We start from the raw sequence: 226,855 nt of genomic DNA, 5'->3' as shown, positions 1-226,855 counted from the left end.
TCGGCGACCGACGACCACGACGCGCGGGTCGGCGACCGCGACGCGCGGGTCGGCGACCGGGAGGCCCGGGTCGGCGACGGACGAGCAGGAGGCGCGGGTCAGCGACCGAGCGCCGGCACCGTCCGCGGGCGCACCAGCAGCCAGAGGCTCGCGATGGCCACGCACGAGGTGGCGACCATGACGCTGCCCATCGGGACGGCCGAGCCGATGCCGAGGAACCCGACCACGGGCGAGATGAGTCCCGCCAGGCCGAAGTTCAGCGCGCCGAGCAACGACGCCGCCGTGCCCGCCTCTTTCCCGTGGTTGGCGAGGCCGAGCACCTGGACCTGCGGGAACGAGAATCCGCAGGCCGCGATGAAGAACCACAACGGCACGAGGATGCCCACGAGCCCGGCACCGAGCGAGTCGAGCACGACGATCGCCGCGGCCGCGAGCAGCAGCACGACCGTCGAGCAGGCGAGTATCCACTGCGGCCCGATCCGACGGGCCAGCCGCGAGCTGATCTGCACGCCGGCGACGATCCCGAGCGAGTTGATCGCGAACAGGTACCCGTACTGCTGGGCGTTCAGCCCGTACACCTCTTGGAAGAGGAACGACGACGCCGAGAGGTACGAGAACAGACCCGAGAAGACCATCGCCCCGATCAGGGCGACGCCGACGAAGATCCGGTCGCTGAAGAGCACCTTGTAGCGCTGCCCGAGGGTCGTGTGCCCGGCCTCGTGCCGTCGCGCGGGCGGCAGCGTCTCGACGATCAGGAAGATGGCGGCGATGATCACGAACGCGCCGTAGGCCACCAGGAATACGAAGATGCCCCGCCAGCTCGTGAAGGCCAGCAGCTGCGATCCGATGACGGGCGCGACGATCGGGGCGAGCCCGTTCACCAGGGCGAGGCGCGACAGCATGCGCACGAGCGGCAGCCCACCGAACAGGTCGCGCACCGTCGCCATGGCGACGACGCCACCGGCGGCGGCCCCCATGCCCTGCAGCACCCGGAACACCGCGAGCAGCTCGATGGTCGGCGCGCTGGCGGCTCCGATGCTGGCGAGGATGTGCACGGCGGTCGCCACGATCAACGGCGTGCGGCGCCCGACCTTGTCGCTCCACGGGCCGACCAGCAACTGGCCGACGCCGAACCCGATGGTCGTCGCCGTCAGGGTCAGCTGGATGACCCCGCTGTCGACCGAGAAGTCGCGGCTGAGCTGGGGGAAGGCCGGCAGGTAGAGGTCGATCGTGAACGGCCCGAGCGCGGTGAGCGCGCCGAGGACGACGACGTAGACGAGCCGCTGGCGGCGGGTCAGGGAGTCACCCGGGTGGACGACGGTGGTCACGAGGCAGGTCCTGTCTGAGGGGTGGTCACGGCGGGGTGGTCACGGTGGGGTGGTCGGGCTCGGCGACCGCGAGGAGGCGCGGCCCCGACGAGCGGGACGGCTCGCGGATCGAATCGATGCGACCGCGCCGACGCGCACGACCACCACGTGGTTCGAGGGGGGTGGGAGGACGGCGCCGGTGCACGACACCCGTCGCTTCCCAGCCTATCCCGGTCGCGCACCGGGGCGACAGCCCCCGCGCCGTGCCGTCACGACGCCCCGGCCCGGTCTAGGCTCGACCGAGCCCGGGACGCGATCGTCCCGTGCGGGCACTCGAGGAGGAACGTCCATGGTCGACGCGCGCATCGTCCAGACCACCAAGGCGCTGCACACCGCGATCGTCGAGCTCGCCTCGACCCGCGCCGTGTCGAGCATCTCCGTCGCCGACGTCACGCGGGCCGCGGGCATCAACCGCGCGACGTTCTACAGTCATGCGACCTCGCCCGGCAGCTTGCTCACCGCGGTCCTCACCCCCGAGCTCGACGCCATCCGCGACGAGGACCACGCGCTGCGGCTCGAGGGCCGGGCCGACGGCTCCGATGCGACGCGTCGCGCGATGGAGAAGGTCGTCGACCACGTCGTGCGCTACCGCGAGATCTACCGCCTCGCCCTGCCCGACCCGCTCGACGCCTCGATCCACCAGGCGCTGGCCCGCCACTTCGAGGAGTCCAGCGTGCAGCACCTCGGCACCCTGCCCGCCGGCAGCCTGCCCGAGGGGCTCGCGGTGCACATCGCCGCCGGCCACCTCGCGCACGGGCTCGTGGGCGCCATCGAGGCCTGGCTCGGCGGCAAGCGCACGAGTCGACGCGCCCTGCTCGACACCATGAACCTCATGCTGCCCACCTGGTGGGGCTGACCCGCCGCGGTCCCGGCTCTGCCGAACCGTCCGCGCGTCGAGACGCCTAGGAGGCGCGCAGCAGTCCCGGCCCCACGCGCAGCACCCCGTCGGTGAGCGGTTCGCAGCGGACTCCGCCACGCCCTCGCAGGGCACGGAACGCCCCCGTGCCGAAGACCACGTCCATCCACGCGCACGGGTTCGCCGCCCGGTTCGCCCGGAACGACACCGGGCCGTCACCCGTGTCGAGGTCGAACTCGTGCCCCACGAGCGCGTCGACGTCGACGCCGCGCACGACCACGTTGCGCCGCGTCAGGGCGGCTTCGAGCACCGTGCCCTCGGGCAGGTCGAGCACACGGGCCACGTGCTCGAGCTGCTCGGCCGCGAACAGCGTGACCGACGCGCCGCGGTGCGCGGGGGCGTTGAAGTAACGATCGCCCACGATGCCGAGGTGGGCACGCACGGTGACGGCGTCGTGCGACTCAGGCCCCGTGGTCGGGGCCGGGGCCGGGCCGTCGGCGGGGCGGCCGACGTAGCGGGACCGGGGCGACGCGAGCAGCAGCTCGACCGTGACCGGCGTCGCGGACGCCGCCCGCGCCTCCTGCGCTCGTCGGTCGGTGTCCACGGACGCACGATACCGCCCACCGACGACGACGGCCGGGCACCCCGTGCGGGGTGCCCGGCCGGTGCCGGTGCTGCCGGACGGCAGCGAGGGTGTTACTTGGTGAGCGGCTCGAGCGTCGTGTCGTTGGCGTACGCCTCGGCGGCGTTCTCCTTGGTCACGATCTGCGGGGGCAGCAGGTAGGCCGGGACGACCTTGCTGCCGTTGTCGTACGACTTGTCGTCGTTCGTCTCGGCCTTGTCGCCCTTGCTGAGCGAGCTGACCATCGCGACGGCCTGCTTCACGAGGTTGCGGGTGTCCTTGTTGATGGTGGAGTACTGCTCGCCGGCCATGATCGACTTGACCGACTCGACCTCGGAGTCCTGACCGGTGACGACCGGGATGTCCTTGCCGGCCTGCTTCACCGAGGTGATGATGGCGCGGGCCAGGGTGTCGTTCGGGCTCAGGACGCCGTCGAGCTCGGTGGAGCCGTAGGTGCTGGTGAGCAGCGAGTCCATGCGGCGCTGGGCGTTCTCGGGCTTCCAGCCGTCGGTCGCCGTCTGCTTGATGTCGGTCTGACCCGAGGCGACGACGAGGGTGCCGTCGTCGATCTTCGGCTGCAGGACGCTCATCGCGCCGTCGAAGAAGACCTTCGAGTTGGCGTCGTCGGACGAACCGGAGAACAGCTCGATGTTGTACGGGCCCTCGGCCTTCTTGGCGGCCATGCCGTCGAGCAGGGCCTGACCCTGGAGCTCGCCGACCTTGAAGTTGTCGTACGCGACGTAGTAGTCGACGTCCTCGGTGTTGAGGATCAGGCGGTCGTAGGCGATGACCACGGCGCCGGCGTCGTGGGCGGCCTTGACCTGGGTGCCGAGCTGGCCACCGTCGGCGGCACCGATGATGATGACCTTGGCGCCCTTGGTGACCATGGACTGGATCTCGTCCTGCTGGTTCGCGACGGTGCCGCTGGCGGCCGCGTACTGCACGTCGGGCTTGAAGCCGGCGTCGGTGAGGTCCTTGGTGAACAGGTCACCGGCGAGGACCCAGTTCTCGCTCGTCTTGGCGGGCAGGGCCACGCCGATGGTCGAGCCGGACTCGAAGCCCGAGGCCGCGTCGCCCGAACCCGCGTCGGTGCGGGCCGAGTTCGAGCAGCCGCTCAGGATCAGCGTCGTTGCTGCGGCGACCGCGAAGGTCGTCAGCGCGAGTTTGCGCATGCTGTGTCTACTTTCTCGTTGTGAGGGGTGGTGCCGTGTGGTCGCCCGCGGTGCGGACTCCCGGTGGAGGCGCGCCCGGCCGTCGATGGACGGGCGCGCGGGTGGTGGGTCTAGTTGGGCGTGGTGGCCTTGGGACGCTGCACGTCCGAGAGGTCGCCGTTCGGGGTGAGGGCGGGCTCGGTCGTCTCGGCGTCACGGCCGACACCGCTCTGGGCGCCCGGCGTCAGGTCGGAGGCGGCGATGCCGTTCTTGTCGCGGCGCAGGCCCCGGGTGAGGAAGCCGGTGATGGACGGACGGCCCTGGCTCTTGTTGTAGACGTCGACGGCGACGGCGATCAGCAGCACGAGGCCCTTGATCATCTGCACCTTGTCGGAACCGACACCCATGAGTTGCAGGCCGTTGTTCAGCACGGCGATGACGAAACCACCGACGATCGAGCCGGTCACGGTGCCGATGCCGCCCGCGACGGCCGCGCCACCGATGAAGACCGAGGCGATGGCGTCGAGCTCCCAGTTGAGGCCGTCCTGCGGGCCGGAGGCACCGGCACGGGCGACGTAGATCATGCCGGCCAAGGCCGCGAGCACGGACATGTTCATCATGACGAAGAAGTTGATGCGCTTCGCCTTGACGCCCGAGAGCTCGGCGGCGTGCGAGTTGCCGCCGACCGCGTAGATGTGGCGACCGAAGATCGTGTTCTGCGTCACGAAGCCGTAGACCAGGACGAGCACGCCGAGGATGATGCCCGAGATCGGGAAGGACGTGCCGACACGGCCCCCGGCGAAGAGGGTCGCCGCGTAGGCGACGATCGCGACGAGCACGACCAGCTTGACGGCGCTGACCCAGAGGGGCGCCCGCTCGGAGCCCATCTTCTGCTGGATGCGGCGCAGACGGAACTCGTTGTAGACCACGGCGACGATGATGACGAGGCCGAGCAACAGGGTCGCGTTGTTGTAACCGGTGTTCGGACCGAACTCGGGCAGGTAACCGGCACCGATGACCGTGAAGCCCTCGGGCACGGGGATGGTGTCGGCGTTGCCCACGAACTGGTTGGCACCGCGGAAGAGCAGCATGCCGGCCAGCGTCACGATGAAGGCGGGGACGCCGACGTAGGCGACCCAGAAGCCCTGCCAGGCGCCGATGACGACGCCGACGACGAGGCCGAGCAGGATCGCGGCGCCCCAGGGCAGGCCCCAGCTGTCCATCGCCTTGGCGACGACGATGCCGCTGAAGGCGGCGACCGAACCGACCGAGAGGTCGATGTGGCCGGCCACGATGACCATCACCATGCCGATGGCGAGGATCAGGATGTACGAGTACTGGCTGACCAGGGCGATGAGGTTCGTGGGCTGCAGGGTGAGCCCGTCGGTCAGCACCTGGAAGATCAGGATGGCCACGACGAGCGTCGCGATCATGCCGAACTGGCGCGCGTTCGACGTGTTGCCGCCGAACACCTTCTTCAGGTCTTTGATGCCACTCATGCGGCTTGCTCCTTCTTCTTCGAGGTCATGGTTCGCATGAGCGTCTCGGCGTCGGCCTCGGAGGCCTCGATCTCGTTCGTGACGGTGCCCTCGAAGATCGTGTAGATGCGATCGGAGAGCCCCAGCAGCTCGGGCAGCTCGGACGAGATGACGATCACGCCTTTGCCCTGCGCCGCGAGCTGGTTGATGATGTTGTAGATCTCGAACTTGGCGCCCACGTCGATGCCTCGCGTGGGCTCGTCGAGGATGAGCAGGTCGGGGTCGGTGAACATCCACTTCGCCAGGACGACCTTCTGCTGGTTGCCGCCCGACAGCTTGGCGACGCCCTCGTCGACCGTGGGGGTCTTGACGCGCAGGCTCTTGCGGTAGTCCTCGGCGATCGAGTGCTCTTCGTAGGTGTTGACCACCGACGCCTTCGAGATCTTGGTCAGCTTGGCCGCGACCGTCGAGCGCTTGATGTCGTCGAGCAGGTTGAGCCCGAGCACCTTGCGGTCTTCCGACACGTAGGCCAGACCGTTGTCGATCGCGTCCGAGACGTTCTTGATCTCGATCTTCTCGCCGTCCTTGACGATCTCGCCCGAGACGAACTGACCGTACGAGCGACCGAAGATGCTCATCGCGAGCTCGGTGCGACCGGCGCCCATCAGGCCGGCCAGGCCGACGATCTCGCCCTTGCGGACGGTGATGGACGAGCCCTTGCAGACGAAGCGTTCGGCGGTCTGCGGGTGGCGCACCCACCAGTCCTTGACCTCGAAGAAGACCTCGCCGATCTTCGGCGTGCGGTCGGGGAACCGACTGGCCAGGTTGCGGCCGACCATGCCCCGGATGATGCGGTCCTCGTTGACGCCGTCCTCTTTCACGTCGAGCGTCTCGATGGTCTTGCCGTCGCGGATGATCGTGATGGAGTCGGCGATGGCCTCGATCTCGTTGAGCTTGTGGCTGATCATGATCGACGAGATGCCACGACCCTTGAGGCCGCGGATCAGGTCGAGCAGGTGCTGCGAGTCGGCCTCGTTCAGGGCGGCGGTCGGCTCGTCGAGGATCAGCAGCTTGACGTTCTTGTTCAGTGCCTTGGCGATCTCGACGAGCTGCTGCTTGCCGACGCCGAGGTTCTTGATGGCGGTGTCGGGGTCGTCCTTCAGGCCCACGCGGGCGAGCAGGTCGATCGCCTTCGTCTTGGCCGCGCGCCAGTCGATGGCCCCGAAGCGGGTCGGCTCGTTGCCGAGGAAGATGTTCTCGGTGATCGAGAGCTCGGGGATCAGCGCCAGCTCTTGGTGGATGATCACGATGCCCTGCGACTCGCTCGAGCGGATGTCGCGGAAGCGCATCTCGGCACCCTGGTAGACGATGTCGCCCGTGTAGGTGCCGTAGGGGTAGACGCCCGAGAGGACCTTCATCAGCGTCGACTTGCCGGCGCCGTTCTCGCCGCAGATGGCGTGCACCTCACCGGCGCGGACCTGCATCGACACGTCGTCGAGCGCCTTGACGCCCGGGAATTCTTTCGTGATGGAGCGCATCTCGAGGATGACGGGAGAGTCAACGCCCATGCGGGGCACCCCCGGGGATGTGGCTGCTCGCGAGCTGCTCGCTCTGCGTCACGGCACTGGGCACGTCGTCCTCGACCTTCGACCTCGTCGTCGTCCGCCGGTGATGTGCACCGACGGGCTTCCTGTGATTCGTCGCCGCCGTGCCGGGCCGTTCGTCGAGCCTGGCGAAAGGTGCCGGACCCGCCGAATGTGACCGTTCACACTGCGACTGGAGCAAAGCTAATCCCGAGAGGGGGTGCTGTCAAATGCCGATGCCGATCCGTTATCGAACCCGGTCCGACCGACGCTCGCCGCGCCTCCTGACGGCCCGTCTCGCCGTGTGGCACGGGGCCGGTCAGAGGAACCAGGGACGCGAGGTCGACCCGCGCACCACGAGTTCCGGGGGGATCAACGTGCGGTCGACGACCGTGCCGCCCTCGAGCTCGGCGACGACCAGTTCGACGGCGCGCCGACCGATCAGGGCGAAGTCCTGACGCACGGTCGTGAGCGGCGGCCAGAGATGCGGCGCGGTCGGTGAGTCGTCGAAGCCCACGACGCTGACCTCGCGCGGCACGTCGACGTCGGCCTCGCGGAAGGCGTGCAGCAGCCCGACGGCCATCAGGTCGTTGGCCGAGAACACGGCGGTGAAGTCGCGGCGACGCAACAGCTCTTGCCCGGCCGTGTAGCCGAAGTCGGCGGTCAGGTCGCCGAGGATCGGCGGCTCGATCGACAGCTCGGCCTCGCCCATCTCGAAGAGGAAGCCCTGCATGCGCTCGTCGGCCTCGATCCAGTCCTGCGGACCGGCGACGTGCACGATGTGCCGGTGGCCGAGGTCGATCAGGTGCCGGGTGGCGAGACGCGCCCCCTCGAACTGGTCGACCGAGAGGCTGTGCGCCCGGGCACGCTGCGTCGAGTCGAGCGCGACGATGGGCACGTCGAGGTCGAGCTCGTCGATCACGTCGAAGAACTTGCGTTGCGGGGCGATGACGATGATCGCCTCGACCGCCTGGTTGGTCAGCAGCTGCAGGCTGGCCCGGACGTCGTCGGACGCCGTGGTCGTGCTGGCGATGCTCAACCGGTAGCCGGCCGTCCGGGCCTCTCCCTCGATGGCGTTGACGATCGTCTGCGGCCCGAAGTGGACGTTCTGCAGGGTGAGCACGCCGATGGCCTTCGACCGGCTGGTGACCAGGGCCCGAGCGGCCTGGTTCGGCCGGTAGCCGATCTCGTCGATGACGTCGAGCACCTTCTGCCGGGTGCTCGGCCGGATGCTCGGGCTGTCGTTGAGCACGCGCGAGACGGTCTGGTACGAGACCCCTGCGAGGGCGGCCACGTCGCGGATGTTGGGAGCACGCACCTTGTCGATGTCAGGCTTCACCGTCGCTCCGTCGCTTTGTGACCGGGTGATGTGACCGTACACATCGTCGTCCGGAGACCATTATGCATTCCCCGGAGGTCACCGACGTCCCGTCCGGGGGTCACCGACGCGTCCTGACGAGCGACCGTCGGCGGAGCGCCGACGCGATCGGCGGGCAGGAGGCGCGGTCACCGACCCCGGGGCACCGCACGGCCGCTGAGGGCGAGCGCCAGCACTGCCACGCCCGTGCCGACCGCGAAGCAGGCCACGAAGGCGATCGGGCTGGACGCCCCGCCGAGCAAACCGAAGGCGGCCCCGGTCAGCGCCAGCGCGACGGCCGAGCCGGTGGAGTCGGCGATGGTCAGCGCCGAGCTGTTGAACCCTCGCTCGGAGTCGGTCGAGAGGGCGAGGACGAGCACCGAGAAGCGCGGGTACATGAACCCCATGCCGAACCCGGCGACGGCCCAGGTCGCGATGAGGAAGGCCGGCGGCAGGTGGAACAGGGGGGTCAGCGCGGCGACGACGACGCCGAGCAGCACCAGGACGATGCCGATGCGGATGCCGTCGCGTTGGGCCACCCGGTCGCCGAGCCGCCCCTGCACCCAACTGGCGAACGCCCAGCCGAGCGCCCCCAGGGTCAGGGTGACGCCCGAGGCCGAGGCGCTGAAGTCGTATTCGGCCGAGAGCATGTACGGGATGTAGACCTCGCTGCCGAGGAACGCCGCCCCGACGAGGCCGCGCAGCAGCACCAGGGTGGGCAGCCCCGGGGCGGCGCGCAGCGTGCCGGGCGGCAGCAGGGGCCTCAGGGCCACGGCGAGGACGACGACCGCCACGACGATGACGACGACGGTGAGCCAGGTCGGGAACTCGGACACCAGGTTGAGGGCCAGCACGCCGAGGGCCGCGCCGACCGACCAGAGGATGCGGCCGATGCTCCAGGGCACGCGCTGCCCGCCCTCGGCCACCACGGGCGGAGGGACGCGACGCAGGCTCGGCAGGACGGCGAAGAACGCGGGGACGGCGAGGCCGAGCGCCCCGAGGAAGACCCAGTGCCAGCCCACCGTCTCGGCCACGACGCCGGCGACGAGCGGCCCGACGAGCCCCGGCACGACCCAGGCCGCGGCGAACCCCGCGAAGATCGACGGGTGCAGGCCCGGCGGGTAGAGCCGGGCGACCATGACGTAGAGCCCGACGATGACCGCGCCCGAGCCGACGCCCTGCACCAGGCGGCCGAGCAGCAGCACGACCATGTCGGGCGCGGTGCCGACGACGAGCAGCCCGACGGCGAACAGCAGCATCGACGCGATCACGACGACCCGGGGCCCGCTGCGGTCGGCCCAGTTGCCGGCCAGAACCATGCCGACCAGGCCCGAGGCGAGGGGCGCGGCGAAGCTGAGCGAGTAGAGCGCCTCGCCGTCGAGCTCGCGGCTGATGATCGGCATGATCGTCGTGACCGCGAGCGACTCGAACGCCGCGATGCCGATCAGCGCGCACATGCCCAGCGTGGCCAGCCGGTAGCGACCGCTGAGCACGCCCTCGGGGCGGGTGCTCACGGTGGCGTCGGTCATGCGACGAGCCCAGGCCGGGTTCAGAGTCCCCTCTCGACCTCGGCGCTGATCGACACCGTGCCCCCGAGGACGACGACGCCCGTCGGCCGCAGTGACGTCAGGCGGTCGCGGATGGTGGCGGGCAGCGCGTTCGACGGCGTGAGCAGCACGGGAGCGCCCAGGCGACCGGCGACCGGCGCGCCGGCGAGCGCGTCGGGGAAGGCCAGCCCGTTCGCGAGATAGACGGTCGACGCCCCCTGGGGGAAGGCGACCTCGGCGATCCGGGCCGAGGTCTCGAAACGGTCGGCGCCCGCGAGCCGCTGGACGGGCGCGATCCGGGCCAGCTGGTCGGCCACGGCCGGCGAGACCGACAGGTCACCGCCGAGGACGACGATCTTCGCCGGACGCAGACGGGCCAGCTCGGTCTCGGTGGCGGGGGGAAGTGCCGTCGGCGACGTGAGGAGCATGGGCCCCTTGTCGGTCCCCGCGGCCAGGGCACCCCCGGACAGCGCATCGGGGAAGTTCGTGCCGGCCGCGACGTAGGCGGTTCCGCCTCGGCCCGTGGGGAACGTCGATCGCGACACGAGCGCCGACGTCGCGTACCGGTCGGCTCCGGAGACCCTCGTGACGGACCGTCCGCCGATGAGGGAGCGCAGTTGGGTGGCGACGCCCTCGGTGATCGCCGACGTCCCCCCGATGACGACGATCTCGCGGGGGTTCAGCTCGAGCAGCGCGGCCTTCGTGGCGTCCGGCACGAGGGTCGACGTGACGAGCAGGACGGGCCCGCCCCGATAGCCCGCCGCCGCTCCGGCGGAGAGCGCGTCCGGGAAGTTCTCGCGGCTGGCCACGAAAGCGACCGGGACGGAACCGCGCACGCCGGCGCTCCCGTCGACCGTGACCGACGGGGTGAAGGCGCTTGCCGCGACGGTGCCCGCCGTGGCGTACGCGTCCGCACCGGCGAGACGCCCGACGCTCGTCCCGGCCTGCCGGGTCAGGGCGGCGAGGTCGGCTGCCGACCCGTTGAAGACGTCCTGGTTGCCGGGGAACGGCGAGCCGTCGGTCTGGGACCACTGCCAGAACGTCCACCGGGCGAAGGACGACGTCGGAGGTGTGACCGGCGTGTCGGTCGTCGTCGAGGGGTAGTAGGCCACGAAGAGCCGGTCCTTGGGGAACGCCGTGCTGTTGCCGGTGCACGTGGCCCAGAAGTCCTGGTTGGTGTAGATGATCGGTTGCACGCCCGTGCGGGCGACGACCGTGCCGATCCAGGCCTGGATCCACATGACCATCTGGGTGTTCGAGAGCCCCCAGCACCGTCCGCCCTGGCGGTCGGGTGCGGTGGAGACCTCCATGTCGAGCACCGGCGGCAACATGCCGGGCTCCCACGCGGTGGAGTTGTCCAGGAAGAACTGCCCCTGCGCGGCACCGGACGAGTAGAACGGCAGCGCGTAGTGGTAGAACCCCGCCGTCAGCCCCGCGGCTCGGGCACCGGCGAACTGCGCGGATCGGTACCGGTTCGTGCTCCCGGTCGGGGCGCCGTTCGTGTAGGTGCCGGGCACTCCCTCACTGGCTTTGACGAAGGTGAACCGGGCACCCGCCCTCGCGGCGGCCGCGAAGTCGGGGTTCGGCTGGTACGAGCTCACGTCGAAGCCCGGCAGGCCCGCCGGCGGGGACACCGCGAGTGCGCGAGCCACACTCCGCTCGGCGGCGGAGGCGCCCAACTCGTGGTCGGCCGAGGAGTCCTGCTGGCCGAGGCTCGGCGACGGCGGCACGTCGGCCTGGGCTGCGGTCGTGCCGGTCACCACGAACGAGGCGACGATCGACGCGACCCCGACGGCTGACCAGAGACGGCGATTGGAACGGAACACACGACCCCCTGACGGACGATGGCACGACCTTCGTCGCCCCCGTCGAGATCCTAGAGCGTGGAGTCGCCCGTGGCGAGCCCCGGACGGGACGACCCGAGGAGGCGCGGTGCGGGACTCCCCCGCACCGCGCCTCCTCGGGTCGTGTCGCCCGGCCGCCTAGGCGTCGAGGCGCGAGAGCGCCTGCGTGACGTCGCCGAGCAGGTCGTCGACGTCCTCGATGCCGACCGACAGGCGCACGATCGAGTCGGGCACCTCGAGCTCGGTGCCGCGCACCGACGCGTGGGTCATCTCGCTCGGGTAGCCGATCAGTGACTCGACGCCGCCGAGGGACTCGGCCAGCTGGAACAGCTCGGTCGACTCGGCGAACCGCCGGGCCGCCGCGGCACCCGCGGTCAACTGCACCGAGAGCATGCCGCCGAAGGCCCGCATCTGCCGGGCGGCGAGCTCGTGCCCCGGGTGCGACTCGAGCCCCGGGTAGTAGACGCGCTCGACGGCCGGGTGACCCTCGAGTGCGTGGGCGATGGCCAGCGCGTTCGACGAGTGGCGGTCGACGCGCACGCCGAGCGTCTTGATGCCGCGCACCGTGAGCCAGGCCTCCATCGGCGCCGACACGGCACCGACGCCGAACTGGACGAAACCGACCTTCGCGGCGAGCTCGTCGTCGCGCACGACCACGGCCCCGCCGACGACGTCCGAGTGGCCGCCGATGTACTTCGTCGTCGAGTGGACGACCGCGTCGGCCCCGAGCGCCAGGGGCTGCTGCAGGTACGGCGACGCGAAGGTGTTGTCGACGACGACCACTGCCCCGGCCGCGTGCCCGATCTCGGCGAGCGCCGCGATGTCGCTGATCTTCATCAGCGGGTTGCTGGGCGTCTCGACCCAGAGGACGGCCGTCGGGGCGGCCTGGACGGCGGCGCGCACGGCGTCGAGGTCGCTCATCTCGACCGTGTCGAGCGTGACGCCCCAGGGCACCCAGACCCGGTTGACGAGGCGGTGCGTGCCGCCGTAGACGTCGTTGCCCATGACGATGCGCGTGCCGGGCGCCAGGACCGAGCGCAGCAGCGCGTCCTCGGCCGACAGCCCCGAGGCGAAGCTGAACGCGGCGGTGCCGCCCTCGAGGTCGGCGAGCAGGGTCTGCAGCGAGTCGCGCGTCGGGTTCGCCGACCGGGCGTACTCGTAGCCGCCGCGGAACCCGCCGATGCCGTCCTGCACGAACGTGGACGACTGGTAGATCGGAGGGACGACGGCACCGGTGGTGGGGTCGAACTCCTGGCCGGCGTGGATCGCCCGGGTCGAGAAACCGTGGGTCATGGGGTGTCCTTTCGAGGGGGACGGGTGGTGCGCAGACGGAGGGGGACGAGGAGGCGCGGGTCGGGTCACCGGGTCCCGGTGCCGCCCCGGCCGCTCAGGAGGACAGGAAGGAGAGGACGTCCTGGCGGGTGACGACGCCGACCGGGCGGCCGTCGTCGGTGACGAGCAGGGCGTCGACCGACTCGAGCGCGGTCCGGGCCGCCGAGACGGGTTCGTTCACGCCGATCAACGGCAGCGGGTCGCCGAGGTACGCCGAGACGGCGTCGCCCATGGTCGCACCACCGCGGAAGATCGCCTCGAGCAGCGCCTTCTCCTCGATGGCGCCGACGACCTCGCCGATGACGACCGGAGGCTCGGCCGAGAGCACGGGCATCTGCGAGACGCCGTAGGTCTTCATGATGCCGATCACGTCGTGGACGGTGTCGGACGGGTGCGCGTGCACGAGGTCCGGCATCTGCCCCGTCTTGGACGCGATCAGGTCACGGACCGACCGCTCGTCGTGGCTGACGCCGAAGCCGTACGAGCGCATCCACGCGTCGTTGAAGATCTTGCCGAGGTAGCCGCGCCCGCTGTCGGGCAGCAGGGCGACGACGACGTCGTCGGGGCCGAGCTCGCAAGCCACGTCGAGGGCGGCGGCGACGGCGAGCCCGGACGAGCCGCCGACCAGCAGGCCCTCTTCGCGGGCGAGGCGTCGGGTCAGCTCGAACGAGCGGGCGTCGTCCGCGGCGATGATGCGGTCGACGACCGAGGGGTCGTAGGCGGCCGGCCAGAAGTCCTCGCCGACACCCTCGAGGAGGTAGGGGCGTCCGGTGCCACCGCTGTAGACGCTGCCCTCGGGATCGGCGCCGATGACCTGCACCGCGCCTCGGGAGACCTCTTTGAGGTAGCGGCCCGTTCCGCTGATCGTGCCGCCGGTCCCGACGCCCGCGACGAAGTGCGTGATGCGACCGTCGGTGTCGCGCCAGATCTCGGGACCCGTCGTCTCGTAGTGGCTGAGCGGGCCGTTGGGGTTGGCGTACTGGTTCGGCTTGAACGCCCCGGGGATCTCGCGCGCCAGGCGGTCGGAGACGCTGTAGTACGACTCGGGGCTGGTCGGCTCGACGGCGGTCGGCGTGACGACGATCTCGGCGCCGTAGGCCTTGAGCACGTTGCGCTTGTCGTCGCCGACCTTGTCGGGCAGGACGAAGACGCAGCGGTAACCGCGCTGCTGGGCGACCAGGGCCAGGCCCACGCCGGTGTTGCCGCTGGTCGGCTCGACGATGGTGCCGCCGGGCTTCAGGAGGCCCTCGCGTTCGGCGGCGTCGATGATGCGCGTCGCGATGCGGTCCTTCGAGGAGCCGCCCGGGTTGACGTACTCGACCTTGACGAGCACGGTCGCCGTGATGCCCTCGGTCACCTTGTTCAGCTTGACGAGCGGCGTGTCACCGATCAGGTCGAGGACGGTCTCGGCGTACTTCACGGGTGCTCCGGTTTCTGCGCGGCCTCGTGGGGCGCGGATCGGGTGACGGGAGGGGCGGGGTCGGGTGGCGACGCCGTCGGCCGAGTCTAACGACGCGCCCTGCTGTGTTACGGGGCGGGACGAGCCTCTCGGCGTGCAGATCGTGCAGAATATTACGGACCTCCCAGTAATCCGTGAGACAACTGATGACGCATCCCCGATCTCGACCGATCACCCCGATCGGTCCCCCGGACGACAGGACTCCCCACGTGGCCGACGACAAGCCCACCGTCAAGCAGCAGCGCGACGCCCGACGTCAAGAGAAGGTCGCCGAGCTCAAACGGCAGCAGGCGCGGGCCAAGCGCAACCGCACCATCGGCATCGTCACCGCCTCGGTTGCGGGCGCGGCGGCGATCGCGCTGGTCGTCACCTTCGTCGTGACGAGCGGCCAGCCGCGGCAAGACCCTCAGGCCATCGAGATCGACGGCGTGAAGACCTACTCCGACCTCACCGCGAACCACGTCGGCGGCAGCGTCGACTACGCGATGACCCCGCCCGCCGGCGGCGACCACAACCAGATCTGGCTGAACTGCGGCGTCTACACCGAGCCGGTGCCGAACGAGAACGCCGTCCACGACCTCGAGCACGGGGCGATCTGGTTCACCTACGACCCCGAGCAGGTCAGCGAGAGCGAGATCGAGGCGCTGCGCGACTTCGCCCCCGACACCTACGCGGTCGTCTCGCCCTACGAGGGCCTCGACTCCCCCATGTACGTCTCGGCCTGGGGCGCCCAGCTGCCCTTCGCGAACGTCACGGACGACGAGGCCACCGTCTCGGACTTCGTCACCAAGTACTGGAAGTCCACGAACGCGCCCGAGCCCGGGGCACCCTGCACCGGCGGCGTGGACGGCACCGGCAAGATCGCGTGACCGCGTCAGGGCGTGACGACGTCGACGTGACCGACGGGGCGGGGCCGCACCGCGCCTCCTCGGGTCGTCGGCTGCGGCTGGTGATCGCGGGGGTCCTGACCGTGGCGATCGTGCTGCTGGTCGGCGTCGCGCTCGGCCGGCTCAGCTCGCCCAACCCGGTCACGCCCGGCACGGACAGCGTCGAGGCGGGGTTCTCGCGCGACATGCAGGTGCACCACGAGCAGGCCGTGCAGATGGCGATGATGGTCCGCGACCGGACCACCGACCCCGAGGTGCGCTCGATGGCCTACGACATGGCTCTCACGCAGTCGCAGCAGGCCGGCCAGATGTACGCCTGGCTCGAGCTGTGGCGCCTGCCGCAGGCGCCCTCCGAGCCGACCATGACCTGGATGACCCGCCCGACGCTCGACGGCGACTACGGCAGCCACCACATGACCGGCGACGGAGGCGCGAGCGGCTCGGCCACGCCCGTCGCCACCCACGAACCCGGTGGTCCCATGCCGGGGCTGGCCACCGACGAGCAGCTCGCGGCCCTGGACTCCGCCCGCGGCGTCGAGGCCGAGCGGCTCTTCCTGACGCTGATGATCGCCCACCACGAGGGCGGCATCGAGATGGCCGACGCGATCCTGGCACGCAGCGAGGTGCCGCAGGTGCGCGCCTTCGCCTCGGGCATGGTGCAGACGCAGCAGAGCGAGATCGACGCCATGCAGGCGATGCTCGCCGAGCGCGGCTGACGGGGCGCCTCGACCGCTGTGACCTACGCCGACACCTGTTGCCCGTAGAGCTCGGCGTAGACCCCGCCCAGCGCCAGCAGCTCGTCGTGCGTCCCCCGCTCGACGACGCGCCCGGCCACGACGACGAACACGACGTCGGCGTCGCGGACGGTCGAGAGCCGGTGGGCGATGGCGATCGTCGTCCGACCGCGGGTCGCGGTGTCGAGCGCCTCTTGGACCACGCGCTCGGACACCGTGTCGAGGGCGCTCGTCGCCTCGTCGAGGACCATCACCGCCGGGTCTTTCAGCAGGACGCGGGCGATGGCGATGCGTTGTTTCTCGCCACCCGAGAGGCGATAGCCCCGCTCGCCGACGATCGTGTCGTAGCCGTCGGGGAACGACGCGATGGTCTCGTGGATGTTGGCCTGCCGGGCCGCGTCGACCAGTTGCTCGTCGGTGGCGTCGGGTCGGGCGTAGCGGAGGTTGTCGCCGATGCTGGCGTGGAACAGGTACGTCTCTTGGCTGACGATGCCGATGTTGCCGACCAACGATTCTTGGTCGAGTCGCCGGACGTCGGTGCCCGCGAAGCGCACCGCGCCACCGGACGCCTCGTAGAACCGCGGGATCAGGTACGACACGGTCGTCTTGCCGGCACCGCTCGGGCCGACGAAGGCGGCGAACTGCCCGGGGGCGATGTCGAACGAGACGCCGTCGAGGGTCTTCTGCCCGGGCTCGGCGTCGGGATACGAGAACGAGACGTCGTCGAACTCGACCCGGCCGAGCTGCGTCTCGTCGACGGTCTCGGCCGACGGGTCGTTCGTGATCGCCGGGTGGAGGTCGAGGTACTCGAAGATGCGCGCGAAGAGCGCCCCGGAGGTCTGCAGGTCGAGGGCCACCCGCAGCAGGCCCATGAGTGGGAAGGTCAACCGGGCCTGGACCGTCGTGAAGGCCACGATCGTGCCCGCGGTCACCGGCACGTCCCGGAGGATCAACCAGGCCGCGACCAGGTAGATGAGGGCGGGGATGACCGAGAGGAAGATCTGGACGACGGCGAAGAACCACTGCCCGCTCATCTGCTGACGCACCTGCAGCCCGATCTGCGTGCGGTTCTCGGCGGCGTAGCGCTCGACCTCGGCGTGCTGCTGGTTGAAGCTCTTGGCGAGCAGGATGCCACTGACGCTCAACGCCTCTTGCGTGATGGCCGTCATGTCGCTGAGCGACTCCTGCGTCTTGGTGGCGATGCGGGCACGCACCTGGCCCACCCGGCGCTGGGCCACCACGAGCAGCGGCAGCAGGATCACCGTGACGACGGTCATCTGCCAGCTGAGGACGAGCATGGACACGAAGGCGGCGATGACCGTGACGGTGTTGCCCAGGACACTCGAGATGGTGTTGCTGAGCACGTTCGCGACGCCACCGACGTCGTTCTGCAGCCGGGACTGGATGACGCCGGTCTTGGTGCGGGTGAAGAACGCGAGCTCCATGCGCTGCAGGTGCCCGAAGAGGCGGATGCGCAACGCACCCATGACCTTGTTGCCGACCGTGGCCGTCAGGTACGTCTGCCAGACACCGATGCCGGCCGACAGCACCCAGAGCCCCACCATGGCGCCCACCAGCTCGAGCAGCACGGGCACGTCGGGGCCGCCCGGCGGGAACAGCCCCCGGTCGAACGCCTGCTTGGTGAGCAACGGCGGAGCCACGCTGATGGCGGCGCCGATGAGGACCAGCACGACGGTGACGACGAGGGCCCGCTTGTGCGGGACGAACAAGCCCCGGATGCGACCGAGCAGGTCGGGGATGCGCGGCGCCGTGGCGTTCGCCGCGCGCTGGGCGTCGGCGTCGCCGCTCGACACCCGACCGGAACCACCCGGGCGGCCCCCGCCACGGGGACCGCCTGCGGGGGCGTGCATCGAGCTCATCCGGTCAGCGTAGGCCCGACCACCGTCACGGGTGGCCCGTCGCCGGGGTGCCGGTCAGCGCGTGCAAGAAATCGCCACGGGACCGACGAGACACGCCGCGACACGCCCTAGAACGACCGTTCGTCCCCCAGTTGTGGGCGCAATGCCCGACAGACCATACGACGGAATGATCTCTCAGTTTAGTATGGCGGTGTCGGTGCACCTGACCAGGCTCCGGCAGCCGCGCTCCCCCTACCCGACGGGCGAGCCTCCCGAAGCGGCGGAGCTAGGACCATCGTGAACACGTCGAACCCCACGGCCGTCGAACCGCCGAGTGCCGAACTGCAGCCCGCCGACCACCGGGCTGCTCTCGACGCCATCGAACAGGGCTGGACCCAGATCGCCCCCCTGCAGGGAGCACGCCTGCGCGAGGCCATCCGCTCGACGCCCGAAGAGGAGTGGCGTGGGCGACCCCGCATCCTGCTCGCCCTGGCCGCGAGCCACCGCTCGGTCGGCTCCCGCTCGCGCAGTGCCGCCCTGCCCTGGTTCCGCGGCGTCGCCAAGGCGCTCGACGCCGACCCCGACCTGCCGCTCGACATCCGGGCGGGTTACCACGTCCACCTCGGCGCGTCCCTGCGCACCCTCGGCAACTTCGTCGTGGCCCACGAGCACCTCGAGGTCGCCCGGACCCTCATCGAGAACGACCTGGCCGAGTCGATCAGCGTGCGCATCTCGCTCAGCGCCTCGTTCTCGCTGCAGCTCGGCCTGATCCGCCTGCACTACGGCGAGATCGACCAGGCCCGCTTCGCCCTGAGCCTCGCCAACGGTCTCGGCGAGGACCACCTCAGCACCGCCGAGCGCGTGGAGTGCCTCTCGGCCCTCGCCTTCGTCGCGATGCTGATCGGCGACTTCGACCTCGCCGACCGCCACGTCGACCTCGCCCGCGAGCTCGCGGACGGCACCGACCTGCTGGGCAGCTCGTTCGGCGCCCTGACCCAGGTCACCCGCGTGCATCTCGCCCTCGAACGCGGCGAGGCCGTGGGCGGCCACGAAGGACTGCTCGCCGACGTCCGCCAGGCATCGCGCGGCAGCGACTGGGAGGCGCTCGGCCTGTTCGCCGAGGCGCACGTGCTGCTGGCCGAGAGCCGCCACATCGAGGTCCTCGACCTGTTGGCCCGGATCACCCGCACCATCGACGGCTTCACCGGGCACAGCGCCCTGACCGAATCGGCCGTCGTGATGCGGGCCGAGACCATGCGCCTGCTCGGGCAGCCCCACGAGGCCCGCCGACTGGCCTCGTCGGTGACCCCGTCGCACCACCACATCCGCTGTCCCGCTCGCGTGCTCGCCCTCGTGCACCTCTCCGCGGGCGAGCCCGAGGACGCCCTCGAGGCGCTCGAGCAGTGCCTCGCCATCGGCGACCTGCACAGCGAGCGCACCATGGGCCAGGTGCACGCGCTCCAGGCCGCCGCACACCTCGCGCTCGGCGACGCCGCGCACAGCGACATCGCCTTCGACCGGGCGTTGCTGAGCGCCGGCCACAACGGGTCGATCTGGCTCTTCGCCACCCTGCCCGAGGACGTCCTCGAACACCTCGTGCAGCGCGCCGTCGGCCGTCGGCAGCCGCCCGCCATCGTCGGGGTGCTGGACCGCCTGCGCGGCACCTCGGCGGACGTCGTGCCGCAGCTCGCCGAGCCGCTGAGCGACCGTGAGCTCGTCATCGTCCGGCACCTGGCCACCGGCCAGACCCTCGGCCAGATCGGCAGCCAGCTGTTCATCTCGGTCAACACGGTCAAGAGCCACGTGCGCAGCATCTACCGCAAGCTCCAGGCGTCGTCGCGCCGCGAGGCGATGACCCGCGTCAAGCAGCTCGGCCTCGACCTCGACGACTAGCCCCGAAGGGGCGCGGTGCCCCGAGGAGGCGCGGTGCCCCGAGGAGGCGCGGTGCCGGCCGTACGGTAATCTCTCGCGGTGCCCCACGAGTCCCGCGTCACGTCCCGCCCGTCCCTCGTCGCCCAGCTGAGGGCCCGCAAACCCCTCGAGGCGTACGTCGCCGAGAGCGAGGCCACCGCCGACGGCGGGCCCCGCCTGCGCCGCACCCTGGGCGTCTGGCACCTCACGGCGATCAGCATCGGTGCGACCCTCGGCACGGGCATCCTGGTCGTGCTCGGCACGGCCGTCCCGCTGGCCGGCCCAGCGGTCTGGATCTCGTTCGTGCTCGCCGGCGTCGCGGCCCTGCTGTCGGCGTTGTCGTACGCCGAGATGGCGGGCAGCGTGCCCGTGTCGGGCTCGAGCTACTCGTACGCGTACGCGACGCTCGGCGAGGGCATCGCCTGGGTCTGCGGGTGGTGCCTCGTGCTCGAGTACGCCGTCTCGGTCGCGGCCGTCGCGGTCGGTGCGGGCCAGTACGTGAACGAGGCCCTCGACGTGTTCGGGCTCGCCCTGCCGGCCGCGATCGCCGAGCCCCCGGGCGCCGGTGGCGTGCTCAACCTGCCCGCGGCGGTGCTCGTCCTGCTCGCCACCCTCGTGCTGGTGCCGGGCGCCCGCGAGAGCGCCTGGGTGAACACGCTGCTCGTCGTCGTCAAGGTGGCGCTGCTCGTGTTCTTCGTCGCCGTCGCCTTCACGGCCTTCAGCGTCGGCAACTTCGAGCCGCTGGCGCCGATGGGCGCGGCCGGCGTCTCGGCCGCCGCGTCCCGGCTGTTCTTCTCGTACATCGGCTTCGACGCGGCGTCCACGGCCGGCGAGGAGGCCCGCGACGCGAAGCGCGACCTGCCGCGCGCCATCATCGCCTCGATCGTGATCATCACGGTGCTGTACATCCTCGTGGCCGTCGCCGCGATCGGCGCGCGGCCGTGGACGACCTTCACCGACGGCGAGGCGACCCTCGTCACGATCGTCGCCGACATCACGGGGCAACCGTGGGTCGCCTTCCTCTTCGCCGTCACCGCCGTGGCCGCGATCGCGAGCGTCGTGCTGACGGTGCTCTACGGTCAGACGCGCATCTTCGTCTCGATGGCCCGTGACGGCCTCGTGCCCGGCGTCCTCGGCCGCGTCTCGGCGCGGACGCAGACCCCCGTCGCCGGCACCCTGATCGTCGGCGGAGCGGTGGCCGTGGCCGCCGCCGTGATCCCCCTCGGCGCCCTCGCCGACGCGACGAGCATCGGCACGCTCTTCGCCTTCGCCCTGGTCAACGTCTCGGTCATCTGGCTCCGGCGCAACCGGCCCGAGCTCGACCGGACCTACAAGGTGCCGCTGTACCCGCTGACCCCGATCCTCGGCTGCGCCTTCTGCGTCCTGCTGATGGTGACGCTCGGTTGGGTCACCTGGGCGGCCTTCGCCGTCTGGATGGCCGTGGGCACCGCGGTGTACCTCGGGTACGGCCGCCGGCACTCGGTCCTGGCCCGCGCCTCCTGACCGCCCTCGTCGCGTGGTCGGCGGGTCCGCGTCGTCCGCGGCGGGTCGGCGCCGACCCTCCGCGGACGACGGAAACCGTCGAACCCCTCGAGGAGGCGCGGGTCGCGACGAACCGGCGACGCACCTCGGCCGTACCACCGAGAACGCCGAAAGGCGCCACCCCGAGGGGTGGCGCCTTCCGAATGGTGCTGAGCAGACGTGCCGCTCAAGCGCCGAGGGCCGCGAGGGCCCGCCGACTACTTGAGGGTGATCGTCGCGCCGGCGGCCTCGAGCTGAGCCTTGGCCTTGTCGGCGGCCTCCTTCGAAGCGCCCTCGAGGACGGTGCTGGGGGCACCGTCGACGACGGCCTTGGCCTCGCCGAGGCCGAGGCTCGTGAGCGCACGGACCTCTTTGATGACCTGGATCTTCTTGTCGCCGGCAGCCTCGAGCACGACGTCGAAGGCGGTCTGCTCTTCGACCTCTTCAGCGGCAGCGGCGGGGCCGGCGGCACCGGCAGCGGCCACGGGGGCAGCAGCGGTGACCTCGAAGACCTCTTCGAACTTCTTCACGAAGTCGCTGAGCTCGATGAGCGTGAGCTCCTTGAAGGCCTCGATCAGTTCGTCCTGCGTGAGCTTCGCCATGGTGTTCTCCTTATGGGTTTTCTAAAGTGTGGGTTGGTACGACAGCTTTTTAGCTGTCGGCTTCCTGCTTGGCACGCAGCGCCTCGACCGTGCGAACGGCCTGGGACAGCGGTGCCTGGAACAGGTAGGCAGCACCGAACAGCGAAGCCTTGAAGGCGCCGGCCAGTTTGCCCAGCAGCACCTCTCGGGATTCGAGATCGGCGAGCTGCTTGACCTCGTCTGCCGTGAGCGGGTTACCGTCGAAGTAACCGTTCTTCACGATCAGAGCGGGGTGCGCCTTGGCGAAGTCACGCAGGCTCTTGGCGACGGCGACAGGGTCACCGTGCACGAAGGCGATCGCAGACGGTCCGACGAGTTCGTCGTCGAACGAGCTGATTCCGGCGTTGTTGGCCGCGATCTTGCTGAGCGTGTTCTTCACCACGGCGTACGTCGCGTCTGCACTGATGGACTTGCGGAGCTCTTTCAGCTCGGCAACAGTGAGACCGCGGTACTCGGTGAGCAGGACGGCGGTCGAGTCACGGAAGTTGTCCGTGAGCTCGGCGACCGATGCTTCCTTGTTCGCCATGGCTCTCCTAAAACGTGGGTGTGCCGGCAGCCCCCGGGCACTCGACTCGGCCGCACCGAGACCGGTGCCGCACCAATGAAAAAAGCTCCGGCGCAAGCGCACGGAGCTGGATCTCTTCGAGAAGAGGAACGACTTCACACACCTGCGCTGGTCGCTCTCTCTCGAGAACCTTCGGCACCCGTCTGCGAGCAGACGACTACAACCGGCGGTCTTGGGCTTCGATCAGGATAGACGCAGGAGGCGCGCTCACGCAAGTCGCGCCTCCTCGGCGTCCCGGTCGGGTGCGACGACGGGCGTCGCGAGCGGCAGGCGGACGGTGAAGGTCGCCCCGTCGTCCGAGCTGGCGACGTCGACGGTCCCCCCGTGGGAGTGGACGACGGCCTGCACGATCGCGAGGCCGAGGCCCGTCGAGCCGGCCTTCCGCGACCGCGAGCTGTCGGCGCGCGCGAACCGCTCGAACAGCACCGGCAGCACGGCCGGGTCGATGCCCGGCCCGTCGTCGGCGACCGAGACGACGGCCTGCCCGGACGCGTCGTCGACCGTGAGCGAGACGTGCACGTGCGTGCCGTCGGGCGTGTGGGTGCGGACGTTGGTCAACAGGTTCGCGACGATCTGGTGCAGCCGCATGGCGTCGCCCGACACGGTCACCGGCTCGTCGGGCACGTACACGTCGACGTCGTGCGTGGGTCCGGCCACGTGCGCGTCGTTGACCGTGTCGAGCACGACCCGGGTGAGGTCCACGTCGCCCGTGACGAGGTCGCGCCCCTCGTCGAGGCGGGCGAGCAGCAGGAGGTCCTCGACGAGCGAGGTCATCCGCAGCGACTCCGACTCGATGCGGCCCATGGCGTAGACCACGTCGTCGGGCAGTCCGGTGTTCATGCGGCGGGTCAGCTCGGCGTAGCCGCGGACCGACGCGAGCGGGGTCCGCAGCTCGTGCGAGGCGTCGGCGACGAACTGCCGCACCTTGTTCTCGCTCTGCTGACGGGCCTCGAGGGCGCCGGACACGTGGCCCAGCATGCGGTTGAGCGAGGCACCGACGCGGCCCACCTCGGTGCGGGTGTCGGCGTCGGCCTCGTCGACGCGTTCGGCCAGCGCCACCTCGCCGCGGTCCAGCGGCAGCTCGGCGACCCGCAGCGCCGTGTCGGACATGCGCTCGAGCGGTCGGAGGGCGCTGCGCACGACGCCGTAGGCCACGGCGATGGCGATCGCGAGGCCGATGAGTGTCACGGCGAGGATGGTGATCACCATGACCGTGATGGTGCGGTCGACACTGCTCGTGGGCAGACCCACGACGAGGTACGCCGGGGTCGTGGCGAGCGAACCCGACGTGGTCGTCGTCTGGTAGCCGACCGCGAGGGACTCCACCCGGTACGAGCCCAGGTCCGACCCGAGCGAGACGGTCTCGGGGTCGGTCGCCCCGGCGGCCGTCGTCACCACCGACGTCAGGTCGTCGGTCAGGCGGGGCGAGACGACCCGTCCCGACTGCTCGACCCGGTACGCCGCGACGACCGACCCGTTGACGACTACGGCCGTGAAGGTGCCGGGCGACTGCCGCGGGCCCGAGAGGTCGTCGCCGTCGGGGGTCAGGTACGGCCGGGTCGTCGAGCCCTGGGCGTTCACCATGGGCACCGAGCGACCGGTCGCCCCTTCGAGTTCGTCGTCGAGCTGACGCATCAGCGACGCCTGCAGGACGATGACGCTGACCGAGCCGATCACGATGGTCAGCAGCACGACGAGCGCGACGATGCTGAGGATCAGGCGGTTGCGCAGCGTGAGCGGGCCGGCGAGACCGGGCGCCCGCCCCACGAGGCCGCGGAGGCGCGAGCCCACCCGGGCGGGCAGGGCATCGCTCACGACGTGGGCTTGATCACGTAACCCACGCCGCGCACGGTGTGGATCATGGGTTCTTCGCCGACGTCGATCTTCTTGCGCAGGTACGAGATGTAGATCTCGACGACGCTGGACTTGCCGCCGAAGTCGTAGCTCCAGACCCGGTCGAGGATCTGCGCCTTGCTCAGCACGCGGCGCGGGTTGCGCATCAGGAAGCGCAGCAGCTCGAACTCGGTCGCGGTCAGCTCGATCTCGCGACCGGCCCGCGTCACCTCGTAGCTCTCCTCGTCGAGCACGAGGTCGCCGACGACGATGCGCGAGTCGCCCGCCTCGCTGATGGCCGAGGCCGACCGGCGGATCAGGCCGCGCAGCCGGGCGACGACCTCTTCGAGCGAGAACGGCTTGGTGACGTAGTCGTCGCCGCCGGCGGTGAGACCCGACACCCGGTCCTCGACGCTGTCCTTCGCGGTGAGGAACAGGATCGGGGTGTCGTCGCCGCTCGACCGCAGTCGACCGAGCACCTGGATGCCGTCGATGTCGGGCAGCATCCAGTCGAGCACGATCGCGTCGGGCTTGAACTCGCGCGCCGTCGCGAGGGCCGCCTGGCCGTCGGAGGCCGCCTTGACGTCCCAGCCCTCGTAGCGCAGGGCCATCGAGAGCAGGTCGGTGAGGCTGTTCTCGTCGTCGACGACGAGGACTCGGAGGGGCGTTCCGTCGGCACGGGTGAGGCGGGGGGCCGAGGCGGTGGCGGGGGTCGTTGTGGTCACCTCTCCAAGTATCGAGCGATTCCTATGAACGGACTGTGTCCGACCGATGAGCTGGCTGCGCATCTCTCATACGCGCCTCATAGCCGACTGATCGCGGCCTCATCGAGGCCGTCCCTAGGTTCGCTCCGGCGGCAGGCCCGACGGCCCGGCACCGCCCCAGCCAAGGAGACCCCCACACCATGTTCTTCACCTACCTGCGCCGAGAACTCGGCAACAGGCGCAAGCAGACCGTCGTCATCGCCATCGGCATGGCCCTCGCGATCGCGCTCGTCATCATCGTCAACGGCGTCGCCGCCGGCGTGCGGAACGCCCAGTCGTCCGTGCTCGAGTCCGTGTACGGCGTCGGCACCGACGTGACCGTCACGCAGACCGCCGAGCCGGGAACCGACGGAGGCGGCCCCGGCCAGCAGTTCTCCTTCGGCTCGGGCGACGGCAGCACGGAAGACGGCAGCACCGAGGTCTCGCAGAGCACGCTCTCGGCGGCGCGTGGCACGGCCACCTTCGACGCTTCCACGCTCGCCACGGTCGAGGGCGTCGACGGCGTCTCCGCCGCGACCGCGACCCTCAGCCTGCAGAACTCCAGCTTCTCGGGCACGCTGCCGGACTTCTCCCAGGGCAGTTCCGGAGGCGCGGGCACGGCCCCGGGTTCAGGCACCGGAACCGACACGGACACGGACACGGCCCAGCAGGCGCCGCCCACGGGCGGGGCCGACGGCGCGGGCGGCAGCTCGTTCGACGTCGACCAGTTCGCGGTCGAGGGCATCGACGTGACCGCGGACGCGGTCGGCCCGCTCACCAGCGTGACCCTGGCGGATGGCCGCACCTTCACCGCCGACGACGCTGGTGATGACGTCGTCGTGCTCGACCAGGCCTACGCCACCAGCGCCGGCCTCACCACGGGCGACACCCTCACCATCGGCGGCACCGACTTCACCGTGATCGGCGTCGTGGCGTCCACCTCGTCCGACGCGGCCACCGCGAGCGACACGTACGTCCCGCTCGACACGGCGCAGGCCGTCAGCGGCCTGACCGGCCAGATCAGCAGCGTCTACGTCACGGCGGCGAGCGCGAGCGACGTCGACTCGCTGAAGACCGATCTCGAGGCCGCCCTGCCCGACGCGACCGTGAGCACGCAGTCCGACCTCGCGTCGAGCGTCTCGGGCTCGCTGTCGACCGCCTCGGGCCTGGTCTCGAACCTCGGCACCTGGCTCTCGGTCATCGTGTTGGTCGCGGCCTTCGCCATCGCGGTCCTGTTCACCGTCTCGGGCGTCGGCCGCCGCACCCGCGAGTTCGGCACGCTCAAGGCGATCGGCTGGAGCAACGCCCGCATCACCCGTCAGGTCGCCGGCGAGTCGCTCGTCCAGGGCCTCATCGGGGGCGTCGTCGGCGTGGCCGTCGGCCTGCTCGGCATCGTCGTCGTCAACCTGATCGCCCCGACCCTCTCGGCCTCGGCCGCGACCTCGTCGGGCCCCGGGGCCGGTGGTCCCGGCGGCGTGCCCGGCGGTGCCGCGACCGCGGCGGCCGGCTCGGCGGTCGAAGGAGGCGCGGCGGCGGGCACCGGCGGAGGCTACGGTCAGCAGATGGCCCAGGCCACGACCGACATCGCGCTGCACGTCCCCGTCACGCTCTCGATCATCCTGATCGCCGTCGGACTCGCCGTCCTCGGCGGCCTGCTCGCCGGGGCCGTCGGCGGCTGGCGGGCCTCGCGGCTGCGTCCCGCCGAGGCCCTGCGGAGCGTCGCGTGACGCGGGTCGAGGTCGACGCGACCGGCCCGGTCGACGGGATACGCGCCTCCTCGTCCCCCTCCGACCAGCACTCCCCCACCGCACCGCACGCACCCGAAGGGCCCCGACCGATGTACCGCCTCACCGACGTCGTCAAGACGTACTCGCAGAAGAAGAAGACCGTGACGGCGCTGGCCGGCGTCACGCTCGAGATCCCCGCCGGCCAGATGGTCGCGATCCAGGGGCCGACCGGTGGCGGCAAGTCGACGCTGCTGCAGATGCTCGGCGCCCTCGACCGGCCGACGAGCGGCACCGTGCTGCTCGGCGAGAAGGACCTCTCGAGGGCCGGCGACCACGACCTCGCCGCCGCCCGGGGTCGCGAGATCGGCTTCGTGTTCCAGGGGTTCAACCTGATCCCCACGCTGACGGCGGCCGAGAACGTCGAGACGGCGTTCGCCGACGGCTCGGTTCCGCGTGACGAACGGCGCCGGCGTGCGGCGGCCGCACTCGAGTCGGTCGGCCTGGCCGAGCGCGCCGACCACCTGCCGGCCGAGCTGTCGGGCGGTCAGCAGCAACGGGTCGCGATCGCGCGGGCCCTCGTGAAGGAGCCCACCGTGCTGCTGGCCGACGAGCCGACGGGCTCGCTCGACGAGGCGACCCGCGACGAGATCATGGACCTGCTCGAGGGCGTCTGGCGCGAGCGCGGGCTGACCCTCGTCATCGTCACGCACGACTCGGCCGTGGCGAAGCGGGCCGACCGTCGACTGCACCTGAAGGGCGGTCGGGTCACCGAGATCTGACCGCCCGCCCGCCCGGACCGGGGGTCGGGGTCAGGCCAGCGGGTAGTCGGCGCAGGCGAAGCGGGTCGAGTCCGGGGCCCAGCAGGGCACGTTGATCGTGCCCTGCCCGCCGAAGAGGGCGAGCACGTCGTGCGGCGCCCGGCCCGGCACGGGCAGGCCGTCGGCGCCGAGCGGCAGGGTGCGCAGCACCACGTCGCGGTTCTCGGGGTGGCCGAGCGTGCCGGGCTCGAACGACACCCAGAGCAGCGTCGAGGCGTCGGGCGACACGTGCGGGAACCAGTTGACCCGCTCGTCGTCGGTCACCTGTACGACGTCGCTGCCGTCCAGGCGGCTCCGGAAGAGCTGCGCGTGGCCGGCCACCCCGGCGGAGGCGCGTTCCGAGTTCGCCCACAACCAGGTCCCGTCGGGCGAGAACTCGGCCCCGTCGTCGGGGTGCTCGTCGTCGGTCACCGGCGTGGTCGCGCCGTCGGCGAGCGAGACCAGGGCGACGTTCGTGCGCCAGCCGGCCCGCGCCTCCTCGTCCTCCGGGTCGTCGACCGGGGCCGGAAGGGCACCGACGATCACGCTGAGCGTCGCGCCGTCGGGCGAGACCCCGTGGAGGTAGTTCTTGTGGTTGCGCCCCACGGGATGGTCACGCGTCACGCGGCGGGCGGTGCCGCCCGGGGTCACGCCGTCCCACGGCACCTCGTACAGGTGGCCGTCGCGGGCGCTCACGACCACGGCGCCCTGGTCGGGCGCGATCACGTGGTCGTTGTTGATCTCGGGGACGTCGCCCATCGGCACCGGCTCGAGTGCGGTCTCGTCGACGCCACGCGCGTCGGCGGGCAGGCGCCAGAGCAGGCCGTCGCCGTTCACGACGAGCCAGCGGCCGTCGGGGCTCCAGTTCGGGGCCTCGACCAGCACGCGAGCGCTCTCGAGGACGACCTCGGCGTCGCCGGTCGCGGGGTCGACGACCAGCAGACGGCTCCGTTGGCCGGGCAGCAGGGTTCGGGGCATGGGATCAGTCTGCCGTCACTGGTTCGAGAAGGCGGCGTCGAAGGAGGCGCTCGGCCGCTTCCAGAGCAGCGACCGGATGTAGGCCAACGCCTCGGGGGCGCCGTGCAGCCGGTCCATGCCGGCGTCCTCCCACTCGATCGAGATCGGGCCGTCGTAGCCGATGGCGTCGAGGGCGCGGAAGGCGTCCTCCCAGTTCATGTCGCCGTGCCCGGTCGAGACGAAGTCCCAGCCGCGACGCGGGTCGCCCCAGGGCAGGTGTGAGCCGAGCACGCCCGACCGCCCGGTGGGGGGCTTGATGCGGGTGTCCTTGCAGTCGACGTGGAAGATCCGGTCGGCGAAGTCGGTGATGAACGACACCGTGTCGACGCCCTGCCAGAGCATGTGCGAGGGGTCCCAGTTGAAGCCGAAGGCCGAGCGGTGCTCGATGGCCTCGAGCGCCCGGACGCTCGTCCAGTGGTCGTAGGCGATCTCGCTCGGGTGCACCTCGTGGGCGAACCGGACGCCCTCGGCGTCGAACACGTCGAGGATGGGGTTCCAGCGGTCGGCGAAGTCCTGGTAGCCGGCGTCGATCACGGAGGCGGGGACCGGCGGGAACATCGCGACGTAGGGCCAGATCTTCGAGCCGGTGAAGCCGACGACGGTGTCGACGCCCATCTTGCGGGCGACCCGGGCCGCCCGTTTCATGTCCTCCGCCGCCCGCTGCCGGACGCCCTCGGGGTCGCCGTCCCCCCAGGTGGACGGGCGCACGATCGCCTGGTGCCGGAAGTCGATCGGGTCGTCGCAGACCGCCTGCCCGGTCAGGTGGTTCGAGATCGCCCAGACCCCCAGGCCGTGCCGCTCGAGCACGTCGAGCCGCGACCGCAGGTACGCGTCGTCCTGGTCGGCGCGCTCGAGGTCGAGGTGGTCGCCCGACGCCGCGATCTCGAGGCCGTCGTAGCCCCAGCCCGCCGCGAGCGCCGCGACCTCCTCGAAGGGCAGGTCGGCCCACTGACCGGTGAACAGGGTGACGGGGCGGGAGCTCTCGGCCATGGGTTCCTTCTCGGGGCGACGGGGGTGCGGACGGACGACGGGACGGTGCGGACGGGACGGTGCGGACGGGACGGTGCGGACGGTCGACGGGTCAGGGCACGTCGACCCAGCTGCGCGACGCGGCGGAGGCGAGGACGGCCTCGGTCACCCGCACGGCGCGCAGGCCGTCGACGAAGGTGGGCAGTCCCTCGGGGGTGCCGCCCCGGACGGCGTCGTGCGCGTCGCGGACGAACCCCGCGAACGCGTCGACGTAGCCCATCGGGTGCCCCGCCGGGACCGTCGACAGGCGGGCGGCGTCGGGCGCGAGCACGGCGGCGTCCCGCGCCACGAGCTGCGTGCCCCACCGCCGGCCGACCCAGAGCGTCTCGGGCTCCTCTTGTGAGAACTCGAGGCTCTCGGCGGTGCCCGACAGGTCGAGCAGGAGGCGGTTCTTGCGACCCGGCGCGACCTGCGACACGAAGAGGGTGCCGATCGCCCCCCGTGCCGTCTCGAACACGACGGCCGCCTCGTCCTCGGTGTCGACCGACGAGCCGCCGCGGTGGGCGTGCACCGTGGTGGTCGTCGAGGTCAAGCGCGCCAACCGGTCGCCCAGGACGAACTCGAGGAGGTCGACCAGGTGGCTGCCGATGTCGGCGAAGGCCCGCGAGGGGCCGCCTGCGGCCGAGTCGACCCGCCAGTCGACGTCGTCGCTGTCGAGCAACCAGTCCTGCAGGTACGACCCCCGGACGCTCAGCACGCGGCCGACCTCGCCCGCGGCGACCCGGGCCCGCGCCTCGCGCACCATCGGGTGGTAGCGGTAGACGAAGGGCACGGCACCGACGAGCCGCCCGGCCCGGGCGGCACCGACCAGGGCCTCGGCCTCGGCGCTCGAGGTCGCGAGGGGCTTCTCGCAGACGACGTGCTTGCCGGCGGCGAGCGCCGCCAGGGCGACCGGTGCGTGCGTGGCGTTGGGCGAGCAGACGTGCACGACGTCCACGTCGGGGTCGGTCACGAGGTCGTCGACGCTCTCGTGCGCCGTGTCGACACCGAGCGACGCGGCCGCCCGAGCCGCACTGGCGGGGCTCGACGAGGCCAGGGCGACCACCCGGGCGCCGGCCGACCGCGCGGCGCCGGCGTGCACGCGGGCCATGAAGCCGCCGCCCACGATGCCGACGCGGAGGGGTTCGACCGGCACCGCGCCTCCTCGGCTCGGCTCGACCCGCCCGGCCGGGCCGGCGGTGACGCCCACCGGCCCCACCGCCGTGGCCACGGCCGGTTCGGTCACTTCACGGCCCCCGACGAGAGTCCGGTGATCAAGTGTTTCTGCACGAGCATGAAGCCTATGAGCACGGGCAGCGAGACGACGACCGAGGCGGCCATGAGCTGGTTCCAGTAGACGTCCTGCTGCGAGGCGTAGGCGCGCAGGCCGATCGAGAGCGTGCGCGTGTCCTTGCTCGTGAGCACCGAGGCGAAGAGCACCTCGCCCCAGGCCGTGATGAAGGCGTAGACCGCGACGGCGATGATGCCCGGCTTGGCGACCGGGATGATCACGCGGAACAGGGCACCGAGGCGACCCGTGCCGTCGATCATCGACGCCTCTTCGAGCTCTTTCGGGATCGAGGCGAAGTACCCCGTCAGCATCCAGATCGAGAACGGCAACGAGAACGTCATGTACGTGATGATCAGGCCGAGGTAGCTGCCGGTCAGCTGCACGCCGACCGTGCGCTGGATCTGCACGAAGATCAGGAACAGCGGCAGCAGGAACAGGATGCCCGGGAACATCTGCGTCGACAGCACGACCAGGCTGAAGCTGCGCTGCCCCTTGAACCGCAGGCGGGCCAGCGAGTACGCGGCGAGCACGGCCATGGCCACCGAGAGCACCGTGGCCGAGATGGTGACGATCAGGCTGTTCTTGAAGTACGACGCCAGCGGCACCGTCTGCCAGATCTGCACGTACGGCTCGAGCGTCACCCGGCTGGGGATCCAGGTGAACAGGCCCTGCACGTCGGCGAGCGGCTTGATCGAGGTGGTCAGCACCACGTAGAGCGGCACGACCACCACGAGCGACAGGAAGGCCAGCCCGAAGAAGCGGAAGACCTTGAACCCACGTGTCTCAATCATCGTGTTGTCCCTTCGGCAGAACCATGCGGATGTAGAACGCCGACGCGATCAGCAGCACGACCAGGAGCATCACGCTCATGGCACCGCCGAGGCCGAAGTTCCAGTTGTTGAACGACTGCTGGTAGATCAACGGCGAGATGAGCGTCGCCTGCTCGGGCGACGCGGGGCCGAAGAGCACGTAGGGCACGTTGAACTGGTTGAAGATCCACAGGCTCATGATCAGCAGCAGCACGGCGTTGGCCGGCTTGACCATGGGCAGGGTGATCTGGGTGAACTGCTTCCAGAGGCTCGCGCCGTCGAGGCTCGCGGCCTCGTAGACGTCCCCCGGGATGTTCTGCAGCGCGGCGAGCAGCATCAGGAAGGCGAACGGCCAGAACTGCCACGCCGTCACGATGACGATGGCCCAGAACGAGTTGCCGCCGAGCAGCCAGAACGGGCGGTCCTGCAGGATGCCCAGGTCGTCGACCAGGAAGCGGTTGATGGCCCCGTCGCGCTGGTTGAACATGAAGGCCCAGGCGATGGTGCCGACGTACGACGGCAGGGCGTACGGCACCAGGAAGAGCGTGCGCAGGATGCCACGGCCCTTGAACGAGCTGGTCAGCAGCACGGCGCCCAGCATGCCCATGCTCCAGGCGATGGCGACCACGATGACGGTGAACATCAGCGTGCGCCCCAGCGCTCCGTAGAGCTGGCCGGCGATGGGCGAGGACGGGTCGAGGGCGGTGACGAAGTTCTGCAGGCCGACGAAGGGCGCGTTGACCCAGTTGGCGATGCTGAGCTGGTTGAGCGTGATGAAGGCGATCCAGATGCCGAGCACCATGGGGACGATGTGGACGAGCAGCTCGGCCAGGGCGGCCGGGGCCACCAGGAAGTAGGCGAGCGGCGAGCGGTGCTTCTTGCGCTTGGCGGGCTCGAGCGGCGCCTGCTGGTGCGGGTCGGGTGGCAGGTCCTTCTCGGCGGTGGCGGGGGGCAGGACGTTGACGGTCATGAGGGTCCTCTCGGGGCCTGGGCGGCGGGGGCGGTCGGTCGACTGGACCGACCGCCCCCGCCACCGGCGGTGGGACGGGCTACTGACCCGAGCTCATCTGGCTGTTCGCGTCCTCGAGGGCCGACTTGACGTCGGACTCGCTGACGGAACCGCCCTGGGCTGCGGTGGCGAGGAGGTTCTTGATCGCGGTGCCGACCAAGGTCTCCATCTGTCCCTCGGAGGGGTAGAGGGGCATGGGCTGGGCGTGGTCCTCGAGGATCTCCTGCTTCAGCTTGATCGTGTCCGACTGGAACGCCGGGTCGTCGTAGGCACCGGTCACGACGGGCAGCGAGCTGAACGACTTGTTCAGGTAGACCTGCTCGTCGTCGCTGGTGAGGTGCTTCACGAAGTCGATCGCCGCCTCCTTGTTGTCCGAGTTCTCGAACACGCTGACGTTGATCCCGGCGACGTGGCTCTGGGTGCCCAGCAGTCCGGTGGCGTCGGCGGTCTCCATGGGCACCGGTGCCACCGCGTACCCGGTGAAGTCCCGCGCCGCGAGGTTGGCGTCAGGGGCCTGGTCGAAGAACATCGCGGCTCCACCGTCGGCGAAGGTCGCGGCCATGTCGGAGCCGTTCACGCTCTCGGCGTCCGAGGGCGAGACCACCTTGTCGACGGCCATCAGGTCCACCCACTGCTTCACGCCGGTGACGACGCCGTCGTTGCCGAAGTCGGGGTTGCCCTCGTCGTCGTACAGCGAGCCGCCGTTCTGCAGGCCGCGGACGAACGCCTGGTGGGCGTTGTTCGAGATGCTCGACCCGGCCATGGTGACGCCCCACTGGTCGATCGTGCCGTCGCCGTCGGTGTCGACCGTCAGCTTCTTGGCGTCCTCGACGAACTCGTCCCAGGTGGCGGGCGGCGTGGTGATGCCGGCTGCCTCGAACATGGCGGTGTTGTAGTACAGCGAGTACGACAGGCCGTAGATCGGCACCGACGTCGGGGCCTGGCCCTCGGCACCGCCGGTCGCGAAGCTCGACTGGACGAAGCGGTCCTGACCGCCGATCGCCTCGAGGGCGTCGCCCTCCCACGGCACGAACGCGCCGCTGGACTGCAGCGAGACCGCCCAGGTGTTGCCGATGTTGAGGACGTCGGGGCCTTCACCGCTCGAGACGGCGGTGAGGATGCGGTTGTAGAGGTCCGACCACGGGATGACCTCGAGGTCGACCTTGACGCCGGTCTCCTCGGTGTAGCGGTCGATGCTCTCTTGCAGGATCTCGGCGTCCTTCTCGACCGTGGGGGCCTGGTTGCTGGCCCAGTAGGTGATGGTGTCGGCGTCGCCGCTGCCGCCCGAGGCGCTGCAGGCGGTCATCGATCCGACCGAGAGGGCTCCGACCGCGAGTGCGGCGAGCCAACGGAACTTGGTGTGCATGACTTCTCCTGGTGTCTCTTCTTCGAGATTTCTCTTCATCGAGTGAGGGAAGGGGTGGTGCAGGGGGTTCGTGGTGCTGTGGTGACTCCGGTGGTGCGGGTGGTGCGCTCGGGGGTGGACGGGTGAGGAGGCGCGGTGCCGGCGTCGAGGAGGCGCCGGCACCGCACCGGGTCAGCCGAGGGTCGGGGCCGAGGGGTCCCAGCTCTCGGGCAGTTCGGGTGTCGGCTCGAGGGTCGAGTCGACGCGGACGCTCTCGTCGCGTTCGGCGGACTCGGCGAGCGAGACCATGACGTCGAGGACGTGGAAGGCGAGCTCGCCGGGCACGCGCTCACGGCGGCCCTCGCGGATCGCTTGGGCGAGTTCGGCGACGCCGGTGCCGCGGGTGAAGGTCGAGCCCGTGGCCGCGACGACCGCCGGCTCGTCGGTGCCGGTGTGGACCGTCGTGTCGCCCTCGAACTCGTTCGGGTCGGGGAACACGGCCGTGCCCTCGGTGCCGGCGATCTCGACGAAGCCGGCGCGCGCCAGCTTCGAGTCGAAGCTGAAGACGGCCTGCGCGCTGGCACCGCTCTCGAACTGCAGCAGGGCGCTGACGTGCGTGGGCACCTCGACGGGGAACACCGTGCCGGCCTTGGGCCCCGAGCCGATGACGCGGCTGTCGCGCGCCTTCGACGCCGTGGCCGTGACCTTCGCGACGGGTCCGAAGACCTGGACGAGCGTGGTCAGGTAGTACGGGCCGACGTCGAACATCGGACCGGCACCGTAGGCGAAGAGGAACTCGGGGCTCGGGTGCCACGACTCGGGCCCGGGCACCTGGAAGAGTGCGAGACCGGTCAGGGGAGTGCCGATGTCGCCGCGCTTCACGACCCGGAGGCCGGTCTGCAGGCCGGCACCGAGGAAGGTGTCGGGGGCGACCGCCACGCGGACGCCGGCCTCCTTCGCGGCCGCCAGCAGCCGGGCGCCGCTCTCGCGGTCGAGCGCGTAGGGCTTCTCGCCCCAGACGTGCTTGCCGGCGGCGACGGCCCGCAGGGCCACGTCGACGTGGGCCGCCGGGATCGTCAGGTTGACGACGATCTCGACGTCGTCGAGGGCGAGCAGCTCGTCGACCGTGCCGCTGGCGGGGACGCCCCACTTCTCGGCCTGGGCCGCGGCGCGGTCCTGGTCGATGTCGGCGATGAAGAGGACCTTCAGGTCGGGGAACTGCGTGAGGTTGCCGAGGTACTGGTCGCTGATCACGCCGGCGCCGATGACCCCGACTCCGACCGGGCCGGTCTTGCCGTCGGAGGCGACGGCGGGTCGCGAGGCCGTGGTCACGTCGCTCATGCGCGGACCCCCTGGAGGAACTCGAGGCTGTCGGCGAGCGCGGTGAAGACGTCACCGGCGTGGTCGTCGAGCTCGACGACGGGCGTGGCCTGGCGGGCCGCCTGCAGGATGTCGCGGACGGGCATGGAGCCGCGGCCGACGGCGACCTGCTCGACGTCGTTCTTGTTCTTCGGGCCGTCCTTCACGTGGAGGAACTGCACCTTGTCGCCGAGGCGGGCGAGCAGCTCGGCGGCGTCGACGCCGCCGACCTCGACCCAGTAGGTGTCGATCTCGAGCACGACGTTCGCGGGCAGGGCCGCTGCGAACACCTCGAGGGCGGGGGTGCCGTCGATCAGGTTCTCGAGCTCGAAGGCGTGGTTGTGGTAGCCGATGGTGAGGTCGTGGGCGGCGGCCGCGTCGGCGATCTCACCGAGCTCCTTCGCGATGCCCTCGACGTCCTCGCGGGTGACCCAGCGGGTCTCGTCGATGTGCGGGTCGATGATCGTGCCGACGCCGAGGCGGGTGGCGGCGGCGAAGATCGGCTCGAGGTCCTTGCCGATCAGGCCGACGTGCGCACTGGGCGCCGTGAGCCCGGCGGCGGGCAGGGCCTCGGCGTACTCGTCGACTCGGTCGACGAACGCGTAGGGCTCGACCTGGGTGTAGCCGAGGTCGGCGATGCGCTTCAGGGTGCCGGGCAGGTCGGCGGCGATGGCGTCTCTGACCGTGTAGAGCTGGACCGAGATCGGGCTTGCGGTGGTCACCAGGGGTGTCTCCTCTTCCGAGTGGATGTGCGACGGTGACGGGCACCGTCGGGGACTCTCAGCGGTCGAGCCGTCGACCGGTCACCCCCGGAAGAGTGGCGGTCGGCGTCGACCGAGACTCACCATAGGACCGCTTCTGTCGACCCGCAAGCAAAAGTCGACGTTTTTTCGGCGAGGTTCTCTCGGCCGTCGTCGGGGGCTGTGGTTTACTGCTGCCATGTCCGACACGACGCGGTCGTCCGCCCTCGGCAGCACGGGAGCCAGCGAGATCTTCCAGCTGCTCCGCGACGGCGCGCCGCGCACCCGGGCCGAGCTCGCGGCGATGACCGGCCTCGCCCGATCGACCATCGGCCTGCGACTCGACGTCCTGGCCGAGCTCGGTCTCGTCGGCCCCTACGCCGACGCCGTCTCGACCGGCGGTCGCCCTCCCTCGCGAGTGGCCCTCGTCCCGTCGGCCCGCGTCGTCCTGGCCGCCGACTTCGGAGCCGGCCACGTCAACCTCGCCCTGACCGACCTGATGGGCGTCGAGCTGACCAGCGACCGTCGCCTGATCGACATCGCCGACGGGCCCGAGACGACCCTCGGCGGCATGGTCACCGGGGCGGACGCCCTGCTCGACCGGCTCGGTCGCACCCGCGACGACCTGATCGGCATCGGCATCGGCCTGCCCGGCCCCGTGCAGTTCAGCACGGGGCGACCGGTCAACCCGCCGATCATGCCCGGCTGGGACGGCTTCGACGTGCCGGGGTGGGTCAGACGTCACCTCGACGTGCCCGTCCTCGTCGACAACGACGTCAACATCATGGCCCTGGGCGAGCGCAGCCACGCGTGGCCGGGCACCGACCACTTCCTGTTCGTCAAGGTCGCCACCGGCATCGGCTCGGGCATCATCTCGGGCGGCCGCCTGCAGCGTGGCGCCCAGGGCATCGCGGGCGACATCGGCCACGTGCAGATCCCCCGCGGGGCCGGCGTCGTCTGCCACTGCGGCAACGTCGGCTGCCTCGAGGCCGTCGCCTCGGGCCCGGCCCTCGCCCGCTCGCTGCGGGCCCTCGGCCACGACTGCGAGGGGGGCCGCCAGGTCGTCGAGCTCGTCCGGGCCGGAAACCTCGACGCGGTGCAGGCCGTGCGGCAGGCGGGTCGCGACCTCGGCGAGGTGCTGACCGCCTGCGTCAACATGATCAATCCCTCGGTCATCGCGATCGGCGGCTCGATGGCGCAGGCCGGCGAGCACCTGCTGGCCGGCGTGCGCGAGGTCGTCTACCAGCGCTCGATGCCGCTCGCGACCGAGCACCTGAGCATCGTGCCGTCCCGGGCGGGCGACCGGGCGGGACTCATGGGGGCGAGCATGCTCGCCATCCACCACGCCCTCTCCCCCGCCGCGATCGACGAGCTCGCCGCCGCCGTCTGAGCACGCACACCCGGCGCGCGCCTCCTGGTCCACGACACGAGGAGGGGCGGGTGTCGTCCCCACGCCCGTCGCGAGGGACAATGGTCACCATGACCGTCGTCCAACCCATGCTCGCCCTGTGGGACGACGACGAGCCCGAGACCCCCGCCGCGCCTCCTGCGCACCTGACGCGCGTGCTGGCCGACTCGTCGGACCGCATCGCGTGGCTCCGGGCCCGCAGCCAGGGCATCACGGCCACCGACGTCGCCCGGCTCTCGAGCCCGCGGGCCGTGCAGGCCGTCGTGCTCGACAAGCTCTACGGCAACGGCTTCGGCGGCAACGCCTACACCGACCACGGACGGGCGCGTGAGCCCGAGATCGCCCGGTGGGTGCTGCAGCGGCACGGCATCGAGTCCAGCCAGAAGCTCTTCCACGCCGCAGGTCAGCGGCGGCACCTGGCCACCCCCGACGGCGTGACCGTCCGCACGGACGGCACCGTCGAGCTCTGCGAGATCAAGACGACGAAGAAGGCCTGGTCGTCGATCCCCCGCTCGTACCTGCGACAGGTCGCGTGGCAGCAGTACGTGCTGGGCGCCGAGCGCACCCTCGTGGTGTGGGAGCAGCACACCGACTTCGTGCCCGTGCACGGCGACCCGCAGTGCCGCTGGGTCGAGCGCGACGAGGACGAGATCCACCGCCTCGTGGCCCTCGCGGACCAGGTGCTCGACACGCTCGCGCGGCAGGCGCCCGTCGACCCCTTCGCCCCGGGCGGCCGGGCTTCGGCGCCGCCGCCGCCCGACGCCTACGAGGCCTACGAACCCCCGCCCTACGACCCGCTGCGCTGAGGCACGGGCCGATCCGGGTCGAGCAGGCGCAGCCGTGACGCCGCCACGACGAGCGCCCCGATCACCGTGACCGAGACGGCGATGCCCGCACACCAGAGGGCCACGACACCCCCGCCGAGGGTCGCCACGTCGAGGAACGGATACGGCACGAAGTCGGCGCCACGAGCCAGCACGACGACCACCCAGACCAGCGGGAACGCCAGGAACTGCCACACCCGCCGCCACGGCTGACGGTCGCGGTCGGCGAAGACGACCCAGTCGAGCACCACGTAGAGCGGGATCACCCGGTGGAAGACGTCGCTCGCCCACCCCAGCGTGTAGGGGTCGTCCGAGGGCAACCCGGCCAGCAGAAGGTTGAAGACCAGCCCGGTCAGCGCGATGTAGGTGGTGGCGCCGGCCCGCAGCGCGACCGTCCAGCGGGGCGGTGTCGCGCGACGCAGGACCGTGAACGCGCCGACCGACAGGGCGACCAACACGATCAGGTTGCTCTGGATCGTGAAGTACCCGAAGAAGTCGACGAACCGGTACCCCGGGTCGCGCAGGCTGTTCTCCCACTGCGCGACGACGGCGACGAGGACCGCGACCGCAGCCGCGACGCGCAGGACGGCGACCGATGCTCTCATGACCACACCGTACCCATCGTTTCCCGGTCGGTGACACCCGCGAAACACGGGTGACTCATCCGTCCCGTTGACTGGCGTCACCACCGCGCCCGAGCCACGGCGCGCACGAGCCGACAGGGGCTGCCGATGGACAGGACGATGCACACGACGATGCGTGCGATGGTGATCGAGCGGACCGGGGGTCCCGAGCAGCTCGTGGCCGCCGACGTGCCCTACCCGCGACGGGTCAACGCCGAGGTCCTCGTGCGCGTCGTCGCCGCCGGCGTCAACCGTTTCGACCTCGAGACGCGGGCCGGTCGCGGCGACAGCGACGCCATCCCGGCGTTCCCGGCCGTGCTGGGCCACGACTTCAGCGGCGTCGTCGTCGAGACGCCGTACGCCGCCCATCCGCTCAGTCCGGGTGACGCCGTCTACGGCATGGCCCCGTGCCCGCGCTCGGGCGGCAGCTACGCCGAGTACATCAGCGTCCCGTCGCTCTCGGTGGCCCGGAAGCCCGCGGCCCTGTCGCACCTCGAGGCCGCCGCGGTGCCGCTCGCGGCGCTCACGGCCTGGGGGATGGTCGTGGACGTCGCCAAGGCCCACGAGGGCCAGCGCCTGCTGATCAACGCCGGCGCGGGCGGGGTGGGGCACTTCGCCGTGCAGTTCGCCTCGTACTTCGGCGCGCACGTGGTCGCGACCGGTTCGCAGGGCAACTCGGCCTGGCTGCGCGAGCTCGGCGCTGCCGAGGTCGTCGACTACGGCGCGGCCGACGTCGACCGGAGCGTCCGCCAGGTCGACGTCGTGATCAACCTGGTCGACGACGACGTCGAGGCCGATCGGTCGCTGAGGTTGCTCCGCCCCGGAGGACTCGCCGTCCACGCACCGCTCGCCTCGGGCGCCGCCTTCGCGGAGAAGGCCGCGCAGGCCGGCATCCGGTCGACCGGGTTCGCCGTCTCCCCCGACGGGGCGACGCTCGCGGTCATCTCGCGACTGCTCGACTCGGGGGACGTCCGGGTCTACGTCGACGAGGTCTACGACCTGGCCGACGCCCGCGACGCCCACACGCGCCTCGAACGGTCGCACACCCGCGGCAAGCTCGTGCTGCGCGTCGCCGACGACACCGAAGCCGCCTGACCCGGCCACCGGACGGGGACGCCGTCGACCGGCGTCAGTGCGCCTAGATGCGACGCTCGAGGACGAAGTCCTGCTGCAGGTCGTCGCCGAGGGCGAAGGTCTTCGTCCCGACCCGCACGAGTCCGTGCTTGGCGTAGAAGCGCAGCGCACGCTCGTTCTGCTGGTTGACGCCGAGCCACACCGAGGAGGCGCCGGTCGCGCGGGCTGCCTCGAGGGTCGCGGCCATCAGGGTCGAGGCCGCACCGGTGCCGTGGCCCTGGGGCATGACGTAGAACTTGCTCAGCTCGACGGTCGGACGGGACGAGACGGCCGCCGCGACGTCGGCGTCGTCCGGATCGCCCGCGACCATCATGCTGTAGCCGAGGGCGCCCTGGGCCGTGGGGTCCACGGCCAGCAGGACGATGCGGGTGTCGTCGGCGAGGTACCTCGCGAAGGCGTCCTCCGACAGCACCGTGGTGACGACCCGGGCGATGTCGGCGAGGTCCGACCCGGGCGGGCACGCGAGCGGGAAGGTCACCGCGGCGACCTCGGCGAGCAGGGCGGCGTCGGTCGGGAGGGCGGGGCGCACGGTGACGGTCATCTGCCCATGGTGCCCCACCCGCGCCTCCTCACCCGACCACCGACCGGGTGACGACGACGAAGGCCGCCCCACTCGAGAGTGGGACGGCCTTCGGGCGACGCGAGGTCTTCGGGGTCGGGTGGACCTAGAAGACGTTGATGTCGAGGGGGATGCCGGGACCGAAGGTCGTCGACAGCGTGCCCTTGGTGATGTAGCGGCCCTTGGACGAGGACGGCTTCAGACGGACGACCTCTTCGAGGGCGGCGTCGAGGTTGGTGTTCAGCTGCTCTTCCGAGAAACCGGCCTTGCCGATGACGAAGTGCACGTTGCTGTGCTTGTCGACACGGAACTCGATCTTTCCGCCCTTGATGTCGTTCACGGCCTGCGCGACGTTGGGGGTCACGGTGCCGGTCTTCGGGTTGGGCATGAGGCCACGAGGGCCGAGCACCTTGCCGAGACGACCGACCTTGCCCATGAGCTCGGGGGTCGAGACGGCCGAGTCGAACGACGTGTAGCCGCCGGCGACCTTCTCGATGAGCTCGTCGCCACCGACCTCGTCGGCGCCGGCCGCGATGGCGGCCTCGGCGGCAGCACCCGTCGCGAAGACGATGACGCGGGCGGTCTTGCCCGTGCCGTGCGGCAGGATGACGGTGCCGCGCACCATCTGGTCGGCCTTGCGGGGGTCGACGCCGAGCTTCAACGCGACCTCGACGGTCGAGTCGAACTTCTTCGAGCCGGTCTCGCGAGCGACGGCGACGGCCTCGCTGGTGCTGTAGAACTTGCCTGCCTCGATCTTCTCGGCAGCGGCGCGGTACGCCTTGGACTTCTGAGCCATGTTGGACCTCTTCGTACTGGGGACGTGGTTGCGAGCCTGGCCGGCTCTCCCACTGATGTCAGGGTCGTGCAGGCGGGTCGCCTGCACGGAGGGGTGCTGCTTAGGCGTCGACCGTGATGCCCATGGAACGGGCGGTGCCGGCGATGATCTTCGCCGCGGCGTCGATGTCGTTGGCGTTCAGGTCGGCCTGCTTGGTCGTCGCGATCTCGCGCACCTGGTCCATGGTCAGCTTGCCGACCTTGGTGGTGTGCGGGGTACCCGAACCCTTGGCGACGCCGGCAGCCTTCTTGATGAGCTCGGCGGCGGGCGGGGTCTTCAGGATGAACGTGAACGAGCGGTCTTCGTAGACCGTGATCTCGACGGGGACGACGTTGCCGCGCTGCGACTCGGTCGCCGCGTTGTACGCCTTGCAGAACTCCATGATGTTCACGCCGTGCTGACCCAGGGCCGGGCCGATGGGCGGGGCGGGGTTCGCGGCGCCGGCGTTGATCTGAAGCTTGATCAGACCCGTGACCTTCTTTTTCGGTGCCATTGTTCTTTTCCTTCTTGTGGGGTTCGAGCCGATCGCGGTCGCGACCTGCTCTCCCGGTGGCCCGCGGCGCGGACTCCGGTGATCTGAAAACTGGGGGGGTGCCTGCTAGAGCTTGGTGACCTGGTCGAAGCTGAGCTCGACCGGCGTCTCGCGCTCGAACAGCGAGACCAGCACGGTGAGCTTGCCGCTCTCGGGCTTGATCTCGTTGATCGTACCGGGAAGTCCGGCGAACGACCCCTCTTTGATCGTGATCGTCTCGCCGATCTCGAAGTCGACCTCGGCGGGGATGACCCGCTGGGCCTGCTTGCCGCCCTTGGCGCCGCCCTTGGCGGGGGCCGGGGTCGTGTCGACCTGGACGAGGCTCTTCAGCATGTTGAAGGCCTCTTCGAAACGCAGCGGCGTCGGGTTGTGGGCGTTGCCCACGAAGCCGGTGACGCCGGGGGTGTGACGGACGACGGACCAGCTGTCCTCGTTGAGGTCGAGACGCACGAGCACGTAGCCGGGGATGCGGACACGGGTGACGAGCTTGCGCTGCCCGTTCTTGATCTCGACGACGTCTTCCATGGGGACCTCTACCTGGTAGATGTAGTCCTCCATGGTCATCGAGACCATGCGGTTCTCGATGTTCTGCTTCACGCGACGCTCGAAGCCGGCGTACGAGTGGATGACGTACCACTTGCCGGGCTTGCCGCGCAGCTCGTAGCGGAAGGCCTCGTAGGGGTCGACCTCGGCGGGCTCGTCGTCCTCGACCTCGGTGGCGGACACGTCGACGTCGACGTCGTCGTGCGCGATCTCGGCGTCGGCGTCCTGGACGGACTGCTCGGCCTCGGCGATGATGGCGTCAGCGCCGGCGGCGTCGCCCTCGTCGGCGGCCTGCTCGGCCTCGGAGTCGGCCTCGTCGTCGGTCGCCTCGACGGCGGCTTCGGCCTCGAAGGCGTCGTCGATGTCGAGGGCGTCGTCGACGATCGCGTCGGCCTCGGGGTCGCGCGCCTCGGCCAACGTGTCGAGCAGACCGTCGAGGTCGCTCGTGTCGGTCGAACCGGCGTCGCCCTCGTCGACGACCGAGAGGGCCTCGGACTCGGCGGGCTCGACGGCGTCCTCGTCGGCGGCCAGCGTGCCGCCCTCTTGGGCCTCTTCGACCTCGGAGGACTGCTCGGCAGCGGTGGCGAGGTCGATGTCGTCGCGCTCGTTGTCAGGCAAGGGTTCTTCTTTCGATCGGGGTTGTCGGGTGCACGTGCTCGGTGGCACGGGACCCGCTCACGTGGTGCTCGGGGAGTCGGCCGGTGGGTGGCGCGTCAGCTGCCGGTGGGGCCGTTGCCGAAGACGTAGCCGACGCCGGTGCCGAACACCAGGTCGAGCAAGGAGACGAGGGCCATCATGATGACCACGAACACCAGCACGACGCCGGTGTAGCTCAGCAGCTCTTTGCGGGTCGGCGTGACGACCTTCTTGAGCTCGGCGATCACCTGGCGGATGAACAACGCGATGCGGGCGAAGGGGCTGCGGCGCGTCGCACCGTCGCTCTTCGCCTTCTCGACGACGTCTTCACTGGGGACGTCAACGTCTTTTCTCGCCACTGTTCCGACCTTCCGAGCTCGGCCCGAGGGCCTGTGTCCGTATCTGTGTGTGATCACCGTGTCATGAAGAACACAGCCGGGCTGCAGGGCGGACAGGACTCGAACCTGCAACCTGCGGTTTTGGAGACCGCTGCTCTACCAATTGAGCCACCGCCCTATGGGATCGACGCCGTTCAGATGACCTCTCGGCCGGACCCGGGGGTCCTGCCTCTCGCAACCGGCTGTTGGTGAACCGGACTGCAGAGGCGCGCTGAAGCTAGGCGGATTCGATCGCCTCATCAAGTGTAGGCGAAGCGGCGGGCGGGTGCAAAGCCGGGCCGTGCCGCACCCGGAGCCCCTGCCCGGACCGGCCCGGTCCGGCCCGCCGGCGCCCCGCTAGGCTGACCCGCGTGACCCCGACCGTGCGCCGTCTCTCGTCCCGTATCTCGTCGATCGCCGAATCGGCCACGCTGGCCGTCGACGCGAAGGCCAAGTCCCTGCTGGCCCAGGGCCGACCGATCATCAGCTACGGCCCGGGCGAGCCCAACTTCCCCACGCCCGACCACATCGTCGAGGCGGCCGTCGTCGCCGCCCGCGACCCGCGCAACCACCGCTACTCGGCGGCGGCCGGCCTGCCCGACCTGCGCGAGGCGATCGTCGAGAAGACCCGACGCGACAGCGGCACCACGGTGTCGACGTCGCAGGTGATCGTCACGAACGGTGGCAAGCAGGCCGTCTACCAGGCCTTCCAGGCGCTGCTCGACGACGGCGACGAGGCCCTCCTGCCCGCGCCCTACTGGACGACCTACCCCGAGGCCATCGCCCTGGCCGGCGGCGTGACCGTCGAGGTCTTCGCCGGCGCCGACCAGGGCTACAAGGTCACCGTCGACCAGCTCGAGGCCGCCCGCACCGAACGCACCAAGGTGTTGCTGTTCTGCTCGCCGTCGAACCCGACCGGCGCCGTCTACTCGCCCGACGAGGTCGAGGCCATCGGTCGATGGGCCCTCGAGGCCGGCGTCTGGGTGATCACCGACGAGATCTACCAGAACCTCACCTACGACGGCGTGACGGCCACCTCGATCACCGAGGCCGTGCCCGACCTGGCCGACCAGGCGATCCTCGTCAACGGCGTCGCCAAGACCTACGCCATGACCGGGTGGCGGGTCGGCTGGATGATCGGCCCGACCGACGTCATCAAGGGTGCCGCGAACCTCCAGTCTCACCTCACCTCGAACGTCTCGAACGTGTCGCAACGCGCGGCCCTGGCGGCGCTCACCGGCCCGCAGGACGAGGTCGAGGCCATGCGCGTCGCCTTCGACGCCCGCCGCGGCACGATCGTGCGCGAGCTCAACCGGATCGACGGCGTCGTCACCCCGACTCCCGAGGGCGCCTTCTACGTCTACCCCGACGTGCAGGGCCTGCTCGGTCGCGAGTGGGGCGGAGTGACGCCCACCACGTCACTCGAGCTGGCCGACCTCATCCTCGAACAGGCCGACGTCGCCACCGTGCCCGGCGAGGCCTTCGGCCCCAGCGGTTACCTCCGCCTGTCGTACGCGCTCGGCGACGACGAGCTGCTCGAGGGCGTTCGTCGCCTTCAGCGCCTGTTCGCCTGACCCCTCCCGCACCACCCCGAGGCCGGGTCCACCGATCGGTGGACCCGGCCTCGACCGGTCGGGCCTGGTGCCCGGGGCCGCCACGGCGCACGCTGGAGCCATGACACCCGATCCCGTCGTGCGAGTGCACGAGCTCACCAAGACCTACGGCACCGCGACCGCCCTGCACGGCCTCTCGTTCGAGGTGGCCGCGGGCGAGACCCTCGGCCTGCTCGGCCCCAACGGTGCCGGCAAGTCGACCACCATCGAGATCCTCGAGGGCTACCGCGACCGGTCCGGCGGCGACGTGTCGGTCCTGGGCGCCGACCCGCAGCACGGCGGTCTCGACTGGAAGGCACGCCTCGGCATCGTGCTGCAGACGTCCGGCGAGCAGGGGACGGCCACGGTGCGCGAGCAGATCGCCCACTTCGCGGGCTTCTACCCGAACCCGCGCGACGTCGACGAGGTCATCGCGGCGGTCGGCCTCGAGGCGAAGGCGGGCGCCCGCATCCGGTCGTTGTCCGGTGGGCAGCGGCGCCGCGTCGACGTGGCGCTGGGCGTCGTGGGTGGTCCCGAGTTGCTCTTCCTCGACGAGCCGACCACGGGCTTCGACCCCGAGGCCCGGCGACAGTTCTGGCAGCTGATCCGGTCGCTGTCGGACGACGGCACGAGCATCGTCCTCACCACGCACTACCTCGACGAGGCGGCCCAGTTGAGCGACCGCGTCGCGGTGATCGCCCAGGGCCGGCTCGTCGCCCAGGGGCGACCCGACGAGCTCGGGGACGAGGAGGCGCGCACGCCTCACGTCACCTGGGTCGACGAGCACGGACGGCACGACGTCCGCACCACCGAACCGGGCGCCCTGGTCGCCGACCTGCACGCCCGCGGAGGCGAACCCCGCTCGCTCGAGGTGATCCGGCCGTCCCTGGAGGACGTGTACCTCGGGCTGGTCGCGACCGCCGAGCGGGCCGCGGACGGGACCCCGGACGCGACCGCGGCCGGGGACGGGCACCGCGCCTCCTCGTCCGGTGTGATCTCGTGAGGACCCTCGCGCTCGGCCTGAGCCGCACCCGGTACGAGGTCCGGGGGTACTTCCGGGCCGGCGACACCGTCTTCTTCACGTTCCTGTTCCCGGTGGTGATGCTCGCGATCTTCTCGACGGCCTTTAGCGCGTCGGGCTCGTTCGGCACCCGGCCGGACGGCTCCGAGGTCGGAGCCGCCGCGTTCTACCTCCCGGGCATGATCGCCGCCGGCATCCTGCTCTCGGGCGTGCAGAACCTCGCCGTCGACATCGCCCTCGAGCGCGGCGACGGCACCCTGAAACGGCTCTCGGGGACTCCCCTGCCGGTCGGGTCGTACTTCGCGGGCAAGTTCGGTCAGGTGCTCGTCACGAGCCTGCTGCAGGTGGCGCTGCTCGTGCTGGTCGCGCGCGTGGTCTTCGGCGTGCCGTTGCCGACCGAGGCCGGGTCGTGGCTGACGCTCGCCTGGGTCTACCTGCTCGGCATCGCGACCTCGGCGCTGGTCGGCATCGCCCTCTCTCGCGTGCCCCGCAGCGGCAAGAGCGCCACGGCCGTGATCGTCCCGATCACGCTGGTGCTGCAGTTCATCTCGGGGGTCTACCTGCCGTTCACCCAGCTGCCCGACTGGCTGCAGTCGGTGGCCTCGGTCTTCCCCCTGAAGTGGCTGGCGCAGGGCATGCGCAGCGTGTTCCTGCCCGACGCGTTCTCGGCCGGCGAGGCCGGCGGCTCGTGGGACCTGCCCGGCGTCGCCCTCTGGCTGGCGGTCTGGCTCGTCGCCGGTGCCGTCGCCTCACTGCTGACCTTCCGCTGGATCAGGAAGGACACCTGACCCGTGGACGGGCACCGGTCCCCCGCCGACCGGCGTCGGCCCCGACGACCGGCGCCTGCCGCTAGCGTGAACGACATGGACGACACCGGCGAGCGGGCCGAGGCCGGGGCATCCGCCCGGTCGGGCACCGCGATCTCGATGCGCTGGTGGGACGCCGGCCTGGCGGTCACCGTCGTCGTGATGGTCGTCCTCGCCACGACCTCGTCGAGCGGACGGGTGACGGCGTCGTTCGTCGCCGTCGGACTGCTGACGGCCGTGTGGTTCGTCCTCGCCCGGCCCGTGGTCCGTCGCGACGACCACCTGCTGTCGCTCCCGGCCGTCGCGGCGGTGGCCGCCGTCGTGGCCGTGGGTGGCCTCGCCGTCGCCGCCACCCCCGAGCTCGCGGTCGTGCAGGCGTTCCTCATGCCGCTGATCTGGACCCTGCTGCCCGGCACCCGGTCCGCGATCGTCGCCAACGTCTGCCTGTGCGTCGCCATCTCGGTCGGGTTCGTCGTCAGCCTCGGCTGGTCGGCCGAGGCCCTCGCGACGGCCGCCACCAGCGAGGGCCTCTCGCTCGTGTTCAGCATCGCGCTCGGGCTGTGGATCACCACGATCGCCCGCGTCGGAGCCGAGCGCGGCCGCCTGCTCGACGAGCTGCGCGAGGCGCAGGCCGAACTCGCCGCCCGCCACCGCGACGCCGGCACGAGCGCCGAACGCGAACGGCTGGCCCGCGAGATCCACGACACGATCGCCCAGAGCCTGACCGGGGTCGTCATGCTCGCCCAACAGACCCGGGGCGCCCTCGCGGCCGGCGACCTGACGACCACCCGCGAACGGCTCGACGTGATCGAGACCGCCGCCCGCGAAGCCCTCACCGAGGCCCGCACCCTCGTCGCGGCGACCGCGTCGTCCGGCCCGGCCGGCACCGACGTCGCGGCGGCCCTGCGCCGCCTCGGCCAGCGGTTCGAGCGCGAGAGCGGCATCGACGTGACGGTCGACGCCGCCGAGGTCGAGCTGCCCCGCGACCTGCAGGTCGTGCTGGTGCGGTGCACCCAGGAGGCGCTGGCCAACGTCCGCAAGCACAGCGCCTCGACCGCCGCGCGGGTCACGCTCACGGCCACGACCGGGACGGTGGCGCTGGTCGTCGCCGACGACGGCCACGGGTTCGACCCGACGGTCGCCTCGACAGGTTTCGGGCTCGACGGTCTGCGCGAGCGGCTCCACCTCTCGGGAGGTCGACTCGACGTCTCGTCCGGTGGCGAGGGCACGATCGTCACCGCGCAGGTGCCCCGGGCGGCGGTGACGACCCCGTGACCGCCGCCGGGCCCGCGGACGACGGCGCGACGCCGGCCGTCGACGAGACCTCACCGACAGAGCCTCCCGTCCACCGCACCCTCGTGGCGGACGACCACCCGATCGTGCGGCAGGGCATCGCCGCGCTCCTCGCGACGACGGACGACTTCGTCGTGGTCGGGCAGGCGAGCGACGGCCACGAGGCCGTCGCCCTGGCCGAGTCGCTCGAGCCCGACCTGATCGTGATGGACCTCCGCATGCCGGGCCTCGACGGGGTCGAGGCGACCGAGGCCGTCCTGGCGCGACGCCCGTCCACCCGCGTCGTCGTGCTCACCACCTACGAGTCCGACGACAGCATCCTGCGGGCGATCGAGGTGGGGGCGAGCGGCTACCTGCTCAAGGCCTCGCCCGAGGACGAGCTGTTGGCGGGTCTCCGAGCCGTGGCGGCCGGGCAGGTGGCTCTCGCTCCCGCGATGGCGGCCCGGCTCGTCGGCCGGGCGCGCACCGGCGGTGAGCCCGCGTCGCGCGTGAGCCCGCTGAGTCCCCGCGAGACCGAGGTGCTCGCCCTCGTGGCCGAAGGGTGCTCGAACCGCGAGATCGGGCGCCGGCTCTTCGTCGGCGAGGCGACGGTCAAGACGCACCTGCTGCACGTGTTCGAGAAGCTCGGCGTCAACGACCGGACGCGCGCCGTCACGCTGGCCCTCGAGCTGGGGCACCTGCCGCGTGGCTGACGTCCCGAGCTGCTGACGTGCCGCCTGGCTGACGTGCCGCCTGGCTGACGTGCCCCGCGCGGCCTCGTCCCTAGAGCGACAGGCCGAGGAGCACGGGCTCGGGGTGCAGCAGCACGCCGAACTCGGACTGGACGCGCTGCTGCACGTAGCGGGCGAGCTCGGCGACCTCGTCGCCCGTGGCACCGCCACGGTTGGTCAGGGCCAGGGTGTGCTTGGACGAGACGGCGGCCCGCGAACCGGGCAGTCGGAAGCCCTTGGCGATTCCGGCGTGCTCGATCAGCCAGGCCGCGCTGAGCTTGACCTCGGCGGGCGCCCGGGGTGCCGGGGCGGCCGGCTCCTCACCGAGCGGCACGACCCGACGCTCGGGTTCGGGGCCGGTCGGCCACCGCGGTGCGTCGGTGGGCAGGGTCGACGCATCGGCCCGCGACACGATCGGGTTCGTGAAGAACGAGCCGCTGGACGCGGTGTCACGGTCGTCGGGGTCGAGCACCATGCCCTTGGCGGCCCGCAGGGCCAGCACGCTCGACCGCACGTCGGCCACCGAGACGCGGGCCCCGAGTTCGACGCCGAGGGCCTTCGCGAGCTGCGGGTACGCGACCTGCTCGCTCGCGCCTCCGTGGTCCGCCAGGGCGAACTCGACCGCCGTGACGACGCCCCGGCGGCCCTGCTTGAACACGCTCGTGCGATAGCCGAGGTCGAGGTTGGCCGCGGGGATGCGGACGAACTCACCGGAGTCGTCGTCGAGGAAGTCGACGGCCACGAGCGTCGAGGCGACCTCTTGACCGTAGGCACCGATGTTCTGGATCGGCGAGGCGCCCGTCGAGCCGGGGATGCCGCTCAGCGCCTCGAGCCCCGACCAGCCCTGCTCGACCGTGTAGGCGACGAGGTCGTCCCAGGGCTCGCCGGCGGCGACGCGAAGGTGGACGCGGTCGTCGTCGGAGTCGACGCGCTCGACACCGCGCGTGGCCACGCGGACGACCGTGCCGTCGAACGGCTCGTCGGAGGCGACCGTGTTCGAGCCGCCGCCGAGGACGAACCAGGGGTCGTCGCCGAGCGACGCCTCGCGGACGGCCGCCAGGAGCTCGTCCGTCGTCGTCGCCTCGACGAGGCGGGCGGGCTCGCCGCCCACCTGCATCGTCGTGAGCTCGGCGAAGGTCGTCACGCCAGCGTCACCACGACCTGGGCCTTGCCCAGCACCGTCTGGCCGCCGGAGGACACGGTCAGGTCGATGCGCGCCGTGCCGGCCTCGTCGTCGAGCTTGCCCACCTTCGCGACGACGACGATCTCGGCCCCGGCGGTCGGGTCGACCACGACGGGACGCGTGAAGCGCACCTGGTAGTCCGACACCCAGCCGAGCACGCCGGCGTCGTCGCCCGCGCCCTCGAGCCATTCGACGACCGGCTGGACGGCGGTCCCCATCGTGAGCATGCCGTGGGCCAGGACGCCGGGCAGACCGACCTCGGCCGCCACGTCGTCGCGGTAGTGGATCGGGTTGAAGTCGCCCGACGCCCCGGCGTACCGCACCAGCGAGTCGCGTGTGAGGGGGTAGGTCTTCTCGGCCACGACCTGGCCGACCTCGAGGGCGCTCACGCGACGGCCTCGTCGTCGGCGCGGACGACGAGCGTCGACACGGCGGTGACCACGTGTCGCCCCTCGACGTCGCGCATGTCGGAGGACGCCGTGACCATCGCGTTGCCGCCCAGTGTCTTGACGCTCGTGACGGTCAGGGTCGCCGTGAGCTCATCCCCCGCGACGATCGGACGAGAGAGCGAGAAGCGCTGCTCGCCGTGGACGACGCGGGAGAAGTCGATGCCGGCGTCGGGTTCGGCGAGCAGCTGGGCGAGGGTGGCCTCTTGCACGACGACGGCGAAGGTCGGCGGGGCGACCAGGTCGCCGTGGCCGGCCGCGCGGGCCGCCTCGACGTCGAGCGACAGGGGGCTCGTCGAGCCGGTGGCGCGGGCGAACTCGCGCACCTTCTCGCGGCCCACGAGGTAGGGCGGGGCCGGCGGGAAGACCCGCCCTTGCAGATCAGGGTTCACGGACACGCGGTCGAGTCTAACCAGCGGGGTACGACGCCCGGCCCGGTGTCGGGGGCACGGCGTACGGTCACGGCATGAGCGACGCGAACATCGACCCCGACATCACCCCCGTCGACCCGGCAGCGGCCGAGTCCGACGAGACGACGACCACCGACACGACGAGCACCGAGCAGACCGACCAGGCCGCCACGGCCCGCGAAGAGAACTCGAACCCCGCACACGGCGAGACACTCGGCGGCGCCCGCCCCGACGCCGGCAGCACGGCGTCGAAGGACCCCGACGACTGGGTCACCGGCGACGAGCCCATCACCGGCCCGCAGAAGAGCTACCTCGACACCCTCGCCCGCGAGGCCGGCGAAGAGCTGCCCGCCGACATGACCAAGGCCGAGGCCAGCGAGCACATCGACCGCCTGCAGCAGAAGACCGGCCGGGGGGCCTGACGCCTCATCGTCCGACGGGGCCCGGGCCGATCCACGAAGGACGGTACCGGGCCTCTTCCGTTCCCCCCTGCGCAGTCGTACACTCCAGTCACGTCTGGGATGGTAACTCGACGTGGGCACCCTCCTCCGGCGCGTGCCGGTACTGATCCACCTGCACCTCGAGCGCCGAGGGTGCGACGGGGTGCATCCGAGTCCTCCCCCGACTCGGGTGCACCTCTTCGCGTTCCCGGTCCTTCCGGACGTGGCCGGCCGTGTCCAGGGCCGAGGGCCATCGCGCGTCTAGGGTGAGCGGATGACCTCCCGCGAGCCCCCGGTCTCCGCCGTCGGCTCCGGACGCCGCGACGGACCGGCCTCGTGGACCATCGCCCTGCTCGGGTCGACGCACCCGGGGCCGACGGTCGTGGTGACCCTCCTCGCAGTCGTGCTGGGCGCCTCCTCGGGGCTGCCCCTCGGTCGGCTCGTGATCCTCGCCCTCGCGGTGCTGCTCGGACAGGCCTCGATCGGCTTCGCCAACGACTGGCTCGACGCCGGACGCGACCGCGCCGTGGGACGCACCGACAAGCCGGTCGCCCAGGGCCGCGTGAGCGTGTCGGCCGTCCGCACCGCCGCGGTGGTCTGCGGAGTCCTGATGCTCGTGCCGTCGTACGCGTTGGGGCCTGCCGCCGGCACGGCGCACCTCGTGCTCGTGGCCTCGGGGTGGGCGTACGACCTCGGGCTCAAGCGCACACCGGTCTCGGTGGTGCCGTTCGTCGTCAGCTTCGGCCTGCTGCCCGTCGTCGCCACCCTCGCCGCGGCCCCGCCCGCGCCGCCCGCCGCCTGGGCCGTGGCCGTCGGAGCCGTCTTCGGCGTCGCCATCCATTTCACCAACGTGCTGCCCGACCTCGACGACGACGCGCGCACCGGCATCGCGGGGCTGCCGCACCGCCTCGGACGCACGGTGTCGGGAATCACCGCGTTCGCAGCCCTGGCCGTCGCGGCCGTCCTGCTGCTCTCGGGCCAGCTGGGCGGCGGCTCGTCGACGCCGGGCCTCGTGGCTGCGGTGATCGGCACCGTCGCGACCCTCGGCATCGCCGTCGTCGGCGTGCGCCTCGTCCTCGCGGGACGCGTCGAGCGGACCCTCTTCCGGCTGATCATGGTCGCGGCCGTGCTGCTCGTGGTGCAGCTGGCCCTCAGCGGCGGCACGATCGTCGCCTGAGGCCCACGCGTCACGGTGGGCCGGGCAGGGGCCGGACGCGTCAGGCCCAGCGCATCGCGTAGACCGACGCGAGGACGTGCCGACTCGGGGCCCGCAGCACGGCCCCGAGCGCCAGGTCGCGGGCCCGCGCCGTGCCCCCGCCGACGGGTCGACCGAGTGCGGTGTTCCACTCGGCCTGGCGGGCGGCCCGGACGGCGGCGCGGGCGCGGCCGGCCTCGAAGCGGGCGAACGTCGTCGGGTCGAGCAGCCGCCCTCCCCTCCGCTTCACCGCCACGGCGATCGCGGTCTCGAGCGCGTGTCCGTCGAGCCAGCCGAGGTTCATGCCCTGGCCACCGATGGGGCTGATCTCGTGGGCGGCGTCGCCGATCAGCACGACCCGGCCGACGACCGTCCGGGTGGCCAGGCGGCGTCGGACGCCGAACGCACTGGTCATGGTCGAGGTCGTCGGGTCGACGGGCGACCCGGTGCGATCGGACACCACCCGCGCGACGTCGTCTGCGGTCACCGGGGCGGTCGGCCCGTGCGCCGACCCGGCGTGGACCACGAATCGTCGCCGCCCCGCGGGCAACGGGAACGACTCGACCACCCCGGTGCGCTCGAGGTGGATCACCGCGTCGGGGCCGTGGCCGGTCGTGTCGGCGAAATCGCCCATGACGTAGCGGTCGGGCAGGTCCCGGGCCCTGGTGTCGACGCCCAGGGCGGCGCGGACGGCGCTGCGCGTGCCGTCGGCCCCGACGACGAACCGGGCGGCGACGACCACCGGGCCCTCGTCGTCGACCCCCTGGACGACCACGTCCTCGTCGCGTTGCTCGAGCCCGACGAACCGCACACCCCGGCGCAGGGCGTCGTCCCGCCGCGCGGCGAGCCCCGTCCGCAGCACGGCCTCGGTGCGGTCCTGCGGCACGGCGGCGACGAACGGCCACCGGGACGACGCCCGGTCGAACGGCACGACGCCCACCGTCCGGATGCCGCTGCGGGCGATCCCCCGCCGGATGCGGACGGCGTCGGCGAGCAGGTCCTCCGCGAGGCCGAGCCGGTCGAACAGGTCGATCGAGGGCGGATGCACGCCGAGGGCGCGAGAGTGCGCCGGGTCGTCGACCCGCGCCTCCCAGACGACGGCGTCGAGGCCGCGATCGGCCAACGCGGCGGCGAGCATCACCCCGACGGGTCCGCCACCGACGATCAGGACGTCATGCGTCCGCACGGCCGGCACCTCCGGGGACGTCGGCGTCGGTCTCGCGGACGAGCAGCAGACGGAAGGGCCACTGCCGGACGACGTGCCAGCCGCTGGGGGCCACGTCGACCAACTCGCCCGGGGTGAAGCTGCGCCGGATCGACAACAGTCCGTCGACGTGGACGAACGACCGCCTCCGCCACGGCCAGGTGGCGGCCCGGTAGGCGAGGTACGCCCCGCGGGCCCGCTCGATGTCGGCGTGCAGCACGAGGCGGGTGGCCAGCCGGGAGCTGTCGTCGAGCACGGCCGCCCGGGCCTCGTCGTCGAGGTGGTGCAGCACGTGGTTCGACACGACCACGTCGAAGGTCTCGCCCGCCGCGACGAGCTCGGTGCTCGACGCCCGCCGGAACTCGACACCGGCCGGCACGGGGCGCGACACCGCGAAGGCGTGGGCCCGGTCGTCGGGGTCGACGGCCACGACCTCGAGAGCGAGGCCGTCGCGGCGTGCCCAGCCGGCCAGGGCACGGGCCAGGTCGCCGCCGCCGGACCCGAGGTCGAGCAGCCGCGTCACCTTCTCGGCGGACAGCACCGGGCGCAGGCGGCGGAGGTACACCCGACGCCACCCCGCGACGAGACCGTTCACGACGGGGAAAGCCCGGTAGGTGGCGTTCAGCAGCCCGAGGTCGCAGCCCGGGTCGTCCATCAGCTCGACGAGGTCGACGCCCCGTCGCGACAGGTCGGGCCACCAGGGAGGCCGCACCGCGATCGACGGAGCCGAGGAGGTGCGGGTCGCGCTCACGAGACCGCGCGTCGCGTCATCAGCGCGGTCTCGACGGTCAGCCCGGGGCCGAACGCCATGGCACCCACGCGCTGCGACGGGGCGGCGGGCCCGCCCATCAGCTCGGCGAGGATGAACAGGACGGTCGCGCTCGACATGTTGCCGTACTCGCGCAGCACGTCGCGCGAGGGCGCCAGGTGGGCGTCCGTCAACCCGAGCTGCTGCTGCACCCGGTCGAGGATGCTGCGCCCGCCCGGATGGACGGCCCAGAGGTCGACGTCGCCGACGCCGACGCCGCCGGCCGCGAAGAGCGGTGCCAGGGCCGAGTCGATGTGCAGCTCGATGATCTGCGGCACGTAGCTGCTCAGCACCATGTCGAAGCCCAGGTCGCCGATCGTCCACGCCATGTCGGTCTCGCCGACCGGGGTGAGCACCGTCTCGAGCACGTCGAGGTCGAGCACGACGGAACCCGACGGAGCCGGGAGGGCGGTCACGACCGCCGCGGCCGCGCCGTCGGCGAACACGGACGAGGCGACGATCGAGTCGGGGTCGTCGGAGCTGCGCAGGTGCAGCGTGCAGAGTTCGGCGCAGACGACGAGCACGACCGCCTCCGGGTCGGCGAGGCAGAAGTCCCGTGCCGCGGCGAGGGCCGGGAAGGCGCCGTAGCAGCCCATGAAGCCGAGGTGGTGGCGACGGGTCGACGGTGACAGCCCGAGGCCCCGCACGAGCAGGTAGTCGGGGCCGGGCGCGAAGAAGCCGGTGCACGAGACGCTGATCACGTGCGTGACGTCGTCGGGACCGAGGTCGGGCGCCCCCGCGAGGGCGGCCCGAGCGGCGTCGAGGAAGAGCTCGGGCGACCGGTCCACGTAGACCTGGTTGCGCGCACCTGTGCCGGGTCGCAGGATCTCGTTCGACGCGGCGTCGTAGAACGTCGGCTCGCCCTCGCGTGGTCGACGGTCGAGCTCGTCGACGACGGTGTGCCGGGTCTCGATGGCCGAGGCGCCGAACGCGGCGCCGACGATGCGCTGCCCGAGGCGGCCGAGGCCGGGCTGGGTGGCGAAGATCTCGCGGACGTCGTCTTGTCGGATGATGGTCGGGGGCACCGCGGTGCCGATGCTGCGGATGCTCACGGCCATGCCTCATCGTAGGCCCGGCGCCTGGGCACGACGAACCGGCCTCGCCCCGGCGGGCCGGGGCCGATCGGCGGGCACCGACGACGAAGGCCCGAACTCGTGAGAGATCCGGGCCTGCGGTAGCGAGGGCGGGACTTGAACCCGCGACACCACGATTATGAGCCGTGTGCTCTAACCAACTGAGCTACCCCGCCGCAGGCTGCGGGCCCTGCCGGCATCACACCGGGACGGGACCGAGACAGCCAGAGCCCCGAGTCAGGATTGAACTGACGACCCCTTCCTTACCATGGAAGTGCTCTACCACTGAGCTATCGGGGCGTGACCAGCAGGCGAGCGACCCAGGTCGCTGCCGATTGGCACCAGACAAGGGTAGCAGAGCGAACGGGGTGCTGACGCCACGTGCCGACCCGGCCCGGCGAGGCACGTCCGGGGCAGGATCGACGGGTGCACAGCCTCGAACTCCTGCTCGACCCGGCCTCCGACGAGGCCGTCCGTGACGAATGGCGCGTGCTGTCCGCGGCGGGGCTTCCGTCGCAGGGCGACCACGCCGGGACGTCGAACGCGCCGCACGTCACGCTGGTGGCACGACCCGGCCTCGACCCGGCGGCCGACCCGCGCCTCCTGCCCCTGTCGGCGGCGCTGCCGCTGCCGGCCGAACTCGGCGGGCTGCTGCTCTTCGGCGCGCCTCCGCGCGGGCTCGTGCTGGTGCGGCCGGTGGTCGTGACCGGCGAGCTGCTGGATCTCCACGCCCGGGTGCACGAGAGCCTGGGAGGCGCGGGGGACGTCCCGCACACCGTCCCCGGTCGATGGACGCCCCACGTCACGCTCGCGTCGCGCCTGACTCCCGAGCAGGTGGCCCGGGCAGTCGACGCCCTCGCCGACGCCGACATCCCGTCGACCCGGCCGGTCGTGCTGTCGCAGCTGCGACGCTGGGACCCGAGCACGGGCGCGATCATCGCCCTGGGCCCCGTCACCGCGGACGAGGGGGACGGTGCCGGACGTCGACCTCGGAGATCAGGCGAACGGACGCGAGACGGCCTCGAGTGACGCCAGATCGCCCTCGGTCAGCTCGACCCGGGCGGCGTCGAGCAGGCCCTCGAGCTGCCGAGGGGTGCGGGCGCTGCCGAGGGCGCCGATGACGTTGTCGCGTGACGCCAGCCAGGCCACGGCGACGGCGCCGGGTTGGACGTCGAGCCGCTCGGCGATCTCGACGACGACCTCGAGGGTGCCCTGGTTCTGCGGGGTGATGTAGCTGAGGGCCCGGCTGCCCCGGGGGGAGTCCCCGCGACCGGCCTCGTGCCGGTACTTGCCCGTCAGGAACCCGCTCGCCAGGGACGAGTGCGGCAGCACGGCGAGGTCGTAGTGGTCGACGATCGCCGCGACGTCGCTCTCGTACTCGGCGCGACGCACCAGGTTGTACGCGACCTGGACCAACCGGAACGGGTGCAGTCCGTCGCGGTCGGCGATCGCGAGGGCCTGACGGAGGCGCGCACCGGTGTAGTTGGACGCCCCGGCGCAGAGGATCTTGCCCTCGTCGACGAGCTCGCTGAGCGCGCCCACGGTCTCGTCGAGGGGCGTCTCGTCGTCGTCGAAGTGCGTGAAGTAGAAGTCGACGTGGTCGGTGCGCAGACGGCGCAGCGACGCCTCGACGGCCGTGCGGATGCTGGCGCGTGACAGGCCGGGGGCGTCGGGGTGCTGCCCGCACTTGGTGCTCAGCACGACCCGGTCGCGGTTGCCCGGTCGGGCGAGCCAACGACCGATGATCGCCTCGGACTCGCCCCCGGAGTTGCCCGGCAGCCACGCCGAGTAGACGTCGGCCGTGTCGACGACGCGACCGCCGTCGTCGGCGAAGAGGTCGAGCACCTCGAGGGCGGTGGGGGCGCCGACCGTCCAGCCGAAGACGTTGGTCCCCAGCGCGAGCGGGAACGGCCGGGTGCCGGCGGGCAGGTCGGCCGTCACGAGGTCGGTCGCAGGGTTCAGGATCGTGCCAATCGTGTCGCGGGTGCTCGTGCCCCGGAGCTCGCGCGCCGGGTGCTCTGACCACGACCGTAGCCGATGCCGCGTCGGGGGCCTGCCGTATCGTGGCCGCATGTCCACACGAGAACCGGCCGAGACCGACACGCTGACCCCGACCGCCCCGCTCGAGGGCACCGCGACGACCACCGGCCAGGGCGGAGAATGGTGGCGAACCGCCGTCATCTACCAGGTCTATCCGCGGTCGTTCGCCGACGGCGACGGCGACGGCGTCGGAGACCTCCCCGGCATCACGTCGCGCCTCGACGCCCTCGGCGAGCTCGGCGTCGACGCCGTCTGGCTGTCGCCGTTCTACACCTCGCCCCAGCGCGACGCGGGCTACGACGTGGCCGACTACCGCGACGTCGACCCGCTGTTCGGCACCCTGGACGACTTCGACGCCCTCCGCGCCCGGGCCACCGAGCTGGGCCTGCGCGTCATCGTCGACGTCGTGCCGAACCACACCTCGAGCGACCACGCGTGGTTCCGCGAGGCCCTCGCCTCGGCACCGGGTTCGGCCGCCCGCGGCCGCTACCTGTTCCGCGACGGCCGCGGCCCCGACGGCGACCTGCCGCCGAACAACTGGCAGTCGATCTTCGGCGGCCCGGCCTGGTCCCGGGTGACCGAGGCCGACGGCCGACCGGGTCAGTGGTACCTGCACCTGTTCGACTCGTCGCAACCCGACCTGGACTGGACGAACCGCCGCGTGCGCGACGAGTTCGTCGACGTGCTGCGCTTCTGGCTCGACCGCGGCGTCGACGGGTTCCGGGTCGACGTCGCACACGGCATGGTCAAGGCCGAGGGCCTGCCCGACTACACGCCTCCCGCCGACTCCGGCAGCATGGGCGGCGGTCAGGGCGACTCCGCTCCCCCGCCGTACTGGGGCCAGGAGGGCGTGCACGAGATCTACCGCGAGTGGCACACTGTCCTCGCCGAGTACCCGGGCGACCGGGTGCTCGTCGCCGAGGCCTGGGTCGAACCGCTCTCGCGTCTCGCCGACTGGGTGCGCCCCGACGAGATGCACCAGGCCTTCAACTTCGCCTACCTCGAGACCGGATGGTCGGCCCCGGCCGTCCGTGAGGTCGTCGACGCGTCGATCCAGACCTTCTCGAGTGTCGGGGCCCCGAGCACCTGGGTGCTGAGCAACCACGACGTCGTCCGGCACGCCAGCCGGCTCGCCCTCACCGCCGAGAACCCGCAGGGGTACGGCATCGGTCCGAAGAGCGAAGGGCTCCCCGTCCCCGAGCTCGGGCTGGCCAGGGCCCGAGCCGCGTCGGCACTCATGCTGGCCCTCCCCGGCAGCGCCTACGTCTACCAGGGTGAAGAACTCGGCCTGCCCGAGGCGATCGACCTGCCCGACGACTCCCGACAAGACCCCACGTGGTTCCGCACGGACGGGGAGCGCTACGGCCGGGACGGCTGCCGCGTGCCGCTGCCCTGGTCCGCGACCGAGCCGGCCTTCGGGTTCAACGCGACCGGCGCCTCCTGGTTGCCCCAGCCCGCCGACTGGTCGACGTACGCCCGCGACGAGCAGCGGGGCGTGGCCGGCTCGACGCTCGAGCTCTACACGCGGGCGCTGCGCCTCCGTGCCGACCACGAGCTCGGTGCGGGCACGCTGACCTGGCTCGACGGCTTCGGACCCGACGTGGTCGCGTTCCGCAGCCAAGGCGTCACCGTCGTGAGCAACATGGGCGACGTCCCCGTCGAGTTGCCCGTGGCCGAGGTCCTTCTGGCCACCATGGTCGTCGACGGGCCGGCCCTGCCGGCCAACGCGACGGTCTGGCTCGCGACCACGTCGTAGGCACGGCGACAGCGGAAGAGCCCCACCTGGTAACAGGTGGGGCTCTTCTCGTGCTCACCGCGGTCGCGGAAGCGCGGGGGTCAGTTCGTGTTGGCCTGGAGCCAGGGATACGGGTCGACGGGCACGCCACCGATCACGATCTCGAAGTGCAGGTGGGCCCCGGTGCTGTTGCCCGTGCTGCCGACCTTTCCGATGATGGTGCCGACCGTGACGGTCTCGCCCTCGCGGACCTCGACCGAACCGGTCTGCATGTGCGCGTAGACGCTGGTGACCTTCTGGCCGTTGACGACGTGGTCGATCCACACGTTGTTGCCCAGGGCACCAGAGGGACCGTCGACCTTGCTGACGACGCCGTCGGCGATCGACTGGATCGGCGAACCGGCACCGGGGACGAAGTCGAGACCCTGGTGGAACGTGGAGCAGAAGCCGCAGTTGGCGACCTGACGGGCACCGAAGCCGCTGCTGATGGGCACACCCGTCTGGAACGGCCACTGCACCGTGCCGTTGACGTCGTTGGAGAACGTGCTGGCACTCGTCGAGGCGTATTCGGTGACCGCCTTCATCTCGGTGACCGAGTAGCCGTCACGCGAGATGCCGGCCGTACCGTCTGCCGAGGGCGCGGCCGCCGTGTAGCTCTGCGAGTCGGCGGCCTTCTTGGCGGCCGTCTGCGTGGGGGTGTCGACGAAGAAGGCGTTGGCGGGCACCGAGGTGGCCACGAGCATCGACCCGGCGAAGAGCATGGCTCCGACGACGGTGACACGCTTGGTGTTGCGACGGAAGGTGGCCCCGGCGGTGCGGGGGGCGCGGACGGGTGCCTCGCGGCGAGCGGCGGGGCGCTGGGTGCGGGCCGCCTTGGTGCGTCCGGCGGCAGAGGCATGCGTGCCGGACTCGGCGGCGAGCCGCGCGGCACGCCTCGGAGAGACGGGCTCGGTCGCCGCTGTCGGAGCCTTCGGAGTGGGGGCCTCGGCCACGAGCGCGTGCTCGACGACGGCGGCCGGAGGAGTCGGCGCGGCAGGGGCCTTCGCCTCTGCGGGGCTCGTCGTCACGGCGACCTGGGCGGCGCGGCGCTCGGCCTCGCGGGCTTCACGACGGGTGAGGTAGACGGGGGCGTCGGCCACGACGGGGACGGTCGGAGCGACGCTCAGCGAACCGGTGCCCGTGAGGTCGTCGGTGGCGCGACGCGACGGGGTTCCGTCGCCGTCGGGCTCGGCGATCTGCTGGTACTTCGTCACGTGTGATGGGTCCTCGGGGTGATCGGGATCGGACGGTGGGTGCACCGTCGTCTTCACGGCCGCCACTGGTGATCGTGGCACGGTCTCGATGCGGACCTTCGGAGGAGGCCGCCGAGGAATGCATCACGCGATGATCACGGATCAGTAACGACCTCACCAGGGTAGCCGGTCGGTGAACGAATGGCTACCCGCGTTCGGGTGTCAATGTGGATATGTACAGTTGAAACACAGTATGACAACGTGCGACGACTTGTGCGCGACGAGGGTGTTCCCTGTCAGATGCCGGCCTCGACGACGAGGGTGGCGAGGCCGCGGGCGATGCTGGGGGCCGCCACGAAGGTCAGCGATTCGCTGGGGGCCTCACCGACCTCTCCGCGGACGACGGCGCCTGCCTCAGCGGCCACGAGCGCACCCGCCGCGTGGTCCCACGGCTTGAGCCCTCGCTCGACGTAGGCGTCGACCCGCCCCGCCGCGACGGCGCAGAGGTCGAGCGAGGCCGCCCCCAAGCGCCTCAGGTCACGGACGCGCCCGACCACCCGGACCAGCGCCTCCGCGTGCTCGACACGGCGGGCGGCGTCGTACGAGAACCCGGTCGCCAGCAGGGACAGCTCGAGGGAGGCCGGAGCGTTCACCCCGAGACGACGCCCGTCCAGCCACGCACCGCCGCCGACCGACGCCGTGAAGGTCTCGCCCGACGTCGGGTTGGCGACGACCGCCGCGAGGGCACGCCAGGTGAGCGGATCGGGGCCGCCCTCGACGACGGCGATGCTCACGGCCCACTGCGGGATGCCGTAGAGGAAGTTGACGGTGCCGTCGATGGGGTCGACGACCCAGGTGAGACCCGTGGTCGAGTCGTCGGCCTCGCCCTCTTCACCGAAGAAGCCGTCGCCGGGACGCAGCTCGGCCAGACGACCCCGGACGTACGCCTCGACCTCACGGTCGGTGTGCGTCACGACGTCGACGGCACTGCTCTTGGTCTCGGCGACCTCGACCCCCTCGGATCGGCGGCGGGCCGCCAGCTCGGCGGCCTCACGCGCGACGACGACGGCGATCTCGAGCAACTCGGCGGGGGTCGGGGTGACGGACACGGGTCCTCCTGGGGGTGAGGCGCCCGGTAACGCAAGAACGGACTCGACGAGCGAGTCCGTTCTTGAGGGGCAACCGTGGCAAGTGAGGGATTCGAACCCCCGAAGGCTACGCCGGCTGATTTACAGTCAGATCCCTTTGGCCGCTTGGGTAACTTGCCATGCACGCCCAGCCCGTGTGATCACCGACCGGAGGCGCCCGACAAATATACAGCCTCCCGAGCCCCCTCACGACCACTCGGCCTCGCCCCTCCCCTGCCCGCCCTCCCCTCGCCGCTGTGCACATCGCGACAACCGGCCACCGACACGCCGCCGTTCCGCGATTCGACAGGCGGTCTCGTGGACCAGTGGTCGGATTCGGCACGCTGTGGGCGGGTCCAGCAGTCGGGTTCGGCCCCCGATCGGTCGACGAGGAGGTGCGCGGCGGTTCGTCTCGCCCACAGCGGGTCGGAGGTCTTCGCCCTCCCCAGGCCGCAGTGGTCGAGACTTCTGCCCTCCCGGCGGCCAGAAGGCTCTGCAGATGACCGCCATCGTCCCCGCCACCGTGAGACGGCTCGGCTCCGTCGCCCACCGTCGTCAACTGTTTGCCGCCGGCCTGTCCCGGCGCCAGGTGGAGTCGTCGTGGGCCGCCGGTGAGATCGTCCGCATCCGGCACGGACTCTACGGACTCGTCGATCTGCCGACCGACGTCGTCCGGGCGGCGCGGGTAGGAGGCGCGCTGTCGGGAGCCTCGTCGCTCGCGCATCGAGGCGCTTGGGTTCCCCCGAGTCCACGCCTGGTCGTCTCCGTTCCGCACAACGCCCGCGATCTCCGGGACCCGGACGACGCCGGGGAACGGCTCGACCCGGAGCGATCCGACGTGCTCGTCCTTCGTGACCTGTCGCGGTTCGATCGCCGCACGGAACGACTGATGGCGTCCCCGAGCAGGGCGGCGGCCCAGGCGTTCCTCCACGAACCAGCTGAGCACGCGGCAGCCATCGTCGACTCCGCCCTCCGGCTGGCCCCGATGCAGCGGCCCGACCTCGACGAGGTCTCACGCCTCTTGGCGACACGACGCTCAGCTCAGGGACTCGTGACCATGATCGACCCGAGGGCCGAGTCCGGGACCGAGTCCATGGCGCGCCTCCTTCTCGCACGTGACGGCATCCACGCCGAGCCTCAGGTGTGGGTCGACGATCACACCCGCGTCGATCTGCTGATCGACGGCTGGTTCGTGCTCGAATGCGTGAGCAAGGAACACCATTCCTCGCCTGCTCATTACAACCGAGACCGTGAACGGATCGTCCACATCACCGGCCTCGGCTTCGTCGTCCTCGAGGTCACGTACCCGCAGGTGCTGTTCGACTGGCATGCGGTTCGCCAGGCCGTCCGGATGACCCTGGGGCGTTAGCCCGGTCGACCTCTCTCGTCTCGGCCGAGGCAGTCCGAACCCGGCCCCGCCCGCCCACCGGGGCGGGCCGAACCCGACCTCACCCAGTTGGCGCACCGAGCCAAACCCGACATTTCTCGGCCTCGCACCCCGCCGAACCAAGATCTGCCGGCGTGTCGACGCGCAACTGTCGCGATTTGCACACGGAGCAGAGGGGCGGGGGCGGGGGCGCGCGGCTACTGGACGGCGGAGGTGAGGCGGGCGACGTTGTCGAGGACCTTCGAGCGGAAGGGGCGCACGAGCCAGTCGTCGAGGAACAGTTCGCGGCTCGAGTCGCGGTACGTCTGCTCGACCTCGCGCAGCCGGTCGACGAACTCGCGTCCGCGCACCATGACCGAGATCTCGAGGTTGAGGCTGAAGGACCGCATGTCCATGTTGCTCGAGCCGATGACGGCGACCTCGTCGTCGATCGAGAAGTGCTTGGCGTGCAACACCGTCGGCGAGCGATAGAGGAAGATGCGGACCCCCGACCGCAGCAGGGCCTCGTAGTAGGAGCGTTGCGCGTGGTAGACCACAGGCTGGTCGCCGATCTCGCTGACGAAGAGCTGCACCTCGAGCCCCCGCTGGGCCGCCGTCGTGACGGCGTAGAGCATCGACTCGTCGGGCACGAAGTAGGGGCTGGTGATGATGATGCGCTCCTGCGCGCTGTAGAGCAGCGAGTTGAAGAGCCGCAGGTTGTTCTCGCCGTCGAAACCCGGCCCGCTCGGCACCACCTGGCAGTCGATGGTCTCGAGCCGGTCGGCCGTGTGCACGGGGTCGGTCTCGCGGAGCAGCAACTCGTCGGTCTCGCTGTACCAGTCGGTGACGAACAAGGCGTTGATGCCGGCGACGATGGGGCCCTCGAAGCGGACCATGAAGTCTTTCCACTCGAGGCCGCGTCGCTTGTTCTTGCGCTTCTGGTAGCTCTTGTCGACCATGTTCTGCGAGCCCGTGAAGGCCACGCGACCGTCGATCACGAGCAGCTTGCGGTGGTTGCGCAGATCGGGCCGTTGGTACTTGCCCCGCAACGGCAGCACGGGCAGCATGAGCTGCCACTGCACGCCCATCGCGTCCAGCCGTCTTCGCGCCTTGCGGTAGCCCGGGTACCCGCGACTGGCGATGTGGTCCATCAGCACGCGGACCGTGACGCCCCGTCGACGGGCGTTCTCGAGTGCGAGGAAGAACGGCTCGGTCGTGCGGTCGAGGCTCGTGATGTAGAACTCGGCGTGGACGTAGCGGTGCGCCCCGTCGACGGCCTCGACCATGGCCGCCATGGACTCGTCGTAGTCGGTGTGCATCTCACCGGTGTTGCCGCCGACCAGGGGCATGGCCCCGAGCGTGCGGTTGAGTTCGACCACGGAGTCGAGCCAGGCCGGCCACGGGTGGTCGCGCTTGACGCGCTCCATGCCCTCGGTCGTCTCGATGATGTACTTGTTGATCTCGCTCTGCTTCTCACGACGCCGCGCGGGCAACTTCGTGCTGCCGATCAACAGGAACAGGACGAACCCGACGTACGGGATCAGGAAAATCGCGAGCAACCACGCGGTGGCCGTCTGCGGCCGCCGGTTGATCGGCACGTAGACGATCGCGAAGACCCTGATCGCGATGTCGAGCACGATGCCCAGCACGGCGATCGTCGGCGCCACCCAGGCGGGTTCGACCATGGACGGGACCTCGGAGCCGTGTGCCGCGGGTGACTAGCGGAAGTTGACGAACTGCAGGTCGACGTCGAGGTCGGCCTTCTTCAACAGCGCCATGGTGGCCTGGAGGTCGTCTCGACTCTTGGACTGCACGCGCAGCTCGTCGCCCTGGATCTGGCTCTTCACGCTCTTGGGGGCCTCGTCGCGGATGATCTTGCCGATCTTCTTCGCGGCGTCCTGCTCGATGCCCTGCTTGAGGGACGCCTCGATGCGGTACTCCTTGCCGCTGGCGAAGGGCTCGCCGACGTCGAGGTGCTTGAGGCTGATGCTGCGCTTGATGAACTTCGACTCGAGCACGTCGAGCACGGCCTTGACGCGTTCTTCGGTGCCGGCCTTCAGCAGCAGCTTCTCGCCGCTCCAGTCGACCGAGGCGCCGACGCCCTTGAAGTCGTACCGCTGCTCGATCTCTTTCTGGGCCTGGTGGAGGGCGTTGTCGGCCTCCATCTTGTCGACCTTGCTGACCACGTCGAAGGAACTGTCTGCCATGGGGACCACCTTACCGACGACCACCGAGGTCGGTGACGACCGCGCGCCTCCTCGGGTCCCCCGTCGAGGGGAGCCGAGGAGGCGCGGTGCGGGCGACCGGGGAGGTCAGGCCGGCGTCGACTCCGCTTCGACGGCGCGCGAGACGCGCACCATCTCGTCGCGCTCCACGACCTTGACTCGGGCTCGCTCGTGCTCGTGGGCCCCGCCGAGGGCGATCTCGTGCTCGTCGAGCCGGTGCCAGCCCTCGAGGTCGGTGTACTCGACGCCGCGCTGCTCGAGCAGGGCCGGGATGGCCTCGTCGGACGGGTCGACCGGCTGCCACCAGCTGGCCTGGTCGTTGATGAGGTGCTTGACGGTCTCCATCGCGTCGGACTTCGTGTGCCCGATGAGACCGACGGGGCCGCGCTTGATCCACCCGGTGGCGTAGACGCCGGGGACGATCTGGTTGTCGTCGCCCATCACCTGACCCTCGTGGTTCGGGATCACTCCGCGACGCTCGTCGAACGGGATGCCGTCGAGGGGCGAGCCGAAGTAGCCGACCGCGCGGTAGATGGCCTGGATCGGCACGTCGCGGAGCTCGCCGGTGCCCTCGACGCCGCCCTGACCGTCGGGCCGGGTGCGCTCGTACCGGAAGGCCGCGACACGTCCGTCGGCGTCGCCGACGACCTCGACGGGCTTGGCGTAGAAGTGCAGGTGCAGGCGACGCGACGCCGTGCCGACCTCGCGCTGCCGCCACTGGTTCAGCACCTTGTCGATGACGAAGACCTGTTTGTTGGTCGCGATGGCCGTCTTCGACGCCTCGTCGTGGTCGAAGTCCTCGTCGTAGACGATCATGTCGACGTCGCGCACCTCGCCGAGCTCGCGCAGCTCGAGCGGCGTGAACTTGACCTGTGCGGGACCTCGGCGACCGAAGACGTGCACGTCGGTGATCGACGACTGCTTGAGGCCCGCGTAGACGTTGTCGGGGATCTCGGTGGGCAGCAGGTCGTCGGCGTGCTTCGCCAGGATGCGCGACACGTCGAGGGCGACGTTGCCGACGCCGACGACGGCGACCGACGTCGCGTCGAGCGGCCAGGTGCGGGGGAAGTCGGGGTGGCCGTCGAACCAGCTGACGAAGTCGGCGGCGCCGTAGCTGCCCTCGAGATCGATGCCGGGGATGTCGAGGTCGGCGTCCTTGATGGCACCGGTCGAGAAGATGACGGCGTTGTAGTGCTTGCGCAGGTCGTCGAGCCCGATGTCGACGCCGTAGCGGACGTTGCCGAAGACCCGGATGTCACCGCTGTCGAGCACGTCGCGCAGGGCGTTGACGATGCCCTTGATGCGGGGGTGGTCGGGGGCCACGCCGTAGCGCACGAGACCGTAGGGGGCCGGCAGCTGCTCGAAGAGGTCGATCGAGACGTCGAAGGCCTTCTCGGCCTTCGCGAGGATGTCGGCGGCGTAGATGCCGGCCGGTCCGGCGCCGACGATGGCCAGTCGCAAGGTGGTCACGGGTTCTCCCTAGATCTGGGGTGGCTCGGCGAGGCCGGCCGGTTGGACGATGGTGCTCGAGGACGAGGAGGCGCGGTGCCGGTCAGGCGGAGCGCTCGACCACGCGATCGGCGAAGCGGGTGAGCGCCTTCTTGACGGGCCCGTCGGGCAGCGCCGCCAGGGCGTCGAGGGCCTCTCGGGCCCAGCGGTGGGCCTCGACCCGGGTGCGTTCGGTGACCTCGTGCTCGCGGACCCGTCGGACCAGGTCGGCGAACTCGTCGTCGAGGTGGGCCGTCGCGTCGGCGAGCGGTGCCGACGAGCCGCCCTCGGCGGTCGGCTCGACGCCCGACCGGTGCGCCGCCGCACGCGTGGCGTCGACGATGCGGTCGATCTCGGACAACAGGGACGACGCCTCGAGATCGGTCTGCGCCAGCTGACGCAGGTACAGCACCGGGAGCGTGACGACGCCCGCCCGCAGGTCGGTGCCGGCCTTCTTGCCGGTCTCGGCGGGCTGGTCGGACAGGTCGATGACGTCGTCGATCAGTTGGAAGGCGATGCCGATCTTCTCGCCGAACTCGGCGACGGGTGCGAGGTATTCGCGCGGTGCCCCGCTGAACATGACGCCGGCACGCGCGGCGGTCGAGATGAGCGACCCCGTCTTGTCGGCGAGCACGTCGATGTAGTGGGCGATCGGGTCGTCGCCCTCGCGAGGGCCGACCGTCTCGTGCAGCTGCCCGAGGCACAGGCGCTCGAAGGTCTCGGCCTGCAGCAGGATGGCCTCTTGGCCGAGGCCCGACACGATCGTGCTGGCTCGAGCGAACAGCAGGTCGCCGGCAAGGATCGCGACGTTGTTGCCCCACACGGTCTGGGCGCTGGGGACGCCGCGACGCATCTGCGCCTCGTCCATGACGTCGTCGTGGTAGAGCGAGGCGAGGTGGGTGATCTCGGTGGCCTGCGCCGAGGCGACGATGCCCGGCGTCGCGCCGTCGCCCAGCTGGGCGATGAGCAGTGTGAGGGTCGGTCGGACGCGCTTGCCGCCGGCGGCGAGCAGGTATCGCGTCGTGGCGTCGGCGATGTCGTCGGCGAAGGCGATCTCGCGCAGCAACCCCTCTTCGACGAGTTCGAGCCCGTCGTCGACCGCGGCCACGAAGCGACGCTCGGTCGGCGTGGCGAACAGCTTCTCGCCGAGACCGAGCGATCGACCCAGCGAGTTGCGCTGCGCCGGAGGAGCGCCGGCGTTCACGACGTGGCCCGCTTCGACCGCGAGGAGGCGCGCGCGGCACCCGACGCCGGCTTGCGACCGCGGTGCAGGGCGACGATGCCGAAGCTGAGGTCGCGGTGGGCTACGCGGGTGAACCCGGCACCGCGGATCCACTGGCTGAGGACCTGCTGCTCGGGCCACTGCTCGATGGACTCGGCGAGGTACGAGTAGGCCGGACCGTTGCTGCTCGTGAGCTTGGCGACGAGGGGCATGCCGTACCGGAGGTAGGCACGGTACGCGGCACGCAGCAGACCGAACGGCGGGGTGGAGAACTCGCAGACGACGAGGCGGCCGCCGGGCTTGAGCACGCGGTTCATCTCGGCGAGTGCGACCTTGGGCCGGTTGACGTTGCGCAGCCCGAACGAGATGGTGACGGCGTCGAAGGTGTCGTCGTCGAAGGGCAGCGACTCGGCGTTGCCCTCGACGAACTCGAGCTCGGGGTGGCGTTCGCGGCCGACCTCGACCATGCCCTCGGAGAAGTCGAGGGCGACGACCTCGGCACCCCGCTGCGCGATGGCCGCCGAACTGGTGCCCGTGCCCGCCGCGATGTCGAGGACCTTGTCGGCCGGACCGGCGCCGATCGCCTTGACGGTGGCGATGCGCCACAGGACGGCGTTGCCCGCCGAGAGCACGTCGTTCGTGCGGTCGTAATGGCGCGCGACGCCGTCGAACATCGAGGCGACCTCGTCGGGTTGCTTGTTCATGTCGGCCTTGGTCACGATGGTGGATCCTACCGTCAAGCACTGGGGGTGTCCCGAGTAGGGTCGACGAGTGAAGTCCCCCGCGTCCCGCGTTCCGTCACTCGCCGTCCGCACCACGCGCATCGACCACGTCAGCCCGTTGCTCGACGTCGTCGACCGGGCGCGTCCGCTGGTCTTCGTCCGCGGCGGGGCGGGCATGGCGGGCGTCGGCGAGGCCCTCCGCCTCGAGTTCTCCGGGCCCGGTCGCATGACCGAGGCCGCCGAGGCGTGGCGTGCCGTCGCGGCCGCCGCCACGGTGCACGACGAGGTCGGCGTTCCCGGCACCGGGTTGGTCGCGTTCGGCTCGTTCGCGTTCGACGACGAGTCCGCCGAGACGAGCGTCCTGATCGTCCCGAGCATCGTCATCGGACGGCGCGACGGGGTCGCGTGGATCACGCGGGTGGACGGGGCCGAGCTGCCCGCGGGGAAGCCGGTCGGCGCCTCCGTCCGTCTCTCGCTGGTCGACGGCACACTCGGTGCCGACGGTTACGCCGAGGCCGTGGGCCGGGCCGTCGACGCCATCGGCGACGGCCGCGTCAGCAAGGTCGTGCTCGCCCGCGACCTCGTGGGCACGTTGCCACCCGAGGCCGACCTGCGCCTCGTCGCCGCCACCCTGCTCACCGCCTACCCCGACTGCTACGCGTTCGCCGTCGACGGACTGATCGGGGCCAGCCCCGAGACGCTCGTCAAGTCCGAGCGCGGCGAGGTCTCGGCCCGGGTGCTCGCCGGCAGTGCGGCCCGTGGCGTCGACGCGGCGAGCGACGAGCAGGCCGCCCTGGCCCTGGCGACGTCCCCGAAAGACCTGGACGAGCACGCCTTCGCCCTGCGCAGCCTGCTGCTCTCGCTCGGGCCGCACGCCCGCGACGTCGTGACCGGCGAGCAGCCCTTCACCCTGCGCCTCCCGAATCTCTGGCACCTCGCGAGCGACGTGCGCGGCCGCCTCACCGACGGCTCGAGCTCGCTCGACCTGATCGCCTCGCTGCACCCGACGGCGGCCGTCGCCGGCACCCCGACGCAGGAGGCGCTGGCCCTGATCCGAGAGCTCGAACCGTTCGACCGTGGTCGCTACGCCGGCCCGGTCGGCTGGGTCGGTGCCGACGGCGACGGCGAGTGGGCCATCGCCCTGCGCTGCGCCCAGGTCGATCGGGACGGATCGGTGCGGGCGTTTGCGGGGGCCGGCGTCGTGGCCGAGTCCGTGCCCGAGCGCGAGGTCGCCGAGACGGCCATGAAGTTCCGCCCCGTGGTCGACGCCTTCAGCCGATGACCGGGTCCGTTCCCGCGCCCGGGTCCGCACCCAAGCCGGTGACGACGTGGTCGCGTCCGGTCGCCCTCGTCGTGGCGGCCGCGTTTTTCATGGAGAACCTCGACGCCACCATCCTGTCGACGGCCACCGCGACGATCGCGAGCGACTTCGCGGTCCAGCCCGCCCAACTCGGGCTCGCCGTGACCGGCTACCTCGTCGCCGTGGCGGCGTTCATCCCGCTGGGAGCCTGGCTCGCCGAACGCTGGGGCGCCCGTCGGGTGTTCCTCGCGGCGGTCGTGTTGTTCGTCCTCGCCTCGGTGGCCTGCGCCGCGAGCACCGACCTGGTCGCCCTCACGGCGTCCCGGGTCGTGCAGGGTCTCGCGGGCAGCATGATGGTGCCCATCGGCCGGCTGATCGTCCTGCGCAGCACCGAGAAGTCCGAGCTGATCCGGGCCATCGCCTATCTCACCTGGCCCGCACTCGTCGCGCCGGTCGTCGCGCCGCTGATCGGCGGACTGCTCACCGAGCACCTCGGCTGGCAATGGGTGTTCCTGGTCAACGTCCCGGTCGGCCTCGCCCTGCTCGTGGTCGCCTGGCGGGTCGTCCCCTCCCCCGAGGTCGGTGACCGCCGACCGCTCGACCTGGTGGGTCTGGCCCTCGTGGCCGGCTCGATCGTGGCACTGGTCCTGGCCTTCGAGCTGCTCGGCGAACCCACGACGCTCGTGCCCGGCGTGCTGCTGGTCGTCGCCGCGGTCGTGCTCGGTCTCGTCGCCGTGCGGTGGTTCCGCCGGGCGGCGCACCCGTTGCTCGACCTCGCGGCCTTCCGGATCGGGTCGTTCCGCGTGACCAACCTCAGCGGATCGCTCTACCGGGCCGTCGTGAACGGCATCCCCTTCGTCGTGCCGCTGCTGCTGCAGGACGGCTTCGGCTGGTCGCCCGTCGAAGCGGGTCTCATGCTCATGTGGGTCTTCGTCGGCAACCTGGCCGTGAAACCGTTCACGACGCCCCTGTTGCAGAGGTTCCGCGTCGTCCCGATCATCGTCGTCGCCACGGTGGCCCTCGCGGCGACCTTCGTCGCGGCCGCGCTCGTCGGTCCCGACACCTCGCCGGTGGTCGTGGCCGGGGTGCTGCTGCTCAGCGGCGTCTTCCGTTCCGTCGGCTTCACGGCCTACAACACCCTGCAGTTCGCCGACGTCCCGGCCGAGATGATCGGCCCGGCGAACGCCATCGCGTCCATCACGAGCCAGCTCGCCGTGGGGCTCGGCGTCGCCGCGACGGTGCTGGCCGTCCGCGTGGCCGACCTCGTGGCCTCGACCGACGGCCCGGCACCCGCGGCATTCGGGTACCAGGCCGCGTTGATCGTCCTGGCCGTGCTGGCCCTGCTCAGCCTGATCGAGGGTCTCCGGCTGCCCAAGGGGACCGGCGACGCGTTGCGGACCCGCGCCTCCTAGGCTCGTCCGGTCGGTACACGCGGCCGGATCACGGAGTCCTCGTGCCACCGGACGACGGACGGGGTCCACCGTCGGGTCGTCACCCACATCGGGCCGTGAGGCCTTCGACGCCGGCGCCCAGGGAGGTGGTGCCGCCCGCCAGCACGACGTCGAACGCCGCGCCGTCGAGCACGGCGCGGCGGACGCTCTCGGGGACGCAGGACTGCTCGCTGAGGTACAGCGGAGCCCCGGCGCGGGCCGCCGCCGCACCGGCCACCAGGGCGTCCGCGAAGCCCCGTCCGCTGGCCACGAACGCCGTCTCGCCCGGGCCGAAGTCCGCGTTGACGGCGACCGCGGTCGCGAAGCGGTCCGGGCCTGCGTAGCGTTCGTTCCAGGACAGGGACAGGAGTGAGTACGAGAACCCTTGGCTGACGGCGGCGTACCCGCCCACGATCGCCACGGGAGGTGCGCCGAGCGTCGTGACGAGGTCTCGGGTCGGCGCGTCGGCCTCGGCGGCCGTCCCGCGGACGAGCACCACCGGACCTCCGTCCCGAGCGGCTGCGGGGCCCGCGGACAGGGCATCGGGGAAGGTCGACCCGCTGGCGACGAAGATGCGCTCCGCCCCGTCCGAGAACGCCGAGAGTGCGAGCAGACGTGACGTCTCGTATCGGTCGGCACCCGCGATCCGTTCGATGGACGGCTGGAGCGAGGCGAGGTCGCGGAAGACGGACGCCGAGATCGCGGCCTCGCCACCGACCACGACGACGTGATCCGGCGACAGCCGGAGGATCTCTTCGCGGACGGCGGTCGGGACCAGGTCTCGGTCGACCAGGAGCAGGGCGCCTTCCTGATGCGCGGCTGCGGGCCCGGCGCTGAGGGCATCCGGGAAGTCCCGGCCGCTCGCGACGTACAGGACCGGCACCCTGGGGGTTGTGCCGGCGACGTCGGGGAAGCCCCAGGCCGACGACGACATGGCCGCGCTCGTGGCGAACCGGTCGGCGCCCGCGATCCGCAGGGAGGCGACCGCACGTTCCGGCAGCACGACGTCGAGGTCCGACACGGTCCCGCCCGGTGTGAGGACCACGTCGCGGGCCTCGCTGAAGCGTCGACCGGCCGGCCAGAAGACCGTCTCGTTCGTCCGCGTCGGCTCGTACGTCCCGAACGACAACCGATAGGTGCCGGCCGGGAGGTACCCGAAGCGCCACGCCCCGGTCTCCGACGGATAGACGAACTCGAAGTGGCGGAACGCTCCCGTCAGGGGTTCCAGGTAGAAGATCTCGATCCGGGAGCCGGGGGCCGTGGTCTCGACGCCGTTCACGAGTGCGCGGAACGTTCCCGAGAACGTTCCGGACAGGGCCAGCACGAGGTCCGATGCCACGGCGGCGGAGCCGGGGACCGGCACGACGACGACCGTCTGCACGGACCGCACGTAGATCGAGGGGAAAGACAGTTGGAGGCGGACAGTGTAGGTGCCGGGCACGAGGCCCGAGAAGGTGTAGGTGCCGTCCGGGCGGCGGTCGAGGGGTGCGGTCACCGCGGCCCCCGTCGGCCTGAGCGAGAGCACGAGCGTGCCGCCGGTCATGGGGATCGTGCCACCGTCCGCGGTCTGACCCAGCACCCGGCCCGAGATGGTCGAGGTCGCCGGCACGTCAGCCCGCGCGCTGGAGGGAGCGACCACGACCGATGCGACCAGAGAAAGGGCGATCATCGCCACGGCGGTCAGGAGGAACGGGCGGCGCGTCGAGAGCATGAGGCATTGTCACGGGTCGTCGACTGCTGGGACAACCACGCGTACCCCGTACCAACTGGTTCGGAACCCCTGCACGCCGCCCGGAATCGAGCCACGTCGCCTGCAGATCGGCGAGATCGTCCCCCGAGGCACGTCCCCGGTGACGGCGGTGCGGTTGCACAGCTCTACGAGGTGGCGAGCTTGGTCTTCTCGAGCTCGACGTCGAACCGGGCGACGGGCCAGTCGAGCCCGCGCGACGCGAGGGCGTCGATCAGCAGCTTCTGCACGGCGATCCGGGCGTACCACTTCCGGTCGGCCGGCACGACGAACCACGGGGCGGTCTCGGTCGAGGTGCGACGGATCGCCGTCTCGTAGGCGTCCTGGTAGTCGTTCCACACGAGGCGCTCCTCCAGGTCGCCGGGGTTGTACTTCCAGTGCTTGTCGGGGCGGTCGAGCCGGTCGGCGAGACGTTCCTTCTGCTCGTCGGACGAGATGTGCAGCATCACCTTGACCAGGGTGGTGCCGTTCGCGACGAGCTCGTCCTCGAACGCGACGATGTCGGCGTACCGCTGTTCGATGTCTTCGGGCGGGGCCAGGCGACGCACCTTGCCGATCAGCACGTCCTCGTAGTGCGACCGGTCGAAGACCCCGATCATGCCGGGGCCGGGAAGCTCGCGCCGCACCCGCCAGAGGAAGTCGTGCGCGAGCTCGTCGGGGGTCGGTGCCTTGAACGCGTGGTGCGCGACACCCTGGGGGTCGACGGCACCCACGACGTGCCGGACGATGCCGCCCTTGCCTGCGGTGTCCATCGCCTGCAGGACGAGCAACACGTTGCCGGTGCTGCCCCCGCTCCGGCTCTGGGCGAACAGCTTCTCCTGTAGCTCGCCCAGGGTCTCGCGGCCCGCCTCGAGCGCCTGCTGCGCGTACGCCTTGTCACCGGCGAACCCGGGCGTCGACGACGTGTCGACGTCGGCGAGCACGAAGCCCTCTCCCGCTCGGAGGGACTGGGAGGGCGGGGTCGTCCACGTCTTGGCCATGCCCTCGACCCTACGGCCGAGCGCGCCGGTCCGTGCCGCCGTGGGGCGGACGGTCAGCGAGAGAGGGGCACCTCGATGAGAACCGGGCCGTCGTACCGGGCCACGAGAGCCTGATCGAGTTCTGCCCGCGTGGCCGCCTCGACGTACTGCCAGCCGTAGGCCAGGGCGAGGGCCGAGAGGTCGACCTCGTGCGGGGTGAACTGCACGCGGGTCATCGCCTCGGGCGACGCCGTGGCCGCGACCTCGAGCCCGTCGAAGATGGTGCCGCCACCGTCGTTGCCGACGACCACCTGCAACCGCGGCCTGGTCTCGCCGAGGCCGAGGAGCATCGAACCGACGTCGTGCAGCAACGTCAGGTCGCCGACGAGCACCCGGGTGGTGCCGGCCGTGGGGTCGTCACGCTGGCTGGCGAGTGCGATGCCCGTGGCGGTGGCGATCGTGCCGTCGATGCCGGCCAGCCCCCGGTTGGCGTGCACGGGGATCTTCTTGCCCGGCACGATCTGGTCGAGTTCACGGATCAGTCGCGACGCCCCCAACACCAGGCGGTCGTGCGGCCAGCTGACGCGCCACAGGGCCTCGGCGAGGGCTCGTCGCGTCACGGGCCGCCGCAGCAGCTGGACCTCGCGGCGCAGGAACTCGGCCTGCTCGGCCGCTTCGCTGCGATCGGACGCACCCTCGACCGTGGTGTCGTCGGTGTCGTCGGCGTCCGGCCGGGCAGTGTCGGCCTCGGCCTCGAGCAGCCGACGGCCGGTGTGCACCCAGCGTCCCACCCACGCACGATGGACGGCGTCGTCGGTCGAACCGGACCCCGAGGAGGCGCGGGTCACCTGGACGGCCTCGACCACGCGGGCCGAGCGGCTCGGGTCGTAGGCCTCGGCCCCCGCCGCACGGACGACGACGACCTCGACCCCGTCACGGGTGAGCAGCGACGGGATCTGACGACTGAGGGTCGGGTGACCGAAGACCACCACACGACGGACGCGACCGCCGAAGTCGGCGTCGTCGAGCAGGGCACGGTACGACGAGACCAGGTGCGGCCCGAAACGTGCCCCGCTCGACACCTCGGCCACGAGAGGGGCGCCCAGCGCCCGGGCGACGGCCTCGGCCTCGGGGCCGGCGGCGTGCCCGGCGACGACCAGGGTCGCGGGGTCGACGTCCACCTCGAGGGCGACCGGTGCCGCGGCCGGCGCGATCTTGACGGGCTCGGGCTGGGCGACGGGCAGCGACTGCTCGCCGGACGACAGGGGCTCGCGGAACGCGACGTTCACCTGGACCGGACCGCGCGAGCGCCCGAGGGCACCGTGGGAGTCGCCACCGAGGGCCTCGGCGACGGCCTCGCGGGCGAGGGTGCGGACGGCCGCGTGGTCGACGGGACCGGAGCGCGGTGCCTCGACGTCGCGCACCCAGCCGACGGCGCTCGCGAAGAGGCCCGGTTGCACCGTGGTCTGGTTGGAGCCGATCCCGCGCATCTCGAGGGGACGGTCGGCGCTCAGCACGATCAGCGGCACACCCGAGTGGTGCGCCTCGAGCACGGCAGGGTGGAGGTTCGCCACCGCGGTGCCCGACGTGGTGATCACGACGCTCGGGACGCCCGTCTCGGCGGCGAGGCCCAGCGCGAGGAACCCACCCGAGCGCTCGTCGATGCGGACGTGGACCGACAACCGGCCGGCGGTCTCGAACTCGGCGGCGGCGAGGGCCAGGGCCTGGCTGCGGGAGCCGGGGCTGAGGACGACGTCACGGACACCGGCGTCGGCGAGGGACGCGAGCAGCGACAGGGCGTACTCGGTCGACGGGCTGGTCACTTACTGCTTGCCGGTCTTGTCGTCGTTGTCGAGGTCGAGCAGCTCTTGCTCGAGTCGACGGATGCGCTCGTCGGTCGTCTCGCGGTCGAGGTCGCTCGTCGTACGCCAGGACGTCCCCGAGAACTCGGGGTCGTCGTCGGGTGCGACCGTACGCGGGGCGGCGGAGCGACCGCTCTTGCGGGCCCGCCCGAGCACGAACCACAGCACGGCACCGATGACGGGGAGGAGGACAATGATGACGGCCCAGAGCGGCTTGTTCAGCGCCCGGAACCGCGAGGCGTCGGCGAACAGGCAATCGATGAGCGCGAAGATGACGAATGCCGCCGCGGCGACGATGCCCACGATGAAGAGCCTGACCATGGACCGAGCCTAGTTCTCGATCCGGTGCAACGCCTGATGGTCGGTCGGCCGTTGCGGAGCTGTGACGTACGGCTCCCGGCGGTGCTGCACCGCGCCTCCTCGGCCCCACGGGTCGGGTCATGGCGGGCCGTCCGCCGCGCGGCGGGCGCACACCTCGCGGACCGTAGACTCCTCGTCGTGAAACCCTGGCTCAAGTACTCGATCGTCCGCCTCGGCCTGTTCGCCGTCGTGCTGGGCCTCTTGCTGGTGCTGAGGTTCGACCCCTTCTGGGCCACGCTGATCGCGGCGGTCGTCGGCTTCTGCGTCTCGTACCTGTTCTTCGCCCCGCTGCGCCGCAAGGTCGCCCTCGACCTCGCCGACCGCCGGTCGCGCCCGGCGAAGCTCGACGACGACTCGGTCGCCGAGGACGAGGCGATCGCCGACGACGCCGATCGCGCGCGCCGCACCGACGACCAGGCCTGACCCTCCCGGGCCGAGCGCCCGGGGCAGACCCCTGGACGACCAGCCCCTAGAAGAGCAGACCCCTAGAAGAAGAGCGCCGCCGACAGGGCGAGAGCCCAGACCAGGGCCGTCAGCGACGACAGCTGCAGGGCGAGGATGAGCTCGCGAGGGGTCTTGCCCGTGACGCCGATGACCGCGGCGGGCACCGCGACGATCAGCGTGAAGTAGACGTAGGGCGCGTGCAGGTACAGGAACGCGAAGTACACGAGGATGAAGAACGGCAGCAGCAGGAAGAGCGCGTAGAGCGCTCGCGCCACCGGGTCGCCGACGACGACCGCGAGGGTGCGCTTGCCGGCGGCGGTGTCTTGCGGGATGTCGCGCACGTTGTTGATCATCAGGACCGCGCAGGCGAACAGTCCGGCGGCGACGCCCGCCACCCAGGCGTCGAACGGGAACTCGCGCAACTGGACGAACGTCGTGCCCACGGTGGCGACGAGCCCGAAGAACACGAAGACGAAGAGCTCGCCCAGGGCGTTGTAGCCGTAGGGCCGTTTGCCGCCCGTGTAGAACCAGGCGGCGACGACCGCCGCGGCACCGACCGCGAGCAGCCACCAGATCTGGGTGATGACGACGACCACGACACCGGCGACGGCCGCGAGGGCGAAGAACGCCAGCGCCACCTTCAGCACGGTCTTCGGACGCACGCTGCCCGAGCCGGTCAGGCGCGAGGGCCCGACCCGGAAGTCGTCGGTGCCGCGGATGCCGTCCGAGTAGTCGTTCGAATAGTTGACGCCGACCTGGAGGAACACCGCGACGGCGAGGCAGAGCAGCGCCAGGGTGAGGTCCCAGCCGCCGTTCGCCCGGGCGACGCCGGTGCCGAGGGCGACCGGGGCGATGCCCAGCGGCAGGGTGCGCAGGCGCGCACCGCCGATCCAGTCGCCGGCCGTCACGCGACGGACCGGCTGCTTGCCGGGCCGCCCGCCGGGTCGGCCACCGGGGCGGCCGCTGCGCTTGGGGGTCGGGGTCTTCGTCTTCGCCACGGGGTCGAGTCTAGTTCGCAGCCGGCTATCAGCTTGCCGCGAGACCGGCGACCAGGCGGGTCAGGGCCGTCCGGTCGGGCTTGCCGCTCGCGAGCAGGGGCACACTGTCGACCCGGACGATGCGGTCGGGTGCCGCGGCACGACCGGCGACGGCCGCCACCGCCGACCGCAGGGCCGCGAGGCCGTCGACCGCCGAGTCGTCGGCGGCCAGGTCGTCGGCGGCCAGGTCGTCGGCGGCCAGGTCGTCGGCCGACGTCGGTGCAGGAGGCGCGGCGTCGGTGACCACGACGGGCACCTCGCCCCACCGGACGTGCGCCGCGCGGACGACCACGGCGTCGGCGAGCCCCGGCTGCTCGCGCACGACCCGCTCGACGACGCCGAGCGACACCTTCTCACCTCCCGAGACGATCACGTCGTCGAGCCGACCGCTGACGGTCAGCACCCCGTCGGACGACACCGTGCCCGCGTCGCCCGTGCGGTACCACCGCAGGCCGTCACGCGTGACGAAGGCCGCGGCCGTGCGCTCGGGATCGTCGAGGTAGCCCTCGGCCAGCGACGGCCCGCTCAGCTCGACCTGGCCGTCGACGACCTCGACGCGGGTGCGGCCCACGGGCACGCCGTCGTACACGCACCCGCCGCTGGTCTCACTCGACCCGTAGGTGCGCACGACGGTGACGCCGAGGCGGCGGGCCCGCTCGACGAGGGGGGCGGGGGTCGCCTGCCCGCCCACCAACAGGGCGTCGAAGCGGCGCAACACGTCGGCGACGGCGGGGTCGGCCTCGGCGACGTCGAGCGCCGTCGTGAGTTGGGCCGGGACGAGGGACGAGTACCGGACGGGGTGATCCAGACGCTCGGCGGCGGCGACGAAGGCGCCGACGTCGAAGTGCCCCGGCGCGAGCAGGGCCGGCTCGGTACCGGCGGCGAGCGAGCGGACCAGCACGTTCAGGCCCGCGACGTAGTGCGCCGGCAGGGCGAGCACCCACTGCCCCGGCCCGGCCAGGGCGCCGTCGGCCGCGGCGGCACCGGCGAGCACGGCGTCGGAGGACAGCGCCACGCGCTTCGGGCGACCGCTCGAGCCGCTGGTCTCGACGACCAGTGACACCGCCTGCGGCACGACACCGGGCAGGTCGACGGGCACGCGGTCGTCGGTCCGGGGGGCGACGGCGGGACCACCCTCGAGCGCGACCCGGAGCGCGTCGAGCACGGCACCGGGGTCACGGGCGTCGACGGCGAGCAGGGGGCGGGTCACGCGCCGCGCCTCCGGACGGACCGTCGGGGGCGACCCGAGCGGTCGCCCGGCCCCGTCGGACTCGCGGACATCAGTACTGCCAGGGGAAGGGCGACCAGTCGGGCGCGCGCTTCTCGAGGAACGAGTCGCGCCCCTCGACGGCCTCGTCGGTGCCGTAGGCGAGACGGGTCGCCTCGCCCGCGAAGACCTGCTGGCCGACGATGCCATCGTCGGTCGCGTTGAAGGCGAACTTGAGCATGCGGATGGCGGTCGGGGACTTCGTCAGGATGGTGCGGGCCATGGCGAGCGCCTCGCGTTCGAGGTCGGCGTGCGGCACGACGCGGTTCACGGCCCCCATCTCGTAGGCGCGATCGGCGCTGTACTCTTCCGCGAGGAAGAACACCTCGCGTGCGAACTTCTGCCCGATCTGCTTGGCGAAGTAGGCGCTGCCGTACCCCGCGTCGAACGAGCCCACGTCGGCATCGGTCTGCTTGAACTTGCCGTGTTCCCGGCTCGCGACGGTCAGGTCGCAGACCACGTGCAGGGAGTGCCCACCGCCGGCGGCCCATCCGGGCACCACGGCGATGACGACCTTGGGCATGAACCGGATCAGCCGCTGCACCTCGAGGATGTGCAGCCGTCCCGCCGACGCCGGGTCGGGCACGTTCGCCTGGTCGCCCTCGGCCTTGTAGCCGTCACGACCACGGATGCGCTGGTCCCCGCCGCTGCAGAACGCCCAGCCGCCGTCCTTCGCGCTGGGACCGTTGCCCGTGAGCAGGACGACCCCGATGCGGCTGTTCATGCGGGCGTCGTCGAGCACCCGGTAGAGCTCGTCGACCGTGTGCGGCCGGAACGCGTTGCGCACCTCGGGACGGTCGAAGGCCACGCGGGCCACGCGGCCGTCGACGCTGTGGTGGTAGGTGACGTCGGTCAGGGAGTCGAAGCCCTCGACCCTGCGCCACTCGGTCGGATCGAACAGGTCGGACACCTCGGAAGCCATGTCGCCAGCCTACCGACGGGGTCCGACCTCGCCCCGACCGGGGTCAGACCGTCGAGACGAACTGCGCGATCAGCCAGACGAGCACGAACGGGTTCGACAGCGAGCTGAGGATCACGGCGGCCACCCCCCACCAGCGACCACGACGCATGACGACGGCCATCAGCCCGACGACCCCGACGACGATCGAGGCCAACAGGGTGACGAGGGCGAGGACGGCGGCCGGGCTGACGGCGTCCGCGGCGAGGAGGCCCAGGGCCAGTCCGTCGAGGGCGAGCAGCACGATCGCCAGGGCGAACGTGACGACGCCCAGCCGTCGGCTGCGCGGAGGCCGGTCGACCACGTCGTGACCGGGGCCGTCGAAGACCTGGAGGTCGTCGGGCTCCGACGCGTCGCGGCCGGTGCCCTCACGCCCCCGGGCGGGGAGCTCGTCGGGTGACCACTCCGGTTCTCGGGCGGGTACGGGTTCGCGGTCGACCATGACGCACGACCTTACCGGGGTCGCCGGTGCGACACTGAGCGGATGCCGACCGTCGACCGCGCGCCGTCCACCACTCCCCCGCTGCCTCCCCTGGCCGACCTGGTCGACGACGCCCACGTCGTCCGCCTCCCCCTCCGCACGCGCTTCCGCGGGCTCGACGAGCGCGAGGCCCTGGTGGTCGAGGGCCCCTCGGGCTGGACCGAGTTCAGCCCCTTCCTCGAGTACGGGCCGGCCGAGTCGGCCGCCTGGCTCGCGGCCACGATCGACTTCGGCTGGGGCCGTCTCCCCGACGTGGGTGCCCGTCGGGTGCCGGTCAACGCCACCCTGCCGGCGGTCGCCGCCGACCGGGTGCCCGACGTGCTCGCCCGCTACCGCGGCTGCCGGACGGTCAAGGTCAAGGTCGCCGAACGCGGACAGACCCTCGCGGACGACATCGCCCGCGTGGCCGCGGCCCGCGAGTGGGTCGGCCCCGAGGGCCGCGTCCGCGTCGACGCCAACGGGGGCTGGTCGGTCGAGTCCGCCGAGGAGGCGCTGGTCGGCCTGGCACCGTACGCCCTGGAATACGCGGAACAGCCGTGCGCCACGGTGGCCGAGCTCGCCGAGCTGCGACGCCGCGTCTCGGGGCTGGGCGTGCTCGTCGCGGCCGACGAGAGCGTCCGGAAGGCCGACGACCCATTGGCCGTCGCCCGTGCCGGCGCCGCGGACCTGCTCGTGATCAAGGCCCAACCGCTCGGCGGCGTCACCGCCGCACTCCGGATCGTCGCCGCGGCCGGGTTGCCCGTCGTCGTCTCGAGCGCCCTCGACACGTCGGTCGGGCTCAGCATGGGCGCGCACCTCGCCGCCGCCGTGCCCGACCTCTGCCACGACTGCGGCCTCGGCACGGCTGCGCTGCTCGGGGCCGACGTGACGCGCGATCCCCTCCTGCCCGTCGACGGGGCGATCGACGTGCGCCGTGTCGACGTCGACGTCGACCTGCTCCGTCGTCACGCGGTGGACGACGACCGACGCGAGATGTGGCTGGAGCGGCTCCGCGCCTCCTACGAGGTGCTCGCCGACTGACGTCGGTTCACGCGGCTCGGCAGGCGACGCCGGGGCGCCGGTCGATCAGAGACCCGAGTAGGCGTGCAGACCCTTGAAGAAGACGTTGACGACCGAGAAGTTGAACATGACGGCGGCGAAGCCGATGATCGACAACCACGACGAGCGGGCCCCACGCCACCCGCGGGTCGCCCGCGCGTGGATGTACCCGGCGTAGAGCACCCAGATGATGAAGGTCCAGACCTCTTTGGTGTCCCAGCCCCAGTAACGACCCCAGGCCCGCTCGGCCCAGATGGCGCCGGCGATGAGGGTGAAGGTCCAGAGGACGAAGCCGACGAGGGCGATGCGGTAGGCCAGGTCTTCGAGGCGCTCGGCACTGGGGAGGGTGTCGAGGAAGCGCAGACCGGCGAGCTTGGACTGCTCACGCTTCGTCTGCACGAGCTGGGCGGCCGAGAGGCCGGCGGCGATGGCGAAGAACGCCGTGCCGAGGATGGCCACGAAGACGTGGATCACCAGCCACGCCGACTGGAGCGCCGGCGGCAGCGGCGAGACCGCCACGTAGTAGTTGACGGTGCCGATCGCGAGCAGCACCAGGTTGAGGCCCATGACGTACGCGCCGAGGAACCGCAGGTTGACCACCAGCTGCACGGCCAGGTAGACGCCGACGATGATCGCGGTGCCGGTGAGCGAGAACTCGAACATGTTGGCCCACGGCACGCGACCGGCGGCGAGGCCGCGCAGCACGACCGAGGCGACGTGCACGACGAACCCGAGCAGCATCATCGCGATGGCGACGCGCTCGAAGCTCGACGCCTTGGCGGGCGCACCGGTGGAGGCGGAGGCCGCCCCACCCGCACCGCGCGACGGCCGGTCGAGGACGACCGTGCTGCCACCCGCTGCCGAGCGCGAGACGGACGCCGTCGCGAGGGCTTCGGCCTTGGCGGCACGGGCCGCCGCCTGCTGGGCGTCACCGGACCGCTTCGCCAGGTCGAGGGCGAAGGCCACGAACGAGATCGTGTAGATGGCCATCGCCGAGTACACGGCGACGAGCGAGTAGTAGGCGAGGTCGGCGGTCACCATCAGATCTTACGTCCGCGTCCACCGGCAGCGGGGCCGGGTTTCTCGACGTCGTGACGGGCCGAGTCGTCGGCCACCTCGCGGGCCACGTCCGCCGGGACGCCCAGACCACTGAGGTGCGCCTTGGCGATGTCGCCGACGGCGCGTCCGAGCGTGGGGTCCTCGCCGCGGGCGAGACCGGCGTACTCGAGCCGGACGCCCTCGTCGGTCTCGGTCGCCTTGACCCAGACCCGGCGGCGCGGCACGAACAGCGCCGTCAACAGACCGGCGAACGAGAGCCCGGCGAAGAGCAGCACCCAGACCTGCGACGGGTCGTGGTGGATGTCGAACGAGGCGAACCGTTTGACGCCGTCGAAGGTGATCGTGCCCAGACCGTCGGGGATCGTCGCCGTCTCGCCCGGGGTCAGCTGGACGGCCTTCTCCTGCGCGTCGTCGTCGGTGCCGGCCAACGGGGTCAGACCGTCGGTGTCGAGCGTGTAGACCGACGTCGGCACGCCCGCGTCGAGCCCGAGGTCGCCCGAGTAGACGTTCAGGCTGAGCACGGGGTTCGTGGTGTCCGGATCGGTGGACGTCAGGGCCCCCGTGCCGTTGTCCGCCGCCGTGGGGTAGAAGAACCCGATCATGCCGAGCTGGTCGGGCAGGGCGTCGGGCACCTTGATGACGCCGAGCGAGGTCAGGTTCGTGTCCTGCGGCAGGAACGGCACCGTGTCGCGGAAGGCGACGTTGCCCTCGCCGTCGCGCACCGTCACGTCGACCGCGTAGCCGTTGCCCAGCAGGTAGACGTTCGAGCCGCCGATCGACAGGGGCGAGTTGACCTTGATCTGCGTCTTCTCGGCGTCGCCGCCTCGCGCCTGGGCGGTGACGTCGGCGGTGAAGTCGGTGGCCATGCCGGCGGCGCCCGCGGAGTCGGGCGCGTACTCGGTCGAGAACTCGTCGAGCGCGATCGAGAACGGCGAGAGCTGTGTCTCGTCGAACCAGCGTCCAGGGTTGAAGGAGTCGTACGAGCCGAGGACGTTCGAGAACGTCTGCCCCTCGACGACGACGCGCTGGCCCGAGTAGCCGAAGCCGCCACCGACCCCGACGGTCAGCAGCACCCCGACGAGGGCCGAGTGGAAGACCAGGTTGCCGGTCTCGCGCAGGTATCCGCGCTCGGCGCTGACCGAGTCGCCGAAGACCTGTGTGCGGTAGCCGGCGCGCTTCAGCTGGGCACGGGCCGCGTCGACGGCACGGGCGGCCGTGATCGAGGCCTCACCCGCGCCTCCTGCGGTCTCGAGGGTGATCGACCGGTAGCCGGCCAGGCGCGACAGCCGCGCGGGGGTCTTGGGCGGGCGGGCCCGCAGCGCCTCGAAGTGGTGCCGCGTGCGCGGGATGATGCAGCCGATCAACGAGATGAAGAGCAGCAGGTAGACGGCCGAGAACCAGGGCGACGAGTAGGTGTCGAAGACGCCGAGCTTGTCGAGCACGGGGAACAGGTCGGGGTGGTCGGTGCGGTACTGGACGACGCCGTTCGGGTCGGAGGTGCGCTGCGGCACGAGCGAGCCGGGGATCGCCGCGACGGCGAGCAGCATCAGCAGGAAGAGCGCGGTCTTCATGCTGGTCAGCTGCCGCCAGAAGAAGCGCAGGTAGCCCAGGGGGCCGAGCTTGGGCTGCGTGATGCCCGCACCGTCGGAAGGCCCCGGGCGGACCGAGTCGATGTGGTCGCTCGGGCGCAACGGGTCGCCGCCGACGTCGGTCGCGTCGGCGTCGGTCAGCCCGGTGTCGGTCACCCCGGTGTCGGCGCCGGCCGAGGAGGCGCGGGTCGCGTCGCCCCCGTCGCGGTCAGACGATCGTGCCATAGGTCGCGATCACCGCCCCGACGTGCGACATGAGGCTGGACCAGAGGCCCGTGACCATGAGCAGACCGATGAGCACGAGCAGTGACCCTCCGACGATGTTGACGACGCGGATGTGCCGCTTGACGAACGAGATGGACCGGGAGGCCCAGCCGAAGCCGAGCGCGACGAGCAGGAACGGCACCCCGAGGCCGATGCAGTAGAAGGCGCCGAGCAGGACACCCTGCCAGGCCGAGCCCGAACCCAGGGCGAGCACCTGCACCGCGGCCAGGGTCGGGCCGATGCACGGCGTCCACCCGATGCCGAAGACGATGCCGAGCAGGGGAGCCCCGGCGAGGCCCGTCCTCGGGAGGAACCCGGGCTTCAGGGTGCGCTGCAAGAACGTGAACTGCCCGATGAAGACGAGGCCGAGCAGGATCACCACGACGCCCATGACGCGCGTGACGACCTCGCGCCACTGGATCAGCCAGAACCCCGCCGAGGCGAAGGCGAGCGAGGTGCCGACGAAGACGATCGAGAAGCCGAGGATGAACAGGACGACGCCGAGCACGAGCCGGCGGCGGTCGCGACGCTCGGCCCCTGCCTCGGTCGCCCCGGTCGTCAGACCGCCGACGTACCCGAGGTATCCCGGCACGAGCGGCAGCACGCAGGGCGACAGGAACGAGATGAGCCCCGCCAGCAGGGCCACCGGCAGGCCGACCGCGAGCTGACCGCCCACGACCGCGTCGAAGAAGGGATTGCCCTGGTACACCTAGGACGTCTCGGCGAGGGTGTCGGAGATCAGGGTGTCGAGGATGCTCGGCCCGTCGAGACCACCCAGGATGCGCGCCGCGATGCGGCCCTGCTTGTCGAGGACGATCGTGGTCGGGACGGCGTTGGGCGCGATCGTGCCCGCGAGGGCGAGTTGGACGGCCCCGTCGTTGGCGTCGACGACCGACGGGTAGGTGACGTCGAAGGTGCGGGCGAAGGCCAGGGAGGTGTCGGCCTGGTCGCGCACGTTGACGCCGAGGAACTCGACGCCCTTGTCGGCGTACGACTGGTTGAGCTTCTCGAGCTCGGGCGCCTCGAGGCGGCAGGGCGGGCACGCGGCGTACCAGAAGTTCAGGACGACGACCTCGCCCTCGTGGTCTGACCGCGAGACGGTCTCGCCGGCGTCGGTCTCGGCCGTGAACGCGACCGGGTCGGTGCGGTCCTCGGGCGCGATCTCGGTCACGGTGCCGTTGCCCGAGATGTAGTTCTCGGTGGTGCCGTTGCCGTACTGCGTCGCGAGGTCGTCGGCCGTGGACGAGCACCCCGTGGCGACGAGGGCGACCACGCCGGCCAGGGCGAGGCCGCGGGCCACGAGACGGGCGCGGGTCGGGCGGATGGTCTGGCTCACACTGCTCCCAGGTCGACGGCGGACTGGTTCAAGTGTGCAGCGGGTTCCTGGTAGCCGACCTCGACGAAGCCCCCCTCGCGGCGTTCGAGCGTGGTGATGCTCGAGAGCGTGCAGCGGCGGCGGCGCGGATCGTGGAACAGGCGGGCGCCGGTGACGCTCCGGTGGACCATCCAGATGGGCAGCTGGTGGCTGACGAGCACGACGTCGCCCTCGTCGACGCTCGACCAGGCCTCGTCGATCGCCGAGAGCATGCGGGCGGCGATGCTGACGTAGGCCTCGCCCCAGCTGGGCTTCAGGGGGTTGACGATCCACGGCCACTCGGCCGGCACCTTGAGCTGCTTGGCGATGCTGAAGTCGCTGCGGCGCCCCTCGTACTTGTTGCTCGGCTCGACCAGCCGCTCGTCGACCTGTGTCTCGAGCCCGAAGGCCGCCGACCACGGGGCGGCGCTCTCGCGGGTGCGCTGCAGCGGTGAGGCGTAGACGGCACGGACCGGAACACCCTGCTCGTGGAAGGCCTCGGCCGAGGCGGCCGCCATCCGGTGGCCGAGATCGCTCAGGCCGAACCCGTCGAGGCGGCCGTAGAGCACGTGCTCGGGATTGTGCACCTCACCGTGCCGGACGAGGTGGATCTGCTGCGCGGGCATGCGAACGAGTCTAGGTCGGGACCGCCTGCACACCTCCCACACGGGAAGCCCCAAGCTCGCCGGAGCCCCGGACGGACGGTCCGGCGGGCCGCGAGAGGCGGTGACTGTAAACTCGGGCCTCGTGATCGAACGCACCCTCATCAAAGACCTGTCCGCGTTGCCCGACGGACCCGTGACCGTGACCGGCTGGGTCGAGACGGTGCGTGACCAGAAGAAGGTGCAGTTCGTCGTCCTCCGCGACGAGACCGGCGCCCTCCAGCTGGTCCGCCCCCGCACGGCCGCCGACGTGCTCGAGGCCGCGGGCGAGACCGACGACGTCGCGGACGCCATCTCGTCGCTGTCACAGGGCAGCTTCGTCACCGTCACGGGCGAACTGAAGCACGACGAGCGCGTCAAGCTCGGCGGCATCGAGGTCAAGGTCGAGACGCTCGTCGTCGACTCGCTGGCCGACCCCGAGACCCCGATCGCCGCCGACAGCAGCATCGACAAGCGACTCGACTACCGCTTCCTCGACCTGCGCGTGCCGCGCAACGCCCTGATCTTCCGTGTGCAGACGACGTTCGAGCACGCTCTGCGCACCTGGTGGATCGAGCGTGACTTCGTCGAGATCCACACGCCGAAGCTCATGGCCACGGCGAGCGAGTCCAACGCCGAGCTGTTCAAGGTCGACTACTTCGAGGGCGCCGCCTACCTGGCGCAGAGCCCCCAGTTCTTCAAGCAGATGGCGCAGACCGCCGGCTTCGGCAAGATCTTCGAGATCGCGCCGGTGTTCCGCGCCGACCCGTCGTTCACCTCGCGTCACGCGACCGAGTTCACCAGCGTCGACTCCGAGATCAGCTACGTGGACAGCCACGAAGACGTCATGCGAATGCACGAAGAACTGCTCGTGGCCGCGTTCTCGGCCGTGAAGGAGAAGCACGGCGACGAGATCAAGGCGCTCTTCGACGTCGAGGTCACCGTCCCCGTGACGCCGTTCCCCCGCATCCCCCTCGCCGAGGCGAAGCGCATCGTCGCCGAGCGCGGCTACGAGGTGCCCCGTGCCGACGCCGACATGGACCCCGAGGGCGAGCGCCGCATCTCGGAGTACGTGCGAGAGGAGTTCGGCCACGAGTTCGTCTTCCTGACCGACTACGACATCTCGATCCGCCCGTTCTATCACATGCGTCATGAGGACGACCCGCAGCTGTCCAAGAGCTACGACCTGATCTTCAACGGCACCGAGATCTCGACCGGCGCCCAGCGCGAGCACCGCATCGAGGTGCTCGAGCAGCAGATCCGCGAGAAGGGCCTCAAACCCGAAGAACTCGGCGGCTACCTCGACTTCTTCCGCTACGGCGCCCCCTCGCACGGTGGCTTCGGCATGGGCCTCGCCCGCGTGCTGATGCTCATGCTGCACCAGGCCAACCTGCGCGAGGTGACCTTCCTCTTCCGCGGCCCCACGCGCCTCCAGCCGTAGGCCCGCCGCACGAACGACAGAAGCCCCGACGAGAGTGATCTCGTCGGGGCTTCTCGTCGCTGCGCGTGTCGGACCGGCCTAGAGGACGGCTGCGCGGAGTGCCGTCCGCAGGCGCTCGGGCTCGACTCGCCAGATGGTGTGGACGCGACCGTCGATCAGCACGACGGGGATCTCTTCCGCGTACTCGGCGGTGAGCTCGGCGTCGTCGAGGATGTTCTTCTCGTCGACGGGAACGGCGGCATCGGCGAACTCGGCCTCGGCCAGCACATCGTGCAGCGCGGACCGGGCGTCGTCGCACAGGTGGCAGCCCGGCTTGGTCAGGAGGGTGATTCGCGGTTCAGCCATGCCCTCAAGGGTAGCGAGGGCCGAGCGACCCCCGGGCATGACGAAGGCCCCCGGCGACCGGTGGTCGGCGGGGGCCTTCGTGTCGAGCGACTACTTCTTGTTGCGACGCTGGTGACGAGTCTTGCGAAGCAGCTTGCGGTGCTTCTTCTTCGCCATGCGCTTGCGACGCTTCTTGATGACAGAACCCATAGAGGACCTCACTGATTTCTGGATTGGACCGACCGGGTCCGAAACAGAACCGCGGAAAAATGCCTCGGGTCAGTCTACTAGGACGGCCCGAGAAAGTCGAAGTGGCCTAACCGACGTCGGCGATGCCGATGCGCAACACGGCCGCGACGGCCGATTCCGGCACACGGAAGGACCGCCCGAAGCGGATCGCCGGGAGCTCGCCCGAGTGGACCATGCGGTAGACGGTCATCTTCGACACGCGCATCATGTCGGCCACCTCGGCGACCGTGAGGAACCGCACATCCGACAGATCCTGCGACATGACCCTGCCTCGACTCGTGCCCCGGGGCGGGGCTGTGGAGCAGACGGGTGTTTCCCGTGTGCCTGGGGGCAACTCTAGGGGCGCGTGTGACTCGGTGTAAAGGTCGGTCGGACGCTACTGCCCGGTGCGCCCCAGGCGCTTGCGCACGGGATCGATGACGCGTTCGTCGAGGGCACCGAGCGCGCTCTGCGCGTCGTGCAGGGCCGAGGAGGCGCGGTACTGGGCTCCGGCCGCGTAGCGACCCAGCGTGCTCCCGACGTCTTCGGCGTCGGGCAGGTTCTCGGCCGCCCTGCGGAGCGGGGCGGGGACGGTGGCCCCGGCCCAGGCCGCGAACGGCGTGCTGGCCAGGGCCTCGGAGGTCAAGGAGTCGGCACTGACGAAGGGGATCAACCAGTCCTCGACGACCTCGAGCGGCCCCGGCTCGAGCGAGTAGTAGCGGTGCTGCCCCTCTTCGCGGACCCGCACGAGACCGGCCTCGCGCAGCACCCGCAGGTGCTTCGAGACCGTCGGCTGGCTGACGCCGAGCGACGTGACCATCTCGCCCACGCTGATGTCGGCGTTGGCGGAGTCGGTCGACAGCGACGCGTCGAGCAGCACCTTCAGGAGGTCTCGGCGGGTGGCGTCGGCGATCACGGCGAAGATGTCCGGCATGCGACCAGCGTAGTGACCCGGGATAGCATGACCGTCGTGACTCGCGCCCCCGTCGCCGGTCGACGCCGCCCCTCGGACCCCGGCCGCTCGCCCTGGCGCAGACTCAGCGACGCGATCGACGACATCGGTCGCAAGTCGCCCGCGCGCTTCGCCATCCTGATCTTCACCGGTCTGATCGTCGTCTTCACCCTGCTGTTCTCGCTGCCGATCTCGTCGGCCGACCGGACGATCACCCCGTTGGCCGACTCCGTCTTCACGGCCGTCTCGGTCATCTGCGTGACCGGCCTCGCGACCGTCGACATGGCCACCCACTGGTCCGTGTTCGGCCACGTCGTCATCTTCGTCGGCGTGCAGATCGGTGCGATCGGCGTGCTCACGCTGGCCTCGATCATGGGGCTCGTCGTCTCGCGCAAGCTCGGCCTCCGCGCCCGACTGATGGCCGCCGGCGACCAGAACCCGCTGCGGGTGCACGCCGGCCCGGTGCCCGAGGGTCAGGCGGTGCGTCTCGGCGAGATCGGCGGCCTGCTGACGACGGTGGCGCTCAGCTCGTTCGTGATCCAGCTGGTCATCGCGGTGCTGATGATCCCCCGCATGCTGATCGACGGCATCCCCGTCGGCGATGCCGTGCTCGACAGCTTCTACTACTCGGCCATGGCCTTCACGAACACCGGGTTCACGCCGAACGCCGAGGGCCTCGCCGCGTTCGAGAACGACTACTGGTTCCTCAGCCTGATCATGGTCGGGGTGTTCCTCGGCAGCATCGGGTTCCCGGTGATCTACGCCTTGGCCCGGAACCCCCGCAACCCCCGCCGCTGGTCGGTCCACGTCAAGCTGACCCTCGTCACGACCGCGATCCTGATCGTCTTCGGCATGGTGCTCTACATCGTCCTCGAGTTCGACAACCCCAAGACGTTCGGCGGCATCGCGGCCGGACCCACGGTGTTCCAGTCGCTCTTCCTCAGCATGATGACGAGATCGGGCGGCTTCTCGACGATCCAGATCTCCGACCTGAACGGCTCGTCCCTGCTCGTCACCGACATGCTCATGTTCATCGGCGGCGGCTCGGCCTCGACGGCCGGCGGCATCAAGGTCACGACGCTCGCCGTCCTGTTCCTCGCGGCGTTCGCCGAGGCGCGCGGTCAGCGGTCGATGGAGGCCTTCGGCCGTCGCATCCCCAGCGACGTCCTGCGCCTGGCCGTCAGCGTCGTGCTGTGGGGCGCGACGATCGTGGCGGTGTCGAGCATCCTGATCATGCACATCACCAAGGAGCCGCTCGACCACGTGCTGTTCGAGACCATCTCGGCCTTCGCGACGTCGGGCCTCAGCACGGGCCTGACCGACCGGCTCCCGGACTCGGCGAAGTACATCCTGGCGGTCACGATGTGGATGGGCCGCGTTGGTACAGTGACACTCTCCGTCGCCCTGGCCGCCAGCCAACGACGCCAGCTGTTCACCCGAGCCGAGGAGCGACCGATCGTTGGTTGACAAGATCAAGCACGACGCCCCGGTGCTCGTCATCGGCCTCGGCCGCTTCGGCGCCGCCACCGCCGGGCAGCTCGAACGGCAGGACCGCGACGTGCTCGCCGTCGACACCGACGCCGGGCTCGTGCAGAAGTGGGCCGACCGCGTGACGCACGCGGTGCAGGCGGATGCCCGCAGCATCGACGCGCTCAAGCAGATCGGCGCGCAGGACTTCTCGATCGCCGTGGTCGCGGTCGGCTCGTCCATCGAGGCCAGCGTGCTCATCACGGCCAACCTGGTCGACCTGAAGGTGCCGCAGATCTGGGCGAAGGCGATCAGCCAGTCGCACGGCAAGATCCTCGCCCGCATCGGCGCGAACCACGTGATCTACCCTGAGCGCGAGGCCGGCGAGCGCGTCGCGCACCTCGTCTCGGGCCGCATGCTCGACTACATCGAGTTCGACGACGCCTTCGCCATCGTCAAGATGTACCCGCCGAAGCCCGTCCGTGGGGCCTCGCTGGCCGCGTCGAACATCCGTAAGAAGTACGGCATCACCATCGTCGGCGTGAAGAGCCCCGGGGGCGCGTTCGTCGAGGCCACCCCCGACACGGTCATCAGCAACCACGACCTGATCATCGTGTCGGGTGACAGCCGCGCGATCGAACGCTTCGCCGCCCTCGAGGGCTGACCGCGGCTAGCGGCCTTCGGCGATCTCGCGGTTGCGGGCGAGGGCGGCCTGCGTGGCCCGCTCGAACAGCTCGAGCAGGCCGCCGTCGGCGAGTTCGGCGACGGCGCGCTCGGTCGTGCCGCCGGGGCTGGTGACCCGACGACGCAGCTCGGCGGGCGCGGTGTCGGCCGGCAGGACGTCACTCGTCGCGAGCAGCTCGCTCGCGCCGCGGAACGTGCCCTGCACCATGGTGGCGGCCTGCGCGCGTGTGAAGCCCAAGGCGACCGCCGCCTCCTGCAGTTGCTCGATCAGGTAGAACACGTAGGCGGGGCCCGAACCCGAGATGGTGCTGAGCGCGTCGATCTGCGACTCGGGGACGACCACGACGTCGCCGACCACAGCGAAGAGCGAGCGGGCCAGGTCGAGGTCGGCGTCGGTCGAGCGCGAGCCGGCGCTGAGGCCGGTCACCCCGAGACCGACGTGCGACGGGGTGTTCGGCATGGAGCGCAGCACCGAGACCGTCTCGGGCAGGGCCGCCTCCATCGTGGCGGTCGTGACGCCGGCGGCGAGGCTCACCACGACGGCGCCCGCGTCGAGCACGGGACCGATCTCGTGCAGGAGGTCGACCACCATGTGCGGTTTCACGCCTATCAGGACCAGCCGCGCACCGACGACCGCCGAGGAGTTGGCGCTCGGGTCGGTCTCGGTCGCGAGCGAGGTGACGGCGCCGTGCCGCAGCGCCCGGGCCTTGACCTCGGTGCGGTTCGTCACCCGCACGCCCCCGTCGACGGACACCTCGGGGCGCAGCAGACCCTGCAGGATCGCACCGCCCATCGAGCCGGCTCCGAGAATCGCTGTGGTGGGGAGGGTGGTGACCATCCGGCCATCCTAGGATCGACCAGGACCACACGAGGGGATCGAGACCGATGAGCAGTCACGGCGGCAACAAGGCGATCATCGCCGCACTCAGCGCGAACCTGGGCATCGCGGTGACGAAGTTCATCGCCTGGGCCTTCTCGGGGTCGTCGTCGATGCTCGCCGAGGGCGTCCACTCGCTGGCCGACTCGGGCAACCAGGTGTTGCTGCTGCTGGGCGGCCGAAAGTCCAAGAAGGCGGCCGACGCCGAGCACCCGTTCGGCTACGGCCGGGAGCGCTACGTCTACGCCTTCGTCGTGTCGATCATCCTGTTCAGCGTCGGCGGCGTCTTCTCTCTCTACGAGGGCGTCGAGAAGCTGCGCGAGCCACACCCGCTCGAGGTGCCCTGGCTGCCGGTGCTCGTGCTCGCGATCTCGCTCGCCCTCGAGGGCTTCTCGCTGCGCACGGCGATCCGCGAGTCCCGACCGAGCAAGGGCCAGCAGAGCTGGGTCTCGTTCGTGCGCCGCGCCAAGGCCCCCGAGCTGCCGGTCGTGCTGCTCGAGGACGCCGCCGCCCTGCTGGGCCTGTCGTTCGCCATGGTCGGCGTCGTGTTGACCTGGATCACCGGTGACGGCGTGTTCGACGCGATCGGCACCCTCGCCATCGGCGTGCTGCTCGTCGCCGTCGCGATCATCCTCGGCATCGAGACGAAGAGCCTGCTCGTCGGCGAGGGCGCCTCGGCCGACGACGTCGCGAAGATCCGCGCGGCCGTCACCGGCGGTCCCGAGGTCGAGTCGATCATCCACATGAAGACGCTCTACCTCGGCCCCGACGAGCTGCTCGTCGGCGTCAAGGTCGCGATGCCCGGCCGCACCGTCCTGGCCGACGTCGCCAGCGCCATCAACGCCGTCGAGTCGCGCATCCGCGAGGCCGTGCCGATCGCCCGCGTCATCTACGTCGAACCGGACGTCTGGGTGAAGCCGGGTCAGGTCGACCCGCCGACCGACGCGATCGTCATCCGCGCCGCCGACTGACCCCGACGAGGCGCGGGTCGGCCACCGGCGCCGCTGCGGTCCGACGTCGCTCGACCCGATGCCGCTCGGTCCGGCGCCGCTCGGTCCGGCGTCGCTCGGTTCAGCGTCGCTCGGTTCGGCGTCGCACGGTTCAGCGTCGCTCGGCGAAGAACGCGTCGAGCTGCGCCCGGCACTCCGCCTCGCGCACGCCGGCGTAGACCTCGGCGCGGTGCGGGAGCCTGCGGTCCCGGACGATGTCGTAGACGCTGCCCGCGCCTCCTGCCTTGTCGTCCCAGGCGCCGTAGACGAGCCGTGGCACACGCGCGGCGAGCAGGGCCCCGGCGCACATGGGGCACGGTTCGAGGGTGACCACGAGCGTCGCGCCGGTGAGGTGCCAGTCGCCCGTGTGCTCGGCGGCGGCCCGCAGGGCGATCACCTCGGCGTGGGCCGTCGGGTCCTGGCGCAGTTCGCGTTCGTTGCGACCCGTCGCGACCACCACGCCGTCGGCGTCGACCACCACGGCACCGACCGGCACGTCGGCCGAGACGCGACAGGCGTCGGCCTCGGCGAGGGCGAGCGACATCCAGTCGTCGAACTCGGGCGGGACGGCGATCACGGGGCCTCTGCGGGGTCGGGACGGCTCACGGAACCGGTCGACTCCGCTACCGTTGAGCCTATGCGAGTGCACGTAGCGGACCACCCCCTGATCACCCACAAGCTGACCGTGCTCCGCGACAAGAGCACGCCCTCCCCCACCTTCCGAGCGCTGACCGAAGAGCTCGTCACGCTGCTGGCCTACGAGGCCACGCGCGACGTCCGCACCAGCCCCGTCGACATCGAGACCCCGGTCGGCCCGACCACGGGTCTCGAGATCAGCCAGCCGCGACCGCTCGTCGTGCCGATCCTGCGCGCCGGCCTCGGCATGCTCGAGGGCATGACCAAGCTCGTCCCCACGGCCGAGGTGGGATTCCTCGGCATGGTGCGTGACGAAGAGACCCTGCAGCCCACGACCTACGCCGAGCGCCTGCCCGACGACCTGTCGAACCGTCAGTGCTTCGTGCTCGACCCGATGCTCGCGACCGGCGGTTCGCTCATCGCGGCCATCGACTACCTGCTCGACCGCGGCGCCGTCGACGTCACGGCGGTCTGCATCCTGGCCGCTCCCGAGGGCCTCGCCGCCGTCGAGAAGGCGATGGAGGGCCGCGACGTCCACGTCGTGCTGGGCGCCGTCGACGAGAGGCTCAACGAGCAGGGCTACATCGTGCCGGGCCTCGGCGATGCGGGTGACCGCCTGTACGGGCTCGCCTGACGCACGCCGCCCCGACGACCCGGGCCGCGCCTCCTCGACCGCAGGAGGCGCGGTTCGGCGTCTCCGGGCCGCCCACGCCCTCGGAACGCGAACGTCGCTTGACATCGGGACGCGGGGTGTAACAAGATCGACCCCATGACTAACAGCGTGCTCGCCCCGACCTCTCGTGAGGCCCTCGGGAGCACCGGCATGATGATGCCGATGCACGCTGTCACGTGTCGAATGTGTGCCTGATCCGGTCACACACCTCGCCGAGTCGAAGCTGCTGACACCGCCAGCTGAGCTCGTGGCCCCACCCGGTCACTGAGCCACCGACTCCAGGATGCTCCGCGTCGCCACCCTCGACGCGCATCCCGAACGGTGCATCGCACCGACTGCTCGTGACGTACGGCACCATCGCCGGCGGGATCGAGCACCGACACACATCGAGCAGTCCCTCCGCCTCCCGGCGACCCGTCGGCCGAGGGACCGCCGCCGTCACGCAAGGACCCCGCCTGTCATGTCCCTCATCCTCGACCGCCCCGTCACCGCGACCCGCACCGTCTCGCCCGCCCGCTCCGCCGCCCCGACTCCCCTCCGCGAGATCGCGCCCGCGCGCTCGGCCGCCCCGACCGCCGCGCCCGTCGCCTCCGTTCCCGCCGCTCCCGCGGCACCTCGGCCCCGCGCCGTGCCCGAAGGCACCGAGGCCCGCGGCTTCGTGCTCTACGTCGGACTCGACGAACTGAAGGCGGCCGCCGACGGCACCTCGCTCGGTGACGTCGTCTCGCAGATCAAAGAACTCGTCGGTCGGATCGCCCCGTCGGCCGAGACGCACGCCGCCGTGGCGCTCGCTCCCGAAGGGGCCGGCGGGCGCGACGTCGACGTGGTCCGGCTGGCCCTGCAGGACCCGGCCGCCTTGGCGAAGCGCCGGCAGGTCACCGAGGACGACGAGCCCGGTGCCCGCGGAGGTGTCGTCGTCGACATCTCGCGCAAGCGCCTGCTGCTGGACGGCGACGTGGCCCCCCTGACGTACAAGGAGTTCGAGCTGCTCCAGTACCTCGTCCTGCGCGAGGGCCGCACCATCGAACGAGCCGAGCTGATCTCGAGCCTCTGGGCCGACGGCGACGACGAGGTGCCGAACGAACGCACCATCGACGTGCACGTCCGCCGGCTGCGGTCGAAACTCGGCGCCTTCGAGGACATCGTCCGCACCGTCCGCGGTGTCGGCTACCGCTTCGACCGCCACGCGGACGTCTCGATCCGCCACGCGTCGACCCCGTCGCCGGACGTGTTCTGAGCCCGCCTCGCATCACGCGACGGCCGCGGTGTCGGCTGGGTCCGAGTTCCCAGGAATTCCTCGGGTTCAGCCCTGGACCACCGTTACCGATCCGTTATAGATTGTGTTTCGCCGACGTCGTTTGCTGTGGCGACCGAGGCGGAATGTGATTGCAGGACACTCCTGGTGCAAGGGAAGAGGGCCGGTCGCCATCGTGCGACCGGCCCTCTGTCGTGTGCCCCCGACCACGTGGTGCGCGCCTCTCGTTCCCACCCGTGTCGGCCCGAGGGCGGTGGCCTTTCGTAGACTCGTCCTCGACGAACGTGAGGTACGACATGAGCGAGACATCGATGGCCGTGGGGGCCTGGGAAGCCCTGTTCCGGGCCCAGGTCAGCGTCATGCGTGAACTGACCGAGTGCTTTCCGACCAGCGAGATCTCGTTCAACGAGTACGACGTGCTGTTCAACCTGTCGAACCAGCCCGATCGGCGGGCTCGCATCCGCGACCTGACCCGTCACCTCTTGCTCACGCAGCCGAGCATCAGCCGCCTCGTCGACCGACTCGCCTCGAAGGGCATCGTCGAGAAGACCTCCGACCCCGGCGACGGTCGAGGCATCATCGTGACCATGACGGACGAGGGCTACGACCTCTACCGACGCACGGCGATCAGCCACGCCGAGGCGATCCGCCGGCGGGTGGGCGGTGCGCTCGACGACGACGAACTGGCCTCCCTGGCCGATCTCTGCACCAAGCTGCGCCTCGGCACGCCGGTCGGGGCGGACGCATGACGTCGCCCTCGATCGTCTGGTTGCGCGACGACCTGCGCCTCGCCGACAACCCCGCCCTCGTGGCCGCCGTCGAGCGTGGTGAGCCGGTCGTCGTCCTCTTCCTGCTCGACGACGAGACCGACGGCATCCGCCCCCTGGGCGGCGCCTCGCGCTGGTGGCTGCACCACAGCCTGGCCGCCCTCGCCGAGTCGCTCCAGGCCATCGGCGGCCGACTGACCCTGCGCCGGGGCCCCCAGGCGCGCGAACTCCCCCGCCTCGTCGACGAGGTCGGCGCCGGTGCCGTCTTCTGGAACCGCCGGTACGGCCTCGCCGCCCGCGACGCGGACGCCGAGCTCAAGTCGTCCCTGCGCGAGCGCGGGCTCGACGTGCGCAGCTTCCAGGCGAACCTTATGTTCGAACCGTGGACGATCCAGACCGGGCAGGGCCAACCGTTCAAGGTCTTCACGCCGTTCTGGCGCGCGTGCCTCGACCGGCCCGAGCCGCGCCACCCCGAGGCGGCCCCCGACGAACTGCACGGGCCCCGCACGACGCCCGACAGCGACGACCTCGACTCGTGGGCCCTCCTGCCGACGGCCCCCGACTGGGCCGGTGGACTCCGCGACTCCTGGACCCCGGGCGAGGCCTCCGCCCTCGACACGCTCGAACGCTTCGCCACGGGACACCTGGCCGACTACGGCCTGCGCGACGAACCGGCTCAAGAGGCGACGAGCCACCTCTCGCCCCACCTCCGGTTCGGCGAGGTCAGCCCGTTCCAGGTCTGGCACCGCATGCGCGGCGACCTCACGCCCGACGCCCGCGAGCAGGCCTCGGGCTTCCTGCGTGAACTCGTCTGGCGCGAGTTCAACCACACGGTCCTCTTCGCGAACCCGCACCTCGCCACGAAGAACTACCGACCCGAGTTCGACGAGTTCCCCTGGCACGAGCTCGAGCCGGGCGAGCTCGAGGCGTGGCAGCAGGGCACTACCGGCATCCCGCTGGTGGACGCCGGCATGCGCGAGCTGTGGACGACCGGGTACATGCACAACCGGGTGCGCATGGTCACGGCCAGCTTCCTCGTCAAGAACCTGCTGGCCGACTGGCGGGTCGGCGAGCAGTGGTTCTGGGACACCCTGGTCGACGCCGACGAGGCGAACAACCCCGCCAACTGGCAGTGGACGGCCGGCTCGGGCGCCGACGCGGCCCCCTACTTCCGGGTGTTCAACCCCGTGCTGCAGGCCGACAAGTTCGACAAGCAGCGCGACTACGTCCGCCGCTGGGTTCCCGAGGTCTACGACGACTCGTACCCCGAGCCCATGGTCGACCTCAAGGCCTCGCGCCGGGCCGCGCTCGACGCCTACGAGGCGATGCGCCGCACCACCCGTACCGAATGACCCCGCCCTTCGAGAGGAACACCTCCGTGACGACGTCATCACGCCCGCCCCGCACCGACCCACCCACAGGGATCGACGCCGTGTTCGCGGCGCGTCCGTCCGAGCGTCGCGGGCCGAGCGCCGTCTGGGCGACCTTCGACCGCTCGGGCGTCACGCACGACGGCTCGTACGGCGAGATCGCCCCCGGCACCGCACCCGGCGTCGACACGGCGTACCGCATCGCCTCGTGCACGAAGAGCTTCACCGCGACGGCCCTGCTCGCCCAGCGCGACGCCGGGCTCGTGTCGCTCGACGCACCGATCACCGACTTCGTGCCGGCGTTCGCCGACGTCACCCTGCCCACCTCCGACTCCCCCGTGCCGACCCTGCGCATGCTCCTGACCATGTCGGCGGGCTTCCCCACCGACGATCCGTGGGGCGACCGGCAAGAATCCCTCACCGACGACGAGCTCGACGCCCTGCTGCGGGCCGGGCTGAGCTTCGACAGCGTGCCGGGCACGACCTTCGCCTACTCCAACCTCGGCTTCGCCCTCGTGGGCCGGGCGGTCGCGGCCGTCGCCGGGAGGCCCTACCGCGAGGTCGTCGAGTCGACCGTCCTCGAGCCGCTCGGTCTGACGAGCACCGGGTTCGAGGCGACCGTGTCGGCCACCGGTGGCGTCGCGATCGGCCACCGCCGCGCCTCCGACGGGGGTGACCCCCTGCCGTTCTCGGGCCCGGGCGCGTTCTCGCCGATCGGCGGGTTGTTCAGCACCGTGACCGACCTCACGCGCTGGGCGCGCTGGCTCGGCTCGGCGTTCGACCCCGAGGGCCGAGGCGACCTCGACGGCATCCTCTCGCGCGCCTCCCGACGCGAGATGCAACAAGTGCAGCGGTTCGTCCCCGCCCGGGTCGGGCACCCCGGCGGCTACGGGTTCGGCCTGTTCGTCGAGCACTACCCCGACCACGGCCCCGTCGTGTCGCACAGCGGGGGCTACCCCGGGTTCTCGGCCCACATGCGCTGGCAGACCGCGACCGGCCTCGGCGCGATCGGGTTCGAGAACGCGACCTACTCGAAGGTCTCCGAGCCGATCGGGCTCGCACTCGACGGCATGATGGCCGACCGCCCCGACGCCCGGGTCGTCGTGCAGGCGTGGCCCGAGACGTCGACGGCGCGGGACGCGGTCGAGGCCGTGGTCCGCGGCGGGACCGTGCCCGACGGGTTGTTCAGCGAGAACGTCGACCTGGACCTCCCGCTCGACCGGCGCCGCGCCTCCTGGGCCGCTCTCGTCGAGTCGGTGGGGGGCTGGGACGACTCCGGCGACGGTGATCCGCTCCCGGCCGACGAGTCGTCGGCACCGTCGCACCTGGTCTGGCGTCGACGCGGTGCCCGCGGTGTCGTCCGGTTCGAGATCCGGCTCACCCCCGAGCGCCCACCTCGGGTCCAGACCGTGCTGGTGAGCGCCGAGAGTCCGCGCTGACCCGACTCTCGCCGGGCGCTCGTCCGACGCTCGTCCGGTCCGACGCCGTCAGGCGGGCGGCCGCCCTCCGGCCACCCCGGCGGCCCGGGCGGCGGCGCGGGCCCCGCTGCGTCCGGCGACCCCCAGGCTGCGCGACGTCGACCACGCGGCGATGAACCCGGCCGAGAACGCGTCGACGAGACCCACCGAGTCGACCCAGCGCGAGGTGACCCCGTCGACCACGACCGGGGGCTGCCCCCGCGAGACCACGACGGCTCCCCCGTCGTCGGCGACGAGAGCGACCACGCCGACGTGCTCGGCGAGGGCCGTCGCGGCGGCGATCGGCTCGTCCAGCCCGGTCAGCTCGCGGGCCGTCTCGTCCGAGGGGAAGAAAAGGTCGGCCCCGTGGACGGCCGCGAGGAACGCCGACACCCCGAACCGGCGGACGACCGAGGCGCTGCCCGGGGCGACCGAGACGAGCGCTCCGGCCTCCCGAGCCCGGCCCACCAGTCGTCGGAGGGCGACGGGGCTGCGGGACTGGGCGACCGTGTAGCCCGTGAAGTGCACGAGACCGGCCCGGGCGACGAGGTCGTCCGGAACGTCGTCGGGGCCCAGCGAGGCTCCGGCCCCCCGATCGGTGAACATGGTGCGCGACGAGCCGTCGACGGTGATGACGACCGTGCCCGTCGGATCGTGCGCGTCGTAGGCCAGCCGGGCCACGACCCCCGCGTTGGCGAGCAGTTGCGAGTGTCGCTGCAGGTCGGCCGTGCCCACCCGACCGACGAACGAGACGTCGACCCCCAGGGACCCGAGCCACGCGGCCGTGTTCGCCGCCGAGCCGCCGGCCCGGTGCCGGATGGTGGCGGCCGTCTCGGTCCCGGTGGCGTCGCCCGCCCGAGGGCTGACGATGATGTCGTCGAGGACGTCCCCGAAGACGAGGACGGGCGACACGGTTCGGGGTCGGTCACCCGCGGGGCGGAGGCGGTCGGTGGCGATGGTCATCGGCATCCACCCGACCACGGATCGAGGGCCGGGACGGGACGAGGAGGCGCAAATCACCCTCGAGGGCACGTCACGTTCACCCGTCCCGGCCCCGCCGACCGAGCGCGCCGGGGTTCGTCGGTCAGACGGTGACGGGTTGCGAGGCCGGGGCCTCGCGACGGGCACGCCGTCCGCGGACGACCAGGGCGTCGAGGGCGAGGCGGCCCGGACCGGTGAGCACGATCGCGATCGAGGCGACCGCGAGGACGAGGACGTACTCGAAGCCGCCGGCCGTCGAGTAGAAGCCGTTCGGCAGGTGGACGGCGACCAGGGCGACGACCGCCGTGACCGCCAGGAGGGCGGCGGCGACCCGGGTGGCGAAGCCGACGACGAGTGCGACACCGGCGGCGAGCTCGGTGACGGCCGCGACCGGGGCGGCCACCTCGGCGAGCGGGATGCCCATGCCGCCGAAGGCCCCCTGCGTCGCGGCGAGGCCGTCGACGGCGAGCTTCTGCCACCCGTGGGCGACGAAGACGACTCCGAGGACGACGCGGACCAGGAGGAGTCCGAGGGACGAGGAAGCTGACGACATGAGGTGCCTTTCGGTCGGGGACGGGGTCGTGGCACGTCGTCGGGCCCTCCGTCACGGTATGAGGTGACGCGTCACCGACCGGGGCCGTGGAGCGCCCTGCCAGGCCTTCGCCAGAACCCTGTCAGGCTCGGGTGGGGCATCCGGGGGACGCGGGGACGCCTCGCGAGGGCCGTCCGGCGGACGCGGGACGTGCCCCGAGGGGGGCGGTGTCGGTGGTCTCGGGCAGGATCGGTGCAGACGACGGGACGGGCCGAGGGGCCCACGACGAGAGGCGGCACACATGGCGACCATCGCGATCACGGGGGGCTCGGGGCGCATCGCGACCTGGGTCCGCCCCCTGCTGCTCGAGGCCGGCCACGACCTGCGGCTGCTCGACGTGGTCACGCCGCCCGACGACCTCCGAGCGCACGAGACGTTCGAACACGTCGGCGTGACCGACCTCGAGCCCCTCACGGTGGCGCTCGGCGGGGCCGACCTGGTCGTCCACCTCGCGTCCCACGCCAGCGAGCGCACGTGGCACGAGATCCGCGACCTCAACGTCGAGAGCGCGTACGTCGTGCACGAGGCCGCCCGTCGCGCCGGCGTGACCCGCCTGCTCGCGGCCAGTTCGGTGCACGCCGTCGGGTTCGAACCCGGCTCGGGTGCCGCCGACCACGACGTCCCCGCCCCTCGCCCCGACTCGTTCTACGGCGTCAGCAAGGTGCTGCTCGAGGCCGTCGGCAGCCTGTACGCCGACCGCTTCGGCTCGACCGTCGTGTCGGCCCGCATCATGACGGCCGAGGTCGAGCCGCACGACGTCCGCAGCCTGGGCACGTGGTTGTCGCCGGCCGACGCGACCCGACTGATCCTGGCCGCCCTCACGACGGCCCCGGCCGGGCACCACGTCGTCTGGGGCGTCAGCCGGAACACCCGCCGCGTCGTGTCGCTCGCGGCGGGCGAGGCCATCGGCTACCACCCCGAGGACGACGCCGAGGCGTTCGCCGACCGCTTCGCGGGTCAGGTGCAGCCGCCCGACGCACCGGTCGGCGGCGCCTTCACGACCATGCCGCTGGGTGAGGCGTGGTGAGTGGCCCGGCGGTGGCATCAGGTCACGCCCGCGAGGCCGATAGCGTGGCTCCGTGAACCCCACCCTGCACTCGTCGTCCGTCGCCGAGATCGACCCCGTCGTCCTCTACGAGATCCTCCGCCTCCGGGTCGACGTCTTCGTCGTCGAACAGGAGTGCCCGTACCCCGAGCTCGACGGGCGCGACCTCGAACCGACCGCGCGCCTCCTCTGGTTCGCGGATGCCGACGCAGATGCCGACACCCGCGTCCTGGCGACGCTCCGGGTGCTGCACGACGGCGACGACCGTCGCATCGGCCGGGTGGCGACGGCGGCGGCGGCTCGCGGTCGTGGGCTCGCCGCCGACCTGGTGCGAGCGGCCGTCGCCGGGTGCGAGGGTCGACTGGTCCGGCTCGACGCCCAGGCCCACCTCTCGGGCTGGTACGCACGGTTCGGCTTCGTGGTCGACGGTGACGAGTTCCTCGAGGACGGCATCCCCCACCTGCCGATGACGCTCGCCGCCTCGCGCTGAGGTCGGCCCCGCCCGCCCGCGCGTCGTCGGCCGGACGGTCAGACGGTCGGGCCGGTCGGGCCGGTCAGACGGTCGGGCCGGCCAGACGCTTCGGCCGGTCAGACGGTCGGGCCGGGGTGGTGGTGCTCGAAGACCAGGCTGGTTCGGGTCGAGGCGACGGCCGGGTGCGCCGAGAGATGGTCGAGCACGAACTCGCGCACGTCGTTCGTGTCGCGGACGGCCAGGTGGATGATGAAGTCCTCGGACCCGCCCAGGAAGAACAGCTGCACCACCTGCGGCAGGGCCCGGATCTCGGCCGAGAAGGCGGCGATGCGCTGCCGGGCCGACGCGAGGATCGTCACGCTGATGAGCGCCTGCAGGTCGAGTCCGAGTGCCGACAGGTCGACGTCGGCCCCGAAGCCGGCGACGACGCCGCGCTCGACGAGCGACCGGAGGCGCGCGAGACACGTCGACGGAGCGATCCCCACCTGCGCGGCCAGGGTGGCGTTCGGGGTGCGGCTGTTCGCGACCAGCAGGCGGACGAGCTGCCGGTCGATCTCGTCGAGCCGAACGTCGTTCGTCGCAGCCATGTCTCGTCGCACCTCTCGTCGTCGATCGTGCGGTGAGAAGGGCCCCGCACAGAATCTCGTGCGGAGAGCTTGGCACGCATCGGCACGAAACAGCACACTGACCTCAGTTCGGCGAACAGAGGCGTGCACCGGCCGCCCGTCGTCGAGGCCACTCCCGAGAGGACGAACCATGCGCGTCGGCATCCCCACCGAGATCAAGAACAACGAGAACCGCGTCGCCGCGACTCCGGCCGGCGTCCACGAGTTCTCCCGCCGCGGGCACGACGTGATCGTGCAGGCGGGTGCCGGACGGGGTTCGGGGTTCTCCGACGACGAGTTCGTCGCCGCGGGCGCGACGGTGGTGGACGACGCCGCCACGGTTTGGGGCGAGTCCGACCTGCTCATGAAGGTCAAGGAGCCGATCGCGGCCGAGTACCCGCTGATGCGGGCCGACCAGACCCTCTTCACCTACCTGCACCTCGCGGCGTCACCCGAGTGCACCGAGGCCGTCCTCGCCTCCGGCATGACCGCGATCGCGTACGAGACGGTCCAGCGGGACGATCGGAGCCTGCCGCTGCTCTCGCCGATGAGCGAGGTCGCCGGCCGCCTGTCCACGATGGTCGGTGCCTACCACCTCATGAAGCCGATCGGCGGCACGGGCGTGCTGCTCGGCGGCGTCCCCGGCACCCCGAAGGCGAAGGTGGTCGTGATCGGCGGCGGCGTCGCCGGCGAGCACGCCGCCGCGAACGCCCTCGGCCTCGGTGCCGACGTGACCGTCATCGACGTGTCGCTGCCGCGCCTCCGTGCCCTCGAGGTGCAGTTCGGCGGACGGGTGCAGACCCGCGCCTCGACGGCCTACGAGATCGGCGCCCAGGTCGCGGCGGCCGACCTGGTGATCGGCTCGGTGCTGATCCCCGGCGCCCAGGCCCCCAAGCTCGTCACCGACGACATGGTGGCGTCGATGCGTCCCGGGTCGGTGCTCGTCGACATCGCCATCGACCAGGGCGGCTGCTTCGAGGGATCGCGCGCGACCACGCACGACGACCCGACCTTCGCCGTGCACGACAGCGTCTACTACTGCGTCGCCAACATGCCCGGCGCCGTCCCCCAGACCTCGACCCGCGCCTTGACCAACGCGACCATGCCCTACGCGCTGGCCCTCGCCGACCGGGGGTGGCGCGATGCCGTCGCCGCCGACGAGTCGCTGGCGCGGGGCGTCAACGCGGTCGCCGGACGCATCACCAACGCCGGCGTCGCGACCGCGGCCGGCGTCGACCTGGCGGACGCCCGCACCCTCTGACCCGTCCGACTCTCCGACGGCGTCCGAGGGTGTCCGACGGGACAGCGAGCGAACCGTTCGGTCCGGTCAGCGAAGACCTCGGTCCGAACCGGGTGGTCCGGTGGGGTCCAGCCCCTATGCTCTGGGCATGGCACGACGACCCACCCCTCCGCGGGAACGGCTGCTCGAGGCAGCGAAGACCGAGTTCGCGGCCCGCGGCCTCGCCGGGGCCCGCGTCGACACGATCGCGCGCGACGCCGAGGCGAGCAAAGAGCGCCTCTACGCCCACTTCTCGACCAAGCGCGACCTCTTCGACGCCGCGCTCGGTGAGAGCATCGGTCGGTGGGTCGCGGTCGTCCCCTTCGACGCCCACGACCTGCCGGGTTGGGCGAGCGCCCTCTACGACCACCTGGCCTCGAACCCCGACGACGCCCGACTGCTGCTCTGGGGTCAGATCGAGGGCGTCGCGCTGCCGAGCCCCGGCGTGCTCGACCACGGCCAGCTCGAGGCGCGCCGCGACTCGGTTCGCGCGGCGCAAGACGCCGGGGACATCTCGTCCGGCTGGGACGCCGACGAGTTGCTGACCATGGTCTTCGGCGTCGTGCTGGCCTGGTTCGTCACGCCCGAGGCCACCAACATGCACACCGGCCCCCAACAGAGGCGGTGCGACGTCGTGCGACAGGCGGTGGCCCGCATCGTCGACCCGGGCTGAGACCCCGGACGAAACCCCGCCGAGCCCCGGCCGAGACCGGTCGGCGCCGTCCGACTCGCCGGGAGTAGCGTCCCCGTGTGACCACGACCGAACCCACTCCCGCCCTCTCCCCCGACCTGCAGCGCGTCCTCGACAGCGTGCCCGACCCGGGCGGCGTCACGACGTCGGACGCGGTGTACGCGGCGACCGACGTCGATCTCGAGGGCTTCCTCGCGACGCCTGCCCGCGCCTCCTCGTCCGAGCTCGTGCCCGGCGTGCTCGTGCTGCACGACTGGTTCGGCGTCGTCGACCACGTCAAGGTGCGCGCGCAGATGCTCGCGCGGCTCGGCTACGTGGCGCTGGCCGGCGACGTCTACGGGCAGGGCGTACGCCCGTCGCCGCAGGAGGCCGCCGGCGAGGCGGGCAAGTACTACGGCGACGTCGCGCTGTTCCGGTCGCGCCTGCTGGCGAACCTCGAGCGACTGCGCGCCGAGCCGGGCGTCGACCCGTCGCGGATCGCCGTGATGGGCTACTGCTTCGGCGGCTCGGGAGCCCTCGAGCTGGCCCGCGCGGGTGCCGACGTCGCCGGCGTCGTGTCGTTCCACGGCGGACTCGGCACGGGGATGCCCGCCGAGAAGGGCGCCGTGACGGCCCCGCTGCTCGTGATGACGGGTGCGGCCGACCCGGTGGTGCCCGACGAGGCGGTCGTCGGCTTCGAGGACGAGATGCGCGCCGCCGAGGCCCCGGACTGGCAGGTGCTGAGCTACAGCGGCGTCATGCACGCCTTCGCCGTGCCCGGCACCGACGCACCCGACCACGGGGCGCAGTACGACGCCCGCGCGGACCGCCGCTCGTGGCAGCAGCTCGAGACCTTCCTGGCCGAGGTCTTCGCCTAGCCGGTCGGCCAGCTGCCCCGGTGTGCACGTCGCGACACCGGACGCCCGACACGCCGCTCCTCTCTCGAGGTGAGCGGCGTGTCGTCGTCCGGCTGTCGGGTTCGGCACGGGCGGAGCGGCCGGAGAGGTCGCGAATCGCCCGGCAGGAGGCGCGGGTCGCGGACACGGGGAGGCGCAGGTCGAGGGACCGGCGCAGCGCAGGTCCTGGAAGCCGTCGGTCCTAGAAGCCGATGACGCGGCCCGAGCCCGCTCGGGCGATGTCGCGCAGCTGGACGGCCGTCGCGACGGCGGCGTGTGCCGCCTCGGCGCCCTTGTCCTCCTTCGAGCCGGGCAGACCGGCGCGGTCGAGGCCCTGCTGCTCGTCGTCGAGGGTGAGCACACCGAACCCGACGGGCTTGCCCGTGTCGAGGGTCACCCGCAGCAGGCCCGAGGTCGCGGCGTCGGACACGTACTCGAAGTGCGGCGTGCCGCCACGGATGATGACCCCGAGGGCGACGACCGCGTCGGCCCCGGCCTCGAGCGCGGCCTTCGCGACGACGGGCAGTTCGAAGCTGCCGGGCACGCGCACGACCGTGGCCGTGGCGCCGAGGCGCTCCACGGTGGCCAGCGCACCGGCCAGCAAGCCGTCGGTGATCGTCTCGTGCCAGGTGCCGGCGACGATCGTCACGCGGACTCCCGTGCCGTCGACGTCGAGTTCGGTGGGGGCGCCTGCTCCGCTCATGCGGGGTCTCCTTCGGGGGTGGTGGTCGTGGTCGTGGTGTCGATGGTCGGTGAACCGGGCACGAGGGCGGGGTCGTCGAGGTCGCGGTCGCCCAACCAGCGGACGAGGTCGGCGATCGTGACGACCGGGACCCCCTCACGGGCGCCGAAGTCGAGCAGGGCGCGCAGGCGCATCATCTCGCCGTCGTCGCCCACGATCTCGCTGATCACGGCGACGGGTCGCAGCCCTGCAGCCTTCATCAGGTCGACGGAGGCCTCGGTGTGGCCGTCGCGCTCACGCACTCCGCCGTCGCGGGCCCGCAGCGGCAGGACGTGCCCGGGGCGGTGCAGGTCGTCGCGCACGCTGGTGGGCGACGCGAGCGTGCGCAGGGTCGTCGCCCGGTCGGACGCGCTGATGCCCGTCGTCACACCGGCCGCCGCGTCGACGCTGACCGTGTAGGCCGTGCCGCGGGCGTCCTCGTTGTGGGCGACCATCGGCGGCAGGTCGAGTCGGTCGGCGATCTCGTTCGACATCGGCGCGCAGACGAAACCCGACGACACCCGCACCGTCCAGGCGATCCACTCGGGCGAGGCCAGCTCGGCCGAGAGGACGACGTCGCCCTCGTTCTCGCGGGACTCGTCGTCGACCACCACGACGGGTCGGCCCCGACGCAGGTGTTCGAGGGCGAGCTCGATCGGCGCGAGGCGCGAGTCGACCCGCGCCTCCCCGGCGGGCGTCGACACGGTCACGGGCGACCCGTCACGGCGGCGTCGAGCGCGTCCAGCCGCAGCATGCGGCGCACGTGGCGGGCGAGCACGTCGGTCTCGACGTTGACCCGGTCGCCGACGGCCTTGCCGCCGAGGGTCGTCACGGCGAGCGTCTCGGGGATGAGGCTGACCTCGAACCAGCCCGGTGCCTCGCCGGGCTCGCTGATCGCGCTCACCGTGAGGCTGACGCCGTCGAGCGTGACCGAGCCCTTGTCGACGAGCAGGGGCGCGAGGTCGTCGGCGAGGTCGAAGCGGACCCGACGCCAGGCGTCGCCCTCCTCGATCTCGACGACCGTGGCCGTGCCGTCGACGTGGCCCTGCACGATGTGGCCTCCGAGGCGGTCGCCGACGCGGGCGGCGCGTTCGAGGTTCACGGGCGTGCCGGGGCCGAACGCCCCGACCGTGCTCATGGCCAGCGTCTGCCGCATGACGTCGGCCGTGAACGTGTCGCCCTGCTGCGCGACCACCGTCAGGCAGACGCCGCTGACCGAGATGGAGTCGCCGTGCGCGGCGTCGGTCAGCACGGCCGGGCCGTGGACCGTCAGACGGACGCTGTCGCCCTGGTCGTCGACGCGCTCGACGCGTCCGAGTTCTTCGACGAGACCGGTGAACATCAGCGCACCGCCGTGCTGGTCGCGTCGATGGGTCGGCGCGTCCGTGCGTCGGGCCCGCGGGGCGTGGTCGCCTGCGTCGTCATGTCGTCCTCCGGTCTGCCTGGCTGTGTGCCGAGGGCTCTCCGGGGGTGCGCGACGCGAGGGTCGGCATCGGCCCGGGGGTCCGCGGACGGACGACCGGGCCCGCGCTACCTCTCATCCGGACTATGACCGTCGGTACCGGAGTTCCACCGGTTCAACCGGGCCGCCACCTCTCGGTGACGACGCGGGTCGCGGACTGTGACCGCCGGCTCAGATTTTCACTGACCCCGGAGCGCGTTGCTCTGTCGGTGACGATAGCACCGCCGCCTCGTGCAGCCCCGGCGTGTTCGGCCAGGGCGTAGCCGGGCGCAACACGGGCGGCCAGGGCTCAGCCGACGACGAGGCCGAGGTGAGCCGCCATCGTCGGGGCGAAGGTCGCCAGCTGCAGCTCGTCGATGGTCGCGCCACGAAGCCCTTCGAAGCCGTCGATGCGCGAGAAGTCGCTGGTGCGCAGGTCGGTGTGCGACAAGGAGGCGCGGGTCACGTCGAGCGTGCCGATGCGGCAGTCGACCAGCGCGACCCGCAGGGCCTGCACACCCCCGAGGTCGAGTTCACCGATCGTGCACCCCTCGATCACGACGTCGGTGAGCCGTGCCCCGCGCAGGTTGAGGAAGTCGATCTTGCCGCCGACCAGGCGCACCGACCGCAGCTCGGCGTCGAACAGCTCGGCCGACCCCCACCGGGGCCGCTCGACGCGGACGTCACGCCAGGTGCTGCGCGCGGCGGCCAGCTCGGGGGCGAACGAGTCGGCCAGCACCGACTCGACCAGGCGCGCACCGCGCAGTCGGGCCGACCCGAGCCGGGGCGCCTCGAAGACGCACTCGGTGAACTCGGCCCCCTCGAGGTCGCGGTCGGTCAGGTCGGCGTCGACGTAGCGCTCGAGCTCACGGCTGTCGCGCGGACCCAGCAGGTCGGTGCCGAGGTCGACGAGGCCCTGCGGATCGACGGGGTCGAGCCGCGGGGCGTCGGTGCCGCCCGGGGTCGTGGGGCGGGACGGCGTGGGGCGGCGCGGCGGGGTCATGCGACGAGGCTAGCGGCGACGTCCGACACGACCCGCGCCTCCTCGGGTCGGCCGCCCGCCGCCCGCGGTCAGCACTCGATGACGTTGACGGCGAGCCCGGCGCGGCTGGTCTCTTTGTAGCTGTCCTTCATGTCTCGGCCGGTCTGACGCATCGTCTCGATGACGGTGTCGAGGCTGACGACGTGGCTGCCGTCGCCGAGCAGGGCCATGCGGGTCGCGGCGACCGCCGTGCCGGCCGCGATGGCGTTGCGCTCGATGCAGGGCACCTGGACGAAGCCGCCCACGGGGTCGCAGGTGAGGCCGAGGTGGTGCTCCATCGCGATCTCGGCGGCGTTCTCGACCTGGCGGGGCGTTCCGCCGAGCAGCGCGGTCAGCGCCCCCGCCGCCATCGACGCGGCCGAACCGACCTCGCCCTGACAACCGGCCTCGGCCCCCGAGATCGACGCATTGCGCTTGTAGAGCGAACCGATCGCCGCGGCCGTCAGCAGGTAGGTGCGGGCCAGCTCGTCCTCGGTCGCACCGTGGAAGCGCATCGCGTAGTAACCCACGGCCGGGATGATGCCGGCGGCCCCGTTGGTCGGTGCCGTGACCACGCGCCCGCCGCCCGCGTTCTCTTCGTTGACGGCCATCGCGTAGGCCTGCAGCCACTGGGCCGGCAGGTCGGAGGCCAGCAGCGAGGAGGCGCGGCCCCGGTCGACCGCGGAGCCGCCGAGCGCGTAGGCGGTCGCCCGCTCGTCTTGCTGGCGCAGCATGGTCGCGAACTGGCGGGCGCGCCGCGGGACTTTCATCCACCCCGGCAGGACACCCGTGGCCTCGAGGCCCGCGTCGACGCAGGCCCGCATCGCGGCCCAGCGGGCGTCGAGGCCCGCCGCGGCGTCGGCCTCGCCGTGCAGCGCGACCTCGTTGCGCCAGGCGAGCTCGGCGATCGACACGCCCTCGGCGTCGCAGAGGCGCAGCAGGTCGTCGGCGTCGGCGAAGGCGAACGGCGCCTCGGCGGTGGGCACGGCCTGCTCGTCGTCGCCGTCGCGCACGACGAAGCCGCCGCCGACCGAGAAGTAGACCTCGCGCGCGAGGCTCGCGCCGTCGACGTCGAAGGCCTCGACGCTCATCGCGTTGGGGTGCCGCGGCATGCGGGTCAGCGGCGCCATCCGCAGGTCGTTGGGGGCGAAGGCGATCTGGTGTCGCCCGAGCAACCGCAGGCCGCCGCCCTGCTCGACCGCCTGCTGCATGCCCGAGACGACCGCGGGGTCGCAGGTCTCGGGCTGCATGCCCGCGAGGCCGGCGAGGACGGCCGAGGGCGTGCCGTGGCCGAGGCCGGTCGCGGCGAGCGAGCCGTAGAGCACGGCCTCGACCCGGGCGACGTCGACCAGCCGGCCGTCTGCCTCGACGCCGAGGAGGAATTCGCGGGCGGCCCGCATGGGGCCGACGGTGTGCGAGCTCGACGGGCCGATGCCGATCGAGAAGAGATCGAGGGCCGAGACGTGATCGGTCACGTGCCACCTGCCTTCCGGGGTCACGACGACGTTACCCGCTGCCGCCGACGGTCAGGGGGCGGGGCACCGAGGAGGCGCGGGTCGCCTCAGGCGGGACGCCCCACCTCGCGGGCCCGCTCGGCCATCGCGCCCGACATGCCCTCGAGGAACCGTCGGACGGTCTCGAGCTCGGCCTCGTCGAAGCCGGCCATGACCCGGTCGCTCATCACGCCGAGCGGCCCGAAGAACGCCCCCGCGACCTCGCGGGCGCGGTCGGAGTAGCGGACGAGCACCCGGCGTCGGTCGGCCTCGTCACGGCTGCGCTGCACGTGCCCGACCTTCTCGAGGCGGTCGATGACGCCCGTGGCCGCCCCCGAGGTGACGCCCAGCAGCTCGCCGAGCCCGCCGGCGGTCACGGGGTCGCCGTCGCGCTCAGCCTGCATGACGTGCAGCAGCGCCTCGAGGTCGATGTGGCCGAGACCGTGCCGCGAGGCGAAGGCCTGGGCGACCTTCTGCGACTCGGTGGTCAGCCGTTGCATGTGGGTGACGATCTCGTCGGCCTGCGGCGAGCGCGGCGGACGGGTCGACGGGGCCGTGGGGGCCGGGTCTCTCGGGGTGGGCATGGAACCTCCTGCGTGACGAGTCTGGTCGATGCTCCTGTGATCTGCAATACTCTTAGCTACTAAGACATTGAGCGACTGAAGGATCACCATGCGCACCCTCGCCCGCATCGTCAGCGGCCACCGCACCGCCTGGGCCGTGCTCGCCGCGACGGCCGTCGCCGTCGCCCTGCTCTTCGCCTTCCTGCCGGCAAGCGAGGGCGACGCCGCCCCACCGTCGGGCGTGCCCGACACGAGCCAGTCGGCCGAGGTGACCGAGATCCTCAGGTCGTTCCCGAGCGCGGAGACGACGGTGGGCATCCTGGTCTTCAGCCACGGGGGTGACCGTCTCGACGCCGCCGACCTCGCCGCGGTCGACGCCCGGGCCGCCTCCCTCGCCGAGCTCTCGACGGCCCCGCAGGCCGTCCGGCCGCAGGTCAGCGACGACGGCACCGCGGCGATCGTCGCCGTGCCGCTCGACGCCGCGACCGCCGACGCCGACGTCGCGGGCACGGCCACGAGCCTGCGTGACGCGGCCTCGGCCGACCTGCCCGACGGGCTGGACGCCCTGCTCACCGGGCCCCTCGGGTTCCAGGACGACATCGCGAACGCCTTCGCCGGAGCCGACTTCCGACTCCTGCTGGTCACGGTGATCGTCGTCGCCGTGCTGCTGATCGTCACCTACCGCAGCCCGGTGCTGTGGATCGTGCCCCTGGCCGTCGTCGGTGCCGCCGACGCCCTGGCCGGCCGGGTCGCGGCCGCCGTCGCCGAACCGCTGGGCATCCCGCTCGACGCCTCGATCTCGGGCATCCTGTCGGTGCTCGTCTTCGGTGCGGGCACCAACTACGCCCTGCTGCTCGTCGCGCGCTACCGCGAAGAACTCCTCCGTCAGCCCGACCGTCACCGCGCCATGCGCACGGCCGTGACGAGCGCCGGCCCCGCCATCGCGGCCAGCGGCGGCACGGTCGCGCTGAGCCTCCTCACCCTGCTGCTTGCGTCGCTCACCGGCAACCGGGCCCTCGGTCTCGCCTGTGCGGTCGGCGTCGTCGTGGCGATCGTGTTCGCCCTCGTGGTCCTGCCCGCGGCCCTGGTGGTCTGCGGTCGCGGGCTGTTCTGGCCCTTCGTGCCCCGCGCCTCCTCGTCCGAGGGGACCGACGCGACCCGCACGGACGACCGGACCGCAGGAGGCGCGGCGCACCACGCGGCACCGCGACGCGGCTTCTGGGACCGTCTCGGGCGCGGCGTCCGACGCCGTCCGGCCGTCGTGGCCGTGTCGTCCGTCGCGGGCATCGGCGTGCTCTGCCTCGGGCTGAGCGGCTACGCCGTCGGCCTGTCGCAGACCGACCAGCTGCTCGGCGACCCCGACTCCGTCACCGCGCAGAAGGTGATCGACGACTCGTTCTCGGCCGGGCTGACCAGCCGCACCACCGTGATCGTCCCGTCCACGGTCGCCGACGAGGCCACCGCGCTCGCGTCCGGCACGGACGGCGTCGACACAGCGACGACCGGCGAGACCGAGGGCGGGCTGACCCGCGTCGACCTGCAACTCAGCGCCGAGCCCGAGAGCGACGCCGCGTTCGCCACCGTCGAGCGCCTGCGCTCCGGGTACGCCGACGCCGACGGCCGCCTCGCCGACGCGCTCGTCGGCGGCAGCGACGCCACCGCCTACGACACGAAGGTCGCCGCGCAGGCCGACATCGACCTGATCGCACCGATCATCCTGGCGATCGTGTTCGCCGTCCTGGCCCTGCTGTTGCGCTCGCTCGTGGCCCCCGTGCTGCTGATCGCCTCGGTGCTGGCCACGTTCTTCGCGAGCCTCGGGGCCTCGACCTGGCTGTTCCAGAACGTGCTGGGGTTCCCCGCGCTCGACACGGCCGTGACGCTCTACGCGTTCCTGTTCCTCGTCGCGCTCGGGGTGGACTACAACATCTTCCTCACCACCCGGGCCCGCGAGGAGGGCCTCGTGCACGGCACCCGCGAGGGCATGGTGCGGGCCCTGGCCTCGACGGGTGCCGTCATCACGAGTGCGGGGATCCTGCTGGCCGCCGTGTTCGCCGTGCTGGGCGTGCTGCCCGTCGTCGCCCTGACCCAGGTCGGCGTGATCGTCTGCCTCGGCGTGCTGCTCGACACCCTGGTGGTGCGCACCGTGCTCGTGCCCGCTCTCGTCTTCCTCACCGGCGACGCCTTCTGGTGGCCGAGCCGGCGTCCGTCGCGTCAGCCGCAGGCCGCCCAGAGTCCGACCCGCGAGGCCTCGGCCGACGCCTCGGCGGCGACGAACCGGTCGCGGTAGCGGTACGCGTCGTCGTAGGTGTCCTCGCGCCCGTAGCCCTCGGCGACCAGTCGCTCGTTGAGCATCGTGCCGTCCGGCGACCAGACGTAGCGCAGCAACCGGTCGTAGCGGTCGGCGTCGCCCTGCGAGGCGTCGTCCTCGAGCCAGACCGTCGCCCCCTCGGGCAGGGTGGCCGTCGTGAAGGCGCTGGCCTCGGGGCCGAAGCAGTCGATCGGAGCGTCGGGCTTCACGGTCTCGGGGGTGTCGACGCCGATCAGGCGGATGCGCTCGCGCTCCCCGGCGACGGTGACGATCACCGTGTCGCCGTCGACGACACGCTCGACGACGGCCTCGGCGGCCGCGGCCGGGACACTCGTGGGCACGGGAACCGCACCCGCGCCTCCCGGGTCGCCTCCCCCGGACCCGTCGCCGAGGAGGCGCGGGAACGCCACGAGGACGGCCCCCGCCACCAGCACCACGACGAGGCCGAGCAGGCGACGCGGCGTGAGGCGGCGCCGCGACGGGCGACGGCGCGCGCTCACTCGGCGAGCCGGGTGCCGCGGAGCTCGGGCAGCATCGTGGCGGCGGCGGCCCCCACGACGAAGACCGCGCCGAAGACGACGAAGAGGGTGGGCGGGCCGCCGAGGGCGATCAGCGGCGGCACCGACAGCGGGGCCGCGATGGAGGCGATGCGTCCGACGCCGGCGGCCCACCCCGCCCCCGTGCCCCGCAGCGGCGTCGGGTAGAGCTCGGGCGTCACGGCGTAGAGCGCCCCCCACGCGCCGAGGTTGAAGAACGACAGCGCCATGCCCGCGACGAGGATCTGCGCCACGCTGCCGCTGACGGCCCCGAAGCCGAAGAACACGGCCGCGACGGCCGACCCGAGCAGGAAGGTCGCGAGCGTGCCCCGGCGCCCCCACTTCTCGATCAGCCAGGCCGAGGCCGCGTAGCCCGGCAGCTGGGCCAGCGTGATGATCAGCACGTACTCGAACGAGCGCACGAGCGGGAACCCGGCCGCGACGAGCAGCGACGGCAGCCAGACGAAGGCGCCGTAGTACGAGAAGTTGGTCATGAACCAGACCACCCAGATCGCGACCGTGCGGCGCGCCATGCCGGCACCGAACAACCGGCCGACGGAGGCGCGGGCCGGCTTCTCGACGACCCGCGCCTCCTCGGCGACGACGGTCGGGGCGGCGACGCCGGCCGCCTGCTCGAAGCCGCGGACGGTGCGCTCGGCCTCGTCGTGGCGGCCCCTCGACTCGAGGAACCGCACCGACTCGGGCATCTTCAGCCGCACGAACACCGCGTAGAGCGCGGGGGCCGCGCCGATCAGCAGGGCCCAGCGCCAGCCGTCGTCGCTCGTCGGGATCACGAGGTAGCCCACGAGGGCGGCCCCGATCGAGCCCACGGCCCAGAACGCCTCGAGGAGCACGACGACGCGACCGCGGATGCGCCGGGGCGAGAACTCGCTCACGAGGGTCGACGCGACCGGCAACTCGGAGCCCAGGCCGAGGCCGACGACGAAGCGCAGGACGAGCAGCACGCCGACCGACCACGACAGGGCCGAGAGGCCGGTGGCGAGCCCGTAGAGCAGCAGGGTCAGGGCGAAGACGGTCTTGCGGCCGAGGCGATCGGCCAGCGAGCCGCCGACGGCCGCGCCGATCGCCATGCCCGCGAACCCGGCCGAGGCGACCCAGGCCAGTTGACCGGCCTGGTCGCTCCACACGGTCATCAGCTGGGCGATGACGAACGAGAGCAGACCGACGTCGAGCGCGTCCAGGGCCCAGCCGATGCCCGAGCCGGCGAGCAGACGGCGGTGCTTCGAGGTGAACGGCAGCTCGTCGAGACGCTCGCTGCGCGTCGGGGCGGCCGGGGTCGAGGTGGGGACGGGGGTCATCGGGGCCTGTCGTCTCTGCGGGTCGTCTGGGTCGGGCGGGTCGTCGGGGTCGGGCGGGTGTGGGGCGGGCACGTACACCTCGGACGAGGCGGATCGGGCCACTGGGCAGTGTAGGAGCCGTGAAGATGGTCGCCACTACAGACACCGGGGCCGCGGCACCGTAGCCTCGGGCGGACCGGATCATCTCGGTCCGCGACGGAGGCACCACCATGGCAGAGAAATCAGCGAAGAAAACCACCGCGAAGGTCGCCGTGCGCTCCTTGAAGGAGAAGCGCGCCGACAAGAAGGCCAAGGGAGCGACGGGTAGCCACTCGGAGGACATCGTCTCGAACGTCAAGAAGCGCTGACGCACGACGTCCCCGAAGGGGCGCCGACCTCCGCACCGGGCATCCCGGTCGCGAGGCGGCGCCCCTTCGTCGTTCCGGGACCCGTGGTGGCGTCCCGGGACGATCGGCGGTGTGACACGAGACCCACACCTGACATAACCTCGACCTCGTGGCCCGCGATCGGGGGTGGGCCCGGAGGGACGACAGCATGGTCGACAGGCGGATCAGGACGTGGGCGGCGACGACGGTGACGGTCGTCATGGCCGGTGCCCTGGCACTCGGAGGCGCGACGACCGCCTCCGCGGCCGGGCCGGGGACGGTCGGCTGGGCCGACTTCACCGTGGACGGGACGGCTCGTGCCTACACGGGCACGATGACGCTGCCCGGCGACTTCCCGCAGGCGACGTTCACGTCCTCCTCGCGCCAGGCCACGATCCCCAGCGGGTCGAGCACCTGGCAAGGCACGGGCACGCCGGTCGGCGCCGAGTACGACTCGAGCCGCGGTCGCCCCTACCTCAACCTCCGCCCCGCCCAGGACTCCCCGACGGCGGCCGCCGCCTCGGTCACGACCTACACCTTCGACCGGGCCACGCCCGCGAGCGACTGGTCATTCGTGCTCGGCGACGTCGACGCCGACCAGGTGACCGTGTCGGCCACCGACGCCGCCGGTGCCGCCGTGCCCGTGAGCGCCCTCGGCTTCCAGAACACCTACAACTACTGCCGCACCGCCGGTGGACCGTCGCCGTCGTGCGACGCCGCGGGGCTGCGCGACGTGCCCTCGTGGAACGCCGGCACGGGCGTGCTGACCGGCAACGCGACCGCGGCCGACACCGAGGGTGCCGCCGCATGGTTCAGCCCGACCGTGCCGCTCTCGACGCTGACCTTCACGTACCAGCAGCGTTCCGGGTTCCCCGTGTACCAGACGTGGTTCGTGACCAAGACGTTCACGGCGAGCGGTGCGGTGACGAACGACGGCACGGCCTACCCCGGGGCGGTCGTCACGGTGGTCGACCCGGCGACCGGTGAGGTCGTCGGGACCACCACGACGGTCGGCCCCGACGGCACCTGGTCGGTCCCCGGTCTCGTCTCGGGCACGCCCTACGAGGTCGACGTCACGACACCGGACGACGCCGCGGATCTGCCGGCCGTGACCTTCACGATCGTGGGCGACGACTCCCCCGGCCTCGACTTCGCCTTCACGGGCGCCGTGGCCCCGGCCGACACCGCGCCCCTCACGGTCATGGTCGTGCAGGCCGACGGCACGCCCGTCGCCGACCGTCCGGTGAGCATCGTCGTGCCCGGCCAGCTCGACCCGGTCGCGTCGGGGACCACCGGCGCCGACGGCTCGGTCACCTTCGAGGGGCTCGACCCTGCGGCCGAGTACGACGTGGTCGACGAGGTGACGGGCATCGCCCGGGGGCCGATCACCACGGCCTCGGGCGCCTCGATCACGCTCGACCGGACCGTCGAGATCACCACGAGCATCGTGAACCCCGACGGATCGGCACCCGCGACCGGGTCGACGGTCGACGTCGTGCCGGTCGGCGAGACCACGCCCGTCGCCAGCGTCGAAACCGGCGCAGGAGGCTCGTTCACGGCCGACGGCCTGACCCCTGGTGAGCAGTACGAGGTGATCCTGAACGAGGACGTCGACTCGGCCGTCACGATCACCGCACCCGCGACGAGCGGGACGATCCCGCCCGTGCAGATCGCCGCTCCCGACACGGTCGACGTCGAGGGCACGGTCGTGAACGCCGACGGCACCCCCGCCGCGGGCCTCCAGCTGCAGGTGATCGAGGCCGAGGCCGCCGAGCCCGAGCCCGTCGCCACCCCGACCACCGACGCGGCCGGCCGCTACCGCGCCGAGGGTCTCGAGCCCGGGACGGACTACGAGGTGGTCCTGGTCGGCGAGGTCGTCGGCACCTTCGCCGCACCGTTCGCCGACGGCACCGTCCCGACGATCACCCTCGCCGCGCCTCCCGTCGTGACGCCCGTGCCCGACCCCGTGCCCAGCCCCGACCCCACCGTCTCGCCGGCACCGGTAGTGCCCGCGGCCGGCGGGTCCGGCACCGGTGGCTCGGGCAGCGGCGGCTCGGGACGACCGCTCGCCTACACGGGCAGCGAGCCCGGCCTGCCGCTCGGCCTCGGAGCCGCCGCGCTGGCCCTGGGCCTCGCGCTCGTCACCGGCTCGGCCGTCGGCCGGCGCCGGGCGGAGCGCCGCTGACGGCGGCGGGCGCCGGGTCCTGAACCCGGCGGGCCGAGGAGGCGCGGTGTCCGTCCGACGGGCACCGCGCCTCCTGCCGTCCGCCGAGCCGCAGGCCGGGCCTGTGCCGTCGCCGGGTGCGAGGGAGTTGGCTCGGAGCCATGAAGAACACCACACTCGGCCAGGTCGACGGCGGTCTCGACGTCGGCCGCCTCGGCCTCGGCCTGATGGGCATGTCCGCCTTCTACACCGGCAACAGCACCGACGACGACGAGTCGGTGCGCGTGATCCACCGGGCGCTCGACGTCGGCGTCACCCTGCTGGACACCGCCGACATGTACGGCCCGCACACGAACGAGCAGCTGCTCGGCCGTGCCCTCAAGGGCCGCCGCGACCAGGCCGTCGTCGCGACGAAGTTCGGCAACGTCACCGACCCCGAGGCCCGCGCCGAACGCACGGTCGACGGTCGTCCCGAGTACGTGCGCCGCTCGGTCGACGGCTCGCTGCAGCGCCTCGGCATCGACCACATCGACCTCTACTACCAGCACCGGGTCGACCCGCAGGTGCCGATCGAGGACACCGTCGGCGCCATGGGCGAGCTCGTCACGGCCGGCAAGGTGAGGTTCCTCGGGCTGTCCGAGGCCGCACCCGAGACGATCCGCCGTGCGCACGCCACGCACCCGATCACCGCGCTGCAGACCGAATGGTCGCTGTGGAGCCGCGAGCCCGAGGCCGAGATCCTGCCGACGGTCCGCGAGCTCGGCATCGGCTTCGTGCCCTACTCGCCGCTCGGTCGCGGGTTCCTCACCGGCACCATCCGCTCGGTCGACGAGCTCGCCGAGGACGACTTCCGCCGGTTCGCGCCCCGGTTCTCGGGCGACAACCTGCAGGCCAACATCCGCATCGTGCAGCAGGTCGACGAGGTCGCCCGGGCCGTCGGGGCCACACCCGGTCAGGTCGCGCTCGCCTGGCTGCTCGCCAAGGGTGAGGGCATCGTGCCGATCCCCGGCACGAAGCGCCGCGCCTACCTCGACGAGAACGTCGCGGCCGACGACGTCGTGCTCGACGCCGAGCAGATGTACCAGCTCGACGACGTGGCCGCGCCGAAGGGCGCCCGCTACGCCGACATGTCGACGGTCGACAAGTAGCGAGGCGACCGACGTCGGCTCGGCCGTCGTCCCGTTCGTCGCCCTGCGTGAGCCGTCGCTCCGCCACCCCGCCACGAAATGGACATCCCGCCACGTTCTTTCGTGGCGGGATGTTCACTTCGTGGCGGGGTGAGACGTCCGGGCGAGGAACGAGGGCGAGGCCGAGGAGGCGCGGGTACGGTCGAGCGATGGACGACGTGATCAGACGCCGGGCCCTCGTGCACGGCTCGGTGCAGGGCGTGGGTTTCCGTTTCTCGACCGAGGGCGAGGCGGACCGACTGGACGTCGGCGGCTTCGTCCGCAACCTGCCCGACGGGACGGTCGAGGTCGAGGTCGAGGGACGGCCCGACCGGGTGGCGCTGCTCCTCGAGTGGCTGGACGAGGGACCCCGTGGGGCCCGGGTCGACCGGGTCGACGTGAGCGAGCTCGCCCCCGTGGGCGAGAGCGAGTTCAGCACGCGCCACTAGCTCGCGGGGCGGTCACGAACTCGAGAACCCGCCACCAGCTCGATCGTCGGTCACGAGCCGTCCCGGCGACCGGAGACGAGAGACCCGGACCGGACGCTCACACACACCCGACAGTGTGGAGTGCCCGGACCGGGCGTTCAAGGGTACCTGCTCGTCGACCCGTCCCGATCACCCGGACCGGTTCGGTCGGTCCGCGCGGCCCGGTCGGCCCGGTCGGCCCCGCGGCTCCGCGGCGCCGCGACCCCGGTCGGTTCGACCGGCGACCTCACATCCGGCGACGCTGCCGCGTCTACGGGGTGAGTACCATCGCCGAGAGCCAGGAGGCACCGTGAGCGTCCACACCACCGTCGACACCCCCGTCGGCACGCTGACCGTCGTCGGGGCCGAGGCGGGCCTCGTCGGCCTCTACTTCGACGAGCACCGCCACCTGCCCGATCCGACCGGCTTCGGCCCGGTCTCGCGGGACGGTGTCGGACTGAGCGACTTCGCCGAGGTCGAGCGTCAGCTCGGTGGGTACTTCGGCGGCGAGCGCCGCTCCTTCGACCTGCCGCTGGCACCGCGCGGCAACGACTTCCAGGTGCGGGTGTGGGACCTGCTGCGCGACATCCCCTTCGGCGAGACGCGCAGCTACGGGCAGCTCGCGACCGCGCTCGGCGGCGTCGGCCTGGCCCGGGCGGTCGGCGCCGCCAACGGACTCAACCCGCTGAGCATCGTCGTGCCCTGCCACCGCGTGGTCGGTTCGGGCGGGGCCCTCGTCGGCTACGCCGGCGGGCTCGACCGCAAACGGTTCCTGCTCGGGCTCGAGGCCGACCAGCCGTCGGGCCCCGAGTCCGGTCGGCTCTTCTGACGTGGAACCCTTCGAGCGGGTGGTCGCCCGGCACGGTCGCACGGTGTGGCGCGTGTGCCGGGCCGTGCTCGACGAGCACGACACCGACGACGCGTGGAGCGAGACGTTCGTGGCGGCTCTCGTCGCCTATCCGTCGCTGCCCGCGTCGACGAACCTCGAGGCGTGGCTGGTGACCATCGCGCACCGCAAGGCGATCGACGTGCTGCGGGCGCGGGACCGCCGCCCCCGCCCGGTCGAGACGGTGCCCGAACCGCCGCACGCGCCTCCTCACGACGAGGCCATGGCTCGCACGGACGAACTGGACGGGGCGTTGCGGACCCTGCCGCCAGGGCAGCGCCGGGCCGTGGTCTACCACCACCTCGTCGGGCTGTCGCATCGCGAGATCGCCGAGGTGACCGGCATCAGCGCGGACGCGGCCCGGCGCGCGTCCGCCGACGGGATCGCGGCGCTGCGCCGACTGCTGGCCGAACCGGGGACGCCCCGACCGACCGGCACCTCGGGGCGGGTCGCCCGCCGCGCCCCCGTCCCGTCCGCCTCCGTTCCGTCCGCCCGAGTCCCGTCCGCCCCCGTCCCGTCCGCCTCTCCCGAGCCGAAGGGCACCCGATGACCGCCTCCCCCGCCGACGCGTCCACAGACCCGCGCGCCCTGTTGACCGGTCTCGACCCGGCCGACGACCGTCTCGCCGCCCTGCACGCCCGCTTCGCCGAGGCCGCCCTCGACGCCGGGGCGGTCGACGTGGCCTACCGCACCCTCGACTCCCCCGTCGGGCGGCTGCTCGTCTGCGCGACCGACGTGGGCGTGCTGCGGGTGGCCTTCGAGATCGAGGGGCACGACGCGGTGCTCGACCGCCTGGCCTCGACCGTCAGCCCCCGCATCGTCGAGGCTCCGTCGCGGCTCGACGCCGTGGCACGCGAGCTCGACGAGTACTTCCGCGGCGAGCGCCGCGCGTTCGACCTGCCGCTCGACCGGCGTCTGTCGAAGGGCTTCCAGCGGACGGTGCTCGAGCACCTGCCCGACATCGGCTACGGCGCGACGGCGAGCTACGCCTCGGTCGCCCTCGCCTCGGGCAGCCCCCGGGCGGTGCGGGCCGTCGGCACGGCCTGCGCCACCAACCCGCTGCCGGTCGTCGTGCCCTGTCACCGGGTGGTGCGGAGCGACGGGACCGCCGGCAACTACCGTGGGGGCATGGCGGCCAAGCAGATTCTGATCGACCTCGAGGCACGCGCGTGAGCGACGCGGTGCGCCCCGGCGTGGTGCCGTCGGGTGTGGTGCCGTCGGGCGCGGTGCCGTCTGGCCCGGTGCCGTCGGACCCGGCCGGCGCGGGCGTCGTGGTCGGTGACGACGGGCTGGCCCGGCCGGTCTGGGCGTCGACCGACCCGCTGCTGCGCGACTACTACGACACCGAGTGGGGGCTGCCGGTCCGGGACGAGCGCGGCCTGTTCGAGCGGCTGAGCCTCGAGGCGTTCCAGTCGGGGCTGTCGTGGGCGACGATCCTACGCAAGCGGCCCGCATTCCGCACCGCGTTCGCCGACTTCGACCCCGAGGTGGTCGCCCGCTTCGACGACGACGACCGGGAGCGCCTGATGGCCGACGCAGGCATCGTCCGCAACCGGCTCAAGGTCGACGCGACGATCCGCAACGCGCGGGCGACGCTCGACCTGCGCGCCGACGGCGGGCTCGTCGACTTCGTCTGGTCGTTCCGGCCCGCCGAGACGCCCCGGCCCCGCACGATGGCGGAGGTGCCGACGACGTCGCCCGAGTCGCTCGCGCTCTCGAAGGCTCTCAAGGCGAAGGGGTTCACCTTCGTGGGGCCGACCACCATGCACGCCCTGATGGAGGCCGCGGGCATCGTCGACACGCACCTCGTCGACAGCCACCGGCGCGGGTCGTCGGGGGTGTGGGGCGACGACGGTCGGCCCGTGGCGGACGGCGACGGCGGGGCGGCCGGGTCGTGACGGAGGCCTGGTCCGACGCGACGGCACCCGACTCGACGGCACCCGGCGCGGCGGCACCCGGGGTGGCGGCCGCGCGCTTCGTCGTCGAGCCCGTCGGAGCCTGGGACCACGCCCACGCCGTGGGGTTGCTGGCCGCGCACAGCGTGCCGGGGGCCGAAGCCACCGACGTCGCCGCGGCGTCGCACGCGCGTCTGGTCGAGCTGGGCTCGGGGGCCGCGCGCGCCTCCTACCGTCTCGACCTGTCGTTCGCGTCGACCGGGGTCGACGTGACGGTGACCGGGCCCGACGGCGTGCTGCCGACGGAGGCGACGGTCGACGAGGCCCGACGCGTCGTGCGGACGTGGCTCGACCTCGACACCGACCTCGACGACGTCGAGCGGGGCTTCGCCGACGACCCGGTGCTCGGGCCGCTCGTCGCGGCGCGTCCGGGCATCCGCGTGACGGGCAACCCCGACGGGTTCGAGACGGCCGCGATGACCGTGCTCGGGCAGCAGGTCTCGCTCGCCGCGGCGCGCACCTTCACCGGGCGACTCGTGGCGGCCTACGGCGAGCCGGTCGCGGGGACGGGCCTCACGCGGTTCCCCCGGGCCGAGCGACTGGCGGCCTCCGACGTCGACGAGCTGCGGGCCGCGGTCGGGGTGACGAACGGTCGGGCGCGGACGATCCACGCCCTGGCCGAGGTCGTCGCCGACGGGCTCGTGATCGCGCCCGACGTCGATCACGCCGACGCGCGTCGACGCCTGCTCGCCGTGCCCGGCATCGGCCCGTGGACGGTCGAGTACCTCGCGGTGCGTGCCCTCGGCGACCGCGACGCCTGGCCCGCGGGCGACCTCGTGCTGCGGCGCGTGATGGGCGGCCTGACGACGAAGCAGGCCGAGGCCGCCGGAGCGGCGTGGTCGCCCTGGCGCGCCTACGCCCTGTTCCACCTCTGGGCCGCGGTGCTGCCGACCGCGCCGTGACGCCTCCGGCGCCGCCTGCCGACGCCGTCCGGACGAGGAGGCGCGGTGCGCCTAGCCTCGGAGGCCCACCACGAGAGGACTCCCCGATGAGCGACGCCCGCACGAACCCCGACCCGCACGGACCGGACGACGAGCTCGGCCACGGCGACGCGCTCGACCAGGCAGCCGTCGAGGCCGCCGCGATCGAGACGCACCGGGCGACCCACGGGTCGGGCCCGACCGACACGCAGGGCGAGCCCGCCGGGTCGCGCGACGCGACGCCGGACGGCGACGTCACACAGCCGCTCGGCGGCAGCCACTCGGGCGAGGACGGGTACGTCGCCGTGAGCCCCGGGGGCGTCTCGGGCGAGCAGGACGCCGCCCTGACCGTCGACGACGAGGACCCGCACTCCGCCGACCCCGAGGCGAACGCCCACCGTGGCGACATCGGCGCGAACCGAGGTGGCAGCGGCGGACGCTGACCCCGGTGTGAGACCCCAGGAAGTCGCCGAGACCCCGGTGCGCGCGCCGGGGTCTCGGCGACTTCCTCGGGTCTCGGCGGCGACGGGGTGGTGCATGCTGGTGGGGATGACTGACACGCGCCCCCACCTCGACGACTTCGCCCGCTTCATCCAGGCCTCGCCCTCGTCCTTCCACGCCGCGGCCGAGGCCGCCCGTCGGCTCGACGACGCCGGGTTCGTCGCCCTCGACGAGACCGCCGAGTGGCCCACCGGCCCGGGGCGGCGCTACGTCGTGCGTGACGGCGCGGTCATCGCCTGGATCGAGCCCGCCACGGCGACGGCCACGACGCCGTTCCGCGTCGTCGGGGCGCACACCGACTCCCCCGGCTTCAAGCTGAAGCCCAAGCCGACGACCGGCACCCGTGGCTGGCTGCAGGCCGGTGTCGAGGTCTACGGCGGCCCGTTGTTCAACTCGTGGCTCGACCGCGACCTCGAGTTCGCCGGTCGACTGGTCACCCGCAGCGGCGAGACGCACCTCGTGCGCACCGGGCCGCTGCTGCGCTTCCCGCAGCTCGCCGTCCACCTCGACCGAGGCGTCAACGCCGACGGCCTGAAGCTCGACCCCCAGCGCCACCTGAACCCCGTGGTCGGGGCGGGGCCGCTCGACGAGGCCGACGTCCTCGGCCACCTCGCCGGGTTGGCGGGGCTGACCGGAGCCGACGTGACCGGGTACGACGTGGTCGTGGCCGACACCGCGCCTCCTGCGGTCCTGGGGCTCTCCGGCGAGCTGTTCGCCGCCGGGCGCATGGACAACCTGTCGTCGACCCACGCGGGTCTCGTCGCGTTGATCGAGACCGCGACGGCGGGTGTCGAGCTCGACCACGTCGCCGTGTTCGCGGCGTTCGACCACGAAGAGGTCGGGTCGGCCACGCCCTCGGGTGCGGCCGGGCCGCTGCTCGAGGACGTGCTCGCCCGGGTCTCGGCCGGTCTCGGGGCGACGACGACCGACCACCGCCGGGCCCTCGCCGGGTCGTGGTGCCTGAGCGCGGACGCCGGGCACGCCGTGCACCCGAACTACCCCGAGCGGCACGACCCGGTCAACCAGCCGGTCGTCAACCGCGGGCCGCTGCTCAAGATCAACGCCAACCAGCGCTACGCCACCGACGGGCTCGGGGCGGCCGAGTGGTCGCGGGCGTGCGAGCAGGCCGGTGTGCCGTTCCAGGAGTTCGTCTCGAACAACTCGGTGCCCTGCGGCTCGACCATCGGGCCGATCACGGCGACGCGGCTCGGCATCCGCACGATCGACGTCGGCATCCCGCTGCTCGGCATGCACTCGGCCCGCGAGTTGTGCGGCGCCGACGATCCGGCCTACCTGTCACGCGCCGCCGCGGCCTTCCTCGCGCCGGACGCGTAGGCCCGGCGCCGACGACCGCCCTGCCCCGCCCCAGGCGGTTCTCCGTGGCATGACGGTTTGACATGTCACGGTAGTTTGGTGCGATGCACGAGGCGAATCGACTGCGGCTGGCGGACGTCGAGATCCGGTACGGGCGCCGACCGGTGGTGGTAGCCCCTGCACTCGAGATCGCCAGGTCGTCCACGACGGCACTCGTGGGAGCATCCGGCAGCGGCAAGAGCTCTCTGCTCCGGTGCCTGACGGGCCTCCAGCGCCCTTCCTCGGGCCGGGTCTTCGTCGACGACCTCGATCTCACCTCCCTGTCCCCGTCCCGGCTCGCTCGCCGACGGCGTGAGCTGTTCGGCATCGTCCTGCAGGACGGCGGCCTCGTTCCGTCGTTGTCGGCCTTGGACAACGTGCAGGTCGCCCTCGACCTCCGCCGCATCCCGAGGTCGCGATCCACCGCCCGATCGACCCTCGCCGACCTCGGCCTGACCCGACTGGCCGACCGACGACCCGACGAGCTGTCCGGCGGCGAGCGGCAGAGAGTCGCCTTCGCCCGGGTGCTGGCCCAGCGAGCACCCTTCGCGACGTTGGACGAACCGACCTCGAGCCTCGACGCCGAGAGCCGCGCCGACGTCGTCGACGGCATCCGCGCTCTCGCGGCCGCGGGGTGCGGCACGGTGCTGGTCACCCACGATCTCGAGCTCGCCGCGGGCGTCGACGCCGTCGCGGCGATCACCGAGGGGCAGGTCGTCACGCATCCGGGCCCGACGACGGCGTCGGACATCCGCCGACGGATGCGAGCCGTGCACGACCTTCAGAGCGAGAGATGATCGGCCTCGCTCGTCTCGTCCGGGCATCCCTGCGCACGCTCGTGACCGACCGGGGCACCTGGTTCGCCTACGCCGCCGTCGTCCTGGTCACCACGGTCGTCGCCGGCCTCGCCCTGACCGGTGTCGAGTCGGCCGGCGGTGCGCCTGCCCCCCTCGCCGGCATCGTCCGCTCGTGGACCACTCCCGCGGCGTTCATGGCCGTCGTCGCCGGCACGACGTGCCTCGCCGCCGTGTCACGGCTGACCCAGTCACAGTTCGACCCGACCCGTCTCGCCTGGGTGCCCTTGGGCGTCCTGCCGTGGCAGGGGCGCACCCTCATCGCACTCGAGACGGCCGTCGTGACCGTCGCGGCCACCACCGGGGGTCTCGCGATCGTGATCGTGACCGCCACGGCCCTCGACCCGCTGACCACCCCCTGGGGTTCCCTCGCCCTCACCACGGGTCCGCTGGTCACCGTCGGCACACCGGTCGTCGTCGCCCTGTCGCTGACTCCGGCGCTGGTCGGCGCGACGAGCCGCTTCCCGCCGCGTCCGCGACGGGCGAGGCTCGGTCGCGTGCTCGGTTGCGCGATCCCCGCCGCGGCCGTCGTGGCGCTCCTGGCCCTGATGCCGTCCACTCCGACCAGGGACGACGACGTGGCCGGGCTGGTGCCCTGGTCACTCCTCCTCGTCGTCCTCGGCTCCGTCGCCGCGTCGACGATCGGTCCCGCGGCCTGCCGCCTCGTCACCGCCGGGCTCGATCGGGCCCTGACCGGCACTCGATGGAACGTCCCCCGACTCGCCTTCCGGGCCGTCGCGGACGGTGTCCGCCGAGACGGTGCCGGCCTCTCGGTGCCGATGGTCGGCGTCGCCGTCCCGGGCGGGCTCACCGCCGTCTTCCTGGCGGGCGACGAGGCGCTTCGCACGTTCGGGTCGCTCGCCTCGTCGGACGCGACGGTCAACTGGTCGGCCGTGACCGGTCTGGCCGCGGCGCCCGCCGTCCTCGCAGCGGTCGCGGGTGCACTCCTCTTCAGCCTGTCGTCCCCGATCCGCCGAGACACGGGACGCGTACTGCTGGCCGCGGGAGCCACCCCGGCGACCCTCCGGGCGATCGCCTCATCCGAGGCCGTCCTCCTCTGGGCCTCAGGGACCCTGGGCGCCGTCACCGTGGTCTCGGTCTCGGCCTCTCCGCTCTTGTCCGCCGCCCAGGCCGACCTCGCCACGTGGGCGGCCGTGACCCTGAACCCGGTCATGCTGTGCTGTTCCGGGCTCGCCCTCGTCGCACTGCTGATCGGCAGTTCGTTCGGTCGGCGATCGTGACCGCACGGCGGATCAGCCGAACGCCTCCGCCGCGGGCACCCCGAGCGCCCAGGCCAGCACGGCCGGCCACTCTCCGTAGCCCGAGTCGGGGGTGAGGTGACCGCCTCGGGGCACGACGACGACCGGGGCGTCGACCCGCGCCTCCCAGGTGTCGACCGGGCCGAGCGGCAGCCACTCGTCGTCGTCCCCGGCGACGACGACCGCCTCGGCGGACCCGCCGGGCGAGAGCCGACGTCCGTCGAACAGGTCGCCGGCCACGAACGCGTGGATCGGCTGCCCGGCGATCAGCTCGGGCGAAGGAGGCGCGACGAGCGCGACCCGGTCGGCCCGCGGAGGCGCGTCGCCGGCCTGAAGCCTCAGCCAGAGCAGGCACGAGAGGCTGTGGCACAGCACCGTCAGCGGCAGGTCCCCGGGGAGGCCGTCGAGCTCGCGTCGCACCGCATCGTCCCAGGCGGCGGGCGTGGGTTCGTCGGCGTCGGGCAGCTGCGGGTAGCGCACGACGTGCCCGCGGGCCTCGAGCTCGTCGGCGAGCCACCGCTGCCAGTGGCCCTCGGGGCGGTGGTTCTGCCAGCCGTGCAGGATCAGGTAGGCCGTGGGCGGAGTCGAGAACGGGGTCGGCGTCGGGGCGGTCGCGTCGGTCACGGTCCGATCATGCCCCGGCCGAGCGTCATGACGTGGCAGGGTCGACCCATGACGTCACACCCGTCGCCGTCGCGACCGCCCCGGTCACGCCGGCCGCGCACGCCCCGCCCGCGCCGCTCGCCCCGGGCCCGGTTCGGCGACGGCTACGCCTTCGACGGCGAGCCGACCCTCGACGGCCCGCCGCCCGCCGGGTTCCACGTCACGACCCGCAGCCGGGTGATCGGCCACGGCCGGGCCGCCTTCGACGCCGCGGGCGACGCCGTGCTGCACTGGCAGGTGCACCGCGGCTCGGGTTTCGTGCCGCTCGAGGTGCCCGACCGCGTGACCGTCGGCGCGACGAGCGTCTGGGGCGTCACCTTCGGCCCCCTGCACCCACCGGCCGCCTGCCGCGTGTTCGCCGTCGTACGGACCGAGACCGAGATCGGCTTCGGCCACGCCGCCCTGGTCGGCCACCCCCAGCGCGGCTGGGAGAGCTACCGCGTGCGCCACCACGACGACGACCGCGTGACGCTCGACATCCGTGTCGTCTGGCGCCCCGCCGCCTGGTGGATGCGTGCCGCCGGGCCCGCGTCGGCGCTCGCCCTCTCGCTGATCCTGCGGCGCAACCTGCGTGCGCTGGACGGCGTCGTGACCTCCGCCTGACGGCACCGCCCCATCGACCTCACGGCGCCGACGCGCCGACCCACCCACCCCACGACCGAGGGACCAGGAGGCGCGGCTCACGCGAACAGGTCGTCGAGCCACCCCTGCCAGGCCGTTCCGGTCGCGGCGGAATCGGGGCCCGCGGCGAAGTCGTGCACGCTGACGCTGACCCCGGCACCCCACGTCTCGCGCCCGAAGACGCGGACCAGCGTGGTGGCCGTCCGCAGCCCGACGAACGACGCGGTGCGGTACGAGAGCCCCGCGGTGACCGGACCCACGGCGGGCAGGTCGACCACGACGGCGTCACCGACCTCGACGCCGTCGGCCAGGTCGAGGGCCTGCAGCACCCGGTCGAACGATCCCGCCGCCCGCGACGACTCCGGGGCGTCGACGTTCGTGAACGTGGCCGCGCGGGCCGGGAACCACGCGACGTACTCGGCGAGGGTGTGCAGGTAGAAGTCCGTGTGCTCCTCGACGCCCGGCAGCTGTCCCTCGTCGAACACGCTCGAGTGCCGGTAGGTCAGTCGGGTCACCCCGGGGGCATCGTCACCCGCTTCGAGAGCGAAGTCGAGCTCGTTGAACCACCCGCCCTCACCCTCCATGCGGTTGGCGTAATGGCGACCCGGCTGCCAGGCCGTGATGATCGCACCCGGTCCCGCCGCGCCTCCTTCTCGGGGTTCGACCTCGCCGGGCCAGAGCCACCCACCGGTGCCCGTGGTCACGGCGTCGAAGACCAGGGCGGGAGGCGCGGCGAGGGTGACGGTCCGGACGATGTCGGCAGCGGGCACGATGACTCTTCTCTCGTCGAGGGAGGCGGATCGCGATGCGACCCGGTGGGGTCAGCCTGGCACCGACGGCGGACGCCACGCCACTGCGCCGGGCTCCGAGCCCGCCGTGCCACACTGATCCGATGAGTCCTCGACGTCGCCACGCCGGTTCGGCCCGCCGCGCGGCCGCCCGCGACGCCTCGCGCTCGGGCGACGTCGACACGAACGTGACCGTCCGGCGCGTCGAGCGGGACGACCTCTACGTGCGGGTCAACACGATCGGCGACACCGGAGAGCGTCCGTTCGTGCTCGTGCCGGGCATCGGCGTCTCGTCCGACTACTTCGAACGCCTCGCACCGAACCTCAACGAGTTCGGCCCGGTACACGCCCTCGACCTGCCGGGCTTCGCCGGGGTGCCGCACCCGGGCCACGCCCTCACCATCCGCGAGTACGCCGACCTGGTCGGCACCGCGATCGACGAGCTCGGGCTCGACGACCCGGTCGTCGTCGGGCACTCGATGGGCACGCAGATCGTCGTCGACCTCGCCGCGCGGCGGCCCGACCTGTCGACCGTCGTGCTGATCGGGCCCGTGATCGACCCGGCCCACCGCCGCGTGCTCGAACAGGCGGTGCGCTTCGCCCGCGCCGCCTGGCACGAGCCCGGCCGGGTGAAGTTCCTGGCTCTCAGCGCCTACGTGCTCTGCGGGGTGCGCTGGTTCTCGCGCATCCTGCCCAAGATGATGACGTACCCAATCGAACAGCACCTGCCGCAGATCGCCGCCGACACCCTCGTCATCCGAGGTGAGCACGACGCCGTCGCCCCGCGCGAGTGGGTCCGCCGCGTCGGCGAGCTGCTGCCCTCGTCCCGCCTGTGGGAGATGCCCGGCGCCGCCCACTCCGTCATGCACGCCCACGCCGAGGAGGTCGCCAAGCTCTGCGTCGAGCACGCCCAGCAGCCGATCCGACACGACGAGGGCGACGAGCTGCACCACTACGTCGACGCCGGCGACGGCGACGAGAGCGACGACTTCAGCCCCAGCCCCGCCGACTTCGTCAAGGCCGTCGGGGCGCGCCTGCGCTCGACCGCGGCGACCATGCGCGGTGACGACGAGGCCCTCGCGACGGCCAAGACGGACCACGCCGAGTCGATGCAGGCGGCGTTCGACCGTCGTCAGGCCGAGAAGGTCGCGGCCGGCGACGAGCCCGACGACGGCCCGCACATCGAGCCCACCACCGGCGACGCCCGCCGCTGAGAGCGCCGGTCGGGCCGAGAACGCAGGAGGCGCGGGTGGCGTCGCCCCCGCCCCCTCACGTCCTCGCCGTCACGCCCCCGAGACGGTCAGCCCGATCAGCACGAGGTTGAGCGCGACGACGACCACCACGGCCGCCCATCCGGCGACGCGCGTCCCCACGGCGTTGACGCCCGTGCCCATCAGCGAGCGATCACTCGTGGCGACGACGAGCGGCACCAGCGCGAAGGCGATGCCGAAGCTCAGCACCACCTGGCTGAGCACGAGCAACCAGGTCGGGCTGATGCCCGTCGCGAGCAGCACGAGGGCCGGGATCAGCGTGACGACCCGGCGCACCATGAGCGGCACCTGCACGTGCAGCAGGCCCTTCATGATCTCGGCACCCGCCATCGCCCCGATCGAGGTGGACGCGAGACCCGACGCGAGCAGGCCGACGGCGAAGAGGACGCCGATCACGGGCCCGAGAGCCGCGGCGATCGCCCGCTGCGCCCCGGGGATGGTGTCGGTGCCGTCCTGGCCAGAGAGGGTCGAGGCCGCGAGGACGAGCATGGCGATGTTCACGCCACCGGCGACCAGCAGCGCGAGGACGACGTCCCAGCGCGTGGCCTTCAGGACGCGGGCCCGGTCGGCCCCCTCGGCGACGACTCCGTGGTGGTCGCGGGTGAGGGCGGAGTGCAGGTAGACCGCGTGCGGCATGACCGTCGCGCCGAGCATCGAGGCGGCCAGCAGCACCGCCGTGCTGTCCTCGAAGCGGGGCACGAGACCGGCGAGCATGCCGCCCGCCGAGGGCGGGGCGAAGAGCAGCCCCGCACAGAAGCCGAGCGTGAGGACGGCCAGCAGGGCGATGACCACGGTCTGGAAGACCCGGCCGCGGCGGTACCTCGTGAGCATCAGCAGGCCGAGCGAGACGAGGCCGGTGATGAGGCCACCCACGACGAGCGGCACCCCGAAGAGCAGCTGGAGCGCGAGGGCGCCGCCGATGATCTCGGCGACGTCGGTCGCGGCGGCCACCAGTTCGGCCTGCCCCCAGTACGCGAGCCGGAGGGGCCGACGACGGAGGCGCGTCCCCATGACCTCGGGCAGCGACCGCCCCGTGACGATGCCGAGCTTGGCCGAGAGGTACTGGACGAGCACGGCGATGGCGTTGGCCAGCACGAGCACCCAGAGCAACGTGTACTGGTACGACGCCCCCGCGGTGAGGTTCGCGGCGACGTTGCCCGGGTCGACGTAGGCGATCGCGGCGACGAACGCCGGGCCCAGCAGGGTGCCGCGCGGCCGTGCGTGGACGATCTGCGGGGAGCGGCCGTCACGGAGCGGGTCGGCGTCGGCGCGTCGGGTGTCGGTCGAGCTCATGCCACGACCCTAGCAAGGTTTCGGCAGGCCGAAACTTCGTTGTCGAGGTGTCTCAATCGTGGCTGGTGCCGAAAAACCCGGTTTCGAACCATGAACCCAGAAGGAACTGGGTTCATGGTTCGAAACCGGGTTCGAGGCTGATCCGGTAGGTACCTGATCACGCCGCAGTTCGGTACTACTCGGTCGCGGCCGTGATCTTCGCGACGCCGACGAGCATCTCGTCCTGGACGGCGTCCGTCCCGAAGGTCTCGTTCAGCAGCTCGGCCGCGTCGGGGCTGACGTGGACCGTCGTGCCCTCGAGCACGGCGTTGCCGTCGACGACCTCGAGGGGCTTCAGGGTGCCACCCCAGAGGTTGAACAGGTAGGCGTCCTCGGCGGCGACGGTGCCGTTGGCGGTGACGGTGCCGTAGAGCTTCGACTCACCCGGGTCGATGCGGAAGTCGGTGAGTTCGACGACGGTGCCGTCGGCCGCTGTCAGCGAGAGGCCCGAGCCGTCGTGGTCGATCTCGCCCTGCACGTAGGGACGGATCTCACTGTCGGGGCCGAAGTAGTCGACGTTGCCGCCCGTGATCGGGAACGAGAACGTGCCGTCGGTGAACGTCGCGGTGCCGACCACGCCCGGCGTGAGGCCGAGCGTCGTGAGGGCCTCGACGAACGACGCGTCGACGGCGACCTGGGTGTCGACGCCGTTCGACAGGTCCGGGATCGTCGCCTGGGGCAGCAGGCTCTCGCCCGGGCCCGGTTCGCGGGTCTGGTTCACGGGGTGCGTCGGGGCCGTGTTGTTGCTCTCGGAGTCCGAGGTCGAGGCACAGGCCGCGAGCGAGAACACGAGGGCTCCGGTGGCGACGACGCCGAGGACGCCGCGGCCGAGGGGGGAACGGAGGGGGGTGCGCATGAGTGGTCCTTGTCTGTGCTGCCCGGTGGGGTTGATCGGTGTTCGACGCCCGGGCCGCGTCGGATGGGCGAGCGGGCGAGGGGGCGACCCGGCCGGGACGCCCCCTCGCGGCGCTCAGTCCTGTTCGGAGAAGAAGCGGTCGACCTTGCGGTGGTAGCGCTGACCCAGCAGGCCGCCGAGGACGGCACCGGCGAAGCTCAACACGACCACGAGGGCGAGGCCGATCAGACCGGCGAGGGACGACGACTGCAGGTCGTCCATCGAGGGCACGAACGGGTTCGGCGACGACGAGTCACCGGACTGGGTGCCGACGACGCCCACGACGATCGCCAGGACGATCGTGATGACCACGCCCCAGAGCCAGGTCGCGAGCCCCTGCTTGAAGCCGCTGAAGCGGGCGATGCGCGACGCCGTGTACCCGCCGACGAGGTACCCGAAGAAGATGATCGCGAGCACCACGATGCCCGAGGTCAGCGCGAGCACGTCGGCGTTGTCGGCCGTGAAGCTGCGCAGGTCGGTCATCGCGGTCGACCCCGAGGCCACCCCGCCCCAGGCCGCCAGGACGCCGCCGAAGATCGTGATCATGACGAGGCCGAAGCCCGTCGCGGCGAACCAGCCGAGCAGACCGGCGCCGAAGCGGATGCCGCCGAACTCCTCTTTCTGCTGGGCGAGCAGCTCACGGCGCACCGACACGTGGTCGATGCCGGAGTCCTTGATCAGAGGGTAGGCGTGGGAGCCGGTGTCGCGACCGGCGGCGGCACCCGCAGCCGCGCCTCCTGCTACTGCCGCGGTCGGCGCGACGGCGGTCGGGGCGTCCTGACCGAACGAGGGCTGACGCTCGGCCGCGGCGCGGTCGGTGGCGTCGCGCTCGGCGTCCGAGCGGTCGTCGACCCATCCGTCGTGCGAGGACGAGGAGGCGCCGGTCGCCGCGGTCGCGGACGCCGCGGTGGCCGTGTCGTCACCCCGGTCGCCCGTGGCGGGGTCTCCGGCGCGGGCGGCCTCGGCCGCGCGCAGGGCCTCGTCGTCGTGCAGCGGACGGCGCGTGCCGTCGGTGGAGGCGGACCACGCCCGCTGGGCGGGCTCGGTCGGAGCCACCATGGGGATCGCCTCGGTGGGACGGCCGGCCGAGGCCGCGTCCCGGTCGGACTCCGAGAGGACCTCGGTGTCGCGCCCGTCGGCGTCGGTCGACGAGTCCGCGTCGGCGGGTCGGTCGGACGCCGTGTCGCCGGGGACGTACTCGGCGGGCACCGACTCGGGCAGCGCCTCCTCGTCGGACGGGGCGGGAGCGCCGGACGCGTCGCCGGTCGCACGGGTCTCGGCCACGACCGGGCGGTCCTCGGCGTCGGCGATCGGGGCCTGCTGCGTGGGGGCGTCGGAACCGAAGTCGACGGCGGGCTGCTGCTGCGTCGGGACGTCGCCGCCGAAGTCGACGGCGGGGGGCTGCTGGGTCGGCACCTCGGAGCCGTAGGGCACCTCGGTCTGCTCGGCCGTCTCACCGGTCTCGTCGGACCGCGGGGCGTCGTTCTCGTCGCCGTGCCGGGGATCGCGTCCCTCGTGGTCGGGGCGGTCGCGCCGCGGATCGTTCGCGTCGGTCATGGCTCACTCCTGTCGGTGGGGTCGTTCCCTGGATCTGTGATCCTCCTGAACGTTACGCCCGAACGGCACCCCAGGCCGGGAGCCCCCGCCCTCACGCGGAGGACTCACGGGCCCGGGCGAGCCGGTAGCGTGGACGGGACCGCCGAGCGACGAAGGACGACGACGTCATGACCGACACCAGCCAGATCCCCTCCGACCCGACCGCGACCGACCCCGCGGCGACGGCCCGCCGGGCCCCGGCAGCCGGCCGCACGCGACCCAAGCCCGACATCGCCCGATCGTGGCTGCTGGTTCCCGGCACCGCGCCCGACCGCTTCGACTCGGCGCAGGCGTCACGCGCCGACCAGATCGTCCTCGACATCGAGGACGCGGTCGACCCGGCCCGCAAGCCCGCCGCGCGCGACGACGTCGTCGCCTGGCTGAAGGGCGGTGGCGAGGCGTGGGTGCGCATCAACGACCGCTCGACCGACTTCTGGTCCGACGACGTCGACGCCCTCATGGGCCTGCCCGGACTGCACGGCGTCATGCTCGCCAAGACCGAGGCTCCCGAGCACGTCACCGAGACCTTCGACCGACTCGGAGGCGCGGTGCCGGTGCTCGCGCTCGTCGAGTCGGCCCTCGGCATCGAGGAGAGCCCCGCCATCGCCAAGGCCCGCGGAGCGTTCCGTCTCGCGTTCGGCAGCGGCGACTACCGCCGCGACACCGGCACGAGCGCCGACGACCTGGCCATGGCCTACCCCCGCTCGCGCCTCGTCGTGGCCAGCCGCATCGGCGGACTGCCGGGCCCGATCGACGGCCCGACGGTGGGCAGCAGCCACCCCGTCCTGCGCGAGCAGTCCGGGGTCGCGGTCGCGCTCGGCCTGACCGGCAAGCTCTGCCTCGACGTCGAGCAGTTGCCCGTCATCAACGAGGTCATCAGCCCCACCCCGTCCGACGTCGCCTGGGCCCAGGACTTCCTCGCCGACTTCGAGAGCCGCGGCCGGGTCATCCGCGACGGCAGCGACCTGCCCCGCCTCGGCCGGGCCCAGAAGATCGAGAAGCTCGCCTCGGCGTTCGGGGTTCAGCCCGCGAACTGACCCCTCGACGGAAGGAGGCGCATCCCACCGGGGATGCGCCTCCTTTTTTTCTTGCCTGATTTCCTCTTGCAGTCTTGACTCGCGATAGTCAGCGACATATCTTTGACACATCGCGACAGGACGTCGCGATCTCGACTTCTTCCCCCTGACCCGAAAGGAGTACCCCATGGGTACCGACTTCACCCCCGAGAACCACGGCGACCCCCGTCGCCAGCACCACGACTTCCCCGACGCCCGACGCGACCTCCCCGGCCGCGGCGAGGGTCACGGCCGCTTCGGCCGTCCGTTCGGCCGCGGGTTCCGCCCCGGCCCCGGCTTCGGCGGCTTCGGCCCCGGTTTCGGCCCCGGCGGCCCGGGCTTCGGCCCCGGCGGCTTCGGGCCGGGCCGCGGAGGACGCGGCCGGGCCCGACGCGGCGACGTGCGTCTCGCGATCCTCTCGCTGCTGTCCGACGCCCCGTCGAACGGCTACGGCCTGATCAAGGCGATCGCCGAGCGCACCGACGGCGCGTGGAAGCCGAGCCCCGGCTCGGTCTACCCCACGCTGCAGCAGCTCGTCGACGAAGAATTCATCTCGTCCGACGAGGCCGCGACCAAGAGCGTCTTCACACTGACCGAGGCGGGCCGGGCCTACGTGGCCGAGCACGCCGACGAGATCGAGAAGGCCTGGGCCGCCGCGGCCGACGACGCGAGCGACACCGACCGCGAGTTCCAGACCAGCCTCATGAAGCTGATGGGCGTCGTGAAGCAGTTCCACCACGACGGCAGCGAGGCCCAGCGGGCCGCCGCCACCGCCAAGCTCGACGAAGCCCGCCGCGCGCTCTACACGATCCTCGCGGACTGAGCCCTCGCGGACTGAGTCCTCGCCGGGCCGGCCCGGGCCGGCGGCCGACGTGAGCATCCGAGGAGGCGCGGTGCGGGAATTCCCGCACCGCGCCTCCTTCTCGTCGTGGCGTCGCCGACCGGCCCGATGTCAGGGGTCGTGGGCAGGATGGCCCCACGAGAACGACGACCTGCCGGAGGCGCCCATGAGCACCACAGACGACCCCACCACCGCGAACCCCGTCGGGCTCGACCGTGCGGGGTACGATCCGTCGTTCCTCACGGTCGACGTGCCCCTGCCGGCCCTCCACAAGACCGTGCGAGAGCTGCCGTACGTCCACTTCACGGTGCTGCTCGACCCCGTCCGGCGATTGGCCGCCCTGACGGCGGTCAACGTCGACGGGTCGTCGCTGCTCGACCTGGGCCGAGGCGACGATTGGCACCTCGACGAACGCGTCCCCGACGACGAGCAGACGGGGCCCGAGGTCTACGCCTCGAACGACCTCGACCGGGGGCACCTGGTCCGCAGGCGCGACCCGGTCTGGGGCGAGCCGGCCGTCGCGGCCCTCGCGAACGTCGACACCTTCAGCTTCACGAACGCCGCACCGCAGGCCGCCGAGTTCAACCAGTCGAAAGAACTCTGGCTCGGCCTCGAAGACCAGGTGCTGCAGTACGCCTCCACGCATCGACAGCGGCTGACGATCTTCACGGCGCCCGTGCTGCTCGACGACGACGCGCCCTACCGCGGCATCCGCCTGCCGCGCCGCTTCTTCAAGATCGCGGCGTGGACGACGTCGGACGGCGGCTCGTTGCGCACGGCGGCGTACCTGCTCGACCAGTCCCCCGAGCTCGAGGGCGTCGACCTCGAGGCCGCGTTCGCCCGCGCGCACGAGCAGGGCGACCCACCGCCCCTCGGGCCGTACCGCACCTACCAGGTGCCGGTCCGCGACATCGCCGAGATGACCGGCTTCGACCTCGCGCAACTCGCCGAGGCCGACACCCTGCGGGCCGTGCCCACGATCGAGCCGCCGGACGGCATCCGCGAGGGGTGGGTGCCGCTGACGTCGGTCGACCAGCTGTCGTTCTGACGGCCCCGCGAGCCCGGCTCGTCCAGGCGGCTCGCATCGAGCCGTGCCAGCATTCTCTGGCCATGGCACCGAACGACCGAGACCCCGTCGACCCCGCAGACACCCCGTCACCCCTGCCGCCCGAGATGCCGCGCAGCCTGACCATCCTGCGCGACGAAGACGCGCCTCCGGTCCGGGCCGCGCCCTGGCGAGAGGTCCGGGTGGCCTTCCTGGCGCCGACCACCTCGACCGAGGCGGCCTCCGGTGTCCGGCACCTGCTCGACGAACCCGAACTGCACTTCTCGCCCGGGCTGCGCCAGGGGACGCTCGCGCTGATGCCCCGCCGAGCGGCGCTCCTCCGCGTCGTGCTCGAGTGGGAGTGGTCGGTCGAAGCCGCGTCCTTCTCCGTGAACTCCTTCGAGCCCGAGCCCTTCACGTCCGACGAACGAGACGCCCTCGAGGCGTGGTTGCGGGCGACGGCCCGACGGCTGCAGCTGTTCGAGGGTGCACTCACGCGAGCCGTCGCCCGGGTCGACCACGACGTGGTGCGAGGCATCGACACGAGCTCTCCCGAGTCCTCGCTGGCCGGCGCCGCGGCCGTGGCGCGGGCAGCAGGTGCGGTGGCGAGTTCTTCCGGTCCGGACGATTCGCGGCCCGGGGGCGCCCGAGCCGACGATCTCGCCACGGCCGGCCCGGCCGCCACGACGATGCGGACGGCCACCCTGGGCACGAGACTCGCCTCCCCCGCCCACGGCGCCCCCCACCCCGTGGTCGACGTCACCCTGCCGGACGCGAGCGATCCCGGTTGGGAGGTCTTCGTCGACACCGCGAGCGGCCAGACGCTCGGCTACCGCCGGACCCTCGACGACGACGGCAGCGCCTACGCCTTCAGCTACCTCGTGGCCGACGACGTCGACGACGTCACGCCCGACGACCTGGTCGACTGGCACGATCAGCACATCCAGCGCCAACTGCTCGTCGAGGACGCCCGCCAGGCGTACGTGCACCTGCTCGCCGGGCTCGAGCCGCCCGTCTCGGTGCAGTACACGGTCTGACCGACCCGCGCCGCGCCTCCCGGTGGGCGGTCCGACCGACCCGCGCCGCGCCTCCCAGTGGGCGGTCCGACGAACGCGCGCCGCGCCTCCTCGTCGACGGTCCTGCCCGCGCGGCCGGCTCTCACGGACGCCGCGGCCAGCGCGCTGCACCCGGGGGACGTGCAATTCGCGACCTCGGCTGGCCTCTCAGACGTGCCGAACCCGACAACGGCGCGACGACACGCCGCTCACGTACTCTTCACGACGGCGCGTCGGGCCCAGGGTGTCGCGATTTGCACAGGAAACGCGGGGTCGGAAGGGCAGGCCGACGGCGGGAGGCAGACGGGGACGCGGGACAGCCGGGGAGGCGCGGACGGGCCGCAGGGGTCAGGGGGCGACGTCGACGATGGCGACGAAGCGGGTGCCGACGCCGTCGACCTCGGCGCGCACGACGCCCGGCTCGGGCTCGGGCAGCTCGTCCGCCCCGTGGTCGTCACAGCTGAGGTAGGTGTACTCGGGCCACCACTTCTTGGGGCGAGCCGCCTCGTGGTAGCCGCAGACGACGCACTCCAGCTCGACCCAGACCGGCTTGCCCGTGCGGTTCGCGCGGGACTGCACCAGCCAGGCCGGCGGCGTCCGTTCCAGCGCGACGAGCTCGTCGACCGTCATCTTCGGCGGCAGGCCGTGGCGCTTGGCCATCTCGAGGGGGATGTCCAGTCGCAGGGCGGCGTCTCGTCGCGTGATCACCCGCACACGCTACCTGCCCGCCCGCATCCGCCGCGAGCAGCCCCGCTGTTGCCACGAGCAACACCCGGCGTCAAGTCGGCCAGAGTGCCGACTTGCCCCCGGACGAGGGCCAGGCGGAAGCTCGACCCAGGCGGCACGTGCCCGATCCGCCGGGTCGGGCGATCACCGGACCGCCCGGTCGGCGCCGCCCGGCCGGCACCACCCGACACGCACCACCCGAACCAAGGGGAACCACATGAAGACCTTCGTCGCCGCCGCCCTGGCCGCCGCGGCCCTCGCCGTCGGATCGCTCGTGGTCTCGACCTCCGCCGTCGCCGCCGGCCCCGACAACACGATCCGGTCGACGGACATCGTCGGCGGCCAGAAGGCACCCACGACGCCGTGGGCCGTGCAGCTGGTCTTCCAGACCGGAGGCACCGCGAGCTACGCCTGCACCGGCGAGCAGATCAACGCCAGCTGGGTGCTGACCGCACGCCACTGCATCGACGGCGTCACCTCGATGCAGGTGTACCACTCGAACAGCACGACGAACCCGGGCACCGCGATCGCCGTCGACCGCGTCGCCGCCGCCCCCGCGGGCGACATCGCGCTCGTGCACCTCGGCCAGTCGAAGGCCCTCGGCAGCTACCCGACGCTGAACCTGGGGTTCCAGGCGACCGCGACGGGCAGCGGAACGATCATGGGCTACGGCCTGCGCGCGAACTCCGTGCAGTCCGACGGCCTGTACCAGGCGACGGTCGGCCTCACCGGCCGCAGCACCGACGCCTACGGCGGGGTCGCGCAGCACCTGAACGGCACCACCGGCGCGGCGAACCACGGCGACTCGGGCGGACCGCTGATCGTGAACGGCCAGATCGTGGCCGTCTGCTCGACCGGCGACGAGGCCGACCCGGGTGCGAACACCCGCGCCGGGTCGAACTACGCCGTGCTGTCGCAGAGTGCGAGCTGGATTCGCTCGACGGCCGGCCTTTAGCACTGCGAGCGGGCTGGACCGTCGACTCCGGGCGACCACGATCGCCCGTCGCGAGCGGACCCGCCCACCCCCAGAGCGCAGGAGGCGCGCCCCGGTCACGCGACCGGGGCGCGCCTCCGTCGTCGTGGCGACCCGCGCCTCCTCGGGGGCGTCGGCCGCCGGACGTCAGACGATCGGCTTCTCGAAGCAGATCGACTGCGGGATGGTCGTGACGTAGGGCTCGTAGGTCGGGATGCGGGTGAAGCCGATCTTCTCGTAGAGGGCGACGGCGTCGGGCTGGCGGTCCCCGGTCTGCAGGATGAGTCGGCGTGCACCGCCGTCGCGGGCGATCGCCTCGAGCTCGGCCATCAGCAGTCGGCCGATGCCGCGGCCGCGCTGACCGTCCGCGACGATCACGCGCTTGACCTCCCATTCGCCGTCCCGGCTCTGCACGAGGGCGTGGCCGACGGGCATGCCGCCGTCGGCACCGTCGTCGGCGACCACCAGCACGGTGGCCAGCACGTTCGACGGGTGGACCGTGAGGGCGGCGTTCCGCGCCTCGACGACGGCGACGGGCTCGACGACGTCGCGGTGGTAGCGGACGGTCATCTCGGCGTCCATGGCGTCGCGGAGGGCGACCGCACGGGGATCGTCGAAGGCGACGCGTTCGAGGTGCAGCGGGGGCAGGGCGGAGGGAGCGGTGTTCGTCACCAGACGATTCTGCCCCCTCGGGCGGGACCCTACGGACGTGCTACAGACGGACCCCGCGTGCCGACATGAACGGCACGGGGTTCGTCGAGGCGCCGCCCACGCGGGTCTCGAAGTGCAGGTGGCAGCCGGTCGAGTTGCCGGTGGACCCGACGAGCGCGATCAACTGGCCCGCGACGACGCTCTGCCCGCGGGACACCTTGATGCCGCCGTTGACGATGTGGCCGTACGCGGTCGAGACGCCGCCGCCGTGGCTGACCTGGATGTAGTTGCCGTAGCCGCTCGCCTGACCGGCGAACGTCACGGTGCCCGAGGTCGCCGCGTAGATGGGGCTGTTGCAGCCGGGGGCCAGGTCGATGCCGTCGTGCATGCGGTAGACGCCGGTCACCGGGTTGACGCGCATGCCGTAGCCGCTCGACATGTAGCCCGCGCTGGGTCGCACCCAGCCCGAGCCGGTCGAGGCACCGCCACCACCGGACGAACCGCCGCCGGTCGACGGAGCGGGTGCGGGCGCGGAGGGCGTCGACGGCCGGGCGGCGGCGGCGGCGGCAGCCGCGGCGCGCTGCTGACGGAGGGCCTCGGCCTGGCGGGCGGCCTCGGCGGCCGCCGCGGCCTTGCGGGCCTCTTCGGCCTGACGTGCGACCTCGACGCCGGTGGCGTAGTCGGCCTCGGTCTGCAGGCTCTGGTCCTGCAGCACGGCGAGCTGACCCTGGAGCCGCGACTCGTTCTCTTGCTGGGCGGCGACGGCGGCCGCGGCGGCGTCGGACGCGGCCTGCGCCTCGTCCATCGAGACCTGGGCGGCGCCCTGCAGCTTCACGAGCGCGTCCGAGGCCACCTTGGCCTGGTCGGACAGCGACTGCGCCACGTTGCGGTCGTTCACGGCCTGCTGACGGATGCCGTCGGTCTGCTCGGTGAGCTTGCTCATCGCGCCGAGTCGGTAGAGGAGGTCGTCGGCCTGCTCGGTGTCGCCCACGAGCTGCGACGACACGTTGCCGCCACCCGTGCGGGCGAGCTGGGCCGAGACCTGGCCGGCGCGCTGCTCGCTGGCGTCGGCCACCGCGGCCTTCTCGTCGGCCTGCGACTGCAGTTCGGCGAGCTTGGCGGCACCGGCGTCGGCGTCGGCCTGGGCCTGCTCGAACTCGGCACCGAGACGCTCGGCCTCGGCCTGGGCGGTGGTGGCGTCACTCGCGAGCTGGTCGAGCAGCCCCTGGATGCGGCTGACCTCGGCGGCCTTGGCCGACTCGCTCGACCGGGCGGCCTGGACGTCGTCCCACGACGGGTACGACGCGGCCTGCGCGGGTGAGGCCCCGAGCACCGTGCCCGACACGACGAGCGTGAGGCTGAGCAGCACCGTCGCCACGGCGGCGGCGACGCCCTGTCGGCGGGGCAGGGTCACGGGCGAAGTCACGGAGGAGCACCTATCTCTGGTCGGCCCCGAGCCCGCAGGACGCGTCGGATCGACGGTCGTCGGGGGTGGGGAACCCGATCAGCCTACGGGCGGAACCGGGAAGGGTAAACCCGCGCATCAAGGTTTCTCGGCATCGGCTTGTCCCCAGTCGGGGGTTCACAGGGGAATGCACGACATGACTCCAGTCACACACGTCACACGATCTGTACCCCGAATGACGAGGAGGCGCGGGTCGGCGACACCCGTCGCCCACGACGACAGGCATCGCGCCGACGGGCCGGGGCCCGGCGTCCGGGACCGGGCCCGGACCCCGACGCGGGCGGGCGCGGTCACAGAGGCGGACGGGCCGGGACGTGGAGGCGGACGGGTCCGGACGCGCCGTCCGGGTCAGTCGACGAAGGCGGAGTTGAGACGGTGCAACGCCGCGGCGAGCGCGTCGACCTCGGCGGCCGTCCAGCCCTCGAGCCGGTCGGCCAGGGCGGACCGGTTGGCGTCGACCGATCGGGCGAGCAGCTCACGGCCACGGGCGGTCAGCGCGAGGGCCTGCCCGCGCCGCCCCTCGACCGCGGCCCCCTCGCCGGGCTCGACCAGGCCCAGCTCGACGAGTCCGCCGAGCTGGCGCGAGACGGTCGAGCGGTTGAGACCGAAGTCGGCCGCGATGTCGGTGGCGCGGCAGCCGGGGTGGGCCGCGATGAACGTGACGAGCGAGTGCTCGACGAACGACAACGGGGCGCTCTTGTGCCGCGCGCGGGCGACGGCCCGTCGCGACACGGTCTCGAGCTCCGAGTAGACCGTGTCGATGCCTCGCTGCCCCCGCTGGTCCGTCACGGGATCAGCCTAACGGCGGGCGGTCGGGAACACCGAGGCGGTCGTTTGTGTTGCATAATGCAACTGTAGACCTGACGGGCAACGGCGCCCCCCGACCACGAGGAGCCCTGTGACGACCACCGATCTGACCCTGCACCGCCCGGACGACGGCGCGCGCCCCGACCACGACTCGTTCCGCGACGACCCGCTCCGGGGGCGGGGCGACCGACCCGACCCGCGCCTCCATCGCGGCCACCAGCACGCCGGGCCCACGACCGCGCGCCGCCCGCGCCCCGACGCCGCGGCGTGGCGATCCCTCGGCCTGCATGTGCTCATCCCCCTCTTCCTGGCCACCGGCATGGCCCTCGCCTACCTCGGCGCCTTCGGCCACCCGACACCCCACCACGTGCCCGTCGCCGTCGTGGGCAGCTCGGCCCAGAGCGAGGTCTTCGCCCAGCAGCTCAACGACGCCGACCCGGACGCCCTCGACCTGCGCACCGTCGCCGACGCCGACGCGGCGCGAAGGCTCATCACCGACCGCGAGATCTCGGGTGCGTTCGAGGTGGGCGCCACCGACGCGACCCTGTACGTCTCGTCCGCGGCGTCCGACACGACCGCGAGCGTCCTGCAGAAGGTGTTCGGCCCGGTCGCCTACCGGCTCGGGCTGCCCCTGAAGGTCGACGACGTCGTGCCGAGCGGCGAGGGTGACCCGACGGGACAGGGGCTGTTCTTCCTGCTCGTCGCCCTGAGCGTCGGCGCGTACGCGAGTGCCGCGGCCATCTCGGCGGCGAGCGCCCGGCTGGGACTCGGCTCGCGCCTCCTCGCCGGTGTCGTCACGGCCGCCGTGATCGCGGCGATCGGCACCGTCGTCGTCGGTCCCGTCTACGGCATCGTCACGACCGGCCTGTGGGGCGTGGCACTCGTCAGCTGGCTCTACGTGACCGCCGTCGTCGTGATCGGCATCGGTCTGCATCCCCTGCTGCGCCACTGGACGACGCCCGCCCTGACCATGCTCTTCGTCATGCTGAACTTCACCAGCTCGGGCGGCGTCTTCTCGTCGCAGCTCGTGCCGCCCTTCTTCGGGGCGTTGGGTGCCTTCTGGAACGGCTCGGCCTGGCTGCACGCCACGCAGTCGATCGTGTACTTCCCCGGCCAGGGCTGGGGCCGGGCCGGCCTGACGCTCTCGCTCTGGCTCGCCGCCGGGCTCGCCCTCGCCGCACTCACCCACCTCTGGAGCGTGCGCCGCACCCGGCTCGCGAACGAGCGCGTGGCCGTCCGCGAGGACGAGGAGGGCATCGCCGCCTGACCCGGCGGGCGTCGCGGGCGCGTGCGAGACTCGACCGGTGACGACGACGCACGAGACCCTCCGACCGCCCCGACGCGACGAGCGCAACTGGGCCGACAGCTTCAGCTACGGGGCGACCCGGGTCGTGCAGCCGAGCACGGTCGACGAGCTGAGCGAACTCGTCGCCGGGGCTCCACGCATCCGGGCCCTGGGCACGCGCCACTCGTTCAGCGACGTGGCCGACGGCCCGGGCCTGTTGGTGTCGACCACGGCGCTGCCCGCCGACCCGGTGATCGCGGACGACGGGCACAGCGTCACCGTCGGCGCCGGCACGAACTACGCCGTCGTCGCGCAGCACCTCGACCGGCACGGACTCGCCCTGCTGAACATGGGCTCGCTGCCGCACATCTCGGTGGGCGGCGCGATCGCCACCGGCACCCACGGCTCGGGGCTCGCCCTCGGCAGCCTGTCGAGTGCGGTCTCGGCCCTCGAGATCGTCGGGCCCGACGGGTCCGTCCGGACCGTGCGTCGCGGTCAGCCGGGGTTCGACGGCAGCATCGTGGCCCTGGGCGCCCTCGGCGTCGTGGTCCGGGTGACCCTGGACGTGCAGCCCGGGTTCCGCATGCGGCAGGACACCTACGTCGATCTGCCCTGGTCGAGCGTCGACGACCACCTGCTCGACGTCATGGGAGCCGGCTACAGCGTCAGCTTCTTCCACGAGTTCGACCACCGCATCCGCGAGGTGCTCGTCAAGTCGCGCGTGCCCGAGGGCCTCGCCGACGTGTCGATGCCCCGTGACCTGTGGGGCGCCCGCCCCGCCCCGGTCGACGAACACGCCGAGGTCACCGGCACGAAGTCGACTCCGATGGACGGCAGCGTGGGGTCGTGGGCCGACCGGCTGCCGCACTTCCGCATCGACGCCACCCCGTCGGTGGGTTCCGAGTTGCAGAGCGAGCACTTCGTGGCCCTCGAGGACGGCCCGGCCGCCCTCCGCGCCGTGCAACGCCTCGGCGACGAGCTGCGCCCGCACCTCCACACCTGCGAGACCCGCACCGTGGCGGGCGACCCGCTCTGGTTGAGCCCGACGCCGCAGGACAGCCTGGGCATCGCCTTCACCTGGAAGAAGCACCCCGCCGAGGTCGCCGCCCTCGTCCCCCGCGTCGAGGAGGCGCTGGCCCCGTTCACGCCGCGCCCCCACTGGGGCAAGCTGTCGGCCCTGCCCCACGCGGCGATCGTCGAGGCGTACCCCCGGCTGGCCGACTTCGCCGCGCTCGTCCACGAGGTCGACCCCGACGGCAAGTTCGCCGGCCCGGCACTCGAGCGCCTGCTAGCTCAGCCGTAGCGGACGGCCGCCCGACCGAGGGTCTGGCCGAGCGTCAGTAGGACTCGCCGGTGGGGTCGGCCGCGTCGAGGTCGAGCAGCTCGGCACCGCCGACGGGCAGGCCCTGCCAGGTCTGGAGGCGCCAGCCGCGGTCGAGGGTGCCCTCGAGCGTGACGACGCCCGTGTTCTCGAGCAGGTGGTGCCGGATGAACTCGTCGTCGGCGTTGACCGCCCGCGACCCGGCCCAGGCGCGGATGGCCGCGCCGTGGCTGACGGCGGCGACCGTCTCGTGACCGTCGCGTTCGCCCGCGGCGATGAGGTCGGCCAGCGCCTCGTCGTAGCGGGCGAAGAACTCGTGCCCGTCCTCCGAACCGGGCACCCGCGCGCCGAGGTCGCCCGCCGCCCAGGAGAAGACGCAGCCGATGTAGGCCGTGACCGCCTCGGCGTCGCTGCGGCCTTCGAGGTCGCCCGCCTTCACCTCGCGCAGCCCGTCGAGCACCGTCGGTGTCAGCCCCCTGGCCTCGGCCAGAGGAGCCGCGGTGAGCTGCGTGCGCACGAGCGTGCTGACCGCGAGCGCACCGATCGTCTCGTCGGCGAGGGCCGCGGGCAGCGCCTCGGCCTGCCGCCGACCGAGGTCGGTGAGCCCGACGCCGGGGGCGACGGTGCCGAGCTCGCCCTCGACGTTGTCGGGGGTCTGACCGTGGCGGATCAACAACAGGCGCATGATCGTCCAGCCTAGGACGGACCCCCGACACGGGCGGTCGGTCGGTCGGGTAGTCGGGCGGGCGGGCGGGCGACGAACGCGACCCGCGCCTCCTGCATCCTCCGTGCCGAACCCGACCACCGTCGGCCCCGTCGACGTGCCGAACCCGACCACTCCGCCGAGACACGCCGCTCACCTTCGTGCCGTACCGGCATGTCGCGGCGCCTCCGTCGCGATGTGCACAGCTCCCGACCGGCGCCTCCCGGGCACGGTGTGCAGTTGCCGACCCGCGCCTCCTGCACCCCCCGAGCCGAACCCGACCACCGTCGGCCCCGTCGACGTGCCGAACCCGACACCTCTCCCCAGACACGCCGCTCACCTCCGTGCCGCACCGGCATGTCGCGGCGCCACTGTCGCGAAATGCACAGCGCGCGGGGGGCGGGCGCGAAGAGGCGGGGAGGCGGGGGTCGAGGAGGCGCGGTGCGGCCGGGCGGTCAGGCGTCGGGCCAGAGGCGGCCGGCGTCCACGACGACGTCGGCCCGGGCGCGGGTGGCCCGGACGAGCCGGGCGTTCGCCTCGTCGGGGCCGGCGGCCCAGGCCTCGGCCGCCTCGAGCGTCATGCCGAAGCGGACGTGACGGGCGACGAGCCAGCGGCGTCGGAGTTCGGCCGGGGTGTCGACGAACCACACCTCGTCGAACGCCGACCGCACCTCGGGCCACGGCGCGAGCTCGGCCAGCAGGTAGTTCCCCTCGCTGACCACGACCTCGACGGACGGGTCGACCTCCACCGCGCCGCCGATCGACTCCTCGACGCCTCGGACGTACTCGGGTGCCCACACCGTCGTCGCCCGGGACCGCAACCGGTGGAGCAGGGCGAGGTAACCGTCGGCGTCGAAGGTGTCGATGGCTCCCTTGCGGTCGAGGCGATCGAGTCGGGCGAGCGTGGCACCGGCGAGGTGGAAACCGTCCATGGGGACGACGACGGGGCGCACCCCGACCCGCGTGAGGCCCTCGACGACGGCCGCGGCCGCCGTGCTCTTCCCGCCACCGGGCTCACCCGCGACGCCGATCAGGGTGCGGACGGGCGTCGGGACCGACCCGGTGGCCGAGGCGAGGTCCGCGGCGGAGCCGAACCGCGCCTCCTGCGTCCGGGCGTGGACCGCCAGGGCCCGGGCGACGAGCTCGTCGACCGAGCCGAGCGGCGTGCCGGTCACTCGGGGCGGCCGGCCGAGCCGGGACGGGTGCCCGCGTCGTCGCCGACGTCGGCGGTGCGCAGCTCGGTCAGGGCGGCCTCGCGGCGCGACCGGCGCCAGGCGAGCAGGGCGTGCAGGGCGATCGGCACGACCGACAGCGCGACGAGCACGACGGCGAGCACGTCGATGTGGTCGCGGATGAACGGGATGCCGCCGAGCAGCGAGCCGAGCACCGTCATGCCCACGGCCCAGAGGAAGGCGCCGGTCACGTTGAAGAGCAGGAACTTGGGGTACCGGTAGCCCGCGGTCCCGGCCGCCAGCGGGACGTAGGTGCGGACGATCGGCACGAACCGACCGAGGATCAGGCTCGTGCCGCCGTACTTGGCGAAGAAGGCCTCGGCGCGCTCGAGGTAGGCCGTCTTCAGGATGCGCGCGTCGTCCTTGAAGAGGCGGCGGCCGAAGCGGTTGCCGAGGAAGTAGCCCACCTGGTCGCCCAGCACCGCGGCGACGAACGCGCAGAGCGCGATCACCCAGACCTGCAGCCCCAGTGCCTCGTGCAGCACGCCGGCGGTGAAGAGCAGCGAGTCGCCGGGCAGGAAGGGGAACAGCACGCCCGACTCGATGAAGACCATCAGCGAGATGCCGGCGAGGGCCCAGGGACCCAGGGCGGGCAGCAGCTCGTCCGGGTTGAAGAGGACGAACCCCCCGCCGGTCGAGGCGGGCAGGGCGGCGAGCAGGGTGTCGGCGATCACGAGGGACGACTGTAACGGGTCGACCCCGGGACGAGGCGTCCACCGAGCGGACCATGCCGTCATCCGCAGGTCTCGGCCGGGCGGGGGATGCCCCCGGACACACCGCGCCCCTAGCCTGGGGCGATGCGGACACCCCTCAGCATGCCGACGACAGGACGCACGCGATGATCGAAGCCCGGAACCTCACCAAGATCTACGGAGACAAGCGCGCGCTCGACGACGCCACCTTCACGGTCCGCCCCGGTCTCGTGACCGGGTTCCTCGGCCCGAACGGCGCCGGCAAGTCCACCACCATGCGCATGATCGTGGGGCTCGACCGCCCCACCAGCGGCAGCGTCACGGTCAACGGCAAGCGGTTCGCCGACCACGCCGCCCCGCTGCACGAGGTCGGCGTCCTGCTCGACGCCAAGGCCGTGCACACCGGTCGCAGCGCGCACGACCACCTGCTGGCCATGGGCGCCACCCACGGCATCGGCAAGAAGCGCGTCGACGAGGTGATCGCCCTGACCGGCCTCGAATCGGTCGCGAAGAAGCGCGTCGGCGGGTTCTCGCTCGGCATGGGCCAGCGCCTCGGCATCGCCGCCGCGCTGCTCGGCGACCCGGCCACCGTCATCCTCGACGAGCCCGTCAACGGCCTCGACCCCGAGGGCGTCGTCTGGGTGCGTACCCTGGCCCGCTTCCTCGCGAGCGAGGGCCGCACCGTGTTCCTCTCGTCTCACCTGATGAGCGAGATGGCGCAGACCGCCGACCACCTCATCGTGCTCGGGCGTGGCAAGGTGCTCGCCGACTCCCCCATCTCGGACGTCATCTCGCAGGCCTCGGGCGACGCCGTCCGCGTCCGCAGCCCGCACGCCGACCACCTCGTCTCGCTGCTGCAGGGGCCCGACGTCGCCGTCACGGCCGTCGAGCCAGGCGTCGTCGAGCTGCGGGGCATCACCGCCGAGCGGGTCGGCGACCTCGCCGCCACGTCCGGCGTCGTGCTCCACGAGCTCACCCCGCTGGTCCGCTCCCTCGAGGACGCGTACATGACCCTCACGCAGGACTCCGTCGAATACCACGCAGGAGGCGCGGCGCGAGGCAGCCACGTCGCCCCCGACACGCAGACCCCCCAGGGAGCGACCCGATGACCGCCACGACCCCCACCCGTCACCGCGACCGGTCGGCCCGCCCGACCTCGAAGCTCACCTTCGGCGGCGTGCTGCACAGCGAGGTCATCAAGCTGCGCACGCTGCGCTCGACCTGGTGGTGCCTGTCGATCATGGTCGTCATCATCGTGGGCTTCGGCGCCCTCTTCGCCCTGAGCGCGGGCCTGTTCCAGGCCGGTCAGGCCAGCACCGAGCAACAGCAGCAGATCGTCGCCCAGTCGGTCTCGGTCGGGGTGGTCTTCGGCCAGCTCGTGGCATCGATCCTGGGTGTCCTGGTGATCACCGGCGAGTTCGGCACGGGCATGATCCGGTCGACCTTCTCGACGGTGCCCAAGCGCCTGCCCGCGGTGATCGCCAAGCTCGTGGTCATCGCGGTGACGCTCTTCGTGGTGTCGCTGGTCGCGCTCGTCCTGACGCTGCTGATCAACAGCGCGATCCTGCCGTCGAACGACATCACCGTCGACTTCGGCGACGGCGCCCTCTGGCGCAGCGTGCTCGGCGCCGCGGCGTCGATCGCCTTCACCGGCATGATCGCCTTCTCGCTCGGCGCGATCATCCGCAACGGTGCCGGTGCCATCGCGGCAGCGGTCGGGCTGGTCTTCGTGCTGCCGATCATCGTGCAGATCTTCACGGCGTTCGTCGACGCCGCCTGGGTCTACACGCTGGCCGAGATCATCCCGCCGAACGCCGCCGCCCGGCTCTACGACTACGTCGTCTCGGGCCAGTCGGCGATGACGCTGCCGAGCCCCGACGGAGCCCTCGTCCTCGAACCGTGGAGCGCCCTGCTGGTGCTCATCGCGTGGGTCGTGGTGCTCTTCGGCCTCGCGCTCGCGCTCGTGAAGCGACGCGACGTCTGACCGACCCGCACCGCGCCTCCTCGGGGTGACGGCGGGACGTTCGTGACGGATCGGGAAGAACCGGACCGTCTCGTACGTTCGGTCGCACAGGCACACCCGCCGTCACCTCCGAGGAGCCCCATTTGAGCATCGACCCCTCTCCCCCGACGACCGTCGGCGACAGCCGAGCCGGCGACGGCCGATCCGGCGACACCGCGACAGCGGGCGCCGACGGCGACCAGGCCGGCACCGAGGCCCGCAACAAGCTCGTCATCGGGCTGCTGCTCGTCTCCGCCTTCGTGGTGATCCTCAACGAGACGATCATGGGCGTCGCCCTGCCGAGCCTCACGCGCGACCTCGACATCACCGTCACGGCCGGCCAGTGGCTGACCACGGGCTTCATGCTCACCATGGCCGTGGTCATCCCGATCACGGGCTTCCTGCTGCAGCGCTTCAACACCCGCCCGGTGTTCATCGCCGCGATGAGCCTGTTCAGCCTGGGAACGGCGATCTCGGCGATCGCTCCCGGCTTCGGCGTGCTGCTGCTCGGACGCGTCGTGCAGGCCTCGGGCACCGCGATCATGATGCCGCTGCTGATGACCACCGTGCTCACCCTCGTGCCACCGGCCACGCGCGGCCGCACGATGGGCAACATCTCGATCGTCATCTCGGTCGCCCCGGCCATCGGTCCGACGATCTCGGGCGTCATCCTGAGCGTGCTCGAGTGGCGCTTCATGTTCATCCTCGTCCTGCCGATCGCCCTCGCCGCGCTCGCGCTGGGCGCCGCCCGGGTCAAGAACGTCACCACACCGAAGAAGGTGCCGCTCGACGTCACCTCGGTGATCCTGTCGGCCTTCGCCTTCGGTGGCATCGTCTTCGGGCTCAGCTCGATCGGCGAGGGAGCCGAGGCCGCCGTGCCCGCCTGGGTGCCGCTCGCCGTCGGCGTCGTCGCCCTCGTCGCGTTCGTGCTGCGTCAGCGCTCGCTGCAGCGTCGCGACCGCGCCCTGCTCGACCTGCGCACGTTCTCGTCGCGCACCTTCACGATCTCGGCGTCGGTGCTCGGCGTCGGCATGATCGCCCTCTTCGGCACCCTGATCGTGCTGCCGATCTACCTGCAGAACGTGCACGGCCTCGACCCGCTCGCCACCGGACTCCTGTTGCTGCCCGGCGGTCTCGTCCAGGGACTGCTGTCGCCCGTCGTGGGACGCCTGTTCGACAAGTACGGCCCGACCGTGCTGCTCGTGCCCGGCACCACCCTCGTCAGCGCCGTGCTGTGGTTCATGTCGACGGTGTCCGAGTCCACGCCGATCCCGATGGTGCTCGGCGCCCACGTCGCCCTCAGCATCGGCCTGGCCTTCATGTTCACGCCGCTGTTCACGTCGGGCCTCGGGTCGCTGCCGTCCCACCTGTACTCGCACGGCAGCGCCATCGTCGGCACGGTGCAGCAGCTGGCCGGCGCCGCCGGCACGGCCGTGTTCGTCACGGTGATGACCCTCGCCGCCACCGCGGCCGCCAGCCAGTCGGGCGCCGGAGCCGCCGCGACCGGAGCCGGCGTGCGCGCCGCGTTCCTGGTCGGGGCGATCATCTCGGTGTTCGCCGTCGTGGGGTCGTTCTTCGTGCGGCGCCCGCCGGTCGTCGAGGGCGCCGAGCCGGTCGTCGCGCACTAGCCTGCCGGGTCGCGGCCGCGCGCCGGTCGTCGCACACGAGCCCGCCGGGTCGCGGCCGCGCGCCGGTCGTCGCGCACKAGCCCGCCGGGTCGCGGCCGCGCGAGGCGGTCGCGCGCACGAGCCCGCCGGGTCGCGGCCGCGCGAGGCGGTCGCGCGCCGCGCGTGGCGGTCGCGCGCCGCGCATGGCGGTCGCGTGGCGCGCGTGGCGCGTGGCGGTCGCGCGTCCCGCGTCCCGCGTCCCGCGTCAGCGTCCCGCGTCAGCGCCCCGCGTCAGCGCCCGGCGTCGCGAGTTGCGAGTCCCGCGCCGCGTGTCGTGGATGTCGAACTGCCGATGGTCGGTACCTCCCACTCCGGGGTGGCACCGACCATCGGCAGTTGATCGTCGTGTCAGTCGGCCGTGAGGTCGCCGACCGTGGCGTCGCCGACGGGCGTCCACGGGCGGTTCCGCGCAAGCGACGGCGCGACGGCACCGGCAGTGTGGTCTCCGCCACCCGCGCCTCCTCGACCCCCGCGGCTGCGGGTAACTCCTGCCCGGGGGTGCGCCCCGCGTCCACGTCCCTGCCCTCTCGGCCCGCGCCTCCCCAGGAGTCCTGAGTTCCCGACACGCGCCTCCTCGGGTTGCCTGATTCCTCGACGTGCGCGCCGACCCGGACACGGGCTTCGAGCGCGAGTAGCGTCCGTGCACGTGCAGATCATGCAGAGTTGCAGACTGCGCACTCGTCGTCACGTACCACCGGGAGGCCGACCCATGACCAGCTCACCCACCACCTCGTCGAGCGGCGCCTCGGGTGGAGGCACCCGCAGCCTCGTCCCGGCCCGGATGGACCGTCTGCCGTGGACGAGGTTCCACTGGTCGATCGTCGTGGGCCTGGGGTTCTCGTGGGTGCTCGACGGGCTCGAGATCCAGATCGTCGCGTCGGCGGGGTTCCAGGCCGACCTGGGGCTCACCGCGGCCGAGGTCGGTCTGCTGGGCACGATCTACCTCGTCGGCCAGGTCTTCGGGGCCTTGATCTTCGGACGCATGGCCGACAGCCTCGGGCGAAAGAAGCTGTTCATCCTGACCCTGGCGATCTACCTCGTGGCGAGCGCCATCGCCGGCCTGTCGCCGAACTTCGTCTTCCTGGCCGTGTTCCGGTTCTTCGCCGGGGCGGGCATCGGCGGGGAGTACGCCGCCATCAACTCGGCGATCGACGAGCTCATCCCGTCGAAGTACCGGGGCCGAGTCGACATCGCCATCAACGGGACGTACTGGGGCGGCGCGGCCCTCGGGGCGACGGCCAACATCTTCCTGCTGAACCCCGACCTGTTCGCCGAGAACGTCGGCTGGCGCATCGGGTTCTTCATCGGCCCGGTGCTCGGGCTCGCGATCATCTACCTGCGCCGCCACATCCCCGAGAGCCCGCGGTGGCTGATGACGCACGGACGCGAGAAAGAGGCCGAGGCGACCGTCGACGACATCGAGGCCCGGGTCGAACGCGACAAGGGCACGGACCACCTCGAGCCCGTGTCGGACGACCAGGCCATCGAGGTGGTCGCCGCAGGGCGGATCGGGTTCGGGACCATCATCCGGACCCTGGTACACGACTACCCGAAGCGCACCTTCGTCGGCGCCGCGATGATGATCACGCAGTCGTTCCTGTACAACGCGATCTTCTTCACCTACGCGCTCGTGCTGCAGAACTTCTACGGCACGAGCCCCAGCAGCACGCAGTACTTCTTCCTGATCTTCGCCGTGGGCAACCTGCTCGGACCGCTCGTGCTGGGCCCGCTGTTCGACAGCTGGGGTCGGCGTCAGATGATCTTCCTGACGTACGCCGTGTCGGCCGCCGTGCTGGCCGTGTCGGCGATCCTCTTCCAGGCGGACGTGCTGAACGCCGCGACGCAGACCGCGTTCTGGAGCGTCTCGTTCTTCTTCGCCTCGGCGGGGGCGTCGTCGGCGTACCTGACGGTGAGCGAGATCTTCCCGCTCGAACTCAGGAGCCAGGTGATCGGGTACTTCTTCGCGCTCGGCCAGATCGTCGGTGCCGTGGCTCCCAGCCTTTACGGCGCCCTCATCGGCGACGGCAGCGACCGAGGGCCCTTGACCGGTGGGTACTTCCTGGGCGCCGGCGTCATGTTGGTCGGCGGTGTCATCGCGCTGATCTTCGGCGTCGACGCGGCTCGCAAGTCGCTCGAGACGATCACCACGCCCCTCTCGGTCGTCCCTTCGTCGAAGGAGTCGCCGCGGCGCTGACGTGGCCGGGCTGGGCCGGGCCGGGCTGGGCCGGGCTGGGCTGGGCCGGGCTGGGCCGGGCCGGGCCGGGCCGGGCTGGGCCGGGCTGGGCCGGGCCGGGCCGGGCCGGGCCGGGCCGGGCTGGGCCGAGCCGGGCTGGGCCGGGCCGGGCCGGGCCGGGCCGGGCCGGGCATGGCGGGCGGGGCGGGGCCGGCTGCCCTCCAGATCACCCCGTCGGCAATTCCTGACCGGTGAGCCTTCGAGGAACCGCCAGCCGCCAGAGTCTGCGGCCCCGGGGCCCGAGCACCCGCGGCAATGAGGAGTTGCCGGCATCCTCGACCGGTCGCGGACCGCCGGCAGTGTGGACCAGTGCGTCGATCGCCTCGGCCGTCGACCGCCACCTGTCCCGCACCATATCGGCGCTCGCCCGGAACGGGACCCGACCGTCACGGGCGATGTCGGCGTCCTTGACCCGATCCTCGTGGAAGCGCCGCTCGTGGTGTGCTCGTCCGTCGGTCTCGAAGCCGATGATCCCGTCGACCACCATGTCGATGATCTTGCTCGTCCCCTCGATGGGAACCTGACGCACGACATGGCGTCCTGCGCGCCGAAGTCTCGTTCCGGCGGCGCTCTCGAGGATGCTCTCCGCGCCTCCTTCGCTCCATGCGACGAGGCCGGCAGCGTCCGCCCTCTTCCGGGACAGCACCTCGGCGGCGTCGTCATCGTCGTGGACGATGCCCTCATCCCTCGCCCAGTCGACGAGGATCACCGCGTCTTCGAAAGTTCGCGCCTCGACGACTGCCCGAGCCAGGGCGTCGCGAGGATCGACCGCCCATGTCGAACCCCGGCCGCTCAGCTCGACAGGGTCCCACACGACTCGGACCCCTCGACGCCTCCGGAGGCGCGAGGCCGTCTCGGGCACCGACACCGTGACTGGTGGTCGGCGCGCCGACCACGACCACGCGCCGAGCAGGTGGAGGGCGGATGCACCCGTGAGCCGGCCACCGACGGCCACAGCGATGTAGCGGGGGTCGTGGGTCGGCCACGTGGAGTACCACCCCCGCCGAGGTCTGCTCACGCTGCGGGATCGAACGGCGGCGGTGAGATGTCGGTCCGTCGCCCCGTGGGCGACCAGGTCGCGTTTGTGGAGTAGCCCTCCGGCGGACGAGACCAGTTCGGCGATGGTGGTCATGTCCACGAGCGTGTCCGAGTCTCGGTCACCGTCTCGTTCGGGTGCCTCGTGCCGGGGACTGACGGCGGGTCCAGCCCGTTGGGGACGAGCCGTCTTCGACCGATCGCGACTTTCTCCAGCCGAGGCCGCCCGGTCGTCGCGAACTCCTGCCGCCTGCCGAGCCCGAGCGCGGTGCCCAGGTTCCGGCAGGTCGGCACTGCCCTGGGACAGGAGTTGCCCACGCAGCTGGTGCTGTGTCGGGAACTCCTGCATCGGGCTCGTGCTTCGTAGCCAGGCAGCGACGTGACTTCGTCCCGGCAGCGACAGACAGGAGTTGCCACCCGGGGCCGGAGGGTGGCGGCGGCGGTGTGCAGGATGCACGGGACGACGAGCCGGAGGCGGGGCAGGGCGGGGCGGACAGGGCGGGGCGGGAGGCGCGGGGCGGGACGAGATGGGACGGGACGGGAAGAGACGGGACGGGAAGAGAGAGGGCGGGGCGGGACGAGACGGGACGGGACGGGTAAGAGACAGGACGGGACGGGACGGGACGGGACGGGACGGGACGGGACAGGGACGGGACAGGGATGGGGACGGGAGGGGGACGGGGACGGGACGGGACGGGACGGGACGGGACGGAGATCAGGAGATCGAGACCGCGGGAGGCATGCGCGCGAGGTCGGCGCCGATGCCGATGTCGACGAGCACGATGCGCCCGGCCCGCTCCGCGCCCGGGCTCACGAGCAGCCCGACCTTGTGGCCACCGAACGTGACGGTGACGTCCGCCGGCAGCACGAAGGCCGGATCGGGGAGCGCCCCGTCGTCCACTCCGATGCCGCTCGGGACGTCGACGGCGACCACGCGAGGCGTAGGCGCCGAAGGAGCGCCCGCCGAGGCTGCACCTCCGCCCGGGTGCGACCCCGCATCCGTGCCTGCGACCGTCCCCGGCACCGGAGCCGCACCCCGCGTCGCACCCGCGACCACCGGCAGCACCGCCCGGACCACGCGCAGCGCGTCCCCCCTCAGCCCCACACCGTTCGACCCCGTCCCCACCAGCCCGTCGAGCACCACGTCGTACCCGGGCAGAGCTGCCGCCACGACCGCGGGATCGCACCACGCTTCGACGTCGTCGAGGACGACCCCTGCCGCGAGCGCCGCGGCCAGGGCGGCCTCGTGCATCCGCGACCCCACCGGCACCACGGTCACCGCGCCGCCCTGCGGCACGAGTTCGCGGGCGAGCGACTCCCCGGCGTAGAGCGTGTCACCCCCGTTGTTGCCGCTGCCGACGAGCAGCAGGACCCGACCCGCACGACCGTCCCGAGAACGTGAGGAGGCGCGCACCATGTCGCGCACGACGTCCGCGAGTCCGTCGGCAGCTCGCCGCATCAGAGGTTCCCCCGACTCCAGGTGCGGGCGCTCCGCCTCACGGATCTGCGCCGCCGTCCATGCCTCGACCATGCGCCCAGCCTCCTCCCCTCCCCCGCCGGAGGACCGGGCCTGCGCAGCCGCGGCCCCTCCGCCGAGCCGAGAGCCCCGGCCACCCGGACGGCTCCATCGGGCACGACGCCGGACCTGCCCGCACGGCACCGACCGGGTCGGCAACTCCTGTGCCGCGATGCCGCCAGGGTCGGCGGTGTCGCTCTCGGCAGGCACAGGCGGCGTCGAGGAGGAGTTGCCGACACCCAACGCAGCGCGCAGAACGTACGCAGCGCACGCAGCGCACGCAGCGCGCAGAACGAGCAGAACGAGCGCAGCGAGCACTACGACCACAACCTGCACGAGGTGCACGGCGCTGCCAGACTGTCGGGATGCGTGCGACCACCCCGAACCCCGTCGACGGCACCGAGATCGCCTACGAGGTGGACGGCGAGGGCCCGCCCCTGCTGCTCGTGCACGGCTCGGGCCTCTCGCGCGGCACCTGGCGGGGCCTCGGCTACCTGCGCGACCTGCAGCGCGACTTCACGGTGGTCGCCCTCGACATGCGCGGCCACGGCAAGAGCGGCAAGCCCCACGACTCCGAGTCGTACGCGATGGACCTGCACCGCGGTGACGTCGGTGCCGTGCTGGACGCGACCGGCCTCGAGCCCGCGCACTACGTCGGTTACTCGTTCGGCGCCCGCATCGGGCTGTCGATCGCGGCGCACGAGCCCGAGCGCCTCCGCACACTGACCACGATCGGTGGCAGCTGGGCCCCGATGAACGGCAACATCGGCGCGACCTTCACGCCCGACTGGCACGACGCCCTGACGACGGGCGGCATGGCCCGCTTCGTCGATCGCTGGGGCGAGACGATCGGCCGTCCGATCGACCCCGAGACCCGTCTGGCCTTCATGCAGGACGATCCGATCGCCCTGGCCGCCTTCTTCACCGCGGCCGAGACGGGTGGCGGCCTCACGATCCCCCAGCTCGACTCGGTCGAGGTCCCCACGCTGCTGCTGGCCGGCACGCGCGACGTCGACCGCCACCGCGAGTCGCAAGAGGCCGCCCGCCGCATGCCCGCCGCCGTCTTCTACTCGCTCGTCGGCCAGGACCACGCCTCGTCGCTCCTGCCCGTCGACCAGGTGACCGACCTGCTGCGCACCTTCCTCGAGACCGTCGACGCCTGACCCCGCCCCGCCCGGGTCGTCGACCAGGAGGCGCGGCACCAGAACACATGACACCCCGGGAGGCGCGGCGCCAGAACGCAGGGCGCCCCGGGACGACCCCCGGCGCGCGCCCGTGCGCGGCGGCTGCGAGAATGTACGCACCATGGGCATCAGTCGGCGAGCGTTCTTGACGGGATCGGTCTCGGGGGCCGCGATCCTCGTGCTGTCCGCCTGCACGACCGGGTCCCCCGCGCCGACGGCCAGCCCCACCCCGTCCGCCAACACGCCGACCCCCACCCCGACGCCGACGCCGACCGAGTCCGGCACGGTCGTCCCCGCCGCCTTCCGCCGCAGCTCGTGGACCGACGACCCTTACTCGCTCGGGGCAACGAGCCACCTCACCCCCGGCACGTCCGACGCCGACCGCCGGTTGCTCGGCACCCCGCTCGACGACCGCCTCTTCTTCGCCGGTGAGGCCGTCGCCTCGACGATGGGCGGCACGGTCTACGGTGCCCGCCAGTCGGGCTTCGACGTCGCGGCACAGGTCGCCGAGGTCGCCGGGGCCGACGAGCGCATCGCCGTGATCGGCGCCGGCATCGCGGGGGCGACCGCGGCGCGTTCCCTGGTCGAGCGCGGCTACGACGTCGTCGTCGTCGAGGCCCGCGGACGGGTCGGCGGCCGGGTGCACAGCGTGCACGACGACGACTGGCCCTACCCGGTCGAGCTCGGCGTCGGTCTGCTCGAGGGCCCCGAGTCGGTGGCCCTCCAGGCCGCACTCGCCCTCGCCCGCGTCCGGACCCGACCGCTCGACGACAGCGTCGAGGTGCGGACGTCCGACGGCGCGGTCGACTCGCTCGGCGACGTCGCCGACCGTCTCGGCCACGCCGCGTCCTGGGCCGACGCTCGTTCCACCACGACCGACGCCGACTCCGGCACGAGTGTCGCCGACGCCCTCGCCGGGTCCGGGGCCGACCAGGCCTCGGCCCTGCCCGGACCCGACGGCGTCTCGGACGCCGACCGCCTCGCCCTCGTGCTCGACGACCTCCTCCCGGCTCGCTGGGGCGCCGAGGCCGACGACCTCGCCGCCTCCACCCTCGGCGACGACCCCGCGCGCGACCTGCTGCCCACCGGCGCCTCCGTGGTGACGGGTGGCCTGTCGGGCTTCGTCGCGGGCCTGCTCGACGGCCTGGACGTCCTCCGCGACAGCAACGTCGTCCGTGTGCAGTACGGCGACCAGGGCGTGGGGCTGAGGCTCGCCACGGGCGAGTCGCTCTCGGTCGACCGCGCCGTGTCGACGATCCCCCTGGGTGTGCTGAAGACCGGCGTCCCCGAGTTCTCACCCGAACTGCCGTCCACCCACGCGGACGCGATCGAGGCCCTCGGCGTCGGCACGCGCGAGGTGCTGTGGCTGCGCTTCGACGAGGCCTTCTGGTCCACCCAGGCCACGGTCTGGGCCGTGCTCGACGACGACGCGCCCTACCGGCTCTTCGTCAACCTGATGCCGGCCACGGGAGCCCCCGTGCTGGTCGCGCTGACGGGCGGCGACGCGGCGACCGAGGTCGACGCCCTCGACGACGACGCGGCGGTGGCGGCGGCCATGCAGAGCCTGGCGCCCTACCTCGACCTTGTGGCCGCCGGGTCCCCCGCGCCCACCGACGAGCCGACGGCCGACCCGACGTCCTGACCCGCGCCTCCTGGTCCCTCGACGGCAGGAGGCGCGGTCCGCGTCGTCGACGCCGCCCCGCCACCCTGCCGCGCCCGTGCGTGCGGCCGCACGTGGCTGAGCGCGACGAGTGCGACGAGCACGCCGACGATCGTGCCCAGCGCGATGCCGTTGTAGAGCAGGAACTCGCCCGGCCAGGTCACCTGGGCCGGGTCGAGGAAGAAGTACGGGTACCAGCCGACGTCGGCCCCGCGGACGATCGTGAACACGCCCCACACGAGCGGGAAGACGAGCACGACCGACAGCACCCGCCAGCGCACCCGCGGCCGGTCGGGCCCGAGCACCCAGTCCACGAGCACGAACGTCGGGATCACGAAGTGCAGCAGCTGGCTCGACCAGGGCACCTCGATGCGGTAGTTGTGGCTGGCCGACTCGGCGACGATGATGCCGAACACGATGCCCGACACGATGACGTAGGTGCTGACCAGGGCGTGCACCCCCGCGAACCAGCCGGGTTCCTGGCGCCCGCGCAGCAGCAGGACCCCCGCGATCGCGAGCACGACGACGTTCGCCATGTTGCTCTGCTGGGTGAAGTAGCTGAAGTAGTTGATCGAGCTGAAGGTGCTGAACCCGAGCACGTAGACGAAGTCGGCGACGAGGGCGACGACGCCGACGGCGGCCGCGAGCAGGCGTAGGACGCCGACGATCCGTCGCACCGTGTCACGCCCTCCGGATCTGGTCGGCTGTGGTCTGGGGAAACGTCGATCGTACTAGGCGCCCACCGGACGCCCGACGTGACGAGGCCGGGCCCGCACGTCGTCACGACGCACGGGCCCGGCCTCGGTGCCTCGGCGTCGCACCGCAGTGCGACACCGTGCCGATCAGGGGATCAGCTGGGGATGTAGTTGAACTCGTCCGGGTTCGGGCCGGTGCGCTCGTCCTTGTTGAGGGAGGTGATGGCGGCCACGTCGGCGTCGGTCAGCTCGAAGTCGAACAGGTCGAAGTTCTCTTCCACGCGCGACCGGGTGACCGACTTGGGGAAGACGATGTCGCCTCGCTGGATGTGCCAGCGCAGCGTGACCTGGGCGGTCGACTTGCCGACGCGCTCCGCGATCTCGGTGATCGTCTCGTCCTTCAGCACGCCGCCCTGGGCGATGGGCGACCACGCCTCGGTGTGGATGCCCTTCGAGACGCCGAACTCACGCAGCGCGTCTTGGGTCAGGTACGGGTGCACCTCGATCTGGTTGACGACCGGCACGACCGAACCCTCGTCGAGGATGCGCTCGAGGTGGGGCTGCTGGAAGTTCGAGACGCCGATCGACTTCGCGCGACCGCTGGCGTGGATCTCTTCCAGGGCCTTCCAGGTCTCGACGTAGTCGACGTCGATGCCGGGCAGCGGCCAGTGGATGAGGAACAGGTCGACGTAGTCCTGCTTGAGGGCGTCGAGCGTGCCGTCGAACGCCTTCAGCGCGTCGTCACGCTTGTGGAAGCCGTTGTTGAGCTTCGAGGTGACGAAGATCTCGCTGCGGTCGATGCCGCTCTCGGCGATCGCCTCGCCGACGCCCGCCTCGTTGCCGTACATCTCGGCGGTGTCGATGTGGCGGTAGCCGACCTCGAACGCGGTGAGGGTGGCGTCCTTCGTCTCGGCCGGGTCGACCTGGTAGACGCCGAACCCGAGCTGGGGGATCTGGATTCCGTTGTTCAGGGTGATGGTGGGGATCGTGGTCATGTGTAGAGCCAACCACTCACCCCCGTCACTTCTTCCGAGGAAGCACTGGTGCGCGTACCCCGGGCGTGTTACTGTAGTGAGTCGCTTGGGTCTCTCTTCTCACAGAGTCCCCGTGCGGTGCCGACCGAGTCCACACCGGTGCACCGCCCGAAAAGCCTCGCGAGACGACCTCGCCGGATGCGCACGATGACCACCGATCATCGTTGCCCTACTACTCCGGCCGCCGTCACCGCAGGCCCGACCACCGCCGTCAGGCGGACCACGAGCGCCCAGCCGGCGCCTCGTGCCACGGATTCTGTCGCAACACAGAGCACCCATCGAAATCGAGCATCATGAACGACATCATCAGCATCACCGGCACGGTCACGACCGCGCCCACCCTGACCACCGCCCGCCTCGTCGAGTTCGTCGTCGTCGACGACCGCGGCACCGAGTTCGCCGTCCGCGCCTGGCGCGACGACGTCACCGCCGCCGTGCGCGTCGGTGCGTCCGTCGTCGTCGACGGCGCCGCCGGCTGGGTCATCCCCGGCCGCAGCTGGCGTCACGAGCCGAGCCGCACGATCGTGCAGGCCTCCTCGGTCGAGGCTCGCGAGCTCGCCCTCGCGGCCTAGTTCGCAGCGCCTACGGGCGCGACGACCCGAGGAGGCGCGGTGAGGCTGTGAGCCGCACCGCGCCTCCTGCGGTCCCCGGCACCACGACGACGGGCCCGGCCACCGAGAGGTGACCGGGCCCGTCGTTCGCTGTTCGGGGCGGCGGGGTCAGAGACCCTGGGCGCGGACCAGGATCGGCCGGTGGTCGCTCACGCCGGCCGGGAGGGTGACGACGTCCTCGATCTTGAGGTCGTAGCTCGTCGCGAAGTCGAAGTGACCCTTGACGTACTTGTAGCCGAGGTAGGTCGGGGTCGAGCTGCGGGTCAGCACGAAGCCGTCGCGCTCGATGTGCTTGCGCAGACCGCCGTGGAACCACGGGTAGTTGAAGTCGCCCACCATCAGCATCGGCACGCCCGGCGCCAGCGCACGCATCAGGCGGTGCGCCGACTCGACCTGCTTCTTGCGCAGGGCGTTCGTGGCCGTGAGCGGGGCGGCGTGGAACGAACCGATCAGCACGTCACGTCCGCTCTGCCGGTCGGCCAGGTGCATGGCCAGCAGTCGCTCGTGCGCCGGCGACATGACGCGGTCGTGCATCGACTTCTTCAACGCGTAGACGTTCGTCCCCAGCAACTCGAACCGGGAGCGGCGGTAGTAGGCGGCCAGCCCGAGACGGTTGTTGTGCGTCGACGCCGCGAGGGCGAACTCGCCGAACTCGTCGGGGATGTCCTTGGTGTCGGCCTCTTGCAGGCAGAGCACGTCGGCGTCGTTGTCCTCGGCGAGCGACCGGATCTCGCCCTTGGCCGTGTGCTCGCGCAGGTTGTAGCTGACGACGCGCATCGTGTGTCCGTTGTGTTCTGTCACGACTAGCGAACCTAGTCCACGTCTGTTTCGGGCATGTGCAGGTTGGACGAACGGGGGGTGCCGGGTGCGGCGGACGTGACGCCCGCCGCACCCGGCACCCCCGTCGAACGGCTACTCGCCGCGGAGGGTGCGGTCGGCGTCACCGGTGATCGCTGCGCGGGCCGCGCGGCGACGGGTGGAGACGACGAGCGCGGCACCGAGCAGGGTGAGCAGGGCGGCCAGCGCGACGGGGCCGGCCAGCTCGGCTCCGGTGAAAGCGAGACCGGTCGTCGCTGCTGCGGTGGCGGGTCGAGGCGTCGACACGGCCGGAGCGGATGCGGCCGGGGTGGCGGGACCCGCCACGGGAGCGGCGAGGGCGGCGGGGTTCGTCGTGGGCGAGGTCGACGGCGTGGTGGACGTTCCGGCCGCGGCGACCCGGGCGAACCAGGCGTTCGAGGCGGACACGGCCTGGCCGGACTCGATGCCACGGGCCGTCACGGTGCCGACGTCGTGGTGGTCGACGTCACCGGCCGTGACGCCCGCCAGAGCGGCGGTGCAGTCGAAGGAGGCTCCGACCGCGAACGGGCCGGCCCACGTGACGCCGGTCGACGGGCCGCCGAGGGGCGAGAAGTCGCAGCTGAGATCCGTGACGGTCCCGTTGGCGACGACGAGGTCGCTCACGGCGACGGCGGCGAGGGGATCGGCACCCGTGTTCGTGACACGGTAGGCGAGCACGGACGTGCCCTCGGCACCCAGGACGACTGCGGCGTCGGCGGTGTCCGCCGCGTTGCCCGCGGCGTCACCTTTGGTGATCGTGACGGCGGGGACCGGGACGTCACCGCTGCCGATGCCGCCGGCCGAGGCCTGGGTCTTCGAGGCGCTGACCCGGCTGTTCGCGGCCACACCCGCCCGCACGGTCGACGCGGTGGCGACGTTGGTGAAGGTCTGCGGTGCGGTGGCGGTGCCCGTGGGAGCGGGCAGGCTCACGGCGACGGCGGCACGGTACTGCGCGGAGCCGGCCTGCGAGCCCCACGAGACGGTGTAGCCGGCGGGCGTGCAGGCGAAGGAGGTCGGCGTGACGGCGACCGGAGCGGCGAGGGTGCCGTCGGTCTTCGTACGGATCTCGGTGAAGGTCGCGGTGTCGCAGTCGTACGACCACGCCTGCCCGGCCGGGACCGAGTCGCTGACGGAGGCCGAGTCGAAGGGGCCCATGGGCGTGTTGACGCTCCAGACGAGGAAGTCCTCGGCCGTGAGACGTCCCTGGTCGACGCCGGTGTAGGTGCCGAACTTCGTCACGACGTCCGAGCCGCGCAACGTGCCGGTGGGGGTGACGACGGTGGTGAAGGAGTTCCCGCCCCCCGCGGTCGAGGTGAAGGGCGTGGGTGAGCCGGACGGCGTCGTGGACGAGTCGAAGTCGGAGCGGACGAACGCCGACCCGCTCGTGTTGAGGTGGGCCTCGGCGTAGGCCGTCATGGTGAAGGTGACGACGAAGGGCTTGGTCCGGGTGACGGTGGCGTCGGCCACGACCGCGTCGGTCGCGGGGTCACGCAGCGCGAATCCCACCGGCAGGTTCTTGAGGTGGTCGCTGAGGGTCAGCCGGAACGTGTCGCCCTTCTTGGTCCCGTTGGGGACCTTCCAGGCGATCTCGGTCGTGAGTTGCTCTCCCTGGCGGGGGGTCGTCGGCGAGACGGTCACGGACGTGATGGCACCCGAGATCTCCTTCGCCTGGGCGGAGATCGCAGGACCCGTGAGGGCGGCCGTGCCGGCCAGGGCGAGGGTGGCGAGCAGCGCAGCGGACAGGCGCAGGGCCCTCCGCCCGCGACGGGGAGACCCCGCGAGGGTGAGCGAGTGCATGGTGGTGCCTTTTTCGGGTGGGGTAGACGCGCGCCTCGACCTGCTCCCCCGGCGCCGTGTTCGGGTACGGCGCCGGGGTCGGGTGAACAGGGATCGTCACGACTCGGGTGACACCCAAAGTAGGGCCGGGGTGCTGACAGTGTCCACCATTCGGGGGACAGATCACCCGGACGAGGAACGGGCGACGCCGGGGGTCCCCCGAGCCACCCGATGCGGGGGACGACCGGCCCGCGACGGGGGACGACCATCCCCGGGGGCACGGCCCACGGCCCACGGTGTTCGGCGTGCTGGCAACTCCTGCCTCGTGCCGCACCGCGGGCCGGGACACCCGGGCGGACGAGCCACGCCGCAGCACCGGGCAGGAGTTGCCGACACGGACGCCGCAGCGCCGGCAACTCCTGCCTCCCGCCCCGGCACCGACCCCGACACGCGCCTCCACGCCCGACGCCGCACTGCCAGGCAGGAGTTGCCGACACGGACGCCGCAGCACGGGGCAGGAGTTGCCGACACGGACGCCGCAGCACGGGGCAGGAGTTGCCGACACGAGCGGCCGGGCGTCGCGGGACGGGGCGGGTGCGGGGACGGGGACGGGGACGGGGACGGGACGAGGCGGGGACGGGAGGAGGCGGTGGTCGCCTTCGCGGGGAAGGTGACCACCGCCTCCGGGTGGGTCAGGCCGTCAGGCCGCGGGTGCTAGCCGCGCCACGGGAACCAGCCGTGGAAGAGGTCGCCGAGGGCGTTCCAGATCCACTGCAGGATGTCGCCGAGGCTCCAGCCGCCGGGGTGGCCCGGCTGACCAGGCCCGGGGCCCGGCTCGGTGGGCGTGGGCGTCTCGGGCTCCTCGCCCGAGGCGACCGTGAGGTAGGTGACCTGCCCGGTGTCGCCGTACGCGACGCGACCGAGGAAGGTCTGCTCGTAGGGCAGGCCGGTCCAGGACGCGGTCAGCGTCGCCGTCTCGCCCAGTCCGGCCGAGAGGGTGGCCGGGTCGACCGTGAGGCCTCCGACGGCCGCCGCCGGATCGAGCAGGTACGAGGTCAACGTGTAGTCGAGCTGCCCGGCCCCGCTGTAGAAGTCGACCAGCAGGACGTACTCGCCCGCCGCGGGGGCGTCGAGGTCGATCTGCTCGTCCGCCGAACCCGTCGCCGAGGAGGCCGCGAGCTGGTCGGGCGCACCGTCGGCACCGGCCGTGTAGAGCAGCAGGTCGAGGTCCGCGGTGTCGTCGGCGCTGTCGAGCACGAAGCGCGCGTGGGTGGTGCCCTCGGCGATCGTGACCGGCGTCTCGGCCGCCGCGGCGCCCGCCGTGCCCGAACCGGTCGTGACCTGCCCGGCGGCGAGGCCCTCGGTCGTGAGCGGCAGCTCGAGAGCGTCGCCGGCCGTGACGTCGAACGCCGTCTCGCCCGTGGCGCCCTCGCCGGCCACCTCGGCCGGGGCCTGCAGCTGGACGGGTCGGACGGCGAGCGGGCTGCGCACGTCGTGGGTCCCGTCGGACCAGGTGAGGTAGCCGGTGGCGAACTGGTCGAGCGCGGCCGTCGTGCGGGTGAAGGTGACCGTGTAGTCCTGCTTCTCGCCCGCGGCGCCGAACGTCAACGTCGTGGGTTCGACCGTGGCCGTGACGCCGTCCATCTCGATCGGGGCGGCCGTGTAGGTGCCCGCCTCGGTCGAGGTGACGGTGCGCGTGACCTGTGCGGTGCCGGCCAACGAGCCGACGCTGATCGACGCGAGGTTGAGCGACGAGTCGGTGCCCTCGACGGTGTCGATCGAGTCGACGTAGGCCTGCCAGTCGGCCGGTCCGTTCTCGTAGAGCAGCCCGGGTTCCAGGAACGCGGTCGGGTCGACGTGCCCGGCGCCCTGGGCGAAGACGTCCTGGCTCGGAGCGCCGTCCTCGCCGACGAGGTCGTAGGCGGTCGTCATCATGGCCGACTTGACCTCGTCTGGGGTCCAGTCGGGGTGCACGCCCTTCGAGAGGTAGAGCGCGGCCAGACCGGCGATGTGCGGGGACGACATCGACGTCCCCGAGAGGAACTCGTACGTGCCGGGCTCACCCTGCGCGTTGGCGCCGTCGGCGAGGATCGCCACGCCGGGGGCCGAGATGTCGGGCTTCAGCAGGTTGCCGCCGTCGGCCGTCACCGGGCCGCGCGACGAGAAGCCGGCGATCTGCGGGGTGGCGGGCTCGGGCAGGGCGCCCGGGTTGCCGTCGAGCAGGGTGACGGTGGCGCCCTCGGCGTCGGCGTACGCGTGGATCGCGTCGTAGTCGTCCGCGTTGAGGTGGACGGTGGGCACGGCGTGCTCGTCGAGGTCGACCGAGCTGCTCGTCGGGTTGACGAGCACCATGCCGATGCCGCCGGCGCGCTCGACCTCGGCCGACTTGGCCGTGCGGTCGTAGACGCCGCGGTCGCAGAGCACGATGGTGCCGGCCGCCTTCGCGGGGTCGAGGGTGTCCGGGGCGCAGAGGGTCACCGCGGTGGCGTCGGCGCCGGCGGCCGCGACGGCGGTCGACGAGACGAAGTCGCCCGTCAGGCCGTCGGTGCCGGTCGGCACGGTGATCGAGCCACCCAGGTAGTCGGTGCCGTCGGCGGTCTGCACCGTCGCGCTGTAGCTGGGGATCGTCGACGCCGCGACCGTGGTGATCCACGGTGCCGCGTTGTCGGCGGTCGTCGCGGTCGGGCCGTCGTTGCCGGCCGAGGCCGCCACGAAGACGCCGGCCGAAGCCGCGCCGAGGAAGGCCTGGTCGGTGGCCGAGAAGGTGCTCGTGGCCCCGCCTCCGCCGATCGAGTAGTTGATGACGTCGACGCCGTCGGTGACCGCGGCCTCGATGGCGGCGATCAGGTCGAGCGTGGCGCAGCCGTCGTCGTCGGTGGCGACGCGGTCGGGGCCGTCCCAGCAGACCTTGTAGGCGGCGATCTTGGCGGCCGGGGCGACGCCCGAGACGGTGCCGAACGAGCGGTCGCCGATGGTGGCCTCGACGTCGGCGTTGCCCGCGGCGGTCGACGCCGTGTGCGAACCGTGCCCGTTGCCGTCACGGGGTGAGAGGTACTCGCCCTGCTCCTCGGTGCCGATGTTGCCGACGCCGAAGCCGTCGACGAAGTAGCGCGCACCGATCAGCTTCGTGTTGCAGTCGCCCGCGTCGAACTGCACGCCGGTCTGGCACACGCCGGTGAAGGTGCCGCCGTCGCCCTTGGCGAAGACGGTCCGGTCGCCGTCGAGGTGGGGCTCGGTGTCGCTGGCCGACCCCAGGGGGTCACCGGCGAACGAGGCGTTGCCCGCCGCGATGCCCGAGTCGATGATGCCGACGACGACCCCCTCGCCGGCCTTCTCGCGCCCGCCGACGGCGTCCCAGACGCCGCCGTTCCCCTCGGCGTCGCCGAGGCCGAGGAACTCGGTCGAGGGCGTGGCCTGCAGCTTGAGCAGCTCGTTCTTCGAGACGGCGGCGACCGAGGGGTCGCTCGCGAGCTTCGCGGCCTGGGCGGCCGTGAGGTCGGCCGCGAACGCGTTGGTGGTGATGGCGTAGCTCGCCTCGACGGTCGCGCCGGCCGCCGCCGCGACGTCCTGCTGGACGCCCTTCAGGTGCTCGGCGTAGTCCTGCACGGGGGCACTCTGCGCGTCCAGGTCGCTGCCCTCGGGCACGGCGGTGCGGGCGAGGCCCGGCTGGCCGCCCTCGTAGGTCGCGGCCGCCGGCTCACGCAGCGTGACGATGTACTTGCCGTCGGCGAACTGGCTGTCGCCCACGACGGCCGGGCCGTCCGCGGCGTAGGAGGCGGTGGCCGGCACCGCGACGAGGCCCGCGGCGACGACGCCGGTGGCCAACAGGGTAGCGAAGCCGCCACGGAGGCGGGTGCGGGGCGGAGCGGTCGGCCTGCGTCGGCCGGATGGTGTGATCACGGATCGCCTTTCGATGCACGCCGTGCGGAGCGTGCTGTCGGGGGTGCGCCGCAGCCCCGGGCCGCGGTCGATCCATAAGAACTACCTGTGAATGTGCGTGACCCTCTAGTGGGGGACATGGCCGAAACCGGCCAGTGACCGGCTTCGGCCAGAGAGTTCACACGAGGAGGCACGGGTGGGGCACCGACGCCGTCCCCCCTTCGGCGGACGGTCGCCTCGCCGCGCCCCGCTACGGTCTCGTCAGCCCGAGCCGCGCCGCCGCCCACGCGGTCCCCGTGCCGAGCCCGCGCGACGCCGTGGCCCAGTCGTGGCCGCTCCGGGGTAGCACCTCGCGGGTCACGTCCATGCCCGCGGCCCGGGCGGCCGCCGAGACGACGGGCATCACGGGCCCGTAGCGCGAGTCGGTCCCGCCGACCGCGAAGAACCCGGCGCTGTCGGCGTAGGGGGCTCGTGCGGCCAGCACGGCGAGCGGCTGGGCCGCGGCGTAGGCCGCCCGGTCGCCGCCGAAGCCGCGCTCCACCGTCGCCCGCGCTCCCCCGTCGAGCCGCGGGCCGATCTGGCCCGAGACGTCGACGAACGAGGCGAACAGCTCGGGGTGCCCCGCCGCCAGCTGGAGCGAGCAGGTGCCGCCCTGCGAGAAGCCCGAGACCGCCCACGCCCGGCCGGGTGCCTGGACCGCGAGGTGGCTCGTGATCCACCGGGGCACGTCGGCCGTCAGGTAGGTCTCGCTGTGACCGAGCGGGCCGTCGACGCACATCGGGTTGTTCGTCGGTCGTTCGAGCTGGTCGGGCATGACGACGATCGGCGCGAGGCCGTCGTGCGCGCGGGCGAGGGCGTCGAGCGTCTCGACCATCCGCCCGGCGTCGACGAGGTTCTCGGGGGCTGCGCCCGGGCCTTGTCCGGACAGGACGACGTCGACGGGCAGGGGCGGCGGATCGGCCACGAGGGCGGCGGGCGGCAGGTAGACGAGGGCGTCCCGCGCGTCGAAGCGGGACACGGTGCCCGGGATGGCCACGCTGCCGAGCCGGCCCCGTGACGGCAGGTCGGCGGGTGCCCGCCAGGTGCGTCCCAGGTCGGGGGCGGCCGGGGTCGACGTCCGGCCGGCCCGCACCGCCGCCGTCTGCGCGGCCGGGACGACGAGCGCCGGGACGTCCGAGATGCCGAGCAACGCCCCCACGGTCGGGAAGAGCCCGCCGTCCCGGTTGATCGCGAGTCCGGTGGCGAGGGCCATGACGACGACCGTCGACGCGGCGAGGACCCGGCGGCCGGCGCCTCCGCGGATCACGGCGACCACGGCCGTGCCGACGACCACCAGCAGGGCCCCGACCCAGAGTCGGTCGACCCAGGTGGGCGAGACGTCGAGGACGTCCTCGACGTCTCCGAGCCACCAGGTGACCATCGCGCCGAGCCCGGCCCCCAGGGCGGCGGCTCCGGCGATCCACCGCCACCAGGTGCGTGCCCGGCGTGGGCGACGCAGCGTCAGGGCCACGAGCGCGCCCGCCACGGCGTAGACGGCGGCCAGGGTGCCGGCCGACACCAGGGAGAGCCTCAACACGACGGCTCGGGTCGGCGCAGATCGGTCACGTCCGGGACGCTACCGAGGCGACTCGATGGGTGGGCCGTGAGCAGGCTGGACGTCGGCTGACTCAGACCCAGCCGCGGCGGGCGGCCTCGACTCCGGCGTGGAACCGGTTGCTCGCGCCGAGCTCGTCGAAGAGGGCGTGGAGGCGCCGCCGGAGCGTGCGGGACGAGATGCCGAGCTGACCCGCGATCACCTCGTCGGTCGCCCCCGCCGCCACGAGGGCGAGCAGGTCGCGCTCGGCGGGGGTGGGAGGTCGCATCGCGAGCCGCGCCTCCTGGTCCCGGGACGGGGTGGCGACGCCGGACGGCGACGTCACGGTCGACGACGCCGCCGCCAGTCGTGCGGCCACCGAGGCCCAGTCGACCGCGGAGCGGCCGGCCCCCGGGGTGCCCGGCACGGGCAACGCGCTGCGCCAGCGGGCCTCGAACAGGTCGTGGAGCGCGGCGACGAGCGGTTCGGACTCGGTCACGAGGGCCTCGGGCCGGTCGGGGTCGTGGCCGATCGAGACGAGGGCGACCCGGCGGTCGGCGACGGCGAGCTTGACCGGCAGGTCGTGCGTGATGCGGGCCTCCTCGCCGTCGGCGCCGAGGCGGTGCACGCCCTGCCAGCTGCCGTCGGCCGAGATGCTGGCGACCGTGTAGACCGCCCGCCACCGCACCCCGCGGCCGAGGGCCACCCGCTGGGTGGACTCGTTCGACGCGACCACGTAGGGCGGACGGTCGAAGGCGACGAAGTCGGTGGTCGCGCGGTGCTCGAGCCGCGAGTACCAGTCACCCACGGCCGCGTGGCCGACGACGACCCGAGTCAGCTCGTCCGCGTGATGCGGGCGGCGACCCTCGTCGAAGAGCGCCCCGAGTTCGGGCACCGCCGCGCGCACCTCGACGAGTGCGTCGGCCCGCGCCGCGACGACGGCCGGGACGGCCACGCGGGGGTCGACCGCACCGTAGCCGTCGCCACCCGCCGACCGCTGGACGAGCCCGAGCGAACGGAGGCGCTCCAGGGCGGCCAGGGCCGTCGCCTCGTCGAGGTGCACGGCCCGTGCCACGGCCTCGGGCGTCGGCCCGGCCGCCGCACCCGGGGCGTCCGCCACCCCGGCCCCGGCGACGACGTGACGGTAGACCGCGACCGCCACGTCGTCGATCCCGAGGGCGGCGAAGGACGGAAGGGGCACGGGTCGATCTTGCCCCGTCCCAGCCGACTCTTGGTAGCGTCGTCCAGATGACCGGACACGGGGCGGGGCGGTGAGCCGCGAGACGATCGCGTCGCCGTCGGCGGCGAGGCTGCGTCGACCCGCTTTCTCGGTCGGTCTCGCCGGTCGGTTGTCGGGCAGCTGGCGCAGCGTGCTCGTCGTCTACCTCGCGTCGCGGCTGTTCTCGACGAGCGTCCTCTTCTCCGTCTACGAGGTCGCGAAACTGGCCGGGGCGACCTTCATCACGCCGGGCAGCGACCGCAGCTTCCTCGACTTCACGTCGTCGTGGGACGCCGACCGGTACCGCACCATCGCGCTGCACGGCTATCCGTCGACCCTGCCCACCGACGCCACGGGCGAGGTGCTGCCGAACGAGTGGGCGTTCCTGCCGGTCTTCCCGTACCTCTGCCACCTGCTGATGGTGGCCACGGGCATGGACTTCACCGTCGCCGCCCCCCTGCTCGCCACCGTGTTCGGCGCGGGTGCGGCGATCGTCCTCTACCGCCTGCTCGTGACGAGGGTCGGACACACCGGTGCCCTCTGGGCCGTGCTGCTGTTCTGCTTCGGGCCGATGGCGTTCGTCATGTCGGTCGGCTACGCCGAGAGCCTCTTCCTGCTGCTGATGTTCGGCGGCCTGCTCGCCATGCAGCGGCGGAACTACCCGCTCGTGGCGGCGGCGGGCATCGTCGCGTCGTTCGTCCGACCCGGGGCGCTCGCCCTGGCGTTGGCGCTCGGCATCCACCTGATCGTGCGCTGGCACACCGAGCGGGAACGGCCCGAGGGCCTGCCTGCGGGCGCGGCCGGGGGCGCGGGCGCGGGCCGTGCCACGGCCGCTGCTGCCGCCGCCGTCGCCGCGCCGACCGGGTCGACGACGCGGTCGACCGGGGACGCCGGGACGCGACGGATCGCCGGGATCGGCACCGCGCCTCCTGCGCTCGTCCTCGCCGCCCGCGCGTCGGCCCGCCGTGCCTGGGCCGGGCTGCACGAGTTCGTCGTCGGCGGCCGGATGCCGACGCGCGAGCTGACGACGATCGTCGTGGCGGGGCTCGCGATGGCCGCGGCGGGACTCGCGTGGCCGGTCGTCGCCCACGTGGTCACGGGTCAGTCGGACGCCTACCTCGAGACCGAGATGGCCTGGTGGGTCGACTACGTCGGCCGCCCGGCGTTCGTGCCGTTGACGCCGTGGTTCCTGCTGGCGGGCCGCTGGTTGGGCATCGGGGGCATCGTGCTCGTGCTGGCCATCATCGCGTCGTTCACGTTCTGGATGACCCGCCGCTCGACCCTGCGCCTCGGCCACGAGGTCGTCGCCTTCGTCGCGGGGTTCTTCGCCTACCTCGTCGCGGTGTTCCTGCCGCAGCAGAGCCTGTTCCGGCTGCTCATGCCGCTCAGCCCCGTGCTCGGCACGCCCGCGATCTCGGCGCGACCGTGGCTGCGCCGCACGATGCTGCTCGGCGGGGCGGCCCTGCAGCCGGTCGCCGTCGTACTCGTCTTCCTCTTCACCGCACCGTAGCCACCGCGGCGTCGCCGACGCGGCGTGGCCGGCGCGGCGTCACCACCGGCTGTCACGACGACGACACCGCCGAGCGGACAGGACACCGTCGCATTTCTCGGTGTCCAGTCCACTCGGCGGTGTCCGGCGGGCGGGGCGCTCCGCGTCTCGCCCGGAGGCGCCGGCGGGCTACGCGGCGGCGGGGGCCAGCTGCATCGCGTCGGCGAGGAGCGCGACCGACCGGAGGCGCGCCTCCGTCGACGAGGCCGCGTGCGCGACGATCAGCTCGTCGGCCTGGGCGGTGCGGGCGAACTGCTCCATGTACTGGCGGGCGTCGCCGGGCGTGCCGACGGCCGTGTAGGTCGTCATGGTCTGGACGTGCTGGCCGACGGGGGTGCGCAGCAGGTGGTCGAGTTCGTCGTCACCGAACTCGCGCGTGGGGTCGATCTGGCCGCTCTGTCGCAGCAGCATCATCAGACGTTGGCGCTTCATGGTGGCGAACTGGGCGTCGGCCTCGTCCGCGTCGTCGGCGACGACCGCGTTGACGGCGGCGAGCACGTACGGCTCGCTGAGCTGGGTCGACGGCTGGAACTCGCGGCGGTAGGCCGAGACGGCGTCGATCAGGTCGCCGGGCGCGAAGTGCGAGGCGAAAGCGTAGGGCAGGCCGAGGGCGGCGGCGAGCTTCGCGCCGAAGAGCGACGAGCCGAGGATGTACAGCGGCACGTTCGTTCCGGCGCCGGGGACGGCCTGGACGCCGGCGACGCGGGACTCCCCCGCGAGGAAGGCCTGCAGCTCGACGACGTCCTGCGGGAAGCGCTCGGACGACGAGGGGTCGCGGCGCATGGCGCGGAAGGTGGCCTGGTCGCTGCCGGGGGCGCGGCCGAGGCCGAGGTCGATGCGGCCCGGGTGCAGGGTCTCGAGGGTGCCGAACTGCTCGGCGATCGCGAGCGGCGAGTGGTTCGGCAGCATGACGCCGCCGGAGCCGAGACGGATGGTCGAGGTCTGGCTCGCGATGTGGGCGATCAGCACCGACGTCGCGCTCGAGGCGATGGACGCCATGTTGTGGTGCTCGGCGTACCAGACCCGCCGGTACCCGCTCGCCTCGGCCTGCTGCGCCAGGGCCACGGAGGCCGCGAAGCTCTCGCGCACGGTCTGACCGGGTGCGACGGGGGCGAGGTCGAGGATCGAGAGGGGAATGCTCATGCGGGGGTGAACAACGACGGGCGTCGCCGTATGCCCGGTCTCGGCGATCGTCAGGTCGAACCGGTCGTCTCGGACGATGGAACGCATCCGCATTCGAGACGTGGTGGAATCCGACGCCAGACACTGTCGAAACTGGCGAGATCGACCTCGCGGACACCTCCGGCCAGTGCCGGTGGTGCTCCGAGCAGTATCCGGAGCGCCTCCCATGCCGTCATGTTCCCCACCACACCGGCCAACGGGGCGGCTGAACCGCCGGGCGACGAACCCTTCAGTGTTCGCGCGGCACGTCCGTGATCGTCGGCTGTCGCGGCACGGATGCACGACCAGCACGTCGTTCGGCCGGGCAGGACGGTGACACCCGGCACCCCGAGCAGGGCGCCGTACGCGCCTCCGACGATGTGCGGGACACCGACCGCGGTGCTCGCAGTCGCCACGACGTCGGCCACGACGGGCACCGAGGGCTGGTCTGCGCAACTCACGACGAGATCGGCGCCCGAGAGCAGGGTCGCGAGCTGTTCCGAGGTGTCCACCCGAGTGCACCAGACGTCGACGGTGATGTCAGCGTCGATCTCGGCGACTCGCTCTGCGGCTGCGTCGACCTTGACTCGTCCGACGTCACCGGAATCGAAGAGCACCTGCCGGTTCAGGTTGGAGAGTTCGACGACGTCGGGATCGATGAGCACGAGCTTCCCCACCCCCGCCGAGGCCAGCGATTGGACGACCCACGAACCAGCACCACCGACGCCGACCACGACCACGCATGCACCGGTGAGCCGGCTCTGGACCGTCGAGGCGTCGTGTCCCCGAGCGACTGCGGACAGTTCATCGGCCGAGATCATCTCGTCGAACAGCTGCAGCTGACGCGAATGCCTCGTGGCACGGTCAGTAGAAGATGCCTCCGACGCCAGGAAGCGTTCGGATTCGAGGACCTCCAGCACGTCCTCGAGCGCTCCGCGATCACGCAAGGAAAGCGTCTGGGCGAGCTGCGCTGGCGTGCGAGTCCCGTCGAGCAGCGGGACGAGGTCCGCCACCCAGGGCTCGACGGAGAAGGTCGACACGACCCGCTCGTACGTTGCCCTGAATTGCAGGCGACCGTCTGCGAGCTGGATGACGATGATGCTGTCTCGCAGACGGGGGCGGGCGGCTGAGCCCGTTCTCGCGTCAGTGCTCATGACGTGCCCCTCAGAATCGTCAGGGGCTCCGTGCGGGAGGCCCGCAGGACCGGCCCCACGGCGGCGAAGGCGAGAGCGATCGCCGTCACGCCGACGATTCCCGCGATCGTCACGGGATCGACCACCGGGTCGACCCCCACGCCGAGGAGCCTCGAGACGATCTGCGTCCCGAGTGCTCCCCCGAACGAGCCGAGGAGCAGTCCTGCACTCAGCGACGCCACGGCGATCACGATGGCGTCCCAGGCGACGAGGGCACCGACGCCGCGACGTCGGCACCCCACGGTGCGGAGCACGGCGAGTTCATCACGCCGCGATTCGACGTCGAGGCTCAGCGTGCTGCTGGCCCCCAGAGCCCCGAGGGCCAAAGTCACCGTCACCGCAGCGAAGAGTCCTGCCGTGAGGGCTGCCGTCTCGGAGGCTGCCCGATCCCTCGTCGCCTCGGCGGTGATGACGTCGACACCGGGGACACCGACCACCTGCGCGGCGATGCGGTCTGACAAGTCGGCGACATCGACCCCTCCGTCTGCCGACACGTCCCACCGAGAGACCCCAGTGACACCGAGTTCCCCCGCCGTCCTGCGGTCGATGACGACCTGTTGCCCCGTGGCCACCGAGGTGAAGAGCCCAACGACTTCGAGGGGCACCTGGGTTCCCCCGGCCGACACGACGACCTCATCGCCCGGGGCCACCGTCAGGGACTCGGCGACCCCCCTCGGCAGAGCGATGCCCCCACCGGCCCTCAGCAACTCGACACCTCTCGATCCGCTACCGTCGGACCACGCGAGCCCCGACACGTCGAACCAGGTCTCGGGGTCGATCGCCTGGAACGGCACGTCGAGTTCGGCGGACGCCGACAGGACGGTGGCTTCACCGGACGTCGACCGCGCGACGTCCCGAACGCCGTCCACGACGATCGTCGGCTCGGCGTCGTCCGACAAGGGCACGACCGACGTGACTTGCACGTCGGCCCCGAACTGCCGATCGATCTGTTCCCCTGTCGCGGAGGCGACGGCACCGACGCAGGTGGCGAGCGACACCGCACCGAAGACCACCAGGGTGAGGGCCCCGGTCACCGTCGACCTGCCGCGTGTCGGTCGGCGACGCGCCAGGTCGGCTGCCCACTGGAGCCTGGCCGCGAACGCCGCCAGGGGCGCGATCGCGAGGCGGGAGAGGGCCACCGCACAGGCCGCCAGAGCGACCAGGCCCAGAGCGTCGAGGACGGCGCCTGCGTCGAGGGCCCAGATCACCAGCGCCGAGACCGATGCGACCACGGCGACCGCGACGGTTCGTCGCTGTGAGCACGATCCGGGCGAACCGTCTGCGGGTTCGACGCCCCTCACGACGAACGCCGGCGGAATTCGACGGACGTCGGCGACGGCTCGTCGGGCTCCGAGCGCGGCGGAGGTCGCTCCCGCCAGGACACCGAGACCGACCGAGAGGGTGAGAGTCGAGAGAGACGGAGTCGCCCCATCCGTCCGACTCATCACCACCGCAGCGCCTGCGACGCCGACCGCGACGCCCACGACCGTTCCGGCCGCTGCGACGATGGCGATCTCGGCGCCGACCGACGAGACCAACCACCGCGTGGACGCGCCCGTGGCGCGCAGCACACCGTAGGTGCGGCGCCGTGCTCGGACGGCAGCCGTGCTCGCCAGTGAACCGAGCAGTGCCGACACGGCGAGCGCGACCAGAGCGAGCCCTGCCATGACCGCCGTCACGGCCGTTTCGATGGGCCCGAGGCCGTCGGCCACGGCCGACGTGTCCTGGAAGACGGCTCCGGACGGGAGCGCCGCTCGGTGTTCTGCTGCCCAGGTGGACGCGACTGCAGGATCGAGTTCGAGGTCGAGACGGGTGAGGTCACCCTCGAGCCCGAACGCCCTCTGGACGACCTCGAGGTCGGTGAAGAGGTTGTCCCGGGCGAAGACACCCAACGAGCGGGGGTCGACGAGCCCCACCACGTCGAACGAGCGGACGCCCGCGGGAGTCGTCATCGACATTCGACTCCCCAGGGAGGCGTCCATGCGGTCTGCGACATCGGTCGGCACCAGGACCTCATCCGAGCCCGGTCGAGGAGCTCGACCGTCGGTGACCACCTGGGAGGCGAGCGAGTCCGGCCCGGCCGGGGCCCCGGTCAGGAGGAGGGTCTCCGCCTCACCCGTCGCGCCGACCGCGACCGTCTCTCGACTCAGGGTGGGGAGCGACGACACGACTCCGGGATCGGCGGCGAGTGCGTCCACGAGGCCCTCGTCGACGAACTCACGATCCACCTCGGGGACGATGCCCACGTCCCCGAACGTGAGCAACGAATCGATTCCGTCGACGACCGTCTGGCGCGCCGTCAGCCCGGTGACGAGTGAGGCCGTGAGAAGGGCGACCCCCAAGGCTGCCGTGAGAGCGGTGAGTCCTGCCCGCCGCCGTCCGTCAGCGATGTTCCGCCAACCAATCGCGAACGCGTTCTTCATGGGCCCTCCCCTCGACGCTGTCGATCGTGGCCGCCGGTGTGAAGCGTTCGTCGGCGATGACTCGGCCGTCTCGCAGGACGACGATCCTGTCGGCGATGCAGGCGGTCTCGAGGTCATGGGTGACCACCACGACCGCTGACGCCTGGTCGTCGACGACCACGCCCCGGAGCAGCCTCAGGACATCCCGTGAGGTCGCACTGTCGAGCGCGCCGGTCGGCTCGTCGGCGAGGACGAGAGACGGACGGGAGAAGAGGGCTCGAGCCAGGGCCACACGTTGGGCCTCTCCGCCCGACAACGTGACCGGACGGGCCTGCTCGAGACCGTCGAGGCCGAGTTCGTCGAGTAGCGCGTGCGCTCGATCCGCCCATTCCGAGCGGGGTCTTCCCGCGACGAGTGACGTGAGGCCGACGTTCTCGAGCACCGACAGGGTCGGGACGAGGTGGGAGTCCTGGAAGACGAATCCGATGCGATTTCTACGCAGGACGGTGCGCTCCGCCTCGGAGAGGGAGGAAAGGGTCATTCCGTCGAAGACGATCTGACCGTGATCGGGGGTGTCGAGAGCACCGACCATCTGCACCAGAGTCGACTTGCCCGAGCCGGAGCGACCGACGATCGCGACGATCTCGCCCTCGTGAAGGTCCAACGAGACACGGTCGACGGCGGGCGGTCTCCCGCCTCGACTCTCGAAGAGCCGTGACACTTCAAGGATCTTGACGAGCGGAACCGTGGTCATGCCGCCGACTCCGTCCGCATCAGATCGAAGTCGGTCCACATCTCCCAGTCGCCGGCGCGGCCGTCGAGGATGAGCCTCTCGATGAGTCCCCACAACGCGACCGTCGACCCTTGGACCTCGACGTCATCTGTCGGGGCGGGAATCGCCGGGTGGATCGTCAGGGCGAAGTGAGCTTCCCCCGTCCGGTCGAGGTGCATCGGCAGCATGGGTGCGCCCGCGGCACGACTCATGAGGGCCGGCCCCTGAGGCGCGACGACGGAAGCTCCCAGGAACGGGACGACGGTGTGGTGACGGCCTCGGCCCCTGGGATCGAATTCGGGGAACATCGCGAAGACGAGCCCGTCCTTAAGCGCTCGGAGCCCCTTTCGGAAGGTCGCGTCGTCGTCGATGGCGAAGGCGTCGACATCGAGAGAGGGAAACGCCCGATCCCGGAGCTCGTCGAAGTTCATCCTGTTGAAGACGAAGCGCGTGGGCTGTCGGTGCGCGATGATCGGCGGGACGACGTAGGACGCCCCGAAGTGCAGGGGCAGGGCCAGGACGCCACGGCCGTGCTCAATTGCCTCGTCGAGGTGCTCGCCGCCACGAACCTCGACGACCTCGTCCAGCCGAGCTCGGTCGTCGAGCCACAGCGTGACGAACGTCGACTCGAATTGCATCCGAGGCCCGTAGTCACCGTATCGACCCGCTGCAGCGTCGATGTCGACGGAGGCGAGACCCGGCAAGCCCCCCATGGCGGCACGGGCCTTGGCCGCCATGCCGGCGCTCGTGTCGGACGGGTCGGCGATCGAGTCGTAGGCGGGCAGGTCGAACCGGGCGATGTGGTTCATGAGTCGCCACGCGGCAGCGGGCCCGGCGGCGCGGAGCGCCGACCAGAGACGTTCATATCGGACGACCTCGAAGAGAGTGAAGACGGGAAGGGGCATGTCGACTTTCAGGAGATGCGGTCACCGGACTGACGGGGAAGGCGGACCGCCCGATGGGCGGCCCGCCTCGGCTGTCAGGTGCAGAGGCACCCGCCGTTGCAGCGTGCTGCGCTACCCGGCTTGAGCGTCGTGCTCTCGATCTTTTTCATGCGTTCCCTCCTCCCACGTCGAGTCGACTGGACACCTCCGAGTCTCGGCATCGGCAGCTCGACGCGAAAGTCACGGCCGTCACGAAGTCACCACGCGTGCGTAATGCCTCCGCCATGAGACATACTGGTCACGAATTCGATGACGAGTGGGGGATGCCTTGGCGGACGACCGGACGATCGATGTTCGCGTGGTCGCCGACGAGGTACTCACCCGATCGGCGATCGAGACGTGCATCCGGGCCGCGCCGGGACTGTCGCCCGCCCCGGCCCCTCGCTCAGAAACGGGGCCGCGACATCGGAGCGTGCTGGTCATCGACGCCGACGACCACCCCGACGTCGTGGACGCCGCCCGACGACTGCGCGAGGGGCACGACGCCGTCGTCGTCCTGGGTCGCCGCTTGCCCGCCGTCCTCGTCCGTCACATCGTCCGGTCGGGCATCGACGCGGTCGTCTCGAAGCGGGCGAGCATCGACGAACTCCTCGCCGTGGTCCGGCGAGTGGCTTCCGGAGAAGACCACGTCGACCCGAGGTTGGCCGCCACGGTCCTCCGCGCCGAGGCATGCCCGCTCACGCCTCGCGAACGCGACGTCCTCCGCCTCGTCGACCGGTCGCTCTCGACCCGACAGTGCGCCGCCGAGTTGCACCTCGCCGAGGGCACGGTACGCAACCTGATCTCGTCCGCCGTCCGCAAAGTCGGGGCGCCCGACCGCGGACGGGCCGCCTCGGACGCGCGCGATCTCGGCTGGATCTAGACCCGCGCCTCCTCGGGGCGAGCGCCTCGGGCGCGGCCTGTCCCCGAGACCAACGACGAGTAGTCCCGAACCGTCGTCCGCCGTGGGGCGAAGGACGATCCGGGACCACTCGATGCGCGAACCGCGCGAACCGCGCGAGACGCGCGAGCCGGCCGCGAGGCCTACAGGCCGCGGGCGAGGCGGTGGTACGCGGCGTTCCAGGCGACCTCGTGACGGAAGTCGCGAATGCGGGTGTCCTCGTCGATGACGAGCAGCTCGGTCTCGACGATGCGCGCGAGGTCTTCGAACGCCTCGAGCCCGACCGCGGTCGACATCACCGTGTGGTGCGCGGCGCCGGCCGTCAGCCACGCCTCGGCCGACACGGCGAACGACGGGCGGGGCTTCCACACCGCGCGCCCCACCGGCAGGTTCGGCAGGTCCTCGTCGGGCTCGACCACGTCGACCACGTTGACCGTCAGGCGGAACCGGTCGCGCACGTCGCTCATCGCGACGACGACGGCCGGGCCGGGGTCGGCCGAGAAGACCAGGCGCACCGGGTCGTCCTTGCCGCCGATGCCGAGTGCGTGCACCTCGAGCGAGGCGCGACCCGACGTCAGCGCCGGGCTGACCTCGAGCATGTGGGCCCCGAGGATCTTCTCCTCGCCGGGCACGAGGTGGTACGTGTAGTCCTCCATCAAGGAGGCGCCACCCGGCAACCCGGCGCCCATCACGTTGGCCGCACGCACCAGCACCGAGGTCTTCCAGTCACCCTCGGCACCGAAGCCGTAGCCCTCGGCCATCAGGCGCTGGACCGCGAGGCCGGGCAGCTGCTTCAGTGCGCCCAGGTCCTCGAAGTTCGTGGTGAACGCGCTGAACCCGCCGGCCTCGAGGAAGGACCGCAGCCCGATCTCGATCGCGGCACCGTCCCGCAGCGACTGGTGACGCTCGCCACCGGCGCGCAGCGCGGGCACGACGTCGTAGTCGGCCTCGTACACCGCGACGAGCTCGTCGATCGCCGTCTCGGACGCCGCGGCGACGGCCTCGGCCAGCTCGTTGACGCCCCAGGTGTTGACCTGGACGCCGAAGGCCAGCTCGGCCTCGGTCTTGTCACCCTCGGTCACGCCCACGAAGCGCATGTTGTCGCCGAAGCGGGCCAGCTTGAGCGAGCGCACGGCCGAGGCCCCCGCGGCGGCGCGCATCCAGGTGCCCACCTGCTGCTGCACGCGCGGGTCGCTGACGTGGCCGACGACCGTCTTGCGTGGCACGCCGAGACGGGTCTGCATGTAGCCGAACTCGCGGTCGCCGTGTGCGGCCTGGTTGAGGTTCATGAAGTCGAAGTCGATGTCGGCCCAGGGCAACGCCACGTTCGCCTGCGTGTGCAGGTGCAGCAGCGGCTTGCGCAGGGCGTCGAGGCCGCCGATCCACATCTTGGCCGGGCTGAACGTGTGCATCCAGGCCGTGACGCCGATGACCGAGTCGTCGAGGTTCGCCTCGAGCATCGTGCGGCGGATCGCGTCGGCGTCGGTCAGCACGGGCTTCCAGACGAGGCGCACGGGCACGTCGGAGGCGGCGGCCAGCTCGTCGGCGATGGCACGCGACTGGTCGGCGACCTGCTTCAGCGTCTCTTCGCCGTAGAGGCCCTGGCTGCCGGTGAGGAACCACACCTCTCTCGAGGCGAGGAAGGCGGTGGGGTCGAGGGTGTCGTTCGTCACTTCAGTTCTCCTGCGGGTGCTTGTCCATAGACGTTCTGGTACCGGTCGAAGAGGGCGTCGATGCTCTCTGCCGGGATGGGGATGGGTTCGCCGAGCTGGCGGGTGATGTGGACGGTCCGCGCGACGTCCTCGGTCATGACGGCGGCCTTGACCGCGTCGCGGGCGTCCTTGCCGATCGTGAAGACGCCGTGGTTCTGCATCAGCACGGCCCGGCTGCGGTGCCCCTCGAGGGTCGCGACGATGCCGCGGCCGATGGAGTCGTCGCCGATGATCGCGAACGGCCCGACGGGGATCTCGCCGCCGAACTCGTCGGCCATCGCCGTGATCACGCAGGGGATCGCCTCGCCGCGCGCGGCCCAGGCCGTGGCGTAGGTCGAGTGGGTGTGCACCACTCCCCCGACGTGCGGCATGGTGCGGTACACGTAGGCGTGCGCGGCGGTGTCGCTCGACGGGCTGCGGTCGCTGCCCGGCGTACCCTCGACCACGGTGCCGTCGAGGCGGCAGAGGATCTGGTTCTCGGCCGTCAGGTCGTCGTAGAGCACGCCGCTCGGCTTGATGACGAAGAGGTCGGTGCCGGGTACGCGACCCGAGACGTTGCCGCCCGTCCAGACGACCAGCCCGTAGCGCACGAGCTCGGCGTGCAGGGTCGCAACGTCTTCTCGCGTGGCGTCGATGGCGGCCTGCGTCGAGCGGTCGATCCAGCCGGTCATGCGGTCACCTGCGCGTCGCTCATGGCGGAGGCGGTGGCGTCCTGCTCGAGGGCGTCCGTGCCCCGGGCGCTCTCGGCGGTCGCCGAGGGACCCGAGGAGGCGCGGGTCGCCTCACGACGCATCACGCGCAGGCGGTGCATCACGTCGTTGCCTCCCCGACCGAACCAGTCGTGCAGCAGGAGGTACTCGGCGTAGAGCGCGTCGTACGCGTCGGCGGCCGCCTCGTCGGGCACGTAGGTCGCCCGGTCGACACTGCCCATGGCCTCGGCCGCCGACCGGATGTCGGGGTAGGCGCCCGCGGCGACGGCGGCGTGGATGGCCGACCCGAGGGCGGGGCCCTGCTCGCTCGTGATGGTCGAGATCGGCAGGCGCAGCACGTCGCTGTAGGTCTGCATGAGGTGAGCGTTCTTGAGCAGACCGCCCGCGGCGATGAACTCGGTGACCGGCACCCCGGACTCTTCGAAGGCCTGGACGATGCGACGGGTGCCGAAGGCCGTGGCCTCGAGCAGCGCGCGGTAGCCCTCCTCGGGCGTCGTGCTGAGCGTCTGGCCGACGATGACGCCGCTCAGCTCGTGGTCGACGAGCACCGAGCGGTTGCCGCTGTGCCAGTCGAGGGCGACGAGGCCGTGGGCCCCGACGGGCTGCTCGTAGGCGAGGTCGGTGAGGTGCTGGTGCACGCTCTTGCCGGCCGCCGCGGCGGCGTCGACCGACGACTGCGGCACCTGGTTCTTCACGTACCAGGCGAAGATGTCGCCGACGCCGGACTGGCCCGCCTCGTAGCCGTAGAGCCCGTCGACGATGCCGCCGTCGACGACGCCGCACATGCCGGGCACCTCGGCCAGTTTGTCACCGTTCATGACGTGGCAGGTGCTCGTGCCCATGATGGCGACCATCTGGCCGGGCTGGGTGGCCTTGGCGGCCGGGGCGGTGACGTGCGCGTCGACGTTGCCGACGGCCACGGCGATGCCCTCGGGCAGGCCCGTCCAGCCGGCGGCCTCGGCCGTCAGCGTGCCCGCGACGTCGCCCAGGGCGCCGATCTCGTGCACGACCTTGGTCTCGGCGAAGTCGGCGAAGTCGGGGTTGAGAGCGGCGAGGAACTCGCGGCTGGGGTACTCGCCGTCCTGGTAGATGCCCTTGTACCCGGCGGTGCAGGCGTTGCGCACGTACCGACCGCTGAGCTGCCAGACGATCCAGTCGGCGGCCTCGACCCAGTGCTCGGTGGCGGCGTAGACCTCGGGGTCCTCTTCGAGCAGCTGGAGGCCCTTGGCGAACTCCCACTCGCTCGAGATGAGCCCGCCGTAACGGGGCAGCCACGACTCGCCGCGCTCGGCGGCCAGCTCGTTGATGCGGTCGGCCTGGCCCTGGGCGGCGTGGTGACGCCACAGCTTCACGAAGGCGTGTGGGCGGTCGGCGAAGCGCTCGAGCTCGTTGAGCGGGGTGCCGTCAGCGGTGGTCGGCACCATGGTGCAGGCGGTGAAGTCGGTGCCGATGCCGACGACCGCGGAGGGGTCGACGCCCGACGCGCGGAGGGCCTCGGGCACCGCGTTCTTCAGCACGTCGACGTAGTCGGACGGCACTTGCAGGGCCCAGTCGGCGGGGAGGCGCTCGCCCGTGCCGGGGAGCGTGCGGTCGACGACGGCGTGCGGGTACTCGAACGTGGCACTGGCCAGTTCGGCACCGTCACGGACGCGCACGACGACGGCCCGGCCGCTGAGCGTGCCGTAGTCGACGCCGACGACGTACGCGTCGGCCGAGGTGCCGGCGGGGTCGGGAGCCGCGGGCGACGAGTCGGAGGGGATGGCGGTCTCAGCCATGGAACGTCCTTGTCCTGATGCGAAAGTGAGCGCTCACATTCTCACATGAGCGAGTGCGACCGTGCAATCTCGCACGGCCGGATCGGAGCCCGTCAGCGGGCGGGGGCCGCCGTCGACCGGCGGACGACCAGTTCGGGGTCGAGCGCCGCCACGGGCGCCTCGTCACCGGCGAGCACGGCCTCGACGGTCGTCATGAGACGGCGTCCCAGCGCCTCGAAGTCCTGCCGCACGGTGGTCAGCGGCGGGACGAAGTGTTCGGCCTCGGGGATGTCGTCGAAGCCGACGATGCTGACGTCGCGCGGCACTTCCCGACCGGCGTCGACGTAGGCGTGCACGACGCCGAGCGCCATCTGGTCGTTGCCGCAGAACACGGCCGTCACGTCGTCGCGCGCGGCGAGCTCCCGGCCGATGCGATGACCCGAGCCCGGCGTCCAGTCGCCGCGGAGCAGCACCGTCGAGTCGACGCCGAGCCGGGCGCAGGCCTCGCGCCAGCCCCGCTCGCGGTCGCGGCCGTCCATCCACCCGTCGGGTCCGGCGACGTGCGCGATGCGACGGTGGCCTAGGGACACGAGGTGCTCGACGGCGGCCTCGGCCCCGGCGGCCTGGTCGAACGACACCGTGTGGTGGCCGTCCTCGGCCTCGCTGTCGGCGGTGACGAGCGGCACCGACACCCCGGAGCGCCGCAGCACCTCGAGCGCCTCGGCGTCGGGCGCGATGAGCACGATGGCCGCCACGTTCTGGCCCACCAGCGAGTCGAGCGCCTGCCGCATGCCCTGCCGGTCGTCGACGTCGAGGGTGGCCATCGACACCTGGTACCCGGCGCGACGGGCGGCGCCGTTGAAGCCGTGCATGGTGCTCGACGGCCCGTAGAACGGGAACCCCGTGCTGATCACGCCGAGCGACTTCGTCTTGCGGCTGGCCAGTGCGCGGGCGGTCAGGCTGGGCCGGTAGTTGAGCTCGTCAATGGCGACGTCGACCTTGGCCTTGGTGGCCGGCCGGACGGTCGGGTCGCCGTTGACGACCCGCGACACGGTCTGGTGCGAGACGCCGGCCGCGGCCGCGACGTCGAAGAGGGTTGCCACGAGGTGATCCTAGTTCGGTTCGGTTTTCGGGACGGCGGCGTCGTGGGCGGCCGGCCCGCGCCTCCTGCGGTCTGGTCGGTGCCCGCCGGGGGCGGGGAGACGAGGAGGCGCGGCTCCCGTGACCGGGAACCGCGCCTCTCGCGGATGGTTGCGACTCGTTACTTGCCGGACGAGGCGGCGCGACGCTTGTTGAAGACGTCGAACGCGACCGCGGCGAGCAGCACGAGGCCCTTGATCAGGGACTGGTACTCGGTGCCGACACCGAGGATCGAGAGGCCGTTGTTCAGGATGCCGATGATCAGACCACCGATGATCGCGCCGGTGACCGTTCCGATGCCACCCGTGACGGCGGCGCCGCCGATGAAGACGGCCGCGATGGCGTCGAGCTCGAATCCAGTTCCAGCGCTGGACGCCGCGAGGTTCAGCTGGGCCGTGAAGACGACTCCGGCGAGGGCGGCGATGACGCCCATGTTGACGAAGAGCAGGAAGGTGACGCGCTTGGTCTTGACACCCGACAGCTCGGCGGCGTGCACGTTGCCGCCGATCGCGTAGACGTGACGACCGAAGACCGAGTTCTTCATCACAGTCGAGTAGACGACGACGAGCACGGCGAGGATGACCAGCACGATCGGGGTGCCCGAGTAGCTCGCGAGCAGGAATCCGACGTACATGACGAGCGCGACGGTGAAGACCAGCTTGGTGACGAACCAGACGAAGGGCTCGTCCTCGAGCTGGTATTTACGACGCGTCGCCCGACCACGGAGGCCGGTGCCGATCAGGGCGACCGAGGCCACAGCGCCGAGGATGAGCGTCAGCGGCTCGTACCCGGTCGTGCCGAACGCCGGCAGGAAGCCCGAACCGATGTCACGGAACCCCTGGGGGAACGACGAGATCTGCGTGCTCTGCAGCGCGATCTGGGCGGCACCACGGAAGGCGAGCATGCCGGCCAGGGTGACGATGAACGCCGGGATGCCGAAGTAGGCGATCCAGAAGCCTTGCCAGGCCCCGACCAGGGCACCGAGCACAAGGCAGAGCACCACGGCGAGCGGCCAGGGCAGGCCCCACTGCGTGATCATCACGCCGGCCATCGCACCGGTGAAGGCGACGATGGACCCGACCGAGAGGTCGATGTGGCCGGCGATGATGACCATCACCATGCCGATGGCCAGGATCAGGATGTAGCTGTTCTGGACCACCAGGTTCGACACGTTGATCGGCGCCAGGGTGATGCCGTTCGTGGTGATCTGGAAGAACAGCACGATCACGATCAGCGCGATGAACAGGCCGATCTGGCGCAGTTGTCCGCCGAGGTACGAGACGGCACCCGTGATCGGGTTGCCACCCGAACCGGACTGCGGCTGACGGGAGGTGGGCGACCCGCCCGTGGGCTTCGGGTCGGTGGCCTGGGTGGGGCTAGGCGCGCTCATTGACGGGGCTCTCTCGTTCGAGGGTCATGTACTTCAGGAGGAATTCGGGGGTCGCCTCGGCGATCGGCACGTCGGCCGTGATGCGCCCCTCCGAGAGGGTGTAGATGCGGTCGCAGATGCCCAGCAGTTCGGGGAGCTCGGACGAGATGACGATGACGCCCTTGCCCGCGTCCGCGAGCTGGTTGATGATCGTGTAGATCTCGTACTTGGCACCGACGTCGATGCCGCGGGTGGGCTCGTCGAGGATCAGCACGTCCGGGTCGGCGTACATCCACTTGGACAGCACGACCTTCTGCTGGTTGCCGCCCGAGAGCTTTCCGGTCACGGCGGCCACGGTGGGCGCCTTGATGTTCATGCTCTTGCGGAAGCGCTCGGCGACGGTGCTCTCTTCGGACCGGTTGACGAAACCCCAGTTCGCGAGCTTGGAGAGCGCCGAACCCGAGACGTTGCGGGTGATGTCGTCGATCAGGTTGAGGCCGTACTTCTTGCGGTCCTCGGTGGCATAGGCGATGCCGGCCGCAATCGCCTTGCTGACGGTCGAGGTGTCGACCTTTTCGCCGCGCTTGTAGACGGTGCCCGAGATGCCGGTGCCGTAGCTCTTGCCGAAGACGCTCATCGCGAGCTCGGTTCGTCCGGCGCCCATCAGCCCGGCGATGCCGACGATCTCGCCGGCCTTCACGCTGAGGTTGGCCTGGTGGATGATCTCGCGCGTCGCGTCGAGGGGGTGGTGGACGGTCCAGTCCTCGATGCGCAGCAGCTCGGCGCCGACCTTCGACTCGTGGGCCGGGTAGCGGCTCTCGAGGTCGCGACCGACCATGCCTTTGATGATGCGATCTTCGGACACTTCGCCGGCGTGCATGTCGAGGGTCTCGATGGTCTTGCCGTCGCGGATGATCGTCACCTTGTCGGCGATCGCCTTGATCTCGTTCAGCTTGTGGCTGATGATGATCGACGTGATGCCCTGGGCCTGCAGGCTCTTGATCAGGTCGAGCAGGTGGGCCGAGTCGTCGTCGTTGAGGGCGGCGGTCGGCTCGTCGAGGATCAAGATCTTCACGCGCTTCGAGAGCGCCTTGGCGATCTCGACCAGCTGCTGCTTGCCGACTCCGATGTCGACCACCTTGGTGATCGGGTTGTCGCGCAGGCCGACGCGGGCCAGCAGACCGGCGGCGTCGAGGTTGGTCTTGTTCCAGTCGATGAAGCCGCCCTTGGACTGCTCGTTGCCGAGGAAGATGTTCTCGGCGATCGACAGGAAGGGGCTGAGAGCGAGCTCTTGGTGGATGATGACGACGCCCGCGGCCTCGGAGTCGTTGATGTTCTTGAAGTCGACGGGCTGACCGTCGAGCAGGATCTGTCCGTCGAACGAGCCGTGCGGGTAGACACCCGAGAGCACCTTCATCAGCGTCGACTTGCCGGCGCCGTTCTCGCCGCAGATCGCGTGGACCTGGCCACGCTCGACCTCGAGCGTGACGTCCTGCAGGGCCTTGACGCCGGGGAACGTCTTGGTGATCTCCCGCATCTCGAGGATCGTGTTCGCCACGTGTTCCTTCTTCCGTGTGTCGGGTGGGTGCCGCTGGGGAGCAGAGAGACGAGGAGGCGCTGGTCGGCGACCGGCGCCTCCTCGGTTCTCGCAGGGGAGGGACCTACTTGAGGTCGGCCTCGGTGTAGTAGCCGCTGTCGATCAGGACCTTCTTGTAGTTGTCCTTGGTGACGATGGTCGGCTGGAAGAGGAAGGTCGGGACGACCTTCTCGCCGTTGTCGTACGTCTTGTCGTCGTTCGTCTCGGGCGTCTTGCCGGTCAGCAGGTCGTCAGCCATCAGCACGGACTGGTCGGCGAGCTGGCGGGTGTCCTTGTAGATCGTCGAGTACTGCTGACCCTCGATGATCGACTTGACCGAGGCGGCCTCGGCGTCCTGGCCGGTGATGACCGGCAGGGCGTCACTGGCGTAGCCAGCGCCCTCGAGGGCCGAGATGATGCCGATCGAGATGCCGTCATAGGGCGAGAGCACGCCGTCGAGCTTGGTGCCGCCCGAGTAGGTCGAGGCGATCAGGTTCTGCATGCGGGCCTTGGCGGTGGCGGGGTCCCACTGCTGCGTCGCGGCCTGCGTGAACTGGTCCTGACCGGAGCCGATCGTCAGCGAGCCGTCTTCGATGTAGGGCTTGAGGGTGTCCATCGCGCCGTTGAAGAAGAAGGTCGCGTTGTTGTCGTCGGGGCTGCCGGCGAAGACCTCGATGGTCTTGGGCGAGGCGCCGTCGACCTTCTTGCCGTCGGCGTCGGCGAGGCCGAGACCGGTCAGCAGGCTGGTGCCCTGGTCGACGCCGACCTTGTAGTTGTCGAACGAGACGTAGTAGTCGACGTTCTCGTTGCCGGTCAGCAGGCGGTCGTACGAGATGACCTTGATGCCGGCCTTGGCGGCCGAGTCGAGCTGGTCGCTGAGCGAGCCACCGTCGATCGAGGCGACGATGAGCACCTTGGCGCCCTTGGTGATCATGTTGCTGATCTGCTGGACCTGCTGGGGGATCTTGTTGTCGGCGTACTCGAGGTCGACCTTGTAGCCCTTGTCTTCCAGGGCACTCTTGACGGCGTCGCCGTCCTTGATCCAGCGCTCGGACACCTTGGTGGGCATCGCGACGCCGACCAGCGCACCGGCGTTGTCGCCGCTGCTGCTGCCGCCGGCGTCACCGCCGCGTCCGCCGCCGCCGCCGGAGCAGGCGGCCAGGGAGAATGCCATGCCGACGGCGACGATGCCGACGAGGAGCTTTTTCTTCACGGTTGTTCCATTCGTGTCAGGTGTCATCTCGACGGCGTCGTCGATGACGGGTGATGGTGCTGTGAGGGGATCTCTGTGGTGCGGGCGCTCGACGGCTCGGGTGGCCGGGGATGCGCCGGGCCGACGGGTGCGCGAGGCCTGCCCGTCGGGGCTGAGGGGGACGTCAGGCTGGGGCGACCGCGAGGAGGCGCGGGGCGGGCGACGTACGGACGGCCGGTCGAGCGGCCGGGCGGCGGAGGGAGGAGCTGTTCACGGTTGACCTCTTCGTCAGGAAACGTGTGGCTGGGGTGTCGCGGAGTGGAGCGGGATGGTCCGTCGCGAGGACGGTCGAGCGCTGACCTGAGAATGTGAGCGCTCACATCGGGTGGTGCTGGGCAATACTGAACGAGGTCCAGGTGCTTGTCAAGTCGGGTCGCGTCCGGCGTGTCGCGGCAGGATTTACACGTTCGCCACACGCCGTTCACGCGCGTGAGCGGTCGTCACGTCACAGTGTGGCCATGATCACCGCGACCGCGACCGTCCACACGGCTCACGACGCCGCCGGCCTGTTCTGGTTGTCGCGTCGCCTCCTGGCCGAGCACCGGGCGGCGCGGGTCGAGGTGGGCCAGTACCTCGTGCAGCTCGCCGATGCCGGGACGGTGCTGCTGACCGAACTGCCCGAGGCGTTGCGGTTCGACGTCGTCGTGCGGGACGAGCTGACCGCACGCCGCACGCGTCGTGCTCTCGAGGCCGCCCTCGAGCGCTGCCTGCCCGGCACGGTCTCGGCCATGACCTGGCAGACCGAGCCCCTCGGGGCCGAGGCCGGCGTGGCCTGAGCCGTCCGCACCGCGTCCTAGAAGGCCGTGATCGTCCAGCTCGCCGTGTGGGCCTCGCCCGGGGCGAGCAGCACGAGGTCGTCGCCCGAGTTGAACGCGTCCGGCGGGCAGGTCATCGGCTCGACGGCCAGGCCGACCCGGTCGTTCTCGGGCTCGGGGCGGTCGGCGGTGTGCACCTGCACCCAGGGCAGCTCGCGACCCCACGACATGGTGACGCCGTGGCCGTCGCGCGCGGTGACCGTGGCGGTGACCCGCGCCTCCTGACCGGGGCCGCCCGCGCCGTCGACGCCGTCGACCGCGGCGAACGCGAGGTCGGTGAAGGCGTGGTCGACGAAGAGGTCGCCGATCGCGTGCCCGTCGCGGAAGTCGAAGCCGTCGCGGTCGCCGACCGGCCGCGTGCCGACGGGCACGAGTCGGTCGTCGGTCACTTCGAGGTAGCTCGCGGCGGGCAGCGTGAACGACCAGTCGTCGACGCGGCCCTCGCCGGCGACGAGGTAGGGGTGGGGTGCGGTGCCGTAGGGGGCGACGCCCGTGCCCGCGTTGCGGGCCGTGACGGTCGTGGTGAGCCCGTCCTCGCCCAGCTCGTAGACGACCGAGAGCGCCAGTCGCCACGGGTAGCCGTCGCTCGGCACGAGCACGAACGAGGCCGAGGCCCGTGCGGCCTGGGCCTGGTCGATCGTCCAGTCGGCCCAGTGCGCCAGGCCGTGCAGGGCGTGCCCGCGTTCGACCTCGTTGAGCGGCAGCTGGTGCTCGACCCCGTCGCGCTCGTAGCGCCCGTCGGTCACGCGGTTGGGCCACGGGGCGAGCAGGGCCCCGCGGAAGCCGGGCCGCACCTCGTCGGCGGCGAACGGCACGACCAGGTCGCGGCCCTCGAACGTGAGGGTGCGCAGCGTGGCGCCGACACCGGCGATCTCGGCCCGGTAGCCATCACGCTCGAGGACGACCTGCGCACCCGAGACCGGCACCGGCGACGTGACGAGCCTCGCGGTCGGCGGCGCACCCGGCGCGGGCTCGACGACGGGGGGCGTGGTGCCGGGCGGCGGCACGGAGGCGACGGGGGTGGGCTCAGACATGCGCGGGCTCTCCGAGGACGGATGCGGACAGGAACGGGTTGCGGAAGCGACCCTCGGGGTCGACCGACTCGACGTGGGCGGCGAAATCGCCGAGACGCGGGAACACCCGGCGCAGCTCGGCGTGCGTGGCGGTCGACACCTTGCCCCAGTGTGGGCGGGCGTCGAACGCGCCGAGCACCCGCTCGATCTCGGGCAGGACGGCGAGCACCTCGTCGGGACGGCGGTGCCAGGTGAAGTGGAAGGCCACGCTCTGACGTCCACCGCTCGGGCTGATCCAGGCGTCGTCGGGGGCGATCGTGCGGATCTCGCTGACCATCAGCACGTCGGCGAAGGTGTGCGCGATGCCCCGCAGCCCCTCGATCGCGGCCGCGGCGTGCTCGGCGGGGATCAGGAACTCGCTCTGGATCTCTTCGCCGGCGCTCGGCGTGAAGTCGAACCGGAAGTGCGGCAGGCGCTCGAGCCAGGGGCCCGCCACACCGCCCTGCTGCGTCACGGCCGCGGTCTCGGCCCCGGGGATCATGTGCGTGGTGGCGTCGGCCCGCACCGCACCGAGGTCGCGGAGGTCGAGACCGACCTCGTCGCCGACCCGGTGCTTCGACCAGACCTGGTCCACCCCGTCGCCGTCGTACCGCGTGAAGAAGCTCAGGCTGTAGGCACCGGCGAGCACGGCGTCGAGGTGCTCGAGCGCGGCCGCCCAGGGCAGGTGCTCGTGGATGGTCTGCTCGACGTCGAAGGTCGGCACGGTGTCGAGCTCGAGGGTCGTGACGACGCCCACGGCGCCGAGCGAGACGACGGAGGCGCCGAACGCGTCGTCACCGCGGCGGACGGTCTCGAGGCTGCCGTCGGCGCGCACGAGCTCGACGGCACGGACGCCCGCCGACAGGGCGGGGTTGCCCACGCCGGAGCCGTGCGTGCCGGTCTGGACCGCACCGGCGACCGAGATGTGCGGCAGCGAGGCGAGGTTGTGCAGGGCGAGGCCGTGACGCTGCAGCTCGGCCGCGAGGGCGGCGTGCGTCGTGCCCGCGCCGACGCGGACCGTGCCGGCGGCCGAGTCGATCTCGACGGGGGTGTCGAGTGCGTCGAGCGAGACGAGGGTGCCGTCGGTGTCGGCGACGCGGTTGAACGAGTGGCGCGAGCCCAGGGCCTTGACGCGACGGCTGCCGGTGACGACGTCACGCAGCTCGTCGAGGCTCGTGGGGCGACGCAGGTCGGTCGTCGAGTACTCGACGTTGGCGGCCCAGTTCTGCATGGAGACTCCTTCGGCTCGGGGTGCTGCGTCGAGTCTAGGCGAGCGGCCTGACGGTGAGTGAGCGCTCACTCGGCTCGCCCGCGCGAGATGTCACGACATGCCGCTCGGCGAAGGAGGTGAGCGGCGGGTCGTGCTGTCTCGGCTCAGACGCTGGCCTGCCAGCCGAGCAGGGGGCCGAGGCGCTCGGCGGCGTCGGTCAGCACCTGCGTGTACTCGGCGAGGCCGAAGTCGAACGGCAGCTCGACGATGAGGTCGTCGACCTCGCGCATCGCGGCGTTCTCGTGGAGCTGCTCGGCGATCCACTCGGACGGGCCGACCAGGTCGCGGTCGAACATCATGCCTCGGGGACCGTGGGCCACGGTGGTGCGGTCGCGACGGGAGGACGCGTAGGCCTCGTACGCCGCACGCTGCTCGGCGGTGGCCGTGTCGGTGGGCAGGACGACCGCGCCCTTGGCGACCCGCGCCTCCTGACCCGAGGGGTGGACCGCGCGGAAGGCGCGGATCTGCTCGAGCTGCGACGCGGCGAAGCGCGTGGGCTCGATCGGCCCGGGCCCACCGGCGAAGCTGACGTTGCTGATCAGCATGCCGAGGCCCTCCCGGCCGGCCCACTCGGCCGACCGCGGGCTGCCCGCGCCGTACCAGACGCGGTCGGCGAGACCGGGGCTCTGCGGCTGCACCCGCCCGGTGTAGACCTCTATGCCCTCGGTGCCCTCGAACGCGCTGACCTGCTCGCCCCGCACGAGCGAGAGGAACTTCTCGACCCGGCCGTACGAGAAGTCCTGGTGGTCGGCGGCGTCGCCGTAGAGGTGCGGGGCGATCTCGTCGTAGCCGCGGGGTTCGCCGACGCTGACGCCGAGCTGCAGTCGGCCGCGCGAGAGCACGTCGACCGTGCCCCAGTCCTCGGCGAGCCGGAACGGGTTCTCCCAGCCGAGCGGCATCACGGCCGTGCCGAGGGTCAGGCGCGAGGTGCGCTGCGCCGCGGCCGAGAGGAACGCGACGGGCGACGAGATGCCGAACTGGAGGTGCCGCGTGCGGGTCCAGCCGCCGTCGAGCCCCAGCGCCTCGGCCCGCTCGAACAGCTCGAGCCCCTGCTCGAGGCCCACGGTCGGATCGTCGCCCTCGAAGGCGCCGATGGTGAGGAAGCCGAGTCGGCGCAACGGCCTCGCGGCGGCGGACGGGGCGGACGACGAGGAGGCGGTGGTCACCGTCCGAGCCTAGCCAGACGACGCGGGGCCCCGGGCCGGTGTCCCCCGGTCCGCGTCCCCCCGCGCGTGTCCCCCGATCCGCGTCCCCCGGACTGGGGACCGCCCCACCCCCGTACTGGGTGGCCGTGCCCTGTTGTCCCCCGGGCCGGGGTGCGGTTCGCTGGACGGAGCCGTTCGAGAGTCACGTCGACGACGACACGACCACGCACGACACCACGACTTCAGGGGAACAGAACACGATGGACACCGCAGAGCCCGACACCGGACGCCCGGGCCCGACCGACCCGTCGGACGCCGCGACCACTCTCGACCCCACCACGACCGTCGGGGCCGCCCCGGCGACGTCGACCCGCCCGGCGCGCCTCCGCCGCGAACGCACCACGCGCCTGCGTCGACCCGCCACCTTCGTGCTGTCCTGGCTCGACCTGCCGAACGACGGCAGCGACCCCACGCTGCCCCTCGGCACCTGCCTCGTCCTCCGCACGGTCGGACGCCCCGCGCGCGACGTGCTCGTCGACCTGCCCGGCGGGCCCGTCCGTGGTCGCGACAAGCTGCGCCCCGGAGCCCCGCTCGGCATCGCGACCCCCGTCGAGCTCGACGCGGTGGTCGCCCTCGGCACCGTCTTCGTCGAGTGGTCGGACGGCCGGGGCGTCAGCCGGACCACGTGGCTCCGCGTCCCACCGGTGCCGGCGCGGTACCGCAGCCCCGCCGCTCACTGACCTCGTCGGTGTGACGACCTGAGCCAGGTCGCCCACCGGAAGGACGCGAGCGGCGCTTCGGGCCGCGCCGCGCCTCCCGGGCTCAGCGGCGGTAGGCCGCCGCCGGGTGTGTCTCGGGCAGCCGGGGCCCACCGCCGGTCAGCCGCTCGCGCAGCGTCTCGCCGGGCACGTACGCCTCGCGCAGTCGACCGCGGCGACGCAGCTCGGGCACGATCAGCTCGACGAAGTCGGTCAGCGTGTCGAACGAGTGGTACTGGCGCAGGTTGATGCCGTCGATTCCCTCGTCGTCGAGCCAGCGCTCGACGGCGTCCGCCACGACCGTCGGGGTGCCGGCGACGAAGAACGTGCCGCCCCAGGCCTCGTCGACCGAGTCGATCAGCTGGCCCACCGTGATGTCGAGCGGCAGTGCGGCGGCTCCCGGGTGGTCGAGCCGTCCCTCGGCCTCGAGCGCCTCGCGCACGGTGCGGTCGCGGGGGTGGGACGGGGCGTCGAACGGGATGCTGCGGTGGATCAGCTTGCCCTGCTCGCTGGCGAACGAGCGGTAGAGCGCGAGTTTCTCGGCGACGACCTCGTCGGTCTCGCCCGTGATGACGCCGGCCTGCACGATGAACGACACGTCGTCGGCGGAGCGCCCGGCCGCGACGGCCGCCTCGCGTGTGGCGGCGCCGACCGCCTTGACGGCGGGACCGCCGGTGAAGACGACCTCGGCGTTGCGGGCCGCCTGCTCGACGCCCTTCGGCGACGCGGTGGCCAGGAAGAGCACGGGCGTGCGCTGCGGAGACGGCTCGCTCAGGTGCGGACCGGCGACCCGGAAGTGCTCGCCGACGTGGTCGATCGCGTGCACCTTCGCGGGGTCGGTGTAGACGCCCGAACCGGGCTCGAGTCCGTCGGCGGTGGGGTCGGCGACGACGGCGTCGTCCTCCCACGAGCCCTCCCACAGCTTGTAGAGCACGTCGAGGTACTCGGCGGCGCGGGCGTAGCGCTCGGCCTTGGGGATCTCGGCGTCGAGGCCGAAGTTGCGCGCGGCGTTCGGCAGGTACGACGTGACGACGTTCCAGCCGACGCGCCCCTTCGTGAGGTGGTCGAGGGTCGACATGCGGCGCGCGAACGCGAACGGCGGCTCGTAGCTGGTCGAGAACGTGATGCCGAAACCGAGGTGCTCGGTCACCGCGGCCATCGCCGGCACGACCATCATCGGGTCGTTGTTCGGCGCCTGGATGCCCTCGAGCAGGGCCGGCGCCGGGCTGTCGCCGAACACGTCGTAGGCACCCAGCACGTCGGCGATGAAGATCGCGTCGAAGCCACCGCGCTCGGCCAGGCGGGCCAGCTCGAGCCAGTACGCCAGGTCCTTGTACTCGCTGCGGTGGTTGTGCGGCAGCCGCCAGAGACCGTGCGTGATGTGCCCGACGCAGTTCATCTCGAAGAGGTTGAGGATCAGTTTCTTCTTCGGGGCGGGGGTCCCGGCGTCGACGGTGGCGGACGGGACGGTGGCGGACGGGACGGGCGCGGGGGTGTCTGCGGTGCTCACGCGTCCTACTGTGCCGCACCGCGCCTCCTCGTCCACCGGGCGGTGACGCCGTGTTGCACTGCGGGAAGGTCCGGGCGGCACCGCACAGCACCGCGTTTCGTGCACGACACCGCGACGAGACGAGGTGCGGTGCACGGAACGCGGTGCAGTGCGGTGCGGTGCGGTGCGGTGCGGCGGGTCAGCGCTCGCGGATCGTGGTCGTCACGTCGACGAGGCTGGGGTCGGCGGGCGCCGAGCCGAAGCCGAACCGCACCGGCGGGTCGAGCGGAGCCAGTGCTCCGAGTGCGCGGCCGTCGAGACGGGCGTCGACCGCGACGATGCGGCGGGCCAGCGTCACGCCGTAGTACTCGCGACGGCCGCCACCGGCCGTGCCCGCCGTGCGGGCACCCCGCACGATCAGACGGGCGACCGGGTCGATCAGCGTGAGCCACCCGGGCCGGGTCGCGAACGCCCGGGGCACGAGCCGCAGCAGCCACCCGAGCGGTGACACGGGCCCGATCTCGAGCGACAGGTCGAGCACGTCGCCGCCCGCGTCGTCCGGGCCTGCCGAGACCCGCAGCGTCCGGTCGACGCCGCGCCACGAGACCGGCTGCACCCGCACCTCGTCGAACGTGTAGGTCGACGAGACGTAGTCGGCGACGGCCTGCGACGGTGCCAGCAAGGTGCGGTGACCGTCGGCGTCCTCGACCATCACGTCGACGAAGCGGCCGAGCGGCGAACGGTTCCACAGCCCGACGACGACGCGCGTGCCGGACTCGGTGCCGAAGCCGGCGATGCGTCCGTGGAACCGCTGGTCGGGGGTCGCGCTGCTCATCGTCGTTACTCGGCCACCCGGGCCGAGACGGTCTCGAGGGCGGCGAGCTCGTCGGCGCTGAGGGCCACGCTCGCGCTGGCCAGCAGCGCGGGCAGCTGCTCGAGGGTGCGGGCGCTGGCGATGGGGGCGACGACGCGGGGCTGGGCCTGCAGCCAGGCGAGGGCGATCGTGGCGATCTCGACCTGGTGGGCGCTCGCGATGTCGCGCAGGGCGGCCACGACCTCGAGCCCCTCGTCGCTGAAGTAGCCCTCGATGTTGCCGCTGCGCGCCCCGGCGATGTCGTCGCGGGTCTGGTACTTGCCGGTCAGGAACCCCGCGGCGAGCGAGAAGTACGGCGTGACGCCGAGCTGGTTCAGGGCGGCGAGCGGAGCCAGGTCGCGCTCGTAGGCCTTCCGGGTCACGAGGTTGTAGTGCGGCTGCAGGGCGACCGGGGCCGCGAAGCCCTCGCGACGGGCGATCTCCACCCACTCGGCGATGCGCTCGGGCGAGAAGTTCGAGATGCCGACGTGCCGCACCTTGCCGGCCTTCTGCAGCGCGTCGAAGGCGCCGAGGGTCTCGGCGAGGTCGTCGCCGGTGTCGAAGTGCGCCCAGTACAGGTCGATGTGGTCGGTCTGCAGGCGGGTGAGCGAGGCGTCGGCGGCGGCCGCGACGTTGGCGGCACCGAGCCCGGGGAACTCGGGGTGCTGGCTGACCTTCGTGCCGAGGACGACCTGGTCACGACGCGAGGCACCGCCCTGGGCGAGCCAGGTGCCGATGACCGTCTCGGACTCGCCGCCCGAGTTGCCGTCGGCCCAGGCCGAGTACACGTCGGCCGTGTCGACGAAGTTGCCGCCGCCGGCGACGAAGGCGTCGAGCACCGAGTGCGACTCGGCCTCGTCGCTGGTCCAGCCGAAGGTGTTGCCGCCGAGGGCGAGGGGGAAGACGTCGAGGTCGGATGTACCGATGAGGGGCATGCGGGGGTTCCTTTCGCGAACGTCGCGTCGGGTCGGCGCGGCGACTACCCAGGTCTAACGCGTCGGGGGTGGGTTCGTTCCCAGGTGGACGATCAGTAGCCCTGCTCGACGTCGACGACGCCCTCGGGGTCGCCGCCCTCGGCGAGCGCCCGGATGTTCGCCTCGACCCGGGCCTGGAACAGCGGCTCGGTCATCGCGTTCGTGTTGGCCTGGTGCGGGGTGATCAGGGCGCGGGGCTCGGTCCACAGCGGGTGGCCGTCGGGCAGCGGCTCGGGGTCGACGACGTCGAGGCCCGCCGCCCCGATCCGCCCCTCGGCGAGCGCCGTGACGAGCGCGTCGGTGTCGACGAGCGGCCCGCGGGCGATGTTGACGAGCACGGCCGTGTCCTTCATGGCGGCGAACTCGTCGGCGCCGAGCAGGCTGCGGGTGCCGCCGGTGAGTGCCGCGGCGACCACGACGACGTCGCTGGTCGGCAGCACCTCGGCCAGGCGGTCGACCGTGATCGTCCGGGCGGCGCCCGGGACGTCCTCGTCGGTGCGGCGCACCATCGTCACCTCGACGTCGAACGGCCGCAGCAGGCGCAGCAGCTCGGTGCCGATGCCGCCGGCCCCGACGATGGTGACGGTCGCCCCGTTCAGCGAGATGCCGCGCTGCTCGCGTTCCCACGAGGAGGCGCGGGCCCTGATCTGCAGGGAGCGCAGGGTCGCCAGCGTCAGCGCGAGGGCGTGCTCGGCCACGGGTGCGCTGTAGGCGCCCTTGGCGCTGGTGAAGGTGAGGCCGTCGCGGGCGGTGGCCTGCATGGTCTCGACGTAGGCGTCGACGCCGGCGCTCGGCAGCTGCACGATGCGGACGCCGGCATGCTGCTCGATCGCGGATCGCAGCTCGGCCTGGTCGACGCGGCCGCCGAGGACGATCATCTCGGTCTCGTCGCCGAGCTCGACCAGGCGGGCGCCGGTCGCGTCCACCGCCCGCTTCGCTGGTTCGACGCCCCAGGCGTCGCCCGACGACCCCTCGGAGTCGGCGGTGGCGGAGGCGGCGGGCAGGACGGTGACGGCGACGGTGCTCATCGATCCACCGTATCGATCAGGTCACGAAAGCGACTCAGGCTCGTGTCCTGGCCGTCCCGGTGGCAGAGTGACGCCGTCTGCAGGTCGCGAAACCCGATCGTGGACGCGGGAGGCACGGGTCAACGGCGACACGCGCCTCCTTCCCTTCGACTCCCCCCGGACGCCCGGCGGCCACCGGTCGACCCCGGGTGCCCGCAGGGGTACGCTGTCCCACGGCCCAGGCGGGCCCACGGCCCCACCGGGCCCGGCGGCAGCACGACGGAAGGCAGGTGAGCGGCGATGGCTGGTGACAGTACTGGCGCCCCGCGGCATCCCTCCGTGGTCGCGCCGTCCGCTCCGCTCGTCTGAGCTGCGGGCCCGACCGACCACGAGCGATGCCCACGGGCACCGACGTCTCCCGTCGACGCACGTCGTCGACGACTCAGCACCCCCGGTGTCGCGTCGTCGCCCGTGTGCGTCGGCCCGGCCCCACCGCACACCCGCCGTCCGCACGGCTGTCGTGACCACCACCCGGCACGACCCCGTCCCTCGACGGACGGTCGTCGCACCACGAACGGCAGGAGCGCAGACCATGGCACTCATCGACAACGGCATCTACGTCGCGGGGCACCGCACCGACAGCCCGGCGAACCTCGACGAGACGTTCGAGCTGCTGCACGAACACCAGGGCATGGCCTGGATCGGCCTCTACCGCGCCGACCCCGACGAGGTGCGCTCGATCGCGCAGGAGTTCGAGCTGCACCCGCTCGCCGTCGAGGACGCGCTCAAGGGTCACCAGCGCGCGAAGCTCGAACGTTTCGGCGAGACCCTCTTCGTCGTGCTGCGCTCGGCCCGCTACCTCGACGCCGAGGAGACGGTCGAGTTCGGCGAGGTGCACGTGTTCGTCGGCCCGGGCTTCGTCATCACGATCCGGCACGCCGAGAACCCCGACCTCGGGCGGGTGCGCCGCCGTCTCGAGTCGAACCCCGAGCTGCTCGCGCTCGGCCCCGAGGCCGTGCTCTACGCCGTGCTCGACCAGGTGGTCGACGGTTACGGCCCGGTCGTGGCCGGCATCGAGAAGGACATCGACGAGATCGAGGACGAACTCTTCGGCGGCGACCCCGAGGTGTCACGCCGCATCTACGAGCTGCTGCGCGAGGTGATCAGCTTCCAGCGCGCGACGAGCCCGCTGCGCGGCATGCTCGAGAACCTGCTGCGCGGGTCGGACAAGTACGGCGTCGACGTCGAGCTGCAGCGCTCGCTGCGCGACGTGCTCGACCACGTGCTGCGCATCGGCGAGCGCGCCGACACCTTCCGCGCGCTGCTCGAGAACGCCCTGACGGTGCACTCGACGCTCGTCACCCAGGCGCAGAACGACGAGATGCGGCGCCTGTCCGAGGCCGGGCTCGCCCAGAACGAGGAGACCCGACGCCTGTCGGAGGTCGGCCTGCAGCAGAACGACGAGGTCAAGAAGATCTCGGGCTGGGCGGCCATCCTGTTCGCCCCGACCCTGGTCGGCGGCGTCTACGGCATGAACTTCGACAACATGCCCGAGCTCCACTGGCAGTTCGGCTACCCGATGGCGGTCGCCGCGATGGTCGCCGTCGGCGCGAGCATCTGGGGCGTCTTCAAGTGGAAGAAGTGGCTCTGACGCGGTCGGAGTGCTGACGCTGTCGGGCCGGTCGAGCCGTCGGGCCGGTCGCGCCGTCGGGCCGGTCGCGCCGTCGGGCCGGTGACGCGGAGAACGCAGGAGGCGCGGGTCGGATGACCCGCGCCTCCCGCGTTCTCGAGGGGTGCGGTGCTGCGGCTCGGGCCTAGGCCTCGAGCGCGGCGTCGAGGGTGATCTCGACGCCGGTCAGGGCCTTCGAGACCGGGCAGGTCTCTTTGGCGTTCTGGGCGGCCTCGAGGAAGGCGGCCTCGTCGATGCCGGAGACCTCGCCGCGGACGGTGAGGGCGATGCCGGTGAGCTTGAAGCCGCCGGCCGAGTCCGGGCCGAGCGAGACGTCGGCCTTGACGTCGAGGGCCTCGACGGTGCCGCCGGCCTGGCCGAGGACGGCCGAGAACTGCATGGCGTAGCAGGCCGAGTGGGCCGCGGCGAGCAGCTCTTCGGGGCTGGTGGCGCCGTTGGCGTCGTCGGCGGCACGCTTCGGGAACGAGACGTCGTAGGTGCCGAGCTTGGAGCTCGACAGTTCGACCTGGCCTTCGCCGGTCTCGAGGCTGCCGTTCCAGGCGGTGCGTGAGGTGCGAGTGGGCATGTGGTGCTCTCTTTCGTGGAGGGGGCCGACGTCGGGGTCGGCGCCGGTCGGGTGTTCGGGAGTGTTCTGGTCGGTCGGTGGTGCGGGTCAGTGGTGCTGGTCTGAGAGGGCCGGCGTCGATGCCGGCGCGCCGGACGGGGCGGCGATCGACGTGGCGGCGGCCGACGCGGCGACGGCGGCGGTGTTCGCCCGGACGGCGGCGGCGAGTGCGGCGATGTCGGCACGCAGGGTCTGCAGGTCGGTCAGCTCGAGACCGGTGGCTCCGCAGATCTGGTCGGCGAAGCCCGCGGCCCGCTCACGGAGCGCGACCCCCGCGCCGGTCAGGGCGACGTCGACCGTGCGCTCGTCGGCGACCGATCGGGTGCGCGTCAGCAGCCCGTGGGCCTCGAGCCGCTTGAGCAGGGGTGACAGCGTGCCCGACTCGAGCTGCAACTGGTGGCCGAGCTCGGAGACGGTCGTCGGGCCGCCCTGCCAGAGGACGAGCAGCACGAGGTACTGCGGGTAGGTGAGGCCGAGCGGGGCGAGCAGGTCGCGGTAGCGGGCCGTGACGGCGCGGGAGGCGTTGTAGAGCGCGAAGCAGATCTGCTCGTCGAGCACGGGCGTCGGGCCCGGGGTCGTCGTGTCGGCTGCTGCGGTCATGTCTGCGACTGTAGCACGTTGTGCACGATTGAGTTGTGCACAACCAATTCGCTGTTCGCCGCCCCGGGCAGACGGCGACGATCCGGCGTCAGTCGGCGTCGGCCTGGCGCTCTCGGAAGGCGATCATGTTGACGCGGTTGCCGCAGCGGACGCTGCAGAATCGCTTCGAGCCGTTGCGCGACAGGTCGACGAAGACCCCGTCGCAGTCGTCCGCCGCACACGCCCGCAGCCGGCCGGTCTCGTCGGTGCGGATCACGTCGACCAGGGCGAGGGCGGACTCGACGCGGATGCGATCGGCGAGGGGCGCGTCGTCGCTCGTCGCGTGCAGGTGCCAGTCGAGGGCGTCGTGCCGCACGAGCCGGGGCGACGAGACGCTGTCGGCCAGCATGCGGTTGACCTCGGCGGCGAGCAGGTCGCGCTCGAGGGTCCAGATGCGCCGCAGCTCGGCCCGGACGCCCTGAACCGAGGCCAGCTCGGCGTCGTCCCGGTCGAAGCGACCTGAGAAGGCGAACGAGTCGAGCAGGGCCTTGAGCTCCGCCCGCGTCGAGAGCTCGTCGTCACCGGTTCGACTCGCCCCGGCACCGGTGTTGACCAGGGCGACGTTGAACTCGAGGACGTCTTCGGTGTCAGGGGCGAAATGCAAGTTGACTCCTTGTCAGAGGCGGTCGTACGCTCGCGACAGAAGCGGCGCGTCACCACCCATTGTGCACGACGGCCCTGACAGAAGGAGTCCTCGTGAGCACCGGTGCGACCACGACCACGTCCACGACGACGCCCCTCACCGCAGGGCGCCCCGCCTCGACCACCGCAGGCCTGCTCGTCGCGCTGCTCGCCGCTGCGTCGTTCGGCTTCTCGGGGCCCTTCGTCAAACCGCTGCTCGAGTCGGGCTGGAGCCCCGTGGCGGCCGTCACCGTCCGAGCCCTGATCGGCGGGGTGGTGCTCGCACCCGTCGCCCTCGTCGCCCTCCGCGGTCGGCTCGGCCCGATCTGGCGGGCCCGCCGGCGCGTGCTCGGCATGGCCGTCATCGGCGTCGCCGGCACCCAGGTCTTCTACTTCGCGGCGGTGGTGCGCATCCCGGTCGGGACCGCAATCCTCGTCGAGTACCTCGCCCCGCTGCTGCTCGTCGGAGTGGCCTGGGCGACCACGCGGCGCGTGCCGCAGGTCGTCGTGCTCGTGGGCTCCGCGATCGCCTTCGCGGGCCTCCTGCTGGTCGTCGCCCCCGGCGGCGGCGTGGCGCTCGACCCCGTCGGGCTCGCCCTGGCCGGGGCTGCCATGGTCTGCTGCGCCGCGTACTTCGTGATCGCCGCCCGGCCCAGCGGCGACCTGCCCCCGGTCGCGCTGGCGGCGTCGGGCCTGCTCGTCGGCGCCGCCCTTCTCGGCCTGCTCGGCCTGACCGGTCTCGTGCCGTTCACGACCTCCGCGGCCGACGTGCCCCTGTTCGACGCGATCGTGCCGTGGTGGGTGCCGATGCTCGTGGTCGGCGTCGTCGCCACGGCCGTCGCCTACGCCACGAGCATCACGGCCAGCAGCATGCTCGGCTCGCGCCTGGCGTCGTTCGTCGGCCTGCTCGAGGTGGCGGCCGCCGCGCTCTACGCCTGGCTGTTGCTCGGCGAGGCCCTCACCCCGCTGCAACTCGGCGGCGGCCTGCTGATCGTCGTCGGCATCGGCTTCGTCCGGGCCGAGCGCACCCGCGAGGCCGTGGTCGTGGCGGACGCCGTGGCCGAGACGCCCCTCGCCGACGCGGTGGCCGCGGCGCCCGCCGCCGACACGCTGCCCGCGGCGTCCGCAGCCGCCTCAGGGAGCCGAGGAGCCATGGCGGACCCGACCCGCGCCTCCTGAACTCCGCCACCGCTTCGAGCCGAGGCTCCGTCGCCGACCCGACCCGCGCCTCTTGAGCCCCCTCGGGTCAGGGCCCGGCTTGCCGCCACGGGCCTTCCGGCGTCGAGGCAGTGTCGCGAGCCGGACCCGACCCACCCGGGGCGCCCGGCGGGCCGAACCCGACCTGCCAGAGCCCGAAAGGCGTACCGAACCCGACAGAACCCGTGCGACACGCCGCTCACCACCGTCCCTGACGAGGCTCGCGCTGGCAGGTGTCGCGATTTGCACACGGGGGCTGGGCGAGGCCGAGCGAACCGGGGGCGGGCATAGGGTCGGGGGGTGACTCCGACGACGCTGCCGCGCAGCACGCCCTCCGCCCAGAACGTCGACGCGGCGGGCATCTCCGCGTTCGTCGACGCCCTCGAGACCACCGCCGGCGTCGAGCCGCACAGCATCATGCTGCTGCGCCACGGGCAGGTCGTCGCCGAGGGCTGGTGGGCTCCGTACTCGGCGGACCGCGCGCACCTGCTCTACTCGCTGAGCAAGAGCTTCACCTCGTCGGCGGTCGGGTTCGCCGTCGCCGAGGGGCTGATGGGGCTCGACGACACCGTGCTCGGCCACTTCCCCGAGCTCGACGCCGAGGTGACCGACCCGCGCAGCCGGTCGATGCGCGTCCGCCACGTGCTCGCGATGGCCAGCGGACACCGCGCCGAGACCCTCGACCGAGCGCTCGCCATCGACCCGGTCGACGTCGTCCGCGGCTTCCTGCTCACCCCGCCCGACGACGAGCCCGGCACCGTGTTCGCCTACAACCAGCCCTGCACCTTCACCGCCGGCGCGATCGTGCAGCGCGTCACGGGCCAGTCGCTGAGCGACTACCTGCGCCCCCGTCTGCTCGGCCCGCTCGGCATCGGCGAGGTCGGGTGGCAGCGTGACGAGTCCGGCCGCGAACTCGGCTTCAGCGGACTGCACGCCACGACCCACGCGATCGCCGCCCTCGGCCAGCTGTACCTGCAGCAGGGCGAGTGGGACGGCACGCAGCTGCTGCCGCGCGAGTGGGTCGCCGAGGCCACGCGCTCGCACGTCTCGAACGCGGGCGAGTCGAACCCCGACTGGGCCCAGGGCTACGGCTTCCAGTTCTGGATGGCCCGCCACGGCTACCGCGGCGACGGCGCCTACGGCCAGTTCGCCGTGGTGCTGCCCGAGCACGACGTCGTGCTCGCCTTGACCGGCCAGTCGCTCGACATGCAGGCCGTGCTCGACGCGGCGTGGGCGCACCTGCTGCCCGCCTTCGGCACGAACGCGGCACAGATCGGCGACGCCTCGGCCGACACCGCCCTGGCGACCCGCCTCGCCGACCTGACACTGCCCGGTGTGGCCGGTCCGACCGAACACGACGCCGCACCCGTCCGACCGGCGGACGAGGAGGCGCGGGTCGGCGACCAGCACTCCCCCGCCACCGAGCGGCTCGTCTCGTTCACCGCGGCCGACGGCAACGACCAGCCAGGCCTCACCCTGGTCGAACTGCGCGCCTCGGCCGACGCCGCGACCACGCTCACCCTCGTCGAGGGCGACTCCCGCCTCGTGGCCCGCGTCGAGGCCGAGGACTGGGTCGTCACCGACGGCTCCGGCGACGGTGCCGGCGCCGACCCCGGCTCCGGTTCCGTCGGGGCTCCGGTCGCCGCGAGCGCCACCCGGTCGGCCGACCTGCTGCACGTCGACCTCGTCTTCGTCGAGACGCCGCACCGCCTGCACCTCACGCTCGACGAGGCCGACGCGACCTTCACGGCCCTCTGGGAGACCCAGCCGCTGCACGCGCCCGCGCTGATGAAGCTGCGCATGCCGCGCGGCTGACGCAGCGGGGCACGCCGAGCGCAGCGCGGGGATCAGCCGAGGACGCCCGTGTGCTCGAGCACGATGTTCACGCCGATCAGGATCAGGATCACGCCACCCGCGATCTCGGCCGGCTTGCCGAACCTCGCACCCACCCGGCGCCCGACGAGCACGCCGACGAAGGTCAGCACAGCGGTCGTCACGCCGATCAGCAGGATCGCCCAGCCGATCGACACCGGCAGGAACGCCAGGGTCACGCCGACCGCGAGGGCGTCGATGCTCGTGGCGATCGCGAGCACGGCGAGTTCGCGGAGGTTCAGCCGGTCGGTGTCCTTCTCGTCGTCCTCGCCCGACGAGAACGCCTCGTAGAGCATCTTGCCGCCGATCAGGGCGAGCAGGCCGAAGGCGACCCAGTGGTCGAACGGCGCGATGTACTGCGCGAAGGTCGAGCCGAGCAGCCAGCCCAGCAGCGGCATCAGCGCCTGGAAGGCACCGAAGGTGAGGGCGATGACGACCGCGTGGCGCGCGTTGAAGCGCGTCATGTGCAGGCCCTTGCCGAGGGCGACGGCGAAGGCGTCCGCGGAGACGCCGAGCGCGATGAGGAAGAGGGCCCAGAACGACATGGGGGCAGCGCCTTTCGAGACGGTCGGGTGGAGACGCCGGTGTCTCGGAACCTGACGATCCTGGCATGCCGAGCGCGCCTCCTCGACCGGAAAAGTGCTGATCAGAGGTATTCGGCACGCCGAATTCGGGGTGTCGGCGAACCGTCGCGCGGGGCGCTGCGAGCCGAACGGCGACCACCGGACACCGACCCGCGGTCGACGGTCAGGAGGCGCAGTGCCATTCAGGCGGGGACGAGCACGTCCCGGGGCAGCACCGCGTGCACGCCCCAGGTGCGGTTGGCGACCTGGGTGACGCGCAGGTCGACGACCGTGCTCGCGAAGGCGAGGGCCGTGGCGGCGTCGACCGCGTAGAGCTGCTGCATCCAGGTCACCATCGCGGCGAGCGCGTCCCCGCTGGCGACGTTGAGGTCGGCGTCGAAGCCGAAGGTGATGCGGGCCTCGGGGGTCTCGGCGTGGATCGTCGTGAGCGGGCGGTCCGTCGCCAGGCCGACCCGCGCCTCCGTCGTCATGCCGGTCTCGATCGCGGTGCCGCCGACCTCGCCGTCGCCCTGGGCCGCGTGCCCGTCGCCGAGGTAGAGCAGGGCGTCGTCGACCGCCACCGGCAACCAGAGGGTCGTACCCGCGACGAGGTCACGGCAGTCGATGTTGCCGCCCACGGAGGCGCGGGGCGGGATGGTCGAGTGTTCTCCGGCCTCGGCGGGGGCGAGTCCCATCACGCCGAGGAAGGGGGCGATCGGGCGACGCAGGCCCCGGCTCTCGGTGGCCGTGCCGGCGTCGCGGTCGATGGTCCAGAGCAGCCAGGCGGCCTCGGCGTCGACCAGGCCGAGGTGACGGGTGATCGGGGTGTCGGCGGCCGCGGCGACCGTGAAGCCCCAGTCGTCGGGGGTGAGCGAGAGCAGGTCGAGCTGCAGCATGTCACCCGGACGGGCCCCGCGGACGGCGATCGGACCGGTCAGGGCGTGGCCGCGCCGGGTCGGGAAGAGGTACGGCGTGACCTCGCCGGGCACGGTCTGCGGCTCGAGGTGGCCCGAGGCGTCGAGCGAGCGCACGACGACGGTGTCACCGGGGTCGATCGTCAGCACGGGGGCGTGATCGCGCGAGAAGACCTCGTGGGCGGTGTCGGTGCTGGGGTCGAGGTGGCGGGTCGTCATCGTCCGAGCGTAGGCCGCGGCCCGGGCACCCCGCCGGACGTGCCGCGCCCAGGGGCGCTCGGTACGATGGACGCCTGTTCCGCCCCGACCCGCCGCACCTGCTCACAGAGAGACCGACGCCCCCATGGTCCTGTTCTTCCACGTCCTCATCATCGCCATCTCGGTCGTCGGCGCCGGCCTGATCTCGGCCGCGCTCGTGGGTCTCGCCACCTCGAAGTAGCCGACCCCCAAAGACCCGTTTGACGGTCGGGTGCCGAGGCCTGCACGATGACCTCGTGTCCGCACTCGACGAACTCCGCGCCACGGCCCACCCGATCCGGCTGCGCCTCCTGTCCCTCGTGACGGGCGTCGCGATGAGCGCCGCCGAGGCCGGTCGCGAACTCGGGCTGTCGCAGGCCACCGCGAGCTATCACCTGCGGGTGCTCGAGCGGGTGGGCCTCGTGGAGGTCGTCGAGGTCGTCACGATCCGCGGCGGCGAGGCCAAGCGGTACCGGCACCTGTCGTCGGCCCAGCCGTTCCCGGTCGTCCCCGCGCCCGTCGACGGCGACGACGGTGACGCCGACGCCGAGCGCGCCCGCTACGTCGAGGCCCTCGTCGACGAACTGCGCCGTCGCTCACCCCGGCGGGTGGCGGGTCCCCAGGTCTCGACGGACGCCGAGCTCTGGGTGGATGCCGAGACCTGGCAGCGGGTGGTCCGCCACGTGGGCCACGCCTCCGCCCTCCTGCACGCCGCCGCTCAGCGCCCCCGCACGCCGGGCACGAGCCCGGTGTCGATGACGGCCGCGCTGTTCCCCCTGAAGCGACCGTGACCGGGGACGCAGGAGGCGCCTCCTCGGTCCCGCAGGCCACGAGCGACCGCCGCGGCCCCCTCGCATACGGGACGTTCCGCTGGCTGCTCGCGGCTCGGACGACGGGCGTGCTCGGCAACGCCGTCGCCCCGATCGCGCTCGCGTTCGCCGTGCTCGACCTCACCGGGTCGGCGGCGGACCTCGGACTGGTGGTGGCCGCCCGATCGATCGCCAACGTCGCGGTGCTGCTCTTCGGAGGCGTGATCGCCGACCGGCTGCGACGCGACGTCGTGCTCGTCGGGACGTCGCTGGCCGCGGCCGGGACGCAGGCCGTGGTCGCGACGCTCGTCATCACGGGGTCGGCGACGATCCCGCTGCTCGTCGTGCTGAGCGTGCTGAACGGTGCGGTCGCCGCGGTGAGCCTGCCCGCGGCGGCGGCCCTCGTGCCCGAGACGGTGCCGGCAGCCCTGCTGCGACCCGCCAACGCCCTGCTGCGCCTCGGCCTCAACGGCGGCAGCGTCGTCGGGGCATCGGCCGGGGCAGGCATCGTCGCGGTCGTCGGGCCGGGGTGGGGCCTGGTGATCGACGCCGCGGGGTTCGCGCTCGCGGGGGTCCTGTACTCGCGGCTGCGGCTGCCCGTCCGGCCGGGCACCCCGTCGCCCGACGACGATGAGGGGCCGGGCTCGGGCTCGTCGGTGATCGCCGACCTGCGCGAGGGGTGGCAGGAGTTCACCCGGCGCTCGTGGGTGTGGACCGTGGTGGCGCAGTTCGCCGTGCTGAACGCCGCGTTCGTCGGGGCGACGACGGTGCTCGGGCCCGTCGTGGCCGACGGGTCGTTCGGGCGGGCGGCCTGGGGGCTGGTCGTGGCGGCCCAGACCGTCGGTCTCGGCGTGGGTGCCGTCGTCGCGATGCGCTGGCGGCCCCGGCACGGCCTCGCCGTGGGCGTGGGGCTGATGGCCGTGACGGCGGTGCCGGTGGCGACGCTCGGGCTGGCACCGGTGGTGCCCGCGCTGGTGGTGGCGTTCCTGCTGGGCGGGGTCGCCCTCGAGATCTTCGCCATCTCGTGGGACCAGTCGTTGCAGAGCAACGTTCCCCGCGCCTCCCTGGCCCGGGTCTACTCGTACGACATGGTCGGCTCGTTCGTGGCCGTGCCGCTCGGCGAGGTGTTCGCCGGGCCGGCGGCACACCATTTCGGTACGCGACCGACGCTGCTCGTCTGTGCCGCGATCATCGTCACGGCGACCCTCGCGGCCGTGGCGACGCCGGGTGTCCGCCGACTGACGACCGAGGTGACGACCGGGGCCACGACCGACCGGGCTACCGCGCCGTGACGGTCGCCAGCTCGTCCCAGTGGGTGGTCGCGCGGGGCGACACCATGTCGCGCTTCATCGACCAGCCGCGACGGTGGCGGAGACCCGCGATGCCGAGACCCAGCGTGTCTTCGCCGAACTTGCCGGCGATGCGGTCGATGACGGCACCGTAGGCGGGCGGTGCCGTGTCGGCCTCGTCGAAGACGTCGAGGCTCGCGTGTTCGTCGCGCGGGGTGAGTTCCATCAGGGTGACGCCGGCTCGGACGTAGCGCTTGCCGGGTTCAAGCTGCGGCCCGAGGGCGGCGATGGCCGAGCGATACAGCAGGGCGGCGTCGTCGGTCGGCTCGGGGAACGCCACCGACACCGAGTGGTTCGTGTGGGCGGCGCTGTCGGAGAACGGCGAGGTCGCCGTGAAGCACCGCATCATGCGCGTCAACGAGCCCTGCTTCCGCAACCGGGCCGCCGCTCGCTGCGTGTAGACCGACAGCACCTCTTCGAGTTCGGTGACGGTCGTGATGGGCACCGCGAACGACCTCGAGTGGTAGATCTGCTCGCGGTCGGGCTGCACCTGCTCGATCGGCAGGCAGTCGACGCCGCGGAGCTCGTGCACGACCCGGGCCTGCACGACGCCGAAGCGCGTCCGGATGCGGGCGACGTCGGCGTCGCGGAGGTCGGCCGCGGTGTGGATGCCGAGCGGCGCGAGCTTCTTCGCCGTGCGGCGGCCGATGCCCCAGACGTCACCCACGTCGACGCTCGCGAGGATCGCGGTCTGCTGCTCGGGGGCGTAGCTGCCCAGATGGCAGACACCGGCGAGGGCGGCGTTCTGCTTGGAGCCGCGGTTGGCCAACTTGGCCAGGGTCTTGGTCGGCGCGATGCCGATGCTGACGGGCAGGCCGATGAGCTTGCGCAGGGCCCGGCGGATCTCGCGGGCCTGGGCGATCGTGTCGTCGAGCGAACCGGTCAGCTCGATGAACGATTCGTCGATCGAGTACACCTCTTGGTCGCTGGTGTACCGGCTGAGGATCTCGGCCGACCGCGCCGACATGTCGCCGTAGAGCTCGTAGTTGCTCGACACGGCGACCACGCCCTGCATCGCCGCGATCGGCGCGATGCTGTGCCACGGCGCGGCCATGTCGACGTTGAGCGCCTTCGCCTCTTGCGAGCGCGCGATGACGCAGCCGTCGTTGTTCGACAACACGACCACCGGCCTGCCCTCGAGCGCCGGGTTGAACACGCGCTCGCACGAGACGTAGAAGTTGTTGGCGTCGACGATGGCGACGCTGCGCTCGGACGTGGTGCGCCTGGATGTCGTGGCGGACTCAGACACGGTGCAGGCACCTCGTCACGACGCCCCAGATCGTCGCCTCGTCGAGTTCGGACAGCACGATCTCGGGGTAGGCCGGGTTCTCGGGGCTGAGCACCATCTGCCCCTGCCGGTACGAGAGGCGTTTGACCGTCAGCTCGGCGTTGACGACGGCGACGACCACGTGCCCGTCGTGCGCGTCGAGCCCTCGGTCGACGACGAGCTCGTCACCGTCGAAGATGCCGGCGCCGGTCATGCTGTCGCCGCTCACCCGGACCAGGAACGTCGCGGTCGGGTCGCGCATCAGGTGCCGGTTGAGGTCGACCGGCCCGTTGTAGTAACCCTGCGCCGGCGAGGGAAAGCCGGCGTGGACGGCCTCGGCGGCCTGCTGCGGCAGCAGGTGGTCGGGGCGTTCGTCGCCGCCGACGGGACCGATGACGGCGGTCACCGTGCGCCCTCGCGCCCTGCCCGAGGGTCGCCGAGGAGGCGCGCGCCGGTTCGCGCGGTCGGCTGCCGGTGGTCTGTCATCACGCCTCCCACCGAGGACGCTACGACACCCCACCGACACTGCGCCCCTCTCCGGGAAGGCCGCCCCGCCGCATGGTCGGCAACTCCTGCTTCGTGCGGAGTCGTTCCGCGGCGTCCCTGAGCTTCCGGGCCCGGGGATTCGCGATGCGGCACCGGTCCGGAGTTGCCGACGGGCACCGTGGCGATGCGCCGTCCCGACCAGATCCGATCCGATCCGATCCGATCCGATTCGATTCGACGCGCACCCCCGGCACGCCACCCCGCCACCCCGCCATGCGCGCGGCCTCCCGATGCGGGCAATTCCTGCCTCCCGGTGCACCGACCGGCACGGGCCCCGGATTTCCGGGCCCGGCATCCGGCGCTGCGGCACCAGCCCGGAGTTGCCGACACGAACGCACGGCACCCACGAACTCGGAGCCGGGGGCGACGTCGAGGCAAAGATCGAGGTCGAGACCGGGGTCGAGCCCGGGGCCGGGAGCGATGTCTCGCGCGGCACGTTCCCAGCGCGACGTGCACCTCGCGATGCCGGGCACCGCCCCTCGATCCACCCGGCTGCCTGCCGACGCGTGCGGTCGGCGGCAGCGGACGCCTCAGCCGGCGAGGGCGTCCCGCAGGGCGGTCTCGTGATCGACCAGTCGACCGGCGCGAGCCGACGACGCCACCTCGTCGAGCCGCTCGACCAGACGCAGCGCCGCAGCCAGCACGGCCGGTTGGTCGAGGGCGTAGGTGCGGACGGTGTGGAAGAGCGAGTCGACGAGCGCGTCGACCGTCGGCCACGTGACGAGGACGACCGGCTCACCCCGGTCGTCCAGCAGGGCCGTGACGGGCTCGCCCCGACGCCAGAGGGGGACGAGCACCCCGGCCGACATGTCGAGCGCACTCACCGCGGTGTACGGGTCGTTGCTCCCCGAGGCGAGACCGCGCACGGCGATCTCGACGAGTTGTTGCAGGGCGAACCCGACGTCCTGGTGAGGGGTCCGGGCGGGTCCCAGGGTGGCCGCCCGTCGCAGCTCACGGACCGTGTCGGACCCCGGGGAGGCGCTGGTCACCACGAGCGGGTCCCCCACGATCACGTACCGGCCGGGCATCACGACGACCTCGACGACGAGTCCTTCGCGCACGGCGACGCGGCGGAGCGCCTCCCACGCGACGGTCTGCACGTAGCCGTCGGCGTCAGCCCGGACGACGGCCGCGTCGGCCGGGAGCGGACCGTCCGCCGAGGACCCCACCCGCGCCTCCTGACTGACGTCGTCGGCCGGGCTCGTGGGGTAGACGACGTCGGTCACGGCCCGGAGGTCGTCGAGCACGCGCGCCTGCAACGAGGTGATCTGCACCGAGCCGGCGATGTGGTGGATGAAGAAGACCAGCACCCCGACGTCGAACACGCTGAGCAGGACCGCGACGTGGACCGCGATCACCGGGACGAAGGCGCTGGTGTCGTCGACCTCGGTGTGGACGGTGCGCATCACGACGATGCAGTAGAGGAAGGTCGAGGTGAAGGTCGCCAGCACGAACTGGTTGGCACGGTCGGCCATGAAGTTGCGGACGAGTCGCGGGCCGTAGGTCGACGACGTCGTGGCGAGCACCGAGATCGTGATCGAGAACGACGTCCCGGCCACGGTCAGCATGGACGTCCCGATGCCCGACAGCAACGACCGTCCCCCGGAGGCGCTGAGAGCACCCAGCAGCGGCAGCCCCTCGGTCACCGTCGTCGGCAGGGACCGGTCGATCGTCACCAGCACCTCGGCGAGGACGACGGCGACGAGCCCGAACACGGCGGGCAGGAACCAGAACGACTCCCCCACGCGGGTCAACGACAGCATGCCGCCGAGCGTAGACGGTGCCTCCCGCCGGGCACCGCCCGAGGAGGAGGACTCCGCCGCCGATCAGCGGGCCGTGACCACGCGGCGCCCCAGGTCGGAGTCGAGCATCGTGTCCATGGCCGTGCCCACGAGGCGGTCCCCGAGGGGTCGTTCGATGCGACCGGAGGCGACGAGCGCCGCGATCCCCTGCATCGTCGCCGCGAAGAGCATCTTGAAGTGATCCCGCGACTCGTCGGCCGCCGACTCGGGTGCCGTCGACCCCAGGGCGCCGTCGAGCGTGGCGAAGAGCGTGCCTGCCGCCTCATGGACGGCCTCGGGCTTCGTGGTCGCCTTGGCCTGGAACATGAGCTCCATGAGGGCGGCGTCGTCGACGGCGAAGTCGACGTAGGCGCGGGCTACGCGATGGAGGCGTTCCGTGCGACTCCCCTCGCCGTCGAGCGCACGCCGGACCGCGGTGGTGAGCCGCTCGAAACCGGCTTCGGCGAGTGCGTCGAGCAGCGCCTGCCGATCGACGAAGTGACTCCTCGGGGCACCGTGGCTGACGCCGGCCCGGCGCGCGAGGTCGCGGAGCGACAGCCCGTCGACGCCGGACTCGCGCAGGACGCCCACCGCTTCGTCGAGCAGCACGGCCCGGAGGTTCCCGTGGTGGAAAGGCCGTGGGGTCATGCCCTCATCCTAGTCCGCGACTAGTCATTGACTACTTTCTAGACACCGCCTAGATTGAGGCCATGACGAATCGACAATCCCTCCTGGTCCTCGGCGCCACGGGGCAGACCGGGCAGCACTTCACACGACTGGCCCTCGAGGCCGGCCACCGGCTCCGCGTCCTGGCACGGACGCCCGGCAAGCTCGCGATCGAGCACGACGACCTCGAGGTCGTGCAAGGCTCCCTCGACGACGACCTCGACCTCGACGCCCTGCTCGACGGCGTCGACGCCGTCGTGATGATGCTCGGGGACGCGGCCGCCCAGCGCGAGCGGCGGGTGAACACGACCTTCGTCCGATCGCTCGTCCCCGCCATGCGCCGCAGCGGCACGCGGCGACTCCTGTACCAGGCAGGCGGCCTGAGCGCGGCACCGGGCAAGCCGCTCGCGCCGGCGCTGCGGATCGTCCGCAGCACGATCGCCCGCGGGTACATCGGGCAGCACGAGGACAACGAGGCCGTCATGCGCTACCTCGACCAGGACGCCCGCGACATCGAGTGGATGGTCCACCGGGCGGGCATCGGCTCCGACGGCCCCTCCAAGGGCGAACTGCACCGCTCGCCCTCGATCATCAGCATCGGGACGTTCGTCGACTGCGCCACGTACAACCTGCGCATGCTCTCGGACGACTCGGCCGTCCACACCTGCGACGGCAGCCGCTACCGGCGACGCTGACCGGTCATCGCGGCGGGCCCGACGGCGCGGCGGCGGCGAGGACGAACTCGAGCGCCTGCACCTGACGCGCCGTGGTCCACCGGCCGGGGTCGCCCGCCGCCAGGCTCGAGACCCCTTCCACGGCCGCGACGAGGGCCGCCGCGCGAGTGACCGCATCGTCGTGACGTCCGGGATCACCGGCCTCGAGCAACCGGGTCAGACGATCGGCGAACGCGCGACTGTTGCGCGCGTGCCGCTCGGCGAGGACGGGATCGTCGAGCGCTGCCGCCAGGAAGCCGACCCACACGCGCGCCTCGGCGAGCCGTTCGTCATCGGTCGGCAGGGTCCCCAGGACGACGGCACGCACGGCCGCGCCCGGACCGTCGGCATCGCCTTCGAGCGCGTCCGAGCGCTCCCGGGTGCGCTCGTGGAGCACGTCCCGCGCGTGGAGCAGCAGAGCCTGCTTGTCCCGGAAGGTGTGCAGGACGAGGCCGGTCGTGCATCCCGCCCGTTCGGCGACCGCGCGGAGGGTGAGCCCCGTCGGTCCCCGCTCGGCGAGGGTCGTGAACACGGCGTCCGAGAGCCGCCTCCGGGTGTCGGCCACATCTCGCGTCCTGCTCATCCCGACATCGTAACGTCTGTTACCGTAACGGTCGTCACGAAAGGACCCCATGAGCTGGACGATCACCCCGACCCCCTTCGACCACCCCGACGCCGACCTCCTCCGCCGCGCCCAGCGCGTCGAGTTGGACGCCAGGTACGGCAGCGACGACCACGAGCCCGGCACGCCGCCGTCGGCCGCCGACGTCCCGGTGTTCCTCGTCGCCCGGGCGGACGACGGCCGCCCGATCGCCTGCGGGGGCCTGCGCCCCCTCGCGGACACGGTGGTCGGGCCCGCCACGGTCGAGGTCAAACGGATGTACGTCTCGCCCGACGCGCGGGGGTCAGGGGTGGCAGCTGCCGTCCTGCGTGCCCTCGAGGACGCCGCTCGCGACCTCGGCACCCGGCGGATCGTGCTCGAGACGGGCATCCTCCAACCGGACGCGATCCGCTTCTACGAACGGGAGGGCTACGAGAACATCCCCCTCTTCGGACCGTACGTCGGGTCGGCCGAGTCGGTCTGCTTCGGCCAGGACCTCTGAGCCACGACACCCGGCTCCGACCCCTCAAGCCCGCAGGCCCGCAGGCCCGTCGACCCGCAGGCGATCTCCTGACCGGCGGCGCGACACGTCCGTCGGGGTGAGGACACGTCTTCTGGGGTAGGGACAGATGCGCACCGATGCGGCATCGTGTCCGTCAGACCTCCCGTCAGCGATCCGTGACGAACCCTGCTCGTCCCTCGTCCCCATTGCTGAGGCCACGTCTCACCAGCGTGCGTCCGTGAACGAGAGGAGGACCAGGAGATCTCCATGCCCAGCGCCTACATGCCCGCGACCGGACCGTCCTCGGACGAGCGCGCACCCGACGAGTTCCGTCGGGACACGTGGTCGAGCGACGACGCCGAGGAGGCGCGTGACTGTCTGCAGACGGTCCTCGCCGGCCGAGACTTCCGCGCACGCCTCGGCCCGGAACCGTTCGCGTTCCGTTTCGCCTCCGCCGGGGATGCCCGACTCGCCCTGCAGACCGGTACCTTCACCGGCCACCTGCAGGGCACGATCCCGTGGTCCCGTGACTACGTCGTGTCCTGGTTCCAGCACGGCTCCGTGACCATCGACCACCCCACCGGCCAGCTCACCAGCGTCGACGCCCGGCCTTTCCTGACCCCGACCGAGACGTCCTTCTCGTTCGCCATGACACCCCACCGGCACGCCATCGTCCACATCGACGGCGCCTTCCTGGAAGAAGTCGCCACCGAACGTCACGCCGGGCCGGCTCAACGGATCGTCTTCGACTACGCCGCCGTCCCGAACCGCGTCGCCCTCACCGCCTGGCACCGGACGCTCACCACGGCCACCCCGACGATCGTGGACCCGCGGACCCCGCCCCTCGCCCGGCACTCCGCCCAGACGGCGATCGTCAGGACGCTGCTGGACCTGTTCCCCTGGCGGGCGGTCGACGTCCCCGACACCCTGCGCACCGAACGCACGAAACGCCTACGACTCGCGGCCGAGTACGTCCACGCCTACGCCGATCAGGCGATCTCGTCGGCGGACATCGCCACGGCCGCCGGCATGCACACCCGGACCCTGCAGCAGCTGATGAACGAACACCTGGGCTCCAGCCCGTCGAAGTACCTCAGGCACGTCCGTCTCGACCGGGTGCGTCAGGACCTCCTCGCGGGTGATCCGGGGACGACCCTCGTCTCGGACGTCGCCGGCCGCTGGGGGTTCGGGAACCTGGGCCGGTTCTCAGCCGCCTACCTGGCCCGCTTCGGCGAACTCCCGAAGGACACCCTCGCGCACTGACCGGGTGGCGAACCGAGCCGACGCCGAGCGTCGGGCGTCGGGCGGGGCGGACATCGAGGGCCCGGTCATCGGCGGCGTGGCGTGGCGGCGTGCCACGGTCAGGAGTCCCGTCGGCGGAGCGCGGCGAGGGCGACGAGTGCCCCGAGGACGAGGAGGCCGAGCCCCCCGAGGCCGAGCAGTGCCGGTTCGGCGCCCGTGAAGGCGAGCAGACGGTCACCGCCCAGGGCTCGGGGACCAGTCGACGGAATCGAGGTCGTGCCCTCCGCACCGACGGCGCCGACTGGCGCCTCCGGATCGAGGGGCATGTCCGGATCGACGGGTGTTCCGGGATCGACCGGCTCTTCGGGAACGACGGCCGACAGGAGGCCCGCATCGATGCTGAGGTCTCTGTCGACCCCGACGAGCTCGTCACCCTCGAGGACGGTCGACAGCGCCACCGTCGCGGTTCCGTCGACGCCTGCGTCGGAGTCGACGGTGTCGTCGTCGCCCTGGTGGCGTGCGGTCCAGGCCCTGTCGGGCAGCGACGAGAAGGCGACGGTGTACGCCCCCGGGCGGAGCCTGTCGAAGGCGTACGTGCCCGCGATGTCGGTCGTGGTGTGTCGTTCGACCTGATGGCCCCGGTCGTCGGTGCCGGTGAGGGTCACCGGCACCGACGGGATGCCGCTCTCGGCAGGCCCTTGGAGCCCGTCGGCGTCCGTGTCGTCCCACACGTGGTCACCGACGGCGCCGGCGACGACGGTGATGGCGGCCCTGTTCGAGAAGGCGGGGAGGGCGAGGTTCGTCGCGCGCAGGCCGAACCGGTTCGTGACGACGTCCCCGTCACGTGCCTCCGTCGTCGTCGCGGTCAGGTCGTGCGTGACGACCTCGCCGACGTCGACGGCCGTGGTCCGCTGGATGCGGACGGCGGTGACGTCCTCGAGCGCCACCTCGTCGCCGCCCGTTCCGATGCGGGACCCGTCGAACCAGGCGGTGGCGCCACCTGTAGCGTTGCTCGCGTCGTTGCCGTCCAGGGAGATGCTGCCCGGGGCGGCGGTGGTGTAGCTGACCCGTTCACCGGCGGCGGGGCCGACCGAGACCGGTGCCGCGAGGTCGACCTGCTCACCGCCCGGGCCGACGGAGGGCAGGACGTCGATCAGGTCGACGGCCGCGATGGGGACGGCGTCGGTGTTCCGGTACTCGAGGGCCCAGACGAGCGCGTCGCCGACGACGACGACGGGCTCCTTGGCGGTCTTCTGGACCCCGATGCCGCTCGAGGACTCGACTCGGACACCGCGGAGCGCCGTACGCCGTTCTTCGGGTGACAGGTCGTCCTCGGAGAAGACGCGGGCGGTGTTGCTCACCGACCCCGCCGGGGCGGTGCCGGACACGTCGAGCCGATAGGTGAGGGCAGCGATCGGGCGGTTGGGGACGACGTCCTCGAGGGTCCAGACGATCTTCTCGTGGACCTCACCGTCGATCGTCGTGGTCTCGACGCTCGTCGGTTCGAGGGAGCTCGAGCCACGCTGGTACGTGGTGTGCGGGGGCAGGACGTCGGTCACCGTGAGGACCTGGGGGCGGCCCCCCTCGGTGGCGTTCGTGAGGGTCGGGTAGAGGGCGTAGTCGACGCTCGTCCCGGCGACGACGAACGCGGTCTTGTCGGGGGTGGTCGCGGCGCTGGTCCCGGGGTCGACGATCTTCTTCACGATCCTGGCCCTGACCTGGGTGACGATGACGCTGTCGGCCAGGGGCCCCGCGCCGTTGACCGCAGGCGCCGTGTCGTGGACCCAGGCGCTCGTGCCGTCGAAGATCGAGCCGAAGTCGTAGATGCGGGTGTCGTTCGGCGCGGCCTGCACCTCGAAGTAGCTGAAGAGGTTGCCCGCCCTCCCGCCGGCGACCGTCCCGACGGCGCGGATCTTGCCGATCGCGTCGACACCGCCGGGGACGTCTTCGGGGCTGTCGTACCAAGGCCCGTCGGAGTCGTCGCACGTGGCGTCACGACCGACGGAGGGGTCGGTGAAGGAGAACGCCGCGTACTCGACGCGGACGCCGTCGTTCCACCCGTTGGTGGCGGCGTGGTTGCCGAACAGGGTCGTCAGTTTCTGGAATCGGTTGTCGTAGACGTCGCAGGCGATCGCCCCGACGTAGTCCGAGACACCCTTGTTCGCGAGGTTCACCTGGGACCGGATGCGCGTCCCGGGTGTGACGTAGGGGTCACCGGACTTGGCCGAGCCGACGGCGGTGGAACCGTCGGCCCGGGTCTGGCCGAGGTGCTTGAAGCCCCCTCCCGGGACGAAGTACGACAGGTTGCGGTCGACGGAGTTGTTCGTCAGCGGCTCGGCCGAACCCGGGAAGTTGGATGCACCGCTGATGCCGGTGGTCTGGAGCGGGGTGTAGGTGTTGGTCGCGATGAGGGACTGGCCGGCGTCGAGTCCGGGAACCCAGATGCTGACGTACCCGCTGATCACGTAGGGCTTGACGCCCCCTTGGATCGGCTGGCCGGTGGCGCTCTGCGAAGGGATGCCCCGCGACGGCGTGATGTCGGTGTCGGTGCCCGTGATCGTGACGTCGACGGGCTGCCCCGGGGCGGACTGCGTGCACTCGAACCGGCCGGAGTGCAGGACCGCCGTGGACCTGCCGCCGCTGCCGCCGGGGAGCACCGGGAACGTGCGTCCGTCGTTCAGCCCGCAGGCCGCCCCTCCGTCGTGGCCGAAGAGGACCGCCGGGGACGGGAGATCGCCGAACATGCGGGAGACGTCGTCCTGGAAGGTGAAGGTGCCCGCCGAACGTTCGTAGCCGAGGAGCCCCTGCCCGGGGACGACGGGCTCCCAGGCGACCGCCACGGGGTACTGGATGACCGTGCCCTCGGTGCCGTCGGGACCGACGACGCCGGGGTGGAAGTTGGAGTTCGCGACGGATTTGCTGAGATCGAAGCGAGGCGCGGCGGACACGGTCGTCGGCACCGAGGTGACGGGGCCGGCCGGGTCGGCGACGTCGTCACCGGTCACGGTGCCCGTGATCGCGACCGTGCCACCCCCGGCCTGCGAGTCGACGGTCAGGACGACCGGGGTGGCGAGGACCTGCCCTTCGCCGACCATGCCGACGTTGCAGGTGAGCTCGGGGCCGACGATCGCGGAGCCGTCGGCCTGGCAGGTGTTCGGCAGACCGGCCCAGGTGGTGCCGGCGGGTGCGGTGACGGTGAACCGCTCGTTCGTCACCGAGCCGCCGTTGGCACTGACGGTGACGCGGTAGGTGATGGCGTCGAAGGTGCGGACGATGCCGTTGGAGGCACTGGCGTCGGCACCGGGCCCCTCGGCAGGTGTGAACGGGCCACTGCCGTCGGCACGGCGCTCGATCTCGAGGTCGACGGTCGCGGCCGAGGCCGGTGCGGCGGGCGAAGTGGCGGCCGAGGCCGGTGCGGCGGGCGAGGTGGAGGCCGAGGCGGTGGCGGCCGGCGTCGCCGCGGCAGGTGTCGCCGCGAAGGCCGCGGCCACCATCGCCAGGGCCACCGTCGCGCCGACCCCTCGGATGCCTGTGGTCGTCTTCATCGTGTGCGCCTCTCTCGGATCGCGACAGGCCACCCGGAAGGTGACATGTCGAGATCACATGTCGGCTGTCATCCTAGGGCGCGGTCGACCCCGGGCGGAACCCGTGAGAGGTCGACGGTCCGACCCGAACGTCAGTCGCGCTTGGCGCAGGTGACCTGGTCGGCGGACTGGCCCGTCACGCTGCCCGGGAGCTCGGCCGACGTCGCCGTCGGCGCGGGCGTCGGCGCCGCACCGGTCGTCGATCCGTCGGTCGGAGTGACGTCCGGCGCGGGCGCGGACGACTCGCCCGTCGCACCGGCGGACGGGTCGGTCGGCAGGCTCGGCGCCGGTGCGTCCGGGTCGAGCACCGCCGACCGCCCGAGGCTGTCCGTCGACAGGGTCAGCGGCAGGTCGCGCTGCAGCGCCTCGTCCAGGACCGACGCCGACGCCTCGTCGACCAGCACCCGATTGCGGTCCGCGGGGTCGTCCACCGCCGGGTACTGCACGAACACCATGTTCGACAGCCCGACCGTGTTCACGGCCAGGGCGAGCTTCGCGAGCGTCGACGCGTCGGCGAGGGTGTCGCTCAGCGTCATGTTGGCGAACGCCACCCGCGCGATCGCCAGCACCTTGGTCGGGTCGGTCAGCGTCCCCGCCGACACCGTCTGCCGGGCGAGCGCCGAGAGGAACGTCTGCTGGTTGCTGATGCGCCCGAGGTCGCTCGAGTCGCCGACCCCGTAGCGCGACCGGAGGAACGCCCCGGCCTGGGCTCCCGACAACGTCCGCGTGCCGGCGGGCAGGTCGAGGGCGGGCTGGACCTCGGTGTCGCGGATCGGCGTCGCCAGGCACACCTCGACGCCGCCGATGGCGTCGGCCATCGACACGACCCCCTCGAAGGTGATCGACCCGGCGTAGTCGATCTGCAGCCCGGTCAGCTGACCGATCGTCTGCGCCACGCACGAGAGCCCGTTCTTCGGTCCGCCACGACCCAGCGCGGTGTTGAGCATCGCGCCCGAGGTCGCCGGGCTGACCGTGCCGTCGTCGTTCGGGCACGCGGGCATCGGCACGATCAGGTCGCGCGGAAAGCTGACGACCGCCATGTTCGTGTGGTCCTCGGAGATGTGGACGAGCACAGTCGAGTCGTTCTTGCCCGCCCCCGAGCTGGCCTGCTGGTTGGCGGCGTCGTCGAACCCGGCACCGAGCCCCTCCCGCGTGTCCGTGCCGATCAGCAGCAGGTTCACCTCGCCGGTCTGCGCCGTCAGTTGCGGTACCGGCGAGGCCGTCGACCCGTCGGGTCCGGAAAGCTGCACCGTGGGCGGCGCGTCCTGCAGCACCTGCCACGTGGCGATCGCCACGACCGACGTCGTGCTGACGAGCACGACGGCCAGCGCGGCCGCCGTGACCTTCGCGACGAACGCCGCGGGGTGCCCGCGGCGGAGGCGACCGTGGCGGGCGATCCCGCCTTCGTGCACCGCGCCTCCTCGGCTCGTCGAGCCGTCGGCGTCGTCGAGTGCTCGCTCCGTGCGTCCGTCGGTCATGCGCGCCCCCTCGGCGAGCGGGGGCTCGGGCGACCCCCGTCGAGACGAAGCATAGGAGGCGCGGGCCGGGAAACCTCGGAGGTCGCCTCGGCGGCGACCCCCGGTCGGCGCCGGTCAGGCGGTCTCGCCGAGCGTGGCCGGCGCGACGGCCGGAAGGACGTCCTCGGTCCAGTCGACCCGCAACGAGCCGGAGCCGGACCAGCCGCGCAGCTCGGCACCGACCGTGTCGCGGAAGGTGGCCGCCTCGTCCTGGTCGCCCACGACGACGTCGAGCCGCAGCCGTGCCAGCTGTTCGGTGACGCGGACCGGCAGCCCCCAGGCCTGCAGCACGAGCACCTCGGAGGCGGCGCTCAACGCCGGGAAGTGCCGCCGGAGCTTCTGCTCGACGACGTGCAGCACGGCCACTTCGTCGGTGGGGTGGATCACTCCGGTCAGCGAGATCATGCCTGATGGTCCGCCCGGGAGGTTACGGCAGTGTGGCCGCCCGCTGTGAAAGCACCGGGCCGCGCCTCCTCCCGGCTCGCGGCTCGCCCCCCGACGGGTCCCCCGGCCGGTCCCCCGCCGCCGTGACCGTGTTGGCAGATCGGCCCGGGGTGGGCATGATCGTCACATGGCGAAAAAGCTCAAGACTGCCCACCGCGACCTCGTCGAGGCGCTCGACCACCACCTCAAGGTCATGCAGGAGAAACCGCTGTCGAGCAAGCGCGCAGGGCGGGCCACCGCCAAGCTGCGTCTCGCCGTCTCGGCGTACTCGTCGGTCGTCGCCGACAAGACGGGCCAGCCCGACCCCTTCGTCGACTACGACGCCCTCGACCCGGCCACCGTCGCGTCGCTCGCCGCCGAACGCGACGCCATCGCCCACAAGAAGTCGTCCGACCAGGGCACGCTCGACTGACCCGGCCGCGCCGCGCCTCCTCGGGCAGGTCAGCTCGGGACGGATGCGCCCTCGACGAGCGCCCAGCCGCCGTCGGTCGTGCGACGCACCGCCCCGGCCCGCTCGAACGCGTCGAGCCAGCCACCCATGGGCCACTCGCCCCACCGTTCGGCGAACAGGCCGCCGTTGCGCACGACGTCGGCCAGGTGCCGCCACGGCGGCGACGAGGTCGGGTGGTACTGGTGGTACGCGTGGGCGCCGCCGACCCAGACGAGCGGCACGTCGAGCGAGCGAGCCGTGAACGCGAAGTCGGTGTCCTCGCCGCCGTAACCCTCGTACCGTTCGTCGAAGCCGCCGAGCCGCGCCCAGGTGTCCGGCGTCACCGCGAACGAGAGCGACCAGAACAGCGGGTAGTCCGCGGCGTCGGCGACGACCGTCGAGCCGGCAGGAGGCGCGGGTCGCGCCGCGTGCGGAGCGGTCGCCGCCTCGAGTCCCTCGCCCGCCCCGAGCACGAACCCTTCGGGCAGGTACGTGACGGGACCGCTCAGCAGCACCCCCGGGTGGTCCACCGCCGCCTGCTCGTAGTGGCGGAAGAGGTCGGGGCCCGGGACGCAGTCGGCGTCGAGGAAGACGATCAGCGTGGCACCGAGGCCGACGGCCGCGTCGGCTCCGCGGTTGCGCCCCGCGGCGAGGCGCAGGCCGTCGGGACCCGGCGGCACGTGCACGGTCGTGACCCCGACCAGGGCGGGCACGTCGGGGGCGGGGGTCTCGTCGAGCCAGACGACCACGTGGCCGGCGTCGGGTGCGACCTGCCGGACGAACCGCAGCTGGTTCGCGACGTGCTTCATGCGGGTGGCGGACGCGAGGGTCACGACGACGACGCTCACTGCGCGACCCCCGCGAGGTCGGTGCCGACGGCGAGGCCGGTGCCGACGGCGAGGTCGTCGCGTGCGTGGTCGACGCCGCGCGCGCCACGACCGGCGACCTCGGCGACCACCGCGGCGGCGCGGGCAGCAGCACCCTCGACCTGCCACGCGGACCAGTCGGGCTGCAGGCTCCGGGCCCGCTCGATCACCCACGGCCACTCGTCGTCGGCCGGCCAGGACGACGCCACGACGGCGAGGCCCGCCCGGTCGAGCGCCCGGGCGGTCGTGAGCTGCTCGTCGAACGGTCGGGTCTGCGGCACGACCACGGCATGGGCGCCGAGGGCGGCCAGGTCGGCGACGGTGTTCTGACCCGCCCAGGTCACGACCACCTCGGCGGAGGCCATGGCCGCCCACGGGTCGTCGACCCAGGTGTCGAGGCCGAGGGCCGACCAGGTCGTGCCGGGCGTGGCCCGGGCCGCACGGGCGACCGCGGCCGCGAGGTCGTCGTGGTCGCTGCCGCCGGCACCGCCGACGAAGAGGACGCTGCCGGGCACGACGGCCGGCGTGGGCACCGAGGCCCGACGCCCGTCCTGCCGCGAGATCCCGCCGACCCAGCGCACCTTCCCGGCGATCCGGTCGAGCGCCGACGAGTCGTGCGTCCCGGCGGGCCACGGGGCGATCACGCGCGACGCCGCGTCGTACGCGAGCCGGTGGGGTTCGTCGGTGCGGTCGCCGGGTTGGGACACGACGACGACCTCGACGCCGAGCAGCCGGACGAACAGCGTCACCTCGACCGAGACGTCGACGACCATCGCGTCGAGGGGCCGTCCGGCGGCCGCCGCCCCGGCGATCGCGGCGGCGATCCGGCCCAGGCGGGCGGTGTGCCCGGGGTGCGCGACCGGGGCCCAGTGCAGCAGGCCGCCCACGGTCGGCGACGCGTCGGCCGGGTGACGGACCACGCCGTCCGGGCCCGTGGTCGGGGCGTCGTCCCGCTCGAGCTCGACCCAGGTGGTGTCGGCCGGCAGGTCGGCGGGAGCCGCGAGCGAGCTGAAGACGACCACGTCGGCGTCGAGCTGCGGCCGGACGGCCGAGAAGCGGGTGCGGTGCCCGGCACCGTGGTGGTGCACGTACCAGCCGACGAGCGGGCGAGCGGCCGTCGAGGTCACGCCGTCACGACCCGTCGGCCCGTGCCGGCCGGGCGCACGGCCGACAGGCCACCGGCGAGGGACGAGGAGGCGCGGTGCCGGCCACCCCCGACGGTCGCCTCCGCCGCGGCGACGGCGGTCGGAGCGGGCGCACGGACGTCCGAGGCGACGACGTCGGCGTACACCTGCTCGAGCACGGCGGCCCGGGCTCGCAGCGAGAACCGGTCGACGGCGTCCTGCCGCACCGTGCGGCGGGCGTCGGCGTCCGTCCCGACCCGGCGCAGCAGGTCGTCGGCCGCGCGCGCCATGCCGTCGAGGTCGCCGGCGGGGACCAGGGCGGCCCCGACCGAACCCGCCACCACCTCGGGGACTCCCCCGACGGCGAATGAGACGACCGGCGTGCCGGTGACCAGCGCCTCCGCGATGACGAGACCGAAGGGCTCCTCCCACACGGGCGTGACGAGGGCGCAGCCGCTGTGGCCGACGAGGGCCGCGAGCTCGGGCTGGCGCAGCTCGCCGACGTAGTGGGCCGTGGCGCCGAGGTGCGGGGCGACCTCGGTCTCGAAGTAGTCGACGTCGCCGATGCGACCGGCGATGACGAGGCGGCGCCCGGCGCGACGGGCGACCTCGAGGGCGAGGTGCAGCCCCTTCTCGGGGACGATGCGGCCGGACCAGACGAGGTCGTCGCCGCCCGGGCCGAAGCTCCAGCGTTCGGTGTCGACGCCGTTCGGCAGCACGGTCGCCTCGACACCCTCGGTCGCCCACGCGGCGGCGGTGTGACCGCTGACGGCGACGAAGCGGCTGCGCGGGCCGTCGGACGAGCGGTGCGCGGCGAGCATGTCCGGCAGGGTCGGCGTGTGCAGGGTGCTGACCATCGGCACGCCGATGCGGTCGGCCCGGGCGAGCGGCACGCCGTGCAGGCTGTGGTTGTCGACGAGGTCGTAGTCGTCGGCGTGGTCGGCGACGTACTGCAGGGCGCGCTCGAGGGCCGGCAGCGCACGCTCGAGGTAGCCGTCGGGGTAGGTCGTGTCCGTCGCCTCGGCCGGATCGTCGAAGACCACGGCGGGCAGCACGAACTCGACCGGGCTCTGGTCGAGGTGGTCCGACCCCTCGGTCGCGATCAGCGAGACGCGGTGACCGCGCTCGCGCAGGGTGCGGACCTGGTGGTGCACCGACGACTCGAGTCCGCCGGCGAACGGCTCGCGGATCGGGTAGCGCAGCGGCGCCACCACGACGATGCTCAGGGGCCGGGAGGCGCGGGTCACGCCGTCACCGCCGCGACCGTCGCGAGGGCGCGCTCGTACACCGCGAGGTGGGCGGCGGCCACGTCGTGGCGCTGTCGCCGTCGCACGGACCGGCGCTGCTGCTGCAGCGCGGCGCGGTGCGGGGTGCCGCGGCGGGAGGCCGGCACGCGGGCCGGGTCGTCGTGCGCGTCGG

The 226,855-nt window shown here is 72.1% G+C and carries 209 protein-coding genes, 4 tRNA genes, 2 pseudogenes and 1 riboswitch (1 of these 216 cut by a window edge); of the genes and pseudogenes, 81 read left to right on the top strand and 134 right to left on the bottom strand.

Annotated elements, in window-relative coordinates; all coding sequences use genetic code 11:
- Window positions 1-98: 98 nt before the first annotated feature.
- A complete protein-coding gene (locus tag ASG28_RS01895) occupies window positions 99-1,328 on the bottom strand; it encodes a multidrug effflux MFS transporter (protein WP_055971391.1) in 1,230 nt (409 codons plus the stop codon).
- A gap of 328 nt (window positions 1,329-1,656) precedes the next feature.
- On the opposite strand from ASG28_RS01895, the gene ASG28_RS01890 reads away from it, so the two are divergent.
- Complete coding sequence (locus ASG28_RS01890) at window positions 1,657-2,223, top strand: TetR/AcrR family transcriptional regulator (protein WP_055971387.1); 567 nt, start codon at window positions 1,657-1,659, stop codon at window positions 2,221-2,223.
- Between the two features lie 46 nt (window positions 2,224-2,269).
- Here the strand turns inward: ASG28_RS01890 and ASG28_RS01885 are convergent, their stop codons facing one another.
- The 9 genes from ASG28_RS01885 to ASG28_RS01845 all read right to left on the bottom strand — a co-directional run bounded on the left by ASG28_RS01885 (window position 2,270) and on the right by ASG28_RS01845 (window position 14,557).
- On the bottom strand, window positions 2,270-2,827 hold the full coding sequence (locus tag ASG28_RS01885) for an MOSC domain-containing protein (protein ID WP_055971384.1): 558 nt from the start codon (window positions 2,825-2,827) through the stop codon (window positions 2,270-2,272).
- Window positions 2,828-2,919: 92 nt separating this feature from the next.
- Window positions 2,920-4,017 (bottom strand): substrate-binding domain-containing protein, encoded by a 1,098-nt coding sequence (locus tag ASG28_RS01880; RefSeq protein WP_055971380.1) that lies wholly within the window; start codon window positions 4,015-4,017, stop codon window positions 2,920-2,922.
- Window positions 4,018-4,127: 110 nt separating this feature from the next.
- Complete coding sequence (gene mmsB, locus ASG28_RS01875; RefSeq protein ID WP_055971377.1) at window positions 4,128-5,495, bottom strand: multiple monosaccharide ABC transporter permease; 1,368 nt, start codon at window positions 5,493-5,495, stop codon at window positions 4,128-4,130.
- Entirely contained in the window at window positions 5,492-7,042 is a 1,551-nt protein-coding gene (gene mmsA, locus ASG28_RS01870) for a multiple monosaccharide ABC transporter ATP-binding protein (protein ID WP_055971374.1), read from the bottom strand. Before mmsA (ASG28_RS01870) ends, mmsB (ASG28_RS01875) begins: the two co-directional genes overlap by 4 nt.
- A gap of 334 nt (window positions 7,043-7,376) precedes the next feature.
- Window positions 7,377-8,396 carry a LacI family DNA-binding transcriptional regulator gene (locus tag ASG28_RS01865; RefSeq protein WP_235477471.1) on the bottom strand — a complete coding sequence of 340 codons (1,020 nt, stop codon included), beginning with the start codon at window positions 8,394-8,396 and terminating at the stop codon, window positions 7,377-7,379.
- Between the two features lie 167 nt (window positions 8,397-8,563).
- Entirely contained in the window at window positions 8,564-9,943 is a 1,380-nt protein-coding gene (locus tag ASG28_RS01860; RefSeq protein WP_055971370.1) for an MFS transporter, read from the bottom strand.
- Between the two features lie 20 nt (window positions 9,944-9,963).
- A complete protein-coding gene (locus ASG28_RS01855) occupies window positions 9,964-11,787 on the bottom strand; it encodes a cell wall-binding repeat-containing protein (protein ID WP_055971367.1) in 1,824 nt (607 codons plus the stop codon).
- A 156-nt stretch (window positions 11,788-11,943) separates the two neighbouring features.
- Entirely contained in the window at window positions 11,944-13,098 is a 1,155-nt protein-coding gene (locus ASG28_RS01850) for a cystathionine gamma-synthase (RefSeq protein WP_055971364.1), read from the bottom strand.
- 94 nt (window positions 13,099-13,192) lie between these two features.
- Window positions 13,193-14,557: a cystathionine beta-synthase gene (locus ASG28_RS01845; RefSeq protein ID WP_055971361.1), complete on the bottom strand. Its 1,365-nt coding sequence runs from the start codon at window positions 14,555-14,557 to the stop codon at window positions 13,193-13,195.
- 248 nt (window positions 14,558-14,805) lie between these two features.
- Between ASG28_RS01845 and ASG28_RS01840 the strand changes: the two genes are divergently transcribed.
- The gene (locus ASG28_RS01840) at window positions 14,806-15,465 is read left to right on the top strand and encodes a DUF3105 domain-containing protein (RefSeq protein ID WP_055971358.1); all 660 of its coding nucleotides are present in this window, start codon (window positions 14,806-14,808) and stop codon (window positions 15,463-15,465) included.
- The gene (locus tag ASG28_RS01835) at window positions 15,462-16,199 is read left to right on the top strand and encodes a DUF305 domain-containing protein (protein ID WP_235477470.1); all 738 of its coding nucleotides are present in this window, start codon (window positions 15,462-15,464) and stop codon (window positions 16,197-16,199) included. Before ASG28_RS01840 ends, ASG28_RS01835 begins: the two co-directional genes overlap by 4 nt.
- Window positions 16,200-16,222: 23 nt before the next feature.
- Here ASG28_RS01835 and ASG28_RS01830 read toward each other — a convergent pair whose 3' ends face one another.
- The gene (locus ASG28_RS01830) at window positions 16,223-18,097 is read right to left on the bottom strand and encodes an ABC transporter ATP-binding protein (RefSeq protein ID WP_055971355.1); all 1,875 of its coding nucleotides are present in this window, start codon (window positions 18,095-18,097) and stop codon (window positions 16,223-16,225) included.
- Window positions 18,098-18,373: 276 nt separating this feature from the next.
- Between ASG28_RS01830 and ASG28_RS01825 the strand changes: the two genes are divergently transcribed.
- Both ASG28_RS01825 and ASG28_RS01820 read left to right on the top strand, forming a co-directional pair.
- The gene (locus ASG28_RS01825) at window positions 18,374-19,969 is read left to right on the top strand and encodes a helix-turn-helix transcriptional regulator (RefSeq protein ID WP_055971353.1); all 1,596 of its coding nucleotides are present in this window, start codon (window positions 18,374-18,376) and stop codon (window positions 19,967-19,969) included.
- Between the two features lie 78 nt (window positions 19,970-20,047).
- On the top strand, window positions 20,048-21,490 hold the full coding sequence (locus ASG28_RS01820; protein WP_055971350.1) for an APC family permease: 1,443 nt from the start codon (window positions 20,048-20,050) through the stop codon (window positions 21,488-21,490).
- Window positions 21,491-21,726: 236 nt separating this feature from the next.
- On the opposite strand, the gene rplL is transcribed toward ASG28_RS01820, so the two are convergent.
- The 4 genes from rplL to ASG28_RS01800 all read right to left on the bottom strand — a co-directional run bounded on the left by rplL (window position 21,727) and on the right by ASG28_RS01800 (window position 25,284).
- Window positions 21,727-22,110, bottom strand: a complete 384-nt coding sequence (rplL, locus tag ASG28_RS01815; RefSeq protein ID WP_043592924.1) for a 50S ribosomal protein L7/L12 — start codon at window positions 22,108-22,110, stop codon at window positions 21,727-21,729.
- A 49-nt stretch (window positions 22,111-22,159) separates the two neighbouring features.
- Window positions 22,160-22,675 carry a 50S ribosomal protein L10 gene (gene rplJ, locus ASG28_RS01810; RefSeq protein ID WP_043592926.1) on the bottom strand — a complete coding sequence of 172 codons (516 nt, stop codon included), beginning with the start codon at window positions 22,673-22,675 and terminating at the stop codon, window positions 22,160-22,162.
- 246 nt (window positions 22,676-22,921) lie between these two features.
- Entirely contained in the window at window positions 22,922-24,529 is a 1,608-nt protein-coding gene (locus ASG28_RS01805; RefSeq protein WP_082454233.1) for a sensor histidine kinase, read from the bottom strand.
- Complete coding sequence (locus tag ASG28_RS01800; protein WP_056046521.1) at window positions 24,526-25,284, bottom strand: response regulator transcription factor; 759 nt, start codon at window positions 25,282-25,284, stop codon at window positions 24,526-24,528. Before ASG28_RS01800 ends, ASG28_RS01805 begins: the two co-directional genes overlap by 4 nt.
- A gap of 167 nt (window positions 25,285-25,451) precedes the next feature.
- Here ASG28_RS01800 and ASG28_RS01795 point away from each other — a divergent pair, with 167 nt between their 5' ends.
- Together ASG28_RS01795 and ASG28_RS01790 are read left to right on the top strand one after the other, a co-directional pair.
- Entirely contained in the window at window positions 25,452-27,017 is a 1,566-nt protein-coding gene (locus tag ASG28_RS01795; RefSeq protein ID WP_055971344.1) for an ABC transporter permease, read from the top strand.
- Window positions 27,018-27,127: 110 nt separating this feature from the next.
- Entirely contained in the window at window positions 27,128-27,796 is a 669-nt protein-coding gene (locus tag ASG28_RS01790; RefSeq protein ID WP_055976710.1) for an ABC transporter ATP-binding protein, read from the top strand.
- Between the two features lie 30 nt (window positions 27,797-27,826).
- Here ASG28_RS01790 and ASG28_RS01785 read toward each other — a convergent pair whose 3' ends face one another.
- The 8 genes from ASG28_RS01785 to ASG28_RS01750 all read right to left on the bottom strand — a co-directional run bounded on the left by ASG28_RS01785 (window position 27,827) and on the right by ASG28_RS01750 (window position 36,374).
- Window positions 27,827-28,792, bottom strand: a complete 966-nt coding sequence (locus tag ASG28_RS01785) for a TolB family protein (RefSeq protein WP_055971341.1) — start codon at window positions 28,790-28,792, stop codon at window positions 27,827-27,829.
- A 15-nt stretch (window positions 28,793-28,807) separates the two neighbouring features.
- Window positions 28,808-29,821, bottom strand: a complete 1,014-nt coding sequence (locus ASG28_RS01780) for a sugar phosphate isomerase/epimerase family protein (RefSeq protein WP_055971338.1) — start codon at window positions 29,819-29,821, stop codon at window positions 28,808-28,810.
- A gap of 91 nt (window positions 29,822-29,912) precedes the next feature.
- Entirely contained in the window at window positions 29,913-30,995 is a 1,083-nt protein-coding gene (locus tag ASG28_RS01775) for a Gfo/Idh/MocA family protein (RefSeq protein ID WP_369814169.1), read from the bottom strand.
- Between the two features lie 86 nt (window positions 30,996-31,081).
- Window positions 31,082-31,921 carry a carbohydrate ABC transporter permease gene (locus tag ASG28_RS01770; protein WP_043592933.1) on the bottom strand — a complete coding sequence of 280 codons (840 nt, stop codon included), beginning with the start codon at window positions 31,919-31,921 and terminating at the stop codon, window positions 31,082-31,084.
- Window positions 31,914-32,909, bottom strand: coding sequence for a carbohydrate ABC transporter permease (locus tag ASG28_RS01765; RefSeq protein ID WP_082454231.1), 996 nt, complete (start codon window positions 32,907-32,909; stop codon window positions 31,914-31,916). Before ASG28_RS01765 ends, ASG28_RS01770 begins: the two co-directional genes overlap by 8 nt.
- 79 nt (window positions 32,910-32,988) lie before the next feature.
- Window positions 32,989-34,353: an ABC transporter substrate-binding protein gene (locus ASG28_RS01760; protein WP_235477469.1), complete on the bottom strand. Its 1,365-nt coding sequence runs from the start codon at window positions 34,351-34,353 to the stop codon at window positions 32,989-32,991.
- Between the two features lie 132 nt (window positions 34,354-34,485).
- On the bottom strand, window positions 34,486-35,634 hold the full coding sequence (locus ASG28_RS01755; RefSeq protein ID WP_055971332.1) for a Gfo/Idh/MocA family protein: 1,149 nt from the start codon (window positions 35,632-35,634) through the stop codon (window positions 34,486-34,488).
- Window positions 35,631-36,374, bottom strand: coding sequence for a sugar phosphate isomerase/epimerase family protein (locus ASG28_RS01750; RefSeq protein ID WP_143048581.1), 744 nt, complete (start codon window positions 36,372-36,374; stop codon window positions 35,631-35,633). The genes ASG28_RS01755 and ASG28_RS01750 overlap by 4 nt, the downstream gene beginning before the upstream one ends.
- A gap of 217 nt (window positions 36,375-36,591) precedes the next feature.
- Here ASG28_RS01750 and ASG28_RS01745 point away from each other — a divergent pair, with 217 nt between their 5' ends.
- Window positions 36,592-37,782 carry an ROK family transcriptional regulator gene (locus ASG28_RS01745; RefSeq protein ID WP_055971329.1) on the top strand — a complete coding sequence of 397 codons (1,191 nt, stop codon included), beginning with the start codon at window positions 36,592-36,594 and terminating at the stop codon, window positions 37,780-37,782.
- Window positions 37,783-37,871: 89 nt separating this feature from the next.
- Complete coding sequence (locus ASG28_RS01740) at window positions 37,872-38,606, top strand: YqaJ viral recombinase family protein (RefSeq protein WP_235451041.1); 735 nt, start codon at window positions 37,872-37,874, stop codon at window positions 38,604-38,606.
- Here ASG28_RS01740 and ASG28_RS01735 read toward each other — a convergent pair.
- Complete coding sequence (locus ASG28_RS01735; protein WP_157485607.1) at window positions 38,588-39,229, bottom strand: Pr6Pr family membrane protein; 642 nt, start codon at window positions 39,227-39,229, stop codon at window positions 38,588-38,590. The two genes, ASG28_RS01740 and ASG28_RS01735, sit on opposite strands and share 19 nt — an antisense overlap.
- A gap of 159 nt (window positions 39,230-39,388) precedes the next feature.
- On the opposite strand from ASG28_RS01735, the gene ASG28_RS01730 reads away from it, so the two are divergent.
- Window positions 39,389-40,342: an NADP-dependent oxidoreductase gene (locus tag ASG28_RS01730; RefSeq protein ID WP_442855983.1), complete on the top strand. Its 954-nt coding sequence runs from the start codon at window positions 39,389-39,391 to the stop codon at window positions 40,340-40,342.
- Window positions 40,343-40,385: 43 nt separating this feature from the next.
- On the opposite strand, the gene ASG28_RS01725 is transcribed toward ASG28_RS01730, so the two are convergent.
- From ASG28_RS01725 to ASG28_RS01700, 6 genes are all read right to left on the bottom strand, one after another.
- Window positions 40,386-40,922 carry a GNAT family N-acetyltransferase gene (locus tag ASG28_RS01725; protein WP_055971323.1) on the bottom strand — a complete coding sequence of 179 codons (537 nt, stop codon included), beginning with the start codon at window positions 40,920-40,922 and terminating at the stop codon, window positions 40,386-40,388.
- A 124-nt stretch (window positions 40,923-41,046) separates the two neighbouring features.
- Window positions 41,047-41,736, bottom strand: a complete 690-nt coding sequence (gene rplA / locus ASG28_RS01720) for a 50S ribosomal protein L1 (protein ID WP_043592944.1) — start codon at window positions 41,734-41,736, stop codon at window positions 41,047-41,049.
- A 100-nt stretch (window positions 41,737-41,836) separates the two neighbouring features.
- Window positions 41,837-42,268, bottom strand: coding sequence for a 50S ribosomal protein L11 (gene rplK, locus ASG28_RS01715; RefSeq protein ID WP_043592945.1), 432 nt, complete (start codon window positions 42,266-42,268; stop codon window positions 41,837-41,839).
- 105 nt (window positions 42,269-42,373) lie between these two features.
- Complete coding sequence (nusG, locus tag ASG28_RS01710; RefSeq protein ID WP_055971321.1) at window positions 42,374-43,468, bottom strand: transcription termination/antitermination protein NusG; 1,095 nt, start codon at window positions 43,466-43,468, stop codon at window positions 42,374-42,376.
- Between the two features lie 95 nt (window positions 43,469-43,563).
- Window positions 43,564-43,845 carry a preprotein translocase subunit SecE gene (secE, locus tag ASG28_RS01705; protein WP_043592949.1) on the bottom strand — a complete coding sequence of 94 codons (282 nt, stop codon included), beginning with the start codon at window positions 43,843-43,845 and terminating at the stop codon, window positions 43,564-43,566.
- An 84-nt stretch (window positions 43,846-43,929) separates the two neighbouring features.
- Window positions 43,930-44,002 (bottom strand) — tRNA-Trp (locus ASG28_RS01700).
- Between the two features lie 232 nt (window positions 44,003-44,234).
- Between ASG28_RS01700 and ASG28_RS01695 the strand changes: the two genes are divergently transcribed.
- The 5 genes from ASG28_RS01695 (at window position 44,235) to ASG28_RS01675 (ending at window position 49,267) form a co-directional block, all read left to right on the top strand.
- Window positions 44,235-45,437 carry a pyridoxal phosphate-dependent aminotransferase gene (locus ASG28_RS01695; RefSeq protein ID WP_235477468.1) on the top strand — a complete coding sequence of 401 codons (1,203 nt, stop codon included), beginning with the start codon at window positions 44,235-44,237 and terminating at the stop codon, window positions 45,435-45,437.
- Between the two features lie 100 nt (window positions 45,438-45,537).
- Window positions 45,538-46,458 carry an ABC transporter ATP-binding protein gene (locus ASG28_RS01690; RefSeq protein WP_055971316.1) on the top strand — a complete coding sequence of 307 codons (921 nt, stop codon included), beginning with the start codon at window positions 45,538-45,540 and terminating at the stop codon, window positions 46,456-46,458.
- A complete protein-coding gene (locus ASG28_RS01685) occupies window positions 46,455-47,264 on the top strand; it encodes an ABC transporter permease (RefSeq protein WP_055971313.1) in 810 nt (269 codons plus the stop codon). Before ASG28_RS01690 ends, ASG28_RS01685 begins: the two co-directional genes overlap by 4 nt.
- Window positions 47,265-47,339: 75 nt before the next feature.
- A complete protein-coding gene (locus tag ASG28_RS01680) occupies window positions 47,340-48,557 on the top strand; it encodes a sensor histidine kinase (protein WP_082454229.1) in 1,218 nt (405 codons plus the stop codon).
- A gap of 83 nt (window positions 48,558-48,640) precedes the next feature.
- Window positions 48,641-49,267: a response regulator gene (locus ASG28_RS01675; RefSeq protein ID WP_055976695.1), complete on the top strand. Its 627-nt coding sequence runs from the start codon at window positions 48,641-48,643 to the stop codon at window positions 49,265-49,267.
- 70 nt (window positions 49,268-49,337) lie between these two features.
- Here ASG28_RS01675 and ASG28_RS01670 read toward each other — a convergent pair whose 3' ends face one another.
- The 3 genes from ASG28_RS01670 to ASG28_RS01660 are packed head-to-tail and all read right to left on the bottom strand — an operon-like array spanning window position 49,338 to window position 51,312.
- On the bottom strand, window positions 49,338-50,429 hold the full coding sequence (locus ASG28_RS01670) for a UDP-N-acetylmuramate dehydrogenase (RefSeq protein ID WP_255351254.1): 1,092 nt from the start codon (window positions 50,427-50,429) through the stop codon (window positions 49,338-49,340).
- Window positions 50,426-50,857, bottom strand: coding sequence for a MaoC/PaaZ C-terminal domain-containing protein (locus ASG28_RS01665; RefSeq protein ID WP_055971310.1), 432 nt, complete (start codon window positions 50,855-50,857; stop codon window positions 50,426-50,428). The genes ASG28_RS01670 and ASG28_RS01665 overlap by 4 nt, the downstream gene beginning before the upstream one ends.
- Entirely contained in the window at window positions 50,854-51,312 is a 459-nt protein-coding gene (locus tag ASG28_RS01660; RefSeq protein WP_055971307.1) for an FAS1-like dehydratase domain-containing protein, read from the bottom strand. The genes ASG28_RS01665 and ASG28_RS01660 overlap by 4 nt, the downstream gene beginning before the upstream one ends.
- Before the next feature lie 218 nt (window positions 51,313-51,530).
- Between ASG28_RS01660 and ASG28_RS16830 the strand changes: the two are divergent.
- Window positions 51,531-51,746, top strand: a pseudogene (locus ASG28_RS16830) (DUF3072 domain-containing protein); the annotation flags it as partial.
- Between the two features lie 292 nt (window positions 51,747-52,038).
- Complete coding sequence (locus tag ASG28_RS01650) at window positions 52,039-52,941, top strand: UbiA family prenyltransferase (protein WP_082454223.1); 903 nt, start codon at window positions 52,039-52,041, stop codon at window positions 52,939-52,941.
- Between the two features lie 40 nt (window positions 52,942-52,981).
- Here ASG28_RS01650 and ASG28_RS01645 read toward each other — a convergent pair whose 3' ends face one another.
- The 5 genes from ASG28_RS01645 to ASG28_RS01625 form a co-directional block, all read right to left on the bottom strand.
- Window positions 52,982-54,145 carry an FAD-dependent oxidoreductase gene (locus tag ASG28_RS01645; RefSeq protein WP_157485606.1) on the bottom strand — a complete coding sequence of 388 codons (1,164 nt, stop codon included), beginning with the start codon at window positions 54,143-54,145 and terminating at the stop codon, window positions 52,982-52,984.
- Window positions 54,132-54,914 carry a class I SAM-dependent methyltransferase gene (locus tag ASG28_RS16315; protein WP_235477465.1) on the bottom strand — a complete coding sequence of 261 codons (783 nt, stop codon included), beginning with the start codon at window positions 54,912-54,914 and terminating at the stop codon, window positions 54,132-54,134. The genes ASG28_RS01645 and ASG28_RS16315 overlap by 14 nt, the downstream gene beginning before the upstream one ends.
- Window positions 54,911-56,029, bottom strand: coding sequence for a type III polyketide synthase (locus tag ASG28_RS16310; protein WP_055971304.1), 1,119 nt, complete (start codon window positions 56,027-56,029; stop codon window positions 54,911-54,913). Before ASG28_RS16310 ends, ASG28_RS16315 begins: the two co-directional genes overlap by 4 nt.
- Before the next feature lie 117 nt (window positions 56,030-56,146).
- A tRNA-Met gene (locus ASG28_RS01630) sits at window positions 56,147-56,220 on the bottom strand.
- A 52-nt stretch (window positions 56,221-56,272) separates the two neighbouring features.
- Window positions 56,273-56,344, bottom strand: a tRNA-Thr gene (locus ASG28_RS01625).
- Window positions 56,345-56,470: 126 nt separating this feature from the next.
- Between ASG28_RS01625 and ASG28_RS01620 the strand changes: the two genes are divergently transcribed.
- The gene (locus ASG28_RS01620; protein WP_055971301.1) at window positions 56,471-57,073 is read left to right on the top strand and encodes a 2'-5' RNA ligase family protein; all 603 of its coding nucleotides are present in this window, start codon (window positions 56,471-56,473) and stop codon (window positions 57,071-57,073) included.
- Here the strand turns inward: ASG28_RS01620 and ASG28_RS01615 are convergent.
- Entirely contained in the window at window positions 57,041-57,985 is a 945-nt protein-coding gene (locus ASG28_RS01615) for an aldo/keto reductase (RefSeq protein ID WP_200925245.1), read from the bottom strand. The genes ASG28_RS01620 and ASG28_RS01615 overlap by 33 nt on opposite strands.
- A 130-nt stretch (window positions 57,986-58,115) precedes the next feature.
- Between ASG28_RS01615 and ASG28_RS01610 the strand changes: the two genes are divergently transcribed.
- Complete coding sequence (locus ASG28_RS01610; RefSeq protein ID WP_055971297.1) at window positions 58,116-59,840, top strand: glycoside hydrolase family 13 protein; 1,725 nt, start codon at window positions 58,116-58,118, stop codon at window positions 59,838-59,840.
- Window positions 59,841-59,920: 80 nt separating this feature from the next.
- Here the strand turns inward: ASG28_RS01610 and ASG28_RS01605 are convergent, their stop codons facing one another.
- The 3 genes from ASG28_RS01605 to ASG28_RS01595 form a co-directional block, all read right to left on the bottom strand.
- Window positions 59,921-61,072 (bottom strand): M23 family metallopeptidase, encoded by a 1,152-nt coding sequence (locus ASG28_RS01605; protein WP_055971292.1) that lies wholly within the window; start codon window positions 61,070-61,072, stop codon window positions 59,921-59,923.
- A 275-nt stretch (window positions 61,073-61,347) separates the two neighbouring features.
- On the bottom strand, window positions 61,348-62,160 hold the full coding sequence (locus ASG28_RS01600; protein ID WP_055971288.1) for an inositol monophosphatase family protein: 813 nt from the start codon (window positions 62,158-62,160) through the stop codon (window positions 61,348-61,350).
- A gap of 76 nt (window positions 62,161-62,236) precedes the next feature.
- Window positions 62,237-62,318: transfer RNA gene (locus ASG28_RS01595), tRNA-Tyr, on the bottom strand.
- Between the two features lie 359 nt (window positions 62,319-62,677).
- On the opposite strand from ASG28_RS01595, the gene ASG28_RS01590 reads away from it, so the two are divergent.
- Window positions 62,678-63,547 carry a type IV toxin-antitoxin system AbiEi family antitoxin domain-containing protein gene (locus ASG28_RS01590; protein ID WP_056051091.1) on the top strand — a complete coding sequence of 290 codons (870 nt, stop codon included), beginning with the start codon at window positions 62,678-62,680 and terminating at the stop codon, window positions 63,545-63,547.
- Window positions 63,548-63,762: 215 nt separating this feature from the next.
- On the opposite strand, the gene cls is transcribed toward ASG28_RS01590, so the two are convergent.
- From cls to ubiE, 5 genes are all read right to left on the bottom strand, one after another.
- On the bottom strand, window positions 63,763-65,229 hold the full coding sequence (gene cls, locus ASG28_RS01585; protein WP_055971282.1) for a cardiolipin synthase: 1,467 nt from the start codon (window positions 65,227-65,229) through the stop codon (window positions 63,763-63,765).
- Between the two features lie 33 nt (window positions 65,230-65,262).
- The gene (locus ASG28_RS01580; RefSeq protein WP_055971279.1) at window positions 65,263-65,751 is read right to left on the bottom strand and encodes a YajQ family cyclic di-GMP-binding protein; all 489 of its coding nucleotides are present in this window, start codon (window positions 65,749-65,751) and stop codon (window positions 65,263-65,265) included.
- A 105-nt stretch (window positions 65,752-65,856) separates the two neighbouring features.
- Window positions 65,857-67,239 (bottom strand): FAD-dependent oxidoreductase, encoded by a 1,383-nt coding sequence (locus tag ASG28_RS01575; protein ID WP_055971276.1) that lies wholly within the window; start codon window positions 67,237-67,239, stop codon window positions 65,857-65,859.
- A gap of 82 nt (window positions 67,240-67,321) precedes the next feature.
- Window positions 67,322-68,461, bottom strand: a complete 1,140-nt coding sequence (locus ASG28_RS01570; RefSeq protein ID WP_055971273.1) for a polyprenyl synthetase family protein — start codon at window positions 68,459-68,461, stop codon at window positions 67,322-67,324.
- Window positions 68,458-69,198: a bifunctional demethylmenaquinone methyltransferase/2-methoxy-6-polyprenyl-1,4-benzoquinol methylase UbiE gene (gene ubiE / locus ASG28_RS01565; RefSeq protein WP_235477462.1), complete on the bottom strand. Its 741-nt coding sequence runs from the start codon at window positions 69,196-69,198 to the stop codon at window positions 68,458-68,460. The genes ASG28_RS01570 and ubiE overlap by 4 nt, the downstream gene beginning before the upstream one ends.
- 52 nt (window positions 69,199-69,250) lie before the next feature.
- On the opposite strand from ubiE, the gene ASG28_RS01560 reads away from it, so the two are divergent.
- Window positions 69,251-70,483, top strand: a complete 1,233-nt coding sequence (locus ASG28_RS01560) for an isochorismate synthase (RefSeq protein ID WP_055971270.1) — start codon at window positions 69,251-69,253, stop codon at window positions 70,481-70,483.
- Window positions 70,480-71,913 (top strand): MFS transporter, encoded by a 1,434-nt coding sequence (locus ASG28_RS01555; RefSeq protein WP_055971267.1) that lies wholly within the window; start codon window positions 70,480-70,482, stop codon window positions 71,911-71,913. The genes ASG28_RS01560 and ASG28_RS01555 overlap by 4 nt, the downstream gene beginning before the upstream one ends.
- A gap of 79 nt (window positions 71,914-71,992) precedes the next feature.
- Here ASG28_RS01555 and ASG28_RS01550 read toward each other — a convergent pair whose 3' ends face one another.
- From ASG28_RS01550 to ASG28_RS01535, 4 genes are all read right to left on the bottom strand, one after another.
- The gene (locus ASG28_RS01550; RefSeq protein ID WP_055971264.1) at window positions 71,993-73,642 is read right to left on the bottom strand and encodes a cell wall-binding repeat-containing protein; all 1,650 of its coding nucleotides are present in this window, start codon (window positions 73,640-73,642) and stop codon (window positions 71,993-71,995) included.
- Window positions 73,643-73,806: 164 nt separating this feature from the next.
- A complete protein-coding gene (locus ASG28_RS01545; RefSeq protein WP_055971261.1) occupies window positions 73,807-74,658 on the bottom strand; it encodes a PPK2 family polyphosphate kinase in 852 nt (283 codons plus the stop codon).
- Between the two features lie 53 nt (window positions 74,659-74,711).
- The gene (gene menD, locus ASG28_RS01540; RefSeq protein ID WP_055971258.1) at window positions 74,712-76,460 is read right to left on the bottom strand and encodes a 2-succinyl-5-enolpyruvyl-6-hydroxy-3-cyclohexene-1-carboxylic-acid synthase; all 1,749 of its coding nucleotides are present in this window, start codon (window positions 76,458-76,460) and stop codon (window positions 74,712-74,714) included.
- Complete coding sequence (locus tag ASG28_RS01535; RefSeq protein ID WP_055971254.1) at window positions 76,461-76,820, bottom strand: PLD nuclease N-terminal domain-containing protein; 360 nt, start codon at window positions 76,818-76,820, stop codon at window positions 76,461-76,463. It lies immediately after the preceding gene.
- Window positions 76,821-76,997: 177 nt separating this feature from the next.
- On the opposite strand from ASG28_RS01535, the gene ASG28_RS01530 reads away from it, so the two are divergent.
- Entirely contained in the window at window positions 76,998-77,282 is a 285-nt protein-coding gene (locus tag ASG28_RS01530) for a DUF4229 domain-containing protein (protein ID WP_055971251.1), read from the top strand.
- Window positions 77,283-77,344: 62 nt separating this feature from the next.
- Here the strand turns inward: ASG28_RS01530 and ASG28_RS01525 are convergent, their stop codons facing one another.
- From ASG28_RS01525 to ASG28_RS01510, 4 genes are all read right to left on the bottom strand, one after another.
- Window positions 77,345-78,301, bottom strand: a complete 957-nt coding sequence (locus tag ASG28_RS01525) for a 1,4-dihydroxy-2-naphthoate polyprenyltransferase (protein WP_157485605.1) — start codon at window positions 78,299-78,301, stop codon at window positions 77,345-77,347.
- A 28-nt stretch (window positions 78,302-78,329) separates the two neighbouring features.
- Window positions 78,330-79,550, bottom strand: coding sequence for an AMP-binding protein (locus ASG28_RS01520; protein ID WP_055971243.1), 1,221 nt, complete (start codon window positions 79,548-79,550; stop codon window positions 78,330-78,332).
- Window positions 79,551-79,620: 70 nt separating this feature from the next.
- Window positions 79,621-80,529 (bottom strand): 1,4-dihydroxy-2-naphthoyl-CoA synthase, encoded by a 909-nt coding sequence (locus tag ASG28_RS01515; protein ID WP_055971239.1) that lies wholly within the window; start codon window positions 80,527-80,529, stop codon window positions 79,621-79,623.
- A gap of 43 nt (window positions 80,530-80,572) precedes the next feature.
- Window positions 80,573-81,007 carry a hypothetical protein gene (locus tag ASG28_RS01510; protein WP_055971236.1) on the bottom strand — a complete coding sequence of 145 codons (435 nt, stop codon included), beginning with the start codon at window positions 81,005-81,007 and terminating at the stop codon, window positions 80,573-80,575.
- A gap of 42 nt (window positions 81,008-81,049) precedes the next feature.
- Between ASG28_RS01510 and ASG28_RS01505 the strand changes: the two genes are divergently transcribed.
- Window positions 81,050-82,066, top strand: coding sequence for an o-succinylbenzoate synthase (locus tag ASG28_RS01505; RefSeq protein WP_055971233.1), 1,017 nt, complete (start codon window positions 81,050-81,052; stop codon window positions 82,064-82,066).
- Window positions 82,067-82,111: 45 nt separating this feature from the next.
- Here ASG28_RS01505 and ccsB read toward each other — a convergent pair whose 3' ends face one another.
- Genes ccsB through ASG28_RS01480 form a run of 5 tightly spaced genes read right to left on the bottom strand, consistent with a single transcriptional unit; the run spans window position 82,112 to window position 86,976 of the window.
- A complete protein-coding gene (gene ccsB, locus ASG28_RS01500; protein WP_055971230.1) occupies window positions 82,112-83,125 on the bottom strand; it encodes a c-type cytochrome biogenesis protein CcsB in 1,014 nt (337 codons plus the stop codon).
- Window positions 83,125-84,957 carry a cytochrome c biogenesis protein ResB gene (gene resB, locus ASG28_RS01495; protein ID WP_082454221.1) on the bottom strand — a complete coding sequence of 611 codons (1,833 nt, stop codon included), beginning with the start codon at window positions 84,955-84,957 and terminating at the stop codon, window positions 83,125-83,127. Before resB ends, ccsB begins: the two co-directional genes overlap by 1 nt.
- On the bottom strand, window positions 84,941-85,705 hold the full coding sequence (locus ASG28_RS01490; protein ID WP_055971227.1) for a cytochrome c biogenesis CcdA family protein: 765 nt from the start codon (window positions 85,703-85,705) through the stop codon (window positions 84,941-84,943). Before ASG28_RS01490 ends, resB begins: the two co-directional genes overlap by 17 nt.
- Window positions 85,706-86,332, bottom strand: a complete 627-nt coding sequence (locus ASG28_RS01485) for a TlpA family protein disulfide reductase (RefSeq protein WP_055971224.1) — start codon at window positions 86,330-86,332, stop codon at window positions 85,706-85,708.
- Complete coding sequence (locus tag ASG28_RS01480; protein WP_055971221.1) at window positions 86,329-86,976, bottom strand: histidine phosphatase family protein; 648 nt, start codon at window positions 86,974-86,976, stop codon at window positions 86,329-86,331. The genes ASG28_RS01485 and ASG28_RS01480 overlap by 4 nt, the downstream gene beginning before the upstream one ends.
- Window positions 86,977-87,097: 121 nt before the next feature.
- Here ASG28_RS01480 and aspS point away from each other — a divergent pair, with 121 nt between their 5' ends.
- Window positions 87,098-88,432 (top strand): aspartate--tRNA(Asn) ligase, encoded by a 1,335-nt coding sequence (gene aspS, locus ASG28_RS01475; RefSeq protein WP_055971218.1) that lies wholly within the window; start codon window positions 87,098-87,100, stop codon window positions 88,430-88,432.
- A 78-nt stretch (window positions 88,433-88,510) separates the two neighbouring features.
- On the opposite strand, the gene ASG28_RS01470 is transcribed toward aspS, so the two are convergent.
- From ASG28_RS01470 to ASG28_RS01460, 4 genes are all read right to left on the bottom strand, one after another.
- The gene (locus ASG28_RS01470; protein WP_055971215.1) at window positions 88,511-88,777 is read right to left on the bottom strand and encodes a glutaredoxin family protein; all 267 of its coding nucleotides are present in this window, start codon (window positions 88,775-88,777) and stop codon (window positions 88,511-88,513) included.
- Window positions 88,778-88,867: 90 nt separating this feature from the next.
- Window positions 88,868-88,966, bottom strand: coding sequence for a 30S ribosomal protein bS22 (locus tag ASG28_RS15925; RefSeq protein ID WP_003792170.1), 99 nt, complete (start codon window positions 88,964-88,966; stop codon window positions 88,868-88,870).
- A 106-nt stretch (window positions 88,967-89,072) separates the two neighbouring features.
- A complete protein-coding gene (locus ASG28_RS01465; protein WP_043593002.1) occupies window positions 89,073-89,267 on the bottom strand; it encodes a helix-turn-helix domain-containing protein in 195 nt (64 codons plus the stop codon).
- 114 nt (window positions 89,268-89,381) lie between these two features.
- Complete coding sequence (locus ASG28_RS01460; protein ID WP_071255178.1) at window positions 89,382-89,918, bottom strand: ArsR/SmtB family transcription factor; 537 nt, start codon at window positions 89,916-89,918, stop codon at window positions 89,382-89,384.
- Between the two features lie 36 nt (window positions 89,919-89,954).
- On the opposite strand from ASG28_RS01460, the gene ASG28_RS01455 reads away from it, so the two are divergent.
- Window positions 89,955-91,403, top strand: coding sequence for a TrkH family potassium uptake protein (locus ASG28_RS01455; protein ID WP_369814136.1), 1,449 nt, complete (start codon window positions 89,955-89,957; stop codon window positions 91,401-91,403).
- Window positions 91,396-92,067 carry a potassium channel family protein gene (locus ASG28_RS01450; protein WP_054146335.1) on the top strand — a complete coding sequence of 224 codons (672 nt, stop codon included), beginning with the start codon at window positions 91,396-91,398 and terminating at the stop codon, window positions 92,065-92,067. The genes ASG28_RS01455 and ASG28_RS01450 overlap by 8 nt, the downstream gene beginning before the upstream one ends.
- Before the next feature lie 6 nt (window positions 92,068-92,073).
- On the opposite strand, the gene proC is transcribed toward ASG28_RS01450, so the two are convergent.
- Window positions 92,074-92,925, bottom strand: coding sequence for a pyrroline-5-carboxylate reductase (gene proC, locus ASG28_RS01445; RefSeq protein WP_055971209.1), 852 nt, complete (start codon window positions 92,923-92,925; stop codon window positions 92,074-92,076).
- Window positions 92,926-92,972: 47 nt separating this feature from the next.
- Here proC and ASG28_RS01440 point away from each other — a divergent pair, with 47 nt between their 5' ends.
- On the top strand, window positions 92,973-93,935 hold the full coding sequence (locus ASG28_RS01440; RefSeq protein WP_055971206.1) for a cation diffusion facilitator family transporter: 963 nt from the start codon (window positions 92,973-92,975) through the stop codon (window positions 93,933-93,935).
- 130 nt (window positions 93,936-94,065) lie between these two features.
- On the opposite strand, the gene ASG28_RS01435 is transcribed toward ASG28_RS01440, so the two are convergent.
- Window positions 94,066-94,497 (bottom strand): nucleoside deaminase, encoded by a 432-nt coding sequence (locus ASG28_RS01435; RefSeq protein ID WP_055976672.1) that lies wholly within the window; start codon window positions 94,495-94,497, stop codon window positions 94,066-94,068.
- Between the two features lie 93 nt (window positions 94,498-94,590).
- Here ASG28_RS01435 and upp point away from each other — a divergent pair, with 93 nt between their 5' ends.
- The 5 genes from upp to ASG28_RS01410 all read left to right on the top strand — a co-directional run bounded on the left by upp (window position 94,591) and on the right by ASG28_RS01410 (window position 100,093).
- Complete coding sequence (gene upp, locus ASG28_RS01430) at window positions 94,591-95,223, top strand: uracil phosphoribosyltransferase (protein WP_054146332.1); 633 nt, start codon at window positions 94,591-94,593, stop codon at window positions 95,221-95,223.
- Window positions 95,224-95,722: 499 nt separating this feature from the next.
- Entirely contained in the window at window positions 95,723-96,499 is a 777-nt protein-coding gene (locus tag ASG28_RS01425) for a winged helix-turn-helix domain-containing protein (protein WP_082454217.1), read from the top strand.
- 314 nt (window positions 96,500-96,813) lie between these two features.
- Window positions 96,814-97,266, top strand: coding sequence for a MarR family winged helix-turn-helix transcriptional regulator (locus tag ASG28_RS01420; protein ID WP_055971203.1), 453 nt, complete (start codon window positions 96,814-96,816; stop codon window positions 97,264-97,266).
- Complete coding sequence (locus ASG28_RS01415; protein WP_055971200.1) at window positions 97,263-98,636, top strand: cryptochrome/photolyase family protein; 1,374 nt, start codon at window positions 97,263-97,265, stop codon at window positions 98,634-98,636. Before ASG28_RS01420 ends, ASG28_RS01415 begins: the two co-directional genes overlap by 4 nt.
- A gap of 26 nt (window positions 98,637-98,662) precedes the next feature.
- On the top strand, window positions 98,663-100,093 hold the full coding sequence (locus tag ASG28_RS01410; RefSeq protein ID WP_162235693.1) for a serine hydrolase domain-containing protein: 1,431 nt from the start codon (window positions 98,663-98,665) through the stop codon (window positions 100,091-100,093).
- 48 nt (window positions 100,094-100,141) lie between these two features.
- On the opposite strand, the gene ASG28_RS01405 is transcribed toward ASG28_RS01410, so the two are convergent.
- Entirely contained in the window at window positions 100,142-101,074 is a 933-nt protein-coding gene (locus ASG28_RS01405) for a carbohydrate kinase family protein (protein WP_162235692.1), read from the bottom strand.
- Window positions 101,075-101,195: 121 nt separating this feature from the next.
- The gene (locus ASG28_RS01400; RefSeq protein WP_055971190.1) at window positions 101,196-101,645 is read right to left on the bottom strand and encodes a DoxX family protein; all 450 of its coding nucleotides are present in this window, start codon (window positions 101,643-101,645) and stop codon (window positions 101,196-101,198) included.
- Between the two features lie 280 nt (window positions 101,646-101,925).
- On the opposite strand from ASG28_RS01400, the gene ASG28_RS01395 reads away from it, so the two are divergent.
- Together ASG28_RS01395 and ASG28_RS01390 are read left to right on the top strand one after the other, a co-directional pair.
- On the top strand, window positions 101,926-102,711 hold the full coding sequence (locus tag ASG28_RS01395; protein WP_055971187.1) for an NAD-dependent epimerase/dehydratase family protein: 786 nt from the start codon (window positions 101,926-101,928) through the stop codon (window positions 102,709-102,711).
- 52 nt (window positions 102,712-102,763) lie between these two features.
- Window positions 102,764-103,219: a GNAT family N-acetyltransferase gene (locus ASG28_RS01390; RefSeq protein ID WP_055971185.1), complete on the top strand. Its 456-nt coding sequence runs from the start codon at window positions 102,764-102,766 to the stop codon at window positions 103,217-103,219.
- A 98-nt stretch (window positions 103,220-103,317) separates the two neighbouring features.
- Here the strand turns inward: ASG28_RS01390 and ASG28_RS01385 are convergent, their stop codons facing one another.
- Window positions 103,318-103,788: an Lrp/AsnC family transcriptional regulator gene (locus ASG28_RS01385; RefSeq protein ID WP_054146324.1), complete on the bottom strand. Its 471-nt coding sequence runs from the start codon at window positions 103,786-103,788 to the stop codon at window positions 103,318-103,320.
- Window positions 103,789-103,957: 169 nt separating this feature from the next.
- Between ASG28_RS01385 and ald the strand changes: the two genes are divergently transcribed.
- From ald to ASG28_RS01370, 3 genes are all read left to right on the top strand, one after another.
- On the top strand, window positions 103,958-105,067 hold the full coding sequence (ald, locus tag ASG28_RS01380; RefSeq protein WP_055971182.1) for an alanine dehydrogenase: 1,110 nt from the start codon (window positions 103,958-103,960) through the stop codon (window positions 105,065-105,067).
- A 127-nt stretch (window positions 105,068-105,194) separates the two neighbouring features.
- Window positions 105,195-105,758, top strand: coding sequence for a TetR family transcriptional regulator (locus ASG28_RS01375; RefSeq protein ID WP_055971179.1), 564 nt, complete (start codon window positions 105,195-105,197; stop codon window positions 105,756-105,758).
- A gap of 77 nt (window positions 105,759-105,835) precedes the next feature.
- A complete protein-coding gene (locus tag ASG28_RS01370) occupies window positions 105,836-106,633 on the top strand; it encodes a dienelactone hydrolase family protein (RefSeq protein ID WP_055971176.1) in 798 nt (265 codons plus the stop codon).
- A gap of 220 nt (window positions 106,634-106,853) precedes the next feature.
- On the opposite strand, the gene ribH is transcribed toward ASG28_RS01370, so the two are convergent.
- The 6 genes and pseudogenes from ribH to ASG28_RS01340 all read right to left on the bottom strand — a co-directional run bounded on the left by ribH (window position 106,854) and on the right by ASG28_RS01340 (window position 111,911).
- Complete coding sequence (gene ribH, locus ASG28_RS01365; protein ID WP_055971173.1) at window positions 106,854-107,354, bottom strand: 6,7-dimethyl-8-ribityllumazine synthase; 501 nt, start codon at window positions 107,352-107,354, stop codon at window positions 106,854-106,856.
- A 14-nt stretch (window positions 107,355-107,368) separates the two neighbouring features.
- A pseudogene (gene ribB / locus ASG28_RS01360) lies at window positions 107,369-108,076 on the bottom strand (3,4-dihydroxy-2-butanone-4-phosphate synthase); the annotation flags it as partial.
- 2 nt (window positions 108,077-108,078) lie between these two features.
- Window positions 108,079-108,714: a riboflavin synthase gene (locus ASG28_RS01355; protein WP_055971170.1), complete on the bottom strand. Its 636-nt coding sequence runs from the start codon at window positions 108,712-108,714 to the stop codon at window positions 108,079-108,081.
- A 182-nt stretch (window positions 108,715-108,896) separates the two neighbouring features.
- A riboswitch (FMN riboswitch) is annotated at window positions 108,897-109,034 on the bottom strand.
- An 89-nt stretch (window positions 109,035-109,123) separates the two neighbouring features.
- Window positions 109,124-109,816: a pentapeptide repeat-containing protein gene (locus tag ASG28_RS01350; protein WP_055971167.1), complete on the bottom strand. Its 693-nt coding sequence runs from the start codon at window positions 109,814-109,816 to the stop codon at window positions 109,124-109,126.
- Window positions 109,817-109,884: 68 nt separating this feature from the next.
- Window positions 109,885-111,309, bottom strand: a complete 1,425-nt coding sequence (locus tag ASG28_RS01345; RefSeq protein WP_055971164.1) for an L-serine ammonia-lyase — start codon at window positions 111,307-111,309, stop codon at window positions 109,885-109,887.
- A gap of 86 nt (window positions 111,310-111,395) precedes the next feature.
- Window positions 111,396-111,911: a MarR family winged helix-turn-helix transcriptional regulator gene (locus ASG28_RS01340; RefSeq protein ID WP_082454211.1), complete on the bottom strand. Its 516-nt coding sequence runs from the start codon at window positions 111,909-111,911 to the stop codon at window positions 111,396-111,398.
- Between the two features lie 88 nt (window positions 111,912-111,999).
- Here ASG28_RS01340 and ASG28_RS01335 point away from each other — a divergent pair, with 88 nt between their 5' ends.
- Window positions 112,000-114,177 (top strand): MMPL family transporter, encoded by a 2,178-nt coding sequence (locus ASG28_RS01335; RefSeq protein WP_055971161.1) that lies wholly within the window; start codon window positions 112,000-112,002, stop codon window positions 114,175-114,177.
- On the opposite strand, the gene ASG28_RS01330 is transcribed toward ASG28_RS01335, so the two are convergent.
- Window positions 114,102-114,698, bottom strand: a complete 597-nt coding sequence (locus ASG28_RS01330) for a thermonuclease family protein (protein WP_055971158.1) — start codon at window positions 114,696-114,698, stop codon at window positions 114,102-114,104. The two genes, ASG28_RS01335 and ASG28_RS01330, sit on opposite strands and share 76 nt — an antisense overlap.
- Window positions 114,695-116,053 carry an MFS transporter gene (locus tag ASG28_RS01325; protein ID WP_055971156.1) on the bottom strand — a complete coding sequence of 453 codons (1,359 nt, stop codon included), beginning with the start codon at window positions 116,051-116,053 and terminating at the stop codon, window positions 114,695-114,697. The genes ASG28_RS01330 and ASG28_RS01325 overlap by 4 nt, the downstream gene beginning before the upstream one ends.
- A 209-nt stretch (window positions 116,054-116,262) precedes the next feature.
- Here ASG28_RS01325 and ASG28_RS16700 point away from each other — a divergent pair, with 209 nt between their 5' ends.
- The 13 genes from ASG28_RS16700 (at window position 116,263) to ASG28_RS01265 (ending at window position 127,925) form a co-directional block, all read left to right on the top strand.
- Window positions 116,263-116,400 carry a hypothetical protein gene (locus ASG28_RS16700; protein ID WP_167599047.1) on the top strand — a complete coding sequence of 46 codons (138 nt, stop codon included), beginning with the start codon at window positions 116,263-116,265 and terminating at the stop codon, window positions 116,398-116,400.
- A gap of 187 nt (window positions 116,401-116,587) precedes the next feature.
- The gene (locus ASG28_RS01320; RefSeq protein WP_055971154.1) at window positions 116,588-118,603 is read left to right on the top strand and encodes a hypothetical protein; all 2,016 of its coding nucleotides are present in this window, start codon (window positions 116,588-116,590) and stop codon (window positions 118,601-118,603) included.
- A gap of 140 nt (window positions 118,604-118,743) precedes the next feature.
- A complete protein-coding gene (locus ASG28_RS01315) occupies window positions 118,744-119,730 on the top strand; it encodes an aldo/keto reductase (RefSeq protein WP_055971150.1) in 987 nt (328 codons plus the stop codon).
- Between the two features lie 188 nt (window positions 119,731-119,918).
- Window positions 119,919-120,197 carry an acylphosphatase gene (locus ASG28_RS01310; RefSeq protein WP_055971148.1) on the top strand — a complete coding sequence of 93 codons (279 nt, stop codon included), beginning with the start codon at window positions 119,919-119,921 and terminating at the stop codon, window positions 120,195-120,197.
- Between the two features lie 328 nt (window positions 120,198-120,525).
- Window positions 120,526-121,044, top strand: coding sequence for a methylated-DNA--[protein]-cysteine S-methyltransferase (locus ASG28_RS01305; RefSeq protein WP_055971144.1), 519 nt, complete (start codon window positions 120,526-120,528; stop codon window positions 121,042-121,044).
- A 1-nt stretch (window position 121,045) separates the two neighbouring features.
- Window positions 121,046-121,651, top strand: coding sequence for an RNA polymerase sigma factor (locus ASG28_RS01300; RefSeq protein ID WP_082454209.1), 606 nt, complete (start codon window positions 121,046-121,048; stop codon window positions 121,649-121,651).
- Entirely contained in the window at window positions 121,648-122,274 is a 627-nt protein-coding gene (locus tag ASG28_RS01295) for a methylated-DNA--[protein]-cysteine S-methyltransferase (RefSeq protein ID WP_055971141.1), read from the top strand. Before ASG28_RS01300 ends, ASG28_RS01295 begins: the two co-directional genes overlap by 4 nt.
- A 68-nt stretch (window positions 122,275-122,342) precedes the next feature.
- The gene (locus ASG28_RS01290) at window positions 122,343-122,999 is read left to right on the top strand and encodes a DNA-3-methyladenine glycosylase I (RefSeq protein WP_055976663.1); all 657 of its coding nucleotides are present in this window, start codon (window positions 122,343-122,345) and stop codon (window positions 122,997-122,999) included.
- Window positions 122,996-123,958 (top strand): DNA-3-methyladenine glycosylase family protein, encoded by a 963-nt coding sequence (locus ASG28_RS01285; protein WP_157485603.1) that lies wholly within the window; start codon window positions 122,996-122,998, stop codon window positions 123,956-123,958. Before ASG28_RS01290 ends, ASG28_RS01285 begins: the two co-directional genes overlap by 4 nt.
- An 86-nt stretch (window positions 123,959-124,044) precedes the next feature.
- Window positions 124,045-124,419: a hypothetical protein gene (locus ASG28_RS01280; RefSeq protein ID WP_055971138.1), complete on the top strand. Its 375-nt coding sequence runs from the start codon at window positions 124,045-124,047 to the stop codon at window positions 124,417-124,419.
- Window positions 124,420-124,525: 106 nt separating this feature from the next.
- Window positions 124,526-125,812: a M18 family aminopeptidase gene (locus ASG28_RS01275; protein WP_055971135.1), complete on the top strand. Its 1,287-nt coding sequence runs from the start codon at window positions 124,526-124,528 to the stop codon at window positions 125,810-125,812.
- An 83-nt stretch (window positions 125,813-125,895) separates the two neighbouring features.
- The gene (locus ASG28_RS01270) at window positions 125,896-126,627 is read left to right on the top strand and encodes an ABC transporter ATP-binding protein (protein ID WP_055971132.1); all 732 of its coding nucleotides are present in this window, start codon (window positions 125,896-125,898) and stop codon (window positions 126,625-126,627) included.
- The gene (locus ASG28_RS01265; RefSeq protein WP_055971128.1) at window positions 126,624-127,925 is read left to right on the top strand and encodes a hypothetical protein; all 1,302 of its coding nucleotides are present in this window, start codon (window positions 126,624-126,626) and stop codon (window positions 127,923-127,925) included. Before ASG28_RS01270 ends, ASG28_RS01265 begins: the two co-directional genes overlap by 4 nt.
- Window positions 127,926-127,937: 12 nt before the next feature.
- On the opposite strand, the gene ASG28_RS01260 is transcribed toward ASG28_RS01265, so the two are convergent.
- The gene (locus tag ASG28_RS01260) at window positions 127,938-128,567 is read right to left on the bottom strand and encodes an RBBP9/YdeN family alpha/beta hydrolase (RefSeq protein WP_055971125.1); all 630 of its coding nucleotides are present in this window, start codon (window positions 128,565-128,567) and stop codon (window positions 127,938-127,940) included.
- 48 nt (window positions 128,568-128,615) lie between these two features.
- Between ASG28_RS01260 and ASG28_RS01255 the strand changes: the two genes are divergently transcribed.
- Window positions 128,616-129,209 carry a DUF1990 family protein gene (locus ASG28_RS01255; protein ID WP_055971122.1) on the top strand — a complete coding sequence of 198 codons (594 nt, stop codon included), beginning with the start codon at window positions 128,616-128,618 and terminating at the stop codon, window positions 129,207-129,209.
- 77 nt (window positions 129,210-129,286) lie between these two features.
- Here ASG28_RS01255 and ASG28_RS01250 read toward each other — a convergent pair whose 3' ends face one another.
- Complete coding sequence (locus ASG28_RS01250) at window positions 129,287-129,997, bottom strand: SRPBCC family protein (protein WP_055971119.1); 711 nt, start codon at window positions 129,995-129,997, stop codon at window positions 129,287-129,289.
- A gap of 122 nt (window positions 129,998-130,119) precedes the next feature.
- Here ASG28_RS01250 and ASG28_RS01245 point away from each other — a divergent pair, with 122 nt between their 5' ends.
- Window positions 130,120-131,229: an alpha/beta fold hydrolase gene (locus tag ASG28_RS01245; protein WP_082454205.1), complete on the top strand. Its 1,110-nt coding sequence runs from the start codon at window positions 130,120-130,122 to the stop codon at window positions 131,227-131,229.
- 69 nt (window positions 131,230-131,298) lie between these two features.
- On the opposite strand, the gene ASG28_RS01240 is transcribed toward ASG28_RS01245, so the two are convergent.
- From ASG28_RS01240 to ASG28_RS01230, 3 genes are all read right to left on the bottom strand, one after another.
- Complete coding sequence (locus tag ASG28_RS01240) at window positions 131,299-132,579, bottom strand: Nramp family divalent metal transporter (protein ID WP_082454204.1); 1,281 nt, start codon at window positions 132,577-132,579, stop codon at window positions 131,299-131,301.
- A gap of 175 nt (window positions 132,580-132,754) precedes the next feature.
- Window positions 132,755-133,474: a hypothetical protein gene (locus tag ASG28_RS01235; RefSeq protein WP_055971116.1), complete on the bottom strand. Its 720-nt coding sequence runs from the start codon at window positions 133,472-133,474 to the stop codon at window positions 132,755-132,757.
- 114 nt (window positions 133,475-133,588) lie between these two features.
- A complete protein-coding gene (locus ASG28_RS01230) occupies window positions 133,589-135,070 on the bottom strand; it encodes a CvpA family protein (RefSeq protein WP_055971113.1) in 1,482 nt (493 codons plus the stop codon).
- A gap of 167 nt (window positions 135,071-135,237) precedes the next feature.
- On the opposite strand from ASG28_RS01230, the gene ASG28_RS01225 reads away from it, so the two are divergent.
- From ASG28_RS01225 to ASG28_RS01210, 4 genes are all read left to right on the top strand, one after another.
- On the top strand, window positions 135,238-136,146 hold the full coding sequence (locus ASG28_RS01225) for an HpcH/HpaI aldolase/citrate lyase family protein (protein WP_082454203.1): 909 nt from the start codon (window positions 135,238-135,240) through the stop codon (window positions 136,144-136,146).
- Between the two features lie 166 nt (window positions 136,147-136,312).
- Window positions 136,313-136,987, top strand: coding sequence for a PadR family transcriptional regulator (locus ASG28_RS01220; protein ID WP_055971110.1), 675 nt, complete (start codon window positions 136,313-136,315; stop codon window positions 136,985-136,987).
- A gap of 184 nt (window positions 136,988-137,171) precedes the next feature.
- On the top strand, window positions 137,172-138,053 hold the full coding sequence (locus ASG28_RS01215; RefSeq protein ID WP_055971105.1) for a DNA/RNA non-specific endonuclease: 882 nt from the start codon (window positions 137,172-137,174) through the stop codon (window positions 138,051-138,053).
- A gap of 62 nt (window positions 138,054-138,115) precedes the next feature.
- Window positions 138,116-139,087 carry a hypothetical protein gene (locus tag ASG28_RS01210; RefSeq protein ID WP_055971102.1) on the top strand — a complete coding sequence of 324 codons (972 nt, stop codon included), beginning with the start codon at window positions 138,116-138,118 and terminating at the stop codon, window positions 139,085-139,087.
- Window positions 139,088-139,453: 366 nt separating this feature from the next.
- Here the strand turns inward: ASG28_RS01210 and ASG28_RS01205 are convergent, their stop codons facing one another.
- A complete protein-coding gene (locus ASG28_RS01205; RefSeq protein WP_055971099.1) occupies window positions 139,454-139,813 on the bottom strand; it encodes a hypothetical protein in 360 nt (119 codons plus the stop codon).
- A 235-nt stretch (window positions 139,814-140,048) separates the two neighbouring features.
- On the opposite strand from ASG28_RS01205, the gene ASG28_RS01200 reads away from it, so the two are divergent.
- On the top strand, window positions 140,049-140,786 hold the full coding sequence (locus ASG28_RS01200; protein WP_055971098.1) for a S1 family peptidase: 738 nt from the start codon (window positions 140,049-140,051) through the stop codon (window positions 140,784-140,786).
- A 165-nt stretch (window positions 140,787-140,951) separates the two neighbouring features.
- Here ASG28_RS01200 and ASG28_RS01195 read toward each other — a convergent pair whose 3' ends face one another.
- From ASG28_RS01195 to ASG28_RS01185, 3 genes are all read right to left on the bottom strand, one after another.
- Complete coding sequence (locus ASG28_RS01195) at window positions 140,952-141,476, bottom strand: GNAT family N-acetyltransferase (protein ID WP_235477459.1); 525 nt, start codon at window positions 141,474-141,476, stop codon at window positions 140,952-140,954.
- A 40-nt stretch (window positions 141,477-141,516) separates the two neighbouring features.
- Window positions 141,517-142,881 carry a M23 family metallopeptidase gene (locus ASG28_RS01190; protein WP_157485602.1) on the bottom strand — a complete coding sequence of 455 codons (1,365 nt, stop codon included), beginning with the start codon at window positions 142,879-142,881 and terminating at the stop codon, window positions 141,517-141,519.
- A gap of 387 nt (window positions 142,882-143,268) precedes the next feature.
- The gene (locus tag ASG28_RS01185; RefSeq protein WP_055971092.1) at window positions 143,269-143,709 is read right to left on the bottom strand and encodes a MarR family winged helix-turn-helix transcriptional regulator; all 441 of its coding nucleotides are present in this window, start codon (window positions 143,707-143,709) and stop codon (window positions 143,269-143,271) included.
- 109 nt (window positions 143,710-143,818) lie between these two features.
- On the opposite strand from ASG28_RS01185, the gene ASG28_RS01180 reads away from it, so the two are divergent.
- Together ASG28_RS01180 and ASG28_RS01175 are read left to right on the top strand one after the other, a co-directional pair.
- On the top strand, window positions 143,819-144,994 hold the full coding sequence (locus tag ASG28_RS01180) for an ABC transporter permease (RefSeq protein WP_055971089.1): 1,176 nt from the start codon (window positions 143,819-143,821) through the stop codon (window positions 144,992-144,994).
- A 37-nt stretch (window positions 144,995-145,031) separates the two neighbouring features.
- Window positions 145,032-146,315, top strand: a complete 1,284-nt coding sequence (locus ASG28_RS01175; protein ID WP_055971086.1) for an FAD-binding protein — start codon at window positions 145,032-145,034, stop codon at window positions 146,313-146,315.
- Between the two features lie 34 nt (window positions 146,316-146,349).
- On the opposite strand, the gene ASG28_RS01170 is transcribed toward ASG28_RS01175, so the two are convergent.
- The 3 genes from ASG28_RS01170 to ASG28_RS01160 all read right to left on the bottom strand — a co-directional run bounded on the left by ASG28_RS01170 (window position 146,350) and on the right by ASG28_RS01160 (window position 148,942).
- The gene (locus ASG28_RS01170) at window positions 146,350-147,018 is read right to left on the bottom strand and encodes a histidine phosphatase family protein (protein ID WP_055971083.1); all 669 of its coding nucleotides are present in this window, start codon (window positions 147,016-147,018) and stop codon (window positions 146,350-146,352) included.
- Window positions 147,019-147,491: 473 nt separating this feature from the next.
- Window positions 147,492-148,211: a nucleoside/nucleotide kinase family protein gene (locus tag ASG28_RS01165; protein WP_082454201.1), complete on the bottom strand. Its 720-nt coding sequence runs from the start codon at window positions 148,209-148,211 to the stop codon at window positions 147,492-147,494.
- On the bottom strand, window positions 148,208-148,942 hold the full coding sequence (locus ASG28_RS01160; RefSeq protein ID WP_235477458.1) for a DedA family protein: 735 nt from the start codon (window positions 148,940-148,942) through the stop codon (window positions 148,208-148,210). The genes ASG28_RS01165 and ASG28_RS01160 overlap by 4 nt, the downstream gene beginning before the upstream one ends.
- Window positions 148,943-149,106: 164 nt before the next feature.
- Between ASG28_RS01160 and ASG28_RS01155 the strand changes: the two genes are divergently transcribed.
- The 4 genes from ASG28_RS01155 to ASG28_RS01140 all read left to right on the top strand — a co-directional run bounded on the left by ASG28_RS01155 (window position 149,107) and on the right by ASG28_RS01140 (window position 154,823).
- Complete coding sequence (locus ASG28_RS01155) at window positions 149,107-150,069, top strand: ABC transporter ATP-binding protein (RefSeq protein WP_055971080.1); 963 nt, start codon at window positions 149,107-149,109, stop codon at window positions 150,067-150,069.
- Window positions 150,066-150,944 carry an ABC transporter permease subunit gene (locus ASG28_RS01150; RefSeq protein WP_055971077.1) on the top strand — a complete coding sequence of 293 codons (879 nt, stop codon included), beginning with the start codon at window positions 150,066-150,068 and terminating at the stop codon, window positions 150,942-150,944. Before ASG28_RS01155 ends, ASG28_RS01150 begins: the two co-directional genes overlap by 4 nt.
- 122 nt (window positions 150,945-151,066) lie before the next feature.
- The gene (locus tag ASG28_RS01145) at window positions 151,067-152,590 is read left to right on the top strand and encodes a DHA2 family efflux MFS transporter permease subunit (protein ID WP_369814135.1); all 1,524 of its coding nucleotides are present in this window, start codon (window positions 151,067-151,069) and stop codon (window positions 152,588-152,590) included.
- Window positions 152,591-153,338: 748 nt separating this feature from the next.
- The gene (locus tag ASG28_RS01140; RefSeq protein WP_055971074.1) at window positions 153,339-154,823 is read left to right on the top strand and encodes an MFS transporter; all 1,485 of its coding nucleotides are present in this window, start codon (window positions 153,339-153,341) and stop codon (window positions 154,821-154,823) included.
- Window positions 154,824-155,028: 205 nt separating this feature from the next.
- On the opposite strand, the gene ASG28_RS01135 is transcribed toward ASG28_RS01140, so the two are convergent.
- Both ASG28_RS01135 and ASG28_RS01130 read right to left on the bottom strand, forming a co-directional pair.
- A complete protein-coding gene (locus tag ASG28_RS01135) occupies window positions 155,029-155,994 on the bottom strand; it encodes a glycyl-tRNA synthetase (protein ID WP_157485601.1) in 966 nt (321 codons plus the stop codon).
- Between the two features lie 618 nt (window positions 155,995-156,612).
- A complete protein-coding gene (locus tag ASG28_RS01130) occupies window positions 156,613-157,356 on the bottom strand; it encodes an NAD(P)H-hydrate epimerase (protein WP_235477457.1) in 744 nt (247 codons plus the stop codon).
- 422 nt (window positions 157,357-157,778) lie between these two features.
- Between ASG28_RS01130 and ASG28_RS01125 the strand changes: the two genes are divergently transcribed.
- Together ASG28_RS01125 and ASG28_RS01120 are read left to right on the top strand one after the other, a co-directional pair.
- Window positions 157,779-158,576 (top strand): alpha/beta fold hydrolase, encoded by a 798-nt coding sequence (locus ASG28_RS01125; protein ID WP_055971065.1) that lies wholly within the window; start codon window positions 157,779-157,781, stop codon window positions 158,574-158,576.
- 142 nt (window positions 158,577-158,718) lie between these two features.
- Window positions 158,719-160,239 carry a flavin monoamine oxidase family protein gene (locus ASG28_RS01120; RefSeq protein WP_055971062.1) on the top strand — a complete coding sequence of 507 codons (1,521 nt, stop codon included), beginning with the start codon at window positions 158,719-158,721 and terminating at the stop codon, window positions 160,237-160,239.
- Here ASG28_RS01120 and ASG28_RS01115 read toward each other — a convergent pair.
- On the bottom strand, window positions 160,170-160,934 hold the full coding sequence (locus ASG28_RS01115; RefSeq protein ID WP_055971059.1) for a Pr6Pr family membrane protein: 765 nt from the start codon (window positions 160,932-160,934) through the stop codon (window positions 160,170-160,172). The genes ASG28_RS01120 and ASG28_RS01115 overlap by 70 nt on opposite strands.
- A gap of 173 nt (window positions 160,935-161,107) precedes the next feature.
- Window positions 161,108-161,947, bottom strand: a complete 840-nt coding sequence (locus ASG28_RS01110) for an aldo/keto reductase (protein ID WP_055971057.1) — start codon at window positions 161,945-161,947, stop codon at window positions 161,108-161,110.
- A 332-nt stretch (window positions 161,948-162,279) separates the two neighbouring features.
- Between ASG28_RS01110 and ASG28_RS01105 the strand changes: the two genes are divergently transcribed.
- On the top strand, window positions 162,280-162,558 hold the full coding sequence (locus tag ASG28_RS01105) for a hypothetical protein (RefSeq protein WP_043596376.1): 279 nt from the start codon (window positions 162,280-162,282) through the stop codon (window positions 162,556-162,558).
- Window positions 162,559-162,705: 147 nt separating this feature from the next.
- On the opposite strand, the gene ASG28_RS01100 is transcribed toward ASG28_RS01105, so the two are convergent.
- From ASG28_RS01100 to ASG28_RS01080, 5 genes are all read right to left on the bottom strand, one after another.
- A complete protein-coding gene (locus ASG28_RS01100) occupies window positions 162,706-163,398 on the bottom strand; it encodes an endonuclease/exonuclease/phosphatase family protein (protein ID WP_326937849.1) in 693 nt (230 codons plus the stop codon).
- A gap of 111 nt (window positions 163,399-163,509) precedes the next feature.
- Window positions 163,510-165,231, bottom strand: coding sequence for an Ig-like domain-containing protein (locus tag ASG28_RS01095; protein WP_055971053.1), 1,722 nt, complete (start codon window positions 165,229-165,231; stop codon window positions 163,510-163,512).
- 693 nt (window positions 165,232-165,924) lie between these two features.
- Window positions 165,925-169,110 carry a S8 family serine peptidase gene (locus ASG28_RS01090; RefSeq protein WP_082454197.1) on the bottom strand — a complete coding sequence of 1,062 codons (3,186 nt, stop codon included), beginning with the start codon at window positions 169,108-169,110 and terminating at the stop codon, window positions 165,925-165,927.
- Window positions 169,111-169,339: 229 nt separating this feature from the next.
- Window positions 169,340-170,647 carry an alpha/beta hydrolase gene (locus ASG28_RS01085; protein ID WP_055971048.1) on the bottom strand — a complete coding sequence of 436 codons (1,308 nt, stop codon included), beginning with the start codon at window positions 170,645-170,647 and terminating at the stop codon, window positions 169,340-169,342.
- 109 nt (window positions 170,648-170,756) lie between these two features.
- Window positions 170,757-171,863 carry a helix-turn-helix transcriptional regulator gene (locus tag ASG28_RS01080; RefSeq protein WP_055971046.1) on the bottom strand — a complete coding sequence of 369 codons (1,107 nt, stop codon included), beginning with the start codon at window positions 171,861-171,863 and terminating at the stop codon, window positions 170,757-170,759.
- A 70-nt stretch (window positions 171,864-171,933) separates the two neighbouring features.
- Between ASG28_RS01080 and ASG28_RS01075 the strand changes: the two genes are divergently transcribed.
- Complete coding sequence (locus ASG28_RS01075) at window positions 171,934-173,391, top strand: mannosyltransferase family protein (RefSeq protein ID WP_055971044.1); 1,458 nt, start codon at window positions 171,934-171,936, stop codon at window positions 173,389-173,391.
- 168 nt (window positions 173,392-173,559) lie between these two features.
- Here the strand turns inward: ASG28_RS01075 and ASG28_RS01070 are convergent, their stop codons facing one another.
- The 5 genes from ASG28_RS01070 to ASG28_RS01050 all read right to left on the bottom strand — a co-directional run bounded on the left by ASG28_RS01070 (window position 173,560) and on the right by ASG28_RS01050 (window position 179,695).
- Entirely contained in the window at window positions 173,560-174,573 is a 1,014-nt protein-coding gene (locus ASG28_RS01070; RefSeq protein WP_055976645.1) for an LLM class flavin-dependent oxidoreductase, read from the bottom strand.
- 50 nt (window positions 174,574-174,623) lie between these two features.
- Window positions 174,624-175,745, bottom strand: a complete 1,122-nt coding sequence (locus ASG28_RS01065; protein WP_055971042.1) for a HesA/MoeB/ThiF family protein — start codon at window positions 175,743-175,745, stop codon at window positions 174,624-174,626.
- The gene (locus ASG28_RS01060; protein WP_162235691.1) at window positions 175,742-178,207 is read right to left on the bottom strand and encodes an ABC transporter permease; all 2,466 of its coding nucleotides are present in this window, start codon (window positions 178,205-178,207) and stop codon (window positions 175,742-175,744) included. The genes ASG28_RS01065 and ASG28_RS01060 overlap by 4 nt, the downstream gene beginning before the upstream one ends.
- The gene (locus ASG28_RS01055; protein WP_200925243.1) at window positions 178,167-178,850 is read right to left on the bottom strand and encodes an ABC transporter ATP-binding protein; all 684 of its coding nucleotides are present in this window, start codon (window positions 178,848-178,850) and stop codon (window positions 178,167-178,169) included. The genes ASG28_RS01060 and ASG28_RS01055 overlap by 41 nt, the downstream gene beginning before the upstream one ends.
- Before the next feature lie 86 nt (window positions 178,851-178,936).
- On the bottom strand, window positions 178,937-179,695 hold the full coding sequence (locus ASG28_RS01050) for a lysophospholipid acyltransferase family protein (protein ID WP_162235690.1): 759 nt from the start codon (window positions 179,693-179,695) through the stop codon (window positions 178,937-178,939).
- A gap of 619 nt (window positions 179,696-180,314) precedes the next feature.
- Here ASG28_RS01050 and ASG28_RS01045 point away from each other — a divergent pair.
- On the top strand, window positions 180,315-180,764 hold the full coding sequence (locus tag ASG28_RS01045) for a response regulator transcription factor (RefSeq protein ID WP_056051086.1): 450 nt from the start codon (window positions 180,315-180,317) through the stop codon (window positions 180,762-180,764).
- 161 nt (window positions 180,765-180,925) lie between these two features.
- Here the strand turns inward: ASG28_RS01045 and araA are convergent, their stop codons facing one another.
- The 7 genes from araA to chvE form a co-directional block, all read right to left on the bottom strand.
- Window positions 180,926-182,455 (bottom strand): L-arabinose isomerase, encoded by a 1,530-nt coding sequence (gene araA, locus ASG28_RS01040; RefSeq protein WP_055971031.1) that lies wholly within the window; start codon window positions 182,453-182,455, stop codon window positions 180,926-180,928.
- A complete protein-coding gene (locus ASG28_RS01035; protein ID WP_043595113.1) occupies window positions 182,452-183,165 on the bottom strand; it encodes an L-ribulose-5-phosphate 4-epimerase in 714 nt (237 codons plus the stop codon). The genes araA and ASG28_RS01035 overlap by 4 nt, the downstream gene beginning before the upstream one ends.
- On the bottom strand, window positions 183,162-184,979 hold the full coding sequence (gene araB / locus ASG28_RS01030) for a ribulokinase (protein WP_082454189.1): 1,818 nt from the start codon (window positions 184,977-184,979) through the stop codon (window positions 183,162-183,164). Before araB ends, ASG28_RS01035 begins: the two co-directional genes overlap by 4 nt.
- A 92-nt stretch (window positions 184,980-185,071) precedes the next feature.
- On the bottom strand, window positions 185,072-186,061 hold the full coding sequence (locus tag ASG28_RS01025; RefSeq protein ID WP_055971028.1) for a LacI family DNA-binding transcriptional regulator: 990 nt from the start codon (window positions 186,059-186,061) through the stop codon (window positions 185,072-185,074).
- A gap of 158 nt (window positions 186,062-186,219) precedes the next feature.
- Window positions 186,220-187,488 carry a multiple monosaccharide ABC transporter permease gene (gene mmsB, locus ASG28_RS01020; RefSeq protein ID WP_082059986.1) on the bottom strand — a complete coding sequence of 423 codons (1,269 nt, stop codon included), beginning with the start codon at window positions 187,486-187,488 and terminating at the stop codon, window positions 186,220-186,222.
- Complete coding sequence (gene mmsA / locus ASG28_RS01015) at window positions 187,475-189,004, bottom strand: multiple monosaccharide ABC transporter ATP-binding protein (protein ID WP_199859237.1); 1,530 nt, start codon at window positions 189,002-189,004, stop codon at window positions 187,475-187,477. Before mmsA (ASG28_RS01015) ends, mmsB (ASG28_RS01020) begins: the two co-directional genes overlap by 14 nt.
- Before the next feature lie 124 nt (window positions 189,005-189,128).
- Window positions 189,129-190,283 carry a multiple monosaccharide ABC transporter substrate-binding protein gene (chvE, locus tag ASG28_RS01010; protein ID WP_043595116.1) on the bottom strand — a complete coding sequence of 385 codons (1,155 nt, stop codon included), beginning with the start codon at window positions 190,281-190,283 and terminating at the stop codon, window positions 189,129-189,131.
- A 470-nt stretch (window positions 190,284-190,753) separates the two neighbouring features.
- On the opposite strand from chvE, the gene ASG28_RS01005 reads away from it, so the two are divergent.
- Window positions 190,754-191,071: a hypothetical protein gene (locus ASG28_RS01005; RefSeq protein ID WP_054147479.1), complete on the top strand. Its 318-nt coding sequence runs from the start codon at window positions 190,754-190,756 to the stop codon at window positions 191,069-191,071.
- A gap of 17 nt (window positions 191,072-191,088) precedes the next feature.
- Here the strand turns inward: ASG28_RS01005 and ASG28_RS01000 are convergent, their stop codons facing one another.
- The 3 genes from ASG28_RS01000 to ASG28_RS00990 form a co-directional block, all read right to left on the bottom strand.
- Entirely contained in the window at window positions 191,089-192,144 is a 1,056-nt protein-coding gene (locus ASG28_RS01000) for an aldose 1-epimerase family protein (protein ID WP_082454187.1), read from the bottom strand.
- Window positions 192,137-193,393 carry an FAD-binding protein gene (locus ASG28_RS00995; protein WP_055971026.1) on the bottom strand — a complete coding sequence of 419 codons (1,257 nt, stop codon included), beginning with the start codon at window positions 193,391-193,393 and terminating at the stop codon, window positions 192,137-192,139. Before ASG28_RS00995 ends, ASG28_RS01000 begins: the two co-directional genes overlap by 8 nt.
- A gap of 143 nt (window positions 193,394-193,536) precedes the next feature.
- Window positions 193,537-194,598 carry an LLM class flavin-dependent oxidoreductase gene (locus tag ASG28_RS00990; protein WP_055971024.1) on the bottom strand — a complete coding sequence of 354 codons (1,062 nt, stop codon included), beginning with the start codon at window positions 194,596-194,598 and terminating at the stop codon, window positions 193,537-193,539.
- A gap of 239 nt (window positions 194,599-194,837) precedes the next feature.
- On the opposite strand from ASG28_RS00990, the gene ASG28_RS00985 reads away from it, so the two are divergent.
- The gene (locus tag ASG28_RS00985) at window positions 194,838-195,317 is read left to right on the top strand and encodes a hypothetical protein (RefSeq protein WP_055971022.1); all 480 of its coding nucleotides are present in this window, start codon (window positions 194,838-194,840) and stop codon (window positions 195,315-195,317) included.
- 82 nt (window positions 195,318-195,399) lie between these two features.
- On the opposite strand, the gene ASG28_RS00980 is transcribed toward ASG28_RS00985, so the two are convergent.
- From ASG28_RS00980 to ASG28_RS00965, 4 genes are all read right to left on the bottom strand, one after another.
- A complete protein-coding gene (locus ASG28_RS00980; RefSeq protein ID WP_235477452.1) occupies window positions 195,400-196,845 on the bottom strand; it encodes an NtaA/DmoA family FMN-dependent monooxygenase in 1,446 nt (481 codons plus the stop codon).
- Between the two features lie 178 nt (window positions 196,846-197,023).
- Entirely contained in the window at window positions 197,024-197,659 is a 636-nt protein-coding gene (locus ASG28_RS00975; RefSeq protein WP_055971020.1) for a hypothetical protein, read from the bottom strand.
- A gap of 5 nt (window positions 197,660-197,664) precedes the next feature.
- Window positions 197,665-198,612: an aldo/keto reductase gene (locus tag ASG28_RS00970; RefSeq protein ID WP_055971018.1), complete on the bottom strand. Its 948-nt coding sequence runs from the start codon at window positions 198,610-198,612 to the stop codon at window positions 197,665-197,667.
- A gap of 92 nt (window positions 198,613-198,704) precedes the next feature.
- Window positions 198,705-199,679, bottom strand: coding sequence for a D-isomer specific 2-hydroxyacid dehydrogenase family protein (locus ASG28_RS00965; protein ID WP_082454185.1), 975 nt, complete (start codon window positions 199,677-199,679; stop codon window positions 198,705-198,707).
- A gap of 571 nt (window positions 199,680-200,250) precedes the next feature.
- Between ASG28_RS00965 and ASG28_RS00960 the strand changes: the two genes are divergently transcribed.
- Window positions 200,251-201,309 carry a magnesium and cobalt transport protein CorA gene (locus ASG28_RS00960; protein WP_054147535.1) on the top strand — a complete coding sequence of 353 codons (1,059 nt, stop codon included), beginning with the start codon at window positions 200,251-200,253 and terminating at the stop codon, window positions 201,307-201,309.
- A gap of 163 nt (window positions 201,310-201,472) precedes the next feature.
- Here ASG28_RS00960 and ASG28_RS00955 read toward each other — a convergent pair whose 3' ends face one another.
- From ASG28_RS00955 to ASG28_RS00945, 3 genes are all read right to left on the bottom strand, one after another.
- Entirely contained in the window at window positions 201,473-201,913 is a 441-nt protein-coding gene (locus ASG28_RS00955) for an OsmC family peroxiredoxin (protein WP_054147536.1), read from the bottom strand.
- Between the two features lie 87 nt (window positions 201,914-202,000).
- The gene (locus tag ASG28_RS00950) at window positions 202,001-202,552 is read right to left on the bottom strand and encodes a MarR family winged helix-turn-helix transcriptional regulator (protein ID WP_082454183.1); all 552 of its coding nucleotides are present in this window, start codon (window positions 202,550-202,552) and stop codon (window positions 202,001-202,003) included.
- A gap of 88 nt (window positions 202,553-202,640) precedes the next feature.
- Entirely contained in the window at window positions 202,641-203,195 is a 555-nt protein-coding gene (locus tag ASG28_RS00945; protein WP_082454181.1) for a CGNR zinc finger domain-containing protein, read from the bottom strand.
- A gap of 92 nt (window positions 203,196-203,287) precedes the next feature.
- Between ASG28_RS00945 and ASG28_RS00940 the strand changes: the two genes are divergently transcribed.
- Together ASG28_RS00940 and ASG28_RS00935 are read left to right on the top strand one after the other, a co-directional pair.
- The gene (locus ASG28_RS00940) at window positions 203,288-204,391 is read left to right on the top strand and encodes a DMT family transporter (protein WP_082454179.1); all 1,104 of its coding nucleotides are present in this window, start codon (window positions 203,288-203,290) and stop codon (window positions 204,389-204,391) included.
- Between the two features lie 318 nt (window positions 204,392-204,709).
- The gene (locus ASG28_RS00935) at window positions 204,710-206,224 is read left to right on the top strand and encodes a serine hydrolase domain-containing protein (protein ID WP_055971016.1); all 1,515 of its coding nucleotides are present in this window, start codon (window positions 204,710-204,712) and stop codon (window positions 206,222-206,224) included.
- Between the two features lie 32 nt (window positions 206,225-206,256).
- On the opposite strand, the gene ASG28_RS00930 is transcribed toward ASG28_RS00935, so the two are convergent.
- Together ASG28_RS00930 and ASG28_RS00925 are read right to left on the bottom strand one after the other, a co-directional pair.
- Window positions 206,257-206,826, bottom strand: a complete 570-nt coding sequence (locus ASG28_RS00930; RefSeq protein WP_043595128.1) for a manganese efflux pump MntP — start codon at window positions 206,824-206,826, stop codon at window positions 206,257-206,259.
- Between the two features lie 221 nt (window positions 206,827-207,047).
- The gene (locus ASG28_RS00925) at window positions 207,048-207,977 is read right to left on the bottom strand and encodes an acetamidase/formamidase family protein (RefSeq protein ID WP_055971014.1); all 930 of its coding nucleotides are present in this window, start codon (window positions 207,975-207,977) and stop codon (window positions 207,048-207,050) included.
- A 275-nt stretch (window positions 207,978-208,252) separates the two neighbouring features.
- Here ASG28_RS00925 and ASG28_RS00920 point away from each other — a divergent pair, with 275 nt between their 5' ends.
- Together ASG28_RS00920 and ASG28_RS00915 are read left to right on the top strand one after the other, a co-directional pair.
- Window positions 208,253-208,786: a winged helix-turn-helix domain-containing protein gene (locus ASG28_RS00920; RefSeq protein ID WP_055976628.1), complete on the top strand. Its 534-nt coding sequence runs from the start codon at window positions 208,253-208,255 to the stop codon at window positions 208,784-208,786.
- The gene (locus tag ASG28_RS00915) at window positions 208,783-210,096 is read left to right on the top strand and encodes an MFS transporter (protein ID WP_055971012.1); all 1,314 of its coding nucleotides are present in this window, start codon (window positions 208,783-208,785) and stop codon (window positions 210,094-210,096) included. The genes ASG28_RS00920 and ASG28_RS00915 overlap by 4 nt, the downstream gene beginning before the upstream one ends.
- On the opposite strand, the gene ASG28_RS00910 is transcribed toward ASG28_RS00915, so the two are convergent.
- From ASG28_RS00910 to ASG28_RS00895, 4 genes are all read right to left on the bottom strand, one after another.
- Window positions 210,083-211,402 carry a Y-family DNA polymerase gene (locus tag ASG28_RS00910; protein WP_055971010.1) on the bottom strand — a complete coding sequence of 440 codons (1,320 nt, stop codon included), beginning with the start codon at window positions 211,400-211,402 and terminating at the stop codon, window positions 210,083-210,085. The two genes, ASG28_RS00915 and ASG28_RS00910, sit on opposite strands and share 14 nt — an antisense overlap.
- Entirely contained in the window at window positions 211,395-211,826 is a 432-nt protein-coding gene (locus ASG28_RS16820) for a LexA family protein (RefSeq protein ID WP_148076764.1), read from the bottom strand. Before ASG28_RS16820 ends, ASG28_RS00910 begins: the two co-directional genes overlap by 8 nt.
- A 670-nt stretch (window positions 211,827-212,496) precedes the next feature.
- Window positions 212,497-213,729: a DUF2254 domain-containing protein gene (locus tag ASG28_RS00900; RefSeq protein ID WP_055971008.1), complete on the bottom strand. Its 1,233-nt coding sequence runs from the start codon at window positions 213,727-213,729 to the stop codon at window positions 212,497-212,499.
- Between the two features lie 63 nt (window positions 213,730-213,792).
- On the bottom strand, window positions 213,793-214,395 hold the full coding sequence (locus tag ASG28_RS00895) for a TetR/AcrR family transcriptional regulator (protein ID WP_055971006.1): 603 nt from the start codon (window positions 214,393-214,395) through the stop codon (window positions 213,793-213,795).
- A 62-nt stretch (window positions 214,396-214,457) separates the two neighbouring features.
- Between ASG28_RS00895 and ASG28_RS00890 the strand changes: the two genes are divergently transcribed.
- Entirely contained in the window at window positions 214,458-215,108 is a 651-nt protein-coding gene (locus ASG28_RS00890) for an NAD(P)-dependent oxidoreductase (protein ID WP_055971004.1), read from the top strand.
- A 4-nt stretch (window positions 215,109-215,112) separates the two neighbouring features.
- Here ASG28_RS00890 and ASG28_RS00885 read toward each other — a convergent pair whose 3' ends face one another.
- The gene (locus ASG28_RS00885; RefSeq protein WP_200925241.1) at window positions 215,113-215,775 is read right to left on the bottom strand and encodes a TetR/AcrR family transcriptional regulator; all 663 of its coding nucleotides are present in this window, start codon (window positions 215,773-215,775) and stop codon (window positions 215,113-215,115) included.
- Between ASG28_RS00885 and ASG28_RS00880 the strand changes: the two genes are divergently transcribed.
- Both ASG28_RS00880 and ASG28_RS00875 read left to right on the top strand, forming a co-directional pair.
- Window positions 215,759-216,229 carry a GNAT family N-acetyltransferase gene (locus ASG28_RS00880; protein ID WP_055971000.1) on the top strand — a complete coding sequence of 157 codons (471 nt, stop codon included), beginning with the start codon at window positions 215,759-215,761 and terminating at the stop codon, window positions 216,227-216,229. The two genes, ASG28_RS00885 and ASG28_RS00880, sit on opposite strands and share 17 nt — an antisense overlap.
- A gap of 267 nt (window positions 216,230-216,496) precedes the next feature.
- A complete protein-coding gene (locus ASG28_RS00875; RefSeq protein WP_055970998.1) occupies window positions 216,497-217,492 on the top strand; it encodes an AraC family transcriptional regulator in 996 nt (331 codons plus the stop codon).
- A 98-nt stretch (window positions 217,493-217,590) separates the two neighbouring features.
- Here ASG28_RS00875 and ASG28_RS00870 read toward each other — a convergent pair whose 3' ends face one another.
- From ASG28_RS00870 to ASG28_RS00860, 3 genes are all read right to left on the bottom strand, one after another.
- Window positions 217,591-221,016 carry an SdrD B-like domain-containing protein gene (locus ASG28_RS00870; RefSeq protein ID WP_055970996.1) on the bottom strand — a complete coding sequence of 1,142 codons (3,426 nt, stop codon included), beginning with the start codon at window positions 221,014-221,016 and terminating at the stop codon, window positions 217,591-217,593.
- A 131-nt stretch (window positions 221,017-221,147) separates the two neighbouring features.
- Window positions 221,148-222,533 (bottom strand): LCP family protein, encoded by a 1,386-nt coding sequence (locus tag ASG28_RS00865; RefSeq protein ID WP_082454177.1) that lies wholly within the window; start codon window positions 222,531-222,533, stop codon window positions 221,148-221,150.
- Between the two features lie 114 nt (window positions 222,534-222,647).
- Window positions 222,648-222,977, bottom strand: a complete 330-nt coding sequence (locus ASG28_RS00860) for a hypothetical protein (protein WP_055970994.1) — start codon at window positions 222,975-222,977, stop codon at window positions 222,648-222,650.
- 166 nt (window positions 222,978-223,143) lie between these two features.
- On the opposite strand from ASG28_RS00860, the gene ASG28_RS00855 reads away from it, so the two are divergent.
- Entirely contained in the window at window positions 223,144-223,428 is a 285-nt protein-coding gene (locus ASG28_RS00855; RefSeq protein ID WP_055970989.1) for a hypothetical protein, read from the top strand.
- A gap of 29 nt (window positions 223,429-223,457) precedes the next feature.
- On the opposite strand, the gene ASG28_RS00850 is transcribed toward ASG28_RS00855, so the two are convergent.
- The 4 genes in view from ASG28_RS00850 to ASG28_RS00835 are tightly spaced (at most 11 nt apart) and all read right to left on the bottom strand, a layout consistent with a single transcriptional unit that may run on beyond the window.
- Window positions 223,458-224,279, bottom strand: a complete 822-nt coding sequence (locus tag ASG28_RS00850; protein ID WP_235477449.1) for a glycosyltransferase family 2 protein — start codon at window positions 224,277-224,279, stop codon at window positions 223,458-223,460.
- An 11-nt stretch (window positions 224,280-224,290) separates the two neighbouring features.
- Window positions 224,291-225,439 carry a glycosyltransferase gene (locus ASG28_RS00845; protein ID WP_082454175.1) on the bottom strand — a complete coding sequence of 383 codons (1,149 nt, stop codon included), beginning with the start codon at window positions 225,437-225,439 and terminating at the stop codon, window positions 224,291-224,293.
- Entirely contained in the window at window positions 225,436-226,683 is a 1,248-nt protein-coding gene (locus tag ASG28_RS00840; RefSeq protein WP_082454173.1) for a glycosyltransferase, read from the bottom strand. Before ASG28_RS00840 ends, ASG28_RS00845 begins: the two co-directional genes overlap by 4 nt.
- Window positions 226,680-226,855: the 3' portion of a glycosyltransferase gene (locus ASG28_RS00835; protein ID WP_162235689.1), read on the bottom strand. 1,042 nt of this gene lie beyond the right edge of the window; the window shows 176 of its 1,218 coding nt (coding positions 1,043-1,218); its start codon lies off the right edge, out of view — the gene reads right to left on this strand; its stop codon occupies window positions 226,680-226,682. Before ASG28_RS00835 ends, ASG28_RS00840 begins: the two co-directional genes overlap by 4 nt.

The organism is Frigoribacterium sp. Leaf415 (assembly GCF_001424645.1).
GTDB lineage: Bacteria > Actinomycetota > Actinomycetes > Actinomycetales > Microbacteriaceae > Frigoribacterium.
Note: the sequence above shows the minus strand (reverse complement) of the source record. Positions and strands in the feature narration are given on the sequence as shown.

Coding starts and splice junctions, on each gene's coding strand:
- ASG28_RS01095 (WP_055971053.1), bottom strand. CDS start 165,231: ATGCACTCGCTCACCCTCGCGGGGTCTCCCCGTCGCGGGCGGAGGGCC.
- ASG28_RS01215 (WP_055971105.1), top strand. CDS start 137,172: ATGAGCACCACAGACGACCCCACCACCGCGAACCCCGTCGGGCTCGAC.
- ASG28_RS01265 (WP_055971128.1), top strand. CDS start 126,624: ATGATCGGCCTCGCTCGTCTCGTCCGGGCATCCCTGCGCACGCTCGTG.
- rplJ (WP_043592926.1), bottom strand. CDS start 22,675: ATGGCGAACAAGGAAGCATCGGTCGCCGAGCTCACGGACAACTTCCGT.
- ASG28_RS01275 (WP_055971135.1), top strand. CDS start 124,526: ATGACTGACACGCGCCCCCACCTCGACGACTTCGCCCGCTTCATCCAG.
- ASG28_RS01065 (WP_055971042.1), bottom strand. CDS start 175,745: ATGAGCACTGACGCGAGAACGGGCTCAGCCGCCCGCCCCCGTCTGCGA.
- ASG28_RS01350 (WP_055971167.1), bottom strand. CDS start 109,816: ATGACCCCGCCGCGCCGCCCCACGCCGTCCCGCCCCACGACCCCGGGC.
- ASG28_RS01580 (WP_055971279.1), bottom strand. CDS start 65,751: ATGGCAGACAGTTCCTTCGACGTGGTCAGCAAGGTCGACAAGATGGAG.
- ASG28_RS01110 (WP_055971057.1), bottom strand. CDS start 161,947: ATGACCACGATCCCCACCATCACCCTGAACAACGGAATCCAGATCCCC.
- ASG28_RS01335 (WP_055971161.1), top strand. CDS start 112,000: ATGCGCACCCTCGCCCGCATCGTCAGCGGCCACCGCACCGCCTGGGCC.
- ASG28_RS01880 (WP_055971380.1), bottom strand. CDS start 4,017: ATGCGCAAACTCGCGCTGACGACCTTCGCGGTCGCCGCAGCAACGACG.
- ASG28_RS01830 (WP_055971355.1), bottom strand. CDS start 18,097: ATGAGCTCGATGCACGCCCCCGCAGGCGGTCCCCGTGGCGGGGGCCGC.
- ASG28_RS01545 (WP_055971261.1), bottom strand. CDS start 74,658: ATGGCCAAGACGTGGACGACCCCGCCCTCCCAGTCCCTCCGAGCGGGA.
- ASG28_RS01240 (WP_082454204.1), bottom strand. CDS start 132,579: ATGAGCTCGACCGACACCCGACGCGCCGACGCCGACCCGCTCCGTGAC.
- ASG28_RS01785 (WP_055971341.1), bottom strand. CDS start 28,792: ATGCCCCGAACCCTGCTGCCCGGCCAACGGAGCCGTCTGCTGGTCGTC.
- ASG28_RS00985 (WP_055971022.1), top strand. CDS start 194,838: ATGGACACCGCAGAGCCCGACACCGGACGCCCGGGCCCGACCGACCCG.
- ASG28_RS01425 (WP_082454217.1), top strand. CDS start 95,723: ATGTCCCTCATCCTCGACCGCCCCGTCACCGCGACCCGCACCGTCTCG.
- ASG28_RS01760 (WP_235477469.1), bottom strand. CDS start 34,353: ATGAAGAGAAATCTCGAAGAAGAGACACCAGGAGAAGTCATGCACACC.
- ASG28_RS01375 (WP_055971179.1), top strand. CDS start 105,195: ATGGCACGACGACCCACCCCTCCGCGGGAACGGCTGCTCGAGGCAGCG.
- ASG28_RS01780 (WP_055971338.1), bottom strand. CDS start 29,821: ATGGCCGAGAGCTCCCGCCCCGTCACCCTGTTCACCGGTCAGTGGGCC.
- ASG28_RS01765 (WP_082454231.1), bottom strand. CDS start 32,909: ATGACCGTCAACGTCCTGCCCCCCGCCACCGCCGAGAAGGACCTGCCA.
- ASG28_RS01690 (WP_055971316.1), top strand. CDS start 45,538: ATGACACCCGATCCCGTCGTGCGAGTGCACGAGCTCACCAAGACCTAC.
- ASG28_RS01550 (WP_055971264.1), bottom strand. CDS start 73,642: ATGCTCTCGACGCGCCGCCCGTTCCTCCTGACCGCCGTGGCGATGATC.
- ASG28_RS00880 (WP_055971000.1), top strand. CDS start 215,759: ATGAGCTGGACGATCACCCCGACCCCCTTCGACCACCCCGACGCCGAC.
- ASG28_RS01155 (WP_055971080.1), top strand. CDS start 149,107: ATGATCGAAGCCCGGAACCTCACCAAGATCTACGGAGACAAGCGCGCG.
- rplA (WP_043592944.1), bottom strand. CDS start 41,736: ATGGCTCAGAAGTCCAAGGCGTACCGCGCCGCTGCCGAGAAGATCGAG.
- ASG28_RS01170 (WP_055971083.1), bottom strand. CDS start 147,018: ATGCGCCTGTTGTTGATCCGCCACGGTCAGACCCCCGACAACGTCGAG.
- ASG28_RS01355 (WP_055971170.1), bottom strand. CDS start 108,714: ATGTTCACCGGTCTCGTCGAAGAACTCGGACGCGTCGAGCGCGTCGAC.
- ASG28_RS01230 (WP_055971113.1), bottom strand. CDS start 135,070: ATGACCGACGCGAACGATCCGCGGCGCGACCGCCCCGACCACGAGGGA.
- ASG28_RS01140 (WP_055971074.1), top strand. CDS start 153,339: ATGACCAGCTCACCCACCACCTCGTCGAGCGGCGCCTCGGGTGGAGGC.
- ASG28_RS01255 (WP_055971122.1), top strand. CDS start 128,616: ATGACGTCACACCCGTCGCCGTCGCGACCGCCCCGGTCACGCCGGCCG.
- ASG28_RS00875 (WP_055970998.1), top strand. CDS start 216,497: ATGCCCAGCGCCTACATGCCCGCGACCGGACCGTCCTCGGACGAGCGC.
- ASG28_RS00895 (WP_055971006.1), bottom strand. CDS start 214,395: ATGACCCCACGGCCTTTCCACCACGGGAACCTCCGGGCCGTGCTGCTC.
- ASG28_RS01120 (WP_055971062.1), top strand. CDS start 158,719: ATGGGCATCAGTCGGCGAGCGTTCTTGACGGGATCGGTCTCGGGGGCC.
- ASG28_RS01505 (WP_055971233.1), top strand. CDS start 81,050: ATGCCGACCGTCGACCGCGCGCCGTCCACCACTCCCCCGCTGCCTCCC.
- ASG28_RS01890 (WP_055971387.1), top strand. CDS start 1,657: ATGGTCGACGCGCGCATCGTCCAGACCACCAAGGCGCTGCACACCGCG.
- ASG28_RS01135 (WP_157485601.1), bottom strand. CDS start 155,994: ATGACCACCATCGCCGAACTGGTCTCGTCCGCCGGAGGGCTACTCCAC.
- ASG28_RS01735 (WP_157485607.1), bottom strand. CDS start 39,229: ATGAGAGCATCGGTCGCCGTCCTGCGCGTCGCGGCTGCGGTCGCGGTC.
- ASG28_RS01035 (WP_043595113.1), bottom strand. CDS start 183,165: ATGACCGGCTGGATCGACCGCTCGACGCAGGCCGCCATCGACGCCACG.
- ASG28_RS01060 (WP_162235691.1), bottom strand. CDS start 178,207: ATGAAGAACGCGTTCGCGATTGGTTGGCGGAACATCGCTGACGGACGG.
- ASG28_RS01650 (WP_082454223.1), top strand. CDS start 52,039: ATGACCTCCCGCGAGCCCCCGGTCTCCGCCGTCGGCTCCGGACGCCGC.
- ASG28_RS01385 (WP_054146324.1), bottom strand. CDS start 103,788: ATGGCTGCGACGAACGACGTTCGGCTCGACGAGATCGACCGGCAGCTC.
- ASG28_RS00995 (WP_055971026.1), bottom strand. CDS start 193,393: ATGCAGAACTGGGCCGCCAACGTCGAGTACTCGACGACCGACCTGCGT.
- ASG28_RS01850 (WP_055971364.1), bottom strand. CDS start 13,098: ATGACCCACGGTTTCTCGACCCGGGCGATCCACGCCGGCCAGGAGTTC.
- ASG28_RS01465 (WP_043593002.1), bottom strand. CDS start 89,267: ATGTCGCAGGATCTGTCGGATGTGCGGTTCCTCACGGTCGCCGAGGTG.
- ASG28_RS01770 (WP_043592933.1), bottom strand. CDS start 31,921: ATGATTGAGACACGTGGGTTCAAGGTCTTCCGCTTCTTCGGGCTGGCC.
- ASG28_RS01555 (WP_055971267.1), top strand. CDS start 70,480: ATGACCGGGTCCGTTCCCGCGCCCGGGTCCGCACCCAAGCCGGTGACG.
- ASG28_RS01860 (WP_055971370.1), bottom strand. CDS start 9,943: ATGACCGACGCCACCGTGAGCACCCGCCCCGAGGGCGTGCTCAGCGGT.
- mmsA (WP_055971374.1), bottom strand. CDS start 7,042: ATGGGCGTTGACTCTCCCGTCATCCTCGAGATGCGCTCCATCACGAAA.
- ASG28_RS01590 (WP_056051091.1), top strand. CDS start 62,678: ATGACCGCCATCGTCCCCGCCACCGTGAGACGGCTCGGCTCCGTCGCC.
- ASG28_RS01435 (WP_055976672.1), bottom strand. CDS start 94,497: ATGTCGCTCGCCCTCGCCGAGGCCGACGCCTGTCGCGTCTCGGCCGAC.
- ASG28_RS01000 (WP_082454187.1), bottom strand. CDS start 192,144: ATGTCTGAGCCCACCCCCGTCGCCTCCGTGCCGCCGCCCGGCACCACG.
- ASG28_RS01480 (WP_055971221.1), bottom strand. CDS start 86,976: ATGCCCGCGCAGCAGATCCACCTCGTCCGGCACGGTGAGGTGCACAAT.
- ASG28_RS00925 (WP_055971014.1), bottom strand. CDS start 207,977: ATGACGACCCGCCACCTCGACCCCAGCACCGACACCGCCCACGAGGTC.
- ASG28_RS01200 (WP_055971098.1), top strand. CDS start 140,049: ATGAAGACCTTCGTCGCCGCCGCCCTGGCCGCCGCGGCCCTCGCCGTC.
- ASG28_RS00970 (WP_055971018.1), bottom strand. CDS start 198,612: ATGCCCCTCATCGGTACATCCGACCTCGACGTCTTCCCCCTCGCCCTC.
- ASG28_RS01070 (WP_055976645.1), bottom strand. CDS start 174,573: ATGAGCATTCCCCTCTCGATCCTCGACCTCGCCCCCGTCGCACCCGGT.
- ASG28_RS01535 (WP_055971254.1), bottom strand. CDS start 76,820: ATGGTCAGGCTCTTCATCGTGGGCATCGTCGCCGCGGCGGCATTCGTC.
- ASG28_RS01415 (WP_055971200.1), top strand. CDS start 97,263: ATGACGTCGCCCTCGATCGTCTGGTTGCGCGACGACCTGCGCCTCGCC.
- ccsB (WP_055971230.1), bottom strand. CDS start 83,125: ATGGTGACCGCCGACCTCGCCTACTACTCGCTCGTCGCCGTGTACTCG.
- ASG28_RS01220 (WP_055971110.1), top strand. CDS start 136,313: ATGGGTACCGACTTCACCCCCGAGAACCACGGCGACCCCCGTCGCCAG.
- ASG28_RS15925 (WP_003792170.1), bottom strand. CDS start 88,966: ATGGGTTCTGTCATCAAGAAGCGTCGCAAGCGCATGGCGAAGAAGAAG.
- ASG28_RS01610 (WP_055971297.1), top strand. CDS start 58,116: ATGTCCACACGAGAACCGGCCGAGACCGACACGCTGACCCCGACCGCC.
- ASG28_RS01515 (WP_055971239.1), bottom strand. CDS start 80,529: ATGGCTTCCGAGGTGTCCGACCTGTTCGATCCGACCGAGTGGCGCAGG.
- mmsB (WP_082059986.1), bottom strand. CDS start 187,488: ATGAGCGCGCCTAGCCCCACCCAGGCCACCGACCCGAAGCCCACGGGC.
- ASG28_RS01310 (WP_055971148.1), top strand. CDS start 119,919: ATGGACGACGTGATCAGACGCCGGGCCCTCGTGCACGGCTCGGTGCAG.
- ASG28_RS00930 (WP_043595128.1), bottom strand. CDS start 206,826: ATGTCGTTCTGGGCCCTCTTCCTCATCGCGCTCGGCGTCTCCGCGGAC.
- ASG28_RS16700 (WP_167599047.1), top strand. CDS start 116,263: ATGGCAGAGAAATCAGCGAAGAAAACCACCGCGAAGGTCGCCGTGCGC.
- ASG28_RS01340 (WP_082454211.1), bottom strand. CDS start 111,911: ATGCCCACCCCGAGAGACCCGGCCCCCACGGCCCCGTCGACCCGTCCG.
- ASG28_RS00975 (WP_055971020.1), bottom strand. CDS start 197,659: ATGAGCAGCGCGACCCCCGACCAGCGGTTCCACGGACGCATCGCCGGC.
- mmsA (WP_199859237.1), bottom strand. CDS start 189,004: ATGCGGGAGATCACCAAGACGTTCCCCGGCGTCAAGGCCCTGCAGGAC.
- ASG28_RS01315 (WP_055971150.1), top strand. CDS start 118,744: ATGAAGAACACCACACTCGGCCAGGTCGACGGCGGTCTCGACGTCGGC.
- ASG28_RS01440 (WP_055971206.1), top strand. CDS start 92,973: ATGAGCAGTCACGGCGGCAACAAGGCGATCATCGCCGCACTCAGCGCG.
- ASG28_RS01680 (WP_082454229.1), top strand. CDS start 47,340: ATGGACGACACCGGCGAGCGGGCCGAGGCCGGGGCATCCGCCCGGTCG.
- chvE (WP_043595116.1), bottom strand. CDS start 190,283: ATGACACCTGACACGAATGGAACAACCGTGAAGAAAAAGCTCCTCGTC.
- ASG28_RS01460 (WP_071255178.1), bottom strand. CDS start 89,918: ATGCCGGACATCTTCGCCGTGATCGCCGACGCCACCCGCCGAGACCTC.
- ASG28_RS00950 (WP_082454183.1), bottom strand. CDS start 202,552: ATGACCGCAGCAGCCGACACGACGACCCCGGGCCCGACGCCCGTGCTC.
- araB (WP_082454189.1), bottom strand. CDS start 184,979: ATGGCTGAGACCGCCATCCCCTCCGACTCGTCGCCCGCGGCTCCCGAC.
- ASG28_RS01420 (WP_055971203.1), top strand. CDS start 96,814: ATGAGCGAGACATCGATGGCCGTGGGGGCCTGGGAAGCCCTGTTCCGG.
- ASG28_RS01105 (WP_043596376.1), top strand. CDS start 162,280: ATGAACGACATCATCAGCATCACCGGCACGGTCACGACCGCGCCCACC.
- ASG28_RS01510 (WP_055971236.1), bottom strand. CDS start 81,007: ATGGTCGACCGCGAACCCGTACCCGCCCGAGAACCGGAGTGGTCACCC.
- mmsB (WP_055971377.1), bottom strand. CDS start 5,495: ATGAGTGGCATCAAAGACCTGAAGAAGGTGTTCGGCGGCAACACGTCG.
- ASG28_RS16310 (WP_055971304.1), bottom strand. CDS start 56,029: ATGGCCGTGAGCATCCGCAGCATCGGCACCGCGGTGCCCCCGACCATC.
- ASG28_RS01725 (WP_055971323.1), bottom strand. CDS start 40,922: ATGACCGTCACCGTGCGCCCCGCCCTCCCGACCGACGCCGCCCTGCTC.
- ASG28_RS01730 (WP_442855983.1), top strand. CDS start 39,389: ATGGTGATCGAGCGGACCGGGGGTCCCGAGCAGCTCGTGGCCGCCGAC.
- ASG28_RS00855 (WP_055970989.1), top strand. CDS start 223,144: ATGGCGAAAAAGCTCAAGACTGCCCACCGCGACCTCGTCGAGGCGCTC.
- ASG28_RS01005 (WP_054147479.1), top strand. CDS start 190,754: ATGATCACCGCGACCGCGACCGTCCACACGGCTCACGACGCCGCCGGC.
- upp (WP_054146332.1), top strand. CDS start 94,591: ATGCGAGTGCACGTAGCGGACCACCCCCTGATCACCCACAAGCTGACC.
- ASG28_RS01470 (WP_055971215.1), bottom strand. CDS start 88,777: ATGGCTGAACCGCGAATCACCCTCCTGACCAAGCCGGGCTGCCACCTG.
- ASG28_RS01130 (WP_235477457.1), bottom strand. CDS start 157,356: ATGCGGCGAGCTGCCGACGGACTCGCGGACGTCGTGCGCGACATGGTG.
- ASG28_RS00870 (WP_055970996.1), bottom strand. CDS start 221,016: ATGAAGACGACCACAGGCATCCGAGGGGTCGGCGCGACGGTGGCCCTG.
- proC (WP_055971209.1), bottom strand. CDS start 92,925: ATGGTCACCACCCTCCCCACCACAGCGATTCTCGGAGCCGGCTCGATG.
- ASG28_RS01755 (WP_055971332.1), bottom strand. CDS start 35,634: ATGAGCGACGTGACCACGGCCTCGCGACCCGCCGTCGCCTCCGACGGC.
- ASG28_RS01125 (WP_055971065.1), top strand. CDS start 157,779: ATGCGTGCGACCACCCCGAACCCCGTCGACGGCACCGAGATCGCCTAC.
- ASG28_RS00890 (WP_055971004.1), top strand. CDS start 214,458: ATGACGAATCGACAATCCCTCCTGGTCCTCGGCGCCACGGGGCAGACC.
- ASG28_RS01320 (WP_055971154.1), top strand. CDS start 116,588: ATGGTCGACAGGCGGATCAGGACGTGGGCGGCGACGACGGTGACGGTC.
- ASG28_RS01210 (WP_055971102.1), top strand. CDS start 138,116: ATGGCACCGAACGACCGAGACCCCGTCGACCCCGCAGACACCCCGTCA.
- ASG28_RS01745 (WP_055971329.1), top strand. CDS start 36,592: ATGTCCGACACGACGCGGTCGTCCGCCCTCGGCAGCACGGGAGCCAGC.
- ASG28_RS01245 (WP_082454205.1), top strand. CDS start 130,120: ATGAGTCCTCGACGTCGCCACGCCGGTTCGGCCCGCCGCGCGGCCGCC.
- ASG28_RS01050 (WP_162235690.1), bottom strand. CDS start 179,695: ATGGCGGCCAAGGCCCGTGCCGCCATGGGGGGCTTGCCGGGTCTCGCC.
- ASG28_RS01225 (WP_082454203.1), top strand. CDS start 135,238: ATGACCGACACCAGCCAGATCCCCTCCGACCCGACCGCGACCGACCCC.
- ASG28_RS00860 (WP_055970994.1), bottom strand. CDS start 222,977: ATGATCTCGCTGACCGGAGTGATCCACCCCACCGACGAAGTGGCCGTG.
- ribH (WP_055971173.1), bottom strand. CDS start 107,354: ATGAGCGGAGCAGGCGCCCCCACCGAACTCGACGTCGACGGCACGGGA.
- ASG28_RS01280 (WP_055971138.1), top strand. CDS start 124,045: ATGAGCGACGCCCGCACGAACCCCGACCCGCACGGACCGGACGACGAG.
- ASG28_RS00955 (WP_054147536.1), bottom strand. CDS start 201,913: ATGCCCACTCGCACCTCACGCACCGCCTGGAACGGCAGCCTCGAGACC.
- ASG28_RS01270 (WP_055971132.1), top strand. CDS start 125,896: ATGCACGAGGCGAATCGACTGCGGCTGGCGGACGTCGAGATCCGGTAC.
- ASG28_RS01400 (WP_055971190.1), bottom strand. CDS start 101,645: ATGTCGTCAGCTTCCTCGTCCCTCGGACTCCTCCTGGTCCGCGTCGTC.
- ASG28_RS00900 (WP_055971008.1), bottom strand. CDS start 213,729: ATGCTGTCGTTGACCCGCGTGGGGGAGTCGTTCTGGTTCCTGCCCGCC.
- ASG28_RS00960 (WP_054147535.1), top strand. CDS start 200,251: ATGGCACTCATCGACAACGGCATCTACGTCGCGGGGCACCGCACCGAC.
- ASG28_RS01790 (WP_055976710.1), top strand. CDS start 27,128: ATGTACCGCCTCACCGACGTCGTCAAGACGTACTCGCAGAAGAAGAAG.
- ASG28_RS01235 (WP_055971116.1), bottom strand. CDS start 133,474: ATGCGCACCCCCCTCCGTTCCCCCCTCGGCCGCGGCGTCCTCGGCGTC.
- ASG28_RS01395 (WP_055971187.1), top strand. CDS start 101,926: ATGGCGACCATCGCGATCACGGGGGGCTCGGGGCGCATCGCGACCTGG.
- ASG28_RS00965 (WP_082454185.1), bottom strand. CDS start 199,679: ATGAGCACCGTCGCCGTCACCGTCCTGCCCGCCGCCTCCGCCACCGCC.
- rplL (WP_043592924.1), bottom strand. CDS start 22,110: ATGGCGAAGCTCACGCAGGACGAACTGATCGAGGCCTTCAAGGAGCTC.
- rplK (WP_043592945.1), bottom strand. CDS start 42,268: ATGGCACCGAAAAAGAAGGTCACGGGTCTGATCAAGCTTCAGATCAAC.
- resB (WP_082454221.1), bottom strand. CDS start 84,957: ATGGCACGATCGTCTGACCGCGACGGGGGCGACGCGACCCGCGCCTCC.
- ASG28_RS01405 (WP_162235692.1), bottom strand. CDS start 101,074: ATGACCATCGCCACCGACCGCCTCCGCCCCGCGGGTGACCGACCCCGA.
- ASG28_RS01740 (WP_235451041.1), top strand. CDS start 37,872: ATGACCGTCGTCCAACCCATGCTCGCCCTGTGGGACGACGACGAGCCC.
- ald (WP_055971182.1), top strand. CDS start 103,958: ATGCGCGTCGGCATCCCCACCGAGATCAAGAACAACGAGAACCGCGTC.
- cls (WP_055971282.1), bottom strand. CDS start 65,229: ATGGTCGAACCCGCCTGGGTGGCGCCGACGATCGCCGTGCTGGGCATC.
- ASG28_RS01150 (WP_055971077.1), top strand. CDS start 150,066: ATGACCGCCACGACCCCCACCCGTCACCGCGACCGGTCGGCCCGCCCG.
- ASG28_RS01295 (WP_055971141.1), top strand. CDS start 121,648: ATGACCGCCTCCCCCGCCGACGCGTCCACAGACCCGCGCGCCCTGTTG.
- ASG28_RS01795 (WP_055971344.1), top strand. CDS start 25,452: ATGTTCTTCACCTACCTGCGCCGAGAACTCGGCAACAGGCGCAAGCAG.
- ASG28_RS01325 (WP_055971156.1), bottom strand. CDS start 116,053: ATGACCCCCGTCCCCACCTCGACCCCGGCCGCCCCGACGCGCAGCGAG.
- ASG28_RS00865 (WP_082454177.1), bottom strand. CDS start 222,533: ATGACCGACGGACGCACGGAGCGAGCACTCGACGACGCCGACGGCTCG.